At 42.2% G+C, this 230686-nt stretch carries 181 protein-coding genes, 1 tRNA gene, 3 rRNA genes, 2 pseudogenes and 2 CRISPR repeat arrays (2 of these 189 only partly in view); of the genes and pseudogenes, 123 read left to right on the top strand and 64 right to left on the bottom strand.

Annotation, left to right across the window (positions count from 1 at the left end):
* From ACSLBF_RS18650 to ACSLBF_RS18640, 3 genes are all read left to right on the top strand, one after another.
* Window positions 1-595: the 3' portion of a hypothetical protein gene (locus tag ACSLBF_RS18650; RefSeq protein ID WP_440056902.1), read on the top strand. 452 nt of this gene lie to the left of the window's left edge; only the last 595 of its 1047 coding nucleotides appear in the window; its start codon lies off the left edge, out of view; it ends in the stop codon at window positions 593-595.
* Window positions 596-725: 130 nt separating this feature from the next.
* Window positions 726-1265, top strand: coding sequence for a hypothetical protein (locus ACSLBF_RS18645; RefSeq protein ID WP_440056901.1), 540 nt, complete (start codon window positions 726-728; stop codon window positions 1263-1265).
* A gap of 674 nt (window positions 1266-1939) precedes the next feature.
* A complete protein-coding gene (locus ACSLBF_RS18640) occupies window positions 1940-2584 on the top strand; it encodes a hypothetical protein (RefSeq protein WP_440056900.1) in 645 nt (214 codons plus the stop codon).
* 119 nt (window positions 2585-2703) lie between these two features.
* Here the strand turns inward: ACSLBF_RS18640 and ACSLBF_RS18635 are convergent, their stop codons facing one another.
* Window positions 2704-3663 carry a sensor histidine kinase gene (locus ACSLBF_RS18635; RefSeq protein WP_440056899.1) on the bottom strand — a complete coding sequence of 320 codons (960 nt, stop codon included), beginning with the start codon at window positions 3661-3663 and terminating at the stop codon, window positions 2704-2706.
* A gap of 110 nt (window positions 3664-3773) precedes the next feature.
* Between ACSLBF_RS18635 and norR the strand changes: the two are divergent.
* Together norR and ACSLBF_RS18625 are read left to right on the top strand one after the other, a co-directional pair.
* Window positions 3774-4778: pseudogene (gene norR, locus ACSLBF_RS18630) on the top strand (nitric oxide reductase transcriptional regulator NorR); the annotation flags it as partial.
* Window positions 4779-4945: 167 nt separating this feature from the next.
* Window positions 4946-6328 carry an alkaline phosphatase D family protein gene (locus ACSLBF_RS18625; RefSeq protein ID WP_440056898.1) on the top strand — a complete coding sequence of 461 codons (1383 nt, stop codon included), beginning with the start codon at window positions 4946-4948 and terminating at the stop codon, window positions 6326-6328.
* A 45-nt stretch (window positions 6329-6373) separates the two neighbouring features.
* Here the strand turns inward: ACSLBF_RS18625 and ACSLBF_RS18620 are convergent, their stop codons facing one another.
* Complete coding sequence (locus ACSLBF_RS18620; RefSeq protein ID WP_440056897.1) at window positions 6374-6640, bottom strand: hypothetical protein; 267 nt, start codon at window positions 6638-6640, stop codon at window positions 6374-6376.
* A 419-nt stretch (window positions 6641-7059) separates the two neighbouring features.
* Between ACSLBF_RS18620 and ACSLBF_RS18615 the strand changes: the two genes are divergently transcribed.
* From ACSLBF_RS18615 to ACSLBF_RS18605, 3 genes are read left to right on the top strand one after another with little or no spacing between them, the layout of a single operon-like run.
* Window positions 7060-7884 (top strand): DUF350 domain-containing protein, encoded by an 825-nt coding sequence (locus ACSLBF_RS18615; protein ID WP_440056896.1) that lies wholly within the window; start codon window positions 7060-7062, stop codon window positions 7882-7884.
* 13 nt (window positions 7885-7897) lie between these two features.
* The gene (locus tag ACSLBF_RS18610) at window positions 7898-8689 is read left to right on the top strand and encodes a hypothetical protein (protein ID WP_440056895.1); all 792 of its coding nucleotides are present in this window, start codon (window positions 7898-7900) and stop codon (window positions 8687-8689) included.
* Window positions 8690-10204 (top strand): polyamine aminopropyltransferase, encoded by a 1515-nt coding sequence (locus ACSLBF_RS18605; protein WP_440056894.1) that lies wholly within the window; start codon window positions 8690-8692, stop codon window positions 10202-10204. It begins immediately after the preceding gene.
* A gap of 167 nt (window positions 10205-10371) precedes the next feature.
* Here ACSLBF_RS18605 and ACSLBF_RS18600 read toward each other — a convergent pair whose 3' ends face one another.
* Window positions 10372-11667 (bottom strand): hypothetical protein, encoded by a 1296-nt coding sequence (locus tag ACSLBF_RS18600; RefSeq protein ID WP_440056893.1) that lies wholly within the window; start codon window positions 11665-11667, stop codon window positions 10372-10374.
* Window positions 11668-11917: 250 nt separating this feature from the next.
* A complete protein-coding gene (locus ACSLBF_RS18595; protein WP_440056892.1) occupies window positions 11918-13993 on the bottom strand; it encodes a TonB-dependent hemoglobin/transferrin/lactoferrin family receptor in 2076 nt (691 codons plus the stop codon).
* 209 nt (window positions 13994-14202) lie between these two features.
* Here ACSLBF_RS18595 and ACSLBF_RS18590 point away from each other — a divergent pair, with 209 nt between their 5' ends.
* From ACSLBF_RS18590 to ACSLBF_RS18575, 4 genes are read left to right on the top strand one after another with little or no spacing between them, the layout of a single operon-like run.
* Window positions 14203-15021, top strand: a complete 819-nt coding sequence (locus ACSLBF_RS18590; protein ID WP_440056891.1) for a heme/hemin ABC transporter substrate-binding protein — start codon at window positions 14203-14205, stop codon at window positions 15019-15021.
* Window positions 15018-16067 carry a FecCD family ABC transporter permease gene (locus ACSLBF_RS18585; protein ID WP_440056890.1) on the top strand — a complete coding sequence of 350 codons (1050 nt, stop codon included), beginning with the start codon at window positions 15018-15020 and terminating at the stop codon, window positions 16065-16067. The genes ACSLBF_RS18590 and ACSLBF_RS18585 overlap by 4 nt, the downstream gene beginning before the upstream one ends.
* The gene (locus tag ACSLBF_RS18580) at window positions 16060-16857 is read left to right on the top strand and encodes a heme ABC transporter ATP-binding protein (RefSeq protein WP_440056889.1); all 798 of its coding nucleotides are present in this window, start codon (window positions 16060-16062) and stop codon (window positions 16855-16857) included. Before ACSLBF_RS18585 ends, ACSLBF_RS18580 begins: the two co-directional genes overlap by 8 nt.
* Window positions 16850-17587: a HugZ family protein gene (locus ACSLBF_RS18575; protein WP_440056888.1), complete on the top strand. Its 738-nt coding sequence runs from the start codon at window positions 16850-16852 to the stop codon at window positions 17585-17587. Before ACSLBF_RS18580 ends, ACSLBF_RS18575 begins: the two co-directional genes overlap by 8 nt.
* 133 nt (window positions 17588-17720) lie before the next feature.
* Here ACSLBF_RS18575 and ACSLBF_RS18570 read toward each other — a convergent pair whose 3' ends face one another.
* Both ACSLBF_RS18570 and ACSLBF_RS18565 read right to left on the bottom strand, forming a co-directional pair.
* A complete protein-coding gene (locus ACSLBF_RS18570) occupies window positions 17721-18239 on the bottom strand; it encodes a hypothetical protein (protein ID WP_440056887.1) in 519 nt (172 codons plus the stop codon).
* Window positions 18240-18820: 581 nt separating this feature from the next.
* On the bottom strand, window positions 18821-20041 hold the full coding sequence (locus ACSLBF_RS18565) for a lipase family protein (RefSeq protein ID WP_440056886.1): 1221 nt from the start codon (window positions 20039-20041) through the stop codon (window positions 18821-18823).
* 827 nt (window positions 20042-20868) lie between these two features.
* Here ACSLBF_RS18565 and ACSLBF_RS18560 point away from each other — a divergent pair.
* Window positions 20869-21231, top strand: coding sequence for a 5-carboxymethyl-2-hydroxymuconate Delta-isomerase (locus tag ACSLBF_RS18560; protein WP_440056885.1), 363 nt, complete (start codon window positions 20869-20871; stop codon window positions 21229-21231).
* Window positions 21232-21314: 83 nt separating this feature from the next.
* Here ACSLBF_RS18560 and ACSLBF_RS18555 read toward each other — a convergent pair whose 3' ends face one another.
* Window positions 21315-21797, bottom strand: coding sequence for a hypothetical protein (locus ACSLBF_RS18555; RefSeq protein ID WP_440056884.1), 483 nt, complete (start codon window positions 21795-21797; stop codon window positions 21315-21317).
* 334 nt (window positions 21798-22131) lie between these two features.
* Here ACSLBF_RS18555 and ACSLBF_RS18550 point away from each other — a divergent pair, with 334 nt between their 5' ends.
* Window positions 22132-23283 carry a hypothetical protein gene (locus tag ACSLBF_RS18550; protein ID WP_440056883.1) on the top strand — a complete coding sequence of 384 codons (1152 nt, stop codon included), beginning with the start codon at window positions 22132-22134 and terminating at the stop codon, window positions 23281-23283.
* 99 nt (window positions 23284-23382) lie between these two features.
* Window positions 23383-23973, top strand: a complete 591-nt coding sequence (locus ACSLBF_RS18545) for a hypothetical protein (protein WP_440056882.1) — start codon at window positions 23383-23385, stop codon at window positions 23971-23973.
* A gap of 306 nt (window positions 23974-24279) precedes the next feature.
* Here the strand turns inward: ACSLBF_RS18545 and ACSLBF_RS18540 are convergent, their stop codons facing one another.
* The 3 genes from ACSLBF_RS18540 to ACSLBF_RS18530 all read right to left on the bottom strand — a co-directional run bounded on the left by ACSLBF_RS18540 (window position 24280) and on the right by ACSLBF_RS18530 (window position 28543).
* Window positions 24280-26613: a TonB-dependent receptor gene (locus tag ACSLBF_RS18540; protein ID WP_440056881.1), complete on the bottom strand. Its 2334-nt coding sequence runs from the start codon at window positions 26611-26613 to the stop codon at window positions 24280-24282.
* A gap of 81 nt (window positions 26614-26694) precedes the next feature.
* Window positions 26695-28284: a PepSY-associated TM helix domain-containing protein gene (locus ACSLBF_RS18535; protein ID WP_440056880.1), complete on the bottom strand. Its 1590-nt coding sequence runs from the start codon at window positions 28282-28284 to the stop codon at window positions 26695-26697.
* A 4-nt stretch (window positions 28285-28288) separates the two neighbouring features.
* Window positions 28289-28543 (bottom strand): hypothetical protein, encoded by a 255-nt coding sequence (locus tag ACSLBF_RS18530; protein WP_440056879.1) that lies wholly within the window; start codon window positions 28541-28543, stop codon window positions 28289-28291.
* A 721-nt stretch (window positions 28544-29264) separates the two neighbouring features.
* Window positions 29265-30269: a CRISPR direct-repeat array (repeat unit 29 nt; unit sequence GTGTTCCCCGTACCCACGGGGCTAAACCG).
* 289 nt (window positions 30270-30558) lie between these two features.
* Between ACSLBF_RS18530 and ACSLBF_RS18525 the strand changes: the two genes are divergently transcribed.
* From ACSLBF_RS18525 to ACSLBF_RS18460, 14 genes are all read left to right on the top strand, one after another.
* A complete protein-coding gene (locus ACSLBF_RS18525; protein WP_440056878.1) occupies window positions 30559-31152 on the top strand; it encodes a Uma2 family endonuclease in 594 nt (197 codons plus the stop codon).
* Between the two features lie 125 nt (window positions 31153-31277).
* Window positions 31278-32111 (top strand): helix-turn-helix transcriptional regulator, encoded by an 834-nt coding sequence (locus tag ACSLBF_RS18520; protein ID WP_440056877.1) that lies wholly within the window; start codon window positions 31278-31280, stop codon window positions 32109-32111.
* A gap of 112 nt (window positions 32112-32223) precedes the next feature.
* Window positions 32224-35076 carry a CRISPR-associated helicase Cas3' gene (cas3, locus tag ACSLBF_RS18515; protein ID WP_440056876.1) on the top strand — a complete coding sequence of 951 codons (2853 nt, stop codon included), beginning with the start codon at window positions 32224-32226 and terminating at the stop codon, window positions 35074-35076.
* Window positions 35077-35120: 44 nt separating this feature from the next.
* Window positions 35121-36710: a type I-E CRISPR-associated protein Cse1/CasA gene (gene casA / locus ACSLBF_RS18510; RefSeq protein WP_440056875.1), complete on the top strand. Its 1590-nt coding sequence runs from the start codon at window positions 35121-35123 to the stop codon at window positions 36708-36710.
* A complete protein-coding gene (gene casB / locus ACSLBF_RS18505; RefSeq protein WP_440056874.1) occupies window positions 36694-37302 on the top strand; it encodes a type I-E CRISPR-associated protein Cse2/CasB in 609 nt (202 codons plus the stop codon). Before casA ends, casB begins: the two co-directional genes overlap by 17 nt.
* A 14-nt stretch (window positions 37303-37316) precedes the next feature.
* Window positions 37317-38363 (top strand): type I-E CRISPR-associated protein Cas7/Cse4/CasC, encoded by a 1047-nt coding sequence (gene cas7e, locus ACSLBF_RS18500; protein WP_440056873.1) that lies wholly within the window; start codon window positions 37317-37319, stop codon window positions 38361-38363.
* Window positions 38364-38373: 10 nt separating this feature from the next.
* Window positions 38374-39123: a type I-E CRISPR-associated protein Cas5/CasD gene (cas5e, locus tag ACSLBF_RS18495; RefSeq protein WP_440056872.1), complete on the top strand. Its 750-nt coding sequence runs from the start codon at window positions 38374-38376 to the stop codon at window positions 39121-39123.
* A gap of 10 nt (window positions 39124-39133) precedes the next feature.
* Entirely contained in the window at window positions 39134-39916 is a 783-nt protein-coding gene (gene cas6e, locus ACSLBF_RS18490; protein ID WP_440056871.1) for a type I-E CRISPR-associated protein Cas6/Cse3/CasE, read from the top strand.
* Between the two features lie 60 nt (window positions 39917-39976).
* Complete coding sequence (cas1e, locus tag ACSLBF_RS18485) at window positions 39977-40903, top strand: type I-E CRISPR-associated endonuclease Cas1e (RefSeq protein WP_440056870.1); 927 nt, start codon at window positions 39977-39979, stop codon at window positions 40901-40903.
* On the top strand, window positions 40903-41208 hold the full coding sequence (gene cas2e, locus ACSLBF_RS18480; protein WP_440056869.1) for a type I-E CRISPR-associated endoribonuclease Cas2e: 306 nt from the start codon (window positions 40903-40905) through the stop codon (window positions 41206-41208). Before cas1e ends, cas2e begins: the two co-directional genes overlap by 1 nt.
* A gap of 148 nt (window positions 41209-41356) precedes the next feature.
* Window positions 41357-43032: direct repeats of the CRISPR family, unit length 29 nt; unit sequence GCGTTCCCAGTACACACGGGGCTAAACCG.
* Window positions 43033-44085: 1053 nt separating this feature from the next.
* Window positions 44086-44829, top strand: a complete 744-nt coding sequence (locus tag ACSLBF_RS18475) for a metalloregulator ArsR/SmtB family transcription factor (protein WP_440056868.1) — start codon at window positions 44086-44088, stop codon at window positions 44827-44829.
* Window positions 44830-44866: 37 nt separating this feature from the next.
* Window positions 44867-45877 (top strand): ArsJ-associated glyceraldehyde-3-phosphate dehydrogenase, encoded by a 1011-nt coding sequence (locus ACSLBF_RS18470; protein WP_440056867.1) that lies wholly within the window; start codon window positions 44867-44869, stop codon window positions 45875-45877.
* Window positions 45878-45886: 9 nt separating this feature from the next.
* Window positions 45887-47095 carry an organoarsenical effux MFS transporter ArsJ gene (arsJ, locus tag ACSLBF_RS18465; protein WP_440056866.1) on the top strand — a complete coding sequence of 403 codons (1209 nt, stop codon included), beginning with the start codon at window positions 45887-45889 and terminating at the stop codon, window positions 47093-47095.
* Window positions 47096-47172: 77 nt separating this feature from the next.
* Window positions 47173-48024 carry a GNAT family N-acetyltransferase gene (locus ACSLBF_RS18460; RefSeq protein WP_440056865.1) on the top strand — a complete coding sequence of 284 codons (852 nt, stop codon included), beginning with the start codon at window positions 47173-47175 and terminating at the stop codon, window positions 48022-48024.
* Window positions 48025-48096: 72 nt separating this feature from the next.
* Here ACSLBF_RS18460 and ACSLBF_RS18455 read toward each other — a convergent pair whose 3' ends face one another.
* On the bottom strand, window positions 48097-48357 hold the full coding sequence (locus ACSLBF_RS18455) for a hypothetical protein (RefSeq protein WP_440056864.1): 261 nt from the start codon (window positions 48355-48357) through the stop codon (window positions 48097-48099).
* Between the two features lie 479 nt (window positions 48358-48836).
* On the opposite strand from ACSLBF_RS18455, the gene ACSLBF_RS18450 reads away from it, so the two are divergent.
* The 4 genes from ACSLBF_RS18450 to ACSLBF_RS18435 all read left to right on the top strand — a co-directional run bounded on the left by ACSLBF_RS18450 (window position 48837) and on the right by ACSLBF_RS18435 (window position 53645).
* Entirely contained in the window at window positions 48837-50093 is a 1257-nt protein-coding gene (locus ACSLBF_RS18450; RefSeq protein WP_440056863.1) for an HlyD family secretion protein, read from the top strand.
* 203 nt (window positions 50094-50296) lie between these two features.
* The gene (locus ACSLBF_RS18445) at window positions 50297-50464 is read left to right on the top strand and encodes a hypothetical protein (protein ID WP_440056862.1); all 168 of its coding nucleotides are present in this window, start codon (window positions 50297-50299) and stop codon (window positions 50462-50464) included.
* Between the two features lie 48 nt (window positions 50465-50512).
* The gene (locus tag ACSLBF_RS18440; protein WP_440056860.1) at window positions 50513-51478 is read left to right on the top strand and encodes a rhomboid family intramembrane serine protease; all 966 of its coding nucleotides are present in this window, start codon (window positions 50513-50515) and stop codon (window positions 51476-51478) included.
* Window positions 51471-53645, top strand: a complete 2175-nt coding sequence (locus ACSLBF_RS18435) for a peptidase domain-containing ABC transporter (protein WP_440056859.1) — start codon at window positions 51471-51473, stop codon at window positions 53643-53645. Before ACSLBF_RS18440 ends, ACSLBF_RS18435 begins: the two co-directional genes overlap by 8 nt.
* A 458-nt stretch (window positions 53646-54103) precedes the next feature.
* Here the strand turns inward: ACSLBF_RS18435 and ACSLBF_RS18430 are convergent, their stop codons facing one another.
* The 3 genes from ACSLBF_RS18430 to ACSLBF_RS18420 form a co-directional block, all read right to left on the bottom strand.
* Window positions 54104-54361: a hypothetical protein gene (locus ACSLBF_RS18430; RefSeq protein WP_440056857.1), complete on the bottom strand. Its 258-nt coding sequence runs from the start codon at window positions 54359-54361 to the stop codon at window positions 54104-54106.
* A 63-nt stretch (window positions 54362-54424) separates the two neighbouring features.
* Window positions 54425-54673 (bottom strand): hypothetical protein, encoded by a 249-nt coding sequence (locus ACSLBF_RS18425; protein ID WP_440056856.1) that lies wholly within the window; start codon window positions 54671-54673, stop codon window positions 54425-54427.
* Window positions 54674-54811: 138 nt separating this feature from the next.
* The gene (locus tag ACSLBF_RS18420) at window positions 54812-55075 is read right to left on the bottom strand and encodes a hypothetical protein (RefSeq protein WP_440056855.1); all 264 of its coding nucleotides are present in this window, start codon (window positions 55073-55075) and stop codon (window positions 54812-54814) included.
* A 270-nt stretch (window positions 55076-55345) separates the two neighbouring features.
* On the opposite strand from ACSLBF_RS18420, the gene ACSLBF_RS18415 reads away from it, so the two are divergent.
* On the top strand, window positions 55346-55570 hold the full coding sequence (locus tag ACSLBF_RS18415; RefSeq protein WP_440056854.1) for a FeoA family protein: 225 nt from the start codon (window positions 55346-55348) through the stop codon (window positions 55568-55570).
* Between the two features lie 14 nt (window positions 55571-55584).
* On the top strand, window positions 55585-57666 hold the full coding sequence (gene feoB / locus ACSLBF_RS18410; protein WP_440056853.1) for a ferrous iron transport protein B: 2082 nt from the start codon (window positions 55585-55587) through the stop codon (window positions 57664-57666).
* Window positions 57667-58259: 593 nt separating this feature from the next.
* On the opposite strand, the gene ACSLBF_RS18405 is transcribed toward feoB, so the two are convergent.
* Both ACSLBF_RS18405 and ACSLBF_RS18400 read right to left on the bottom strand, forming a co-directional pair.
* A complete protein-coding gene (locus ACSLBF_RS18405) occupies window positions 58260-59486 on the bottom strand; it encodes a threonine/serine ThrE exporter family protein (RefSeq protein WP_440056852.1) in 1227 nt (408 codons plus the stop codon).
* Between the two features lie 290 nt (window positions 59487-59776).
* Window positions 59777-60784, bottom strand: coding sequence for a LacI family DNA-binding transcriptional regulator (locus tag ACSLBF_RS18400; RefSeq protein WP_440056851.1), 1008 nt, complete (start codon window positions 60782-60784; stop codon window positions 59777-59779).
* Between the two features lie 119 nt (window positions 60785-60903).
* On the opposite strand from ACSLBF_RS18400, the gene ACSLBF_RS18395 reads away from it, so the two are divergent.
* Window positions 60904-63360, top strand: coding sequence for a prolyl oligopeptidase family serine peptidase (locus ACSLBF_RS18395; RefSeq protein WP_440057040.1), 2457 nt, complete (start codon window positions 60904-60906; stop codon window positions 63358-63360).
* 33 nt (window positions 63361-63393) lie between these two features.
* Here ACSLBF_RS18395 and ACSLBF_RS18390 read toward each other — a convergent pair whose 3' ends face one another.
* From ACSLBF_RS18390 to ACSLBF_RS18370, 5 genes are all read right to left on the bottom strand, one after another.
* Window positions 63394-64245 (bottom strand): EamA family transporter, encoded by an 852-nt coding sequence (locus ACSLBF_RS18390; protein ID WP_440056850.1) that lies wholly within the window; start codon window positions 64243-64245, stop codon window positions 63394-63396.
* 252 nt (window positions 64246-64497) lie between these two features.
* Window positions 64498-65298, bottom strand: coding sequence for a class I SAM-dependent methyltransferase (locus ACSLBF_RS18385; protein WP_440056849.1), 801 nt, complete (start codon window positions 65296-65298; stop codon window positions 64498-64500).
* A 178-nt stretch (window positions 65299-65476) separates the two neighbouring features.
* Window positions 65477-66559 (bottom strand): methyl-accepting chemotaxis protein, encoded by a 1083-nt coding sequence (locus tag ACSLBF_RS18380; RefSeq protein WP_440056848.1) that lies wholly within the window; start codon window positions 66557-66559, stop codon window positions 65477-65479.
* A 70-nt stretch (window positions 66560-66629) separates the two neighbouring features.
* Complete coding sequence (locus ACSLBF_RS18375) at window positions 66630-67478, bottom strand: GGDEF domain-containing protein (protein WP_440056847.1); 849 nt, start codon at window positions 67476-67478, stop codon at window positions 66630-66632.
* 76 nt (window positions 67479-67554) lie between these two features.
* Complete coding sequence (locus tag ACSLBF_RS18370; protein ID WP_440056846.1) at window positions 67555-67989, bottom strand: DUF3429 domain-containing protein; 435 nt, start codon at window positions 67987-67989, stop codon at window positions 67555-67557.
* Window positions 67990-68233: 244 nt separating this feature from the next.
* Here ACSLBF_RS18370 and ahpC point away from each other — a divergent pair, with 244 nt between their 5' ends.
* Together ahpC and ahpF are read left to right on the top strand one after the other, a co-directional pair.
* Window positions 68234-68803, top strand: coding sequence for an alkyl hydroperoxide reductase subunit C (gene ahpC, locus ACSLBF_RS18365; protein WP_440056845.1), 570 nt, complete (start codon window positions 68234-68236; stop codon window positions 68801-68803).
* Window positions 68804-68891: 88 nt separating this feature from the next.
* Entirely contained in the window at window positions 68892-70460 is a 1569-nt protein-coding gene (gene ahpF / locus ACSLBF_RS18360; protein ID WP_440056844.1) for an alkyl hydroperoxide reductase subunit F, read from the top strand.
* 94 nt (window positions 70461-70554) lie between these two features.
* Here ahpF and ACSLBF_RS18355 read toward each other — a convergent pair whose 3' ends face one another.
* Together ACSLBF_RS18355 and ACSLBF_RS18350 are read right to left on the bottom strand one after the other, a co-directional pair.
* On the bottom strand, window positions 70555-73236 hold the full coding sequence (locus ACSLBF_RS18355) for a PKD domain-containing protein (protein WP_440056843.1): 2682 nt from the start codon (window positions 73234-73236) through the stop codon (window positions 70555-70557).
* A 223-nt stretch (window positions 73237-73459) separates the two neighbouring features.
* Window positions 73460-76138: a PKD domain-containing protein gene (locus ACSLBF_RS18350; RefSeq protein WP_440056842.1), complete on the bottom strand. Its 2679-nt coding sequence runs from the start codon at window positions 76136-76138 to the stop codon at window positions 73460-73462.
* Between the two features lie 190 nt (window positions 76139-76328).
* On the opposite strand from ACSLBF_RS18350, the gene ACSLBF_RS18345 reads away from it, so the two are divergent.
* The 3 genes from ACSLBF_RS18345 to ACSLBF_RS18335 all read left to right on the top strand — a co-directional run bounded on the left by ACSLBF_RS18345 (window position 76329) and on the right by ACSLBF_RS18335 (window position 77981).
* Complete coding sequence (locus ACSLBF_RS18345; RefSeq protein ID WP_440056841.1) at window positions 76329-77162, top strand: ATP-grasp domain-containing protein; 834 nt, start codon at window positions 76329-76331, stop codon at window positions 77160-77162.
* Window positions 77163-77195: 33 nt separating this feature from the next.
* The gene (locus ACSLBF_RS18340) at window positions 77196-77543 is read left to right on the top strand and encodes a hypothetical protein (RefSeq protein WP_440056840.1); all 348 of its coding nucleotides are present in this window, start codon (window positions 77196-77198) and stop codon (window positions 77541-77543) included.
* Between the two features lie 150 nt (window positions 77544-77693).
* The gene (locus tag ACSLBF_RS18335; RefSeq protein WP_440056839.1) at window positions 77694-77981 is read left to right on the top strand and encodes a hypothetical protein; all 288 of its coding nucleotides are present in this window, start codon (window positions 77694-77696) and stop codon (window positions 77979-77981) included.
* An 84-nt stretch (window positions 77982-78065) separates the two neighbouring features.
* On the opposite strand, the gene ACSLBF_RS18330 is transcribed toward ACSLBF_RS18335, so the two are convergent.
* From ACSLBF_RS18330 to ACSLBF_RS18285, 10 genes are all read right to left on the bottom strand, one after another.
* Window positions 78066-79301 (bottom strand): ABC transporter permease, encoded by a 1236-nt coding sequence (locus ACSLBF_RS18330; RefSeq protein ID WP_440056838.1) that lies wholly within the window; start codon window positions 79299-79301, stop codon window positions 78066-78068.
* Complete coding sequence (locus ACSLBF_RS18325; RefSeq protein WP_440056837.1) at window positions 79301-80494, bottom strand: efflux RND transporter periplasmic adaptor subunit; 1194 nt, start codon at window positions 80492-80494, stop codon at window positions 79301-79303. The genes ACSLBF_RS18330 and ACSLBF_RS18325 overlap by 1 nt, the downstream gene beginning before the upstream one ends.
* The gene (locus ACSLBF_RS18320; protein ID WP_440056836.1) at window positions 80491-81648 is read right to left on the bottom strand and encodes an efflux RND transporter periplasmic adaptor subunit; all 1158 of its coding nucleotides are present in this window, start codon (window positions 81646-81648) and stop codon (window positions 80491-80493) included. The genes ACSLBF_RS18325 and ACSLBF_RS18320 overlap by 4 nt, the downstream gene beginning before the upstream one ends.
* Window positions 81641-82591, bottom strand: coding sequence for an HlyD family secretion protein (locus tag ACSLBF_RS18315; RefSeq protein WP_440056835.1), 951 nt, complete (start codon window positions 82589-82591; stop codon window positions 81641-81643). Before ACSLBF_RS18315 ends, ACSLBF_RS18320 begins: the two co-directional genes overlap by 8 nt.
* A complete protein-coding gene (locus tag ACSLBF_RS18310) occupies window positions 82585-83259 on the bottom strand; it encodes an ABC transporter ATP-binding protein (RefSeq protein WP_440056834.1) in 675 nt (224 codons plus the stop codon). The genes ACSLBF_RS18315 and ACSLBF_RS18310 overlap by 7 nt, the downstream gene beginning before the upstream one ends.
* A gap of 193 nt (window positions 83260-83452) precedes the next feature.
* Window positions 83453-84142, bottom strand: a complete 690-nt coding sequence (locus tag ACSLBF_RS18305; protein ID WP_440056833.1) for an ABC transporter ATP-binding protein — start codon at window positions 84140-84142, stop codon at window positions 83453-83455.
* Between the two features lie 34 nt (window positions 84143-84176).
* Window positions 84177-85388 (bottom strand): ABC transporter permease, encoded by a 1212-nt coding sequence (locus ACSLBF_RS18300; RefSeq protein WP_440056831.1) that lies wholly within the window; start codon window positions 85386-85388, stop codon window positions 84177-84179.
* A 16-nt stretch (window positions 85389-85404) separates the two neighbouring features.
* A complete protein-coding gene (locus tag ACSLBF_RS18295; RefSeq protein ID WP_440056830.1) occupies window positions 85405-86721 on the bottom strand; it encodes an ABC transporter permease in 1317 nt (438 codons plus the stop codon).
* A 335-nt stretch (window positions 86722-87056) separates the two neighbouring features.
* On the bottom strand, window positions 87057-87509 hold the full coding sequence (locus tag ACSLBF_RS18290; RefSeq protein WP_440056829.1) for an NfeD family protein: 453 nt from the start codon (window positions 87507-87509) through the stop codon (window positions 87057-87059).
* A gap of 3 nt (window positions 87510-87512) precedes the next feature.
* Window positions 87513-88463: an SPFH domain-containing protein gene (locus ACSLBF_RS18285; protein WP_440056828.1), complete on the bottom strand. Its 951-nt coding sequence runs from the start codon at window positions 88461-88463 to the stop codon at window positions 87513-87515.
* A 690-nt stretch (window positions 88464-89153) separates the two neighbouring features.
* Here ACSLBF_RS18285 and ACSLBF_RS18280 point away from each other — a divergent pair.
* Window positions 89154-91052 carry a M6 family metalloprotease domain-containing protein gene (locus ACSLBF_RS18280; protein ID WP_440056827.1) on the top strand — a complete coding sequence of 633 codons (1899 nt, stop codon included), beginning with the start codon at window positions 89154-89156 and terminating at the stop codon, window positions 91050-91052.
* A 201-nt stretch (window positions 91053-91253) separates the two neighbouring features.
* On the opposite strand, the gene ACSLBF_RS18275 is transcribed toward ACSLBF_RS18280, so the two are convergent.
* On the bottom strand, window positions 91254-93056 hold the full coding sequence (locus ACSLBF_RS18275) for a choice-of-anchor I family protein (RefSeq protein WP_440056826.1): 1803 nt from the start codon (window positions 93054-93056) through the stop codon (window positions 91254-91256).
* 268 nt (window positions 93057-93324) lie between these two features.
* On the opposite strand from ACSLBF_RS18275, the gene ACSLBF_RS18270 reads away from it, so the two are divergent.
* From ACSLBF_RS18270 to ACSLBF_RS18245, 6 genes are all read left to right on the top strand, one after another.
* Entirely contained in the window at window positions 93325-94704 is a 1380-nt protein-coding gene (locus ACSLBF_RS18270; protein WP_440056825.1) for a glycerophosphodiester phosphodiesterase family protein, read from the top strand.
* 184 nt (window positions 94705-94888) lie between these two features.
* Window positions 94889-97075 carry a catalase/peroxidase HPI gene (gene katG, locus ACSLBF_RS18265; RefSeq protein WP_440056824.1) on the top strand — a complete coding sequence of 729 codons (2187 nt, stop codon included), beginning with the start codon at window positions 94889-94891 and terminating at the stop codon, window positions 97073-97075.
* Window positions 97076-97148: 73 nt separating this feature from the next.
* A complete protein-coding gene (locus ACSLBF_RS18260; RefSeq protein ID WP_440056823.1) occupies window positions 97149-97850 on the top strand; it encodes a TorF family putative porin in 702 nt (233 codons plus the stop codon).
* A 115-nt stretch (window positions 97851-97965) separates the two neighbouring features.
* Complete coding sequence (locus ACSLBF_RS18255) at window positions 97966-98430, top strand: DUF4920 domain-containing protein (RefSeq protein WP_440056821.1); 465 nt, start codon at window positions 97966-97968, stop codon at window positions 98428-98430.
* A 381-nt stretch (window positions 98431-98811) separates the two neighbouring features.
* A complete protein-coding gene (locus ACSLBF_RS18250) occupies window positions 98812-99621 on the top strand; it encodes an alpha/beta fold hydrolase (protein WP_440056820.1) in 810 nt (269 codons plus the stop codon).
* A gap of 43 nt (window positions 99622-99664) precedes the next feature.
* A complete protein-coding gene (locus tag ACSLBF_RS18245; RefSeq protein ID WP_440056819.1) occupies window positions 99665-100465 on the top strand; it encodes an alpha/beta hydrolase family protein in 801 nt (266 codons plus the stop codon).
* Between the two features lie 406 nt (window positions 100466-100871).
* Here ACSLBF_RS18245 and ACSLBF_RS18240 read toward each other — a convergent pair whose 3' ends face one another.
* A complete protein-coding gene (locus ACSLBF_RS18240; protein ID WP_440056818.1) occupies window positions 100872-101348 on the bottom strand; it encodes a nuclear transport factor 2 family protein in 477 nt (158 codons plus the stop codon).
* A gap of 221 nt (window positions 101349-101569) precedes the next feature.
* On the opposite strand from ACSLBF_RS18240, the gene ACSLBF_RS18235 reads away from it, so the two are divergent.
* The 3 genes from ACSLBF_RS18235 to ACSLBF_RS18225 all read left to right on the top strand — a co-directional run bounded on the left by ACSLBF_RS18235 (window position 101570) and on the right by ACSLBF_RS18225 (window position 105088).
* Window positions 101570-102637: a GDSL-type esterase/lipase family protein gene (locus ACSLBF_RS18235; RefSeq protein WP_440056817.1), complete on the top strand. Its 1068-nt coding sequence runs from the start codon at window positions 101570-101572 to the stop codon at window positions 102635-102637.
* A 785-nt stretch (window positions 102638-103422) separates the two neighbouring features.
* A complete protein-coding gene (locus ACSLBF_RS18230) occupies window positions 103423-103608 on the top strand; it encodes a hypothetical protein (protein WP_440056816.1) in 186 nt (61 codons plus the stop codon).
* A 379-nt stretch (window positions 103609-103987) separates the two neighbouring features.
* Window positions 103988-105088 (top strand): DUF1570 domain-containing protein, encoded by a 1101-nt coding sequence (locus tag ACSLBF_RS18225; RefSeq protein ID WP_440056815.1) that lies wholly within the window; start codon window positions 103988-103990, stop codon window positions 105086-105088.
* A 246-nt stretch (window positions 105089-105334) separates the two neighbouring features.
* Here ACSLBF_RS18225 and ACSLBF_RS18220 read toward each other — a convergent pair whose 3' ends face one another.
* Together ACSLBF_RS18220 and ACSLBF_RS18215 are read right to left on the bottom strand one after the other, a co-directional pair.
* A complete protein-coding gene (locus ACSLBF_RS18220; protein WP_440056814.1) occupies window positions 105335-105478 on the bottom strand; it encodes a DUF2256 domain-containing protein in 144 nt (47 codons plus the stop codon).
* A 128-nt stretch (window positions 105479-105606) separates the two neighbouring features.
* Window positions 105607-107877 carry an aminotransferase class V-fold PLP-dependent enzyme gene (locus ACSLBF_RS18215; RefSeq protein WP_440056813.1) on the bottom strand — a complete coding sequence of 757 codons (2271 nt, stop codon included), beginning with the start codon at window positions 107875-107877 and terminating at the stop codon, window positions 105607-105609.
* Window positions 107878-108380: 503 nt separating this feature from the next.
* Between ACSLBF_RS18215 and ACSLBF_RS18210 the strand changes: the two genes are divergently transcribed.
* On the top strand, window positions 108381-109271 hold the full coding sequence (locus tag ACSLBF_RS18210; RefSeq protein ID WP_440056812.1) for a sulfite exporter TauE/SafE family protein: 891 nt from the start codon (window positions 108381-108383) through the stop codon (window positions 109269-109271).
* Between the two features lie 18 nt (window positions 109272-109289).
* On the opposite strand, the gene ACSLBF_RS18205 is transcribed toward ACSLBF_RS18210, so the two are convergent.
* Window positions 109290-110498, bottom strand: coding sequence for a response regulator (locus tag ACSLBF_RS18205; protein WP_440056811.1), 1209 nt, complete (start codon window positions 110496-110498; stop codon window positions 109290-109292).
* A 375-nt stretch (window positions 110499-110873) separates the two neighbouring features.
* Here ACSLBF_RS18205 and ACSLBF_RS18200 point away from each other — a divergent pair, with 375 nt between their 5' ends.
* Window positions 110874-111764: a cation diffusion facilitator family transporter gene (locus ACSLBF_RS18200; protein ID WP_440056810.1), complete on the top strand. Its 891-nt coding sequence runs from the start codon at window positions 110874-110876 to the stop codon at window positions 111762-111764.
* A gap of 112 nt (window positions 111765-111876) precedes the next feature.
* Window positions 111877-114645 (top strand): response regulator, encoded by a 2769-nt coding sequence (locus ACSLBF_RS18195; RefSeq protein ID WP_440056809.1) that lies wholly within the window; start codon window positions 111877-111879, stop codon window positions 114643-114645.
* A gap of 40 nt (window positions 114646-114685) precedes the next feature.
* Here the strand turns inward: ACSLBF_RS18195 and ACSLBF_RS18190 are convergent, their stop codons facing one another.
* Complete coding sequence (locus ACSLBF_RS18190) at window positions 114686-119227, bottom strand: EAL domain-containing protein (RefSeq protein ID WP_440056808.1); 4542 nt, start codon at window positions 119225-119227, stop codon at window positions 114686-114688.
* 470 nt (window positions 119228-119697) lie between these two features.
* Here ACSLBF_RS18190 and ACSLBF_RS18185 point away from each other — a divergent pair, with 470 nt between their 5' ends.
* Window positions 119698-119892 (top strand): (2Fe-2S)-binding protein, encoded by a 195-nt coding sequence (locus ACSLBF_RS18185; RefSeq protein ID WP_440056807.1) that lies wholly within the window; start codon window positions 119698-119700, stop codon window positions 119890-119892.
* A gap of 108 nt (window positions 119893-120000) precedes the next feature.
* Here ACSLBF_RS18185 and bfr (ACSLBF_RS18180) read toward each other — a convergent pair whose 3' ends face one another.
* On the bottom strand, window positions 120001-120465 hold the full coding sequence (gene bfr / locus ACSLBF_RS18180) for a bacterioferritin (protein WP_440056806.1): 465 nt from the start codon (window positions 120463-120465) through the stop codon (window positions 120001-120003).
* A gap of 13 nt (window positions 120466-120478) precedes the next feature.
* A complete protein-coding gene (bfr, locus tag ACSLBF_RS18175) occupies window positions 120479-120946 on the bottom strand; it encodes a bacterioferritin (protein ID WP_440056805.1) in 468 nt (155 codons plus the stop codon).
* A gap of 210 nt (window positions 120947-121156) precedes the next feature.
* Here bfr (ACSLBF_RS18175) and ACSLBF_RS18170 point away from each other — a divergent pair, with 210 nt between their 5' ends.
* From ACSLBF_RS18170 to ACSLBF_RS18090, 17 genes are all read left to right on the top strand, one after another.
* Window positions 121157-121492 (top strand): hypothetical protein, encoded by a 336-nt coding sequence (locus ACSLBF_RS18170; RefSeq protein ID WP_440056804.1) that lies wholly within the window; start codon window positions 121157-121159, stop codon window positions 121490-121492.
* 615 nt (window positions 121493-122107) lie between these two features.
* Window positions 122108-123247: an efflux RND transporter periplasmic adaptor subunit gene (locus ACSLBF_RS18165; protein WP_440056803.1), complete on the top strand. Its 1140-nt coding sequence runs from the start codon at window positions 122108-122110 to the stop codon at window positions 123245-123247.
* 9 nt (window positions 123248-123256) lie between these two features.
* On the top strand, window positions 123257-126421 hold the full coding sequence (locus ACSLBF_RS18160; protein WP_440056802.1) for an efflux RND transporter permease subunit: 3165 nt from the start codon (window positions 123257-123259) through the stop codon (window positions 126419-126421).
* A gap of 55 nt (window positions 126422-126476) precedes the next feature.
* A complete protein-coding gene (locus tag ACSLBF_RS18155; protein ID WP_440056801.1) occupies window positions 126477-127358 on the top strand; it encodes a cation diffusion facilitator family transporter in 882 nt (293 codons plus the stop codon).
* A 76-nt stretch (window positions 127359-127434) separates the two neighbouring features.
* On the top strand, window positions 127435-128793 hold the full coding sequence (locus ACSLBF_RS18150; RefSeq protein WP_440057039.1) for a DNA-3-methyladenine glycosylase 2 family protein: 1359 nt from the start codon (window positions 127435-127437) through the stop codon (window positions 128791-128793).
* Complete coding sequence (locus ACSLBF_RS18145) at window positions 128787-129251, top strand: methylated-DNA--[protein]-cysteine S-methyltransferase (protein WP_440057038.1); 465 nt, start codon at window positions 128787-128789, stop codon at window positions 129249-129251. The genes ACSLBF_RS18150 and ACSLBF_RS18145 overlap by 7 nt, the downstream gene beginning before the upstream one ends.
* An 11-nt stretch (window positions 129252-129262) precedes the next feature.
* Entirely contained in the window at window positions 129263-130054 is a 792-nt protein-coding gene (locus tag ACSLBF_RS18140) for an amino acid ABC transporter substrate-binding protein (protein WP_440056800.1), read from the top strand.
* Between the two features lie 136 nt (window positions 130055-130190).
* Window positions 130191-130544, top strand: a complete 354-nt coding sequence (locus ACSLBF_RS18135) for a hypothetical protein (protein ID WP_440056799.1) — start codon at window positions 130191-130193, stop codon at window positions 130542-130544.
* An 82-nt stretch (window positions 130545-130626) separates the two neighbouring features.
* Window positions 130627-130890, top strand: a complete 264-nt coding sequence (locus tag ACSLBF_RS18130) for a hypothetical protein (RefSeq protein WP_440056798.1) — start codon at window positions 130627-130629, stop codon at window positions 130888-130890.
* A gap of 100 nt (window positions 130891-130990) precedes the next feature.
* Window positions 130991-131575, top strand: coding sequence for a thymidine kinase (locus ACSLBF_RS18125; protein WP_440056797.1), 585 nt, complete (start codon window positions 130991-130993; stop codon window positions 131573-131575).
* Between the two features lie 205 nt (window positions 131576-131780).
* Window positions 131781-133184: a hybrid sensor histidine kinase/response regulator gene (locus tag ACSLBF_RS18120; protein WP_440056795.1), complete on the top strand. Its 1404-nt coding sequence runs from the start codon at window positions 131781-131783 to the stop codon at window positions 133182-133184.
* Between the two features lie 525 nt (window positions 133185-133709).
* Window positions 133710-134966, top strand: coding sequence for an efflux RND transporter periplasmic adaptor subunit (locus tag ACSLBF_RS18115; protein WP_440056794.1), 1257 nt, complete (start codon window positions 133710-133712; stop codon window positions 134964-134966).
* Between the two features lie 14 nt (window positions 134967-134980).
* Complete coding sequence (locus tag ACSLBF_RS18110) at window positions 134981-135697, top strand: ABC transporter ATP-binding protein (protein ID WP_440056793.1); 717 nt, start codon at window positions 134981-134983, stop codon at window positions 135695-135697.
* 1 nt (window position 135698) lies between these two features.
* Window positions 135699-137015: an ABC transporter permease gene (locus ACSLBF_RS18105; protein WP_440056791.1), complete on the top strand. Its 1317-nt coding sequence runs from the start codon at window positions 135699-135701 to the stop codon at window positions 137013-137015.
* Window positions 137016-137024: 9 nt separating this feature from the next.
* Window positions 137025-138230 carry an ABC transporter permease gene (locus tag ACSLBF_RS18100; protein ID WP_440056790.1) on the top strand — a complete coding sequence of 402 codons (1206 nt, stop codon included), beginning with the start codon at window positions 137025-137027 and terminating at the stop codon, window positions 138228-138230.
* A gap of 84 nt (window positions 138231-138314) precedes the next feature.
* Entirely contained in the window at window positions 138315-139652 is a 1338-nt protein-coding gene (locus ACSLBF_RS18095) for a sigma-54-dependent transcriptional regulator (RefSeq protein ID WP_440056789.1), read from the top strand.
* 2 nt (window positions 139653-139654) lie between these two features.
* Entirely contained in the window at window positions 139655-140941 is a 1287-nt protein-coding gene (locus ACSLBF_RS18090) for a sensor histidine kinase (protein ID WP_440056788.1), read from the top strand.
* Between the two features lie 36 nt (window positions 140942-140977).
* Here the strand turns inward: ACSLBF_RS18090 and ACSLBF_RS18085 are convergent, their stop codons facing one another.
* Entirely contained in the window at window positions 140978-141622 is a 645-nt protein-coding gene (locus ACSLBF_RS18085; protein WP_440056787.1) for a 2OG-Fe(II) oxygenase, read from the bottom strand.
* A 69-nt stretch (window positions 141623-141691) separates the two neighbouring features.
* Window positions 141692-142171, bottom strand: a complete 480-nt coding sequence (locus ACSLBF_RS18080; RefSeq protein ID WP_440056786.1) for a low molecular weight protein-tyrosine-phosphatase — start codon at window positions 142169-142171, stop codon at window positions 141692-141694.
* A gap of 324 nt (window positions 142172-142495) precedes the next feature.
* Here ACSLBF_RS18080 and bfr (ACSLBF_RS18075) point away from each other — a divergent pair, with 324 nt between their 5' ends.
* The 7 genes from bfr (ACSLBF_RS18075) (at window position 142496) to ACSLBF_RS18045 (ending at window position 151421) form a co-directional block, all read left to right on the top strand.
* Window positions 142496-142966: a bacterioferritin gene (gene bfr / locus ACSLBF_RS18075; protein ID WP_440056785.1), complete on the top strand. Its 471-nt coding sequence runs from the start codon at window positions 142496-142498 to the stop codon at window positions 142964-142966.
* Window positions 142967-142969: 3 nt separating this feature from the next.
* A complete protein-coding gene (bfr, locus tag ACSLBF_RS18070; RefSeq protein WP_440056784.1) occupies window positions 142970-143455 on the top strand; it encodes a bacterioferritin in 486 nt (161 codons plus the stop codon).
* 152 nt (window positions 143456-143607) lie between these two features.
* A complete protein-coding gene (locus tag ACSLBF_RS18065) occupies window positions 143608-144843 on the top strand; it encodes an ABC transporter substrate-binding protein (RefSeq protein ID WP_440056783.1) in 1236 nt (411 codons plus the stop codon).
* Window positions 144840-148145, top strand: a complete 3306-nt coding sequence (locus ACSLBF_RS18060) for a response regulator (protein WP_440056782.1) — start codon at window positions 144840-144842, stop codon at window positions 148143-148145. Before ACSLBF_RS18065 ends, ACSLBF_RS18060 begins: the two co-directional genes overlap by 4 nt.
* Before the next feature lie 121 nt (window positions 148146-148266).
* A complete protein-coding gene (locus ACSLBF_RS18055) occupies window positions 148267-150432 on the top strand; it encodes an exonuclease domain-containing protein (RefSeq protein WP_440056781.1) in 2166 nt (721 codons plus the stop codon).
* On the top strand, window positions 150422-150796 hold the full coding sequence (locus tag ACSLBF_RS18050; RefSeq protein WP_440056780.1) for a DUF1294 domain-containing protein: 375 nt from the start codon (window positions 150422-150424) through the stop codon (window positions 150794-150796). Before ACSLBF_RS18055 ends, ACSLBF_RS18050 begins: the two co-directional genes overlap by 11 nt.
* Window positions 150797-150902: 106 nt before the next feature.
* Window positions 150903-151421: an Mpo1 family 2-hydroxy fatty acid dioxygenase gene (locus tag ACSLBF_RS18045; protein WP_440056779.1), complete on the top strand. Its 519-nt coding sequence runs from the start codon at window positions 150903-150905 to the stop codon at window positions 151419-151421.
* Between the two features lie 33 nt (window positions 151422-151454).
* On the opposite strand, the gene ACSLBF_RS18040 is transcribed toward ACSLBF_RS18045, so the two are convergent.
* Window positions 151455-152411 (bottom strand): FHA domain-containing protein, encoded by a 957-nt coding sequence (locus ACSLBF_RS18040; protein WP_440056778.1) that lies wholly within the window; start codon window positions 152409-152411, stop codon window positions 151455-151457.
* Between the two features lie 505 nt (window positions 152412-152916).
* On the opposite strand from ACSLBF_RS18040, the gene ACSLBF_RS18035 reads away from it, so the two are divergent.
* Entirely contained in the window at window positions 152917-153507 is a 591-nt protein-coding gene (locus ACSLBF_RS18035) for a CBS domain-containing protein (protein ID WP_440056777.1), read from the top strand.
* A 49-nt stretch (window positions 153508-153556) separates the two neighbouring features.
* Here ACSLBF_RS18035 and ACSLBF_RS18030 read toward each other — a convergent pair whose 3' ends face one another.
* Together ACSLBF_RS18030 and ACSLBF_RS18025 are read right to left on the bottom strand one after the other, a co-directional pair.
* Window positions 153557-154471 (bottom strand): M14 family metallopeptidase, encoded by a 915-nt coding sequence (locus ACSLBF_RS18030; protein ID WP_440056776.1) that lies wholly within the window; start codon window positions 154469-154471, stop codon window positions 153557-153559.
* A gap of 71 nt (window positions 154472-154542) precedes the next feature.
* On the bottom strand, window positions 154543-154953 hold the full coding sequence (locus tag ACSLBF_RS18025) for a hypothetical protein (RefSeq protein WP_440056775.1): 411 nt from the start codon (window positions 154951-154953) through the stop codon (window positions 154543-154545).
* A 427-nt stretch (window positions 154954-155380) separates the two neighbouring features.
* Here ACSLBF_RS18025 and ACSLBF_RS18020 point away from each other — a divergent pair, with 427 nt between their 5' ends.
* The 3 genes from ACSLBF_RS18020 to ACSLBF_RS18010 all read left to right on the top strand — a co-directional run bounded on the left by ACSLBF_RS18020 (window position 155381) and on the right by ACSLBF_RS18010 (window position 157187).
* Window positions 155381-155773 carry a hypothetical protein gene (locus tag ACSLBF_RS18020; RefSeq protein WP_440056774.1) on the top strand — a complete coding sequence of 131 codons (393 nt, stop codon included), beginning with the start codon at window positions 155381-155383 and terminating at the stop codon, window positions 155771-155773.
* Between the two features lie 234 nt (window positions 155774-156007).
* A complete protein-coding gene (locus ACSLBF_RS18015; RefSeq protein ID WP_440056773.1) occupies window positions 156008-156169 on the top strand; it encodes a TIGR04149 family rSAM-modified RiPP in 162 nt (53 codons plus the stop codon).
* A gap of 145 nt (window positions 156170-156314) precedes the next feature.
* On the top strand, window positions 156315-157187 hold the full coding sequence (locus ACSLBF_RS18010; protein WP_440056772.1) for a lysostaphin resistance A-like protein: 873 nt from the start codon (window positions 156315-156317) through the stop codon (window positions 157185-157187).
* A gap of 566 nt (window positions 157188-157753) precedes the next feature.
* Here ACSLBF_RS18010 and ACSLBF_RS18005 read toward each other — a convergent pair.
* From ACSLBF_RS18005 to ACSLBF_RS17995, 3 genes are all read right to left on the bottom strand, one after another.
* Entirely contained in the window at window positions 157754-158656 is a 903-nt protein-coding gene (locus ACSLBF_RS18005) for a YbjQ family protein (RefSeq protein WP_440056771.1), read from the bottom strand.
* A 500-nt stretch (window positions 158657-159156) separates the two neighbouring features.
* Window positions 159157-159233: transfer RNA gene (locus ACSLBF_RS18000), tRNA-Pro, on the bottom strand.
* Window positions 159234-159386: 153 nt separating this feature from the next.
* Complete coding sequence (locus tag ACSLBF_RS17995) at window positions 159387-160805, bottom strand: alanine/glycine:cation symporter family protein (RefSeq protein WP_440056770.1); 1419 nt, start codon at window positions 160803-160805, stop codon at window positions 159387-159389.
* 651 nt (window positions 160806-161456) lie between these two features.
* Here ACSLBF_RS17995 and ACSLBF_RS17990 point away from each other — a divergent pair.
* The 7 genes from ACSLBF_RS17990 (at window position 161457) to ACSLBF_RS17960 (ending at window position 171467) form a co-directional block, all read left to right on the top strand.
* Window positions 161457-162989: ribosomal RNA gene (locus tag ACSLBF_RS17990) — 16S ribosomal RNA — on the top strand.
* 397 nt (window positions 162990-163386) lie between these two features.
* A 23S ribosomal RNA gene (locus ACSLBF_RS17985) occupies window positions 163387-166268 on the top strand.
* 116 nt (window positions 166269-166384) lie between these two features.
* Window positions 166385-166499 (top strand): 5S ribosomal RNA (gene rrf / locus ACSLBF_RS17980).
* Together the 16S, 23S and 5S rRNA genes form the textbook arrangement of a ribosomal RNA operon.
* A 297-nt stretch (window positions 166500-166796) precedes the next feature.
* On the top strand, window positions 166797-167492 hold the full coding sequence (locus ACSLBF_RS17975) for a fimbrial biogenesis chaperone (protein ID WP_440056769.1): 696 nt from the start codon (window positions 166797-166799) through the stop codon (window positions 167490-167492).
* 116 nt (window positions 167493-167608) lie between these two features.
* Entirely contained in the window at window positions 167609-169948 is a 2340-nt protein-coding gene (locus ACSLBF_RS17970; protein WP_440056767.1) for a fimbria/pilus outer membrane usher protein, read from the top strand.
* Window positions 169948-170814, top strand: a complete 867-nt coding sequence (locus tag ACSLBF_RS17965; RefSeq protein WP_440056766.1) for a hypothetical protein — start codon at window positions 169948-169950, stop codon at window positions 170812-170814. Before ACSLBF_RS17970 ends, ACSLBF_RS17965 begins: the two co-directional genes overlap by 1 nt.
* Window positions 170815-170972: 158 nt before the next feature.
* Complete coding sequence (locus ACSLBF_RS17960; protein WP_440056765.1) at window positions 170973-171467, top strand: hypothetical protein; 495 nt, start codon at window positions 170973-170975, stop codon at window positions 171465-171467.
* A gap of 104 nt (window positions 171468-171571) precedes the next feature.
* On the opposite strand, the gene rlmF is transcribed toward ACSLBF_RS17960, so the two are convergent.
* A complete protein-coding gene (rlmF, locus tag ACSLBF_RS17955; protein ID WP_440056764.1) occupies window positions 171572-172423 on the bottom strand; it encodes a 23S rRNA (adenine(1618)-N(6))-methyltransferase RlmF in 852 nt (283 codons plus the stop codon).
* Window positions 172424-172563: 140 nt separating this feature from the next.
* On the opposite strand from rlmF, the gene ACSLBF_RS17950 reads away from it, so the two are divergent.
* Window positions 172564-173469: an alpha/beta fold hydrolase gene (locus ACSLBF_RS17950; RefSeq protein WP_440056763.1), complete on the top strand. Its 906-nt coding sequence runs from the start codon at window positions 172564-172566 to the stop codon at window positions 173467-173469.
* On the opposite strand, the gene ACSLBF_RS17945 is transcribed toward ACSLBF_RS17950, so the two are convergent.
* On the bottom strand, window positions 173466-174947 hold the full coding sequence (locus ACSLBF_RS17945) for a tetratricopeptide repeat-containing sulfotransferase family protein (RefSeq protein WP_440056762.1): 1482 nt from the start codon (window positions 174945-174947) through the stop codon (window positions 173466-173468). The two genes, ACSLBF_RS17950 and ACSLBF_RS17945, sit on opposite strands and share 4 nt — an antisense overlap.
* A gap of 97 nt (window positions 174948-175044) precedes the next feature.
* Window positions 175045-177701: pseudogene (locus ACSLBF_RS17940) on the bottom strand (TonB-dependent receptor plug domain-containing protein).
* Between the two features lie 435 nt (window positions 177702-178136).
* On the opposite strand from ACSLBF_RS17940, the gene ACSLBF_RS17935 reads away from it, so the two are divergent.
* Both ACSLBF_RS17935 and ACSLBF_RS17930 read left to right on the top strand, forming a co-directional pair.
* Window positions 178137-178505: a hypothetical protein gene (locus tag ACSLBF_RS17935; protein WP_440056761.1), complete on the top strand. Its 369-nt coding sequence runs from the start codon at window positions 178137-178139 to the stop codon at window positions 178503-178505.
* Window positions 178506-178598: 93 nt separating this feature from the next.
* On the top strand, window positions 178599-179963 hold the full coding sequence (locus ACSLBF_RS17930; protein WP_440056760.1) for a leucyl aminopeptidase family protein: 1365 nt from the start codon (window positions 178599-178601) through the stop codon (window positions 179961-179963).
* 53 nt (window positions 179964-180016) lie between these two features.
* On the opposite strand, the gene ACSLBF_RS17925 is transcribed toward ACSLBF_RS17930, so the two are convergent.
* Window positions 180017-181489: an aminoacyl-histidine dipeptidase gene (locus ACSLBF_RS17925; protein WP_440056759.1), complete on the bottom strand. Its 1473-nt coding sequence runs from the start codon at window positions 181487-181489 to the stop codon at window positions 180017-180019.
* A 63-nt stretch (window positions 181490-181552) separates the two neighbouring features.
* Window positions 181553-182623, bottom strand: a complete 1071-nt coding sequence (locus ACSLBF_RS17920) for a ketoacyl-ACP synthase III (RefSeq protein ID WP_440056758.1) — start codon at window positions 182621-182623, stop codon at window positions 181553-181555.
* A gap of 411 nt (window positions 182624-183034) precedes the next feature.
* Between ACSLBF_RS17920 and ACSLBF_RS17915 the strand changes: the two genes are divergently transcribed.
* From ACSLBF_RS17915 to ACSLBF_RS17870, 10 genes are all read left to right on the top strand, one after another.
* Window positions 183035-183445 carry a DUF1761 domain-containing protein gene (locus ACSLBF_RS17915; protein ID WP_440056757.1) on the top strand — a complete coding sequence of 137 codons (411 nt, stop codon included), beginning with the start codon at window positions 183035-183037 and terminating at the stop codon, window positions 183443-183445.
* Window positions 183446-183447: 2 nt separating this feature from the next.
* Window positions 183448-183699 carry a hypothetical protein gene (locus ACSLBF_RS17910; protein WP_440056756.1) on the top strand — a complete coding sequence of 84 codons (252 nt, stop codon included), beginning with the start codon at window positions 183448-183450 and terminating at the stop codon, window positions 183697-183699.
* Window positions 183700-184007: 308 nt separating this feature from the next.
* Entirely contained in the window at window positions 184008-184274 is a 267-nt protein-coding gene (locus ACSLBF_RS17905) for a CBU_0592 family membrane protein (RefSeq protein ID WP_440056755.1), read from the top strand.
* Between the two features lie 144 nt (window positions 184275-184418).
* Window positions 184419-186431: a TonB-dependent receptor plug domain-containing protein gene (locus ACSLBF_RS17900; RefSeq protein ID WP_440056754.1), complete on the top strand. Its 2013-nt coding sequence runs from the start codon at window positions 184419-184421 to the stop codon at window positions 186429-186431.
* Window positions 186432-186489: 58 nt separating this feature from the next.
* Window positions 186490-187290, top strand: a complete 801-nt coding sequence (locus ACSLBF_RS17895; RefSeq protein ID WP_440056753.1) for a P-loop NTPase fold protein — start codon at window positions 186490-186492, stop codon at window positions 187288-187290.
* A gap of 289 nt (window positions 187291-187579) precedes the next feature.
* On the top strand, window positions 187580-189727 hold the full coding sequence (locus tag ACSLBF_RS17890) for a prolyl oligopeptidase family serine peptidase (RefSeq protein WP_440057053.1): 2148 nt from the start codon (window positions 187580-187582) through the stop codon (window positions 189725-189727).
* A 117-nt stretch (window positions 189728-189844) separates the two neighbouring features.
* Window positions 189845-190456, top strand: coding sequence for a hypothetical protein (locus ACSLBF_RS17885; RefSeq protein ID WP_440056752.1), 612 nt, complete (start codon window positions 189845-189847; stop codon window positions 190454-190456).
* 206 nt (window positions 190457-190662) lie between these two features.
* Window positions 190663-192798 (top strand): winged helix-turn-helix domain-containing protein, encoded by a 2136-nt coding sequence (locus ACSLBF_RS17880; RefSeq protein ID WP_440056751.1) that lies wholly within the window; start codon window positions 190663-190665, stop codon window positions 192796-192798.
* 55 nt (window positions 192799-192853) lie between these two features.
* A complete protein-coding gene (locus ACSLBF_RS17875; RefSeq protein ID WP_440056750.1) occupies window positions 192854-193162 on the top strand; it encodes a DUF1272 domain-containing protein in 309 nt (102 codons plus the stop codon).
* A gap of 137 nt (window positions 193163-193299) precedes the next feature.
* Complete coding sequence (locus tag ACSLBF_RS17870) at window positions 193300-193443, top strand: hypothetical protein (protein ID WP_440056749.1); 144 nt, start codon at window positions 193300-193302, stop codon at window positions 193441-193443.
* Window positions 193444-193856: 413 nt separating this feature from the next.
* On the opposite strand, the gene ACSLBF_RS17865 is transcribed toward ACSLBF_RS17870, so the two are convergent.
* From ACSLBF_RS17865 to ACSLBF_RS17825, 9 genes are all read right to left on the bottom strand, one after another.
* Window positions 193857-194714, bottom strand: coding sequence for a Tim44 domain-containing protein (locus ACSLBF_RS17865; RefSeq protein WP_440056748.1), 858 nt, complete (start codon window positions 194712-194714; stop codon window positions 193857-193859).
* Window positions 194715-194932: 218 nt separating this feature from the next.
* A complete protein-coding gene (locus ACSLBF_RS17860) occupies window positions 194933-195652 on the bottom strand; it encodes a DUF3379 family protein (RefSeq protein WP_440056747.1) in 720 nt (239 codons plus the stop codon).
* A 4-nt stretch (window positions 195653-195656) separates the two neighbouring features.
* A complete protein-coding gene (locus ACSLBF_RS17855; protein WP_440056746.1) occupies window positions 195657-196166 on the bottom strand; it encodes a sigma-70 family RNA polymerase sigma factor in 510 nt (169 codons plus the stop codon).
* A gap of 167 nt (window positions 196167-196333) precedes the next feature.
* Window positions 196334-197983 carry a BatD family protein gene (locus ACSLBF_RS17850; RefSeq protein WP_440056745.1) on the bottom strand — a complete coding sequence of 550 codons (1650 nt, stop codon included), beginning with the start codon at window positions 197981-197983 and terminating at the stop codon, window positions 196334-196336.
* Window positions 197977-199914 carry a VWA domain-containing protein gene (locus ACSLBF_RS17845; protein WP_440056744.1) on the bottom strand — a complete coding sequence of 646 codons (1938 nt, stop codon included), beginning with the start codon at window positions 199912-199914 and terminating at the stop codon, window positions 197977-197979. The genes ACSLBF_RS17850 and ACSLBF_RS17845 overlap by 7 nt, the downstream gene beginning before the upstream one ends.
* Before the next feature lie 3 nt (window positions 199915-199917).
* Entirely contained in the window at window positions 199918-200904 is a 987-nt protein-coding gene (locus ACSLBF_RS17840) for a vWA domain-containing protein (RefSeq protein ID WP_440056743.1), read from the bottom strand.
* Window positions 200897-201331, bottom strand: a complete 435-nt coding sequence (locus ACSLBF_RS17835; RefSeq protein ID WP_440056742.1) for a DUF4381 domain-containing protein — start codon at window positions 201329-201331, stop codon at window positions 200897-200899. Before ACSLBF_RS17835 ends, ACSLBF_RS17840 begins: the two co-directional genes overlap by 8 nt.
* Window positions 201332-202273 (bottom strand): DUF58 domain-containing protein, encoded by a 942-nt coding sequence (locus ACSLBF_RS17830; protein WP_440056741.1) that lies wholly within the window; start codon window positions 202271-202273, stop codon window positions 201332-201334.
* Between the two features lie 15 nt (window positions 202274-202288).
* On the bottom strand, window positions 202289-203245 hold the full coding sequence (locus ACSLBF_RS17825) for an AAA family ATPase (protein ID WP_440056740.1): 957 nt from the start codon (window positions 203243-203245) through the stop codon (window positions 202289-202291).
* 280 nt (window positions 203246-203525) lie between these two features.
* On the opposite strand from ACSLBF_RS17825, the gene fadI reads away from it, so the two are divergent.
* The 5 genes from fadI to ACSLBF_RS17800 all read left to right on the top strand — a co-directional run bounded on the left by fadI (window position 203526) and on the right by ACSLBF_RS17800 (window position 209048).
* A complete protein-coding gene (gene fadI / locus ACSLBF_RS17820) occupies window positions 203526-204836 on the top strand; it encodes an acetyl-CoA C-acyltransferase FadI (protein WP_440056739.1) in 1311 nt (436 codons plus the stop codon).
* Complete coding sequence (fadJ, locus tag ACSLBF_RS17815) at window positions 204836-206935, top strand: fatty acid oxidation complex subunit alpha FadJ (protein ID WP_440056738.1); 2100 nt, start codon at window positions 204836-204838, stop codon at window positions 206933-206935. Before fadI ends, fadJ begins: the two co-directional genes overlap by 1 nt.
* Window positions 206936-207079: 144 nt before the next feature.
* Window positions 207080-207646, top strand: coding sequence for an elongation factor P hydroxylase (locus ACSLBF_RS17810; RefSeq protein WP_440056737.1), 567 nt, complete (start codon window positions 207080-207082; stop codon window positions 207644-207646).
* The gene (locus tag ACSLBF_RS17805; RefSeq protein WP_440056736.1) at window positions 207636-208754 is read left to right on the top strand and encodes an ATP-NAD kinase family protein; all 1119 of its coding nucleotides are present in this window, start codon (window positions 207636-207638) and stop codon (window positions 208752-208754) included. Before ACSLBF_RS17810 ends, ACSLBF_RS17805 begins: the two co-directional genes overlap by 11 nt.
* Window positions 208755-208769: 15 nt before the next feature.
* Complete coding sequence (locus ACSLBF_RS17800) at window positions 208770-209048, top strand: YfcL family protein (RefSeq protein WP_440056735.1); 279 nt, start codon at window positions 208770-208772, stop codon at window positions 209046-209048.
* Between the two features lie 47 nt (window positions 209049-209095).
* On the opposite strand, the gene ACSLBF_RS17795 is transcribed toward ACSLBF_RS17800, so the two are convergent.
* Window positions 209096-210274, bottom strand: a complete 1179-nt coding sequence (locus ACSLBF_RS17795; protein ID WP_440057052.1) for an NRAMP family divalent metal transporter — start codon at window positions 210272-210274, stop codon at window positions 209096-209098.
* Window positions 210275-210621: 347 nt separating this feature from the next.
* Here ACSLBF_RS17795 and ACSLBF_RS17790 point away from each other — a divergent pair, with 347 nt between their 5' ends.
* From ACSLBF_RS17790 to ACSLBF_RS17720, 15 genes are all read left to right on the top strand, one after another.
* Window positions 210622-212175 (top strand): AbgT family transporter, encoded by a 1554-nt coding sequence (locus tag ACSLBF_RS17790; RefSeq protein WP_440056734.1) that lies wholly within the window; start codon window positions 210622-210624, stop codon window positions 212173-212175.
* A gap of 769 nt (window positions 212176-212944) precedes the next feature.
* On the top strand, window positions 212945-214765 hold the full coding sequence (locus ACSLBF_RS17785) for a hypothetical protein (RefSeq protein ID WP_440056733.1): 1821 nt from the start codon (window positions 212945-212947) through the stop codon (window positions 214763-214765).
* Between the two features lie 17 nt (window positions 214766-214782).
* Window positions 214783-215691: a hypothetical protein gene (locus tag ACSLBF_RS17780; RefSeq protein ID WP_440056732.1), complete on the top strand. Its 909-nt coding sequence runs from the start codon at window positions 214783-214785 to the stop codon at window positions 215689-215691.
* Between the two features lie 59 nt (window positions 215692-215750).
* Window positions 215751-217688: a hypothetical protein gene (locus ACSLBF_RS17775; protein WP_440056731.1), complete on the top strand. Its 1938-nt coding sequence runs from the start codon at window positions 215751-215753 to the stop codon at window positions 217686-217688.
* A 64-nt stretch (window positions 217689-217752) separates the two neighbouring features.
* Window positions 217753-218301 carry a hypothetical protein gene (locus tag ACSLBF_RS17770; protein ID WP_440056730.1) on the top strand — a complete coding sequence of 183 codons (549 nt, stop codon included), beginning with the start codon at window positions 217753-217755 and terminating at the stop codon, window positions 218299-218301.
* Window positions 218302-218327: 26 nt separating this feature from the next.
* Window positions 218328-220724, top strand: a complete 2397-nt coding sequence (locus tag ACSLBF_RS17765; protein ID WP_440056729.1) for a PKD domain-containing protein — start codon at window positions 218328-218330, stop codon at window positions 220722-220724.
* A 97-nt stretch (window positions 220725-220821) separates the two neighbouring features.
* On the top strand, window positions 220822-221484 hold the full coding sequence (locus tag ACSLBF_RS17760; protein ID WP_440056728.1) for a hypothetical protein: 663 nt from the start codon (window positions 220822-220824) through the stop codon (window positions 221482-221484).
* Between the two features lie 582 nt (window positions 221485-222066).
* The gene (locus ACSLBF_RS17755; RefSeq protein WP_440056727.1) at window positions 222067-222708 is read left to right on the top strand and encodes a hypothetical protein; all 642 of its coding nucleotides are present in this window, start codon (window positions 222067-222069) and stop codon (window positions 222706-222708) included.
* 364 nt (window positions 222709-223072) lie between these two features.
* Window positions 223073-223717 (top strand): hypothetical protein, encoded by a 645-nt coding sequence (locus ACSLBF_RS17750; protein WP_440056726.1) that lies wholly within the window; start codon window positions 223073-223075, stop codon window positions 223715-223717.
* 130 nt (window positions 223718-223847) lie between these two features.
* Window positions 223848-224945 (top strand): ISAs1 family transposase, encoded by a 1098-nt coding sequence (locus ACSLBF_RS17745; RefSeq protein ID WP_440056725.1) that lies wholly within the window; start codon window positions 223848-223850, stop codon window positions 224943-224945.
* A 368-nt stretch (window positions 224946-225313) separates the two neighbouring features.
* A complete protein-coding gene (locus ACSLBF_RS17740; RefSeq protein ID WP_440056724.1) occupies window positions 225314-225793 on the top strand; it encodes an MgtC/SapB family protein in 480 nt (159 codons plus the stop codon).
* Window positions 225794-225971: 178 nt separating this feature from the next.
* The gene (locus tag ACSLBF_RS17735; RefSeq protein WP_440056723.1) at window positions 225972-226505 is read left to right on the top strand and encodes a hypothetical protein; all 534 of its coding nucleotides are present in this window, start codon (window positions 225972-225974) and stop codon (window positions 226503-226505) included.
* Window positions 226506-226521: 16 nt separating this feature from the next.
* A complete protein-coding gene (locus ACSLBF_RS17730; RefSeq protein ID WP_440056722.1) occupies window positions 226522-227817 on the top strand; it encodes a hypothetical protein in 1296 nt (431 codons plus the stop codon).
* A 62-nt stretch (window positions 227818-227879) separates the two neighbouring features.
* Window positions 227880-229325 carry a hypothetical protein gene (locus ACSLBF_RS17725; protein WP_440056721.1) on the top strand — a complete coding sequence of 482 codons (1446 nt, stop codon included), beginning with the start codon at window positions 227880-227882 and terminating at the stop codon, window positions 229323-229325.
* Window positions 229312-230686, top strand: the 5' portion of a protein-coding gene (locus tag ACSLBF_RS17720) for an SUMF1/EgtB/PvdO family nonheme iron enzyme (RefSeq protein ID WP_440056720.1). 605 nt of this gene lie beyond the right edge of the window; the window shows 1375 of its 1980 coding nt (coding positions 1-1375); its start codon is at window positions 229312-229314; its stop codon lies beyond the right edge, outside the window. The genes ACSLBF_RS17725 and ACSLBF_RS17720 overlap by 14 nt, the downstream gene beginning before the upstream one ends.

Below are 230686 nucleotides of genomic sequence, written 5' to 3'. Positions count from 1 at the left end.
CAATCCATGTATCCAGAAATCTCCAGCAACTAAGTTGCGCCTTAATGGTGCGGTTGGTTATAACTTGTCCGAGAAAGACGTCGATATCTCAACGCAATATTGCTACGGTAACGGCAGAGTAGTTAAAACCCAACAGGGTGCTGCGATGGCTAAGGCTTATCACCACGCAAGTGACAGCCAAGTGGTTAATTTGGGCGGTGCTTGGTACATGCGTACAACTGACATGGGCAAAGCGCTACATGAAGACCTGTGGCTTTTTGCGGGTCGTAAGTCCAGTACTGGCAACGAATATTTTCTGGAACAAAGTCGCTCTGAGGAATACGCATACATCCGCAGAAATCAGTACATCATTAATCACTATCCACAAGAGTTAGGTAATTTACATAATAATATTCTTGGCTGGGTCGATATTGTAAAAGCCACCCAAAATACCGCAACATCCCAGTTTGATTCCGCCTTAAAGTATGCAATTAAGTTGGGCGTGGGTTGGAACACGTTGAAGCAGCGCTACCCCAACAGTGATGTTCATAATATCTCTGCATTTGCACTAGGTAGCTTCGAAAGTCGTGGTGAGACACGACCAATCTTAGATTAGTTAAAACCATGTTGATGCAGCGGATTTAGTTCGCTGCATTTTTTACAGTTAGTTAGAAAACTCGTCATAGCAGAATAAAAATATGAATATAAGTTTGTGGCCCAGCGTAAAGGGTTGCCTGATAATTAACATGATATTTTTACTTGGTGCCTGTGCTTCAAGCACTGTGAATGAAAGTGTTAGTAGTCGATATTCGGTGGGTAGCTTAGAAGTGGTTGCAAAAAGTGCCGAGCAACAAATCGTGGTTTTTCAAGGTGAAAATGCCAAGCAAAAGTATTGTGTATCCCCTGCGCCAGATGCCGTTGCAACCCGCAGTGAAGGGTTTTCTGTCACGGTACCAAAAACAGGCTTGGGTGAAGCCGATAATGTCGGCGCCGATATGCTCGGTGGGCGAAATCCGACTACGCTTATATCGCGGTCACTGTTATATCGCACCTGCGAGCTTTCTTTAAACCAACAATTAAGTAAAGAAGAAGCGCTTGCTTTATATCGCGACACACTTGAGACAATTACAAAAATTGCCGCGTCAGCCCTTGGTACCGGAACCTCGGGAGCACAAGCAAATACAGCAATCAAACAGGTTCCTAATGAAGCCAACAATAAGGCGTCGACGCAAACCACAAGCTCCAGCGAGGAGCAATCGACATCGGATGACTCATCGGCCTTCTAAATTAACCACGGGTGTGGATAAATGAATTTGCCCAATAATGCTATTTTGTCCTCGCTCCTCTTTGCTTTTACCTGTAATTAGCCTGCTATTACAGCGTAAAAATGGCCTTTATATTGAACAAAATCTCATTAGAAAAATGAGAATCATCACGGGCTATTAAATCTCTACACTTTCAAAACACTTACTCGCAGCTGAGGTTAATCATGCCGAAAAGCTTTGACTTTTGTCTTTCATTCGCGTGAGTTTTTTCTAAAACTAGTACCGCTTTATTTTCAGTTTTACTTTAAAAGTATAAATTTCATGTTTACATAAAGGGTACTTTTGGTTACTCTGTTGTTGGTTTTTTGAGGCTGAAAGGTTATCAAATTATCAAATTATCAAATTATCAAATTATCAAAATAAGGATGTAAGATGTCAAAAATAAAAGTATATGTAACTTTGATAGCATTTGCAGCTTCAGTACCAGTTTTTGCTGATTCTACGACAAAGATAGATGGGAAAACATTTCAATGCACTAATGCGTGCTCTATTAACTCAGGACCTCCGATGACAGTGGAAGATTGTTGTGGTGGTACTGTATCACAGCCTCAGAGAGAGCCGATCACGGTACACTAATCTGGTAAAGCCATGTGTAGATTTGTAATGCATGGCTTTACTAATAAAGGGAGTTTAAAATGAGAAATAAATTAATTATCGGGTGTTCATTATTATTTGTTGCTGCTTTTATTATTTATCTAAATACTGATATTGGTGTTAATAGTAATAATGTTGCTAAGTCTAATTTGGAAGCCTCGAAACCAAAAGGGAATGGAGAAGGCTTAAAAGCTGATAAAAAAGACAAAAAGCTAATATTGGCTAAAGATCTTCTTCCTAATTCCAAAAAGGTAGATAAAAATAACAATAAAATTGAAAAGACTGACTCTGTAACCTTTTATGATTTGGAGAATAATCAAGGATTAGATGAGAATATAGCTGTGACATTAATGGCGAAAAGGAATTTTCCCGAGATGGTAAATACTCTTGAGAAAGTTGAACCGGTATCTTTTGAAAAGGAAGCATTTTTTCTTTCTAAAATGCAAAACTTAATTGAGAATAAAAGTCTTAATTTAACTTTTGATACGTTCAACTGCAGCGATAGTGTTTGCGCAGCCTCAGTTATTTATGAAAACGAAGAACAAGCGGATCAGTTTATTCAAAGCTTTATTTCCGAAACAGCAGATCGTCCAGTTAGTATTGCTGTCCAGCCTGTCTTAATTGACGGTTATAAAGAATTAAGGTTTGTATTTAATCACGTATCAGCAAAAATATTAGTCTTTTGATAGCTGTGGTGAACCTGTTGATACACTCATAGTGTTCAGAGCATAGCCTGTCTGATAAGTGAATGAACTAGCAAGCAACGCGCAGGGGGAATGATATATCTACGCCCCTTCATAGTGACTCAACCAATCGGTAGGCTCAGCTTTGCACAACACCCGCTGGTATCGTTTCTATTGTGTAAGCTTAAGCGACCTAAATACGCTTCGGCAATTTGTTGGCATAGCACTAAACCTATCCCTGAGCCATGTTTTTTGGTGCTGTAAAATGGCACAAATAAATTTTCACTATTACTAATCCCCACGCCGTTATCACAAATACTGAGGGTTAATTGGGCTTGCTCAATTTGCCAATCAATCGTGATCTCAGTTGAACGACCTTGCGACTGGGCGGACTCATCAGCATTTTTAAACAGATTGATGAGCAGCTGCTCAATTTGCACGGGATCGATGCTGAGCGTGATGTCTGTATTCGGGATTATGGTAAATTGGCAATGGCTAAACGGTTTTTGGCAATCATTAAGCAGTTTTTTTAGCTCGTATGGCTGCTTGTTAGGCTCGGGTAAGCGGGCTAACTGATTGTAGCCTTCGATAAAGTGACCTAAGTTAGTCGCTCGCTCATGGACAAATGTGAGGTTATCAACGAGGTTAGCCTTAATGGCAAAGTCAGGTTGTTTAGATACCAACTTTGCTAATGTTTGTGAAATCGACGCGATGGGAGACAGTGAATTGTTGATCTCATGACTCATCACTCTTACCAAACGTTGCCATGCCAAACGCTCTTCGTTGCGAAGCAATGCATGAACATCATTTAAAAAGATTAAGGTATAAGCATTGCCTTCGCTCATATATTGTTGGGTATGTAAATTAAAGCGTCGAGTTTGTCCCTCTACGGGTAGCTCAATCAGTTGGCTTTGACCAGCAGGTAAGCTTTGCAACGGCTCTAGAATATTTGTTAATGGCTTTGCAATATGCGAATCATTGATTGAAAACAGCTTGCCAGCAGCAAGGTTAAACAGTTGAATTTTTTGTTCACTATCCACCGCCAAAATGGCGATGTCGATATTTTCAAGAATAGTTTGCACGAGCTGTTGGCTTTCTGCCGACTGCCAACGTTGTTGGCTTAAGCGAACGCCAAGGCGGTTAATGGCGTTGAAAAGCGGTGCTAGTTCGTTTTCGTGCTCAGTTGCACAGTGCGCTTAATGCTGACACCCATGATATGGTGGGGCAAAGCGCGCAAATGCAAGCGTTGAAAAACGACGTGCAATTGGTGGCAAGCTCGGACTTTACCGTAACGATTGTTGGTGAAACTGGCACTGGTAAAGAATTAGTGGCTAGAAACATCCATAAGTTATCACATCGAGCAGATCAAGCGTTTGTACAAGTAAACTGCGCATCTTTACCTGAGAGTCTGGCTGAAAGTGAATTTTTTGGTCATCGTAAAGGCGCATTTACCGGTGCTGATAAAACCCGAGATGGTAAGTTTCTTCTGGCGGATGGCGGCACTATTTTTCTCGATGAAGTCGGTGAGTTGCCGTTAGCGATTCAAGGTAAGTTGTTGCGAGTGTTGCAAAGCGGTGAGATTCAGCCTGTTGGGGCAGATCAAATACAACATGTGAATGTCCGAGTAATAGCTGCAACCAATCGAGACCTTGAGCAAGAAGTCGCCAAAGGGCGCTTTCGAGCAGACTTGTATCACCGTCTTAGCGTTTATCCGATCACTGTGCCGCCACTAAGAGCAAGACGAGATGATATTCCTTTGCTTGCTGGATTTTTTATTGAGCAGGTGCGCAAGAAGTTAGCTATTGAGCAACTTACACTTGATCCGAAACTTGTTGAGGCATTAATGGTGTATGACTGGCCGGGCAATATTCGTGAGCTTGAACATGTGATTAGTCGCAGTGCGCTCAAAGCCAAACAAACACAATGGCGTAAACAGATAATTCGTATTGAGCCACAACATTGTGATCTCCAGCCCGCAGAGTTAGCGCCGGTAATAAAACCAAGTCAGCCAATTAAAAGCGTCGAAGGCGTGTCATTAAAACAAGCATCAGATGACTTTCAACGGCAATTGATTAAACAAGCACTGGAGGCGAATGAGTTAAACTGGTCTGCTGCTGCAAGAGCGCTGCAAGTGGATAGAGCGAATTTAGTTCGACTTGCTAAACGGCTCAATATTGGGATAAAAAAACATCTCTAAGCGTTGCAACGACTCACGTGTTGCCTGTCTTGTTTTGCTCGGCTAGCTAGGAGTCCGGAGCGCGTTTAGCTCTTTTTAGATTCTAAAAATGTGCATTAATTCAGTTCCTCTACTATCTTGCTATGATGAATTTATCATCATTTCTAACAAGCGAATAAGGATGGAACATGGAGGTACAAAAGCTAACCGTAGGCCCAATTATTGGTCATGCGTCACATCAGCAGGTAAGAGTTTTTGGTCGCGCAAAACTATCGATAGACGATGGTAAGCTGAGAAAAGCCCACGGTGTCATTCGGTATCGCCAAAAAGGAACTGCAGATTTCTCCACCCCGACTTTTTTTAAAATGAATCCAAACTTTGATCTCACCGGTGTTATTGTCTTATCCAAACTACAAGCCGATACCAGTTACGAATATCAAATGGGTTGGTTTTATTCTGAAGAAGACAGCAAAGAGATAGATACTCAAAAACGATTAGATTGGAAAAATTTAGACACCTTCAGGTTTAAAACTGCTTCAGCAGATGACACGCAAACTAGAACATTGATTTTTGGTTCTTGTCGTTACATTTTACGTTTATTTGGCGGTATGTGGTGGGATGATCGTGGTGACAAGACGTTTAAGTCGGTACTTGCGCTGATAGATAAAGGCGTGAAAGTTGATCAATTAATCATGTGTGGCGATCAAATTTATGCGGATGACCTGAATGCTTTTGGTGCCGACGACTCTTTAGATGAATATAACAGACGATACCAAAAGGCTTTCACAACCAAAAGTTTACGTCAGTTAATGGCAACAGTGCCGACCTATATGACACTTGATGATCACGAAATCGAGGATAACTGGCCTGCCTTAGCATCGCCAAAAGACTGGTTGAAAAAATTTCCAGCGGCAATTCACTCATACTCAACCTATCAAGCGAGCCACAGCCCCTTATTTGAGGTAAACGGTAATCGTATATCGGGAACCCCAACACACCTTTGGTATAGCTATAGCGATGGATGCAGTGACTTTTTTGTCACCGATTGTAGAACAGAGCGATCGCTGAGCGAAGGGAATCGAGAAATGATCGGCCCACGGCAAAAAAAAGCACTATTAGACTGGCTTGCAGATGGTAGCTCAAGAGTAAAGTTTGTTATCACGAGTGTGCCTTTTTACGAGTCAGAGTCTTCAGATAAATGGCATGGTTTTATTAAACAGCGGGATGAGATCGTCGAGCACATCAGCAAGCATAAGGTGCGAAAAGTGGTGTTTTTAACTGGCGATGTGCACGCTTGTATGGCTTCACAGCTTGAATTAGAAGATGATATTCGAATTACTTCGATAATATCTTCGGCATTTTTTTGGCCCTATCCTCATCCTAAACGCGCAAGTTTTAAGCTGAGTGGCAATTTGGAAACCTTGACTGGTAAACCGTTCAAGGTCACCAAGGCAAGTAGCGTGTATCCCACCGACGCGTTTACTAAAGTTCAAGTCTCACCAGAGCAAGTGAAAGTGGAATTTTACGCTCGAAAAGGGGATAAACTCGGTGCCAAAACATACAAGTTTTAATGAAGTTAATACATCCATAGCCCTCGATGAATAGCGAGGGCTTTATTATGTGTCGTGGTTCTTATCGCCATCACTCTCTTTTCGTTTTGGTTGTTCTTGTTTCGCTTTTTCAACGTTTTTAAACACTTGTGGTGGAATCGGAAATAGCGATATTAATGGCATAAAGGCTAAGAATATAAAGGCACCCTTAGGCATTCCTTTCCCCCACTTTACCATTGCAAACATCGCTTTTATCACAACGATCATGAAAATAACGGATAGTAAAAGTTGCATGCTGCTTGGCCAACTTGTCGAGCTTTTAAATAGTTCCATAAAGCGCTTTGATCTTGAAAATGATTAAGTGGGGGCGTATTGACTCGAGTGCAAGTATTTGTGAGTGGAGGATTATTTAGCGTGCGTTCCTTCCTACTGCATACTTGTTGTTTCGCGGCCTTTATTACTACAAATGTCGACGCAATATGCACTCTATTTACTAACTAACATCAACGGCGGATAAGCGAATTTGCCCAATAATACTATTTTGTCCACTCTTTTGGTTGCTTTCACTTGTAGTAGCCAGCTATCGCGCGTAAAAACGCCTTGATATTGAGCCAAATCACATCCTTGGATTGGAAGAATTTCTAGCTTTTAAATATTTACACTTTCAAAACGCTTATCCGTAGCTGAGGTTAACTATTTTTGTGTGGTAGAATCCCTCGTTGATTAATTTTGGGTATTAAACGGAAACAAAAATGGATTTCTCATTTATTGATTTAAGTTATCTTGTGCTGTTTTTGGTGGTGATTTTTGTTGCAAAATGGCTCTATAACGCGACTACGCCATACAACACCTTTACAGAAATAGGAAACAACAATAATGTGGCGCTAGCAACGTCCATCAGCGGTTTTTTAATTGCTGTGACGATGATTTATGTGGCTGTGTTACAAGGACCAAGTAAGGGATTTGTCACTGATCTTATTAATGTCAGTCTGTATGCATTGATTGGCTTAGGATTGCTGTTAGTCACGCGTGTTATTAACGATAAAGTGCTACTGCCTAAGTTTTGCAATAAAGCGCAATTGATCACTCATCAAAATTTACCCGTTGGCATTGTGCAGCATGCGAGCTATATCACCGCTGGCTTAGTGATTTCTGGAGCCTTGATGGGCGAGGGCAGCTTTATCTCTGCGGCGGTATTCTATGTTCTTGCGCAACTGGTATTACTGATCGCGAGTAAGCTATATGATGCTTTAACCGATTTTGATCTGCATAGTGAATTACAAAATAGTAATCTCGCTGCGGCAGTGAGTTTTGCCGCAACCAATATTGCCACTGGTATTATCTTGTTGCACGCGCTAAGAGGCGGGGCAGAAGAACTTACCCAAAGTATTAGCTTGTTTTTAATCGACGCTGTTATTGCCTTAGTGCTACTGCCGCTCGTTCGTTTATTGACTGATGTTGTATTACTGCCGAGCATTAAAATAGATAAAGCGATTGCCAATGGGAATACCGCAGTTTCCTTGATCGAGGGAAGTGTGGCGATAAGTGTTGCTGTGGCAATCTTCTTCTCGCTATAACGAAGGATGTGTTATGAGTGTACTTAAGACGTTCATTTTGTCTGTGGTGATCATAATTTTATGCTTTATTGGTCGTGACTTTTTACAAGAGCCTGTCGCTAAAGTGCCGTTTGCAACAGGTTCTGATTTTGCTAATCAAGATAAAGCCTATCAGTTCGATGTGCTCGAAGATGGTCAGATGATGCGTTTTGAAATCAAAGGCACTGTGTTGATGAATTCTTGGAAAGCCATGGACATGGAAGTGTATCATGCAGACGGAACATATTTGTTCAGCTATCGGGATGACCTTTGGGCTGAGTCAGGCCGTGACTCGGATGGTGCGTGGACAGAAACCAAAAAGCACGCGACGTTTGATATTCGTTTTGCCAAAAAAGGTACGTATCATCTCTATTTAACTGACTCAAGCAGTAGCCGTTTAACCACCAATACAAAGTATTATTTTCGGGTAGTCCCGATCAGGGGCGATGTACGGTTTATGAAGCCCATTGCTTATTCATTCGTATTTATCGCTATTATCTGTCTTGTGGTGCTTGGGCATCGATTGGAAGAAGGGAAACCACTCTCTGGCAGCAAAAACCCAATTACAGATAAAACTAAACCTTCTCGCTTACACCTTTATGCTTGGTGTTTTTCTTTGGGGTTAGTTGGTTTAGTGTTTACGGCTTCTTACGCAAATGATGACGATGAAATTAACTATGCTAGCTATGCCTTAACTCGCTCCAATATGGAAGTAGATCGCAGCATACGTCAACAGAGTTTATCTGGTGCTAATTTCCGAGCCGGTAGCGCGAGAGGCGGAAAGTAGGTGTTAAGAGAAAGCCATATCCTGTTGTTTAGCATTTTTGTCGCAGGATTATGTTCGATAATATACGAGCTGTTGATCGCCACTACAGGAGCGTATTTCCTCGGTGACAGTGTTACGCAATTTTCGATTACCATTGGTGTGTATATGGCATTTATGGGAATTGGGTCGTACTTGTCTAAATGGGTGAGTGATAAAACGTTACTGGCGCAGTTTATCGTCTATGAGTTAATGCTGGCGTTAATTGGTGGCAGCTCTGTACCTCTGTTGTATTTTTGCTATGCGCAGGGTATTCACTTTCAAGCCGTATCTATTTTATTAACTGCGCTCATTGGGATTTTTGTCGGGCTGGAAATCCCATTATTATCGCGATTAATGGAAAAGCACTACACCTTAAAGGCGAATTTGGCTAACGTCCTGTCTATTGACTATTTAGGCGCGTTGATAGCGACATTGGTGTTCCCGCTGGCCTTATTGCCTTGGTTGGGGGTGTTTAAAACCTCAATATTGTTTGGCTTGATAAACCTGTCCATCGCGTTGACGCTATTGTGGTACTTTTTTGCGACATTCAAAAAACAACAAGCACGCTTGCTGAAATGGCTGTTAATCCTTGTTATGTGCGCACTTGGCGGACTTATGATTTTTAGTAATCAACTCAGCCACCATTGGAATGAAACGGTTTTTGAAGACCGTATTGTGCATAGCGAACAATCGCACTATCAGCAGCTCATTATGACCAAAAACAAGGACGATATTAGGTTGTATTTAAATGGTGGTTTACAGTTTTCGTCTATTGATGAATATCGTTATCACGAGTCACTTATTCATCCTGCAATGCAAAGACTGGCAAAGGTCAATAACGTATTGATTTTAGGAGGAGGTGATGGTCTAGCCATTCGAGAGTTGCTTAAATACCCTCAAATAGATTCAATTACCCTTGTGGACTTAGACCCAGCCGTGGCTGAATTAGCACGCTCCAACCATTATCTAAAACAACTCAACCAAGATGCATTGGCAAGTCAAAAAGTCACAATTCGGCATCAAGACGCCTTTGTTTATTTGTCAGAATCCAAGGCATTTTATGACTTGATTGTGGTGGATTTACCCGACCCGAAAACCATCAGTTTAGCTCGGCTCTATAGCAAGCAATTTTACACCTTAGTGAAACACCGACTAAGCAACCAAGGTATTGTGGTCACTCAAGCTACCAGCCCGTATTTTGCGGGACAAGCATTTTGGTCAATCCATAATACCGTAGCCGCGGCTGGTTTTAACAAAGTTACACCATACCACGTCGATATTCCCTCATTTGGCAATTGGGGTTTTGTGATGGCATGCAAAAGTCACTGTGAGCCAAGCCACAATCGCTTACCTAAGACACGTTTTTACACTCAAAATGTAGAACCTCTATTGATGACGTTTCCCGCAGATATAAGTAATACTAACAGCAAGATAAGCAGCTTAGATAAGCCTCATGTGTTGTATTATTACCTTGATGGCTGGAAGTATTGGAATTAGCCATCTAGGCCGGTATAAGCGAAGTGTTATCCTATAAATCACACGGCTAATTTGTATTTTCCTCGCTGAACTCTCAAGTTAAAAGTGAATACAAGTAAGGTGCAGTTATAAACAAGCCCGGCAAAAAAGCTGGGCTTAAAGATATGGCTACCTGTTGATTTGATGGTTTATTGAGAAACTACAATGTGAATTGTTGCAGCACCATCGTAAAGACCACTTGAAATTGTCTTTTCAAGGTTAGGCTCACTCAATTTGTTTAATATATCAACATAGCTTTGTGAGTAGTTTAAATCATACAAGTGGAACCACATTGTTAATGAGCTCTCATCAATTTGGTCACCTGTAAATACGGTGTCAAATTCCAAATCTGGAATCGTTGCACTTGCCTCTGAGTGTATTTCCCAGTTCACGTTTCCATGGCGATTGTCGTAATAAGCTAACTCATGTATTACCAGATCGGCACTTGGCACGGCTGATGAGTAATTGAACGATAACTCGTCGCCATTTTGTGCACTGAATGAGCTTAAAAAGCTATTAATAAACTCATAGCCGATGTCATAACCCGGTAGATGTTTTAAAAGTTGATACTGACCATTTTCATCAACATTACGAAAAGCTAAAGCGTAACTTGTGATACTGCCATTATTGGTATCTATCGTTTCGTTGACTTGAGAGGTAATGGTGTTCTCAGAGGTTAAAGATGGGAATATGTGTAAATTGTCACCATCATAATTTCTTAATATGCGCTTAGTACCTTTCACTCCGTTAACAGACACGAAGCTTTGGTTTGCAACGTATGGCTGTTCGACCTTCACGCCTTCATGAGAGAAGTCGGAGTCACGCAGAGTAATCGTTTCATTCGACAAATCGAGCTTTGCCGCCCGATAATCATCCAATGCGCTGTTTGCAAGGTGTAAGTAAGCGAATTGCTCGCTACTACACATGTTGATGAAATCGTCTGCACTGTTCAACCACACTGAGCCTTCGTCGGCACCATGCAGATCGTAGTTTGTAAGCGCGCTTTTTAGCTCTGATGTATCAAGCCTTGCTTCATATGTGCATGAGCAAGTTTGGTCGCTAACGTTATTTTTGTGACTGATTTGGTTTAAAACTAGCCCTTCAGAGACATCAAGATAAGTGTTCACAAATGTACTTAACTTATTGTTTTTATTGGTTGATGTGGCAATTACCGAAATATGCTGCGTTCCTTTTGGTAACTCCGCGTCTATTTTGCCATTATCATCTGATTTGATAGCTCGGATCGTTTTACCGTCTTTGTCGTGAAACACGACATCCGCTGACCTTGACGTAACATTACCACAGCTATTTGTCACACTGACAACGGTAGAAAATTTTGGTGAGGTCGCACCTCCTCCGCTTGACGTAGCGCTGCTGCCGCCCCCGCCACAGGCGCTTAATACAGAGAGCAATGAGAGTGATACAAGTGAGCGCTTTATATTCATGTGTTTGGTTCCACAAATTGTTAATTGCGTAATAATACATTTAATTAGGTACAAGAAAAATATCTTTTGGTTGCTGGGGGGCGCGGCTGAGTAGTTTATCTAACCTTGGATTTGTAGAAATGTAGGTCGGCATAAGCGAAGCGCCATCCGACGTTGCACTCGTCGAATATGCGTTTCGCTGGTTATTGGATGGTGCCGCTTCGTAGATTATCTAACCTACTGTTTCACTTAAAATTACGCTAGATCGAGATTATAGTGTGTACTTAATATTCAAGGTAAAGTGTCGGCCCGGCTGGGTATATTGACTTAGATCTGCTTCGCTACTCTGGCCCGCCACGTTGTTATATAGGGTGTACTGTTTATTTAGCAGGTTGAAAACGCCTGCATTCAACTGCCAATTGCCCATATTGTATTGGCTGAAAATGTCAAAAGTCCCCCAACCTGACGTTTGAGCAGTGTTAGCGCTTGGTACCTTATCCATTTTTTCTGCCGCTCTAAAAGCAGTCGTTACTGATAATTCACCAATTTCATAGCGCGCTTTTAGGTAACCATTGAGTGGGCTAATAGACTCCAAATAGGTGTTGTTGACTTTATCTTTACCATGCAGATATGTGATACCTGCATCCAGTGAAAACTGGCTGTTTAGCCATAGAGTATAAGCCGCTTCCAGTCCTTTGATTTCAACATCAGACAGGTTTTGATATTGATAAAAAGCTTTGTTCACATTTGGAATACGCGTTGGCTCACTGCGTACCAGTTTTGAAGCGATAAAGCCGTCGAACTCAGTGTTGAATGTAGCCAACGTAAACTGGTGGTCATCAAAGTCACCTCGCAAACCAAGCTCTATGCCTTTGCTGTTTTCTGGCTCAAGATCAGCATTCGGCAGAATTTGATAGAAAGGTTCAACACCATGACTTTGATAGGCTTGGTCATGTGGTGGGATTTTAAAACCTTCTGAATATTGCACATAAGCACGCAGGTTATTGGTCATGCGATATACCAGACCAAGCTTTGGTGAGAAGGCGGTTTCATTGATATCTTTAAAATCGACATCATATAGTTCGCTGTCTTTGGCTTGCATATCGAATCTATCCCAACGTAATGCCAGCTGTAGGTCGAGCGTATCTTTGACCAACTCCATATTATTCTGAACAAATATGCCCAACATGTCTGTATCAGCACCAGGAAACGCTTTTTGCGGCTGGTCGACAAAAGCAGCTTGGCCGTTTGCATCAAAGCGAGATTTAGTGCGTGGACGGGTAGTGTCATAGCGTTCAAAATCAACACCATAAACTAGCTGATGGGCGAAGCTACCGGTCGTTACTTTTTTGTCTAGCAATAGTTTAGTGCCAAATATTTGCTGCTCAAAGCGATAATCATTGTGGTCGATGTATGGACCTGTACGACCGTTTCCTGCTCTTATTTGCTGGCTTTTTTGTGTAAAGTCGGTGAAGTAGATTTGTGCTTCAAAATTGTCGTAAATTGGGCTGCTCGCTGTTGTTTTATATGACACTGACAGCGATAAGTTGTCATTTTCATCAACCGTTTCGTGTTTACCTAAGTCGATTTGTTGCTCGGTTTGTTGGGAAAAGTAGTCAACTGTGGCTAGCAGCGTACTGGTATCACTGATTGCTTGCTGAGACTTAACGACTAGGGCGTTGCTGTAGTAATCCAACTCAGGCAAGGTTGCTTGATAGTTTTGAGTTTGTTTACCGTCTCTGCGAGTTAGCTGAATTGAGGTTGCATTGTCGTCAAAGCGTTTGGCAAAGATACCGGACACGGACGATTCGTCGCTTAGGCCGTTGAAGCCCGCTTGCAGGCTTACAAATTGGTTATTGTCAGCCAAATAATCTTGCGGGGTTTTGGTGGTGATCACCACGATCCCGCCAAGTGCATCCGAGCCATAAAGAGAAGATGCAGCGCCTTTGGCAACTTCTATTTGGCGAATGCCTTCGACATCCAAATAGCCACGCCCGATAAGCAACCCTTGGCCACCTTCGTAGGCATCGTTAACACGCCGACCGTCTTTTACGTAGACCACGCGATTTCCGCCCATGCCACGAATATTCAGCGCTTGTGCTTGACCCGGACTACCACTGGCTGAAATACCAGTTTGGTAACGAAACGCAGTATTTAGATCAACTGCCAGTTCTTGTTGTAACTGTTGTTCACTAACCACATTCACACTCCCTGCGACGTCATTCAATTTTTGTTCAACTCGTGAGCCTGTGACCACAATAACATCTGTGTTTTTCTCAAACTCATCAGCCTGAGCTGCAAAAGCCGCCAAAATACTTAGCGAAATCGCCGTATGTCTTAATACCATTTTTAATACCTCAAAAAAGGGAGTGTGTAATTTTTTGAGCACTATAAAAGTAGTTTTTATTAATTGCAAATAAAAATAGTTCTCGTTTATATCTAGATTTGGTGTCTAGTATTTTGTATTATGCAGCGCATAAACACAGGGTTATTGTGCTAGTAGCGCTCTATTCCGGCACAAGGACCATAACGGTTTCGATAAATTTAATGAGAAAAATGATGAAATTACGTTTATTTCTAGTTTTGTTGATCTTGATACAAAGCTTTGCAGCCCAAGCCCAGAGAGTCGTGGTCGCGGGTGGCAGTTTGACTGACTTAGTGTTCGCATTAGGAGCCGGTGATCTGGTGGTTGCTGTTGATACCTCGAGTACGTCACCACTTGAAGCCACCAAGCTACCTAAAGTTGGATATTACCGAGACTTAGCGGCTGAGGGGATATTGGCTCAATCTCCAACTTTAGTTATCGCACTGGAAAGAAGTGGCCGACCCGAAGTACTGACTCAGCTGCAAAGTGCAGGTGTGCGGGTGAGTCACTATCCCAAGCCAGCGAATGTTGAAGATTTATTTGCGTCTATCACACGGCTAGGTAACGAACTGAACAAGCAGCAAAATGCCAAAGCGTTAATCCGTAAGCTGCAGAATCAATTACCTAAAAATGTAGAATCAACCTCCGCTAGAGCTTTGTTTATTTTATCCGCGAGTGAGCGAGGGATCTTAGTTGCAGGGCCTGACACCGTGCCGGATATTTTGTTTAACTATACCGGTATTGAAAACCTAGCGACAGAATCAGGCTTTAAGCCGTACAATACAGAAGCCATCTTGGCTGCCAATCCTGATTTTATTGTTGCGCCAAGTCATACCGTAAACTCGCTAGGTGGCAAAGCCGCATTTTGTAAACAACCCTCATTGGCACTGGTGCCAGCGGCTCAGTCGTGCAAAGTGCTGGTATTAGATTCTTTGCTTGCTATTGGTATGACTTCTCGATTGCCTGAAGCGATCGCGATTTTGGCTGATTATCAGCAAGGTAAGCTATGAGTCATTTAGCACATCCGCTAATTGCTTCGCGGACACATCAATCTTGGTATTGGTTAAGCGCAGCGTTGCTGGCTTTTTTAGCTTGGTTATCCTTAAGTAGCGGTGCCATTGGTTGGGACTGGAAGCTGCCGATTGTATGGTTATTACCACAGAGCATGACCAGTGATATAGAGCAATTGCATATTACGGTCGTAACTCAGATCCGTTTACCAAGGCTATTGCTGGCAATTTTAGTTGGATCGGTACTGGCTAGTGCGGGGGCCGCAACGCAGGCTCTGTGTCGAAACCCATTAGCAGATCCTAGCTTAATGGGAGTGACTGGTGGTGCGGCAATGACAGCGGTTGCGGTTATTGCGCTATCGGCACATAGCCCATATATTCACGAAGCCATGGTTGCACCAGCGGCGTTTATCGGTGCTTTGGCCGTCACATCTTTGATCTATAAAATTGCTAATCACCAAGGGCAAATACAGATCACAACCTTATTGTTAGCTGGTGTTGCTATCAACGCGATGGCGATGGCAGTGATTGGTCTATTTAGTTTTTTCGCCGATGATACGGCACTACGCTTAATGACTTACTGGCAGATGGGATCTTTAGCCGGTGCAAACTGGCCAGCAATGCAATACGGCGCTCCGTTGGTTATGGTCAGCATTTATGCTTTGTTTATTAGAAGAAAGAAAATTAATGCGTTGATGCTCGGTGAACTAGAAGCTCGCCACCTTGGAGTGAACGTTAAGCGATTAAAGTCTGAAATTATCTTTATCGTTGCCCTAGGTGTCGGTGGAGCCGTCGCGATGGCGGGGATGATAGGATTTGTTGGCTTGCTGGTACCGCATATCGCACGGTTACTCGTGGGCCCAGATTTAAGGCGGATGTTGCCGCTGAGTTTGTTATTAGGCTGTATCATTATGCTGCTTGCTGACTGGATTTCACGACTAATCGTAGCGCCTTCAGAGTTACCTATTGGTATTGTTACAGCACTTTTTGGTAGCCCTTTCTTTGTCTATCAGCTATTGAAGCAAAAACGAGGTCAACATGCTTAGTTGCGAAAATCTGTCCATTTCTCGTGGTGAACGTCGTATCTTGCAAAACATCAACTTTCGCGTTGAGCAAGGTGAGTTTGTGGTGCTACTGGGTGAAAACGGAGCAGGGAAATCGACTTTACTGAGTGCTATTTGCGGTGATATTCCGTTCTCAGGAGAGATTAAACTCGATAATCAGTCAATCCAACACATTGATGAGCAGATCTTAGCCACCAAAAGAGCTGTATTGTTGCAAAATAATCGCATCAACTTTGCCTTTTCGGCCGCAGAGCTGATTGCCATGGGGCGCTACCCTTATCATCAACCTATCGCTACTCAAGCTTTGGTGGTTGATGAGTTAATCATCCAGCTGAATTTACAAAAGTTGGCGAGACGGGATGTCACAGCTCTGTCTGGTGGTGAGTTTCAACGTGTGCAATTTGCACGCTGCTTGGCTCAGCTTGATGCGCATAAGCCAAGTACTCAAGGTAAACTGATGTTGCTTGATGAGCCAACCTCGGCGCTTGATATGCATCACCAACATCTTACACTAAGCAAAGCGAAAGCTTTTGCTCAACAGGGCAATGCGGTGATAGCCGTATTGCATGATTTAAACTTAACCTCTTTGTATGCAGACCGTGTATTATTGTTAAACCAAGGGCAGCTAAGCCACAGTGGTTCTGCCAAAGAGGTATTACAACCATCGGTGCTACAACCGATTTATAAAACAACCATGCAAATAACAACGCATCCAACCTATCAGATACCTATGATATTTTCAGAACCACAACGAGGAGTTACCCATGCGTGAACAAGCTGCTTTTGAAGCACGAACTTTAGTAAGACAATCTAATGTTTGCGTGATCTCAACCATATCCAAAAACTTAGCTGGTTACCCATTTGGTTCGGTATCTCCTTTTATGAGCGACAATCAAGGTCGGTTAGTTTTTTACATCGCGGGGATCGCCCAGCATTCTCGCAATTTATCCGAAGACAGTAAAATGTGTGCAACTGTTTTTAATGCCGCAGAGCAGGGCGATCAAAATGCCCATGCGCGTGTAACCGTAGTAGGGGATGCGAGTCCGGTTCCCGCCGAGGAACATGAAGCACTGTTGGCTCGTTATGAGCGTCAATACCCAGAGGCTGTCAGCTATCGCCAAGCCCATGACTTTCAGCTGTGGCGCATGGAAGTAAAACGAGTGCGCTATATCGGTGGTTTTGGTCACATCTTTTGGATCGAAAAAGATGAATGGCAACAAGCTGAACCAGAGTGGGATCTCGATGCTGAAGCGCATATGGTCAAGCATATGAATGACGATCATAGTGATGCTAATAGGTTGATTTTAAAGCTAATACATAACATCTCAGCTGAACAAGTGGAAATGACAACTATCGTTAGCGATGGCTGTTACCTGCGTGCCAATGAAAAGAACTACTATATCCAGTTTGAAAACGTGTGTTTGGATAGCATGAGTGTACGTAAAGAGTTAGTCAGGCTAACTAAAGCAGCGAGAGAACAACTAGCTGAATATACTGAATAAATGACTTTTTAGAACGGCTATCACTCACATAGCTAAACTGAAAATTACGCATAAACCAGGCTTCATATAAAAGCCTGGTTTATTTAAGGGGAACCGATTTTTAGAATATCAGTTTGCTTTATACCAACAGGTACTATTTCTCAATAATCACTGGGAAGTCAGTGTTGCTAGGTTGGTAATCATGAGTCGTCGGACAATGCTTATTAACCACAGATTTCAGCATATTCGAAAAAGGACCATTTCTTTCTAATCGGTCCGAACCACAGCCACCAGATCTAAATAACACCACATCTTTATACTCTGCGGTGTTTGCATCAAAGTAACTTGCTGTGATAGCAGTTCCTGGAGCATCACAAATATAGTTCCCTGTTACTGCAAGCTCTTCTTCTGCAGCTAAAGCGATCAGTTTGTTGATATCAGCATGGTTATTGATTTGTTGGTTGATAGTCTCAGAAGTAGACAGTTTTCTACCTTCATACACACCATATTGGGTATCAACTTTCACATAGTTACTAAATACTTCACAAGTTTCGGTTTTTACATAATCAGGCATCACAAAGCCGGAACCGCTTGTTTTAGTAATAAGAGGCTGAGCTGCAGCCGCTGTTGCGAATAAAGACAAAGATACAAGTAGCGCAGATTTAATCGTCATAATAATACTCACTAAGTTTATGTGTGGTTTCTCTAAATGAGAGTTGTATCTTATTGTGTTAAAATTAAAGGTACAACAATAATATTATTATATTTCAATGACATAACTTTTATTTTGTGTAAAATTACACGAGTTTTATTCGTTTTATGGAAATATTCTAGGTTCTTTATTTTTTCAATTGATGGAAAATAATAATAATCTATTTATTTTTTTGGATTGAAGAATATAGATAGTTTTAATGGACATAAAACTGCCATTTTTCAGAGTGAAATAATCTTAAAAGTTTACTTATGTAGTTTTTATATCTAACTTATGACTGATAAATAGTTAATCTAACTATTTGTAAATCGATTTTTAACTGGCTGGCTTGAAGTGGCTAGGTTAATGATAAATATGGAAATATTTTTCATTAATTCAATTCTTAGCAAAATCTAGTCTCACATGAGCTAGAGTAATTTTACAAATTTTTTGATTCGTGCCACTGTGCTTTAGCTTTTCAGCAGCTGAGGCTTATTAGCAAAGATGTGGTGTGTATGCTTGAAATAAGGCAGATCTTAGGTGGACCTGCCAATGATATGAGCTTAACCTTCAATTGGTTGAGTAAGCTTTTCCATTTCGGCGATAAGCTGCTTAGCAATGTCTTCCCTTTTTGCTTTACGAATATCACCCAATAAAGGCAGAGTGTGTTGGTCATCAAGTACTACGATATCTGTTGAAACCTTTTCACCCATGTTTTCAACGGTATCTTTTAGCTGCTTGCTAATAGCAGGTGTCATGATCAGATGCTGTAATGCCTGCTGAGCTTGTTGGGGGATCTGAAAATATTCAAAGTAGGCCTCAATATGTTGGTGCGCGGCTTGAACTAAAAAATTACTGAAGTTTGATTTGTCAGGATCGATCTTCGAGCTATCTAATTGCCCTGCAAACGGCGGGTTACTTGGCGCGATTTGAGTATAACTGGTGCGGCTAGCTAACTCTTTGGCAAAATCAATCAAGCCATTGATGATAGTGCTATGGATCTCAGAGCCATAAATGGTTTTGATTTGCTCAAGAGACTGCTCATTCCAAGCATGTGGGACGATATCTAGACTGTTAGCAAACCTGACACTCACTGACTGGTTTTGAGACAAGTCCCCATTTGGCAGTACTGAATTTGAATACGCGGCAAATTCCGAATTGCCAGCCGTAGGACCGGCTGTTCCCATCGTTTTTACAACTGCATTTTTGTTCGGGTCCCAAAGCAAAGGTTTACCTTGTAAGTCACATAACATCAGTGCCATGGTTGGCGCTAAAGCACCGCCTTTACTGTGACCGGACACTGTAATTTCGCAAGGACTCTTGGCGATATCGCGTAGAAAACGCAGTAATGCGATGCCGCTGCCAGGAACGCTCCCTTTCGGGATCATCATATTCAACAATGCTAGACCCAGTGCCGTCGCGCCGGAAATTTTGGCATCACTAACCTCTGGATTAAATATCCAAGGCGTGGTGACTGCCACATTGAAATCTTGAAATACCCAATCAAACAGCGACTGACTATTTGTGCCTGACACGGCCACTATGTATTGTTGTGTACCACAAATTTGCGCCACATACATGGTATTAAATGATTTACCATTGGGCATTTGTTGAGTGTGAGGGCCCCAAACAATATCCACATCAATGTAGGGAATTTTTGCTAATGAATCGGAGATAATTCGATACAGATCTTCGTCACTGGCGTGCGGATTTTCAGAGCCAGCATTGGCAAGGATCTGGATGGCAAAAACTAAACGCTCTGTAGCTGTAGGGTTGGTATTCATGGTATTTCCTTATCTTAATTGTGATGTGAAAGATTTAGACATTGGCAATAGCCACCAAGAGGCTAGTCGAGAGGCCCTAGGCTGTCAAAGTGGTCAGCCATCAAGAATAGAAGGGTTGATATTGAGTACTGTTGACTAAAGCAGGTTGCGCTTTAATATCAAGTAGCAAAGTTTATTAATACACTCCATTTTACAGTGCAACAACGAGTTTTTTGGGTTCAAATAATTTAATACATTTATAGTCATGACCTTTAATGGCACAAAGAGTTCGATGCACTACTTAGTATCATTTGTTAGCGTGGTGAAACTTATTGCTTGCAAAATAACCAACCTAACGTTAAGTTAACTTTTGGTTTGCAAAGTGTAAATGGGTGTTGTGATGAAAATAAAATTGAATAAGAAAAAATTTAAAAACCTAAGCAGAGATAGTAAGGCTGTACCATCAAACCTCACACCTCAGGTAGCTGGTGGCTTTGTGCATATACATGAAACCGATAACTGTCCACGGGATGATGGTGGTTCCGGGTGGAGCTGTTTACTAGGTTGTTAATATCTTGAATCCACAAAGAGGTCGCTATATTTTATAAGCTTCCTCTTTTTATCTAAGTAGCAATAAAATCGCACGTTTTTCCTTCGTTTTAGCCGCAATATTTAGCAATCCGCTCGAATGCTTTGATATAGTACTTTTATATATTTTAGATATTATGAAATCCATAGGGATTTGTAGTATATTAATCAACGTTTAAAATGCTTACTTCTCACGATATGAATGATTTGGAAACGCCTTTTCCAAAGTCATCAGTATACGAAATACAAAAGGAAAATTGATGCCTCATTTTATAATGGATTGCTCAGAGAGTGTCCTAGACTCTTACAGTGAAGAGTTTCTTATTGAGCAAATTCACGAAGTTGCCAATGCCTCGGGCTTATTTGATGAAAACGATATTAAAGTTCGGCTAAACCCATTTAAAAAATTCTCAGTAGGTAATAAACGAGAGGACTTTATTCACGTTTTTGCGCACATAATGCAAGGGCGAACGGTAGAACAAAAAGCAAATCTATCAAAACAAATGGTGTCGATGCTTATGGCTTTATTTCCAGAAGTGCCCAATATAGCGATGAATATAAGTGACTTTGAAAAAGCCACTTATTGCAATCGGGTGATGATGCAGCAGGGCGAGGCTGAATAAGCGTAATTATGTCAAAGTTGCTTGGCAATTATACCGTCAGTTTCCCTTGGGAGTTACAATTAGTCACTTGATGATGCTTCAATTTAGGCAAGGAGATCTATCATTGTACTTAAGTCCTCAATGCCAGCCGATTTTAATGCTTTGCTAATTTGTTTACTCAAAGCTAGATGCTGAGTTTGATAATTGAGTAATAATCTATTTTTTGTTTCTAGCACGGCGTCTTTTATATCTTTAGGAATGTCTTGCGACTTGATTTTTGCAATTTCTTCTTTTAACTCTCGGATTTTCTCTTTAAGGCGCTCTAGATACTCTTTCATTTTGACTATTTCTGCGGGTAGCTCTGGTGTGTTGTTATCCGTTTTTTCGTTTCGCCCCGTCAGGGTATCTTGATCACTTTTAGAAATCGTGACTCTGGTATTTCTGGTGTGTTTAAACGCTTCATCATTTTTTGCTAGAGATGTTTTTGGTTGTGGGGACTGCGTTAGCTTATTCTCTTGGTTAGGGCCAGAAAACACCGACCGCACTTTAGTAATGCTGATTGGTAAAGGACGAATATTGATAGCCATTAAACACCTCCTGGTATTCAATTGTTACTATCGACCAAAAGCACAGAAGCTTTAATGCATCAGAGTGGTGTCTAGCTAACCTCTTATCCGTTGCTGAGGCTAACTAAACTTCATGGAATGAGGAAATGATAGTTGGGGAGGCGAAAAACCGGTACTGGTGACTTTTTACCATCAAAATATCAGTGCTAATTCTATTTAACTCTTTGTTGCTACATATTTTATTCACAATTTGTCAGTTAACTAAGCTCAAACGATGAGCAAGTTCAGCATTATAAAAATGCCCAATGTGGCTTCCGGTGAGTAGCCATTGACAACTAGATGAATGGATAAGAGTATGAAAAGAATTACACTAGCGACTGCGTTGTTATTGACTCTGTGCCCTGTAGGACAACCTGAAGCTTTTACATCAAGCGACTTAGGTGCAAAGTTAGCTGAGAATGTTGTTAACGCTATTCTTGGGGAAGCTGGTAATAAGATAATGGGTGAAATTTTTGGCACTGGGCCAAAACCACTCACAAAAGAAGAAGTGGCAGATATCATCAATAGTGCTTTTGAAAAAGCCACCTCACAAGACATTACCGAAAAACGAATCGCTCTAGCAAATAAAATTAGGCTGTACAAGTCAGGTAATTATGACCAAGCCTGGGAGATTATGAACGATGCGGGTGATTTGCAAGCATTAGTTGAGTCGCATATTAGTAAGGGGAATTCGACGGTTGCTATCCCAGCTTACGTTGCTGCCTGGAATGCACGTTTGGCATTTGCTGCAGAAGCTTATCGGATCACTAAAGACCCGCATGATAAACATCAAGTCGCAATTGAAGCAATTCATGGATTGAGTTATCTCAATACGTATTTACGTGAAGATTTTCGCGATACAATCCGTGGTAGTAACCCTTGTATATTGAAATCCCCTGCGACTAAATTACGATTAAATGGCGCCGTTGGTTATAACTTGTCAGAGAAAAACATCGATATCTCTACTCAATACTGCTTTGGCAATGGCAGAGTCGTAAAATCTCAACCCGGTGTCGCAATGGCAAAAGCTTATCACCATGCCAGTGATAGCGACGTGGTAAATTTAGGAGGGGCTTGGTACATGCGTACAACGGATATGGGCAAAGCACTTCATGAAAATTTGTGGCTATTTGCAGGTCGTAAGTCTAGTACGGGTAACGCGTATTTCTTAGAGCAAAGCAGCTCTGAGGAATATGCTTATATTCGCAGAAATCAGTACATTATCAATCATTACCCCAAAGAACTCGGTGATTTGCACAGCAATATCTTAGGTTGGGTCGATATTGTAAAAGCAACTCGAGATACTTCAACGTCGCAATTTGATTCAGCATTAAAATACGCAGTTAAACTAGGTGTTGGCTGGAATACCCTTAAGCAACGTTATCCACAAAGCGATATTAAGAATATATCGGCATCCGCTTTGGGCAATTTTGAAGGACACGGCGAGGCTCGTCCAATTTTAGATTAATAACAAATGAATTGGATAGCGATGTGAACGCAGCGGCTTAGGTACGCTGCGTTTGTATAGAAGTATCAGCAGTAAAATGGTTACGATAGAGCAAAGAGTATGAATATAAAGTCGGGTGCAATAATTAAGATTTGCCTAATAATAACAATAACGGCTTTGGTTAGCGCCTGCGCTTCCAGCAACTCAAATTATGACGGCAATACCCGTTATTCAGTTGGGCAGTTGGAAGTGGCATCAAAAAATGCAGAGCAACAAATAATTGTATTTCAAAGAGAAGCTGCAAAAGAAAAGTATTGTATGTCACCAGCACCGGATGCCGTAGCAACTCGCAGTGAAGGCTTTTCTGTTGCAATCCCAAAAACCGGATTAGGTGAAGCGGACAACATCGGAGCGGATATACTCGGCGGTCGTAACCCTACTACTTTGATTTCACGTGCGTTGTTATATCGAACCTGCGAGCTTTCGTTAAATCTGCAGTTATCCAAAGAAGAAGCGTTAGCACTTTATCGCGATACACTTGGGGCTATCACAAAAATCGCCGCATCGGGTCTTGGTACTGGTTCTTTGGCATCGCAAGCAAACACGGCTATAAATCAAGTGCCTAATACTGCGGTTGACAACGAACACGCCACAAAAACGTCAGATCCTGAAGAAAGTACCTCAACTTCAAGTGATTCGTCAGCGTTCTAATTAAAGGTAAGTTGCTAGGTAGGGCTAAATAGCTCAGATGTTAATTTGTTTCACTCATCGTGCTAAGTTAGCGCACGCCCGAGCTAAGTAAATCTCAGCTGGACTAAATCTCAGCTGGACAGCCACTCTTTCAAAATTGAATGTTAGAGGATCTTTTTCATCTTTTGAAAGCGGGTCTTGGGTATTTTCTGCGCTTTTCAGTATTTTTTCGCTGTTCGTTTGAGCTTTCTTTTTTGCGATTGCGACTCTGCCTGCCGCCATCTTGTCTCAAAGGCAGTGAAAAACGCGGGCCGCAGCCCGCATTGGTTAAAATTCAGCAGAGATGCTTAGGCTCAACTGCCTTGGTTTACTTAATGTATGAACGTTTCTGATTGCGCCGCGAACCACATATTCTTCGTCGAGTAGGTTTTTCGCTGCTAGTTGTATTTGGTAGTTATCCCACTCATAGCCAATACGAGCGTTAACCACAGTGCGACTTTCATTGGTGGGCACATAGTCTTCACCCCATAGCTCTTTCACTTCAGGGATGTTGGTATATATGTTGATGCTTGAAGCACTACTCTGATAATTGGCATCTAGAGATAGAAATAAACCAGATTCACCTCGGTATATCGCGGCTGCATTCGCCGTCCACTCGGGTGACTCGGCAAAGGGTTCGCCAGTTTTATCAATGGTTTCTTGACCTGGCACTTCAACAATAAAATCGGTAAATTCGGTGTGTGCTTTCCCTATTCCAAACATCAGTGATAATTCATCGGTAGGGTAATAGAATAGCTCAGTTTCAAACCCAACTACTTTAGAGCGACCTGCATTGGTGGTTTCAGAATCATACTCACTACCAGATAATTGCACGTTGATTTGTTGATCTTTCCAGTCGATATAGAACACGTTGGCGTTGGCGACTAAAGTACCATCGAGCCAAGTAGAGCGGAACGAAAACTCATAGTTGTCGGTGTATTCAGCATCGTAAGTGTATAAGTTGTTGCGGAATATGTTAGACCCAACACCACCAGAACGATAACCTTTTTGATAGCTGATACTGGTAGTGATATCGTCATTCACGCGATAGCTCACTCCGAGTTTTGGTAACACTTCGCTAAACGACTTTGAGGTGGTTGGTTCGTCTTTTGAAGCTTGTGCAGCAATAGAAAACAGGCGCGAATTTAAACCATTAATAAGCTGTGCCAGCATTGGGTTAGCAGCGTAGTCTTCGGCATTAGGTAACTTTTCTCGGTTACCAATGTTGTACTCTTGCTCGTTACTATTGGTTTGTTTCTCTTTGTCAAAGCGGATCCCTGCGAAAATATCAAATTGCTCAGAGAGCGAATAAGTGACGTCTGCAAACAGCGCTTTATTGCTGATATTTCTGTATAAGTTTGAATAGGTATCAAGCAGCACGGGGTTTGCTGGAGCGTAAAGGTTGAGCACTTGTTGGGCTAGCTCTCGTGGCAGTCCAAGTCCACCAAACTCCGGTGGTGAGACTAGTAAAGTGCGTACGCCTAAGCTTTCTAACGTGATATTGCGGTTTCCTTTAGCAACATCTCGAATCTCCAAGTCTGAGTAATATAATCCAAATACCCCCTTTAAGTTGCTGTAATCAAACGTCAGTCTTAGCTCTTGTGACAAGGTTTCATCTTTTCGTTTGTCTTTTAAAACAGCTTGTGGCTCGGGGCTTTTATCACCATCCCATTCGTAGCCATAGTTTGCTTCCGAGTAGGTCGAAATCGCATTAAATGACCAAATATCGTTGATATAGTATTTTAGGTTCAGTGTCGTAATGTCGGTTTCAGTAAATTCCCAAGTCGGATTATCAAAATTGACGGTACGGGTAAATTTGTCTTGATCTGGGTATGCATCCGTCCATAGAACCCCCATTTCGGTTTCGCTTTTGCTATGGCTTAAAATCGCCGATAAGTCATCATTTGGCTCGAACAACAGTTTAAAACGATAAAGCTGACTGTTTGAGAAATCGGGGTTTTCGGCGGTTCGGCTTTTATTACTATGAAAACCATCAAAGTTTCTATCTTCTGCGGTAAATCTAAACGCTAGCATATCGTCAACCAATGCACCGCCAAGCGCCAAAGCATATTCTTTTTGGCCACCTTCACCAATAATTGTGCGGCCTTTTAGTGTACGCTGGTACTCTGGATCCCGCGTGTTTACTACGATAGCACCAGCCAAGGAATTGCGGCCTTGAAGGGTAGACTGCGGGCCTCGTAGTATTTCAACTTGGCTGATATCCCATGTTGAAAAGCCACCTTGCTGAATTTCTCGCTCGGGTAAAGGAGAGCCGTCAACATACACACTGGTTAAAAAGCTATTTCCACCACCTGAAACATTGAATGCATCAATGCCACGAATGGTATAGCCACCGTTACCGATTTCACCCGTCACATTGGTTGTCATGGCAGCGACGTCATATAAATCATGCACTTTGTAGTCTTCGATGTCGTCGGTAGTTAATACTGCTACGCTTGCAGGTGTTTCTTGCAACGTTCGATCAAACTTCTGACCAGTAACAACGATTTTTTCAATTTTACTATTATCATCAAGGGCATAAAGGGAATTGGTATTAATTAGCGCTGTGACGATGGCAAGTCTGACCGCATTCGTAGTTAAACAAGTTTTAGTTGAAGGCATAGTATTTCCTGTAAAATGCATATGAGAGTGATTCGTAGTTTTTATTAGTCTTGTTGCATGAGCCGCAACAAGACTAATGGGTTATGCGCGTTCTGATGGCATAGATGAATGTGTACTGAGCAAACTTAGTTTATGCGCGTAGATACGCCTTATCGCGACCAAACAGAGTGCGCTCATGACACCTAGTAGGGTGATGACGATGACAATATCGACACGGGTCTGTGTGGCCAAGCTGGTGAAGTGGGTTGCCAGATAAACACCGCTCATAACGGCACTGAGTAAATAGCCGACAATACTCACGTACAAGGTCGCGATGGTATAACTTAGGGTATGCGCACTCAGTAAAGCACCAAGCAAAGTCGCGATAAAGCCTGTATACATTGCCATTTGTATTATCAGCATTTTGCTTTCTACGGTGATAGGAAGCAGGGTATTAACGGTAAAACCTACTGCCAGAGATAGCATCACACCTGTAAATGTGCCACAGGTTAATCGTCTTACAAAGGTCAGTTTCTTTGTACTATATTGTTTTTGTTTTTCACGTTTTGCCAGCCACATTAAGTTTCCAGTAACAATAATATAGGCACTGGCAAGCCCCAGAATAAAAAAGGCAATGCGCATGCCGTAGCCGGCAAAATCACCAAAATGCAAACTTGCAATGGTGGCAAGACCCGAACGCACGGCGTTATTGTAACTATTGGTGGTGAGATAGATCTGACGCTGGTCTTTGAGCATATATTGCACTTCGCTCAAATTAGAAAACGCATCATTGCTTTTGGCTTTAAAGGTTAGTACGGCATTGTCATCCCCGATGTTGTCAATCACAATTGATGTGATACTGACGTCTCCCATCGTTTCCAAAGCGCGAGCCCTAAGAGTGTCTATGCCTACCATCTTTCTGGGTTGTTGTGCTTCAGATATTTGTGGTTCATTAAACCCAGCAGCTTGTAGCAGTGCAGTTTGGTCGCCACCGTAAAGCACTAATGCATATGAAATCTGAAAAATGATTACTAGGTTAAACACCAAGCCGGTAAAGGCATACATAATATGAAACGGCAGTCCCATTGTGCCAATCAAGTTATGTGCATCTCGCCACTTATCTTTATTTTTGTCTTGTCGATATTGAAAAAAGTTACTAGCAAGTTTGCGCCAATGGATCACTAAGCCACTCAATAAGGCGACGAAAAAGAACAAGGTCACCAAGCCTACAAAATAAGCGCCGGCTTTACCTAAACCTAGGTTGTAGTGCAGTTGGTAGATAAAAGTGGCAAATTCAAACTGCTCTGCATCAGCAATAACCTCGCCTGTGGTAGGTGATATCAGTAGGTGCCTGTCTTGGTGATCTTCACCCGTTACTGGGTGTGGCGATGGCAACTCGGTTGCAAAATATACTTCTATAAAAGGGCTGTGCTGAGACGGTTCACGTAAGAAAAAGCCGTGGTGAACATCAATATCATAGTGCTTTTGTAAGTTATTAACCGCCAGATCGTACGCGGGAGAGGAAATGTTTTGATCACTTTGTAGCGTAAGGGACGCACGTTCCCAAGACGACATATTGTCGCGAAACAGGCTTAGTGATCCGGTAATAAAGATAACAAACAACACGCTAGATATAATAATACCGACCCATGCGTGGGCCTGTGTTAATGATTTTAATGTTTTATTTTGCATGATGTTATCTCATTAACAGCAGTATCGTGTTTAGACATAAAGAGGGAATCAGCACATATAGCAGTGACATTGCTGCGGATTTTGCATCTGGGTGCGCGTAACTCCACACTACAAGGCCAGCCCAAGCTGGAAAAGCGACTATCAGCCCCAGCAATAACAACGCAGGCTCTGACATCGGGAGTATAAGGTTTAAGTTCACAATCAAAGAGATAGAGATGAGCAAACCCAACAACAGTCCCAGTATGGTTTTAGGCCACATAAGACACTCCAAAAAACACACAGCTCAAAAATATCAGCACCACAGAAAACCCGATCAAACACTTGTAGGAATAGGCACTGAATAATGTGACGCTGACCAAGCAGCACATCAATACGACAAAGCCTGCTAAAGCTGAGGAGATAAGCGCGAATTCAAGTGAGAACAACCAAACTCCTAGCAACAAGCACACACTAGCGACAAGATAGGCTGGTAACTTACCCAAAGACGAATTAAGTAAGCGTTGCTTGGGGCTGGCGAGATACAGCAAACAAGCGCAAAACCAAATTGGTAATACTGCAATAAAGCTCATGGTAATGATAATTGTTTGTATTTTGTTTTATTGTATTTGCAATGGGGACTTTATGCAACCATTTGAAATAATGTTAGTGATCAATAGGGTCGGGGGGGAAGTATAAAAATGACACAGTCTACTCTGAGGAGTATCTTTGCTCTTGAAGTTGTCTATTAACCAAGGCTAACTGACTTTCTTGGTTTTGAGGTAGCAGTTTAACGTAACAAAAATGCTTAGTGATTAAACGGTGGTTTTTGCGGCAAGGTTAATGTAAAAATAGGTTAGCTACTCACTATAGATGCTTTTGCTCTTTAACAATATGAAGGCTAGAGTTTATATACCAACATCAAAGCACCTTTGTTCCCATATATTTTGGTAGATTTTGATAAGTGTTTTTTCTTTTTAAAAAAACAACTATATAATTTTAGAGTGTTCCCCGTACCCACGGGGCTAAACCGAGGTAAAGCTGGCAACGTGTTCGGGTGATCAGGTGTTCCCCGTACCCACGGGGCTAAACCAATTAAACTTTTTGCATGATCATTTGTATTTGCGTGTTCCCCGTACCCACGGGGCTAAACCGTTGGAGTAATATATAACGACACTGGAACATACGTGTTCCCCGTACCCACGGGGCTAAACCGGTCTAGCATTCTTCTGTATGCTAAATCCTCCAGTGTTCCCCGTACCCACGGGGCTAAACCGTAACTCAATGTGACTATGAAACAACTGACTTGGTGTTCCCCGTACCCACGGGGCTAAACCGGCTGTCTTGGCTGCACTTAAAGAAAAAGAAGAGTGTTCCCCGTACCCACGGGGCTAAACCGCTTTTCTTCTTCAATTGTATCAACCATCACCAGTGTTCCCCGTACCCACGGGGCTAAACCGTAAACGACCTTGAGCGGCGAGTGAACAACCTTGTGTTCCCCGTACCCACGGGGCTAAACCGATATATCTATGGTTGCATTTTTGTATACAAATGTGTTCCCCGTACCCACGGGGCTAAACCGGGCAAAATTATACACCGAGAGTCCAAAACTTTGTGTTCCCCGTACCCACGGGGCTAAACCGGTAGCTCGCTCCGTGATATTTTGTAGCATCATGTGTTCCCCGTACCCACGGGGCTAAACCGGAAATGATTGCTTGAGCCTTGACTCGACTTGCGTGTTCCCCGTACCCACGGGGCTAAACCGTATGAATCTTTCCATCCAGCGTTGTTAGAATCGTGTTCCCCGTACACACGGGGCTAAACCGGATACTGGGGCCATTCTGAACTACCAGACGTTGTGTTCCCCGTACACACGGGGCTAAACCGTTTCACGATATGTTAGTTGACATTTCTCGCATGTGTTCCCCGTACACACGGGGCTAAACCGCACCGCCGACGGTAACAGTTTTGCGGTCAGTCGTGTTCCCCGTACCCACGGGGCTAAATAAGATAATCGGTGAGTTAAATTCGTCCTTGAAGCAGTCTCCTTCGGTCAGTCCCCCTCCTCGCAGAGCTCGTCGCCTTCAAGTGGTGTGAGTGAAACTATTTACTCACTTAACTCCACTTTCAGCCATGACCTCACCTCAGCAAGCTGCGAAACGTTGTTTCGGTCTTGCTTCGCCCCCGTACCCACGGGTTAAATCGTTTCCAATGTAAACGGGATGCGTATAATATAAGAGTGTCTCCGCATAAGCGGGGTGAACTGCAATGACTCATAAAAGTACCTTAGGAGTTCACATGCCGATTGCTAAAAATGATGATGGATTGTCCCCAGAAGCCTACTTACGCGGAGAATTAACGAGTACCGTTAAACACGAGTTGATAGACGGGCAAGTGTATGCAATGGCAGGGGCAAGTGCTAATCATGAGCGAATTTGTCAAAATATGGCGAGAAAGCTTGGCAATCACCTTGAAGATTCACCGTGTGAACCGTTTGGTTCAGATATGAAAGTGCGTGTACGAGACAACTTTTATTACCCCGATGTATTGGTAGATTGTGATTTCGACGAATCTGAACCCTACTTTACAACGACCCCCGTGATTATCGTTGAAGTAATCTCACGCTCAACCCGAAAAATGGACGAAAAGGTTAAATTGCTTGAGTACATTAATATACCCACGTTAGAAGAATATGTTGTGATTGAGCAAGATATAGCCGATGTGACCGTTTACCGAAAGAGCGATGATTGGCGTTCTACACATTACTTTCTTGGTGAAGATTTCTATTTAAAATCAATTGATTGTACAGTTTCCGTAGCTGACATATATCGCCGTGTTCAAAATGAAGATGTCAGACTGTTTTTAGAGCAGCAAAAAACGAGTTCAGAATAAACTACATGCTCTAAATCAACGCCTTCCTCCAGAGCGGTTCACGTTTTATCAATCCACAAATGATATAAATCAAGAAAATAAAACACATGTGTGTTACATTAAATTAACCTTTAATGGAGCATAGTATGGCAATCAAGGAAGACGACTATTATCACTATCTCGAAGCATTGTTGTTTTGGGAAGGGCAAATTCAAACAGGGTTATTCCAACAGAAGTTTGGGCTTTCTCGCCCTAGTGCAAGCAAGTACCTAAATAGGTTTATTGAAGAACAACGCATTACTGTTTATTACGATGAGTCGGAAAAAGCACATCGATTAGGCTGCGCCTTCACCCCTAGGTTAATCACTGAAGACTTCAGCGAATATACACGGCGTGTTACTGAAGGGCACTTGCATCGTTTTGACTATAGTCACTTGGCATCATTACCTATCCCTAATCGAAAACTCGAGCCCGAATTACTACGGCCGATTCTTACAGCATGCCGAAAGCAACAGGCGTTAGATATACGATACCAATCAATTAAGCATAACGCTGAAACCGAGCGCATCGTTCGCCCGCACAGCTTGGTTAATACTGGGCTTCGTTATCATTTACGCGCCTATTGTGAAGCATCTGATTCGTTCCGGGATTTTTCTTTGTCACGTATTTTATCCGCAGAGCCAGACTACAGCTGTAAAGCGCAAAAGGGCATTCAAGACGACAGCAATTGGCAAACCCCCGTAGAGCTGGTGATAATGCCCGAACCGCGCTTGTCGCACTATGCACAGCAAGTGATTGCCCGTGATTTTAATATGCATAATCAACGTGCCACCATCGTCACCAACGCCGCGCTCATCAACTACTTAATCTCAATCTTACGTCTTGATTTTCAACACGCTAATCCAGAAGCACAACAGATTGTGATAGTCCCAGAATGCTACCGAGAGTTAAGCGCAAGAGGGCTTTTGTGGAATGGGTGAAAAATTAGAGATGGGTGAACCTACTAAATTTTTTACTGGTTGTAACCGCAGGATTGTCGGTAATTTATTCAAAGCGTAAGCTAAGTGTATTGTAAGCAAGGACTAGAGCAACATGACAGATTTAAACAGTTTAATGTTCAAATACTGGGGCAAAGCTAAAAAGCCACTCGAAGTTGATTACTGCATGAGTGAGATTAATGGCGAGTCATTATTAGCTATCGTTGAACGCTATCCAAGCGTTAAATCTGTCGAGCACCTACAGGCACTTGCAAACAAAAAAGGCTGGAAAGTTGCTAAGCACAGTGAAGAATTTCACCGTTATCACCTGCTTGTATTCCATAGTTTGGATGTGGCGGCGGTTGCGCTGACCTATTTAGACCTAAACAAACAGTTTACTCAAGATTTGTCCGAGTTTCTGGGGTTATCTATTCCACAGCTTAAGTCGCTGATTGGTTTCTTTGTTGCTATTCACGATTTAGGTAAATTTTCTTCAGCATTTCAAAATTTAGTGGAGTTTAATGACAGCAATTTAAGTCAAGAAAAGTCAAGGGAACCTTACTGTGCAAAGGATGCCCGGCATGATGGGTTGGGACATCATTTTTGGAAAACCTGTGCCAAGCAAATTGAAGGTGCAGGGGATGAAGTAACGCAAGCCTTTAAAAAGATAGATTCGATTCGCGTCATGCTAAATTGTGTTTTTGGTCATCACGGTGAACCAGTTGCTGCCAACAAGTTTGGCAGCAAAGTTGAAGACTTCTGTGTCGAAGAAAATTACCTAGCTTGTACAGAGTTTATCGCGTATTGCATTGAGCTGTTCGCTATTGATCTGCCAACAGAAAAGTTTTCGGATAGAGTGTGGCGTGATCACCTGAGGTACGCTAGCTGGCACCTCGCTGGTCTGTGTACTCTGGCTGATTGGCTGGGTTCTGACACGAAGTATTTTGCATATCACTCTGAGCCGATGGCTTTACAAACCTACTGGTTCGAAGCTACAAAACAGGCGCATGAAGCACTTTCAGACAGGCAGCTGACTGGGCGAGTTGAGGTTTTCCCTTATGAGTCAACCGCTGAACATTTTGGCTTCAGTACACCAACTCCGTTGCAGTCGTGTGCTGAGCAAGTGCCTGTTGGCTCTTCACCACAGCTATTTATTCTGGAAGATGTAACAGGCGCGGGCAAAACCGAGGCGGCGCTTATCTTGTTACATCGTTTAATGCAGGCAAAGGCCGCAGATGGTTTCTATTTTGGCCTACCGACTATGGCTACCTCTAGCGCCATGTACCATCGTATTGCACAGCATTACGGGCAAATGATGACCGTTGACGGTAAAAAAGCTAGTCTGGTATTAGCGCATGGCGCGAGCATGATGGAAGATACCTATCAGGATTCGCTGGTCACAGAACAATTACCCGATCTTGAGTATGGTCAAGCTGATGAAACGGCAAGTCAGGCTTGCCATGCTTGGTATGCTGACTCTAAAAAGAAGGCGTTGCTCGCTCATGCTGGCGTTGGCACGGTTGATCAGCCTTTGCTGTCGGTTTTAGCCTCTAAACACAGCACGCTACGTTTTCATGGCTTGTTTCGTAAAGTATTGATACTGGATGAAGTGCATGCCGCAGATCAGTATATGTTCACTCTGCTAGAAGACTTGTTACGTATTCATTTACGATTTGGAGGCAGTGTGATCCTACTTACCGCAACCTTGCCGCTGGAAAGGCGCAACAGACTTTGTCAGATCTGGCAAGAAGAGCTTGGCCTTGAATCTCCCGAGCGCACTCAAAAAAAAGGCTTTCCATTAGCAACTTGGATAAATGAACAAGGCAAATTAAACGAGCAACTAGTCGCAAGTTTGCCAAGAAATCACAAATCTGTGCAGGTTGAGTTTACCCACTGCGAGCAGGCCTGTATTGAAGAGATACTGCTGAGAGCGTCGCGCGGCGAGGCCGTTGTTTGGGTGCGTAATACGGTCGCAGATGCGCAGCAAGCACATGCTTTACTCGCAGAACGTTACCCGCAAACACATATCACTTTGTTTCATAGTCGCTTTACTTTATACGACAGAAAGCAAAAGGAAAAAGAGGTACTTGGCAGGCTGGGTAAGCAAAGCACCGCACAGCAAAGACTGGGGCAAATATTGATTTCAACTCAGGTGTTTCAGGAATCAATCGATGCGGACTGTGATTTTATGCTCAGTGATATTTGCCCCATAGACGATTTAATTCAGCGTGCAGGGCGACTAAAACGCCATATCCGCGATGAACACGGCAATTTCCAACCCGCGCTGTCAGAAGATAAACGTCCCTCAGCTGTTTTGAAGGTGTTTTGTCCTGAGTGGCAAAATGAGCCCGAAAAGGACTGGCTGCACAAAACTCATCCCGGTACGGCTGCTGTATATCGAAGCCCTGCCATTATTTGGCTAACGCAAAAAGTACTAAAAGAAAAAGGCGGGTTGTATTTGCCGGGCGATGCGCGTGATCTTGTTGAAAGTGTCTACAGTCAGGCAGCGCTAAAAACTCGGCCAGCCAACCTAGACTGTTACCACAGTGAATATCAAGCGCAAACACGAGCGATGGAAAACCAAGCGACGTTGCAGAAACTGGATTGGCAAAAAGGCTATTGTCGCCAAGCTGGTAATGTTTGGATGGGTGAAGAGCTAGAGATCAACACCAGATACAGCGACAGAGTGAGCGTTCAAGTTGTGGTGTTAAAGCTTACAAGCGACGGACGGCTTTCATTTTACGCAGAGGGTTTAGCTAAGAAGCATTTGCTACAGCATAGTGAAATTCGGGTCGATCAAAACAGCATCGCAAAAAAGCTGGTGCCTGTACCGAGTGAGTATGATGAACAGTTGGTAGAGTTGATAGAGAGCAACCCTTCACTCAAATACAAGCAATGTTGGTTGCAAGGAAGTGATAAAAAGTTTTTATACGATAATTTCCAAGGACTTATCGAGGTTAGTGCGTGACACCTTAATCAGGTGTTAGCTCAATTTAAAGTAGGGAAAATGGTATGAACAATTTAGTGCAGGACCCGTGGCTATTTTACCGGCTTAGGGATAATTCCGTTAAGCAGTTACCTTTGTCGGCGATAGCCAATCCCGATGTAGTTGACTTTGCTTTGCCACGCGCCGATTTTTACGGAGCCGCGTATCAGTTTGCTATTGGCTTATTACAGACCTGTTGCTCTCCAGAGGAAGGAGAATATTGGTGCAACTGGTATGAATCACCGCCTTCGGAGCAAGAGATTGCCCAGTCATTCGATAAAGCAGTACATGCGTTTAATCTGTTTGGTGACGGTCCGCTGTTTATGCAGGACTTAGATCCGCTACAAAGCGCAGGCACACAGAACATCAATACATTGTTGATTGAAACTCCGGGTGATAACACGCTTAAGAATAATGTTGATCATTTTATAAAGCGAGGTCAGGTTGACGCGATGAGTCCTGAAATGGCGGCGCTTGCATTATTCACCTTACAAATAAACGCCCCTTCAGGTGGTCAGGGCTATAGGACTGGACTTCGAGGTGGTGGACCACTGACAACCTTGTTGTTGCCCAATGAAGAGTCAGCGAGTTTGTGGCACAAACTATGGCTTAATGTTTGTATTGAGCCTCAAGTGAGTGATGCACAGTTGCAATCAGGGATTATTTTCCCTTGGCTTGAAGGCACCAAAGTCAGTAAAGAAAAAGGAACAGAAGTGCTCTTTAAAGATGCACACTTTCTTACGCACTTTTGGGCAATGCCCAGACGCATACGCTTGCTGCCAGAGAAGTTAGCTGGCACTTGCTCACTGACGGGGCATCAAAGTGAGGTGCTGGTTAAATCTTTTGCCACCACGAACTATGGCAACAACTATGCGGGGAGTTGGTGGCATCCACTCACACATTATCGTAATGACCCGAAAAAACCTAATGAAGACAATTTGTCCAGTAAAGGGCAGCCTGGTGGTATTCAATACAAGCAGTGGCATGCATTGTGTTTCGCTAATGAAAGTGAAGGAAACCACCCAGCCCAAGTCATTCAAGAGTTTTACGACGTAAAAATAGATTACGTTGATCAGCAGCCAAGACTATGGGCATTTGGCTTTGATATGGACAATATGAAAGCCCGCGGCTGGTATGACAGCCAATTTCCAGTATTTTTGTTGGACGAAAGTAAACGTAAAAATGTTATTCATGACCTAAACCAAGCGCTGCAAATTGCGATGGAGTTTAGCAGCATGATGCGTACGTTGATTAAAGAGGCGCTGTTCGACAGGCCCAAAGATGTTAAAGCTGATTTGGCGCAACATGTATTAAGTTACTGGCAGCGCACAGAGCGTGATTACTTTATTGCAGCTCAGTCAATTTGTCTTCAAGGTGATCTACGTAGTGAGGATGCAAAGCGCTGGTTCTATCAGGCCCTCAATACGGCGTTAGATATTTTCGACGAAGTGGTATTGAGCACTTCGATGGACAATAAAGCAATCGCTAGGAAAGTTGCAGCGAGGCAAAAATTGACTGCTTGGTTACATGGTAAGAAGACCAGCAAAGACTTTAAACGTCGCTATGACATAAAGACACAAAACAAGGAGGCACAAGCCAATGAAGCTGGAGTATAAACCGCAAAGCCAGTTGTTTAAATCAGTAAGCTGGGATGCATTTCACACGCTGTTTCGCTGGTGGATAGCCATGTCGGATGATGAAGTAACGCAAGCTGAGCTGAATACTCGACCCGCACCTACGGTGTTTCGTGCTCAGCTCAAACGAGCTGCAAGGTTGGACGATGTCTACCTAACACAAGGTTTTTCTGCATTGTGGCAGGCGCTACCGAGTGAAATACACGATAACCGAAAACCATGGCTTATGCCTTGTTTTGCTGTGATTGCAAAAAGCCTTAGTTTGGTGAGAAGTCATCATGAGCATGGCTCTTTTGCTCGTGATCTAGGTCACCTTGAAGAGGGTACTGATAAACCTGTGGTGAGTGAATTAAGATTTCAAAGCCTTCAGGCAGCAAAAAATGAGCAGGAGTTTGTTACACAACTCAGTCGTCTTCTGGCCCAACTAAAGCATAAAACCAATATTTTAAGTTTGGCGGATGACATCGCCTGTTGGTTTGAAGAGCATTACCATCAAGCTCCGAGACGAGCAGACAAGCGGATCGCCGTACGCTGGGCGATGGACTATTACAAAGATGCAGCGAGCAAGGCATAAATAAGGAAAATATCATGAGCAAATTTATTCAGATCCACACATTGACTTCATACGCACCTGCAAATCTGAACAGGGAAGAAACTGGCCGGCCAAAAACAGCCAAATTTGGTGGCTTTGAACGTCTGCGAGTCAGCTCGCAAAGCTCCAAGCGTAATTGGCGGGTAAGTGATGTGTTTCAATCAAGCTTGGCAGAACATATCGGTACTCGAACGAAGAAGCTTGGTACAGAAGTATTTAACTATCTACTAGAAAAAGAAATAAAGGAAAAAGATGCAAAAAGCTGGGCGATTGAGATCGCAGGTGTATTTGGTAAGGGTAAAAAAGATTCACTAGAGATTGAGCAACTAGCACATATTAGCCCCAGTGAAAAAGCAGCGGTATTTGCATTGGCTGACCAACTAGCTGCAGAGAATCGCGGACCTGAAAAAGAAGAACTTCAGTTACTCAAAGCAGAAAACCAAGCTGCGGATATTGCTTTGTTTGGCCGCATGTTGGCTTCAAGCCCAGAATTTAATGTTGAAGCGGCCTGTCAGGTTGCACATGCCATTAGCGTGGAAAACGTGACGGTTGAAAGTGACTATTTCACGGCGGTGGATGACCTGAATGCAGGTAAAGGAGAGCAAGGTGCTGCGCATATAGGTGATAGCGGTTTTGCTTCTGCGGTTTTGTATAACTATATCTGCATTGATAAAGAACAGTTGGTTGACAATCTCTCTGGTGACTTAGAGCTTGCCAATAAAACCATCACTTCGTTGCTTGAATGTATCGCTAAGATCTCTCCAAAAGGAAAACAAAATAGTTTTGCTTCTCATGCTTACGCCTCTTACATTTTGGTAGAAAAAGGGGAGCAGCAGCCTCGTTCACTGGCAAGTGCTTTTGTAAGTCCTGTAAAGGCCCTTGACGAGAGTGAGAACGTGACGCAGATAGCAGTGCAGCGATTAGAAAGCCAAATCAAGAACTTTGATTCTGTTTATGAACCTTGTGCAGACAGTCGCCAGTCTATCAATGTGTTAACCGGTGAAGGTAACTTTAAGTCTTTGCAGGCTTTTGCTGCTGATTAATGGAGTTGCTATGAAAACCAGTAACTACTTGGTGTTCAGACTGTATGGCCCGTTAGCGAGTTGGGGTGATGCGGCCGTGGGGGGCGATAGGCCCACTCATGTTCGCCCAACACGCGGAGCCTTGCTCGGTCTGGTTGCTGCTGCACTTGGAATTAAGCGTGAAGACAAAGCCGAGCTAACTGCGTTGAATGAAGCGTTAAGCTGTCATGTTAAGCAATACAACGTGGGCAGTTTACTTAGAGATTTTCACACAGCACAGGTGCCGAGTGAAGATAAAAAAACGCAGTTATATACTCGGCGTGATGAGTTATACAAGTCGAAGAAAGTAAATACAGTACTTTCAAACCGTGATTATCGAGAAAGTGGTTTGTGGGTTGTTGCACTGGAGTCACGTTCGTCACAGTATTCGCTTGATGTGATCCGCTCGGCGTTATTAAGGCCCAAGTACATGTTGTATCTTGGACGAAAGTCTTGCCCATTGGCTGCACCTTTGTGCCCGACCTTGGTTGGAAACGTGTCGCTAAAAGCTGCATTAGACCATGAGTTTCCACCAATATTGGGTACCGAGCAGGCCGATTCAATTTGGCTCAAACCGGATAAAACAGTCAGTTATTATTGGCAGGGAAATAGGGAAGATCTACTACCTGAACATGCTGAGCGTGTGCACACTAAGAGTGTGCGGGATAACCCGATAGACAGAAAAGAATGGCTGTTTGACCTGCGCACTGAGCATCAGCTGGTAGTTGAATATCAAAGGTAAGGAGGTACCTGTGTTTTTAAGTCAGGTAAAATTGTCGGATAGTGCTTCGGCTAGGGAAGAGCGACGAAAGCTCGCTGTAAATGGCTGCTACGCAAGTCATCAATTGCTCTGGAAGCTGTTTACCGGGGAACAAAAACGAGCGTTTTTGTATTGCACAAGCAATGATGCGCTTGATCAGTTTTTGGTGCTCTCAGCAACGGAGCCCCAAAATTATGAAGGTGTGTTTGCTATCCAAACTAAGCGCTTCAACCCGATATTACACGCTGGGCAAAAGCTAGGGTATCAAATCACCATTAACCCAACAGTATGCAAAAGTAATCGCCGTCACGATGTAGTGATGAATACGCAGCAGAGTTTGCTATTGAGCGAGCTTACCAAGCTAGGTGTCAACCCTAAGGGGGATAAAAAATCACGACTGAAAAACCAGCTGTTAGATTTTGCTGATGATGGGATGGTTGCAAATTGGAAAGCGGAGCTACAGTTATCTGAGCAAATCGCACGCAGTGAGCTACTTGAAATGTGGTTAAGGTTTAAAACTGATTTGGTGTTGCGTGAGTGGTGGGCTGCTCGTCTATCTAAATTAGGTGCTAAAACCGAGCTGGTTGAATGTGATATCTATGCTTATCAGCAACATCAGGTAGCGAAAGGCAAGAACCAAATTCGATTCTCAACAGTAGACATTTCAGGCCAGCTTGAAGTGACCGATCCTGAAAAATTCACTGAGGCGCTGTTTAAAGGCATCGGCCGCTCCAAAGCGTTTGGTTGTGGCTTATTGCTAGTTAAACCACTGTAAATTAATCAATAAGGCGAGGTGACTCGCCTTTTTTATTTTTGAACAACAGGAGTGCTGGGAATGGCATTTCTTCCTTTAAAACCGATACCAATCAAAGATCGTAACTCAATGATTTTTATTGGCATGGGGCGTATTGACGTACGGGATGGCGCATTTGCTGTGATTGACGAGGTAAACGGTGAGCGGATGCTTATTCCAGTGGGATCTGTGGTGTGTATTATGCTGGAGCCGGGTACTCGGGTGAGTCATGCAGCGGTGAAGCTGGCAGCAACCACCGGCACTTTGCTGATATGGGTGGGTGAAGCCGGTGTACGCTTGTATTCCGCAGGGCAACCCGGTGGTGCGCGCTCAGATAAATTGCTCTATCAGGCTAAATTAGCGTTGGACGAAGATTTACGACTCAAGGTGGTGCGTAAAATGTTCGAATTACGTTTTGGCGAGCCTGCACCCGAGCGTAGATCGGTTGATCAGCTACGTGGTATTGAAGGTACGCGCGTACGCAAGACCTACGAATTACTGTCTAAACAGTATCAAGTAAGTTGGCAGGGTAGGCGCTACGACCCTAAAGATTGGGCTAAAGGTGATGTTATTAATCAGTGCATCAGCGCTGCAACGTCTTGCTTGTATGGCGTAACCGAAGCGGCGGTGTTAGCGGCGGGTTATGCGCCGGCAATTGGTTTTTTACACACCGGTAAGCCGCTGTCGTTTGTGTATGATATTGCTGATATTATCAAATTCGATACCGTGGTACCTGTCGCATTTAAAATAGCCAAACGTCGCCCACAGTCGCCAGATCGCGAGGTTCGCATAGCTTGTCGCGAAGCCTTTCGTAAAGACAAAGTATTACAACGCCTTATTCCTCTTATTGAAGAAGTACTCGCTGCGGGAGAGATAAAGCCGCCAGAACCCTATGAAGATGCACAACCCCCCGCAATTCCTGAACCTGAGTCGATCGGAGATGATGGTCATCGCAGTGGAGGTTCGTGATGAGTATGTGTGTAGTGGTAACCGAAGCTGTTCCACCGAGGTTAAGAGGTCGGTTGGCGGTATGGCTGTTGGAAATCCGTGCGGGCGTTTATGTTGGCGATGTCAGTCGCCGCATTCGAGAAATGATCTGGTTGCAGGTAAGTGAGTTAGCTGAAAGTGGTAATGTGGTAATGGCTTGGGCAACCAATACCGAATCAGGTTTTGATTTTATTACCTATGGCGAAAACGCCAGAATGCCGGTGGATTTTCAAGGGCTGAGACTGGTTAAGTATACGCCCAGAAGTGATGAAAGCACCGAGTCGTAATTAGCGTTTGTACTATTGATATTGGCTCTTTAACAATATAAAAATTAGCATTTTTAGGCTTGTAAAAAGAGAGAAGTTTGTACCCAAAATTTTTGGTAGATTTTATAGGGTTACTTTTCTTTAATAAAAACAAGTGTATACTTTTAGAGCGTTCCCAGTACACACGGGGCTAAACCGATTGGCAAAAAAAGGCTATGTCTCTGTGAGTGGCGTTCCCAGTACACACGGGGCTAAACCGGCCGCAAATTTATTTGTAATTAGTTCATTGGAGCGTTCCCAGTACACACGGGGCTAAACCGGGTGCTTCATTTGAAAGACCCTTTTCTTTGAAGCGTTCCCAGTACACACGGGGCTAAACCGAATTTCTTTCCAGCTCAGCTCGCTCTAAGAAAGCGTTCCCAGTACACACGGGGCTAAACCGAGCTAAAGAACCTTCATGCTCAAACTCACCATGCGTTCCCAGTACACACGGGGCTAAACCGCGCATTAGCACTGACTCGACCTGCAATTCAATGCGTTCCCAGTACACACGGGGCTAAACCGTTACCGGAAAATAAAAGGTGGCGTTATGCTGAGCGTTCCCAGTACACACGGGGCTAAACCGGGAAGCGCTAGCTGCCAAGGCCAAACGCACCTGCGTTCCCAGTACACACGGGGCTAAACCGCTTGAGGATTTTAAAAAGCGCGGTGAATTTGCGCGTTCCCAGTACACACGGGGCTAAACCGAGTATGCTAAATGTATTTAGCGGCACCCTCACGCGTTCCCCGTACACACGGGGCTAAACCGCAGTGCCGGGAAACTTGGTCGAGATGTGATCAGCGTTCCCCGTACACACGGGGCTAAACCGAAAGTTCAAGGCTGAAAAACGGCTAAAAACGAGCGTTCCCCGTACACACGGGGCTAAACCGGTATTATGAATAATGAGGCAATTCCTAGACTAGCGTTCCCCGTACACACGGGGCTAAACCGGTTACGCTTCAGCTACAGAAGACGATGATGCAGCGTTCCCCGTACACACGGGGCTAAACCGGAAAATGGAAAACAGCCGTTTTCTATGGCTGAGCGTTCCCCGTACACACGGGGCTAAACCGTACTGACGACGATGTAAAACTACTCGCGGTTGGCGTTCCCCGTACACACGGGGCTAAACCGTCAACCTGATCAACTTCGCTTGTTCCGCATCGGCGTTCCCCGTACACACGGGGCTAAACCGTGGCAGTTAATTTTGATAATTCACTGGATGCGGCGTTCCCCGTACACACGGGGCTAAACCGCTTTTCTTCTTCAATTGTATCAACCATCACCAGCGTTCCCCGTACACACGGGGCTAAACCGATCTCTCGTATTTGTTGGGATTTGGCAGGTCAGCGTTCCCCGTACACACGGGGCTAAACCGAACTCACGGAATGAGATATACAAGAGTTTACAGCGTTCCCCGTACACACGGGGCTAAACCGACTAAAATTTACACTCAGTAGCGATATGCTTAGCGTTCCCCGTACACACGGGGCTAAACCGGAGCGGATTAATAGCCAGTTCTCGATACGTAAGCGTTCCCCGTACACACGGGGCTAAACCGGATTTAACTTGCGCCGCAAGACCCGTGCCTGAGCGTTCCCCGTACACACGGGGCTAAACCGGGTGCGGAGCTTTATGCTAATGGTGAGTTTAAGCGTTCCCCGTACACACGGGGCTAAACCGGGTGCGGAGCTTTATGCTAATGGTGAGTTTAAGCGTTCCCCGTACACACGGGGCTAAACCGAGTTTAACTGATTCTGCTCAGTAACCATTGTTGCGTTCCCCGTACCCACGGGGCTAAATAAGATAATCGGTGAGTTAAATTCGTCCGTGAAGCAGTCTCCTTCGGTCATCCATGACCTCACCTCAGTAAGCTGCGAAACGTTGTTTCGGTCTTACTTCGCCCCCGTACCCACGGGGCTAAATAAGATAATCGGTGAGTTAAATTCGTCCTTGAAGCAGTCTCCTTCGGTCATCCATGACCTCACCTCAGTAAGCTGCGAAACGTTGTTTCGGTCTTACTTCGCCCCCGTACACACGGGGCTAAACAAAATAATCGTGAACTAAATTCGTCCGTGAAGCAGTCTCCTTCGGTCATCCATGACCTCACCTCAGCAAGCTGCGAAACGTTGTTTCGGTCTTACTTCGCCCCCGTACACACGGGGCTAAATAAGATAATCGGTGAGTTAAATTCGTCCGTGAAGCAGTCTCCTTCGGTCATCCATGACCTCACCTCAGTAAGCTGCGAAACGTTGTTTCGGTCTTACTTCGCCCCCGTACACACGGGGCTAAACAAAATAATCGTGAACTAAATTCGTCCGTGAAGCAGTCTCCTTCGGTCAGTCCCCCTCCTCGCAGAGCTCGTCGCCTTCAAGTGGTGTGAGTGAAACTATTTACTCACTTAACTCCACTTTCAGCCATGACCTCACCTCAGTAAGCTGCGAAACGTTGTTTCGGTCTTACTTCGCCCCCGTACACACGGGGCTAAACAAAATAATCGTGAACTAAATTCGTCCGTGAAGCAGTCTCCTTCGGTCAGTCCCCCTCCTCGCAGAGCTCGTCGCCTTCAAGTGGTGTGAGTGAAACTATTTACTCACTTAACTCCACTTTCAGCCATGACTTCACCTCAGCAAGCTGCGAAACGTTGTTTCGGTCTTGCTTCGCCCCCGTACATACTGGACGAACTGGAATTACTCCAATGGTCTATGAAGTGAAAGCTGTGTTTCTGATAACGATGTGGGGCAACTTTCCATTCTTCACCTCTTCAAATTAACCTAAGTGTCATACTTTTTGGATTGACGGTCGGTACTAAGTTATATAACAATAAAGTTATATAACTATTTTATTATGTATACCAATTGAACGTTTTATTTTCTTGTCCGAGTAACCCATTGTTTGCCGAAGTTGCCGTTGCACTGTTGAGTGTTCACTCGCAGGGTTCCATTTCTGGTTTTGTTCATTCTGCATTACCTGAATCTGAACAAACTTCACGGCTGCTAATACAACAGGCTTTAGCATCGTTTTCGGTAAATATGTTGCAGCCATCGACCTCAACTCAGTCAGAATCAGCTGTGTATGATGCTGTGATTGTATTAGATAACAGCACAGATAAACCGCCAGCAGGATCTCGCTTGGTGGAGCCGTGGCGTTTAGTGACAGTTGAAAGCGAAGTGGATGATTTATCTCTTCTCATAAAACTTAATAATAAAATTCAATCCCTTACCATGAAAATGGGCTTTCATAATCCAGTGCTATCAGCCGCGCAATTTTATAAAGCCCTCAGTGATGAAATTCGCCTTAAGACCTTGTTGTTATTGGTGATAGAGCCAGAGCTATGTGTTTGCGAGTTAATGGTAGCACTTGAACAAGAAAGCCAGCCAAAAGTGTCTAGGCATTTGGCGCAGCTAAAAAAATTAGGGATTTTACGTGATGTAAAACGCAAGCAATGGGTTTTTTATTCATTAAACCCAGCGCTACCTATTTGGATGAAACAGATCTTGAACTCAACGGTGATAAGAGAACCAGAAGCAATTTCCAAAGAGTTGAACCGGTTAGAAAACATGGGTGATCGCCCGAGCAGAATAACAAGCTGCTGCAATTGATTATTAGCAGCAATTTCAATAATTAAAGGAGTCAGAGATGACAATTAAAGTGGGTATAAATGGGTTTGGCCGCATGGGTCGGTTAGCGCTAAGAGCAAGTTTTGATTGGCCTGAGGTTGAGTTTGTACAGATCAACGATCCAGCGGGCAATGCAGAAACCTTGGCACACTTGCTTGAGTTTGACTCAGTACATGGGCGCTGGCACCACGAAGTGTCACATCAGGGTGAGCAAATTAAGGTAGGTGAGCAAGTCATTACCGTTACTCAAAATAAAACCATTGATGAAACGGATTGGTCGCAATGTGACGTAGTGATCGAAGCTTCTGGTGTGATGAAGAAAAAGTCACTGCTTGAAGCGTACACTAAACAAGGAGTAAAACGTGTTGTGGTTACTGCACCAGTTAAAGAAGACGGTGTACTGAATATTGTTATGGGTGTAAACGACCATTTATATGACGAAACACCGCATGAGATAGTTACCGCCGCGTCTTGTACAACCAACTGTTTAGCACCAGTGGTTAAGGTATTACAAGATAAAATCGGCATTAAGCATGGCTCAATGACGACGATCCACGACATTACTAACACTCAAACTATTTTAGATGCGCCACATAAAGACTTACGTCGTGCCCGTGCCTGCGGCATGAGCTTGATCCCAACTACAACCGGTTCTGCCACCGCAATTACTCATATTTTCCCTGAGCTTAAAGGTAAATTAAATGGACATGCGGTTCGTGTGCCTTTAGCGAATGCTTCATTAACCGATTGTGTGTTTGAACTAGCGCGCGAAACCACCATTGAAGAAATTAATCAGTGGATGGAAGAGGCGGCAAATGGCGAGCTAAAAGGTATTTTAGGGTATGAATCACGCCCGCTAGTATCGATTGATTATAAAACAGATCCGCGTTCAAGCGTGGTTGATGCCCTGTCAACCATGGTGATTAACGGCACCCAAGTTAAGCTCTATGTTTGGTATGACAACGAGTGGGGTTATGCTAATCGTACTGCCGAATTGATGTTGAAAGTTGGTCGTTCTATCAAAGGTTAGAGGTTAACCATGGCGCTCCGTGATTTGCCCAATGATATTAAACAATATCTGATTATTACTGGTAATTATTGGACATTTACGCTGACTGATGGCGCGTTGCGCATGCTGGTGGTGCTTTACTTCCATCAGCTTGGCTACAATGCGCTAGAAGTAGCGATGTTATTTTTGTTTTATGAAATCTTTGGTGTGATCACTAATTTGGTGGGAGGCTGGCTGGGTGCCAGACTTGGACTAAATAGAACAATGAACATCGGGTTGGGCTTGCAAGTAGCAGCATTGCTGATGTTGGTAGTACCGCAAGCTTGGCTAACTGTACCTTATGTGATGGCGGCACAAGCGCTATCTGGTATCGCCAAAGATCTCAACAAAATGAGCGCTAAAAGCTCAATTAAAATGCTGGTTGCACAAGGGCAGGAAGGCACCTTGTTTAAGTGGGTTGCCATTTTAACTGGCTCAAAAAACGCCTTAAAAGGTGTTGGATTCTTTTTGGGTGGATTGCTATTAACGTTAGTTGGCTTTGCAGGCGCAATGTGGCTAATGGCAACGGTGTTGTTGTTTGTGTGGCTGTTTAGTCTAGTTATGCTGCAAAATGACTTGGGTAAAGCCAAAAACAAGCCTAAATTCAGTGAGGTCTTTTCTAAAAGTCGAGCCATTAATATTCTCTCTGGTGCGCGATTATTTTTGTTTGCATCCAGAGATGTGTGGTTTGTGGTGGCACTGCCTGTGTATTTATCTCAGCAGTTTGGCTGGGATCATTGGTGGATAGGCAGCTTTATGGCCTGCTGGGTGATTGCGTATGGTGGCGTTCAATCTTCGGCCCCTAAATTGATAAACCGTGAAGCGGTGGCAAAGTATCCTGCTAAAGCAGCCAATTGGGCATTTTTACTGTGTGTGATCCCAGCGCTTATTGCTGCTGGTTTGCACTTTTATGACTGGCAGCAAGCGGTCATTGTGGTTGGCTTATTGTTGTTTGGACTGGTGTTTGCTCTAAACTCCTCACTTCACAGTTACCTGATAGTCAGCATGGCAGATGCCGATGGTGTATCGCTAGATGTCGGCTTTTACTATATGGCAAACGCTATGGGCAGGTTACTTGGTACTGTGCTTTCTGGTTGGGTATTTGTTGAATTTGGTATTGTGGCTTGTTTGTTGGTGTCGACGTTATTCGTGTTAATTGCAGCCCTAGCAACGACACAACTTCCCGCAAAAGCAGATTAAACAGCTTGGTACGCTAAGGTTAATGATAATCTAGGTTATCATTAACCAACTTATTCGGTTTGCCGCAAGGGAACACAATGTCTGAAAATCAATTCAAAATAAAAACCATGAGTCTAGATGAGTTGGCTATCGCAGTAGAGTGGGCCGCTCAAGAAGGTTGGAATCCGGGCTTAGAAGATGTTCAGAATTATTATCTGGCTGATCCTAATGGGTTGTTAATTGGTTATCTTGGTGAAAAACCTATCGCGACAATCTCAGTAGTGAAATATGATAATAGTTTTGGGTTTTTAGGTTTTTATATCGTAAAACCGGAGTATCGTGGGCAAGGTTATGGCATGCAAATATGGCGTGCAGGGCTTGAATATCTGAAAGGCTGTAATGTTGGGTTAGACGGTGTACTGGCACAGCAGGAAAATTACAAAAAATCCGGATTTAAGTTGGCGTATAGCAATATCCGCTTTGCTGGAGTCGGTGGGGGAGAGCCGGATACAACACAGCCGATTGTTAAGCTCAGCCATTTGTCATGGTCAGATATTGAAACTTACAGCGAACCATTCTTTCCTGTGAGCCGCTCTAATTTTTTAAAGCATTGGATTGCGCAACCACAGAGTAACGCGCTGGCGATTATGGACAATGGGTTGATCAGCGGGTATGGCGTGATCCGCCCATGCCGTTCAGGTTATAAAATTGGACCTTTGTATGCAGATTCTCCGGAACAGGCTGAAGCCTTATTCATCGCGCTAAAAGCAAAAGTTGAGGGAACTAAACCTGTATTTTTAGATATACCAGATACCAATCTGGCTGCGTTAGAGTTAGCGGCAAAGCACAATATGAAAGCAGAGTTTGAAACGGCAAGAATGTATACGGGGGATTGTCCGAATATTGACTTGCGACGCACTTATGGTGTCACGTCTTTTGAGGTGGGGTAGGGTTAACCCCAAGTCGTTATTTTAAAGTAAGCCAGTTAAACTGACTTACTTTCCGTACGTAACGTGTGAACGTTATACCGCAACTAGGTTACCGCGTCCGCCCATCATTTCACATAACATTAAGTCAGTTTGAGCAATACCAATGTATTTACTTTCGCGTAGAAATAAGAATTTACCTCTATTATCATAGCAATAGACTTTATAAACGGTAGCAGAAGTCGATGCTTCTTGAGTTAACGGTTGAGCTGGTTGAGCTGGTTGAGCTGGTTGTGCAACAGCGGCATTAGTCACTAAAACAGCGGCTGCACCAAAGATCATTGAGCTAAGTTTCATTTTTATTCCTTTTAAATTTTATCAATAAAATTATCTTGCAAATCACAAAGTGAAACTGTCCTTTTACAATGTACCCATTATGGTCACATTTATTTAGCATAAAAGCAAGTAAATCATATAGCTACTATTTGTATCGTCGCAGATTGAGAAAATTTACTGATCCGCAGTTGAGGTTATTTAATACATCACGACTGTTTAAGTTTGTGGTGTTCTAAAAAGCCTGCGTTTTTTTGTTAATCATTGAATGATTTTAATATTGAAAAGACGCTTAGCGAACTTCTTAAAAAGTTTAACCAATTTGGCGTAGGTGAAGTAAAAAATGAAATTTTATTTTTATCTAACCTATTGAAGTTAATAATAATAATAGCTGTTTGTTAGTCTTGGTTTAATTTTTATAAAGTCCTTTCTTGGCGAAATGATTTTTAATGTACTAACATTTTTGGCACTAAATATTTAACGGATTAAATAGGTTTAGTGATATGTCATTATTCAGAAAGGAAGCTGTTTCCCATCAAAGCGAACGTTTATCGGGTGAAATTACTCTAGCTCAACCATTATCTATTAAACTCACAGTGGTAATTTTAGTTTCTATTGCTGTGGTAATCGTCTCTTTTTTATTTACTGCCGAGTACTCCAGAAAAGAAACTGTCCGTGGATTTTTAATGCCAAGTAAAGGAGTGATTAAGAGTTTTTCCACTCAAGGTGGGACGATTGAACGCTTATTAGTTAAAGAAGGCGATGTTGTTAATAAAGGTCAGACTTTAGCAATCATGGTCATTCACCAAAATAGCTCAGACGGATTAAGCTTAAGTGGAAAGTTACAGAAAAAGTTAACCTCAAAATTAGTATTGCTTGACGAAGAAATAAACCAATATCGGACGATCCAAGTCAAAGAGTATCAAAACTTAGACAATAAAATAGGCGCGTTAAATAACGAAAAAATAGCGTTAGAAAAGCAATTGGTACTTGCAAATGAAAAGCTAAACCTGTTATTAGAACGGCAAAATGATGTTGAAAAGTTAAGCAGTGGCGGATTTATTTCAACATTTGAAAAAGAAAATCAACGACAAGCTTTGCTAGAAGCAAAGCAAGAAAAACAAAATATTACTCGTTTACTTCTTCAGCAAGGCAATCAAATTGCGCAAGTTGCCTTTGATAAAGCGAACTTACCTCAGCAATATTCACTTCGCACTAATAGTTTACAGCGTGAAAAAGCGGATATAGAAAATCAACTAGCGCAAGTACACAACAACCATAGCTATATTATAACTGCAAGTCATTCTGGCATTGTTACGGGTATTCAAGTTGTTGAAGGCGAAACACTCTCTCCTTCAAAAGCACAATCTAAACCGTTATTACATATACTGCCTGAAGGCTCAGAATTAATCGCAGAATTATTATTACCGACTCGAAGCGCTGGCTTTATTGCTAAAGGCCAAATATCACGCTTACGTTTTGATGCATTCCCCTATCAACGTTTTGGTTTTATTGAAAGTGAGATTACTCGTATAGACCGAGCACTTATTGTCCCAAATGAAGTACAACTGCCAATCACATTGCAAGAACCTGTTTATCGTCTACGTGCAAAATTAACTAAACAGAAAATAAAAGCTTATGGTCAAGCATTTGAATTAAAAAGCGGGATGTTGTTCGAAGCAGACATTATGTTAGAGCAACGCACTTTGATTGAGTGGTTGCTAGAACCAATCTATAGCCTAAAAGGCAGAGTAGGCTGACAAACAATTTAAAATTCTGAATCCAATTCAGAATCTATAAATTTTCTAGCAAGGCAATTCTAAAACCGCGTTGTTAGAAAATAACGGCGGCTGACTTTAGTCAACTTTAGCGAGAACAACTAAAGCCAGCCTAATTAACCGCTAACAAAAGTTAGCAAATTAATTTCTCGGCAAGTATAGCCGAAATAAAAGGAAAATACATTATGCGTGAATTAAACGTATGTGAAATTGAGGAAGTAAATGGTGGGCTGAGCCCAAGTGCAGGTGGTTCATTGCAGTTAGGGTTAATGGGCGCAGCCCTTGCAATAGGTTCAGGTGGAATTGCAGTATTTGCTTTTGCTGCAGCAATTATTTGCTATAGCTTAGAGTAATAACTTCAGACTAAGGCGCATATGCGCCTTAGTAAGGAAAAATACCCGATGAAAATAAAGTCAGCATTTGGAAAAATATCAAAAATAAATAGCAAGAATATGCTTTTAACAGATTGGAAACCTATAAAAGCAATACTTATAGAAGACATAGATGGAACCTACGTTACACCTCCAGAACACAGCTTGTTAGGTGAAAGTATATTCAAGAGCTATAAAAAAAGCATGTGTAAGATTTTTTTATATTTGATTTCAGTGTTACTTCTTACTGTAATTCTTTGGTCTTCCATTTTTTACAGTGCATTAGAGTCTACGGTGATTCTAGGGCTCGGTTGTGTCGTTTTTCTTGTTGGCTTGGATTTTTATCAAGCAACGAGAGTTTTGAGTAATACATGCAATAGGGCTAGGTTTTTTTATAGTGTGATTTACGATTCAAAATTAATTGCAATAAAATTCACAGTAATATCTACGGCTGTGTACTTTTTTCAGTTGTTTATGCAAAGTAGATCTGGTTTTAATGGGTTGGAGAATCTTATTTTGCTTTTTGGAACTTATTACCCTGAAATATCAATGGAAACATGTTGGAGATTTCTAATTGGACCTCTAATTCACCTTGATTTTTTCCATTGGGTGACAAACACTTGTCTGGCGACTCTATTTATTAGTGTGGTGTTCCACTTGTCCAAGAAAATATGTTTTATATTGTTTTTTTTTGGTGCGATCTTAAGTCATGTAGGCGCTTACTTCTTATCTTTCTACAATACTAACCATATAGATGCTGTTGCAGGAATGTCAGGAGGTGTTTATGCATTAATGACTTTTTCATTATTTACAATGATGAAAGTTAAGAAAAATCGTTCAATAGCACTATCAATTTTATCAATTATGGTTATCTCTACATTTGGCTCATTATTATCAAAATATGAAGTAAACTATTTTGCCCATGTGATAGGTGCACTGGTAGGTGGTATGGCGTTTATTTACATACTTTTCGAAAACAAGAAACCCTATGAATAAATTAAACTTCTCAATCAACAAATCTGTACCTATTTTATTGCAATCTGAAATTGCAGAATGTGGTCTCGCCTCTTTGGCTATGGTCGCTAATTATCATGGGCATAAGTTGGATATGGCAGCAATGAGAAAGCGCTATTCTGCCAACTTAAAAGGGATGAGTCTGCAGCAAGTAATTGAAGTGGGTGATAGTTTGGGCTTAGCGAGTCGTGCATTACAGTGCCCTCTTGATGAAGTTCATAAGTTGCAAACGCCTTGTATTTTGCATTGGGATATGAATCATTTTGTTGTATTAACCAAAGTTTCGGGTAAAGGAAGCGGTGCAAAGTTTTCAATCAATGACCCAGCGGTGGGTAAACGCACTTTAACAACTGAAGAGTTTAGCAAACACTTTACTGGGGTTTGTTTAGAGCTTACTCCCACCAGTAAATTTGAAGTGAAAGAAGAAAAGGCTCAAATGAAGTTCACCCAATTGTGGTCTTCTATGTCAGGTTTAAAATCAGGGTTGGTAAAGCTAATAGGCCTTTCTTTGGTACTTCAACTATTTGCCTTAATGACACCTTACTACATGCAATGGGTAGTAGATGAAGTCTTAATTAGTTTTGATCAGCCTTTGCTTACAGTGCTAGCGATTGGCTTTGCCTTGATAGCTATTATTTCAGTTATCACGAATGCGGTTCGAAGTTGGTTAATATTACGTCTTTCTAGTTTGCTAAATATGCAAATGGGTGTAAATCTACTTAGGCATTTATTGCGTTTACCCATGTGTTACTTTGAATCGCGTCATGTAGGCGATATTGTTTCGCGTTTTGGGTCATTAGCGCAAATACGTGAGCGTATAACAACCGGTTTTGTTGAAACACTAGTTGACGGCGTGATGGCAATTACGGTACTAGTGATGATGGCACTTTATTCTTTAAAACTGACAGCAGTGGTGCTTGCTGCAATTGCACTTTATACCTTAGTGCGATTAGCGTTATATCGTTCCCTGCATCAAGCAACTGAAGAAATGATCCAAGCATCAGCCAAAGAGCAATCTAATTTTTTAGAAAATATTCGCGGTATGCAAACCATTAAATTGTTTGGTAACGAATCGCAGCGCCAAGGGATTTGGCAAAATCGCTATGCAGAAGTGATTAATAGTGAAATACGTTTAGGTCGATTAAATATCAGTTTCGATTCTTTTAATAAGCTACTGTTTGGCTTAGAAAATGTTTTGGTGATTTATTTTGCTGCAGTTATGGTCATGGCGAATAGTTTAACGGTAGGTATGGTACTGGCTTTTATTGCTTATAAAGGACAACTTACCACTCGTTTTGCCAATTTAATTGAACAAATAATTCAATTTAAAATGATGCGTCTACATCTTGACCGTATTTCAGATATCGCGCTTACTGAGCAAGAGGCGAATCGTGAGGGAGCAGCAACCTACTTAGCCAATGAAAGCCCACAGGAAGGAGATACACCTAAAGGTCAGCTTACTTTAGAGAACATCTGTTTTAGCTACAGTGAAGAACATACGCCGATTTTGAATAACGTAAACCTTGTTCTAAATGCGGGTGACGCTATCGCGATTACCGGAGCATCCGGCGCGGGTAAAACTACATTAATGAAAATTATGCTCGGGTTATTACAACCAACATCAGGCAAGGTGTTACTTGATGGCAAAGATATTACCCAACTTGGCTTGAAAAACTATCGAAAACAAATTGCAGCAGTAATGCAGGACGATACCTTATTAGCTGGTTCTATTGCAGATAACATTAGCTTTTTTGATCCACAACCCAACTACCTGCAAATAGAGCAATGCGCTCATTTAGCCGTAATTCATGATGATATTGCCAACATGACTATGGGATATAATTCACTCGTTGGTGACATGGGAGCAAATTTATCTGGTGGTCAAGTACAACGATTGTTACTGGCTCGTGCCTTGTACCAATCACCTTGTATACTGTTTATGGATGAAGCGACAAGTCATCTTGATAAAGATAACGAAGCAAAGATCAGTGAACAGGTCCAGCATTTGTCAATTACTCGTATTATGATCGCCCACCGTCAAGAAACTATTAATATGGCTGAGCAGGTGTATCATTTAGAAGGTGGCAATCTGGTTAGGTTATCCGGCCAACAGCGCAAATCGCAAATTAGTCAGCCCGAGTTAGCATAGCTCAACTGCGAAAGGCAGATGCATCTTGAGATATAAAGATAGGAATAAATAAGAAAGTAGAGTTTACTTATTCCTTTTACGAGTTAAATAACCTCAGCTGAGGTTAAATAGTTGAAATCGAACCTCGACCATTAAAAATCTCTAAACAAAACATTAAATTAGCATCAGCAAGTTCCAAATCATGGGATGTTCGATTGAAAATTGTACGTCCGGTTTCTCTGTCTGTACAAACGACTCGGTAAGTGTAATAACCTTTAGCTGGGGTTAGGTATGATGCAGCTTCTTGTTGAGCGGTTGCTGGTGAGCTCATACCGACATAGTCAGAGCGCCAATAGCGCTGAATACGATTAGTTTTAAGTTCATGCTTATTTCTTTAATAACTTTTTATCTTATTTAGGTGATTGCTATTAAACAATAAAGCTAACCTTATTTAATTGGTTAGCTTTTCAGTGAAAGGATTATCTTGAAACTGGTAGAAGTATGGGTATTAGACCTGCATTACTACAGATGCTCATTTGTTTATGAGCATAGTCCCTGTTTTGATAGTCTCTTCTAAAAACTTCTTCCCCATTTCGCCAATTTAGACACACTACGGTGTAGGTTTGAGTAGTTTGATTTGCTATCTGAGCTACAGCATTTTGATTTGCAATTGCTGCTTGAGTAAATGATGCTACCAAAATCGCGCTTGCGCCGATGAGTAATGTAGATAGTTTCATTGCTTTCCTTAGAGTTACTTTTTCATTTTAAATTATTGTTATTTGTGGTTTACCGAGTTTCTGTTAGCGTCTGCCTTTAGCTACTGTTGCCGTGCCGCCCATAAAGTCTTCACATATAGTGACCTCAACACCAACCCACTCATAATCGTATACTGTGACTTTGCTGCTATAGCGACCTGTATGACAAATCACGTCCCAAAAATCTTGCTTGCCGTCTGCTTGCTGTGTGGTTGGTGAACTCGCGGTCGCGGTTGTTGCGATAGACGCAGTAAGAAGCGCACTAGCGCTGATTAGTAGTGTAGATAATTTCATAATAATTCCTTGCAAAACATTTGGTTAAAATTAAATAGTGTTATTGGCGTTTTTGTCCGCTCCTTGTTGGGGGAACCGTTTATTTAAAAGAGTGGACATTGCGGTATGGTTGCCCTGTGCTCTCAGGGCAACTGAGTACTATCTTTGAGTGAATTGGTTATACCATCCGTTACCACCCATTAGATCGTTGCAAGTCATTGCACTAATCTGTGCTGAAGATTCATCAGTGTAAACTTCTCGATAAATCAAACGATGAGTGTTCTTGTCAAGACAGATTGCCTCATAATATGTTTGCCCCGATACCGGGTTTTTCACAGGCCCATAACTTGCTGAAGCTGTGCCTGCTAATAATGAGGCAGTAAGAAGCGCGCTTGCGCCGATGAGTAATGTAGATAGTTTCATTATTATTCCTTTTAAAACTTATAGTTAAAATTATTATTAATGTATGACAGCTCATTCCTTAAATGATGTCCCTTATATCTTTACATGTATTTTTTTCATTTTTCAATAACAACTTGATTGCATTCGGTTAATTTTTCTGTCTTCTTTTTATTCGTCACTTGTCAGAGGAACAGTGCAGTCATGTTACTTATTTAATCTCAACGTGTTTAAAGGCGAAAGGCATTAGGGTATGATTGCTAAAACTTTAATTGCAAATGGTTCTCATAATCAATGACGTTAGATGAACTAGAAAAAAATACCACGGCTAAAATCAAATCAATTGAACACCCTGATGTGGCGTTACTTAGCCGAGTTATGGCTCTTGGCCTTATTCCTGGCGAATCAGTTCAAGTCATTAACTTAGCGCCGTTGGGCTGTCCAATACAGATTAAAGTAGGTGATACCTTTATTAGTGTTCGCAAAGCGGATGCTAAGTTCATTGAGGTAGAAGTGTGAGTAAGGATAAAGCAATGAAAATCGCCTTAGTCGGTAACCCAAATTGCGGAAAAACAACATTATTTAACCGCTTAACGGGTTCAAAGCAGAAAGTGGGTAATTGGCCTGGTGTAACTGTAGAAAAGAAGCAGGGCTATTTTATTCTGGGTGATCAAAATGTTGAGCTTATCGACCTACCGGGTTTGTATAGCTTAGAACAGATCGAACCGAGTCAAGACGAGCAAATTGCATGCGATTATCTGAAGCAGAACGATGCCGATGTGATCATTAATATTGTTGATGCTGGCAATTTACAACGTAATTTAGTGTTAACTACCCAGCTTAAAGAACTAGGAAAACCGATCCTAGTCGTTGCCAACATGATGGATGTCGCTAGCCAACGTGGTCGAGATATCGATTTGGTTAGGCTATCTGAACAGCTTGGGTTAGCCGTTGTGCCATTTAACGGCGCGAGTGGTTTCGGATTGAAAACCTTGCTTGAGACGTTACAACACGTAGTTAGACAACCAGTTCAAAAAGCGCAAGTAACTGATTTAGAGCCACAAGATAATCATACTAAAGCGATTGAGCGTCATCGCCATGTGAAAAAGCTTACTGAAGGCGTGAGTACTATTACACCTATGCGTGCAGATACGACAGAAGTGCTCGATAAGATCGTGCTGAATCGTTGGCTTGGTGTACCCATCTTCCTGTTTATGATGTACTTGATGTTCACTATTGCGGTGAATGTGGGTGCTGTATTTATCGATTTTTTTGATATTGCTGTTGGCGCATTACTTATCGATGGTATGAAAGTTTTGCTAGCGAACATAGGTGCGCCTCAATGGGTTGGGGTCTTACTTGCTGATGGCTTTGGTGCTGGTATTCAATTGGTTGCGACGTTTATTCCTGTTATTGCGGTATTGTACTTATGTTTGTCAATACTTGAAGACAGTGGATATTTATCTAGAGCTGCATTCGTAATCGATAGATTAATGTCGTCTATAGGATTGCCGGGTAATGCGTTTGTTCCTCTAATTGTTGGTTTTGGTTGCAATGTGCCAGCAGTCATGGCCGCAAGAACGATGGGAAGAGAATCCGATCGCCTTCTCACCATTATTATGGCGCCGTTCATGTCATGTGGTGCTCGGTTAACTGTTTACGCTTTGTTTGCTGCCGCGTTTTTCCCAAGCAATGGTGCAAACATTGTTTTTGCTTTGTACTTACTGGGAATACTGGTTGCAGTTGGTTCTGGTTTTTTGTTTAGAAAACGGGTTTTCAAAACTGAAAAGCTACCTTCTTTCACAGAAATGCCAGCGTACCATATGCCGATTTGGAGAAATATCTTTATTACCACATGGCAGAGACTAAGCAGCTTCATCATGCGTGCGGGCAAAACGATTGTGATGGTTGTTATTTTGCTTAGTGCGTTAAATTCAATTGGCCTAGATGGCTCATTGGGTAATGAAAATACAGAGAAGTCTTTGCTGGCTAAAACCGCACAAACGGTGACACCGGTTTTTGCCCCAATTGGGTTAAATGAAGAAAACTGGCCTGCGACAGTCGGTGTAGTCACGGGTATGTTTGCCAAAGAAGCGATTGTAGGTACGTTGGATGCGCTTTATGTTGGCGAACAAGCGGCTACTGAAACATTTTCTCTTATGGCTGCACTACAAGAAGCACTGCAATCGATCGCTGACAATAGTCGAGATTTACTGACTAAGCTTGGTGACCCTCTCGGACTGAGTGAACTTGAGGGGGGCAGTGAGAATGGTGCTGAGTTATTGACGGCCATGGCTGCACAGTTTAATGGCCAAATCGGAGCGTTTGCTTATCTGGTATTTATTTTGCTCTACACGCCTTGTGTGGCGGTGTTAGGGGCTATAAAGCGAGAATCTGGTGGTCGTTGGATGTGGTTAGTCGTTGGTTGGACAACCTCTATTGCTTACATGATGGCGACAATTGTTTATCAAGCCAGTCAACTAGTTGTAAACCCTTTAACAGCGTCATTATGGATTTTGGCAATGCTAGTGATCGGCTTGTTATGGTGGATGGGATTATCTCGGTTAGGTGATAAACTCAGCCAGCCACCAACTTACCAAATTCATTTGAGTTAAGTATCTGGATAGCTGAGCCTATTTTGACTCTACTTTTGAAAGAAGACATATAACCTTTTCAAAAAGGTGAAAGAGCCGATAGCAGCACTATCGGCTCTTGTTGCTCCGGGCAGGGAGCATTTTTTAAGTCGTCCTGTGTTAGCTAGAAGCGACTTAAACTTAAATAGAACACCACGAATACATAATATTTTCCTAGTTATTATAGGCTATATTCCGAGCTTGCTCCGATTCTAATCAATACAGTTCGGTATCATCTTTTCTTTTCTGGGATCAGACTTTCCAAAACTAAGTTTAAGCCCACCATTTTTAACGCGATTAGCGGCACCTTTTATCTGTCAAATTGATCAGATATTAATGTGAATTGGGATTATTCAATGCAATAGGTATAAATCAATAAATCGTGATGGATAATATTTAAGATTGCAGAAAAACAATTGGACAGTTTAAAAAGTGTTAGCCATTCAGTGGTTTTTAGAAAAGTGGTAGTAAGCTTCAAGCCAGCACGACTGGATCTAGATTCTTTAAACTAGAGAAACTAAGAAATGAATCAAGTGCGCTGCATCTATGACAGCGCACCTATGAGACTGTAAACGTTACAAACTTTTCTTCGGTGGCATCACGACATTTGAAAAAATAAGCCCTGCAACCAATGACATAAAAATTAAAAAGGTTTGCTGACCTATATGATCTGCGTATACAAAGCTTTGTCCTTCGATCAGCGAGTTTAACCCGATGTAGGTTTTTGAGCCAGGGACTAGTACGATCAATCCTTGCATAGCAACAATTGATGCAGGAGCATTTACGATGCGGTTGAATATATTACTAAAAACACCAACTGCAAATGCACCTATAAATGTGCCAATGGCATAATCAAAATACACTGCAGCAGTAATACTGCTTGCGTAAGCAATAAAACCTGAAGCCAAAGACCAGCTTGCATGTTTTAGTTTTGTTCTAAAAATGGTAACTAGGCTCGTACATAACAACAGAATCGCCAACCAGGCTGTCCATCTTGGTAAGGGCTCCGGCTGTACAAAGTCGACTTGTCCAAACAACCCAAAACCAATGCTTATACCTAAAAAAGCACCAAAGTACAGCTTGAACAGCAGCATGATAGAATCCATTACCCTCGCGGTACCGGAAACTAAATGTCTAGCAGAAAGCTCCGCAAAACCAAGCGCTAACGCCAAGCCTGGAATAAAGACAATTATCGCGGATAGGACAACGAGACGAATGTTGACCTGAGGGTCAATATAGACAGAAATCGCACAAGCGGCGATGGCCGATACGATAGCCACAAGCGGTTCAAGCATGTGAGTCACACGCTTTGAAATACTCGCCCATAGAACAAACAAAAACACGAATATAGACAACAGTGATGACCACAACACATCATTCCAACTCGTCCCCATTAACATCGCAAACGCACCACCAGAAATGGCAAATGAGATACCTGTCATAAACTTGCTATAAGGCGGTTTTGCATTAAGAATAGTGTCAAGGCATTGCTCGGCTTCTTTTAAGCCTAATTCTCCCGATAACACTTTAGTAGCTACATCATCGGTATCCGCCAATGAGCCTAAATCGTGATCACCGGGATCAACACGAGCTACGTGGGTGTACTCTTCCTCATGTCCTTCGGTCCAAATTACGAAGGTAACAGAGGTGGGAGACATTACAAAAGAGGACTTCAGCCCTAGGTGTGTGGCGACTTCCATTAAATGAGCTTCAAGACGATAAGCGGGCGTGCCATATTTGTGCAGCATTTTGCCAAGCTTGACGATAAAACGGCGCTTGTCCGTAAAGGTTGCGTTGTTCAATGCAAAAGAACCTTAATAATTCAGGTAGTACGTTAAAGTTAATAGGACGTTTTTGGTGATACTGCCAGTAATGGTTAACACAAACTACGTGTTAAAAGGATTAGATCTGCAACGTAAGTTACTTTGTTAACAAACGCCGTAGCTGCAAAACTGGCTAAGGGTAAACACGACGCGAATTTTAGCCAATTTATTTTTAAAGTCTATAACTTGAGTGAGAAATAATTGCGTTTTTCGTAGTGATTTTTGATCCGCGTCATAGAGCAGAGTTAATTAATACTATGTACTTAGTTTTAGATATAAAGTTGTACATCGACAACGGTTCTTGTTGTTGCTGCATGTCCAGTTAATAAGTCTTTTAGAGTTTGGCAAATTCGTTTACTGAATTCATCCGTATCAAAGACAATTGCTGGGATTGATGAAGTACGCGCTGTTGTATTAAACGTGACGATTTGAGAGTCGGGATTCTCCAGTAAAGATAACTGCCGTTGAAGCATTTCAGACGTTGCTTCAGACTCACATATCACTACCGTGTTGTCAGCTAAAAGGTGTTGCAAACCTGCAAATAATGTTTCAAAGCTAGAATAATCGCTTTCACTCACTATGGTGACAGTATGTTGCTGGCCATCTGCTTGGTTGATAGGTGAATGAAGACCCCGGAGCCGTTCTTGAGTATTAGAGTCATTTTGAGTTTTGCAGACGAGAATAAACTGTTGGTATCCGAGTTTTAAGAAATATTCGACACTGAGATGAGTTGACTTACTATAATCAGGAACGACACTAGAAGCCTTGCTATATGGCACTTCACGCATCACAGTTATAATGGATATACCAAAGTTAACTAGTTGGTCCAGCCACTCACGACTCAGCTCTGGGTGAGGAATGATAATTAATGCTGATAAGTTGTATTCTCTAAGTTGAGTCATAAGAAGACGTTGTTTTTCAGTGCTGTCGGCACAGCAAAACAGTAACGTCAAACCCTCAGCTTGCAGCTCATCCTGTAACTTATTCACCAGCTCTAACGTGATAGGATCATCTAGGTGTTGCACAACCATGGCAACCAATCCTGCTTTTTTCCCTCTCAGCGCTGCGGCATCACGGTTATAAACATATCCTAACTCGTCGATGGCTTTTAATACTCTTGCTTTACGTGCTTCGCTTACTTTGTCGCTTTGTTGTAACACTAAGGAAACGGTGGATTTGGATACTTCCGCAGCTTTTGCAACATCATGAATAGTTATTTTTTTATTAAGCGAAGCAGTCTGCATAATTCTGAATAATTGAGATGAGTAATAAATCATTTTATAACATTATGATAAGTTCTTAAAAGTCCGTTTGGCTGCACATTTGCGTCAATTCATTATATGATTGCTGAATTGTCATTAAGATATAGGAACGTCTTGTGAAGTTATTTAAATATCTGTTTGTATCTTTAGTTATTTACTCAGGAAATGTTGTCGCAAGCGATAACCTTACTGGATATCAAGTCCCTTCGGATGCTTTGGCTGATTTGGTTGACGCTCCATTGGTCCCTGCAAGTCAAGTAAGTGCTAACGGCAAATGGCTCGCAATGTTAGAAAGAAAAAGGGTCGTTTCTCTTAAAAAGCTGACAGAGCCAGAGCAGGCACTTGCCGGTATTAAGTTCAACCCGCAAACGTTTATGCGTAATGCAAGAAGCACTTTTAGTTCATTGCAATTTAAGCATGTAGATACCGGTGCGTTGGTTGAAGTAACTGGGCTGCCTGAGGGAGACATACGTTCACCAAGCTGGAGCCCGGATAGCCGATATGCCGCATTTGTGTTAGAGCAAGCGGATAAAGCGACGCTTTGGACATTTGATATAGAAAAGCGGGAGTTAAAACAAGTATCGGATAAAGCCCTAAATGGTGTATTGACGTCAACACCTTATCAGTGGCTGTACGATAGTACTGCACTTATTGCTAACCTTGCGGTTAATCATGATAAGACACTGAGTAAAGACAAAAATACTGACGCTTTGGTTCCTGTAATTCAACAAACCAAAGGAGTAAAAGCCGGCAATAGAACCTATCAAAACTTACTGTCTAACCCGCAAGATGAGTTAGCGTTTAAGTTTTACGCTGAGGGTCAGCTGGTTAAATTCAACTTAAACGCCAACATGCAAAAGATTGGTAACCCCACCTTCTTAAAGCACTTTTCTGTTTCACCAGATTCAACCAACCTACTGGTTGGTATGATTAATACGCCATTTTCTTATCAAGTTCCATACCACCGTTTTCCTGCGGTGTGGCAGGTTTGGGGCATGCGTGGATTTCCTCTATATGAAGTAGTAAGGCAACCGCTTGCTGACTCATTACCATCTGGCTTTGATAGTGTTCGTGAAGGACCAAGGCGTATCCAATGGCGTGCAGATCAAGGCGCGACTCTTATTTGGGCGGAAGCGCAAGACGGTGGAGATATGAAAGTAGAGGTTGAGCACCATGACTATTTGTATACCGTCAGCTCACCATTTAAAAAACAACCTCAATTATTTGCTAAGGTTGAGCGCCGTTTCTCTGCAATTGATTGGGCTGATAATAATCTGGCCGTACTTTATGAGTGGCGTTTTAGCGACAGAAGTGTCAGGGCTTCGATTATCTCCCCGCGCACACCTGACCAAAACCGCATGGTGTTTTCAGAACGCAGTTATAATGATGCGTATAAAGATCCCGGCGATTTTGTTTACCAGAAAAGTGACTTAGGTTCGGAAGTACTGAAATTTGTTGGTGGCCGCTATTTATTTTTAACGGGAGATGGAGCGTCAGATAAAGGTAATGTTCCATTCTTAGATCGTTATGATGTGAAAACCAATACGACAACGCGTATTTGGCAATCTGCCGCACCATATTATGAGCGCGTTCGAGCTATGTTGGATGATGAAGGTTTACGATTTGTCACGTTGCGAGAGTCCAAGCAAGACCAACCAAACTTTTTTGTGCGCAATCTACAGTTTGACTCTTTAGAACAACTGACTCGATTTCCACATCCATACCCAGCTTTTAAAAATGTGGTAAAAGAACAAGTTAAGTATACTCGAGATGATGGTGTCGAGCTGACTGGTAATTTATATTTACCCCAGAACTATGATCCAAGCAAAGGCCGGATCCCAGTGTTAATGTGGGCGTATCCACAGGAATACAAAGACAAAGAAGTTGCTTCTCAGGTGCGTGAATCCCCCTATCAATTTTCTTACTTCGGGTATTGGGGTCCCATGCCATACCTAGCACTTGGCATTGCGGTGTTCGACGATCCTTCTATGCCAATAGTGGGTACGGGTGATGAGCAACCTAATGACACATTTAGAAAGCAACTAGTTGCAAGTGCTAAAGCTGCGGTTGATACTTTGGTTGAAAAAGGCATTGCCGATCCACAAAAGATTGCCATTGCAGGGCATTCATATGGTGCATTTATGGTTGCCAATTTGCTGGCCCATTCAGACCTATTTGCAACCGGTATAGCGAGAAGTGGTGCTTACAATAGAACGTTGACGCCCTTTGGTTTCCAAGGTGAACCGCGCAACTTCTGGGAAGCGCAAGATGTTTATGCGAACATGTCACCGTTTTTCCATGCGGATAAGATCAATGAACCCATGTTGATGATCCACGGTGAAGAAGATCCAAACACCGGAACTTACCCGATGCAATCAAAACGCATGTTTGCCGCGCTTGACGGCTTAGGAAAAACAGCACGTTTGGTAATGTTGCCTGAAGAAGAACATAGTTATAAAGCGCGTGAAAGCATTATGCATGTGCTGTGGGAGCAAGAGCAATGGTTGAGAAAGTACCTACTTCCAGCGCCAGAAGCTGAAAGCGACAGCGAACCACAACAGGTTGAAAACCAAGATACGGTTCAACCTTAAAATACGAAAGGGCGCTAAGCGCCCTTTTTGATACTACTTTTCCTGACCACTCATTGAGCTTCCCAACGATGCGATGATCACCATAAAAATGGCGAACCATTGCCATACCGTTAGTGACTCTCCCAAAATCATAAATCCAGCCACAGCAGCGATAGCTGGCTCAACACTCATCATGATACTAAAACCTTGTGCTGGCATTTTTCTCAGAGCAAACATCTCTAAACTGTAGGGTAGCGCGCTGGATAACAAGCCAATTGCAATGCCTAGTGGGATGAGTTGCCAGTTTAATAACGCTGCACCTTGAGAAACCGCTCCAATTGGGACAATAACGACAGCTGCGATAGCCATACCTAACGCGACCGTTGAGCTTCCTGAGCCACTGCTACCAGAGCGTTTGCCAAACAAGATATATCCGGCCCAGCATGCACCAGCCACTAAGGCGAGCAAAACCCCGATAGGATCGAGTCCATCGACATCACCTAAATCTGGTAGCAACAGTAAAATACCGGCTACAGCGAAGGCGACCCAAAGATAGTCTCGTTTGCGCTTCGAGGACATCAAGGCGACGGCTAAAGGGCCAGTAAACTCAAGTGCGACACCAATGCCAAGAGGAATACGTTCTATTGCAAAATAGAAAGTAAGGTTCATGCCTCCTAGACATAGCCCGTAAACAATTAATGGATACCAGTTATCTGGAAGTTTTCGCCATGGTCGAAACACGAGGCACAAGATTAACGCAGAAAAGCCTAATCGGTATGCGGTTGTGCCGTCAGGGCCCACAGCGGGAAATAGCTGTTTTGCGATGGATGCACCGGATTGAATGGTTATCATGGCACATAACAAGCACAGAACGGCGATTAAAAAGTCTTTACTGAGAATGGGCATAGGGCTCAAAATTCCTGTCGCGAGTCATGACTAAGCATGTTTTCGGCATTATCCACCAAAGGCTTTGCAGTTTATGAGTATAGTTTGATTTTCATTAGCTTTAGATAAACGCGATGTCAAAGCCCGCCAAACCATAGGAGGCGCAAGTTTAACGATGAGATGTGAGCATCTCAAGCTATTTTTGTATACTTTATTTTATGTGTTTTTATTACACAAAATAGAATTGTTATACTTGCATGCTGGTTGCAATTTTTACGTGTTATTTGCATTTTTACCTGAAATAAATTCTAGCCAAGCGCGTTGATGTTTTTGCATTGTGAGGTGCTTTTTAGAGAGGTAATGACGCTGCTTATCTGTATCATTATGAAATGGTCCAGCACGACACTGTGAGCAGTGATCATCTTGTAGGTAAGGAGGAAGTTTTAAGGCTTCTCGAATGGGGTTATCTTTGTTCAAAGACCAGTAGTAGCAGATGCCACTGGTGTCTTTGACATGTTTGTCTCTATCAACATTTCTTACTTGGTAACCAGGAAACTCTTGAATATCAAACGCGGTTTGTCCTAGATAGTGAATGTCTAGATCGAGAGTGAGGCTACTTTCAAGATCCCACTCAGTGTATGGTTTAACGTCCTTTGAGGTAATAACACTCAGTTGAGCACCCAGTGGATCTAACGCTATAGACTGCGAAAAGATGACAAACAGTCGCAGTAATCGACGGTTTAAAGTGTTAACGCTCAACGGCTGTGCTTTAAAGCTAGCTTCATCTTTAAAGGCCGGAATAAGCGGAAATTGGAACAGAACAGCATCGAACTGCTGGCCTTCTAATCGTTGCCAACTATGACGGCTGGTGACATCAAACTCTGTGATGACCTCAATCCTGCGCGCGGTAAGCGTATCAAATGCATTATCTTTGTATTTGTTTTTTAACGCTTGTTCGCTGTCATAGACGCTCGCCACTAGGTGCGCTGGTTGTACATGGTTTAATAGGGAAAGAGAAAAGCTTAAATCACCATCGCCTACTGTCAAAATACGCCAATTTGGCTGGATCAACATAGTATTATCTAGCTGGTTATTACGGTCAGGCAGTGTAGCAAATTATGGGATTAAGGTTAACGCATAAAAGGTTGCGTTTCAGTCATACAGGATTGCAAGACAAGCGCTTATTTAGAATGGGGTTTACCGATAGGTTTTTGCTGCGAAACGGGAGCAAAAACCTATCAGTGCAACTGCATCAATGTATAAGTTGACTCAGTAGTTCCATGACTTCCTGGCTCGCACGTTCCATTTTATTGAGCTGTTGTATTGCACCTTGTGAATCTCCAGCGCTAAAGCGATTTAATGCCTCTAAACCAGCTCTATGTACTTCTTTATGAGGAGATTCTAGTCGTTTAAAAGCATTATGGGAGGAAAATAGCGACGCGCCATCTCCTTTAATCCATTGACCGAGTCGACAGCTAACATGATCTGAAAAATCGTTGCTGCTTTTGCGGCTGTTGCCAATGATTACATTGTAGATATCGGCTTTCCATACCACATGGTCGAGTTTTACTGTCTGAATAAAAGTACTCGTGGTAGAGCGAAGAATTGTCTCCCTCATTGAACCGCAGGTGCCAACAATATCTTTATATTCGTCATTTAGATGTCCAATACTGTCCGACAAATCGATGTTGGCTTTTTGGATTTCTTCAACCGCACCGACTGTGGTTTGTGTCGTATCTATGATTTTTTTAACTAAGTCTGATACTTCATTGGCAGATTCATTGGTATTGTTAGCTAAAGCACGGACTTCGTCGGCGACCACGCTAAATCCTCGCCCAGCTTCACCAGCTCTGGCCGCTTCAATTGCAGCATTTAATGCCAGTAGATTAGTCTGATCTGAGATTTTTGAGATGGTAGTAACAAAGGTATTTATCTTATCCGCCATTTGCGATAACCCAGAGATATTCGTTGTCATTTTATCCATATTGCTGGAAAGCTGTTCCATGCCACTAAGAATGTTGCGCAATGACGATTCTGAGTTAGTAAAAGCGTCCTTAACAGAGTCAACTGCATCGCTTTCGGAGTTTATATCAGTAAAACTGGCGAATACAGATTCTCTGATCCCTTGGATTTGATTTACTCCACTGATTGCACATTGTAAAAGTTGGTTGTCGGTGTTGTTATTGAGCTCAGATTGCAGCTCAACAGCTTGCTCTCTGAGCCTTTTATTTTCGCTTTCTAAAGCCGAGTTTTGTTGTTGTAACTTAGAGTAATCACGTCTCAGCGAGTCTACTTCAGTTTGTAATGCATCGTTGGAAAAGAGTTTGCTAAACAAAGGGCACGTCCTTTTTATTAGAGAGTTGTACAAATATTAACAACCGAATCCAGATAGCGCTACACTGAGATTAACTGCTTGGGCTTCGGACGGTCGTTCTCACCGCTTTATGCTGTTTGTCGCTATACATATTACCATCGGCTTGATGTATTAATATGTCTGGTTGACTTTGTGGATCAACTTTTACAGTGCCGATACTGACGCTGGTACCGTACTGTTCGATATTAGTGAGCAGAGTTTCTCGAACTTGGTCTTTTGGCAATGATTCACTGCTGCTAAATGCGATAAACTCATCTCCACCGATCCGAAAACAGTTTTCTAGGCCAAATGTCTCTGTTAAATTTTGGGTAAACGTTTTAAGTACTTTGTCGCCAACCAAATGACCATGTTTATCATTCACTTGCTTGAAATTGTCTAAATCTAAATAGAGCAGTGTATAGCCGTCGAACTGATGCTTATGTAACTGGTCAAAACAAGCCCGTCGACTTCCTATCCCAGTCATACTGTCATGATTTGCCTCGTAGCGCATTTGTTTCTCTAGCGCCATACGCATCTCGATTTCTTTATTCAATGACAGAATAGTGTGTTGTTTTGATTTGACTAAGTAGACGAACCCCATGCAGACGAGCAGAAACCCAATGTTCTTAAGTGAGGTATCGAAGTTTAATAAAGGAAAATTGATATGAGTAAAAAAGTTGTCGAGTAGATCCAGGGTCAACCCGATGCAATAAACAGAAAATGCACCTACCAGAAAGTGTTTTTTAACTTCTCTAAAAGTCAGAACAAGAATAGAAACAGAAATCAAAATCCAGGTGAGTTCTTCGATAATTTCATACTGATCGTGGCTAATATTGAGCAGCAAATAGGCTGCTGTTATCAACAAGCACCAGAGTACGGAAATTATAATGAACAGCTTCATGCAATTGGACGACCATATTATTTGTCTTCTTTAACTTATAGATGCAATTAGCTTTTGCGTAAATGCGAATAGCTTTTTAACTTGCAGTTATCGCGCTAATTGAGAAGTATTGAGCAATCATGAATAAATGCGTAACGAAAACGATAGAAGTCAGCACGGTGCGCATTTTTCGATAGTCTTTGTGGTAGTCTTGCCACACAGGCATTTTACGCTCGAACAATAATACAACCCAAAAGGCTATTGCTAGGTAACCCAGTATCCAGGGTTGGGGCATAAAGCCCATTAGCGGGTAGGGGATCACGACTAGCACAGCAAGTATTGCGTCTTTATAACTTTGCTCACCCGCACGCCAAAGACTACCGGCCATAAAAGCCAAGATACCTAACGCATAATATTGAAATGCATTTATGACTTCGATTGACGCACCTGTCATTAGTATCCACGCGATACAAGCCAAAAAAGGAAGTAGGCCAAAATAGCCTAATTGAATGTGATTAAAATATGGGTGCATCGAAAATCTCGTCAGTAAAGAACAGCTTTTAATTTTACACTATCTATCGAACAGTTATACAGCGTAAATCCATTCCCTGATCACAACAGAGATGCACATTTTACTTTTTCATCGTTTTTTTGGATTGTATCAATCAAAACAATCCATTTTATTATTTATTCAATTGCTCTTATCTTAGTAATCAAGCCAAGGCGAGAGGCACTCGCCAACTAAATTAATTACTCTATAAAAGTGAGGAAATAAAATGAGCAACTCGTTAATCAATACAACAATCAAACCTTTCAACGCAACGGCATATCACAACGGTGACTTTGTAGAAGTGTCTGAAAAAGACCTACTGGGTAAATGGTCAATCGTGTTTTTCTACCCTGCGGACTTTACTTTTGTGTGTCCAACTGAACTAGGTGATTTAGCGGACTATTACGCTCAGCTTCAAGAAATGGGTGTAGAAGTGTACTCAGTATCAACTGACACACACTTTACTCACAAAGCATGGCACGATGCTTCTGAAACCATCAAGAAAATTCAGTTCCCAATGATTGGCGATCCAACAGGAAAAATCACTCGTAATTTCGGTGTGATGATTGAAGAAGAAGGTCTGGCACTACGCGGCACTTTCGTCATCAACCCTGAAGGTGAAATCAAAGTGATTGAGACGCATGACTTGGGCATTGGTCGTAGCGCAAAAGAGTTGGTGCGCAAAGTTCAAGCAGCTCAGTACATCGCATCTCACGATGGTGAAGTATGTCCAGCTTCTTGGCAGCCAGGTGAAGAAACTCTTGCTCCATCATTAGACCTAGTTGGCAAAATCTAAATAGCCACACGAAGAGCGCGCGAATGCGCGCTCCCAACCAAACACACTGTAAGTTTTTTCGATTTATTACCGTTGAGGGTGAACAGATATGTTAGACCAACAAATTAAAAATCAATTACAAAGCCACTTTAGCTCTCTTCAATCACCGATTGAGCTGTTACTTTCAATCGATGACAGTAACAAATCGAAAGAGCTTAAGGCATTGGCTCACGACTTAAGTTCATTAAGTGACAAAATCACAGTGAAAGAAGTCAGCGACGAGCAATATACGCCAAAAATGACGGTTCGTTCTGTTGAACAGCAAACAGAAATTGCCTTTGCGGGTGTTGCTATGGGGCACGAATTCACCAGTCTGGTATTAGCGATATTGCACTCAGGCGGGCATGATACCAAAGCGTCAGAAGACGAAAAGGCACTTATCCGAGAAATAGATCAGTCGCTTAATTTTGAAATATATATTTCTTTAAGCTGCCAAACTTGCCCTCAAGTTGTACAAGCTTTGAATACTATGGCGGCCTTAAATCCCAATGTGAAAGCGACCATGATCGATGGGGCGTTATTCCAAGAGGAAGTAGAACAGCGCAACATTATGGCGGTACCGACGGTATTTTTAAATGGCGAGCAGTTTAGCCAAGGTGCCATTTCGCTTGGCGACATTCTTAATAAGCTCGATAGTAAAGCAGGTGAAAAGCAAGCCGCCAAACTCAATGACAAAGAGGTGTTTGATGTTTTAGTGGTAGGCGGTGGTCCCGCTGGCGCGTCGGCAGCAATTTATGCAGCACGCAAAGGCTTGAATACGGGGATCGTGGCCGAGCGCTTTGGCGGTCAAGTGGCTGATACCATGGGCATCGAAAACTTTATTTCTGTCAAAGCGACGGAAGGACCAAAATTGGTGGCTCAGCTCGAAGAACACGTACATCAGTATGAGGTTGACGTGATGAAAAACCAGCGCGCAGCGGGGATCAGCCGTGGTGAAAATATCGATATTCAGCTTGAAAGCGGCGCGGTACTGAAAGCCAAATCGGTAGTCATCGCCACAGGAGCGCGTTGGAGAAGCATGAATGTGCCAGGAGAGGCTGAGTACAAAGGCCGAGGCGTTGCTTACTGTCCGCACTGTGATGGTCCACTGTTTAAGGGCAAGCCAGTGGCAGTGATTGGCGGCGGTAACTCGGGCATTGAAGCGGCGATTGATTTAGCAAACATTGTTGAGCATGTTACGGTGCTAGAATTTGCTGATACCTTGCGCGCCGATGAGGTGTTGATAAGAAAAGCCAATAGCCTTGCTAATGTGACCATCATCAAAAATGCACAAACTACTGAAGTGGTGGGTGATGGCAAAAAAGTGACGGGGTTAAAATACACTGACCGTCAGAGTGGTGAAAGTCACACGCTTAGCTTGGCCGGTATTTTTGTGCAGATTGGGTTGATCCCGAACACCGAATGGTTAAAAGAATCGGACGTGTCGTTAAGTAAATTTGGCGAAATTGAAATTGACCATAAAGGCGCGACTAGTTTGCCAGGTGTGTATGCTGCAGGTGACGCAACCACCACACCATTTAAGCAAATCATCATTGCGATGGGGGCGGGGGCAACCGCCAGCTTAGGCGCGTTCGATTACCTTATTCGTTGTTCGCAAAGTGACGAGCAAGCTGCGTAAATTCTCGGAAAGAATCATTGCATTATCATTCGATAATACACCCATGTAATGAAGCAAAGCCACACGCGAGTGTGGCTTTTTTAGTTACCCAAGCTTAGTTACACTGGTAAGTGTAGAGACCGTAAAAATACGTTTGTGTAAGTTGGTTTTTAATTTCTTCTCGCTCTTCACAAGGAATGTTTGGGTTACTCTGAATTGATAGTGATTCCAAGTTTTTAAGATTGTAAAGCGGTTTGAGCGTTGTAATCCCTGTATCGTTCAATCCAAGCGTTTCAAGACTTGTATATTTTGACAACAACGGATAATTCACCAACTTTGTGTAGTTAAAATACAATGTGGTTAGTGATGTTGGCGCTTGCAGTTTAGCTAAATCGAGTGGCTCCGATGCAAATGTTATTCTCAAGTTTGTTAGATTAGTGGGCCACTGGATATTACTTGGCACCGTGCCAGTAAACTTTTGCAGCTCAATAGACTGCAATCTTGGTAGTTGTTTTAGGTAAGGTTCGCCAAGTATCTTGAGTTCTCCGCCAGCATTTAGGATCACAGAATCTAGTTGGGTAAACTGCTCAATCCCAGCAACAGAGTTTATAATTTCCTCGTCGCAATTGAGGTAGTGTATTTCTTGAGTATCGATCGCTTTGCTTTTAATACATTGGGCAAGACCTGAATCTTCTATCAGGCTCCAATTGATCGGATTCTTTACACAGCTATAAGAATCTATTTTTACCTCTACATCTTGAAGGTTATTTAGCAACGGTATGTCTTCACAAAAGATACCGTTTCCAGATATTTCCAGTGTTTTTAAAGAGGGTAAATCAACTAGCGTATTTGCTCTGAAGAAATTATTGAAATGTAATAACGACAAACGCTCAATTTTATCCAGAGAATTCAACGCTGATATATCATCAGCAGAGCTACCTTCAATAATCAGATCAGTCAAGTTTGGCAGATTTGCTAATTGGCTAATATCTTCAACTTTGCTAAAACCTTTAAGCGTTAGTTTTTGAACATTAGCGTTATTGCCTAAGCCATCTAATGACGTAATTTTTGCACCATAATATGAGGTATGACTTACTGTTAGTTCGTTCAAGGCGGGATATAGATCCAGAGGCATTAGGCCATTCACTGCTTCTGCCTGTATGTTAAGTGACACTAAACTATCTAACCTAGGTAGATTTGAGCTTTCTAATGTGTGTATATCCAGTGTAAGTGCCTGTAAAGGCTTTCCTTCAAGGAAGCTGAAGTCACGATTGGTAATTGACCAAGTACTATCAACTAAATGAAACTTTTGTAGCTTAGACAGATTATCAATAGATGATAAGTCAGCGTCAGCGCCTATTTTTGAGATGTATAAATTGGTAATTGCTGGGGTGAATTGTAACCAGTTTATATCAATCAACTTCTCAAGGTTGCTAAGGTGTAGAAAATTAAGCTCCGTATAGTCCTTAATGAATGCAATTGAGCTTAACTTCATATCGCTTAACGTTAGTGAGCTCAAGTCGGTAAGGTTTGCCAAATATGTACTGTTTTCAACATTTAAGTGACTTAATGAGAGCTCTTTGATAGTTGCGGGCAATTGAGTAGTCGCAAAATCTATCGTTGAGCTCGTATAGCGGCTGTTTATCTTGAGGTATTCTAAGCTTGTGAATTGGTCAAGAAAGCTGAAGTTTTCCATTCGGGTGCCTTCAAGTACTAGCTTTGTTAAGTTGGTTTTAGCTTCAAGAGCCGCAGAGTCAATGTCTATTATGTATCTTAAACTTAAGCTTTCTAATACTGGCATATCTTTTAAAAAATTAAGTGAGCTCAGGCCATGAACAGCTCTAAGATCCAGTGATTTAAGGTTTGCTAAGCCTGATAATACTTGCTCATCGACAAGATTAACCAAGCCCAGAGAAAGGTGTTTAAGGGTATTTTTGTTTATTCCTTCAAGCTTAACCTCGGTTCTTCCATAATAAGAATGTACATCAATTGTTAAGCTTTCTAACTCGATAAAGTGAGAAAAATCGATGTTTTTCACATTATAATAATTATAATTTGAATCAGTTGTTACTAGGCTTAAAGATTTAAGTTGACTTAATGCTGTTAAAGTCGAAATCTGGCCGGAGCTTAAGTTACTGGAAAAATTAACATCCTCAAAATGTAAGGTTGTTAGCTTGTTTATCTTCGTAAGGGCTAATAAGTTTCCTATTTGAGCATTTTTAATTTTGAGACTTTCTAAGTTGACGAGCCCTTCAATACCGTCGAAGCTTGAAATGGTTTGCCCTTCACACGTTAGTGATTTGATACCAGCATCGGCATCTGGTAAGGCTTTTAAACAATCTTGTAACCCGCTGCTGGAAAAGGTTGATACTAATGTATCAATTTCTGAATAGGTTTCGACATCCACAGTCACTTCAGCAGAAGTAGACTTACCTTTATCGTCGGTAACAGTCAGCTTAAACGTAAGTGTTTCCGGCTCGATTAAAGACGGAGCTACAAAGCTTAATTCACTGGTATCGCTACTTTCAAGCGTGACTTGCGTGCCGCTGGTTTGTTGCCATAGGTAAGCCGCAATACTGCCATCTTCATCGCTGGCTTGCGCGTTAATGGTTAGTTGATCGCGTTCTTTAATCGTATACGGTGTAATTTGTGTGATAACAGGGGCTTTGTTGCTGTTATCAATTTTCCCACCGTTATCACCTGTTGTTTCATTGCCCCCACTTCCACCGCCACAGGCGGTCAATGTTGCTCCTAACATTGTTGTGAAAAGCGCTTGATATAAATGCTTCAATTGCATGCTGCTTATATTCCAAATTACTATTACCAAAAATTTGGGGATTTTATCATAAAAAGGTACTGTGTGAATGTCTCTATATTTGGATTTAACGTCAGATAAAGTAGCTGAGGTTACCAAGGTGGCGTTGGGGAAGAGATTTAGAAATTTCTATTTATTACCCCAGCATTGAGTGGGCTGGGGTAATAATTTGCTTTAGTGACAAAGGGAGGTGGTTTTCGCCTTGTTAATTACACCTTTCACTAAAACCATAGATACTAGTATCGCTTAAGGTATTGCGAAGTGTTACATAATCCTCGCAGGTGATATCAGGGTGATCATATAGAGATAATCCTAATAAGCTTGTTAACGACTTAAGTGGCTCAATATTTGAGATAGAAGTTTTATTCAGTAACAGATATTTCAAATTGCTGTAGTTTGAAATATCACCATAGTTGATTACTTGGTTAGATATTAGCCTCAGATTTGTCAAAGAGCGCGGAGGTGACAATTGCCCGAAATCTATCGGTTCTTTCCCACCAATAATCTCTAATCTTAGCAATGAGTCAGACCAGTAAACTTTTTCAGGGAGGCTGCCCGAGAACATACTAAGGGTAATGTTAGTCAATTTATCCATTCTGCTTAAAACAGGCTCACCCAAAATAGAGAAATCGCCAAACCTTAGCTCTAGACTTGCTAAATTTTCAAACTGTTCAAGACCCTCTAGAGATGTAATACCACTTTGGGTGCAGTTCAAATAAGTGACCTCATTACTATACTCCTTCCACTGAACACATTGAGCTAAGGCTGGGTCTTTAATCAGTTCTAGGTTTATAGGCTCCTTAACGCAGCCTCTATTGATATTAACTTTGACGTTTTTTAAATTATTTAGCCGCTGGATATCACTGCATTCTAGATAGGTGTCAAGAATTGAGAGCGTTTCAAGCGTCGGTAGTTCAGTAAGGACTTCAGCGTTAAAATAATCCTTGTTCCTAAAAAGTGACAAGTGTTTTAGTTTGTTAAGGCTCTTTAGCGAAGACATATCTTGGATCTCAGCAAAGTAAATCGTTAGAGCTTCCAAGTTTTTGAACTTTGCAAGTTGCTCAATATTATTAAGCTTCGATAGACCATTCAGTTCTAGCTCTTTAACACTTTGGTTTTCGCCAAGTGCATTCAAAGAAAATACTTGTGTAGAGTTATAATTACTCCTGTCTTTTATCTTAACTGTTTTTAGTGCTGGGAAGCTGCTTAAGTTTGGCAATTTAACCTGTTCATTAATAAACAGTTCCATGCTTTCTAATGTTTTAATTGATGAAAGTGAGTCGCTATCGAGGTTATTAACATGCAGTACGAGGTTTTTTATAGGCTTATTAGAAAAAATGCCATAATCAGCAATTTGCCAATGTGTTTCTTCAGACTTTTTAAGCTCAACATGCTGTAAGTTTGCTAGGTGTGCTATCGGGGATGTATCGACACGGTTATAGCCAATGTCGGTTAATACTAGCTTTGTCAGCAAAGGAACCGACTTGAGTGTGGAAATGTCTTCTAGAGATCTTAGGTAACTCAGCTCTAGCTGTTGTAACAAGGGCGTACTTTCAAGAAAATTAATTGAGTCGATTTGCAATGAGGCTAAAGAGAGTTTTTCCAGTTTACTGAACTTAGATAACGGCGCACTATTTGTAACGTTAAGTGCGTACAACGAAAGTTCTGACAGTGTATCCGTAGCGGTAAGTGTATCTAAGTCGAAAGGCTTCCAGCCTGCATCGCTTATGATTAGTTTCTCTAGCTTGTTGAAATTATTTATGAAATCAAGATTGTCTATATCAACTCTGACAAGCTGCAGATTTTTTAGGCCATGAGCTGAAGTTAGAGCGCTGGTATCAGATACGACGACGTTCGAAAGCTCTAATGTTTCCATACTAGGTAATGAGGAAATAAAGTTTAGCGAAAGCGTAAGAGAGGATGAATCCAAATGTAGGTGCTGAAGTGCTGAAAATGCCTCGAAGTTATCTAGGTTTATTGGGGTGAGCCCTTTTAGTGTTAGTCTTGTAAGTTGATCTTTATTGAGCGCTTTAAAATCAACGACTGGAGACCAATGCGAAGAATAATCAACAATCGATAAGTTGTTTAGTTTTGTGAAGCTTTCTAGCCTTAGTGATGCATAATTGAGTCCAGATGAAGCGTAGTAAGAGTCTGAGGAGTTCTCTAGACTCAGTGAAGCAAGCTCTGTCAATTTATTAATTTCTTTGATTAGGCTGCCTTGTGCAACCTCTTTATTCCTTACATCTTTTAAGCTTAGCGAATGTAACGTTTCGATTTGGCTAAGCCCATCGATGTCTCTTAATTGGGCATTCTCAATATGGATACTTTCGAGTTTTGTTAAAGCGTGTATTCCACTGAGTGTTTCAATTGGATAGTCAATACAATTTAGAGATCGAATGCCTGCATCGCTAATTGATTGAGTTTTTAGGCATTTCTTGAGGTTTTCGTCGGTGATTGCGAGCGCATCAATTTCTGAATAGATCTCTATATCTACGACTATTTCAGTAGAAGTAGACTTACCTTTATTATCGGTAACGGTCAGCTTAAATGTGAGTGTTTCTGGCTCGATTAAAGAAGGCGCTACAAAGCTTAATGCACTGGTATCGCTACTTTCAAGCGTGACTTGCGTGCCGTCGGTTTGTTGCCATAGGTAACTCGCAATACTGCCATCTTCATCACTGGCTTGCGCGTTAATGGTTAGTTGATCGCGTTCTTTAATCGTGTACGGTGCAACTTGCTCGATAACTGGGGCTTTGTTGCTGTTATCAATTTTCCCACCGTTATCACCTGTTGCTTCATTACCCCCACTTCCACCGCCACAGGCGGTCAATGTTGCTCCTAACATTGTTGTGAAAAGCGCTTGATATAAATGCTTTAATTGCATGCTGCTTATATTCCTAATTACTATTACCAAAAGCTTGGGAATTGTATCATAAAAAGGTACTTTCAGCGCAAATGCAGCCGATTTAAATTCATCTATGTTTTCTAAAAAATGGCTAGACGAAGTTATGAATTCAGTCTCTAATAGCGCCATTAAAAGACACTAATTAGAGTGGCAATTAGGTAGGGAAAATATGGAAAAGCAAATAGCATGTTTGGTTGAGGCTTGCGATGAGCTTGGACTGAATTATGAGTTGGTCGATAAAGAACAAAATCTGGTTCGTGTAGAGTTTGCCAAAGGGCCTGAATATTTTGAATTGAACAAAACGCCATTCAATTCAGAATCAGTATTTGGTATCTGTTTGGATAAAATGCATACCTTTGAGCTGCTTAAGAACACTCTTCAACTGCCTGAAACTCTTGCTTTTCTTGATCCAGATACGAAACCTGAGTATCAGCAATATTTGGATTGTAAAAGTGTAGCTGAAATTGTTGCACAGGTAGAGCTGCGGTTTAGCTATCCTGTTGTGGTAAAAAGAAATAAAGGTGCACTTGGGAGTAATGTATTCCTGTGTGATTCTGCGGAGCAACTGGCTGAAGCAGTTACTCTGGTATTTGACAAAGAAAGTTATTCGTACGATTACATCGCGCTTGTTCAGCCATACGTCGATACGCAAGTTGAATATCGGTTGGTGTCTGCGTTTGGGCAGCCGATGCTTGCTTATCGCAGAGGCAATGCTGCGGGTTTTAATGCCAAGTATTGGGAGCATGATGAACAGGCTTCATTAATCGAAGATGGGGCATTGATAGATGAGCTTCATCAGTTTGTGAGTCCTGTTTTTGAAAAGTTAAATATTGGCTTTGTTGGCTTCGATATAATCAGAGATGGGCAGAATCAACTACATCTCATCGAATTAAACTCGTCACCTAAATTCAACAATATTATTAAAGGTGATCCCGTAAAAGGTCATCAAGCTGTGGTAAACATGTATCGTAGCGCATTACAGATGTTTGCGAGTAGGTGGTAACCAACCTAACTATCAAAACTAAAAGGAGTTTTTATGCTTTATATGGCAGCAGCAATACTCATGCTCTGTGGTTTGATTCACAGTATTTTAGGTGAAAAGTACATTTTGATCCGTTTGTTCAGGCGAGATAACCTGCCTCACCTTTTTGGCAGTGATGTCTTTACCAAAGGCACATTGCGTTTCGCTTGGCATATTACCAGTTTCGCATGGTTTGGGTTTGCGGGGCTTATTTTACTATTACCCGACAATGTTATCGTGCTTTACACCGTGACACTGGTGTTCGCAATCAGTGGGCTACTGTCGTTTTATTACACTAGGGGTAAACATTTATCCTGGATAGCGTTTTTCACTGTGAGTGCCTTATCTTGGTTAAGCATGTAGGCTGCGGTGGCGGTTACCTTTGAGCTTAACAGTCTTTTTTGTAATCCAAGGTACACATCTGATTGTAATTTGTGTAGATTAAATAATAGTCAGTAGTATGATGAACGCTATTGCCTAGAAGATCAAAATGATTTTAAAGAAGGATTTATTATGAAAAGGGTAATCTTGAGTATTTTAATGTTAAGTACTTTCTTACTTACGGGCTGTGAATCAACAGATCTTAAAGATAAAAGAGACCAGATGGTTGATACACTAAAAGCTGATGATGCCTATATTTGTATTAAAGAAAAGAAGCTTGGCACGAGATTCGCTAAAGAGAAATGTATGACCAAAGAGCAACATGCGTATATGAAAGCTTATCAGGAAAAGGATACACAGAAAATGCAGCGCGCCATGGCTACTAGAGGCGGCAGAGATACCAGAAATGGTGGTGGTTAAATACTACTTCTAACTCAGTAAATTCAAACACATAAAAAGCACCTTGGTATTTAAAGGTGCTTTTTTGTACTACTGAATAAGTTTTTAGTCGCTTTGTAATGCCTCAATCGGATCTAACTTGGAAGCTTTAATTGCTGGATAAACACCAAAAGTTAACCCGACTAACGCGCAAATACTGAAGGATAAGATAATAGCATTGAGCGACCAAGATACTGCCCACTCCGAGTAAAAGGCGATTACTTCCGAAAGTAGCAAGCCGAAAACCACGCCGAGTAAACCTCCTAGAATGGAAATGGTAAAGCTCTCAGTAATAAATTGCACTTGGATATTTTTTTGCGTCGCGCCAATCGCGCGCAATAAGCCAATTTCTTTGGTTCTTTCTAACACTGTCGCGAGCATTATATTCATAATGCCAATCCCACCGACCAATAGTGAAATACCTGCTACACATGACATCACAATATTGAAAATCGCTTGTGTTTGTTTTTGCTGTGCAAGCAATGCTGCTGGGATGGTGATTCGGTAGTCATCTACTTCACCATGACGACTTGAGAGTACATGATTAACCACCTTTGAAACTTCAATTGGGCTATAAGGTTTTGAGACTGATAGTTTTAACTGAGTTACTTCAGGATCCAACAAAGCTTTATCAAAGCGGTTAATCGCAGTGCTTAAAGGGACAAATATTCGGCTTTGCTCACCGCCAAGTTCAACACCTTGAAATTCTTTTTTTGATAAATTAGGGGCACGCATAATGCCAACGACATCAAACCACAAATGATTAATTTTGATTCTGTTGCCTACCGCATTGCCGAGAGGAAATAACTGAGCGGCAGTATTGGCACCCAATAAAGCGACCTGTTTGAAATCATCGCTATCACTTTGATTTAATGCTCTACCCTCCGCGAGGTCAAAGTGGCTCAAGGAAAAATAATTGGCAGTTACACCAACAGCCTCTCCATCATAACGTTGGTATTGGCTATAGATTTGATAGGTATCGATGTGTCTTTCTGCTGCGAAACTGTCTATCTGAGGTAACGCATCAACAACCACTCTGCCATCAAGTAAACTCAGCCCTCTGGAGTGTTTGCGTTGTTCTTTTAAATCGTCTTCTTCGATGTCTTTGGCTTCAACAATAATGTTGTTAATACCCATAGAGTCAATCATTTTCAGTGCTTCACGCTCTGCACCCTCACCAATGTTGAGCATAGCGATTACCGCACCAACCCCGAAAATCATACCCAGCAAAGTAAGCAGTGTGCGTAACTTATGTTGTTGTAGTTGTACAATTGCGTCGGAAAATAGGTCTAAATACTTCATTAATTTAAACTTCCCATGTCAGTGAGTAATGAGATCTTTTGACCTGCTTGTAGGCCGGAAGTAACTTCGCTATGGCTAAAGTTGCTTTGTCCCAGTTCAACAGGAACTTTTTGCAATTGTCCATTTTGCAAAACGAGTACGTACCGAGATTGTTGCTCATTAATAACACTGTGTTTGGGCACCGTTAGTACGTTCCGTTCGGGTAAGGCATGGATCTTCGCATTGATCTTAAACCCTGGCCTAAAGTTTGGATTTTGTTCATCTAATGTGGCAATAACTTCGTAATATTTCTGTGGGTCTCCTCGCTCAATGGATTGAGGATAAGGAGAAACCGATTTTACTTTGCCAAAAAACGTTTGTTTGCTGTCAGACAGTAGAGAAAACTCAACACGTTGGCCAGCTTCGATACCAATTGCCTCTTTTTCGTGAATGTGTAGCTTGGCTTGTAATGAAGTAATATCGGGCAGTCCAGCTATTTCGTGACCTGGCCACATGGTTAAACCTGGCTTGGGTTTATCACCACGCCAGTTAGCTGCATGAGTTAACAGCCCCGAATTAGGTGCCACGATCTCCAATGAAGAAAGGTTCTTGTCATACATCTTTATCTTTTGTTGATGCTGTTTGACTTGGATAGTAAGCAATTCAATCTCGCCTTGTGAGGTGGCAGTAAACTGAGATTTTTGCCAAGCATAGTAATTCGCTTGGGCATTTAGGTAGTCAACATTCTGTGACCGGTCCAAAATATCTAACTTAGACAAAATCCGGGTATCGTTAATAGCAAATTGTTGCGCGAAGTCTTTATCTCCCTGAACAACTTTTATGTCTTGGAACAGGTGCTCTTCTCGGGTGCTGAGGTCGCTTTTAGTTTTATTGAGATCTTGATTAAGCTTTGCTTGTTCATATTCACTGGTGCGTTTTCGGCGTTCGGTGGTACTACCGTCAAACCTGGCAATGACATCGCCTTTTTTTACCTCAGAATATTCAGGCATGATCCACGACAAGGTCTGTGGACCGTTACTGCTTGCTGGAACCGTAATTGACACTCTATTAGAGGATTCAAGCTCACCTTGTGCATACACTTCAATAGCAAAAGGTTTTTTTTCAACTGTGTATAAAAGATCATCTGGTTGCACGTTACTTTCTGAGCAACCTACGAGCGCAACCATGACAAGTAACACTAATGACTGTTTCATAAGTTGATCTCCATGCCCACTGTCACACCCTCTGCCAAGACAGCAAGATCACCTGCGATATGGGAAATAGTTACCGTCTTTTGCCCTTTGTCAGTGTCGACGAAATGCTCGTCGCCTTGCTTTTTAATCGCACTGACTGGCACTGCAAGGGCATCTGGAAACTCAGCAACTGTAATTTCGACACGAGTAGAAAGGCCTGGCCGAAGTCTGTCTACATCCACGACATCCAACGCAATTATTGTGTCAATCACACGGCTTTTATCTTGTGTAGATTTTTCTCTAAAAGCACTGCCGAGCTCAATAACTTTGCCGCTGACAACATATTCATCAGCGCTGTCCACCGTCACTTTAACGTGCTGACCTACGCTAACTTTACCAAAGTCTGGTTCGTTTATTTGTGCTTTCACTTGCATGTCTTCAACAACCGAAACTTCAATGACAGGTTGACCGAACATCACTGATTCACCAACCGCTGGTTTTTCTCCCTGATTATTCACCCGATAAGCGACAACGCCATCAATAGGGGAGGTGACTTTTAACTTGGCAATCTCAGCTTTAATGCTTTTAACATCGGAGTCGATTCTGGCCACCTTGCTTTTAGCAACGCCAATTGCCAGAGCCGTATTTTCTTTATGAAACTCAAATTTCTTTTGTGCTAGTTCTAAATCAAGAGAAGCGATAGTGAAATCAATTTCAGCTTTTCTTCGGTCATTTTCTGAACGTGCATTATCAATGATTTCAGCTCGCCTTTTCGCTTTATCAAACTCCTTTTGAGCGTCAGCAAGTGCAAGCTTTAGCTCTTCAAATTTTTTAGCTTCTTGTGCTTGCTTATTTTCCAATTCTTTTTGAGCCTGATCTAGTCTTGAGGTGTAGTCAATTAGACGTTCTCTTACGGATTGATCATCGAAAGAAGCCACTATTTGCCCCTGTTTGACTCGGGTATTCTCAGGGACTAGGTGTTTGATTTTGTATTGCCACATTCTTTTTATAGAAGGAGGCGCGACCAAAGCACGAGTTTTGGATTCTAACTCACCATTTGCAGATACGGTCATTTTCACATGCTGTGGAGCCAATTTAAAAGACTGACTCGACTCTGTCTGACAACCAGTGACTAGCAGTAATAAGATGACAATGATTAAAGGCTTGTTATTCATGATGTGCACCTTGTAAGGTGATCACACCAGACATACCTGGTAGCAATGGTAAAAGATTTTGTTCAAAAGTGAGCTTGGCGCGATAGTACATGCCCTGTCCCCACTCTTGCCGCTCCTCGGGTTGGGTGGATAGCTCAGAAATCTCGGATGAAATGACGTTATTCGGGTAAGCATCAAAGGTTATCTGGGTTTTCATTCCTTTTTCTATCGACTTTATGTCTACTTCGTGAATCCAAGCCTCCATGAAAAGTGCATTTGCAGACGGAATTTCAGCGACTTTCCAGCCTGGTTGGACAGATGCTCCCGGAAAGAGTTTATTACCTTGCCATGGATGGTCCGCATAAAGTATTGGACCAGACCTTTGTGCGCTGAGGCTCATTTTGGCAAGCTGATTTTCGTTGTAATCTAAGTTTGCTTGCAATCGGGCAATTTCCACCTGCTGCTTTGTTATTTGCGCATCGCTTTTTATCTTATTGTCTTCTAGAGTGGATTGTGCCTTATGCTGTGCAATAATCGCTTTTTCAAGATTAAGTTGGTGTTGCTGGTAGTCATATTCACTGAGGTTTTGACTGGGGACATTGGCATCAATACGTGCCCGTTCAACCTGTAATTGCGCTTTTTTTAGTGCGTATTCCGCTTCAAGTATAGACTGTTTAGCTTCACGCTTGATACGTTCTAGTTCATCTTTAGCCGCATCTAGTGAGACTCTTTCTTGGTCGATAGTGGTGGCGATAGAGCCGGAGTCAAATACCACAACCACATCGCCAGGGTTGGCCACTTCTCCCTCAGGTAACATCCATTGGATTTGTGCTCGCCAATCATCAGTTACAGGAGAATAAAACAGCTGAGTTTCCCCAGCTTTAACAACTCCACTTAACAAAATATTCTTAGCGTAAGAGAACGGAGTGGCTACTAAAGTCACGAGGAATAAAACCTTTAACATTGGCTATCCTCCACTTTTATCCCATCTTTCATTTTTACGACACGCTGCGCATAAGCTGCGATGTCGTCCTCGTGCGTGACCATTACGATGGTGTGACCTTGGCGATGAAGGTTACAGAGTAATTCCATGATTTCGTGAGAGGTTTTACTGTCCAGGTTACCTGTTGGTTCATCAGCAAAAATGACTTTGGGATTGTTAATTAATGCCCTAGCAATAGCAACACGCTGACGTTGGCCCCCTGACATTTCAAACGGTTTGTGATGAGAGCGGTTTGCTAGGCCAACTTTTTCTAACATTACCATGCCCAGAGCCTTTGCATTTTCAGTACTGGTATCACTGTAGCGCAATGGCAAAGTCACATTTTCAAGCGCGGATAAGCGAGTAAGCAAATGAAAGGTCTGAAAAATAAAACCGATATCTCTATTGCGTAAAGCGGATAGGGTTTCATCATCAACACTGCGGATCTCTCTGCCTGCAAGACGATAAGAGCCTGAAGTAGGTGTATCTAGGCAGCCCAATATATTCATAAGGGTAGATTTTCCAGAACCGGAAGAGCCCATGATGGCGACGAATTCACCTTCAGAAATGTTCAGAGAAACGTTTTGTAGCGCGTGAACTTGAGTCTCACCATGACCATAAGTTCTACTAAGATTTTCTACTTCTATCATAATCCCTTATTTTAAAATGATATTTTTATGGAATAATAAGACTGTTTGTACCAGATATCGATATTTTTGTCTATTGCTATAGCTGACTTTTGTTGTTGTGAATGCTTAGTTGCAGCACTAGATGTACTAATGAGATTTGGTCACCGAAGTTGCTTAGGCGAAACAAGCAACTTCAGTAGGAGTGCTAAGTTTATTATGCGATTGCTTGTGCTCGGCTTTGATACTCGCTTAACTCGCCATCTTTGACTTGAATTATCCTAGAAGCTAACGCTGCTTGCTGTGGGTCATGAGTGACCATCACAATGGTGGTGCCGTTAGCGTTAATTTCCTGCAATAGTTCCATTACACCTGCAGCCATTTTACTGTCTAGGTTTCCTGTCGGTTCGTCTGCGAGCAAAAATGCAGGGCTTCCTGCAAGTGCACGTGCAATGGCGACACGTTGTTGTTGCCCACCGGATAACTGGCTTGGAAAGTGTTTTGCACGACTTGCCAAGCCGACTTGCTCCAAAGCATGTGTAATGCGGTGGTGTCGCTCTTTGGCACTGAGTCTACGATAACGTAGAGGCATATCGACATTGTCGTATAAGTTCATTTCCGGAATTAGGTTAAAGCTTTGAAAAATAAAACCTATTTTCTCATTCCGTAGGCGAGATTTCTGTTTGTCATTCAGATTAGAGACATCCTGACCGTCTAAAAAATATTGACCTTCACAACTATTTTCAAGTAATCCAGCAATATTTAAAAATGTTGTTTTTCCAGATCCTGAAGGACCTGTGACAGCAACAAAATCACCTGGATTAATCTCTAAGTTAAAAGGTTTTAACGCCTGTGTTTTCACGGTATCCGTGTAATAGGCTTTTGCCAAGTTTATCATTTTGAACATAGCGCTTTCCTTAATAAGTTGTGATGGAGCCTACTTAGTTGCCACGAGTGGCGATTGCCGGAGGAATGGAGGCGGCTTTTAGTGCTGGATAAATCACTGATAGTTGACCGAGCAACAAGGAAAAAGCAGCACCCAAAACTAAGTAATCCACGGGCAGTTTGGGTAATGAAAAAGAATGCATGAGTTGATAATTTAGAACAATACAAGTCGCTATTCCAAGTACAATACCTATGAGTGATATACATGCATTTTCAAACATAAAGTTGGCAATGATATTGCCTTTGGTTGCACCTAAAGCTCTTCTTATACCGATTTGTTTGTGTCGTTGACCGACCGAATAGTTCGCTTGGCCCATGATCCCCATGGTTGTGATGAATGCCACACTTGCGATAACAATTAATAAAGTATTGCTAACAGACGTTTGTGGAACATAACCCTGTTTTTTAATTTCAGCCAGATCTTGTAGTTCGACGACAACTCGATCGCCAGTTCCATTGAAGTGGCTCAGTAACTTTTGCTTTGCTTTTTCTTTAGTTTCAGGTGTTACCCTTACCACGTATTCGACTGTTGTTATAGCAATTACCGTTGGCAATAAAGCGCTGTGTTCATTATTTCTCCAATTGGTAAAGTAGCCCTGCATTTTGTTGATGATCCCTTTGATTTGCACTGGGCTATCGTCGAAATATATAAACTTACCCACAGCATCACGCCAATTATCTGGCGATATTTTTTCTGCAAGTGCTTTGGTTATGATGGTTTGTGACGGTACAGTTTGTTCGCTAGGTACAACGATATTGACATCAGCTTCCACGAAGTCTTCACCCGCCACCAGTTCAGCACCAAGCGCTGATACCATCGTCTCATTTCCATAAAATAAGTTTGTTCCTGCTTCGATCCCCTTTTTTGCCGGCTCTGTGAAAATATATTTGTAATAACCATGATGACTTAGTGGTGCACCTGATATTTGTGCACTAGCGACAAATTCGGGTTGTTGCTTCAACCAGTGAATATCTTGTTCAACACGCTCTGGCAGGTTTTCATCTGGCACCAAATAATTATTCGAACTCATGAACAACACGTTGTCTTCATCAAGTCCGGTAGGCCTTAATGTCTCTTGCTTTTTCACTGAATGGACAAAAGCGGAGTTTGTCAAAATGGTGAAGGTAATAGCGATTTGCAAAATTAGTAACAGGGGACCAATCTTGTGTTTCAGCAATGTTTTTAGCTGTAATGGTGCATCTTGCATGATATGTCCTTATTGCTTATTTTAGCTGTCCTGCGGGCATTAACCCACTTACTTTAATCGTCGGGTATAAGCCAATCAGTATGGTAGACATAAGTGCTACAATAATTGCGGTAGCAGCCATGGTAATATCAAGTTGCATTAAATCTGCGTTCATATGGGTAAATATTTCTTTCACTAAATAAAGACCGACAAAGGTTAAAAGCAGGCCGACGATTCCGCCTAATACACCAATACAAGCAGACTCGACAAAGTATTGAGAAAACAGATCGAGTCTTGAACCGCCAACTGCTCGTCGTAAGCCAATTTCTTTTGACTTGGCCATAAATTTCGCCAACATCATGCTGAGAGTATTAAGTAAGCAGACAATCAGAAATAAAAATGATAACCAAGAAATCATTTGAATATCGTCATTTACTACTTCTTGTATTTCTAGCCACTGAGGAATAGACACAAGTCTGTTTTTTGCGGGTCTTGGGAACCGACCCAAAGCTTTTTGCTCTTCTACATAGGCATTAATGAAAGATAAATATTCTTTTTGGGCTTTTTTATCGGGCAAATATGCCCAAAAGTTAACCCATGTGCAGTCTGAATTCATTTTTTCTTGCCAGTCTTGCGGTATCGCACCCCAGCATTCAAATCCATTTGGAGTCCAGTCAATAGCGTTGACATGGAACTGTAGCGGAATATACAAATCCTCTGGATCTTCTAAAATTGCATTGCCTCTTGCATAGGATTTAGGCAATGGATGCCAACTATCTAAGACCCCTACTACGGTAAAGGGTTTGCTGCCATAGCTGACTTGCTTACCGACTGAGTTCTCTCCGTTAAACAACCTGTCGTTCGCTTGTTTACTGATAACAGTCACTGGCGCACCCGTTTTATCATCTTGATCTGACCAAGGGCTACCGTAAAGGAAGGGGAGTTCGAAAAAAGAAAAAAAGTTGTTTTGGACGGAGCCTGAAACGACTTCAAACGGGTGTACTTCACGATTATCGAATACAGCCAGCACATAATAATCAATCCAACCCATCGCTATTTGTTCATATGGCTGTTCGGCCTGCATGAGGTTCATTGCGTCTTTGTAACTCAGGGCTGGAGGTAATAGGTGAGGCTTACTTGGCCAGTAATCTTCATCGGGCGCCCAACTGTCAATTTGAGGTTTGTAGTAATGGTTATATCGATCGCCCAGACTACTCTTAGTCATCATATGGGTTATGGTCGTAGTCGTCATGAATGCGGCAATGCCAACGCCAATGGTTAGTGCCATAAGTGCAACCAGCACAGGGGATTTTTTGATGCTAAGCATGGCTATTTTTATATAATAAAAAAGCACAGTAGTTTCCTTACTTAGATATTTTCTATTCCAGTGGTGCGTCGAAAATATTATTAATACGACCGCATTCCCAATTAATTACAAGGACTAGATATAAAATGACCGTTTGCGTCAAGAAAAGCTAGGTCTATTTTCATGACAGAAAGCCATTTTGTTTATTAAGATTTGGTTGCTAATTTGTAACATGAATTTATGCTAAATCAAAGGGATTCAAACAACTTTCTAAACAAAAAATCTGTTTCGAATGTCGCAATCCCTTTGAAATAGAGATTTTAAGAGGAGAGGCAACAAGAATGAGCTTTTAGAAATACATTACATTGTTGCCATTTGCTAAATTATACAGGTTCTACCCAAAAGAGGCCCACTTCTTTTTTGAACACTTTAACGCGCGTGCCAGCAGGGATCGTTGTGTTTGATTTTAGCTGCCATGCAACACCCGAGTAATTGTAAAAAGTTCTACTATCAGACGTTAGTTCCTTTTCTAACGTAAAAGTTATCTCAGCAAAATCGGTGTGTACTTGTTTGTCATCTGTTATCGATTGCATGCGTTTTAACGGCTTCCACAAAAAGATGGCTAGCAGTGATGTTACAAGGGCGTTAAACCACAATGCGGTCTGCCAGCTGTCGTCCAAAAGTCCTGTAAACATGAGTCCACCACTAATGACCAGCGAAATTCCTAGGAAAAACAACACAAAGGTTGCAAAACCTAGAACTGCAATCTCAACAATAAGACAGAGCAGACCTATAATCACTAAACTTTCTGACATGTGGTTGAGGATATATTCCATGTTTTACCTCTGTTTGGCATTAAGTAAATTGATGATTGACATACCTTGTGCAACTAAGGAACTAGCGTCTGTACCGTTTTCAGGTAGCAGAACGACAGAGGACTCTTTGGCAATTGCTTGCTTGGCTTCAATCGCTTTTGTTGCCAAGTCTAGCTGAATTGCTTTTTGACCTTCTTCCGTATTTGCAGCGTCACCAACTTTACGCAGAGCTTCAGCCTGCGCATCTGCAACCGCAAGGATTGCCTTTGCTTCACCTTCCGCTTTTAGAATTTGTTCGGTTTTTTCTGCTTCAGCAGCTAGAACTTGCGCTTGCTTTTTCCCTTCCGCGACGTTAATTGCTGCTTGTCTATCGCCTTCTGATTCTAAAATTTGCGCTCTTTTGACTCGCTCTGCTTTCATTTGTGCTTCCATCGCTTCCATAACGGAATTCGGTGGCACGATATCTTTTATTTCATATCGCAACACTTGGATCCCCCACGGATCAGATGCAGAATTGATAGCCGCTACAATGTTGGTGTTGAGTAAGTCTCGTTCTTCAAAAGTCTTGTCTAACTCCATTTTGCCAAGCTCACTACGCATCGTCGTTTGTGCAAGTTGAGTCACTGCAAAGATGTAGTCGTCTACGCCATAGGTTGCTTTGTAAGGGTCAAGTACTCGAAAATACAGTACGCCATCAACAATGAGAGAAATATTATCTTTGGTGATAGCTGACTGAGAAGGGACATCAACAGCCTGTTCTTTCAAACTTCTGTCAGCAGCAACACGATCAATAAAAGGAACAATAAAGTTTAGACCAGCTTCTTTCGTGGATTGATATTTACCAAAACGCTCAATAAGCCAAGCTCTATTTTGCGGAACAAACTTAATACTCCCTTTTAAAGTGACTAATACCAAAACAAGCAGAAACGCTTCTATGGTCAGCAGGTAATTAAATAATAAATCGATTGGTTCCATGGTGATTATCCTTTTTATAACAGCAAAGAACTGCAACTAAAGTGGTGAAAGTTTATGTTTTCTACTTAGCTCTTTTTAGTTGATACGTAGATTTAAGCCAGTATTTTAGTAGTAGATTTTGCAAATTCCTAATTTAGGCACGTAACTTCAATATTTCACAGCCTGTGAAGTAATGCAAGTTAGTAAATGATCCAGCAGGTGGTTTCAATGGCCATAACAAAGGTATGCGCAAGTATAGTCGTATCTAGCAATAAAGTGATAGGCTGGCGGCTCTTTGGCGACGTTTTTTAGGCATAAAAAAAGGCAGGTCATCCGACCTGCCAAACAAACTCCAATAGCAACAAGCTGTTTGCCAAGGAAATCCCAATAATGCCAACATCCTAGTCAGCAAGCTCTACTTCTCGGGAGTCCATTTGCGACTCAAACATTTGGGTACAAAGGGTCAGTCTCAAAGGAACAACCACATGATAAATTAATGTTTAATAGTTGTAAACTTTATTTTTGTGTTTTTGTTAAATTCATTGTTATGTGAATTTATCTAATCGGAGTGTTTATTATTTTTTTCTTTTAATCATGGTGTTATAGCTTTGTTGTGGTTTTGAGTATGGCTTTTTTGGAATTTAAATTGCAATTATTTAATGCTGATGTATGTTAAATAATTGTACAGAATGTAACCAAGGGAGCATTGACATGCACTTGCACAAAGTAATTCTGGCTGGATTATTACTGTCCAGCTTTGCCGCCAGCGCGGCGATTCCTTACAACCAAAAGGAATACCAATTTACACAACCTAATGGTGAAGTGATCACCATGATCCTTGACGGAAACAACTATTACGCTGAGCAACGCACCCTTGATGGGAAGCTAGTGGTGTATGACGCAAAGCTCAAGGGTATGGCGTATGCGAAACTGAGCTTAGATCAACAAAGCTTAGTTTCAACAGGAATATTGGTGACAAATGAATGGCATATCCTGTCACAGGAGAAACGCAACTTACTGATAAGTAAAATCAAAGGCAGTGAGCAACAGGGACTCTCGTCTAAAGTAAAAGCAACGAAGGTTTCTCGAGCCATGTTAGAAATGTTAGGCTCTGATGAGCAGTTGCAAGGTTCACAGATCGCAAACTCAGAAATCGACATGAAAATTAGTGGGGATGTTAAAGGGCTTACTATCATTATCGACTTTCCTGATGAACGCGGCACCATCTCACAGTCTCAAGTTGAACGGTTTTTAAATGATCTTAATTATTCTGACTTTGGCAACGCTCAATCGGTAAGAGGCTATTTCAGAACGGTTTCTGATCAGAAATTGGACTACACCAACACCGTTACTGCCTACTATACCGCGAAGAAAAACAAATCGTATTATGCAGATAGTAGTTTAAGTGCCACCGTTCGCTCGCAAGAATTAATCAAAGAAGCGCTCAACTGGCTGGAGTACCAACAAGGTTTTGACTTTTCTTCGCTAACCACCAATTCTAGCAATCAGATCCGTGGCTTAAACATTTTTTATGCTGGTGGCTCCGATAGCGCTTGGTCAAAAGGCCTTTGGCCTCATATGGCAAGGCTAAGCCCACAATTTTGTGCCGACGGTGTATGTACAGATCGCTACCAAATTACAGATATGGGTGACAGCTTATCAATTGGTACATTTATTCATGAGTCTGGTCATTTAATTACAAACTGGCCCGATCTCTATGATTATGATGGTAGTTCACACGGTTCAGTGGCAAGTTTCGGGGTGATGGGTTTTGGTGCGATTGGCAATACCAACCGTTATAAACCAACCCCTCCAGTGGCGCATTTTAGAGCGCTTGCTGGCTGGGATACGGTAACCGAACTGAATCCCGCAATTAACTCAAATGCCCCAACCGGGCGCTTAACTCACGTCTCGGGTAGCAATACTTCGTATAAATGGAGTAATCCATCAAATAGTCGTGAAGCGTTTTATATTGAAGCGATTCATCAGTCAGGCCAAAACTCCGAACAACCTGACTCAGGACTGGCAATTTGGCATGTTGACTCGCAAGGTAATAATTCAAATGAATGGTATCCATATATCCAGATGGAGCATGCAGATGCCAAACGTGACCCAGAAAATAATGTAAATCGCGGAGATGGTGGTGACTTGTACGATATTGCGGGTGAGTTTACAAAGGACCTACCAAATGCTTTATCAAGCAAGGGGACCAATGCCCGTTGGTGGAATGGAAGCGACTCAGGATTAAAGTTGGTTGAAATATCAGATCCTGCGCAGCAAATTTCATTTACGATTAACTCTGATACCACGCCGCCAGATGATGGTGAAGTGTACACGGGAACACTAACCAACCGAGGTCAGGATATTCAGCCTAATGGCAGCTGGTTCCGCTATGACGGAGGGCAGATCCAATTATCTTTGCTTGGACCCAACAATGCTGACTTTGATTTGAAACTTGAAAAGTGGGGAGGTAGCTGGCAACAAGTGGCAATCTCAGAAACACCAACCTCACAAGAAGCGATAACGTACAGCGCAGCCTCTGGTTACTATCGAATTTTGGTGTATTCGTATTCAGGTGCAGGTGAGTATCGTCTAACGGTCAAAAAGTAGTGTATTTCTAGAGCAAAAGAGAGCGACGCAAGGTCGTTCTCTTTTTATCTTTTGTTGATTTATCAGCTGCAGCCGTGTCATACCAATCCGCAATAACACTTAATCATTTTGAATGATTAAACCTTGTCTAACTATCGACAAGGTTTTCTTGTTTCAAAATAGGCCACTTAGTTAAGCGGATTGGTATAACCAACTTGAGCTCTATTTCTCAGAAATTTGCCAAACCGCAATTGAGCCTGAGATTTCATTTCCTATTACCAATAGTGCTTCGCCAGTTGCACTTTTTTCTGCTGGAATAAATGCCATACCTTCAGGGGCTAAATCACCGCTAATATCGGCACCTTCCACGGTACCGCGATTATAGAAGTAATCAGAGAATGTGACGTTATAGGGGTTGCTGATGTCATAGACCATTACGCCACCCATACGCTCTAAACCCACAAACGCAAATGTGCGATCACCAATTTTGCCTAATGCTAGTGCTTCAGGTTCTGGGCCTTTCGCATCAGAGCGTGTATCACCCTCATTAGTATCTTCATCATTATTGAATGCACTACCATGTACTGAAGCGGTTATGCGTTCAATTTGGTCGCCGGAGTCAAATACAACTTGACCACTACTATCCCATATCGTAAACGAGCGTGCGCCATAGGTGTATAACTCTTCGTAAAGACCATCTTTGTCAGCATCACCTTTAACCGTGGTGACTTTTAAACGACCAATATCGTTGTCATCATTGTTCAAATAGGCAAAGTTATGTGCAAGAGCAAGCTTTTTTACGCGGCTTTCATCAGTATATGCAAGACAGCCGTCATCTTTGTCGTAATCTAAGCCGCCTTTTGCATTGCAGTCCGCTTCGCTCTCGGCGTCAAAAAAGTATTCACGACCATCACCTTCGTTGGCTGTAACAATGAAGTTAGCTCCCTTCCAAGTGTAGTTGGCAATCGTATCTGGTTGATACATCCCATATAAACCTGGATAGCTTCTGAGGTTTAGGCCACCATCCTTGTCTGATGCGTCGAGTTTATAGCTTGACCAATCTTTGAAACCAAGTGGCATTAACTCAACCGAATTGTCCGCTAAATCAACGACTGCTAGAGCGTTATTTTCTTGAATTGACACGTAAGCGAAACGGTTGTCTTTTGAAATCGTAACGTATTCAGGCTCTAGATCCATTGCTACGCTAGTGTTGATTGCATTGCCATTTATGGTCCGACCAGCAGGGTTGGCAAATACAACCCCCTTGGATTCAAGCTCCGCTTGCTTGCTGTTATAAGCACTAAAGCCTATTTGTGTTGCTGTGTTGGCTATTTCAGCATTTTCTATGTCGATGACACTGATGCTGCCTTCAGGGTCAACACTGTAATCATCCGAAGGCTCGCCTTCATTTGCTACGACGACTTTTTTACCGTCGTGACTAAATGTCACCATGTCTGGTAAGGCACCAACTTCAACATTTTTGATAAATACCGGTGTCGCGCCAGAAATATCGTAAAATGCTACTTGGCCTTTATTAGTTTTGGGCTTTGCCGCCATTGCAACGGCCAAAAGCTGATTATTCTCATCAATTGCAATGCTGTTGGCATCGCCTGGAGTGTGTGTATGTAGTTCCAGTGTAATGACAGATGTCAGGTTGGTGTTTGTAACCACACCTTCGCTATTTTTAGTTAATGCAGAGGTGTCGAATTCAGATGCTGGAATAATATTCACTACCGCTTTTTCACCAGAACTATTAATGGCATAAATCCATTGCTTTGCGGCATGATATGCAACAATTTCCGCTGCGCCTTCAGGGCTTTCGCTATTGAGCACTGCGCGACCAATGAGTTTAATTTCTAAAAGGGCATTGGCATCTTTGCCGTCAGCGCCTGCCGTTCCATTTTGACCAGCTGCACCAGTTTGACCTACAGGGCCTTGGGCGCCGACTTTGCCATCGTCGCCATCCAGCGAACAACCAGATAAAACACCGAGAAGGGTAAAAGCGAGAATAGAACGTTTAAGCATAACATGCCTTTATTGTATTAACTGAATAGGTGGCATAGTCGAACACATTTCCATGAAAACTATTTTTCATTTATATGGCAGTTTTATGTCCCTATTATTGAGGCTGTTTGGTCTAACAGTCGTTGTTTTGCAATCGATTTGATTACAAATCATTAAAAATTAGCAATGAAAAGGTCATAGTAAATTCCTTGTACCGTAACAGAGCCTAGGTAGATTAGCCCGCAAAGTATTTGAGTAATATCTCTAATAACAAAGGAATTTTAATAATATGAGAGAGAAACTAGCCTTAATCTCGGTGTTAAGTAGCGCGTTAATAGTGTCTGCTTGTGACGACGACAGCGTTGAAGTGGTACAAGTAGAGAAGCCAGTAACCGTGACAGAGCAAGTGATTACGACGGTTGAAGTGCCAGTTGTAGTGCAAGTGCCAGCAGGTAGCGCTGAAAATAAGCAAATTGGTACACGACCTGAGTTTTTGATAGCTGATATGGCGGACAGCGAACTCAAGTCAAAATTAGCCCAATGTAAGGATGGACCATTTTACAAAACAGATTTCTCTATCGGTCACCGTGGTGCACCTTTACAGTACCCTGAACATACCAAAGAGTCTTATACCGCGGCTGCGAAGATGGGAGCGGGTATTTTGGAGTGCGATGTCGCATTCACTAAGGATAAAGCACTGGTCTGTCGACACTCACAGTGCGATTTACATACAACCACCAACATTTTGGCGACAGATTTAGCGCAAAAATGTACAACACCTTTCATCCCTGCCGATCCAGCCACTCAAACAGCAGCGCAGGCGCAATGTTGTACCAGTGATATTACCTTGGCTGAGTTTATGACGTTAAAAGGTAAAATGGATGGTGCAAATACGATGGCGACAACTGTCGAAGAATATATGGATGGTACTGCCAATTGGCGCACTGATTTATATGCTGGTAGCGGCACGCTTATGACTCATGCTCAGAGCATTGAGTTATTTAAATCTTTGGGTGTAAAAATGACGCCAGAGTTAAAGACGCCCCAAGTAGCCATGCCTTTTGATGGCTTTTCTCAGCAAGACTATGCACAAAAAATCGTTGATGAATACAAAGCTGCCAATGTCGAGGCAAGCGATGTCTGGTTGCAGTCATTTAACAAATCAGATTTAGATTATTGGATTGCGCAAACTCCAGAATTTGGCAAGCAAGCGGTGTTCCTTGATGATCGTTACGAGGCACAAGCAACCGATCTCGAAAATTCAGTAACTGCGCAGCAAATGGTGAATAATCCCGAGCTATTGGTTCCTACTATGGAAGCGCTTGCCGCCGATGGTGTAAAGATTATTGCTCCGCCGCTATGGGCATTGCTGACTACTGAAAATGGAAAAATTGTTCCGTCTGCGTATGCAAAGGCAGCGAAAGCTGCTGGATTAAATATTATTACCTGGACTCTAGAGCGCTCCGGATACTTAGCACAAGGCGGCGGTTGGTACTATCAGAGCCTAAATGGTGCTCACGGTGGTGAAAGTATCATCAGTAAAGAAGGTGATGCCTTTGTTGCTCTTGACGTATTGGCGAAGCAAGTTGGAGTGATAGGGGTTTTCTCTGATTGGCCAGCGACCACGACTTACTATGCCAGTTGTATGGGATTACCCGCTAGCATCTAAAAGTATATCGCAAAAGAATAAGCGCAGAGATTAAAGGTTCTGTGCTTATTCACTTACCTTTTATCGTTTACTTCAACCGTTTCAGGTGAGCTAAGTGGCGTACTTTTCCAAAGCAAACTAGCCTTTAGCCATAATAATGAAAAACAAATTTACAGATCAAGGCTATTACTGCAAGGAGAATGAAATGGACAATAAAACAGCTTCCCACGAGCTTTGTCCCGCACTAAGTGGTGCTAATGCCACTGCTCGTCATACTGAGCATCAATGGTGGCCCAACTCACTCAATCTTGACATTTTACATCAACATGACAGTAAAACGGATCCGTTTGATGCTAACTTTGATTATAAAGAAGCGTTTAAACAGTTGGATTATCAAGCGCTTAAATCTGACCTACAGGTGTTAATGACTGAATCCAAAAGCTGGTGGCCTGCAGATTGGGGACACTATGGTGGCTTGATGATCCGTATGGCATGGCATGCTGCAGGTACTTATCGAGTCGCTGATGGACGTGGCGGCGCCAATACCGGTAACCAGCGTTTCGCACCATTAAATAGTTGGCCTGATAATGGTAATTTAGACAAGGCAAGACGCTTGCTCTGGCCGATTAAGAAAAAATATGGCAACAAGATTTCATGGGCTGACTTAATGATTTTGGCGGGAAATGTTGCTTACGAAACTATGGGCCTAAAAACCTTTGGGTTTGCAGGTGGCAGAGAAGACATTTGGCATCCAGAGAAAGATATCTATTGGGGCTCAGAAAAGCAGTGGTTAGCACCGACAAAAAATCAGGATAGCCGTTACTCGGGTTCAAGAGAGCTCGACAATCCGCTGGCTGCAGTCATGATGGGCCTGATTTATGTCAATCCGGAGGGAGTAGATGGAAACCCTGATCCATTAAAAACCGCACAAGATATGCGAGTGACTTTTGCCAGAATGGCGATGAATGACGAGGAAACGGTCGCGTTAACAGCGGGTGGACACACGGTTGGTAAAGCACATGGCAATGGTGATACAAAAAATTTAGGACCTGAGCCGGAAGGCGCGGACCTTCATGAGCAAGGTTTTGGATGGGTTAATCAGAACGGTCGTGGTGTAGGACGAGATACGGTGACCAGTGGCATTGAGGGAGCATGGACCACAGAGCCGACTAAATGGGATAACGGTTACTTTCACATGTTGCTTAATCATGAATGGCAACTGACCAAAAGCCCAGCAGGCGCATGGCAATGGGAGCCTATTGATATAAAAGAGGAAGACAAACCATCTGACGTTGAGGACCCCAATATTCGCTGCATGCCAATGATGACAGATGCTGATATGGCGTTAAAAGAAGATCCAGAATATCGCAAAATATCCGAAAAGTTTTATGCTGATCCAGAGTATTTCTCGGATGTGTTCGCGCGAGCTTGGTTCAAACTTACGCACCGCGATTTGGGACCAAAGTCTCGCTATTTAGGTCCTGAAGTACCAGCTGAGGAGTTAATCTGGCAAGACCCCATACCTCCGACTCAGTATTTATTGACGGAGCAACAGCAACAGCAGCTAAAACAGCAGATTTTACAGTCAGGCCTTAATCAAGCAGAGCTAATTGCAACCGCTTGGGATAGTGCGAGAACCTTTAGAGCCAGTGACTTTAGGGGCGGTGCAAATGGTGCTCGTATTCGTTTGGCACCACAAAATGAATGGCCAGGCAATGAACCGGTTAGACTGCAGAAAGTGTTAAGCGTATTGGAGCAGATACAAGCTAGCTTTACTGAGCCGGTGACAATGGCTGATCTCATCGTTCTTGGCGGCAATGCGGCGATTGAACAGGCTGCGCTAAACGCTGGGGTGAAAATTCAGGTCCCATTTTTACCGGGTCGAGGTGACGCAACACAAGAGATGACTGACGTAGACTCATTTGCTGTCTTAGAGCCAATTCATGATGCTTTTAGAAACTGGTTGAAGTCAGATTATGCTGTGCAGCCTGAGGAACTGATGATTGAACGAGCTCAGCTACTGGGGTTAACGGCAAAAGAGATGACAGTATTAATTGGAGGATTGAGAGTGCTTGATACCAACCATGGTCAATCTCAGCATGGTGTATTAACGGATAATGTGGGTGTTTTGAGTAACGACTTTTTTGTCAATTTAACTGACATGGCCTACACATGGCAGCCAAAAGACGAAAATTCATATGACATCGTTGAGCGTCAGAGTAATAAGGTAAGGTGGACAGCAACACGAGTCGACTTAGTGTTTGGTTCAAACTCCGTGCTTAGAGCATATTCTGAGTTTTACGCTCAGGATGATAACAAGCAAAAGTTTATTGATGACTTTATTCAAGCTTGGTGCAAGGTGATGAACGCAGACCGGTTTGATGTTTCGTAATAGCCATTGTTCATTAGGGTGTTGTTATTCGACGGCACCCTAATGCAATATCAGCGTCATTGAGGACAACAAGTTGGAAATTAAAAAAGTAGCAACAAGATCCGCCGTCTCTCTTTTTATGTTATGTTGTTCGCTTTCTGTCCAAGCGAATTTATCTTCCACCGTTACTATCGCTTCAGACTACCTCTACAATGGCGTAAGTAAAACCAAAGAAAGCGAAGCGCTACAAGCCAGTTTGGACTGGTTTAACAGTTCGGGCCTCTATGCAAGTGGCGCAGTATCTGAAGTGGATTTTGCCGGAGGTACGGAGCTCGAAGGAAATTTCTATGGTGGTTATCGATTTGCGTTAAGCCAGACGATTAATATGGATGTGGGAATGTCACAATACACATTTCATGGTGATGGTGGTAGTTCGGAGCTTAATTACGCACAGGCCTATTCTAAATTTAGGGTAGGGCGAACTGTACTCAACATTCAGTACGCATGGGATTATTTAGGAACAGGCGCTGATCATGGGATTATCATGTTGACCCATACGTTTTTACTGTCAGAACAGTTTTCCATAATGCTGGGCGTTGATCACTCTGTTAGCTTTGATGATGGTAAATTCGAGTGGGAAAGTGGTGACAATGACTACACTCACTGGCATTTGACTGGAACCTATAGCTTCTTAAATGGCTTCGCATTTTCGCTAGGTTATTCTGCGAATGATATTGATTCTTACGCCGGCTCAACCTTTGTCGCTTCTTTATCTAAAACATTTGAACTGAACTGAATTTTATTTACACAAAATTAACTTTCGACTTGCATTCATTCATTACAAACGCTAGATTATAGTTCTACTTAACTGGCTGACAATTAAGCAATTAGTATGTAATGGAGAAAATACGATGAAGGATTCAATAAAACTAACAGCACTTTCGTTGGCGATTTTTTCTAAGTTTAGTTTTGCTACCCCTCTTGAGTTTGCCGGTGGCGCGGATATGAGCAAATTGGTTGATGCGCAAATGGTACTTGATGATATTGAGGCATATCAAGGTAGAGTGATTACCTTAAAAGGTGAAGTCACCAAGGTTTGTCGTAAAAAAGGGTGCTGGATGAATTTAAATGTCCACCAAGGTTATGAAATTACAGTAAAAGTAAATGACGGTGACATGGTTTTTCCGATGGCTTCAATAGGTCGAGAAGCATTCGCTACGGGTATGCTACAGAAAATGCAGCTGTCACTTGAAGAGACCAAGGCGCATTTGGCACATAAAGCGCAAGAAAACGGCGAAGCGATTGATGTCACTTTAATTACTTCACCGATCACCGTATTTCAGCTTCGCCCTAATGCAGTGACCATCTCAAATTAACGGTTATTCACTAGCCCGTATCAATTAAAATCAAACACCAGAAAAAGCGTTCGCAGATCTTATCAAACGTATCTAATTTATAGTAACTCACCTCGGCTGCTGGCGTTTAGTCTAACTTAAAAAGCTTTTTTGTTTCATAAATGGTTACAAACTAATACTCGATATTATCTTAAGTGCTCTATAGTATTCCACTGTCATTATTTGAAAGTAAACTCGGTCCGCATTAACACCTAAGCTATTTTAGAGATTAACCCCATCGCTAATGGTGTGAAAGTTTCTTATTTAGAACAATTAAATAGTGAAATATTGCCTGTTAAGTTGGGTTATTTGATTAAATGGATTGGCATAAGCTCAGTCATGCAAGGATAAGGAGTTGTTACGTTGAAATCGGTTCTTAAACACTTAGTCATTATCTCGTTAGTCATCAGTTTTTTTGCACATGCCAAGCAAAATTGTAGCGACTTAGATAACGAGGTGTGGGCTAATCAACAATGCACAAAGATAGAAACATATAAAAGTAACACACTCTCGTCTTCACCATCACTGGCTATCGTCCTTCATGGTGATGCCCATCAATGGCCGCCATCGTCACATTATCGGATTGCACAAAAATTATCACAGTTGCAAGACAATGTTATTGCCGTAGGTATGCTAAGGCCAGGCTACAGCGACGATTGGGGGCGAACATCCGATGGTGAACGCGGGGATACGGTTGGTGATAATTATGATGATGCTCGAGTTATACAAATTGCCGAAGCCATTACTAATTTAAAAAATCACCATAAAGCTCAAAAAGTTGTGGTATTAGGTCATTACGGTGGTGCAACAATACTTGGCCGCTTGATAGCTATGTATCCTAACTTAGTTGATCACGCCGTAATGGTTTCGTGTAACTGTAATATCAATGCGTGGCGTAAGGCGTTATACGAGCGTACACAAGAAGATATTTTTAAAGATAAATTATTAGTGACCTCGCCCATGGATTTGGCGCATAAAGTGTCAGATAGTACCGCTGTTAGCTTAATTGTTGGGAAAAATGATAAAAAGACAGGGCCTGTCTACTCTCGTGAGTATTATAACGTGCTTAAAAACTTGTCTAAAAATGTTTCCTTAAACGTAGTTGATGGCAATCATTATATCTTTAGTCATCAAGCTGTTGTGAATACCGCAAGTAAAGCACTTGTGCGTTGAAATCAGCATCACACCAGAATAAAAATCAAAAGGAAGTTTTCAAATGAAGCTGCTTAATTTAGTGGGAACGATTTTATTAGGCATCAGTGCTACTTCGTATGCAGATGACACATGTGGTAACCCTGAACGAGAAGTTTTTGCTGATAAAAAATGTACAAAAATAGAGACATACAAAAGTAATACTCTATCAGCCAATCCAATACTCGCTATTACACTGCATGGTGATAACGCTTACATTAGACCCTATTCTCAGTATCGCGTAGCTCAAAAAATTGCCAAAGAGAGAGACAATGTTGTTGCAGTAGGCATGTTACGTCCAGGCTATACGGATGATTTTGGTAGAACTTCTGACGGCGAGGTTGGGCTAACCGTGGGTGATAACTACGACGATGCGCGTGTAGATCAGATCGCCAGCGCTATTACAGCTTTAAAAAGACAGCATAAAGCGAAAAAGGTTGTGCTAATCGGCCACTCTGGCGGGGCTGCGATTACCGCACGTCTTATCGGTCTTTATCCTGATCTAGTTAACCATGCCGTTGCGATCTCGTGTCCGTGTGATATTAACGCTTGGCGAAAAGATATGCTGATTAGAAATGAATATGAACCATTTAGAGGAGATATAGATATTTCTTCTCCGGTTGAGTTAGTTAGCAAAGTATCAAATAGCACCAAAGTGAGTCTAATTGTTGCTGAGGATGATGATGTCACCAAACCTTACTTAACTAAAAGCTACTATACGGCGCTAAAAAATCATCATAAAGATGTGGAGATGCAGTTAATTGCTGGGGACCATAACATTTATCAAGTAAAGCCCGTGATGGACATGATTTTAAAAGCGTTATAAGCACTCCTCAATCCAGTGCTGAAGTGGGGTTATCATTGAAGCATCGTGATATTTCAGCTCGCTTATAGCCTGATATTAATAGCCAGCATATTGTTTTAGGTGTTTGGGGTTGGATAAATTACTGCATTTAACGCTTGGGTTTTGCTAACAATATAATGCCCAAGAGGCAAGTGATACTCACCAGGCCTAGAAGCACAATAGATACGCTATTCAGCTGCAGATTTCCGAATAGAATTAAGTCGTTCATAAGTAATGCTGAACTTGCAATAAAACCGGCGATAAATCCAGATTTTCGTTTTTGTATACTCACTCAATGTTCCTAATGCTCATGTAAGCTGACAAGAGCTTAATCGATAATGCCTTTAGCAGATCTATAGCAAAACCTCAGCCGGTGTTTAATAGGCCATTAGAGCCACTCATCCTTTTTGAATATTTCAACATGACGCGCTTCTATTAAACACCCATCATCAGTGAGTACCAGCGTATCTACATATTTCCCGTTAAATACTGACATACTCTGCTGTGTTGAGTTAAGCGGCTTGCGAAATAACACAAAGTAGCTTTCAGCGTTGACTTTGTCGTCTGCTAACGGTGTGAACCGCACGTTTGTGATCATATGTGTTGTTTTAAAGTTATTTAATGCGGCTTGTTGGCGCTGAGTAATCGTGTCGGACCCTGCTAAGGAGATATTTAACGCGGGAATGGTGAACTTCGCATCGGGAGTAAACAAGCTCTGATATTGCTCACTACTGCCTTTATCCCGATATATGACATAGTTTTCTATTGTTTTTTGACATGCTGAAAAATTTATTTGCTTGTTGGAAGAAGAACTACAGCCACCTAGCAATACCAAAAACAATACCATTATATGAACTTGTTTCACTTTAACTCCTATTAGACATTACGCATTTTATAGCAAGTGGACTTTGCCAGTATAAGCCATCTTCTTATTCGGTGCGTTCAAGCCAAGAATAAAACTACTTGGCATCTATCCTGAAAATACGCTTTTGATAACACACTTTAAAAATACTCAAGTCGATTACTTTGACCTGAGCAGTTGTGCACATTATTTTTACATATCCACACAAAAAAGGAACATTTAAAATGAGATTACCTCTATTTTTAATGCTGTTAGTTGCGACCGAGCTATCTGCTCAGCAACTGCCGGCGACTGATCACAACATTATTTTTGAAGGCAGAGTAAGTAAAAACTACCAGCAAGGTAGCGTAAAGCTAAATTGGCCAGGAACTCAAATGCGTACCAAATTGATTGGCCGCTCGATTGCCATCGATATTAAAGGCTACGGAGACCAATTTGATGTATTAGTTGATGGCAAACTACATAAAAAACTAAAGACTAGTTATTCTGGAGAATCAGAGCATTTTGTTCTGTTTGAGCAAGAAGATCATAAAGCGGTGAACATCGAGTTGGTCAAACGTTGGGAGAACTATCAAAATAACACTGAAATTCTACAAGTACATATTGATGGCCGTGTAGAGGGAATTTGGCAGCAGCAGCCACATATTTTGTTTATTGGTGACTCAATTAGTGCCGGTTTTGGTAGTGAGTCAAATAAGCGTCAATGTGAATGGCCTGAAGTTGTAGCAACAAGTAATGCGCGCCTTGCATTCCCTTATATGACGGCTGACATGCTAAATGCTAGTTATACTCAGGTTTCATATTCAGGTTTAGGATTGGTGAGAAACTGGAGTGGCAATCAACCTCATCACACGCTCCGAAGTTACTATGATCAGTTTTCAGCAGTGCCAAATAGCGGCAATGAGTTTATTGATAAATACCCACAGTTGATAGTGATTGAAGTCGGTACTAATGATTTCAGCACAGATCCACAGCCACATGAGCCGTGGGATAACATTTTGCAGGTAAAAGCAAGTTGGGAGAATACGATGGTAGAGTTCGTAACAACGCTTAGAAATCGCTATCCAATGACCCCCATCATTTTTATGCCAAGACCCGCATACCCTTATGACTATATTATACCAGCAACTGAAACCGCCAAAAGCCGACTTGAAAAATTAGGTGTAACAGAACTTTATACCCATAATTTTTACTCAGAGTTAAATGGTTGTGTATGGCATCCTACGGAATCTGAACACAAATCAATTGCTGATAATTTAGCCGGATTTATCCGAAGTATTTCAATTTTATAATATCAAAGACGGGTTCATATTGTCATAATACACAATATGAACCTTTAAACTGGTAATTTAAGTGGCTTGTGTTTTTTTTGATCATGATGATAATGTTTCATAAGGTTATATAATAACTAAGTCTACAAGAAGTTTGTTTTATTTTCTAGTTTTTCATTCTTCAAATCCAAATGTAACATACCTATATATTTCAATTGTTTGTGTTTTAAATTTGGTTATTCTTTTAATGCTTTAAATTTAAAATGTGATTTGAATGTGACCCTTTCATATTTATTTATCTGCGCTATGAGTTTTACTGCTTGTCGGTATTGCATCACATCGTTTCTGCGCTTAATGTAGGACCGCGGCATGTTACACGCCGTAACTCGGTTCTTATGTTCTACTATATTAAGGAAATAAATAGCATGAACCTAAAGGTTAATAAGAGAAAATTAACAAACTTGTCTATCGACACCAACGCTACACTGTTGGCGAAAGACCTCACTCCAAATGTAGCTGGAGGGTGGGAAGCTAGTGGCGCTACTCTACCACCGCCAGTCTGTATAACAAAAACATGTTGTTTTACACCTCCAACAGTCAATTGCTAAGATCTTTAAAAGATATATTTGAATATAAATTAACCTACTTTGCCCGTCGTTTATATTCTTGAATAATATATTTCATATAGATTTCTACTAATTTGATATTGTTGGCTATTTACATTGCCTCCCTCTTGGTTATATATTTAAGGGGCTGTAAATAAATAAAAATGTACAGCTTTTTCGTTTTATAAGGATAATTACATCATGAAGTTAAAACTAAACAAAAAAAAGTTAACTAACCTTTCTAAAGATCAAAATACTCTAGCGAACGATATGACTCCGCAAGTTGTTGGTGGTTTGAAAGACATTACTGATCTAAAGCCTATCATTAAGCCTTGTACTGGCTGTGTTAGCACCTGTGGTATTATTCCACCATTTGACGATATGTAATTGTTAAATAGGGCACTCACGACCAGTGAGTGCCTTTCTGACTTGTTTGTTCTTCCCTGTTTTTTCAGTAAAACTCTCAAAGACTCACGGATAATTTTTTAATGGACTAAATAACGTTGTTTATTTACCCGTTGACACTGACTTAAAATACTTCAACACTTGTCGCTTCTACTTTAATCATTATCTTGTAATTTAAAGTGGCTTTTACAATCAGTAGGCTATAACGTTACTCGATTGACTAACCAGCCAAAATGAACGACTGTTTTTTAGGGTGTGCAGGTATCACGGCTGTGCTAAATTCAATTCATGATGCATGCACTAAATCAGTTTATCTAATGGGGTGATTCCAATCACTTTGGAGCTAGCAAGGATTAACGCCATGAATTTTCTGAGAGATATAGTTAAATGGGTTAGCTACGTGGTGCTAGCTATATTTTGTATGGTGATTGTGAGTTGGCATTTATTGGACCCCGAATTTTTAAATATTGGCAAGAAATCCGCTATAAATGCTAGAGACTACAGTGAACAAACAGTCCTGCAAAATATCGTTCACTCTACACAAAATAAGGTCGTTCCGTTAGAACCACTTTTAGAAAGCAAACAACTAGCCCCGCAATCACAAGAGCAATTTTCCACTTCATTCCCTGTTTCAGATGTGAATGAGAAAACATGTCGAGTCATTACTAATGATGTTTTCAGAGCTAAAAAAGAAGATGCTAACAATCGTTTTTTCACTTTTAATTTGGTCGCACCATCGGTTTCCAAGCAGTTTGAAAACCGTGCCTATTCTAGATTAGTAGCGCTGTTTGAATTTTTTGAACGGATGCTAATCGCCTATGCACCATCCAGTATGCGCCAAAATGCTCCTATAAGTATCAATTTATATGTGTTGGCAGACCGAAGTGAATATGAAGCGCATGTTGCTTCTTATGGCGCATCGGCTCAGGGAAATAAAGGATTATATTTAGGTTCCCATAATGTTGGTTTAATAGAATATAGAGTGAACGACGCAACCACCCTCAATACTCTGGTTCACGAAGCAACACATGCATTGGTTTATTATACATTTGGTCTTGTTCCTAGGTGGTTATCCGAGGGATTAGCCGAATACTTTGAGGGGATACACTATGATGGTGAGTGGACAAATATTCCATCAAACCGAGCGTGGTTAAAAGATGAAAAACTAAGATTTCAGTTTTTAGAACTGGGAACGCTAGTCACCAATGAACAGCAATGGGATACTGCGTTACGGCATGCATTGTACGCAAATAGCTGGCACCTTATCTATTTTCTGATGAACAACGAGCGGGGGCGACAAGCCCTATTTACCTATTTGATTATGGAACGTTCTAACCCTTGTAATGTGATTGATGGCTCAGAAATAGAAGGTCTATTACTCAACAGCTATGAAACGTTAGAATCTGACTATATACAGTGGCGAAATGAACCGCTGCAAAGTTATCGGTTTAAACTTCAATAGCTATTTTTCAACGCACATTTGTCGTCGTCCTAGTTGTGAGTAGAGCCAATTGATTAACCTCAAGCGCGGACAAGCGAATTTGCCAAATAATACTATTTCGTCCGCTCTCTTCGTTGTTTTCCCTTGCCATAGCCAGCGATGACAAGGGAAAACGCCTTGATGTTGAACAAAATTTCATTATTGGTACTAGAAAACTTATGGATTCTTCAGTATTTACACTTTCAAAATTCTTATTCGCAGCTGAGGTTAATTATGGATTTTCTTGGATGCGCAACGCTTTGAACAATATTTGACGTCGTCCCAGCAGTTTTGCCATTTTTTGCGCCAGTTGAAAGGTCGCAAGCAGGTGGAGCAGACTTTTTGCGGTAAATGCACTTTTTTGTGGGCCATGAATACGTTGGTAAACAGTGTTTTGCGTTATGAGCATTACGTCAGAGAGATTAAGTAGATCAAAAAAGTGCCTAAAAAGCTGAGCGCAATTTAGGCACTTTAAGAAAGGAATCTGTGAGTAATACTTACTATCTAGGCAGATCCGCCAGGGCATAACCACCTTTAAGGTGACCAATATTGCTAAATCCTAACCTTGCTAAAGCTTGCGCAGCGACCTGAGAGCGACTACCACTGCGACAAACTAAGATCAGTTCTTTACTTTTGTCTTGACCAAATCGAGCGATAAAGTCGACGAGTCTTGTTAGCGGTACATTTTGGTCAAACTGCTGAGCATGATGCAGTGCATACTCATGTGGCTCACGAATATCAATGAGTGCTGTAGTAGGGTGCTGTAAAAGGTGCTGTTCAAGGTCGCGTGCTGAGAATTCTTTAAGTTCGAATGAAGCCTTGCTGCAAACTGAGGCACCACAAAGTATTTCGCTGCCACTTTCATCATTGATCTGTTGGTCTACTATTGACTTCTGTTCGACGAATGACGCAAGGCTAAGCTGTCCTTTGAGCACGTCATTTAGCAAAGTATTTCTTTTGCATTCAGCCTCAATCGTCGTAGCAAATTCGTTATTGTAGTCGTGACTTGGGCACAAAATTGTTCCCTGGTCCGAGATATTTTTAACGATAAGCAGGCTTTCGTACATAGCTGCTGCAGAACTGGTTGCGAAGTTTGTTCTACCCAATGCTCCCATTAGGATAAGATCGCCACAAAAGAGGTATTTTATTTCTTCAGAGTCGTTACTTTTGTCTAATATGAGATAGCTGACGCTGTCTTGTGTATGTCCTGGTGTGGGTAGTTTGGCAATATCAAAATCGCCACACTGAATTGAATCTAAATGGTGACCTTTTAGCGTCACTGATTTTGTTGCTTTAGGCCACCCGAGGTGATCGCAGTTATCTAGCTGATTTACCAATTCGATGCGACTAGATTCATGATCAGCGTGACCATGAGTATCTAGCACGGCAACAACGTTTAATTGTTGGCACTGAATAATGGTTTTCAAACGATCGACTAATTCAGCGAGTGGATCTATGATCACCGCTGATTTACTTGCGCCATCCACAAATAACCAGCAACAAGCTCCGCCGACTTTAAATTGCACTAGCCCATCTAGAGCTTCTTTCTCGCTCACCGTATTGTTGTGTTGCAACAGACAACTATGTCCTAATGCCTGAGCGCAATGCTTAATCCTATCACAAGCTTCAGTAATCTCTTGCTGTGTTGTTGCAGGGCCAAATGACATTCTAATTGCTGATTCACTTTGCCACGCAGGTAGTCCCATAGCATCCAGCACAAAGCTTCTGGTTACCTTAGAACTACATGCTGAGCCTGAACTGACTCGGATATTTGCAGCATCAAATAAGTCCATGATTTCTTTAGAGCTAAAGCCAGGGATAGCAAAGTTTAAAGTAGTGGGAACACTGTTCTCAAAATCATGGTTGAAAGTAATGGTTGGGAACGCTTGCTTGAGCGTTTCAGAGAGTTGTGTTCTGTATGTTTGTAATTGTTCAAAAGATGCAAAAGCGGCATTGTCTGTTTTGAGTAATTCGTCAAAAATCACTTCTAGCGCTGCCATACCATGTATGTTTTCGGTACCTGAGCGAAGCCCGCCTTCTTGACCACCACCTGCGATAAAGGGAGTGAACGGTGCACCTTCTCGAATGTAGACAAAGCCAATGCCTTTAGGTGCGTAGAGTTTGTGGCCGCTAAACGGCGCATAGTCAATACTTGTGTGGGCAATATTGAGCGCTCGTTTTCCTAAAGCTTGGACACAATCGACCATCCAAAATACGCTAGGGTTTACGGTTCGAATCGTTTGTTCAAGTGCTTGAAGGTCTTGATATACACCCGTCTCGTTATTGACTGCCATAGTGCAAATCATTAACGCATTTTCGATATGTGCAGCAATAAATTCATGATCTAATTTACCAGTACGGTCGACGGGGATAGCTTTAACTTCAGCGTTTACACCTAGTACTTTGTTCCAATGGCGTAAGGACTCAGGGACGGCTTTATGTTCAGTGGCTCCATAAAGTAGCGTATATTGCTTGTTATCGTCTAAGTGTTTCTTAGCTTCACATAGCGCGGACAATATAGCTGTTTGTATTCCTTCAGTTGCGCCACTGGTAAAAATAATATGTCCTTGACCTGAGCCGATCACTTGTTGAGCTTTACCACGAGTACGCTCCATGATTTGTTTGGCTTGTAAGCCTGTGATGTGGCTACTACTCGGGTTCCCAAACATGGTGCGCATGGTGATGAGTGCGGCATCCGCAGCCTTTTCTAAGACCGGTGTGGTTGCATTTGCATCTAAGTAAATTTGGGATAACGCGTTTTGTTCAGTCATGCTTGCTGCCCTTATATAGCGAACTACATCTATAACTAAAGGTAATATGTAATTATATATTGTTATATTAAGGCAGTTGTGTTTTTGATTCAACCGCTATCTAAGCGGAATTTTGACCAGCAAAGATCTGATTCGCTGCACTAGGCAGCTTGTATTAGATTCAATGGCTATTGCATTAGCTAAGTGTGAAAGCAAAAGTTTTTATGTTAGTGGCATCAGTGACAAAGCAAATTGCTTCAAGTCTAATAGGAAATTCACGGCATTGAATTGATATTATTTATGTAATACTCCTGTTAATACAAATTTAATTTGATATGTTTTTCCAGTTCAGGTCTAATCGCAAATCGTGTGATCTGCGTAACAAGTTTTTCTGCTGATTTCTTTAAAGTTAGTTACACAAATAACCTGATAAATTAAAGTTGCTTTTGGGCGCTTTTAGATCTCAAAAAATGGTAAAGCAGTAAAATGAAGTGGAAGTGGGGGAAACCCCAAATGGATGATTAATGATACAACGAATAGCTCAGCCGGCAACTTGGCCAATACTCTTTACGCTACTAGTGTACGTCGTACTAATTTGGCTACAAGGCTTTTCACAGGCATTAGCACAGATATTAGCTGAATTTGAAATTGCATTGACGATGGCGCTTGGCTCGTTTGTCGCAGGAGGCACGGCATTAGGAGGCGGTGCAGTGGCATTTCCTGTGATGACTAAAATGTTGGCAATTGAACCCGCGACGGCGAAAGTTTTTTCGCTAGCGATACAAAGCTTTGGTATGAGCGCTGCCACGATTACTATTTTCTGTCGTCAAATTCCAGTGTACCGAAACGTTATTATGATGGCGTTGCCAATGGCTGCATTGGGCGTAGTTATTAGCTTACAGTTCATCGCCCCGTATGCACCTAGATTACTGGTAAAGTCTATATTTAGCTTGTTGCTATTGTGCTTTGCAGTAACTTTGGTTTTGCGGTGGTGGAGAAAAGCACACCATCAACCCAGTAGCGAATTCATTAGACCTAAACTGCTTAGATTTATGCTGGTTGCCTTTATTGGTGGAATTGCAAGTGGGCTTGTTGGTTCGGGTGCCGATATCGCACTGTTTGCTTTATTGGTGGTGGCCTATAATGCTGATGTTAAAAAAGCGACGGCTACCTCAGTGGTAGTAATGGCGTTTACGTCGTTAGTTGGAAGCGGTGTAAATGCTTGGCATTTAGGCGCAGTTACACCTGAAATCAATAGTTATTTACTCGCTGCAATACCCATAGTCGTAGTAGGAGCGCCTTTAGGCGCCTACGTTTGCTCCAAGGTTAAAGTAGGACATCTAGTGAGCTTTTTACTGCTGCTGATCAGTCTAGAAGTCACCTTCACTGGCTACGAACTGTATTTGCAAATTTGATATTCGGAGCCGATAAGATCACTGCTGCAACTCTGCATTGGTATGCAATGCTTTTTCTACGGCTTTTAGAATAGCATGCTTGGTTGATGGCTTAGTGATGTATCCTGCAAGCCCCAACGAAGCCCATTTTCTGATAATGTCTTTGTTTTTGTTACTCGTTAGCGCAATTATTGGTAAATCTTTGCAATGTGCTATGTTGCGAAGGTTTCTCGTTGTATTGTAACCATCAAGTTCTGGCATAAAGAGATCCATAAATACCAGAGAAAACTTCTGTTTACGCAACCGCTTAATCGCAGTAAGTCCACTTGAAACACTTTCAACATGATGTCCTTCATCACGCAGTATTTTGGCAATCATCTCTCGATATATTTCATTGTCTTCAACTACCATGACTTTAGATGGCTCTGTTTTAGCGGGTGCAGGTTTTGCAACTTCGACTTCACCCTCGTGACCGATAGGAATAACGTGCTGTGCTGCAGTCGCGGTTTTGGGAATGTCTCTTTCTGTTAGTAGTGCTGAAAACTCCGCTACGGAAAGTTGTTTGTCTTTTAAACGTGAGGTTAGTTCTTTGACACTGTCAGCGAGTTGCTGTTCAAGCTGATCAATCAACGGTGCTAAATGCTTTTTCTTAAGCTCAGTCAGTAGATCATCTTGGACTTGATTTACACCTTTGGCTTGTTCTAACTTAACCCGTGCTGACTGTAAGGTTTCTTCCGCTTTACCTTGGTACTCTGCCGCATCATCAATAAGTTGCTTGAGTTTTTCATCGATTCGGCCAAAATGCTCTTCGCGAATATCATGTACTTCCTCAGTGTTTTCTGACCGTAGTAAGGCATTGTGTAAAATCATTCGAAAGCGATAGTTTTCGTACATCGGTTTGTAGACAAAATAATCGCTGAATATTCCTTTAATACAACACCGAAAAGCGATACCGGATTCTTTATTCTCGCACAGTAAAATATTTTCGTGTGGATAATTGAGCAAGTTGTGTTTGGCTAGCAGACTATAGAATTCCACACTTTTTGCGACGGTACTGCGGGCAATAATAATAACGTCTGGTGGAGCCAAAGTGATAACCTCTGCCGCTTCTTTATGGCTGGTAAGCACTCGATATGAATCAACTTGAGAGGAAATGATATCAGTGACCCCTGAAAGCTCCTGCGGATCGTCACAAATGATGATTACTCTTGGATGTCTTTGACCATGATCGACGTCTTTGTTGCGCATAGAATCCCTCGCAATTTAAAAAATTTAATTAAAGCAACGAGTTAAGCCCTTGAAAGCTGATTTCTATGTCCCTAGAGTCAAGCCTTAGTGATCAGAAGATAGGTTTAGAATGAACTAAGGCTGCCAGCATAACTCAGTATAGAGCGTATTTTATTTTGTGCATGAATAATCTATTCGGTTGGATAAACGGGAGCGCCACTTACGTTATTCAAATGCTTACTGATTAGTAAGTGCAACCTGATCCAAATCAGGTTACAATTGAGACTATATATCATTACCATTTGCGACCAAGTAGTGAAACAGGTTGTTGTTTCTTATTTTATTGTTGATTGTTGAAATCGGTCGCTGCCATTTTACAGGTTTTATTTTCTCCATATGACGGAAATTACCACGCACCAAGCTTCACGCAAGAGGCTCATTATTGCGTTGTGCATAACGTGTTCTTTTATGCTCATTCAACTAGTCGGTGCTTATTATTCTAATTCTCTAGCGGTTTTAGCGGATGCCGGTCATTTGTTTGTGCACAATAGCTCGCTTTTCATCGCGCTGATTGCGTCGACCGTTGCAATTCACTTGGCCAAGACTTTTAGTGATGGCTATAAAAAAGCAGAATACACAGGCGGGCTCATTAACGGGTTGTTGTATCTATCGATTGCCGTGCTAATTTTGTTTGAAGGTAGCGACCGCTTGAATCACCATATGACCGGTAACGAACACCACGTTGATAGCTATTTAATGTCTGTAATAGCGGCGGTTGGGTTTTTGTTTCATGGTGCTTCTGCTTGGATTTTATATAAGGGCAGAAAAGACAGCATTAATGTATATGCAGTGTTTTTACACTCTTTCTTTGATTTGTTATCAACAGTCTCAACTTTTTTTGCCGGTGTGATAATTCACCTAACAGGCTGGTTAGTGGTTGATATCCTATCAAGTATGTTGATTTCGGTGTTTGTATTGTTTACGGGCATTAAAGTACTGAATACGTGTATTAAAGGTTTACTATTAAAGTCACCTGCTTTACCCAGTGTGAAGGCAGTTGAACAAGCTATTATTAACACCGAACACGTTGAAAGTGCACATAATATTACAGTTACTAACGCCGAAGGAAAGCTAGTCGTTGGTGCACATATTGTGCTCAACCACCATTGCACCATTGAAGCGCACGACTCAGCATGCAGAATCGAAGTCGAATCGGTTTTGACTGAACAATTTAAAGTGGCGTCTTGTGTACTACAAATAGAAAGTCATCAATGTCCTGACCATTAACGGCTTTAAAACTATGCCATTTACGTAAGCTAATAGTCACTCTAGCTTGGCAAGTGTAAATTTATTTCATATTGTTTATATCTATTGTAGGTAATTTGAGTGTAGTAAGATATTGATCCAATATAGAGCTGTTTTTATTACATTACTTTTTGGGGTGTTAGGTGGTATCGCCAATTTACTCCCATTTTGGTTTCTTGATAGCTCTGAGTTTTTATTTGGTCAACTCTTTGTTCTGCTTATATTGTTGCGCTTCGGTTGGCCATATGCGGTAGTTGCTGTAGCGATTAGTGGCTGTTTTATATGGTACCGCTGGGGACACATGTTGCCTTCCGCGGTTTTCCTAGCTGAAGTATTTTGGTTGTACTTTGTTTCTGTCAAACCGAGAAAGCTGTTTTTGGTTAGAGGCTTAGCGTTTTGGTTGCTTTTTGGTCTTCCCTTACTTTTCATTTTTGGCTATTTCATTCTAGCCCTACCACTTGTCGTTATATTTACCGCCCTTGCTAAATATTTTATTAATGCCGCGATATGTCTTGCGATAGCGGATCTGTTCAGCTTTTTCTTTGCTAGAAGCAAGTGGCAAGGGGTGCCACTGCGCCAGATCCTAAGCTCATCAGTTAGCCTCGTTATCATTCTCGTGGTACTAATTCTGTCTATTGTGCTGACAAATAATCACTACAAACGGGTTGAATTTGAAGTTCAAGCTCAACTTAATACCGCATCCGACACGGTGATATTGCAAATCAATGATTACCTAGATAGTTATCGCCGAGCAGTCAGTATGGCGTCACATAGCATTGCGCAAGGTATTGATAAGAATGCTATTTTAGCAAAGTTGGTTAATACATATAAAAATATGGATACGGCCATTTTTGTTAATCATGAAGCGGAAGTGACACACTTTTTCCCGCCTGCATTTCGAGAAAGCATGGTCGGTATGGACGTCAACGTTTCTGATCGTGACTATTTTAATCAAGGTCGCTTTTACCCTGAAGGTTATGTCTCTGGCGTGTTTAAAGCACGAGGCTATAACGAAGCAACGATTGTGGCTATATCTGCTCCTGTATATCAGCAAGACGAGTTTTTTGGGGTTATTGAAGGCTCACTTAAATTTGAATCGTTTGAGCGATTTATTCCTCATGTGTTAGCACAACGAGGTCATTTAGTTATATTGGACAACCAAAATAGAATTGTTTTTAGCTCTTTGAACACTGAGTTCAAAGCGTTAGATATGCCTTCGGAACAGACACTGTCTGAACTTTATGACAAGCAGACTAATCTTTTCGAGGACTCCACTGAGCAAGTGTTTTATAAGCAAGTCTCGCTATCAAAAGACTATGGCTGGTCAGTGGTTTCTCTTATTGAGAGAAAGCATTTGAATTTAATTGCTGCAGCAGCTTGGCTAGACTCATTACTATTTGCTGGACTGATAATCGTCTTGAGTACATTGTTTGTGCAGCATTTGGCTAAGTTACTTGTTCGGCCGATTAATGCATTAAGCGAAGATATTAAGAAATATGAGCCAAGTCAGTTGATAGAAAACTCGGCGGTGAACGAATCGAGTTTTCTTGAAATTGTTGAACTACAGCAGCAATTTAATCAGCTCGCTTTTAAGCTGACGATGAGTTTTTCAAAACTTCAGTTGGCAAATAGCGAAAACGAAGCGCTCAATGAAAAGCTGAAAAGCTTCAATCGTCGACTTGAGCAGCAAGTAGCGGAAAAAACTAAAGAGCTAACAAAGGCAGTTGAAGTTGCAAACCATGCAAACCAGTCAAAAAGTCTCTTTTTAGCAAATATGAGTCACGAAATTCGCACCCCGTTAAATGGCATAATCGGGATGTCAGAGCACTTATTAAGAGACAAAAGCGTACCCAGTACATTTCTCGATAACGTTTCCATTATCCAGCGTTCCGCAAAAAATTTGTTATTGATTTTGAATGATATTTTAGATTACTCAAAAATCGAAGCGGGGGCATTAAAGTTAGAGCTCCGTTCTGTTGATATTCACGAGTTAATCAGTCGTCAGGCAAGTGTCTTCGAGTCTACAGCGTTAAAAATTGGCGTTAAGTTTCATTATGATTTTGATGAAAGCTTGCCTAAGTATCTCCAATTAGACGAGTTACGAGTTTCGCAGATAGTCAATAATTTACTCAGTAATGCGGGTAAATTCACCAACGAGGGCGAAATAAAACTAATTGCTCGATATAGCCAGCAAGTCTTGAGTATTTTGGTTGAGGACAGCGGTATCGGTATCTCAAAAGCACACCAAGCAACGTTGTTTAAAGAGTTTGTGCAAGCCGATTTGTCGACAACCAGAAAGTACGGCGGTACAGGCCTGGGTTTAGCGATAACGAAGAAGCTGGTTGATGCAATGGAGGGAGAAATTACTGTTATAAGTGAACTCGGATGTGGCAGTAAGTTTCTTGTAGCAATACCCGCGCTTTTGGGAGAGCAAACGCAAAGCAATAGTGTTGAGGTTGAGCCTCCTTCACTTGCGGGTGTTAATGTTCTCTTGGTTGAAGACAATAGAATAAACCAAGTGGTGATCAGTAAATTATTGAACATGACTCAGTGCAACCTACAAGTCGCGATGGATGGAACCGAAGCGCTCGAAATGTTAGAAAAGCATTCAAGCGATTTAGTGTTGATGGACTGCCAAATGCCTAATATGGACGGTTTTGAGTGTACCGAGCGTATCCTTGCGGACAATAAACTTTATGGGCGCCCGTATATCATTGCAATTACTGCCAATGCATACGAAGAAGACAGAGAAAAGTGTTTGGCGGTGGGGATGAATGATTTCATTCCCAAGCCAGTCGATTCTAATGTGCTTTTTCAAAAGATTGGCGATTGGCTGGAACTGGACCGAGATAAAACAACCTAAAACCCGTTCTGTGGCATATTATCTCTAAATTTCGTTAACGCTATTTAAAATTTATATCCTCAAGTTTATCGTGGCTGTATTCAACGAGTAGTTGTTGTGCAGACATTGGTTTAGCGAAATAATACCCCTGCATATACTCACACCCGATTGCTCGTAGAAAAGCCAGCTGCTGCTCGGTTTCTACACCTTCGGCAATACATTTCATATCTAGGCTTTGAGCTAACAGATAGATGGTTCGGATAATCGACTTATTCACGCTCCGGTTATCCATATTTCTTACAAAGCCCTGATCTATTTTAATGATATCCAGTGGGAACTCATTTAAGTAGGTTAAGGAAGAGTAGCCGGTACCAAAATCATCAAGCAATAACGTAAAGTTTGCTTGTTTCATCTCGCTCAACGTGGTTCTCGCTTTGGCAATATCAGACATAAAGCTTGATTCAGTAATTTCTAACCGCAAGCGGTTGTTGGACAGGTTATGGGCAGTCAGAATATCGCTAAACTGCTGAGTGATTTCTGTTCGCAAGATGTGTACTGCGCTGAGGTTAAGAGACACATAAAAGTCGGCCCGTTTCATAAACATTGGACGCAACTCGGTTAATGCACGAATTAACGCTTGTTCCGTTAGCTGTTCAATCATACCCACTTCTTCTGCAATGGGAATAAAATCATCTGGTGGCACCTGTACACCTTCATGTTGCCAACGCATTAGCAGTTCAACGCCTGCAATTTGTCCAGTTGTTGTGTTGATTATTGGTTGATAGTGATTGTAAATTTGGCCGTCTTTGGCAGCGGTTTTTAGTGCGTTTTCCAATGTCAGTTTTTTGGTAATTTCTTCATTCATTTGTTCGGTAAAGAACTTGAATGCATTCCTACCAGCCTGCTTAGAGTGGATCATCGCAATATCCGCATTTCGGATCAGGGTTTCTGCGCTGTTTGCGTCAAAGGGATACACAGCAACACCAATGCTTGCAGAGACACTCACGGTGATCCGATCAATCTCCAGCTTTTCTGGGATCAGCTGCACTAATTTAGTAACCAGCGAGCTCAAATACTCCGCAGACGATAATTGTTTTACCAGCAGCAAAAACTCATCACCGCTTTGTCTACCTAAAATGCAGTTATCGTCGAGATGCCCTTTGATTCGCTCAGTGATGGCTATGAGCAGTTTATCACCAACCAAGTGACCGTATGCGTCATTGATGGGCTTGAATTTATCTAAATCAATAAACAGCAAGGCACAGCTACTTTGTGACTGCTCTGCATTAAATATTGCAAATTCTATGTGCTGTAACATTAGGTTTCGATTCGGTAAGTTCGTAAGCGAATCAAAATTAGCTAAGTAGCGTAGCTCGTTTTCAGCTTGCTTCTGTTCAGTTAAATCCGTGACGACCACTACAAAGTATTGTAGTGTCGCATCATCTTTAGATATTGCACTGATACTCAGTTGCACAGGATGAAGTTGGTTATCATCGTCGGTAACTTGTACTTCTTGGCGTAAGTATTGGTTTGGGCCCATCGATTTAAGTTGTTGGATCAAAGCGGTCAGCTTTTTTTGCCCAATCGATTGAGAAAAACGTTCTACAGTGAGCTCGCTAAGCGCACGCTTGGGATCGATATTAAAGGCCTCACAAAAACTTCGGTTAACTGAGATAGGCACCAGCTGAGGGTCTAATATAAGCAACCAATCGTTTACTTGACTAACTGCTTCACCCAAAATTGACGCTTTGAGCTGGTTGGCTTTATGTTCGGTAATATTGGTATAAATCCCAGTTAACTCTGCAACAGACCCATCGGTGTCATACTCAGCGACTTGACCAATGTCGTGAAACCAATGCCATTGGCCATTGTTGCATAACAAACGATAGGACAAAGAAAGGTGCTCTTTTGTTGGGTTGCTTATAAACCTTTTCCAAGCGGTTTCTACAATTTCGCGTTCATCGGGATGTATTGCATTGTAGTGATCCTGAATAGAAATAGTGTTGGATTTATACCCCAGTATTTGCGAGCGTTCCTGCGTTACCTTGTGCGATTTGAGGTTAACAGACCATATACCACTTTGGGTCGAACGCAAGGCCAGCTGGGTCTGCGTATTCGCCTGCGTTAACGCTTTTAATGTGGACTCTAATTGTTGTCGTTTGAACCGATGTCTTTTTAACAACAGCAATAAGCACAGCACTATCATAAAGCCATAAGCAGCCATTGCCATTGGAGAGCGCCATGGCGAGTAGGAAACAGAAAAGTCGACGACCAATTTGCTGGTTGGTTCTGAAAGGGGCGTTGTTTGTTTTGTGATGGTTAAAGTGTAGGCACCAGGAGCAAGTTGATTAAAAAACAAGTGTTGATTGTCTATTTGCTTGAAATTTAAATTACTTGGTCCTTCTAGATTCGCATACAAGTTACCTTGGCCTACACCACTAAAATCAAAGCTTGATAAGCCTATTTCTATGCCCATAGCGTCATAGTTAAATGACATTGCTTGTTGTATGGCCCTTGGCGCAAACAAATGTGCGTCACTGGACAGAATATCAAGTTGGGTTAGCTGAATATCAGCAGTATTTGCCACAGCCTCGGTAAAATCTTCAGGGTTAAATAAAACGGCGCCTTTAACAGTACCAAAGATCAGCTTTCCGTTACTTAATTGAGCAGAAGCTCCAGCGTTAAATTCCACCGAAGGTAGACCATGATTCATTTTATATATTTCTAGAATCTGCTGATTTGGAGCATATTTGTATAAGCCTCTTTGCGAACTAAACCAAATTGCTCCGTTCAAATCTATTTGTATTCTGTAGATGGTGTTACTTAATAAGCCTCGGTCTTGATTTATGACTTGCTTGACTTCATAGGTTTTACTGTCCAATTCAACCAAGCCTTCTGACGATGTCGCTAACCAAATTGTGTGGGCTATGGGATCTTGAATCCAGCTTTCTACAGCTGGAATTGATTGTTTATCCGATTTGGCATACAACACATCGATATTTTGCTCAGCAGCATCGTACCGTAGTAATCCGCGACTTGTGCTAACAAAATATTGGTTATTATTACTCGGGGAGAGAGGAGGTAAGAAGAAGAATGATTCATTGACGTCAATTTTGGACGATAGTCCAGATAACCGAGTAATGTTGCCGGATTTGGCATCAAACTCGAAAAAACCTTTTGTACCAATAAATATAAAGCGTTGTTGTGGATATTTAGTAAGTCCCCAGCTGTACTCTCCAATCTCGACGTCAGACAAGGTATTAAAAGCGACAAATTTATTTTCATTACGATAAAATAGCCCGCTGTTAATTGCAGTCTGTACAGCATAGATTTGTTGTTGTTGGTCCACCGGAAAAATGCTGTGAATGGCGTCAATGCCATAAGGCGCGTTGGGATCGCTATTGGTTAAATAAGTCGCTTCTAACTTTTCAGATATAGGATTGAATGCATTGATCCCATTATCAGTACCTATCAGGAGCAAGTTTTCTGCGATTTCAGTTATAGCCCAAACATTATTGTTAGATAATTGCCGCGTATGTTCATGTAATGTATCGAATCTTAGGGTGCTTGAGGGCCAGATGTACGCACCTTCCCCATGCGTTCCCATCCACAAGTTATCGGATTTATCTTTCATTAATTTAGTGATGCTTGTGCTTGAAAGCATAAAACGACTTTGTGCTAAATCAAATACTTTACTAACGCGCTTGGCTTTACGGTCAAACATATACAAACCATTGTCAGTGCCAATAAATTCGCCAAATGGTGTGATTTGGTGGCCCCACACAGACATGCCCGCTACTAACAATTCGCTACTTTGTTCCTTGGTTATATTATCCACCAATGGAACACTGTAGAGGCCATTAACTGTGCCGACCAATAATCCCAAAGACGGATCTTTTTTGAGAAAACGAACTTTGTTTTCAGTTGACTCGGTTTCATGATTGTATTGGATTATCGAAAGCGCATTTGTTAGGGGGGCATAGCGGTAAAGTTGTTTGTTCGTTGCGATAAGCAACTGCTCGCCAGTACTCAACAATGAAGAAATAAACTCGCCTTCTGGAACTCGGGTTATAAATGTTGACTCAAACGAACGCAAGCTAAGGGAGTGAATTTCTCTTCCAATTGCCATAACCAGTTTGTCGTTGTGGCCAAACGCTGCTGAAACTGGGTCTACAAAAGGGCTGTTTTCGTGCAATTTGCCAGAGTAAATTTGGATGGCTTGATAAGTAGATAAGTCGAGCAGGTAAGTGCCTGATACCGCTGTCGAGACTAGTAGATACTTTTGATTGATTACGGCCAGCTTGAAAATGTCTTTTTGTTCCAGGCCAACTCCAGCGCCAACCGTCATAATGTTGCTACCATCGTGCCTGTTTAGCCCTTGGCGTGTGCCAATCCAAACAAATCCCAAATGGTCTTGAACAATGTCGGTGATGGCTGATTGAGATAATCCTTCTTCGACCGAAACGCGGGATATTTGCTGTGTATGCCCACTAGCAAAAGCTTGTAAAGAAACAAGCAGTGCCAAAAGTAAAATGCATATGTAGTTATAAATCATCCATAGACCTTCGTTACCAGCTTCGCAGGCTACCCAAATCGTCGACAAGTAAACTCATTCAACCTCAGCTGAGGTTATTTAGTAAAAACAAAGTAGTTACTTTAAAATAGGTGCGTGAGTCTATAAGAATAGTTGCTATAAAATCAACTTAAAGAAACTACTTTACTAACCTTTGGTTACCAAATTGATAAGCAACGCATATTTATCAAAATATTAATAGTCAATTTAGTACTCAATATGTCACCCACCGACTCGCCACCATTCAACCACGACAGTCATTTTCAAAGTATAGGGTACTCCGTTGGTAGGGTAAAACAGCCTAATTCACTGGCATATATTACACGAAAGTTAGGCTATAAATCCTGCGACCGCAGCTACAGCTCGGTTGTGCAGTGATGGTGGTCATTGATATCCGCATATACAAATAAGAATGGTTTTTATTCATTTTGTTGTTGATAACAATTTTTGTTTAGATTAAACTTACTCGTAGTTAATCGAATTGATATTGGTTTTCATTTATGTACATTTGCATCTGCCACGGTGTAACCGACAAACACATTAAAGAAAGTATTGATAATGGGGCTCGCTCTATGCGGGAACTCAGTCAGGAACTTTCTGTAGGTAAGCAGTGTGGAAAATGTTGTAATTGTACAAAGAAAATTTTAAACGAGCGACTGATTGAAATCGTCGATGTGACTGAACAGGTTGCTTGATCATTATCTTAAGCAAAAACCTGAAAATCCTATGACTTAAAAAGGGCATTCCGCCCTTTTTTAATATCCAGAATCCGGGACTCTGGATTTATTTTCAATATGCTGGTATCACATTTGCGACTGTAAGTAGTTTTCGATGCCTATCAACTTGATTTGTTGCTGTTGGGTTTCCAGCCAATCAATTTGTTCTTCCTGTTCACATTGTATTTTGCTTAATGCTTCGCGACTGATGTAATCCTGCTTATCTTCACAGATCTTAATCGCATCCTGTAAATCGACCAGTGATGTTTGCTCAAAGCTCATGTTACAGGCAATCATTTCTTCGCTATTTTCGCCGATACGCAAACGGCCAAGATCTTGCAAATTTGGTAAGCCCTCAAGAAACAATATGCGTTCTATCAGACGGTCCGCGTTCTTCATTTTCTGAATAGACACTTTGTAGTCGGCTTTATCCAGTTGACTGAAGCCAAAATCTTTGAACATTCTGGCATGTAAAAAATACTGGTTGATCCCGACAAGTTCATTAGCTAGCACTTTATTTAGCGCCACAATAACGTTTTTATCCCCTTTCATTCTTTTACGTTCCTTATAGTTGTGATTGCACGTAATTAGGTGCGCCAATTAAATCGATCAGTCTGATCTGTTGCTCAAGCCAATACACATGGTCTTCTTCGGTGTCGAATAATAGTTTTTCTAACACTTCACGAGATTGATAGTCTTGTTCTTCTTCACAGATTTTGATTGCTGCTTTGACGCTATCAACTACTTCTAATTCCAGTGTTAGGTCATTTTGCATCATTGATTTTACGTCTTGTCCAATTAGTAAATCACGACGGTTAGACATGTTTGGCACGCCTTCTAAAAACAGAATGCGTTTAATTAGCCAGTCTGCATGAGTGGTTTCTTCTTCTCGTTCATGTTCAAGACGTTCATATAGTTTGGTCATGCCCCAATCTTCATACATACGAGAATGAATAAAATACTGGTCGATAGCTGCAAGCTCGTTGGCTAATAAAGTATTAAATGCATCAATGACGCGTTGTTTGCCTTGCATGTTATTTCCTTGAAGAAATTATTTTCCGTCAGTGTAAAGATTTACCCGTTCAAGTCAACAAAATTCTATATAAAACAATATGTTAAATATTGATTATGATTCGCATTTCAATTGCGTTTATAGCTAATGCTTACAGCTAGCGACATGGTGCGTTGACAGCAAAATTAAAAGTGTTAGATTACCTAGGTTATTTTTGTTCCGGAGTTGGGTTTGAATAGGCTATTTATCATCATCGCCATGTTGATTTGCACATCGCAAGTGGTGAGCCTTTTTACGGCCTTGCAAGACTTTCATCAAATTGATGCTCAGCACTTGAGTACACAACACCAACACTCCGACGATCACACTATAAACAAAGACACCCATAGCTCTGAAGACTGCCATCATTGCGGTCACTGTAGTGGTACTCATCTTAACCTTGCTTTGCTGAAGGCGGACGAAGCACCCGTTTCGGATAGTCAAGGCGAGCATTACTTAGAGCCTCAGAAGAAGCGCTTGCTGCGAGTCGAAAGCCACCACCGTCCTCCAATTCATTTATTTGGATAGTCCGCCAACTCGGCAATTTTAACTATTACTGCGCGTGCTTTGTTCAGCTTTGAATCAACCTCAAGGCTGACAATAACGGAATTATACCAATCCGCTTAACTAAGTGGTCTATTTTGAAGCAAGAAAACCTTGTCGATAGTTCCGCTCTCGCGTCCTGCTACCGCTAAGGTACCTACATCCATGTAGGCAAGGCAAAAATTTCGTTATTTAGTTGTTCTAAATGAGAAATTTTTAACGCAGCGATCGTCAGGTTTAATCTTTCAAAATGATTAAGTGTTATTGCGGATTGGTATTAGCATCGTTGCTCGAGTTTAAGCGTCTGTCCACTTCCTCATCAAATACATCGTTAATATTAATTTGATTTTGATCTGCCGTTTATTGGCGTCGAACTTGTTGTTAATGCGCTGTCATTTCAACTGCGGTTTGTCCCAAAAATGGTATGTCATGATTGGCAATTTACAAGGTTAATACCAATTCACTTAATGAAATGATCTACTTTGAGGCAAGAAAAGCTTGTCGATAGCACCGCTCTCGCGTCTTGCTAACGTCAGGTTTGGTTCCTCAAAATGAGTAACTATTAATATTGGTATAAGTTGCCTTATACGGAAGCTTATAATGAATACAAAATTAAACTTAGTCTCGTTATTGTTTTTATCGTCACTGTTGTTGAATCAGGCTAATGCTGGGGCGAATCATGAGCATGAACAGCATGAACAGCATGAACAGCATGAACAGCATGAACAAAACGAAGGCATACAGCTCACAGCTGACCAACGTCAAGTTGCAGGTATTGAAGTGGTTCAGCTATTGCCTAAACCGCTCAAACAAACCATTTCGGCTCCGGCTGAAGTTAAAGCAAACGGTTACACTAGTTACGTTGTATCACCTCGCATTGATTCAGTTATTTTACAGCGACATACTATTTTGGGTGAAACGGTGGCAGTTGGTCAGCCATTAGTCACGCTTTATAGTGAAGTGATGGCAAAAGCGCAATCTGATTATTTGCTAAGTTATAGCGAATGGCAAAGAGTAAAAAAACTGTCTCGACAGGCGGTAAGTGCTAAAGAAAAACATACCGCACAGAATCAATATGATTCAGCTTATGCCCAGTTATTGGCGTATGGGCTAACTGAAAATGCGATTGAGCAGATTCAACAAAAGACACGTGCTGAATTGGGACAATATACACTGACAGCGCAGCGTGCAGGAGTGATCATAAGAGATGACTTTGCTCAAGGTCAATTGCTCACCATTGGCAGTCGTGTGATGGAAATTTCTGATGAATCAAAGCTTTGGGTTGAAGCCAGTGTGCAGCCAGAACTGGAGTACGATTTTACCACTGATCCCATCGCAACAGTGGTGATCGAACAGCAAACCTATCCTGCCACAGTGATCCAAAAGGCACACACTATCGATCCGGTGACACGAACAAGAACCATCCGGTTACTGGTTGACAATACTCATGACCAACTACACGCGGGAATGTTTGTTACCGTAAAGTTTAACGTGCCTAATGCTACTCCCGTTATGGCATTACCTGAGCAAGCTTTGAGCCTCAATGCAGCTGGTAACTGGCAGGTTTTTGTCGAATATCAACCAAATTTGTTTATGCCAAGACCAGTAGAACGCGGACAGCGTTATGGCGACTTGGTTGAAATAACTGGAATTGAGCCCGGCAGTAAAGTCGCTATAGCTGGTGCTTTCTTTATTGCTTCACAACAAGCCAAGGGTAGCTTTGACCCGCACAATCACTAGGAGATGACTATGCTTAATCAACTCATCGACTGGTCGCTGCGTCAACGCCTACTAGTCGTTATTATTTTGCTAGTGGTGGTTGCTGCTGCCGTGGCAATGATCCCTAAACTGAATTTGGATGCGTTTCCAGATGTGACAAATGTCCAAGTCTCGGTAAACACTCAAGCGCCGGGCTTGGCAGCGGAAGAAGTTGAACAATTAATCACTTACCCCATTGAAGCGGTGATGTACGCGTTACCAGATGTTGAACAAGTGCGTTCAATTTCTAAAACGGGTCTATCCGGTGTGACGATTGTATTCAAAGAAGGTACAAATATTTACTTTGCTCGGCAGCTTGTTTTTGAACGTTTGCAAGCGGCGAAATCATTAATCCCTAACGGCGTGGGAACACCAGAAATGGGGCCGAATACTTCAGGATTGGGCCAAGTGTATCAATATCGTCTGGTAGCTGCGCCAAATAGTGATTATGACGCCATGGCATTGCGCAGCTTAAATGATTGGGTGGTTAAGTTACTGATTATGCCCATTGACGGAGTGACAGATGTGTTGTCGTTTGGTGGTAGTGTCCGTCAGTATCAAGTGAATGTGGACCCAAATAAGTTACTTGCTTATGGGCTCACGCAGCAACAAGTAACTTCTGCCATTGAATCAAATAACCTCAACGCAGGTGGATGGTATTTGCAGCGGGGACAAGAACAGTTGGTGATCAGAGGAACTGGGTGGTTTCAAAGTGGTGAACGCGGTGTGGATGAAATATCGGCGGTACCAGTAAAAACCATTGATGGTCGGGTGATCACCGTTGCTGAAGTGGCACAGGTGCAAATTGGGGAAGAAATTCGCCAAGGCGCAGTAACACTGTCGTTGCGAGGCAATGATGGTAAAACACAACAACTTGGTGAGGTGGTGACTGGCATTGTACTTAAACGGATTGGCGCGAATACTAAAGCAACGATTGACGGGTTAAAAAAAAGAATGACTTTGATAAATCAAGCGTTACCAGACGGAGTTACCTTTCAACCTTTTTACGATCAGGCGGACTTAATTGAACAAGCCGTAATGACGGTGGTGCAAGCGTTGGCACTGGCCTTCTTGCTTATTATATTGATTGTCATACTTTTTTTGTTAAATCTGACTGCTACCTTATTGGTGCTATTATCAATTCCTCTTGCGATTACAATTGCGTTAATGGTGATGTCGATGGTTGGTATTTCAGCCAATCTAATGTCTCTAGGCGGCCTTGCTGTTGCCATCGGAATGTTGGTTGATGGCTCGGTGGTAATGGTAGAGAACATTGTAAAGTCGTTATCGGCAACACAATCAACAGCAGAACAACAATCGCGGTACAGCCAAATTGAATCTACAACACAGCGTATCTCTGCTGCGTGTAAAGAAGTTGCTAAACCCGTGTTTTTTGCTTCAAGTATTATTTTATTGGTATTCACTCCGTTATTCAGCTTTGAAGGGGTAGAAGCCAAACTATTTCAACCTATGGCTTTGAGCATCATGCTGGCAGTGATTGCGGCAATGATGGTGACGTTTATCGTCGTACCAGCACTTGCGGTGATACTTTTCAAAAGAGGGATTACACCACGACAAAATCCTTGGTTGTTAGCCATTAGCACTCACTATGAAGGGGTTTTAAATTGGCTGCTTGGTCATCGCAAATGGGTTATTTGCAGCGCGCTGATGTTAACGATCGGGGCTGGAAGTTTGTTAGATAAAATAGGTACTGAGTTTGTTCCTGAGTTAGAAGAAGGGACAATCAACTTACGAGTCACATTAGCACCCTCAGCAAGCTTGGATACGGCTTTGACCGTGGCGCCTAAATTGGAATCCTTGTTGTTAGAATTTCCAGAAGTGACCTATGCGTTAAGTCGCATTGGCAGAGCTGAAATCGGCGGGGATCCTGAACCTGTCAATAACATTGAAATATATATTGGTTTAAAACCAGTCGCCGAATGGCAATCAGCAGATAATCGCAAGGCTCTACAGCAGCTGATGGAACAGAAACTCGCGGTGTATCCTGGACTATTACTTAACTTCTCTCAACCGATAGCAACTCGAGTAGATGAATTATTATCAGGTGTTAAAGCCCAGCTGGCGATCAAACTGTTCGGTAAAGACTTAGACGTGTTGGCAAAAAAGAGTCAAGAAATCGCGGCTGTGGTTCAACAAGTTGCCGGCACGACAGCGGTGCAAGCTGAACAGATTGCAGGTGAATTACAATTACTGGTTAAACCAAAACGCGAGGTTCTGTCTCGCTATGGATTGTCTGTCGCCGAAGTGATGGAAGTTGTCAGCGCAGGCGTTGGCGGCGAAATCGCTGGACAAATTATCAATGGTAACGAGCGGGTGGACATTTACGTCCGTTTAGCCAACTCCTATCGCAACAATCAATCAGCAATTGAAGACATTCGCATTCAATCTCAAACTGGGGCTTGGCTGCGACTTGGTGACGTTGCTGACGTTTCTTATCAGACGGGACCGCCACAGATAAGGCGGGACGACGTACAGCGGCGGGTAGTGATCCAAGCAAACGTACAAGGGCGAGATATGGGCAGTGTGGTTGCTGAAATAGAGTCTCGAATTGCGGCTGAGGTAAACTTGCCCGCTGGATATGGCATTGAAATTGGAGGCCAATTTGAGAGCCAACTTCGTGCTCAGAAACGGCTTCTGTTTGTTGTTCCCGCGGCTTTATTTCTTATTACTTTATTACTCTACTTGGCCTTTTCATCAGTAAAACAAGTGTTACTAATTTTAGTGAATATTCCACTTGCTATTGTCGGTGGTGTGTTGTCTTTATATCTTAGTGGTCAATACTTGTCGGTGCCAAGCGCAGTTGGATTTATCACGCTGTTTGGTGTTGCGGTGTTAAATGGCGTGGTGTTGGTTGAAAGCATTAATCAACGCATTGCTCAGGGTCAAAAGATGCAGCAAGCTGTCATTTCTGGCGCTAGTTCTCGACTGCGCCCAGTGCTAATTACTGCGCTGACTTCCGCACTTGGACTTATTCCTATGCTGTTGGCCACAGGTGTCGGCGCAGAAATCCAAAAACCGCTGGCAAGTGTGATTGTGGGTGGTTTATTTACTTCAACGCTATTAACCTTATTGATATTACCGAGCTTGTATCCACTTTTTGCACCGCAAACAGTAAGGCCGTCTAAAGTGGCGTAGGTAACCGATAAATAGAGCGGGTAAATGAGCCCGCTCAGTTTTGCGAGGATAGCATATGTCCCATGCACATCATCACCATGATAATCGGCTTGGGTGGGCTGTATTTATCAATATATTACTCAGTCTAGCGCAGGTGATTGGCGGACTGTTGTCGGGCAGTCTTTCGTTAGTTGCTGATGCGTTGCACAACCTCAGTGATGCCGGCGCATTAATCATTGCACTGTTAGCCCAAAAAATTGCCAAAAAGCCAGCGTCACAAGAGTTAACTTACGGCTATCAACGAGCCGAAATTATAGGAGCGCTGATCAACAGCGCGACTTTAATAATCATTGGTTTCTATTTGCTTTTCGAAGCCGTATCGAGGTTTATTACGCCGCAACCAATAGATGGTTGGATTGTCGTATGGCTGGCCGGATTGGCTCTAGTGATTGACTTGCTAACAGCACTCATTACCTATTCTGCGGGGGCGAAATCCAGTATCAATATCCGTGCCGCGTTTATTCATAATGTGTCGGATGCGTTAGCCTCTGTTGCAGTAATGATTGCTGGCACATTGATCATTTTATACCAGTGGTACATTGTCGATTTGATAGCAACGGTGCTGATATCAGCTTATGTGATCTATCATGGTATGGCGTTGAGTAAGAGTAGTATTCAAATACTGATGCAAGCGACACCAGAACAACTGGACCTAATGGAAATCAAGCATGCTGTAGAGCAATTGGAGAATGTCGATGAAATGGTACACATGCATATTTGGCAGCTCAATGAACATGATTTTATTTTTGAAGCGCAAGTAAAAGTACATGATATTTCCTTGCACTTGACACTAGCAAAGGTGAAAGCGCTATTAGCGAGTCGTTTTGATTTACACCATACAACGATTGAAATAAGCGAAGATGTGTCTTCTCCTGCAGCTTGCGTTGATCTAACTTAACGTTGAGTGCCAAAAGTGGCCAGTTGCTTAACAAAAATAAGGTAAGCTTGGGTTAACTTAGTTAGGAAATGTTGTGATGTATAGTCCTTTGGTGTGTGCTCAGGCGCGTAATAGTCGTGATGCAAGGTTCGATGGTTTGTTTTTTGTTGCGGTCAAAAGTACAGGTATTTATTGTCGACCAATTTGTCCTGCACCAGCTGCAAAAGAGTGTAACGTTGAGTACTTCCAGTTTGCGCATAATGCAGCAGATGCAGGATATCGCCCTTGCATTCGTTGTCGGCCTGACAGTGCGCCGGGGAGCTATGCATGGCTTGGCACCGAAACTACCGCGGTTAGGGCTAAAAAGCTGATTGACGAAGGGATATTGTTACAATGGTCAACAAGTGACTTGGCAGAAAAACTCGGCATTTCTGTGCGCTATCTAAATCAACTGTTTAGCCGTTACTTTGGAATATCTCCTAAGCAATATGCGCTTTATAAACAGTGTGATTTAGCAAAACAATTGTTACAGCAAACCCAACTGCCAGTGACAGAGGTTGCATTTGCGTCTGGGTTTAATTCTTTGCGCCGCTTCAACGATGCATTTTTGAAACTATACCAGCTCAGCCCGAGTGAATTACGCAGTGAGAGCAAGGCTTCAACCGCGCTGTCTCTCTATCTGCAATACAGACCACCTTACAACTGGACGGCGATGCAAGCCTTTTTACAAGCGAGAGTGGTACCTGAACTGGAGTGGGTAAATGACACGAGCTATGGCCGTAACATCATGTTGGATGGTGCTAAAGGAAGCTTTATTGCATCTATTCAGCCATCGAAAAATCGCTTTCAAGTCAGTATCGAAGTGGATGATCTAAAAGTGCTACCCAAAGTAATAGGGCAAATACGGCGCGTGCTAGATTTGGATGCCGATACTCAATTCATTGAGCAGCACTTGCAGCAATATGCTCCAGCTCTACCACTCAAAGAAGGGTTACGTTTGCCCGGAATTTGGAGTGAATTTGAAGCTGGGATAAGAGCAATTTTGGGTCAGCAGATTAGCGTAACAGCGGCAAGAAACTTACTGACCCTGCTAGTAGAAAAACTCGGAACTCCGATATCAAGCGGGGGATACTTATTTCCTACACCAGAACAAATCGCACAGAATGAGCTAGCTTTTTTTAAAATGCCGGAGCGACGAAAACAAGCAATTCGGTCGTTTTCTCAATTGTATGTGGAGCAAGCGGATGTCGAGTTTTCAAAGTGGTTAACCATCAAAGGCATTGGCCCTTGGACCGTGGACTACGCAAAAATGCGCGGCATGAGCCACCCAGATATTTACCTTGGTGGCGATCTAGGTGTGAAAAAAGCACTTGATAAAAGTCAACAAGTTATCGACATCGAGCAATGTGCTCCATTTCGCTCTTATTTAACTTTTCAGCTATGGCAACAATTATGATCGAATCTACTATGACCTCGCCTATTGGCGATATTATTATCCAAGCCTCAGATAACGGACTGAGTTATGTCGGGTTTTATCCTATTCAGCGATTTTCAAAGGCGACTAACCAACACATTCGATCGGCAAAATTGCAGCTTTTGGAGTACTTTAAAGGCGAGCGTAAACAATTTGAACTAGAGTTAGATGTTAAGGGCACGGTGTTCCAGCGTGATGTTTGGAGAGTGTTAGCGCAAGTGCCTTTTGGCGTTACCTGTTCGTACAGTTGGGTTGCACAGCAGCTTGAAAAACCAAAAGCGGTAAGGGCGGTAGGTGCTGCAAACGGTAAAAATCCAATCAGTATCATCGTACCGTGTCACCGCATCATCGGTGCCAATGGCAAGCTGACAGGTTACGCGGGAGGACTAGAGGCAAAGGAATGGCTGCTTAGTCATGAGGGGATCAGCATTACACAGTAGGTGCCACAACAATGGTTTGGGACTTAATTAAAGCCGCCACTTTATTCTTTTTGTTGAGTGTTCAAGCCAGTTTGGCTGCAACTGAAATTCGCTTTTGCTATGAAGACAAACACGCACCACCGTTTGTTCACCATTCCAGTATGAATATCCCCCAAGATAACCCAGGGTTGAGTATTGAACTCGTTCAGCTGCTTAACAAACAACTCATAAATGCACGGTTTGTGTTTATTCGTAAACCTTGGCAGCGTTGCCTAAACGACTTAAAACATGGCGATGTTGATGTCGTGATTGCCAGCCACTTGGTCGCCCGAGAAGCTTATATGGTGTTTCCGATGACAAGTGATGCGGTTGTTGACGAAAGCCTAGCGGTAAATAAAATCGCTACTTGTTTGTTAAAACACAAAGATAAGTTGTTCTTGGATGTGAGTGCTGACATACCTGCCACCGTTGCATTACCTAGAGGGTATGCAGCAAAGGAGCGATTATCGAAAGAATTTAAGGTTCTCGAAACCGACTCGTTTAAAGAAGCGACGGCATTAGTCGATAGAAAACTCGTTGATGCGACTATTGGATTGTGTCAGATTGATAACACCAAAGTGCAGTTACTCCCACCATTTGACAAACTTAAAGCGTCCTATCCTCCTTTGGACATTACCTATGGATATTTGGCTTTTTCAAAAGCATTTTATGATGCTAATCCCTTGTTGGCTGCAGAATTATGGAAGCTCAGTGAGGCTGTTGATATGGATGAGTTATACCTTAACTATCAGCGCAAACAACCTGTCTCTGAACAGGTTAAGTAAGCACTATTGCTAAACTAACTTTTGTTCCTGTAATATAACCAATGGAGCTAAAGCTCTAGTCAGGATGCTAGATGCTAAACGGTGCTAAGTTTAGTCATGAGTAATCCGCATCTCCTGTAATGTGCCAAGGAAGCTTATGTTTGATTTAAAACTTTATAATTTCGTTCGTGTTTTATCACTTTTGTGCTTTGTTTCAATAGCTTGGAAGCATTGGGACGTGAGCATTTTAGGCTTAACTTATATGTTGCTGCCTTATATCCTTATTTTTGTGTTAGCAACCAAAAAAACTTATTGCTCTAGAATAAGAATAAGCTGTCGTACTGTTGGTGCGGTTGCCGTTTCACTTGTTTCAATCGGATTGGTGATTGAAGTAGGCTCTGATCCTCAAGCGTCGATAGGGATGATGTATGCCGTTGCAATGCAATATGGTGTCCTGTTCATCTCTGAAGCGATTATCGGTTTGGTGACCTACCCAGAAAGTAACCCCTAAACATACACATCAATGCGGAAGTTTGTGTATAGCCTACTTTACCCCTGTGACGGTGATTCTATTATTAGGAAAGTGAACATTTATGAGTGTATTTAGTGACCCAGAAAACTGGGCAATGTATGCAGCCAAAACCAAGTTTCGTTTGGCTATTATGATAGTGGGGCACTTTGTTTTATTGTCTCTTGGACTTTGGGAATTATATGAATTGTCAAAGGGGTCTGTAGAAATTACCTACGGTGAGTTTGTAAGAGCAAGTAGCTTGATAGTTATTTTTGGTGCTGTGTATCCAAGCTTGTATCTATATTGTATCCATCGCATGTTAAAGGGCACAAAGCATAGCACTTAAGCGAATAATCGAGATGAGTTACTGGCAATTTGCATTCACGCTCCCGCTTTAATTCAAGTTAGGGTAAACTAGGGCGAAGTTTTAGTATTGTATAACGGTTATGGCGCAACTCTATTTCTACTACTCTGCAATGAATGCAGGAAAATCAACCACACTTTTACAATCTGCTTTTAACTATCGAGAACGCGGCATGCAACCGTTAATCCTGACCGCGGCGATTGATGACCGTGCTGGGGTTGGTAAAGTTGCTTCTCGAATTGGCTTGGAAGCAGAAGCACAAGTGTATGAAAATAAAACTGATATTGTAGAACTGGTGTTACAGACACACAAAGCCAAAAAAGTAGATTGTATACTGGTAGATGAATGTCAATTTTTAACCAAACAACAAGTTGCTCAATTGACCGACATCGTGGATGAGTATCATATTCCAGTGTTGTGCTACGGACTTAGAACGGATTTTCGTGGTGAGTTATTCGAAGGTGCACAGTATTTACTGGCCTGGGCTGACAAACTGATTGAGCTTAAAACCATATGCCACTGTGGCCGCAAGGCGAACCGCGTACTTAGGACTGATGAACACGGTCGTGCCATTGCCGATGGTGATCAGGTGGTGATTGGTGGTAACGATCGCTATGTTTCCTTGTGTCGAAGTCATTACAAACAAGCACTAAAGCAAGTGTTGTAAACAGTCACTGGTGATCCACGTTAAAACACAATCAACTTGAGAGAATAAACCGTTGCTAGCGGTGAAATCGACGCAGTTATCTCGTTTTGATATAGGTTACTTAGTTACAGTACCTTGCTATTAAAGGCGTTCGAAACGCCTTTAATTTGGTTGTTTGTGATTTTTGTACCAAGCTTATGGGATTGAAAAGTTATGATGTACTTCCATGAGCAAGAAGCCTTCTCCTCTTTCGTTCTTAAGTCCAGATAGAGAACCCACAGAACTTCACTCTCAAGAGTTTCAACCTTGGCTCGTCTTAGTTGTTGATGACGAACCGCAAGTCCACGAGGTAACCGCGCTAGTGTTGAGTAGTTATCGGTTTGAATCCCGACCGATCAAACTCCTTCATGCCTACAGTAAAGCTGAAACAATGCAAGTTATGCAGCAGTTTGACTCTATCGCGTTGGTATTGCTCGATGTCATTATGGAAAATGAGAATTCGGGATTTGAGTGCGTACAGTTTATTCGTGAAGAACTGCGCAATGAGCACGTCAGAATTGTGTTGCGAACGGGACAGTCTGGCGACATTCCTGAGCATGAACTGATGCTTAAATACGATATTAACGACTACAAAGCCAAAACAGACCTCACCAAAGCGAGGTTGTTTACAACATTGACAGCCGCGCTCAGATCGTATCGCGATATCATCAAACTGGAACAGCTTACAAAACAATTACAAGCGCAAAATGGGCAACTCGAATTACAGCTTCAACAGGGCAGTGCTGCGTTAGCAAAATCAAACAGCGAGTTACATCAAGCCACGGCGCGGATTGAGCAGCAGCAAAACGCACTACAACAATCGGAAAAGTTGGCTTCGGTCGGTGAGTTAGCCGCAGGGATTGCACATCAAATCGGAGATCCACTCGGTTACTTAAAAGGTAATCTAGAGTTTGTGCAGGCGACCCTAGCAAAATTTTTAAAGACTTGGCAAACACTGAACAATCACCCTGAATATTTGGCTGCACAGCGGTCATTGTTAGAGGAGTTAGAGCAGCAATATCAAATTGGCTGGTCGTTAAGTGAAAGTGATGATGTGATAGCGGAAATGCGCACAGGGCTTGAGCGTATTCAATATATTATCAAAGAACTGAATATGTTTTTTATCGGTTCTCAAAACAAGATACAGCAAGTTAAATTTACAGAAGAGATCTTACAACCTGTGCTCACGAACCTAGAGTTTGAAGGTGTAAGCCTCAAGGATCTGAACTGTGAAAACAGCAACGCTATAGAACTACATTGTGCACCGATATTGATGCAGCATGCTATTTACTGTGTATTGAGAAATGCGATTGAAAGTCGGCAACCAGAAAAAGCACAAGTCAATTTGCAAGCAACCGTCAATGAACCGAATTTGATAATCATGGTTATCGACAGTGGTCATGGTATCAGCCACAAGCATCTCGCACGTATTTTTGAACCTTTCTTTACTACAAAACCGCCCTCTAAACATTGCGGCTTGGGATTAGCCATGGTGTCAAATATCTTAAAAATCCATGGCGGCGACATCGAAGTGGAGTCAACGTCTGGCCGCGGTACCAAAGTCACTCTTCATATTCCTTTGCAAACCTGATCTTTGTCGCATATCGGTAAGGTAAAAAAACCGTTTCACCCAATATCTACAGATTATACCAATCTGCTTAACTAAGAGGTCCATTTTGAAGCAAGAAAACCTTGTTGATAGTTCCGCTCTCGCGTCCTGCTACCGCTAAGGTACCTACATCCATGCAGGCAAGGCAAAAATTTCGTTATTTAGTTGTTCTAAATGAGAAATTTTTAACGCAGCTATCGTCAGGTTTAATCTTTCAAAATGATTAAGTGTTATTGCGGATGAGTATTAAACATTGTGACGATGAAAAAGTGTCCGGAGCGGACACTTTTTCTGTCCGCGGACAGTGTTCTTTTCTAGGTAAAAATAAAAACCCCTTACAATTCAGTCTGTTAATTTTTGGCATGACTTTGGTATATATCTACGTAAGTTATCTTAAAAGGTTAGTGTGATGATCCCGGACGTTTTCTTTTTACCACCAGTCATTGTGTTGATTTGGGCGTTTGGCATCGTGCTCTTTGAAGTCATTAAAGAAAAAGGAACATGGTTATGATCAAAGATACCAGTGGTCAGGACATACAGGTTAGTAACTCAAAACCTAAGAAAATAAAGTGGTTACTTGGCTGTGCAGTTGGTGTGTTAGTTGTGTTGGCGTCGGCAAGTGCTTTTGTCAGTCATGACGCGAACATTTCAGTATCCAGAGACAGGATTCAGATTGCAGTTGTTGAAAAAGGGACTTTGGTTAGAGATATCGCAGCAACAGGTCAAATAGTGGCAGCAAATGCGCCGCAAATATACAGCCCAGAGCAAGGCTATGTCGATTTGCTGGTAAAAGCGGGAGACACGGTAACAAAAGGTCAATTACTGGCCAAAGTGGATAGCCCGACATTAAACAACCGCTTGCAGCAAGAGCAGGCTGAATTAGAGCGACTGGATGGGGAATTTGGACGTAAGCAGCTAGATGTGAGACGTGAAAACTTAGCACTAAGCAAGACACTAGATTTAGCCAATGTAGAACTACAAGCGGCGAAAAGAGAAAATCGGCGTGCGCAACTTTCGATCAAAAAGAACCTGATTAGTCAAATTGATTTAGAGAAAGCGCAGGATGATCTAGCTAGAGCGGAACTTAACTATGAGCATGCGCAAAAAGAGGTGAGTCTGGGTAAAGATACCCTAGCGTTTGAGCTTCGCTCGGTTGAAAACCAACTTGAGAGACAGCGACTAGTGGTTGCTGAATTACAAAGACAGGTGAGTAACCTTGAAATCATAGCGCCTGTAAGTGGCATTGTGGGGAACTTGCTGATTGAGCCAAATGCTTTAGTGAATGCTAACCAAAGTTTAATGAAGCTGGTTGATCTATCGGCTTATGAAGCTGAACTCCAGGTGCCTGAGAGCTACGCCGCAGAGCTTGGTCTGGGCATGTCGGTCAGATTAGAAATTGGCAGTAAGAAAGTTGCGGGTACCTTATCGGCCATATCCCCTGAAGTGCATAACAGAGAAGTGACAACCAGAGTTAGGTTTGAACATAGCGATATCGATGGGATAAGACAAAATCAGCGCTTATCTGCTCGTATCTTCCTAGAAAACAAAGAAAATGTATTAAAAGTAAGACGAGGTTCATTCATCAATGATGGTGGTTTCGTCGCATACAAAGTGAACGGTGATATTGCACATCGCATAGACATCGCGACAGGTGCTTCAAGTACAGCTGAGGTTGAAGTGGTTTCGGGTCTTGAGCCTGGCGACCAAATCATTATCAGCAGCTATGAAGCATTTAACAGAGAACAAAGCGTACTAATAAGATAATAAGGAAAAATACGATGTTAGAAATGAACAATATTGGCAAAATTTATCAAAGCGACATGGTACAAACTCACGCGCTAAGAGACTTTAACTTGAACGTGCAAGAGGGCGAGTTTATCGCGGTGACAGGACCTTCAGGCTCGGGTAAAACCACCTTTTTGAATATTGCTGGCATGCTAGAGTCGTACACCAGTGGACAATATGTACTGGACGGTATTGATGTAGGCAAGCTGAATGACAATCAACGTGCAGATCTTAGAAACCAAAAAATTGGCTTTATTTTCCAAGGTTTTAACCTTATTCCTGATTTGAATTTGTATGAAAACGTTGAAGTTCCATTACGTTATCGTGGTATTAAAGCGGCTGAGCGCAAGCGACGCATCGAAAAGTGCTTAGAGCAAGTTGGCTTGGCGGGACGTGCGAAGCATTTACCTCAGCAGTTATCGGGTGGTCAACAGCAGCGTGTTGCCATTGCTAGAGCGCTAGCCGGGGAACCTCGATTTTTGTTAGCGGATGAACCGACCGGTAATCTAGACAGCTTAATGGCACGCCAAGTTATGGAGCTGTTAGAGCAAATTAATCGTGATGGCGCGACCATCGTGATGGTAACGCACGACCCAGAATTGGCTAGACGTGCACCTCGCAATATTCAAGTAGTTGATGGCCAAGTTGCAGACTTCACCTTATACCAAGGCGGTGAAAGTAAGCCGATGAAAACTGCCCTAGGAGTTTAATATGTTTACCCATTATCTTGATTTGGCCTGGCGCAGCCTCAGAAGCACACCGCTTCCCAGCGCCTTAATGACCTTAGCTATCGCAATAGGTATCGGCGTCACTATGGTGAGCCTGTCGGTTTATCACATGATGTCTGCCAATCCATTACCAGATAAGAGCAGTCAATTGTTTGCTGTGCAACTAATGACAATGGATGACGGCGATGGCTTCTGGACGAAAGATAACCTGCCGTATCAACTGACGCACAAAGACTCGACGAATTTGATGAACATGAATGATGGCTTTAAAAAGGTGGCCATGTTTAGGTCGGGTTTTGCGGTTTACAAAGACAGCGATGGCACAAGTCACCCTACTATTCAAGATACACGTCTGACGACTCGCGGCTTTTTCGACATGTTTGCTGTGCCTTTTTTACACGGTAGCGTGTGGAGTGAGCAGCAAGGAAAAGACGCTGCACCGGTTGTGGTGATTGATGCGGTATTGGCTAAACAGCTGTTTGGTAGAACTGATGTTGTAGGAGAGGATATCTTTTTAGAAACTCGTCAATACCAAGTAGTTGGTGTCATTGATGAATGGCAGCCACATATCAAAATGTACGATCTCAATAATGGGAATTTTAATGATGCTGAACGTGTTTTTATCCCATTTAGTCATTCAAGAGCCTACAGCATTGATACTTGGGGTAACACCAATGGCTGGAAATATGAAAATATTAGAAATTTTAATGACAAATTAAACTCAGAAATGTTTTGGACTCAGTTGTGGATAGAGTTGCCTAATGAACAAGCCAAAGAACGTTACGGCGTACAACTTATGGGGTATATGCAGGAGCAAATGGCGTTAGGTCGATTTACCCGTGAGGAGTTGAAATATGGCCTAAAGGATCTGGAAGAGTGGCTTGAATACAATGATGTAGTGACGGAAGACAATAAAATCTTAATTGGATTAAGTTTTATGTTTTTGGTTGTCTGTCTTGCCAATATTTTAGGCTTGCTACTGGCGAAGTTCTTAAAGCGCGCACCTGATGTTGGTGTACGTAGAGCACTTGGCGCTAGTAAAAGGCAAGTGTTCTATCAGCATCTAGTTGAAGTGGCTTTGCTCGGCGGTATTGGGGGGATTTTTGGGATTGGTTTTGCACAGCTTGGTCTGTGGGGAATTCGTCAAAGCTATAGCTACTACGAAGTGCTAGCAACCATGGATATTACTATGCTATTGGCCGCACCAACTATCGCCATTATTACTTGTATCATTGCCGGCCTGTATCCAGCTTGGTTGGTATGTAGAACATCACCTGCAACCTATTTAAAAGTGCAGTAGGAGGGAGCCATGTTAGAAATAAAACCAACCATCAATGCATTATTGCGTTCCAAAGCGGGGGCTATCTTAGCCATACTACAACTTACTTTGACATTAGCGATCGTTAGTAACGCGCTGTCTATTATTAAAGACAGAGTAGAGTACCTTGATAAGCCAACAGGTTACCCTGAAGAGTCAGTGTTTAAGTTTAACATTTTAACTTTTGAAAAAGACGTGGATTTGAATCAGCAATGGTTGCTTGATGAGCGAGCAGTTCGGGCTATTCCCGGCGTGATTGATGTCACTGGAATAAGCTCAATTCCTTTGGTCGGAGGCGGAAGTTCAACAGGATTTCGCCTTAAGCCCGCACCACAAGAAAGTAAAACAGTTGGTGCCGGCTGGTTGTACGGTAATCATCAAATTATCAATACCTTGGGCGTCGAGATTAGCGAAGGCCGCAGCTTTACTGAAGAAGACGTGACAATGGGGAAAAATTATCAAAACCAGCCAACCGTGGCGATTGTAAGTCGTCCTTTTACCGATGACATGTTTGGTGAGGGAAAAGGTTTAGGTGAAATTGTTTATTTGGGTTCTCATCCTTTAAAAATCATCGGAATCGTTGAGACAATGGTGAATCAGTGGCCGAAACGTGATAACGCATCAAAGCTAGTGATTATGCCGATGATCCAAGCTGAGGGTATGCAAAAGTTTGTGGTAAGAACGGATCCTGCTCGTAGAGATGAAGTGATGAAAAAAATTGAAGCGGCGTTGTTAAAAGGAGATACCAAGCGTGTAGTTTCTGACATTACTGGTTTGGATGAAAAGAAAGCAAACTACAACGCAAAGGATACCTTGATGCTCAGAATGTTGTATGTTTTGGTGTTTATTTTGTTACTGGTTACGGCCTTGGGTATTTTCGGTTTAACACAATTTAATATCAGTAAAAGAACTAAGCAAATTGGAACCAGAAGAGCGTTAGGCGCGAGAAAGTCAGCCATCATACGTTATTTTGTGGTAGAAAATATGCTGGTGTGTTCAGTTGGCTTGGTACTGGGCAGTATTGCAGCCTACTTCTTGGGTAAAAAACTGATGTCATTGTATTCCGTACCAGCGCTAGAACCTAGCTTTGTCGTGCTTACTTGTATTGGGTTAATCGCGTTAAGTGTTCTAGCGGTAATTTATCCTGCCAAAAGTGCAGCTGATATTTCCCCAAGTATTGCAACGCGGAGTGTATAACCTACTTTAACCTCAGCTGAGGTTATTTTAGGTACTGTCAGATGTGCTACACTGTGGCGCATCTGACAATGTAGAATAAAAACAATGGATAAAATATTAATTGTCGATGACAATCCTGCTGTAGTAGACGCGCTATCGTTACTATTGGAGTTACATGACTATCAAGTAGTGACAGCAAGCAATCAACTAGAAGCGATTAAAATAGTCTCGTTTCAAAGAATTGCGTTGGTGATCCAAGACATGAACTTTTCCGCTGATACCACTTCTGGGGATGAGGGGATTAAGCTTTTTCATCAACTCAAAGAAATCAATGCCAATTTGCCCATTATTCTAATTACTGCTTGGACCGAACTTGAAAGTGCTGTACAGCTAGTAAAAGCTGGAGCTGCAGACTACTTGGCAAAGCCTTGGGATGATCAAAAGTTGCTGGTGACTGTGGCCAACCTGATTGAACTTGGCAGAACCAAACAAGAAAATTCTCAGCATAGAAAACTAGCAGAGCAGCGAGCGCAGTTTAACCAGCAGGCTAATTTACAAGGCTTGGTTTACAAAAGTGCCGCGATGCAACGCATTGTTGATATGGCGCTACAAGTAGCAAAATCAGATGTGTCAGTCCTTATCACCGGACCAAACGGCAGCGGTAAAGAAAAAATTGCCGAAATTATACAGAGTAACTCTCCGCTATCCAACGCGCCATTTGTCAAGGTTAACGCAGGAGCTTTACCCTCTGACCTAATCGAAGGAGAACTGTTTGGTGCTGAAAGTGGTGCATACACTGGCGCAACCAAACAACGGATCGGTCGTTTTGAAGCTGCGCACGGTGGTACGCTGTTTTTAGACGAAATAGGAAATTTACCGCTATCAGGACAAACAAAGTTACTCCGTGTTTTACAAAGTGGTGAATTTGAAAGACTGGGATCGGTGGAAACGCGTAAGGTCAAAGTGCGTGTTATTTCTGCGACCAACGCAGACTTGCCAAAAGACATCGCTGACGGAAAGTTTCGAGAAGATTTATACTATCGCCTCAATGTTATCGAACTTAACTTACCGCCGCTTGCTCAGCGTAGAGAAGATATTTTACCGCTAGTGATGCACTTTTTACCGGGTCGCATCGTGAGTTTTGAGGCGGAAAAGAAGCTTACTGAGTACCCATGGCCGGGAAACGTAAGAGAATTAGAAAATGCGTGTAAGCGTGCTGCGGTAATGAATCCAAATGGGGAGTTACAAAGCGAAGACTTTGGTTTACTAAACCTTAGTACGCAGCTAGATCAGTCCTCTGTCACGATAAATGAACCGTCTAAATCTGATATTGAGCAGGCTATGAGAGAGTTTGAAGGAGTCGTTGCAAAAGTTGCTCGACACTTCAATATGAGCCGTCAGGCCTTGTATCGTCGAATGAAAAAATTTGATATCGAGTACTAGCCATGGGACTAATAAAAAATAATATTCTCATCGTGACATTGAGCATTATTGCGGCGTTTGTTCCGATTATCATTTCTTATGGTTTTAATGCTCAACTGTTATGGACTATGCTGCTTTCACTTTGTGCTGGCTTAGTGCTATTTAAAATGTTGAATCGTAATTTAGATCACGGTTGGAAAGCGCTTCAAACAGGGCTTTTTAACTTTAAAGATGGCGAGTTCTCCACATCGATAGCCTATGACAAACAAGATGAATTAGGCCAGCTTTGCTCACTATTTAATGAAACGGCGGAGCAACTTAGAAAAGAAAAACAGTGGATTTATCAGCGTGAATTGATGTTAGATAAAGTGCTTGAGTCCTCACCACAAGTGCTCATTCTAGTTGATACTCAAGGATTTGTGGTATTTGCAAATCAAAGCGCCAAAGGCTTTTTCTCGCAGCCAAACCGCCTTGAGGGCATGCTGTTTAACGACGTTATAGGCGCGCTCCCCGATGATGTAAGACAGGTAATAGAGAAAAGACAGGATGGTATTTTCTCGCTTCAACAGCAAGATGCTGAACAACAAATGTGGCACTTAGCGACTGGCGAGTTTTTGTTGAATAACAGCGTGCATGAGCTTTACATCTTTAAGCAGTTCACGCGAGAGTTAAGTCGCCAAGAGGTGGCTGTGTGGAAGAAAGTCATCCGGATCATTAGTCATGAATTAAACAATTCACTGGGACCAATTTCTTCTATGTTACACAGTGGAAAAATTTTGGCTGAAAGGCTTAATGAACCAAAACTTTCTCGGGTATTTTCGACTATTGATGAACGTATTCGTCACTTGACTGAATTTGTGCATGGCTATGGCAAATTCGCCAAGTTACCTGTGCCGACACTTAAAAGTGTAAATATGCACACTTTGTGTGAGGGGTTACATCAACATTGGTTATTCCGAACATCATTGATGGTCGATGAAGTGTGGGCTGATCCAACTCAGCTAGAACAACTGCTTATTAATCTATTAAAAAATGCGCATGAGTCAGGGTCTGATCCTGATGATATCGAGTTACACTGCTTTTTAAGACACAATATGACGGTGATAGCAGTACTTGATAGAGGGCTAGGTATGAGTGAAGTTGTAATGCAAAACGCCCTAGTTCCTTTTTACTCGACTAAAAACACTGGCTCAGGGTTGGGTTTAGCACTATGTCGAGAAATAGCTGAAGCGCACCATGGCCAATTACATCTAAATAACCGCAAAGGCGGTGGCTTGAGCGTTGAAATCAGTCTGCCAGCGTATGGCTAGCAAACTGTATTTTTGCGTTGCAAATAGCCCACGATATTAAGCTGGTGGGTCGATATCATGATTAATGCTGGTATTGACTCTAAACCAACCAGCAATCGAATAGCGCTTTTTGTTGGCTTCTAGTACTTCATGAGGAAACTCATCACTCAAAAAAGTGACTAGCGTACCGTAGGTTGGCAAAACTTGTGTAAAGATCTGTTGATGGTCGTTTGGGTCATAGACAACCAGTTGTCCTCCGTCATTGTCCTCCCACTGTTGGTTGAGATACAACACAGTCGTGAGTATGCGGTTGGTTTTGCCTTTAAATGCATCCACGTGCTTTTTATAAAAGGCACCTGGCGGATAGACAGCAAAATGCGCTTCATAACTGAACAACCCCATAAACAACCTTCTATTTAGATAAGTTTTTAGGCTGTCCATATAGTTCAGCCATGTTGCTTCGAGTGTATTGTCTCTATCTAACCAGTGAATTTTGTCACGGCGAATTTTGCTGTTGGTTTCGTGTGCGGATTGACGACCGATACCAGCTTGTTTGAAGTCGTCCTTACCTAATTCAACTAGACGCTGTTCAAGCTTTTGCAATACTTCTATACCAACGGCGTTGGGTAAAATAGAAATACCAGTTTGTTGTAGATCTGTGGCAATTCTTTCGAAAGGATATTCGTTATCTAGATTTAACAAGCACAAAGCCTCCACATGGTTGAGGAGGCTTTGTACAGTGAGTTCAGCACTCAGTCCAACAAAAAGGCTTTATCCTTTCGATAAGTTTATTTGCTGCAAAATATTGTCGCTGGCACGCTCAACCAAGTCGAGGACCAACTCGAAACCTTTTTCTCCGCCATAATAGGGATCTGGTACCTCTGATCCGTGACAATGACCATATTCTAAAAACAAATGGAGCTTGTGTTGATACTCTGGTGGACACCAGCTTTTTAAATCAGCAAGGTTAGCGTTATCTGCGCACAGAATTAAGTCGAAAGCAGCAAAATCGTTACTCGTCACCTTACGCGCTTTAACACCGCTAAAATCGTAACCTCGGTTACGACCTGCGGCGATGCTACGGGGATCCGGCGGATTGCCTTGGTGATAAGCAATAGTGCCAGCAGAATCAATGTCCACAAACATACCTTTTTGATGTGCTTTGTATTTTAACACCGCTTCCATTGTTGGGGAGCGACATATATTCCCCATACACACGACTAAAATTTTAGTTATCTTACTTTGCTTCATGACGTACATTTCTAATGTTGATGTGACTTAATGTTGTTGTATCGTGCTAACTGTCAGAAAACAAGAGTAATGTTATTTAGATAAGTGTCTTTAACTGGATTCTAAACGAAAGTTGAATCACCGCGTTGCCAGTCATTGAAATTACGTTCTATCGTCGCCAGATTGCCGATTGCGATTATGAATGGAAATTGTTCTTAATACTGTTATAAGTCATTTATTTTAAAAGAATATATCAGGAATTCTGTTATTTACATTTGGTCTTGCGAAGCGCCAATAATCAACTAGGGTTAGTGTGCGTCATACACGAATTCATTAGGGGGCCCTATGCAGGGGAGTAAACCAGTGATAGCCGCGTTAAACCAAGTTTTAACGTTAGAGCTAACCTCAATAAATCAGTTTTTTTTACACGCTAGGATGTACAAAAACTGGGGGTTGGAAGAGTTAAATGAAAAGGCCTATAAAAAATCGATCAAAGATATGAAACAAGCCGATGATTTAATCGAGCGGATTTTATTTTTGGAAGGCTTACCCAATTTACAACATCTCGAAAAGCTTCGTATCGGTGAGCACACAGAAGAAATGACCGCCTGCGATTTGGCATTCGAGATGGACCAGTTGCCCGTACTCAGAGATGCAATCGCGCTGTGTGAGCTGGAACAAGACTACGTCAGTCGTGACTTACTTGAAGATATTTTAGAGTATGAAGAAGACTACGTTGATTGGTTAGAGACTCAGCAGTTCTTGATTAAAAATACTGGCATTGAAAACTATCTGCAATCGCAGATTGAGGAGTAACAGATGCAAGGTAATAAAACCATCATCGATTTGCTAAACAGGCAGTTAACGCTTGAACTTAGTTCAATGGATCAGTATCTAGCGCATTCAAAAATGTATGAAGACTGGGGTCTTGAAAAACTTCACAAACAACTCTCTCACGAATACGAGGAAGAGTTAGACCACGCTAAGCGTATCACCGAACGTATTCTATTTTTAGAAGGAACACCAGATACCGCATCCAGAGAAAAGATCAATGTGGGTGACAATGTAAAGCAGATGCTAGAGAATGACTTGGCAGCAGAGTTACTGGTAAAAGATCACCTCAAGAAAGTCATTGCGGTTTGTGAACAAGAAAAAGACTATGTGACAAGAGAGATGCTGGAAAGCCTACTCGACGATACGGAAATGGATCACATCTATTGGCTCGAGCAACACTTAGGTTTGATCAAACTTATTGGTCTACCGAACTACATTCAGAGCCAAATGTCAGGCGGGCATGGAGAATGAATCCAATCCTGATCCTACCTTAAAAAGTGAACCTCTTCGGTTCGCTTTTTTATTACTGGCCTTTTAATCAACAAAATCGCTACAAGCCAATCAAAGTTAAGCATTTCTTGCTTTCTGAGCTATTTTTAATTCAGTAGCCTAGGAAGACATGAATGATGCCGCGCTTAATCAATCACTGCCTAATTTTCGCTTTGTTACTTTACTCATCTGCTTTGCTAGCTAGCGATAAAGTAGTAAAGGTATATCATGATGCAGATTACTCTAATCTTGCACAGTCCGCAAAAGCAATCCAAATGGGGTTTATGACAGCGTTGGCGGAAGTCGATTACGAGGTCAATGGCTACAAGATAGAGTTTGTAGAGCGTGATCATCGCGGTAACGTTAATCGAAGTCTACTCAATATTAAGCAGTTTTTAAAAGATGAATCGGCACTGTTTATTCTTGGAGGTGTGCACTCTCCGCCCTATATCAAATATCGGGATTTTATCAATGAAAATCAAATACTGCTGCTGGTCCCATGGGCTGCGGGTGGGTCAATTACTCGATATCCTAGCGCTAAAAACTGGATTTTCCGCCTGTCAGTTGACGATACGTTAGCAGGAGAAGTTTTGGTCAATGCAGCAGTTGATAGTGGTTGTCTTAAGCCTGCTCTGTTACTTGAGGAAACAGGTTGGGGACGCTCGAATTATTCAGCCATAACGGAAGCGTTAATGCGCTTGGATAAAGAGGGCAATGTTTACTGGTTTCATTGGAATACTCGGCAAAATCGAGCAAGTATGCTTATCGAGCAAATCGTTAAAGAAGGTGCCCACTGCATCATCCTTGTTGCCAATTCCATTGAAGGTGCAGAATTCGCTCAAGCGATGTCACATCTTCCTGCAGAAAAACGCATTCCATTTATTAGCCACTGGGGCATCACCGCGGGTCAATTTTACGAAAAAATAGGCCACTTATTGGCTTCTGACGTAGAGTTTTCGTTCATTCAAAGCTGCTTTTCATTTCAAAATGAGCCTCGTCATCAGCTAGCGCAAAGTGTGTTTCAACGGGCGGCTTCATTGTATCCCAATGAAATCGCGAAACTTGGTTACATAAAGTCAGCTGTTGGTTTTATTCATGGTTATGATCTTGCCAAATTGTTTCTCGCTGCCAGCAGTAAAATTGATTTTGAACAAAGTAAAATTAATCGCGCAAATGCCCTGAGACAAGCATTAGAGCAAATCGAAACACCTGTACGGGGATTAGTTAAAACATATCGATTACCTTTCACAGTTTGGAGCAGCGCTAATGAGTCCGCCCATGAAGCGTTAACGAGTGACGATCTTTGCATGGGTCGCTATAGCCAAGGTGGCAAGATCGTTTTAATTGAGAAAATAAGGAAAGGGCTTTGAATCGTGAGATGAGGTTAAGCACCGACAAGGCATTTTATACTTTCTTACTAGTGAGCCTCATATTGTCGTTGTTAATAAGTAGCTCGTTTGTAGCAATGCGCTCTGAAGGCTCGGTTGAAGCTATGGTGATGGAGTCTAACCGAACGGAAGCAAAATTGGCCCTTGGAAATCTTCAACAGTATATAGAAAGCCGCGCGCAAATCATGCGAGACCTCGCAAAACATCCCCTTATCGTCAACGGTGTTATGGGGACCGATAGTGATTTAGAAAGTCTGCACCGATTCTTATCCAGCTACCATATACTGGGTGTGAAAGAAAATATCACTTTGGTCAATGTGCTTAATCAATTGATTTACCCAACAGCGCTTCGTGTTCAAATTGATGAGCATTCTGAACCTTGGGTGACGCAGTTACTTGAGCAGGGTGATTCGCTCGTTGTAACGTTAGAAAAAGAAGCTGGAGAGCACTATTTTAAGATTGCAGTTCCGGTATTTTATAATGGCTACGAAGAAGGGGTGTTGATCACCCGCTTCTCAACCAGCATTGAAAGCTTGATCACCGATACTTTGGGTAGTGAATACCAGAGTATTGCCATTCGGGGGCCATGGCTTAACTACCAAAGCAATCGTATAGAGAACGGTTTTTTTATATTAAAAGACCAAGTGGTGGGAAAAACAGGCCTGAGTTTTGATTATGAAATCAATGAAGAGTTCATTAACCGTAAAGTAGGGCATTTTGTCCGCGATATTGTACTCTCGACAGTATTTTCTTTGGCTATTACCTTCTCCATGTTGTATCTGTTTGGCCGTTATCTGATTCTTAATCCATTTAAGAGAGTAACTGAGTTAAATGAAGCCACTGAGCAAAGCGAAGAACGCTTCAAGTTAGCGATGTTCGCCAGTAACAACGGATTATGGGACTGGGATATGCAGACTGACACTGTGTTTTACTCAGATAAATTTCTCAGTCTGTTGGGCTTTAACGACGAACAAAAGAACTTGTTCCCAAAACGTATTGCCAGTTTTTTTAATCAGGTTCATCCACAAGACCTAGCAAAGCTCCAGCAAGCGATGGAAGAGCACTGTAAAAAAGAAGAACCATTTGAAGTGGAGTGCCGCTTGCGGGCTAAAAGCGGCGAGTATCGATATTTCTGGGTGAAAGCGGTAGCGGCGCTAAAAAATGGGGTTGCGACTAGGATGGTTGGTTCTGTCAGTGATATTACAGAACAAAAGCTGTATCAAGAAGCAATCAAAAAAGCCAAGGAGCACAACGAGCTGCTAGCCAAAGCCATTGATTGTGCCAATGTTGGTGTGACAATTGCCGATGTGACTTTGGAAGATTCACCAATTGTGTTTGCTAACCGCGCTTTCAAGAATATCACTGGGTACGGAGATGAAATTTTAGGAAAAAATTGTCGCCTGTTACAGGGAGACAAAACTGACACCAACAAGGTTCAAATTTTGTCAGATGCGATTCGTCAACGCCAATATGCGAAAGTAGAACTGATAAATTATAAAAAAGATGGCACGGAGTTTTGGAATAACTTACAGATCTCTCCCGTTTTCGAAAAATCAGGAAAACTAATTGCTTTTGTAGGAATACAACAAGACATAACGGAAGCAATCAAGAATAAAACCGAACTTGAACTAGCAAAACAACAGGCTGAAAAAGCGGCTCAAGCAAAGAGTGAATTTTTGGCATCAATGAGTCATGAAATTCGTACACCTATGAATGGCGTAATTGGGATGTTGAACCTTCTTGAGCAAGACCCGCTCAATGCCGATCAATTACATAAGGTGAAATTAGCACATAGTAGTGCTAAGTCTTTACTTAACTTAATCAATGATATTTTGGACTTTTCAAAAATTGACGCTAAAAAACTCGATTTAGAAGCGTTAGATTTTGATATTCGAGATGTCTTCGGTGAGTTAATGGAATCAGTTGCTTTGCAAGCTCAGCAAAAGGAATTAGAGCTGGTGCTGGATTTAACTGATATTGAATTTCCTGTGGTAAATGGTGACCCAAACCGGCTCCGGCAAATTATCACTAATTTAGTTGGAAACGCGATTAAATTTACTGAATCGGGAGAGGTGGTAGTTTGTGCAAATACCGTAAAACAGGATGAGAGAGTGAAGCTTACTTGCTCGATAACGGATACAGGGATTGGGGTACAACAAGAAAAGCTGGATGAACTATTTGAATCATTTTCTCAAGTGGATGCCTCTACGACCAGAAAATATGGTGGCACAGGGTTAGGCTTAGCGATTGTCAAAAGATTATGTGAACTGATGGACGGCTCTGTCTCTGTGCAAAGCGAGGTTGGTAAGGGGAGTACCTTTACTTTCACTGTCATGCTTATGCAAGTAGAGCAAGGGTATATCTTGGATAAGCAGATAAGTTTGAATGGTATAAAGATGTTGATTGTTGATAATAATCAAACAAGTTTAGCTGCGTTAAAACGCCAACTCAGTCATTGGGGAGCGAGTGTTGTTGCCGTCAGCTCTGGTGCTGCAGCGCTGCAGCAATGTGAAGCCTTAGTTGAAGAAACTGGCAAATGTTTTGACATCGCGTTGTTAGATTTGCGTCTGCCAGATATTAGTGCTGATAGGTTGGGGAGGAAACTCCAAGATGACAAACGTTTTGATAAAATCAAACTTATCTTAATGACTCTGATGGGCACAAAAGGCGATGCTAGCTACTATGCCAGTTTAGGATTTGCGGGATATTTCCCCAAACCAGTAACTGTGAATGACTTATTACACGCCATAACAATCGCTACAGAATACAGTGATGCACCACGCAATTCCAGACTATTAGCATCCAGCCACTATTTGACTGCAATGAAAAAAGACCGCAGTGATTTATTGCTTCGAAACCCAAACTGGAAGGGCGATCTACAGCTGTTGTTGGTGGAAGATAATAAGGTAAATCAAGTTGTAGCGAAAAGCATGCTAGCGAAAATGGGGATAGAGCATGTTGATGTTGCAGAAAATGGACTCGAAGCATTGCGTTTGTTGCGAGACAAGAAAGCAGCAAAAATCTATGATCTCATTTTAATGGATTGTCAAATGCCTGAAATGGATGGCTACCAAGCAACTCAGGAGATACGCAAAGGGGCTGTCGGCAGCCAACACAAAAATACCGTGATCATCGCAATGACGGCCAACGCAATGACGGGTGATAAACAAAAGTGCCTTCAAGCTGGCATGAATGATTACATCGCTAAACCGATTTCACCTGAACCTTTCCACCGGGTGCTAGAAAAGTGGTTGACCAAGCAAACCTCCAATTCAATTCATTAGGTCCCAGCAAACAGCCCTCGTTAATTGAGCAAGGCCAATATTTATGTTAGCGTTACTGTGTATTTATACATGGTTTTTGTGTGTTTTTCTCAAGCGTTTTTAAATTTGGGTTGGTCCTTCGGTGAAAAAAGTCTTACCACAAAAGTATTACTTACAACATTTTGATGAGCTTTCTGATTTTTTGTTGGATGTCTGCAACGATTTGCTGAGTGAAGAACAAAGCAACCTTTTGTTCAAAATTAACCAATTAGAAGAAAATGAAAAGTGCTTGCTGGTTCGCTTTCTTACCCGTAAAACGCCTTTTTTACACTACTCACAGCTACATTACAGTGAAATTGCTGACATTCCAAAAGCACTTACCGCATTGTGCGAAAAACACATGCTAAGGTCTTTGAGTAAACAAGATTTATCTACGGTCTTGGATTGTATGACCAAGGCCCAACTACAAACGTTAATAGAGCAAGCCGGGCTGACTTTAGAGGTCAAAAAATCGGCATCTAAGTCCCAATGGCAACAAGCCGTTGCCGCAGTACTTAGAGACATGAACTGGGTGACACTTGCAGCTTTTCAAGGCTATTACACTACCACTTTGAATGACGATTTTTGTTATTTCTTATTTTTGTTCTTTGGCTCTATTGATAAAACGTTTTCGCAATTTTCTATGCGAGATTTAGGCGTTATGGCAACTAGAGGCGACAGTATACAAGCGGCTCATTTTGAGGATATTGATGAAGCTCAGTCCTGCTATTTTTATGCAAGTTCAATAAAGCAGTTAGTACATGCAGATGAACAGACGTTGCGCGATGTTATTTCAGCATTCACGAACAATCAGTTTACAGCTGCAAAGGGTTATCAAGCCCAGTTACTGCGAGATAAATATACATACTTATTAGCGCAAGCCGCTAAATCAATTGCACCTGATTTAACAGAAGCAGTGTTGAAGTTGAGTACGCACCCAAAATCTCAAGAGCAATACTTGCGACTACTTTATGAGCGCGGTGAGCATCAGCAAGTGATTGAAAGACTCAATGCAATTATGGCTGAGCCGCAGGATGAGGCATTATTGGTGTTTGCTGAGGATTTTTATCAGCGCAAGTTCCAGGGCCAAAAGACCTCTGTTTTAACCAACTGGTTAAAGTCTGCCGGTGCTCCATTAGCGATTGATGAAGCGTACCGAGGTATGCCTGAGCGTGGTGTTATTGAACATTATCAGCGCAATAATGTCCAAGCTTGGCATGTGGAGAACACACTTTGGCTAAATTTATTTGTCCTGACTTTTTGGAATGAGCTGTACTATCATCCTCGCCACCCCATTGCTAATGGCTTTTCTAAAACACCAAAACTTCTCAAGGACAACCGCTTTTATCAACTTGCTAAAGAAGAAATCAACAGCAGGCTTGATGGTCTCAGCACTAATTTGGCGCTATATAAATGGGTCGTTGCGCAGGCAACGCGTTACTATCAACAACCTTCTAGATTGATCAATTGGCAGAGTAACTTTTTGCAGCCCTTAGAGGCATTAATTATTCATAGTGAATTGGCTTGGCTTAAGGGTGTGTTAATCGAGATGTCAAAAAATTTCACTCAGTTTAACAGTGGTTTTCCTGATTTATTAGTTTTGGAGCGTAACAACCACTTACGTTTTCTTGAAGTAAAAGCACCCGGAGACAGTTTACGAAGAAATCAATTAGTGACGATCCGGCGCTTGCAACAAGTGGGTTTCAAGGTTGATATTCAACCAGTCGAGTGGCAAATCAATCCACAGCAGTCATATGTAGTTATTGATATTGAAACAACTGGCGGCAATAAAGATTATGATCGAATTACAGAAATAGGGATAGTTAAAGTGGTCAATGGTAAGGTAACAGATACATGGCATAGTTTGATCAATCCAGAAAAACGTATCCCTTCAAGGATCAGTCAATTGACGGGGATCACCAATGAGATGGTCGCCACCGCCCCGACTTTTGCTGAGGTGCAGGAGCAAGTAATGGGATTTTGTCGGGACAGTATTTTTGTTGCGCACAATGTAAACTTTGATTTTGGCTTTATGCGCAGTGCATTTGCTCGTTGTGATGTATCGTTTGATTTAGCTAAGCTATGCACAGTCTCACTTGCGCGTCGCTACCTTCCAAAACAGCCATCTTATTCTTTAAAGTCACTGTGTGACTACTTGAATATCGAACTTAAGAACCATCATAGAGCATTGGACGATGCACAAGCTGCGGCTGAAATTTTCATGATCATTCAGCCTAAAAGGTTAATGGAGCAATTTAGTGGTAGTTAGGCTTGTACAAGGACAGGCGGCATTATTGTGGGGAATTAACGTATGTTTACTCACTCTATGTATCAGCACATTGAGCGATACAATGATTTTATTAGTGCCACTTTTGATAGGTTTTAACTTGCTAACGGCGGTGTTATGTTTCTGGGATAAGCGTCGTGCCTGTGCTGGTAGTAACCATCGCATCTCTGAAAACGCATTGCTGCTCAGTAGCTTTTCAGGCGCAAATATACTGTTACCAGCCTCAATGTATGCGTTTAGCCATAAAACGACAAAGTTGAGCTTTAACGTTAAAATGCTTGTTTCATTATTTATCCAATCAATACTACTAGGAATGTGGTTTATTTTTGTCTTTATAAAGCGCTAAAGCGATTAAAGGCTAAATCATAATTCTTTCACATAGCGCTAATTTGACGAAAATAAGATAGCGAGTTATACCTAATAAAGCTTTTACTCTAATAAGAAAAGTAATAATGAAAAGTTTACATGAAAACCTGTATCACTATGCTCAGTATCATCGACACAAACGAAATATTTTTACCCATTTTTTCGGTATTCCGATGATTGTTATAGCGCTTATTGGGTTATGTTATGTGCCTATCGCGTCCGTTTCTGTGTATGTAATTACTCCTGCTGGGATATTGTTAATCTTCCTTTGTGGTTATTATATCGCACTCTCCTTAAGGCTCGGCGCTATCATGAGCTTACTACTCGTTGTTATGTATTTAGGTGTTCAATACAGCTATTTATTGTTTGCTGAAGAGTTCATTATAGAATTTTATTTATTTTGGCTGGTGGTATTTGTTTTTGGCTGGGTGCTGCAATTTGTCGGTCATATTTATGAGGGTAAAAAGCCTGCGTTCGTTGACGACTTAATGGGACTGATAATTGGGCCGTTATTTATTTTAATAGAGCTGCTGTTTGCTATGGGCTTATATAAACAACTCGAAGCCAAAATAATAGAGAGCGTGGGGCCTTATCGTGACGATTAATAAAGCCCTTGTGAGTATGCTACTGTAAGGGGATTACAGCGACATTCTGGTTTCTAGTTTTGAACCTTTGATAATGGTGATGTCCTGACAGTTGACGCGAATTTGACCGCAGCGAGCCTCGATAATAAACGCTGAACTCGGGTGGCTCTCATCTAACGCTTCTGTCAGCTGCTTTTTCGCCCTATGTACCATAATGTTCATGTGGTTCATCTGGATCCCTAACGACTTGGCCAAATCTTCTCTATAAATCCAGCCTTGCACATCGGTATCTAACCCCGCATCTTTGTCTTCGATCCTCGCTCGAGCAAGGAGAAGCAATAAATAATGGTGACTTCGACTGCCTAAATCGATGGCATTGCCATTTGAATTGATCGTTAGATGTGTATCTTCTTCATCTTGACTGACACTAAATTCAAGTGAAATAGGTTTGGCCATAATTTGGTGTGACAGCTGCTTAGTAATAGGAACACTGGTAGCAGAATAAAAAGTCCATTGATCATTCATAACCGAAATACTACCGCCATCGATTAGCGCTTGCCGATCAGAGGTGACTAAGTCTTCTAAAAACCAGTAGTTAAGCAGTTTTTCAAAGTAGATAATGTGGGTTGGATCTTTTTCGTTAGGTAGTAAAAACTGGTTACCGACTTCAATAACTTTCTTGGGATTTGATTGCGATACCAGATATTGACATTCTGTTGCAAGATTAGCCGCGACAAAAGAGTTTTGTCCAGGTCCTGCAAAGTCAATTTTATCGTTCTCAAACAGTTGGTAAGGTAAGTTTTTGTCGACTTTTTTGTCGTTGATCCAAATACCGTTGGTACTTACGTCACGGATGAACCACTTGCCTTCGTTCAGCTCTATAATGGCGTGATGTCGTGAAACACCCGGTTTGTCGATTAGGGTATCAACATTGAATTTATAGCGACCAATGGTGTGGTAGCTTTTGAGATAAACGCGTTCAAGTTTTTGTTCGTCAATTAAATAAGCCATAGTAAGTTCCATATTACCGAAAATGTGCAAACCTTTGTCACACAAATGGAGTTAACATAGCACCTTTTTACTGGACTGCTAGAATCTCAAAGCTCGGGCACTGCATTAACCTGAAAGTCAGTTCCAGTCACGCCGAATACACGCAGTTACAATAACATAGCAAGTATGTCGGTTAGACAAGTATCAATGACAAGTGTATGACTAATAGAAAAGCTAAGCTATTACAGTAGATTACACCTGCGTATTTATCTTAACTAATCATCACACGAATGAATTTTAGCAGCCATTTTCGCTACCAAGAAGTAAATTTTGAGTAATATTATTCAGTTATACTAAATAAACAGATAGTTGCTGTGATCGGTTTGCAGTACAGTATTTGCTGAACCATAGTTAGAGCTGGTGAGCTGTTGTTTATAGTGCAATAAAATGGTCGGTTCTGTACGCAATTATGAAGAAGTATATAGCTCATTTTTGTTTCTTATCTCGACCTTGGAGAGCATTTAAAATGGGTGAGTTTCATTCAATTAGGACCATTCGCTTGCAAGGAGAGCATCACTTATACAAACCAACGGACAGCGAGCCGTTAACACTAAACTCCTGTGCATTGCTTGTTGTAACGGACTTTGCTAATCGCCAGCCACAAGTTATTTCCAAAGATGTGGATATTGATCATGCGCTTTACATGATGAAAAACGGTCACGTACGCTCAAAGATAGTTGTTGACTATGATGACGCGTTCCTCGGGGTCGTCAATTCCCGTGATTTAACTGGTAGAAAAGTGCTGAGCATTGCACAGCGGCGAGGCCAGCCTCGTTCAGAGCTAACCGTTGAACATGTAATGACCCGTAAAGAAGATTTACATGCGATACCATACCAGTCAGTCGAAAAGTCTACCATCGGTGATGTATTAGAGACCATGCAACAACTAGGTCAGCATCATATTTTACTGACGGATGAACAGTCTCGACTTAGAGGGATGATATCTGCTAGTGACATTGCCCGGGCGTTGCATGTGCCCGTGAGTATTTTCCAAAAACTGTCGTCTTTTAAAGACATTTTAGAGGTAATGTGTGGCAGAGAGGACCTTACTGCATAATACACAATAGTTGGCACTGTAATCGTGAGTTGTACAGTGCCAAAATTTGTTATTTAGATGCGCTTAGGTAGAACAAAGCCCCTTTAATGGCTGCGACTTGGCCATCAATACAGTTTTGTTCAGTGGCATTAGCGCTGTCAGGGTATACCTCTGTCGTAGTGACATATGGTGCGTCAGTCATTCCCATACATAATCCAAGCGCAGTTCCGTCGTAGTTAATGACGCCGAATTGTTCAGTATCGACACCAATCAACTGACCATTTTCGTCAGCTTCTGCGATATGTGTAACCTTTGCTACTTCTTCGATAATACGTGTTTGAAATGCGGCTTGTGGCTTTTGGGTATGGCCAACAAGATAAAACCCGTCTGGAATGTTCCAATTGTGATTTACCACGCCATCTCTTGCAGCAAGTGCTGGTCGAAACTCTGAATTATCAGTGTCTGTGGTTTCGTGTAAATCTACATGACACAGTACAGAAGAAGATTTACTACTGACAAAAGCCATAGCCAGCTGAGACTCAAGCGCTGGACTGTTGTCATAGAATGAACGGTTGGGGTCAATGGCGAATGGATTCCAGCGGTTGATGGTTTCGTAACCCCAAGGACTGATGCAAGGTAAAATAATGAAATTATATTGCGCCATAAACGCTTCGCAGTGATTTGCTGCAAACTCAATCGCGCCATGTACACCACTGGTTTCATAACCATGTACACCGCCAGTAACGAGTACGGTTGGCAGATCTGGTTGCCAGTTGCGGCTAGTTAATGCGAACAGCGGATAACTTTGGTTCGCGTAAGGTAACTGGCCATAATTGGTGATATCAAAAAGGTGATCGAGGGCGGACAATTTAGCAACGACTTCTTCAGTATAGGAGCGCTTGATACTTTGCTGCTGTAGCCACTGCACTTTTTCGTTTGCGGTCCAAGGCACACCAGCTGTACCAATAGGATATGAATTTTCCATAAATACCTCATTTGTTGTGTAAAGGTATGATATTGAGTCACAGTAAGCAAAGCAAACGAACGCGTCGATATTTACTCAGCGTACCCTAAAGCCCTAAGACCTTTAAGCTGCTTTTGAGTTGGCGTAAAGGTCCAGATCCTGATATTACCGTGAGGTTTATGCACTTTAGTAAAGTTGCACCAAAACACTTTTTCGATAGTTACTTTTGTGATTTCTTCAAACGGAACGTAATAATTTTTGCCAAGAAAATTTTGATAATACAGCCCTTGAGAGCAAAAAACGGCTTTGCACTTTCCGTTGACAGTGTTAAACAACGCAATAGCTAGAACTAAAATGATGACCGTAGGGACAAGTGATTTTACTAAAGAGACAGTCGTGCCGTCTGGCATGCTAGCGAGCAAATCAACAATGACCACAGCCAAGGTAAGTGCACAAAAAGTTAAGTAGAAAGATAGGTTCATCCCAAGTTTTAATTCTTTCATTTGTGTTCCTAAATTTGCGATTGATTTTTTCAGGTTGTGCAAAATATTCAAATAAAATGAAGCAAATATGGATGCTGATCTAAACTTCACGAAAATGATAAAAAGATAGCGGGTGATAAGTCGAGGCTAGTTAAAAAGGATGATTTTTTAGATTGTGGGCGGTGGTAGAACGTTGGTAATACTCACCTGCACACCTGATGTACTGCAATACGGGAGCTGAGCGAATATGAGATTAAATAATCAAATCACTGAAATACTGGGTTTTATTCTGCACGTTCATGGTCATTTACAGAAAAAATGCCTTATATGTGATTTTTTAATATGACAAATTCTTCAACTTCGAATATGTTTAGATTCTTGCTTTGTTAATTATTGGTTATCCCCAGCCATGAGCTTTTGGCGGGATACATGAGCTTAAGGAAGAAACATGAAATTTGAGCAACTGTTAAATCACTTTGATACTGGGATCTGCGTAGATCAACTGCAAAAAGAGTCTTTAGTTGATATTGCATTATTATTTGTGGGTGTCGATGGAGTGATATCAAGTGAAGAACGCGAGATTGTACAAAAGTGGGCAAGTAGCTTGAATTGGAACTCTATCATTCCATTACAGGACTACATTACTGATAGCCTAGGCAAGTCAGTGTTGGCGATTAAACAAAATGACGTAGAGGCTTATATCCAACACCGAATGGCGCATATTGTTGATGAACCAATGCGTAAACTGGCTCAACAACTTGCAGCTAAAATTATTGCAGCAGACGGTAAAATATCCCAAGAAGAACAAAGAGCAATCGAAATCTTAGAAGCCGAGCTATAATCTAGCTCGGTTTGCTAAATCTCCCCAGCCTTGTGTGTAAAACGGCTTTCACTTGATAAATCTTCAACTTCAATAAAGTTTAATTAAATCAAATTATTATATTTTTTTTTAGCATATTTCATATTTTTTCACTTGAGATGTGTATTTAATTTGAACACATTGAAATAGGTAGCGTGATATTGCGTCTATCAAATCAAAAATCAAATTTATAATACACATACAACAGGAAAGGTTATGAAACTAAAAAAAGTGAAACTGAAAACATTGAATAAAAATGATGCCCTTGAAAGCAAACAAACTAAGCAAATTGCTGGAGGGTATATGACTGGTTATTCAGTTGATTATGGTGCTTGTCACACGTCACCAGTTTATTGCCCAACGGCTTATATTTGCTAACTTTAGCGTCAGTAAAGCTCAGTGTTTGACTGAGCTTTTAGCTTTATCAAAGCGCAAATGACAGTAGCTTACAAGATCAGTTAATCGGCTAGCAAAACTGTGGTTAAATAGCCGTATCACAAAAACACTCCATAATAGTTATAACATGTCTTCACAGTTCGAGTTATTTGGTTTAATACTAACAGGTGGCATTATCGTCACATTTTTACCCGCTTTGGTCTCTGTCATTACTTTTTCAAAACCAAAAGCGGCACTTTTTTCACTGCTACCATCATTTATCTTCGCGCTTTATTTCTCTATTTTGGAACCTGCCGGTTTAGCTGCTATAGCGATATTTTCTTTGTTATGTTTTGGTTTTTCGTCGACAAACCAGAAGTTTGTTAAATGGCTAACGGGCGTAAGTATATTTATTCTAGCCATCGCCTTTATGGTTCACTTAATTCCGGGGTTTAATAACCCACTCGTGTATAAAGAGGTTGTGGTGAGTGAAAACGCGGTAACTTACTCAAAGTATTTGAACTTAGATAAGTTAGTGGTAGCAGTCTTGTTATTGGTTTGGGTTGTACCTAAAAGTACACAATTATCATGGGCAAGGTTACGCGCATCGCTTCCCATTTTAGCAACAACCACATTAGTGGGTTTAGTCGGTGCGGTCGCTTTTGGGTTGGTAGAACTTGACGCAAAGCTCAGTCCAATCCTTATTGGCTGGGTAATCACCAATCTCTTTATCACTTGTTATGCGGAAGAAGCCTTCTTTCGAGGCTTTATCCAAACGCAATTAAATACCTTATTCAGCACTAGGATTTACGGCGATTGGTATACCGTCTTCGTCTCAGGGCTGCTATTTGGAATTGCGCATTTCCCGGGCGGCCTTGCCTACACCGCTATAGCATCAGTAATGGGGGTTGGCTACGCCTATGTATACCAGAAGACTCAAAATATCCTCGTGCCCATATACGCACACTTCGGGTTTAATCTAATCCACTTCTGCTTCTTCACCTATCCGGTGTTGGTTTGAACGATAAATGCAAAGTGCAATTCAGATATTTATTAAAAATTTTAGCCTAGCTTGAAAAGTCTAGCGCGACGTTATTGGGATATAGTTCCATTTTAAAAGGAAGCTATTACTATAATCTCATAGCATATCGACGGTTATTAAAATCGTTGTTGGCCTCATCAGCATAACACTGGTTGCTCATCGAGTGTGGCAGAAAAGTTATACAGGCGAACTTTTAATGAGGTGCCAAAAAGTAATGAACACTACAATACTCTTTCATCGTGTTATAAGTGAATATTACTGATAGCCCTAATTAATCGCTAAATAGGTATCAATAATACTCAGCTTTAGTTGGTATGGTCCTTGAGAAAAAGCAACGAGTATACCCTAGGAAAAATAGTTCCATTAAATGAAACTGTACAAATGGGAAAACTCCGTCGATGAGATGCATCAAGAATTTAGCCGGGGAAAAATAAATAACAAATGCGTGGATCAACTGATGCATTTGAAATGAACCATAATGAAAAATTTGCTGTTACCGTTCGCTTTGCTACAAGTTGGAGAGATTGCCAAACCGCTTAATTACCTTATTCTTTATCAAGTATAACCGCAGTACCAGAGGCAACTAGAAAGAGCATACCATTTTTACCTCCGCCGGAAATTTCACTGTAATCGAGATCTACGGCAATGACAGCATTTGCGCCAATAGATAATGCTTCTTTCCTTAATTCGTCTAAAACGACTTTGCGGGCATCTCTTAAAGTATTCTGAATACTACTACTTCTACCGCCAAATGTATCACTCAATGAAACGAATATATCTTTAAATACGTTCATGCCATAAGCACATTCAGCAGTAATTACATCAAGCCGTTTTGCGATCTTTAAACTTGGATGCGTTTCAGTTGTTAGTAAAACAGCTTGTTGGTTTATATTTTCAAGCTTTGAAGCTTCTTGTTCCCTGAGCTTTTGCGCTTGGTAATAGTTCTTCAATTTGCTGTTAGGTAAGCCGTATTTACGCGATAAATAAACGTGTTTAGCGAGTTCTATTTTTTGAGCAGCTTCATAATTTACTGTTGTTAACTTATGACCGTAGAGAAAAAGAGCATAGTCGGAGTCTATTTTTTCAGTTCTTAAACCGCTTAGGCCATAGTTATTATCATTTAAAGTAAGTTCAGTTGAAGTTAAATAAATGGTGTAATCGTTTATATCTTTAAGCTCCGTGCTTTCAAAGCTTGGTATGTAATCTTCACATTCTTTTAAGGAGTATTGTTGAAATATATAAGCTTGTTCACAGGGAATTGAAATATTACAAAGGTAGTTACATTCATACCAAACGGTGATATCGAGTTTACTTCCGAGTTTTTGCTTTGCAAATTGAAGCTTTGATAATGGGTATTGCTTGTCATTTTCGTTGTCAGTTAAAAATTGTTCGGTGATGCTCCATTTGGGCTTTTCTTCTTGGGTGTCGTTCTTCTTAGAAAAAAACATAATCCATTCCTTATGCTGTAAAAGGTTAGCCTGTTTTAACATACACGTAAGGCTGTACGTCGAATATCATTGTTCACAGTAGTATTTATATATAGTCGGATGACGAGATTTCGCGGTTATCTGACCTTTGATGTAAATGTAGGTTGGATAAGCCGAAGGCGCCATCCAACAATCTGACAAATTACCAATGGCTTTCTATGAGCGGTGAATAAAATCATGCTGTAACCGTAGAGGGTGTTATAGATTTAAATATCTGCGTTTGGTTTTCCGGACGTTGAAATGCCATGATGTCTTATTTCATGTGTTAGCTAAAGCCAAACTATCTTGGGTGCGATTAGCTGTCTTCCTGTATATCTTTTCCAATCAAGACCTAATCCAATCAAAAAAAGAAAATAATTTAAGACAAAGGTGGTGCGATATAAAGCCGAGTGTTGCTTAAGCTGAATTTGATAATTGAGAGAGGTATTTGATATAACTCATTGAACAGGGTAAGGAAAAGCTGGTCGGCATAGCAGGATTTGAACCTGCGACCCCTGACACCCCATGACAGTGCGCTACCAAGCTGCGCTATATGCCGACTTGGTGCTTACTATACGGAAATTTTTTTGAAAGGCAATAAGTCGCTGGTTTGTTTGAACATTAAATGAACGTTGAAGGGCGTAAAGGGGTTTTGAAGAGTAAAAAGCATATTTAAAGCGCACCAACTTGAAGCGTCAGTGCGCTATATAACCTATTTGGTCCAGATCCCCTTCGGCAGCGTTTTTGCAACCTCAGGGTTAGTGGAAGGGTCCAACTTGGGGGTTTTACCTGCTTTTAATTGTTTGCGATAATCCTTAGCTAGCCATAGCACCACTTTATGTAGCATAAACAAAGCAACGACATTGACTATTGCCATTAGGCCCATTGAAATGTCAGCCAGTGTCCAAACCAGTCCTAACTCACTCATTGATCCAAACATGACCATTGCTAAAACACAAAGCCTGAATACGGTCATGCGCTTTTTAGCGTGTTGGTCTAAAAATAGTAAATTGGTCTCTGCGTAACTGTAGTTTGCGACAATAGAGGTAAAAGCAAAAAATAGGATAGCGATGGCTATAAATGTCGCACCCCATTCACCAACGTGTTCAACAAGGGCTGATTGAGTGAGCTCAATTCCAGACAGCCCAGAGTTTGGTTCAAGTTGACCGGATAGCAGAATAAGCGCTGCGGTTGCTGAACATATAATAATAGTATCAACAAATACACCTAACATTTGCACATAGCCCTGAGAAGCAGGGTGATTAGGGTTCGGTGTTGCACTCGCTGCTGCATTGGCTGCGCTGCCCATGCCGGCTTCATTGGAGAAAAGTCCTCTTTTTATTCCTTGTAGCATGGCTTGCATTACTGCATATCCAATGGCTCCAGCACCGGCTTGTTCAATGCCCATGGCACTTTTAATAATGACAGCGACGACATCAGGTAATTGGCTAATGTTTATTGCACATATATATAGAGCGAGAAGAAGGTAGGCGACCGCCATGAGTGGTACCACCAATTCAGCAAAACGGGCAATCGTTTTTAAACCGCCAAATATGATTAAACCAGACGCAGCAACAAGGGCAACACCCATAACATGACGAGGTATATCAAATGCAACCTCAAAAGCCGCTGCAATAGAATTCGCCTGCACGGCGTTAAATACTAATCCGAACGCGAGGATTAAGCAGAGTGAAAATAAGATCCCCATCCAGCGTTTGTTTAATCCTAGCTCCATGTAATAAGCAGGGCCACCTCTGAAGTTTCCTTCATCGTCCTTTACTTTATAAAGTTGCGCCAAACAGCTTTCAGCAAAACTGGTCGCCATACCAATTAGGGCGATAAGCCACATCCAGAAAATAGCGCCCGGTCCGCCAAGGTACAATGCAACACCAACGCCCGCCATATTTCCAGTCCCAACTCTGGCAGCCAGTGAAGTACAGAATGCCTGAAATGAAGATATCCCGTTCTGAGCACCTTCTCGGCTATGCATCATTACTTTGACCATATAAGGAAATTGAGCAAATTGGATAAAACCCAAACGAATAGTAAAAAACACACCTGCTGCGATTAGCAAGTAGATAAGGACATGCCCCCAAAGAGCACCACTTATTATATTAAGGAATTCAGTCATGGTGTTCACACCTATCTTAAACTGCAGATTTTAGTGGGGCGCAAATCTACCATATTCACGCAAAAACCACGAATCAAACTTGAGTTATCCACAAAAAATGTGGATAAAGTGTTAGCTTTCGGTGGGTTAAATATTTTTGAAATAAAACGCGAAAAAACGCTTGCACTGAAATCGAATCTCCCTATAATGCGCATCCACTGACACGGGGCAGCATGCTGAAAAGCAAGTGAGCAACGAGTTGGTTAAGTCAAATAAGACTTGAAGTTGAGCTTCGAAAAAGAAATTCAAAACAAGCATTGACAACAAATTGGGAATGTTTAAAATGCACACCCCTCGAAGCAAGAAAGTGTTTCGAAACCGGGTGACCGGAACCGTTCTTTAACAATATGAAGCAATCATCTGTGTGGGCACTCGTACAGATTGAGTTCTAACAGCAGATTCTAGTTCGCTAGATGACGCAAACAAATTTAGAGTCTCAATTGAACTGAGTGACCATAAGTTATTAAAAGATTCAGCCTTGAGCTGTTTTGATTTCACTTTTTTAAAAGTGAAAATAATAACGCACAGTCAATTCGATACCGAAAGGTATCAAAATCAGAATTCAATGAGCGCCGTTCTTTACTCTTTATAGAGTGAGAACAAAAAAACTTTTAATTGAAGAGTTTGATCATGGCTCAGATTGAACGCTGGCGGCAGGCCTAACACATGCAAGTCGAGCGGTAACATTTCTAGCTTGCTAGAAGATGACGAGCGGCGGACGGGTGAGTAATGCTTGGGAACATGCCTTGAGGTGGGGGACAACCATTGGAAACGATGGCTAATACCGCATGATGTCTACGGACCAAAGGGGGCTTCGGCTCTCGCCTTTAGATTGGCCCAAGTGGGATTAGCTAGTTGGTGAGGTAAAGGCTCACCAAGGCGACGATCCCTAGCTGGTTTGAGAGGATGATCAGCCACACTGGAACTGAGACACGGTCCAGACTCCTACGGGAGGCAGCAGTGGGGAATATTGCACAATGGGCGCAAGCCTGATGCAGCCATGCCGCGTGTGTGAAGAAGGCCTTCGGGTTGTAAAGCACTTTCAGTCAGGAGGAAAGGTTAGTAGTTAATACCTGCTAGCTGTGACGTTACTGACAGAAGAAGCACCGGCTAACTCCGTGCCAGCAGCCGCGGTAATACGGAGGGTGCGAGCGTTAATCGGAATTACTGGGCGTAAAGCGTACGCAGGCGGTTTGTTAAGCGAGATGTGAAAGCCCCGGGCTTAACCTGGGAACTGCATTTCGAACTGGCAAACTAGAGTGTGATAGAGGGTGGTAGAATTTCAGGTGTAGCGGTGAAATGCGTAGAGATCTGAAGGAATACCGATGGCGAAGGCAGCCACCTGGGTCAACACTGACGCTCATGTACGAAAGCGTGGGGAGCAAACAGGATTAGATACCCTGGTAGTCCACGCCGTAAACGATGTCTACTAGGAGCTGGGGTCTTCGGACAACTTTTCCAAAGCTAACGCATTAAGTAGACCGCCTGGGGAGTACGGCCGCAAGGTTAAAACTCAAATGAATTGACGGGGGCCCGCACAAGCGGTGGAGCATGTGGTTTAATTCGATGCAACGCGAAGAACCTTACCTACACTTGACATCCAGAGAACTTTCTAGAGATAGATTGGTGCCTTCGGGAACTCTGAGACAGGTGCTGCATGGCTGTCGTCAGCTCGTGTTGTGAGATGTTGGGTTAAGTCCCGCAACGAGCGCAACCCCTATCCTTAGTTGCCAGCGATTCGGTCGGGAACTCTAAGGAGACTGCCGGTGATAAACCGGAGGAAGGTGGGGACGACGTCAAGTCATCATGGCCCTTACGTGTAGGGCTACACACGTGCTACAATGGCAGGTACAGAGAGCAGCGAGCTAGCGATAGTGAGCGAATCCCTTAAAGCCTGTCGTAGTCCGGATTGGAGTCTGCAACTCGACTCCATGAAGTCGGAATCGCTAGTAATCGCGGATCAGAATGCCGCGGTGAATACGTTCCCGGGCCTTGTACACACCGCCCGTCACACCATGGGAGTGGGTTGCTCCAGAAGTGGATAGTCTAACCTTCGGGGGGACGTTCACCACGGAGTGATTCATGACTGGGGTGAAGTCGTAACAAGGTAGCCCTAGGGGAACCTGGGGCTGGATCACCTCCTTATACGATTTAGAACTTATTTGTTCGAAGTGTCCACACAGATGATTGTTGGTAGGCCTGATGGCTTACTGATATATGCTCTTTAAAAATTTGGAAAAGCTGATAATTAAATTCTGATAGATAACTGATGTTATTTATCGAGTTTTCGAAAGAAAATGCCAATTAATCATTTCGATGATTAATTAGCGTCTACTTTAGTATTCAATATTAACTTCTGGCGAAGTTAAATCAGTCTTTGATAATACAATGTCAAACTGGACATTTTTCAATGATTTTGAGTTTTAGGCAAGGCGCTTGATATTTTTATCGCCGGGAGCAACCGTCTGGTTGTGACCAAGTAAAAATAACAAGGAACGCAGCATAAAGTTCAAAAACGAAGAAAAACCATTTTGGGTTGTATGGTTAAGTGACTAAGCGTACACGGTGGATGCCTTGGCAGTTGGAGGCGATGAAGGACGTACTAACTTGCGATAAGCCTAGTTGAGCCAGTAAGAGGCACTTGAGACTAGGATTTCCGAATGGGGAAACCCGGCCCTTTGGGTCATCGTTAACTGAATACATAGGTTAACGAAGCGAACGCGGAGAACTGAAACATCTAAGTACCCGTAGGAAAAGAAATCAACCGAGATTCCGAAAGTAGCGGCGAGCGAAATCGGACCAGCCCTTAAGCTTTAATGTAGTTAGTGGAACATTCTGGAAAGTATGACGAAACAGGGTGATAGTCCCGTACACGACAACTTATTTAAAGTGAAATCGAGTAGGTCGGAGCACGTGAAACTTTGACTGAATATGGGGGGACCATCCTCCAAGGCTAAATACTCCCAACTGACCGATAGTGAACCAGTACCGTGAGGGAAAGGCGAAAAGAACCCCTGTGAGGGGAGTGAAATAGAACCTGAAACCGTGTACGTACAAGCAGTAGGAGCCTACTTGTTGGGTGACTGCGTACCTTTTGTATAATGGGTCAGCGACTTATATTCTGTAGCGAGGTTAACCATTTAGGGGAGCCGTAGCGAAAGCGAGTCTTAACTGGGCGCTTAAGTTGCAGGGTATAGACCCGAAACCCGGTGATCTAGCCATGGGCAGGTTGAAGGTTGAGTAACATCAACTGGAGGACCGAACCCACTAACGTTGAAAAGTTAGGGGATGACCTGTGGCTAGGAGTGAAAGGCTAATCAAACCGGGAGATAGCTGGTTCTCCCCGAAATCTATTTAGGTAGAGCCTCGGACGAATACTTACGGGGGTAGAGCACTGTTAAGGCTAGGGGGTCATCCCGACTTACCAACCCTTTGCAAACTCCGAATACCGTAAAGTACTATCCGGGAGACACACGGCGGGTGCTAACGTCCGTCGTGGAGAGGGAAACAACCCAGACCGTCAGCTAAGGTCCCAAAGTGTATGTTAAGTGGGAAACGATGTGGGAAGGCTAAAACAGCTAGGAGGTTGGCTTAGAAGCAGCCACCCTTTAAAGAAAGCGTAATAGCTCACTAGTCGAGTCGGCCTGCGCGGAAGATGTAACGGGGCTAAACATACCACCGAAGCTACGGCTGCGAACTTAGTTCGCGGGGTAGGGGAGCGTTCTGTAAGTGGCTGAAGGTGTGCCGGGAGGCATGCTGGACATATCAGAAGTGCGAATGCTGACATGAGTAACGACAAGAGGAGTGAAAAACTCCTCCGCCGGAAGACCAAGGGTTCCTATCCCATGTTAATCAGGGTAGGGTGAGTCGACCCCTAAGGCGAGGCTGAAGAGCGTAGTCGATGGGAAACGGGTTAATATTCCCGTACTCGGTATGAATGCGATGGGGGGACGGAGCAGGCTAGGCAAGCATGGCGTTGGTTGTCCATGTGAAAGGCTGTAGGCTGGTGACTTAGGAAAATCCGGGTTGCTAAGGCTGAGAGTCGAGACGAGTCACCAAGGTGGCGAAGTTGTTGATGCCCTACTTCCAGGAAAAGCCTCTAAGCTTCAGTTCATACTGAATCGTACCCTAAACCGACACAGGTGGTCAGGTAGAGAATACTAAGGCGCTTGAGAGAACTCGGGTGAAGGAACTAGGCAAAATTGTACCGTAACTTCGGGAGAAGGTACGCTCTTGTTTGTGAAGGACTTGCTCCGTAAGCAGACGAGAGCCGCAGTGACCAGGTGGCTGGGACTGTTTATTAAAAACACAGCACTGTGCAAAATCGTAAGATGACGTATACGGTGTGACACCTGCCCGGTGCCGGAAGGTTAATTGATGGGGTTAGCGTATGCGAAGCTCTTGATCGAAGCCCCGGTAAACGGCGGCCGTAACTATAACGGTCCTAAGGTAGCGAAATTCCTTGTCGGGTAAGTTCCGACCTGCACGAATGGTGTAACCATGGCCACGCTGTCTCCACCCGAGACTCAGTGAAATTGAAATCGCAGTGAAGATGCTGTGTACCCGCGGCTAGACGGAAAGACCCCGTGAACCTTTACTACAGCTTGGCACTGAACATTGACCCTACATGTGTAGGATAGGTGGGAGGCTTTGAAGCAGAGACGCTAGTTTCTGTGGAGCCGACCTTGAAATACCACCCTTGTAGTGTTGATGTTCTAACTTAGGCCCCTAATCGGGGTTGAGGACAGTGCCTGGTGGGTAGTTTGACTGGGGCGGTCTCCTCCCAAAGAGTAACGGAGGAGCACGAAGGTTTGCTAAGTACGGTCGGACATCGTACGGTTAGTGTAATGGTAGAAGCAAGCTTAACTGCGAGACAGACACGTCGAGCAGGTACGAAAGTAGGTCATAGTGATCCGGTGGTTCTGAATGGAAGGGCCATCGCTCAACGGATAAAAGGTACTCCGGGGATAACAGGCTGATACCGCCCAAGAGTTCATATCGACGGCGGTGTTTGGCACCTCGATGTCGGCTCATCACATCCTGGGGCTGAAGTCGGTCCCAAGGGTATGGCTGTTCGCCATTTAAAGTGGTACGCGAGCTGGGTTTAGAACGTCGTGAGACAGTTCGGTCCCTATCTGCCGTGGGCGTTTGAGAATTGAGAGGGGCTGCTCCTAGTACGAGAGGACCGGAGTGGACGAACCGCTGGTGTTCGGGTTGTGATGCCAATTGCATTGCCCGGTAGCTACGTTCGGAATCGATAACCGCTGAAAGCATCTAAGCGGGAAGCGAGCCTCGAGATGAGTTCTCACTTGGAGTTCGACTCCACTAAAGGGCCGTTGAAGACTACAACGTTGATAGGCGAGATGTGGAAGTGGTGTGAGCCATTAAGCTAACTCGTACTAATTACCCGTGAGGCTTAACCATACAACGCCAAAGTGGTTTAAGCGACAGAAGTTAATGAAACTAAAGTAGACAAAGAATTTAATTAAGCTTTCCAGATTTTATATCGATGAGCAGATGCTTGTTGATGAACAGAATTTCCTGGTGAACATAGCGTTTTGGAACCACCTGACCCCATGCCGAACTCAGAAGTGAAACAAAACAGCGTCGATGATAGTGTGGCAGCTGCCATGTGAAAGTAGAACATCGCCAGGGCCTTATAAGAGAAACCCGTCGCAATAATGCGACGGGTTTTTTACGTTTACACTTATCAAAAATATTACGTAGGTCGGCATAGGCGCAGCGCCATCCGACGTCAAGCAACTGCTTTCAAGTCGAGTTCGCTTAGTATAATTCAATGATGCGTGCATTTTTGTTTTAATCCTTAGTATAATGCTTGCTCTAGAACATTCTTTAATCGTGGTTATCGCAATAGCTTTATAAGTTACTCTGGTGGGTGTAGCAAAGATGAGTAGCGTAAAATATTGGTCACGTTTCTATATTGGAAGTAAGATGCGTAAACTGTTGTTATTATTAATTTGCTTAGCAAACCCAGTCATTGCTTATCAAGTGCAGCCAATGATCGTTGATTTAGCGTCACACGGTAAAAAGTCGATGGTGACGTATCGCTTACAAAACCCGAGCGATAGTGCCCTACCCATTGAAATTCAAGTTTTTAAACGGACATTCGACGACAATCAAAAAGAGGTTTTGGTTCCAGCTGAAGATGATTTCATCGTCTTGCCGCCCCAAATAGAAGTTCCGGCGAAAGGTTACCAGGTATTCCGTGCAAAATATTTGGGTGCTCCAGAGTTAAAACAAAGTGAATCGTATCGCATTGTCTTTAAGCAACTGCCACTACCAAATGAGGACGAAAAGTCAGGTGTTAAGATGGTGTTTAACTTTGCAACCTTAGTGTTTGTCAGTCCTGATGGTATCGAGGCTCAACCCGAAAACACGCTAGTTTGCCCTGACTTAGAAAACTGTCTGCTTACCATAAAAAATATTGGTAACCGTGTGTTAGACCTTGCGCAATATGAATATCGATTTCACCAAGGAAAAACAGTGTTTAGTTGGACTGAATTTCAGCCTATTACTTCCGGTCGGTTTATCATGCCTGGCCACTCGGTGACCTTGGAATTAAAGACTCTGCTTACTGAGAAGCCAACCCAGAGTGTTGAGCTGATCAACTTACTTAATAAAAAGTAATAATGCTGAAAATTAGCATTGTCATAAAGCCAGTCAAGCTTGCTTATTTACTTATCCCTATTTTGCTTGTTTGGACTTTTTCCTCTGAGGCTGCAACATACCAAATGGAGTTTCCCGTGCGGTATAATTCTGCCGATGTGGGGCAAGTTTCTGCCGTAGTAGATGGGTTGCAATTGAAGTCAATTGCCGCGTCTGAATTTAAGCGCAGTCTTCAAACTATCCTAAGTGACGATGTACTCGACTGGCTGACCAGCCGGAATGATCAAGCCATTACTCCTGATGAATTTAAAGCCCAAGGCATTCTTTTGTCATTACAGCCTCAAGACCTGACCATCGAAATATCTTTGAGTGAAGCAGCGATGGCAACCGACAGTCTTTCCTATGGTAGGGAAAAGCACTTTGAAGCGCCTAAAGGGGAAGCAAAGTGGGCTGTGCTAAATAATCTGAACTTAAATCATGAGCGTAGTAACAATATCCATGACCATAGTTCACGCCTCGAGTGGTTAATGAACGCAAATGTTGGCGGTGGTGACGGCATTAATATGCAAAGTTCAGTATTTTGGGAACGCAGCGAAGACAAAGGTAGCAGAGCATATCGTGGAGATATTCAGCTGTTTTACGATCAACCCGATGAGCCGTTCAGAGTAACGCTTGGTGATACCCGAATCCGAAGTGTTGGGCACCTCTCAGGCTTGCAGCTGGGTGGTATTGGTCTGGAAAAAGCTTATGCTGAATTGCAGCCTCAACGCCGAGTTACACCCGGAAATAGCCAACAATTTGTGTTACCACGCTCTGCAACGTTAGAAGTCTTCATTAATGAGTTTTTGTTGTCCAGAATAAAACTTAAGGCTGGACGGTATGACTTGAGTGACCTGCCACTTACTTCTGGAGTAAACGATATTCGTGTTATCGCCACGTATGCAAACGGTGAAACCGAAGAGTTTAACTTTACGAGTCACTATAACTCTCGACTATTAGCTAAGGGACTGGATGATTACTCGGTGGCTTTAGGACGTGCGTCATCGTTAGACGCTGGTCAATATCAATACGGTGACGATGTACTGTTATCTGGGTATTACGACTATGGCATCTCAGATAATCTAACTTTGGGTTTCAATGGTGTTTTGCAGTCACATGCGCACGTAATTGGCTCGGTAGCAGCTATAAACAGTCCTGTTGGTAATATATCTCTGCGCTATTCTATAAGTGAAGCTGACGATATAACAGGTCAAGCATATTCAATTGAAACAGAGCACACGGTATTAGGTCATGGAAATTATGGCTCACCGAATCTGCGTTTGGGTTTTGAACAAAAGCAGAATTTTGTCAGTGCTCCTTGGCAGGCGCTAACTAGCATCGATAGTAGTAAAAGAGCCTTTATGGATTATAGCTACCTCATAAATGACCATATTGATTTTAATTTAAATGCATCACGATCAGAAAACAGCGAGAGTCTTGTTAGTAAAAACGTCAAAGCCGAATTGAATATTCGTTATGAAAGCTTTCGTATTCGTCTTGGTTATAATTACAGCGCCAGTGATGATAGTCGAGTACTATCTGAAAACCAGTATGTGCTTAACTTTTCTTGGAATTTATACAATCGGAAAAACTATACGCGCATGCAAGCTCAGTACAACAATCGTAGCAAAGTTGCCAGTGCCAGTTATACGAAAACCAACAATAATTTTCTTGATGATTACGGATATGAGCTAAGGACTGAGAATGGCCAGGATCACAGGCAAGAGCAACTAAAAGCGAGTTATACCGGCGCATTCTTTCGTGCCGACATTAGTACCAATAACTATACTCGCAGTAAGCGACAAGCTGACAGTAGTGCGAGCATTAATCTATCAACCAGTGTTGGTATTGCTGACGGATACCTCGGAGTGGGAGCAACCACAACGGCTCCTTTTGCGGTTGTGACGAAACATAAAACGTTAAAAGGCACAGATGTACTGGTCAATGTCGATAGATTGGGAAGAGTAAAGACTCAGTCTTGGGATAATGTTGGTGCGCTGATCGATTTGGGGTCGGGTTATGCGACATCGCAATTTAACATTGATGTACCCGATGCTCCGCTAGGCTATGATTGGGGTCCTGGGATGTATAAGTTAGTCGGAGGGGCGAGCACGGGCCATCATATTCAGGTTGGCTCTGATTTATCTTATACGGTGATAGGAACTTTACTAGACGAACAGGGCACGCCTATTGCAATGCAAAGAGGACAGGTTACTAAGCGTCAAAATATTGATAGCTCATTGGAGACACACTTAACACGACCGTTTTTCACCAACAGGACTGGTCGATTTGTGGTGGAAGGGCTCAGTGTCGGTGACTACCTTATTGAAGTAGAGGGCAATATTGGAACCTTCAGCGTTCAAGAGGCTGAACAGAAGTTTGTTAAAGTGGGCGAAATCAAATTAGATCAAGCTCAATTGCAAGGAGACTCAAATTAATGAAATCCAAATGTATCTTGTTGCTCATGTTGTGTCTTCTAGTGTTTTCACAAAAGGGGCTCGCCAAGCGTGGTCAGTGCTCCGGTAATATGTTAGCGGTATCTAACTCCTCCGAAACTATTGTCGAACATAGTAATCAGGTGTCTGTTTATTTACCTTTGAAAATACAAGTTTCGGACGAGCTTTTGGCCTGTGCTGACGAAATTTGGGTCGAAGATGTTTATTACTATTCTTTGGTGTTTTCTGGCCCAACCGGATACAAATACGCAAAGCTGTTAAATTCTCAGTTCCAGAATATCGAACCTAGAAGCGGTATTTGGAAAGAGCCGCTTAGTAATAGAACCACACAGCTGTGGTTACGGTTGAGACACTATAGTTTGTTTCCAACGGGCTCTTATATTGGAAGTATCAAAGTTTCAGTGGTTCGCCGTAATAAAGTGATTCAAGAGCAATATTTGCACGTAATTTACCAGTCAGAACCGCAAATTTCGGTTTCACTCGATAATGCGAGTCAGGGAAAAGTCTCTGGTAGTAGTGGCCAGTACTATATCAATTTGGGTGAGCTAAAAACGGACATGCGCTTTTATTGGGGCATAAAAATACTGAGTAATAGTTCGTACGACATAGTTGTAGACTCAGAGTTTAATGGGCTGCGTCATGAAACTGACAGCAGTGCCTTGATTGATTACACAATTGGTTTTGACAACGTCAAAATATCGTCAGCTGAGCGTCTATACCGCAGTTACTACTTCTATCCAGGCGTCAGAAATAAGTGGTTTGGATTTGAATTTATACTTGGTAACACTGAACTTATGCCGGCCGGTAATTATCGGGATAATTTATCTCTAACTATCTACCCTAGGTAATCCATTGATTTTTAAGTAATATGCCTTATTTCTTAAATGTTTTTTTAGTTTCATTTATATGTTGGCACAACTTCTGCTTAATGTATTGCAAATAGGTAATATAACCTACAGAAGTTAAACATAATAAATTTGCTGTATTTCGTTTAAGGGGAAAAGCCATGAAAACATTACTAAAATCACTATTTGTTGCGTCTGCAATCACATCAATCTCAGCAGCAGCTGCCGTTTCAGATACTTCAGGCACAGAAGCCAAGTTCTCGTTTGAGGGAACAATAGAACCTATGTGTAAAACAGATAGTGGTACAAACAGCGTAACTGGACTTATTCTTGACGCTTCAAAACAAACTCAAGAGATCGGTACTTTAGACGTTTGGTGTAACACCGGTGAAAATGCAACGACTGAATATACATCTGCGAACGGTGGTTACTTGGTTTCTGGTGATAACAAGATTGCTTACACGTTAGACATTGGTGATACGACAGGTGTTGAGTTACAAAACGGTACGTTTAAGCACTCAAAAGCAACAGCAGCTGGCACAGGTCGCTTTGGTGAAACAAAGGCTACAGCGCTGAAAATCACTCCTCAATCAAATGGTTTAGATAGTGCAGGTACTTACTCTGATACAATCACTGTAACTGTTAGCCCTAATTAATCTAAACATATTAGAACAGCAATAAAGTTTATGGCTTGATCTTTATTGTTTTTTTAAGAGCTGAGCCTGTTCAATTTTTTGACAGGCTCGCTCAAAAGCCTAAATCAATAAAAACTCCAAGCGACAAAGCGACTGGCTTTATTTCCTTGCTGCATATTCACCACTTTACTGCGCTTAGCACCGACTTGCTTAAGGGTCGTTTTTAGAAAGGGTAGAGTATCTTTACTTGAAACGAGTGACGTAAACCAAAAAACTTGCTCACTAAACATTTTACTTTCTTTTATCATTGCTGTGATAAAGGTTTTCTCTCCGCCACGACACCACAACTCTTGGGCTTGACCACCAAAGTTAAGTTTATCTGATGGTTGAATGTTTAAGTTTTTCCATTTTCTATTTGTTCCTTGCTGCGCTTCTTCTGCACTGGTATGGAATGGGGGATTACACATACTGAAATGGAAGCTCTGATTGCTTTTTACAATATTTTGAAAAAAGTGCTCGGTATTTTTTTGAAGTAACACTTTAACTGGTAGGTTGTTTAGTTGCGCAATTGCCTTTGCGCATTTCACTGAAATAGGATTAATTTCTGACGCGGTAAATTTCCAGCCATATTCCTTGTAGCCAATTATTGGATATATCAGATTTGCGCCTGTACCGATATCTAGCCCTGAGACCTTTTCTGCTAGGTTATCTTCTGCTAATAAGTCATAAAGAGCATGGATGTAATCAGCTCGTCCAGGTACCGGAGGACATAAAAATTGCTCGGGAATATCCCAAAATCTAAGGCCATATTCGGATTTGAGCAAAGCTGAATTTAGCACCTTCACCGCAGTTGGATCAGAGAAATCTATCGTTCTCTGATCTCCTATCTTCATTTTTATATGCTTAACTAACTCAGGTTCATGAGCGAGAAGCTTATCAAAGTCGTATCCGAAGCGGTGTCGATTGCGTGCGTGCATAGGTTTCTCGGCTAAAATTTTAAAAAGTCAGTATATCACTTCCGATGGGTCAAAAGCGCGGTTTTAGCGATTGCTATCAGTTTACAGAAGAATACTTGTACTGGTACGATGAGATGAAATAGATTTTACCGTGAGCGAAAATGGTTAAGCAAGAATCACTTTATGTAGATATATCTGGTTCGGATAAATTACACTTAAGGCACCTCTACCACAGTAACAGAAAAGGTCCAGCCGTATTTTTGCTACATGGGGCTGTAGAGAATGGCAAGATATTTTATACCGAGAGCAATAAAGGTCTTGCGCCATTTCTCGCAGAGCAGGGTTTTCAATGTTTTGTTGGCGACTTAAGAGGCCGTGGGGGAAGCGTTCCCCATATCGATAAAAACGCTGATTATGGACAAACAGAGTCTATTTTACATGAAATTCCTGCAATGCTAGACCATATTGAAAATCTCATTGGCAAAAGGGCTGAATATTGGGTTGCGCACTCTTGGGGCGGTGTGCTGATGAACAGTGTTTTTGCACGTTACCCTAAAGAAATTGAATCCGTGAAGGCATGTGCATACTTTGGTACAAAACGGAGCTTATACAATAACCACCCTAGTAAATTGATAAAAGCCAACCTGTTTTGGTTTGGCTTGGCGCATTATTATTCTAAGAGACATGGCTATTTACCAGCGAAAAAGCTTCGTTGGGGCAGTGATGATGAGTCCAAGAAGTCTCATTATCAAAGTGCATTGTGGGCGAAAAAGTCACCTTGGATCGATTCAGATGACGGCTTTGATTACGCTGAAGTTCTGAAAAACACGACACTCCCCCCAACTCTTCATATTGCTGGTGCACACGACAAAGCACTTGCACAGCCAGTTGATATTCAAGCTTTTATCAAAGAGTCGGGTATTGGGATTCAAAAAATGAATATTTATGGGAAAAAATATGGTCATAGCCATAACTATGGTCATATCGATATGCTTACTCATACCCAAGCGCGTAAAGAGCAGTTTCAAGATGTGATAGATTGGTTTAATCAATATGCCACTTGCTAACTGGGAGTATCAGATTGTTCGTCACTGGGTTTTAACTGCAATTGCGCTTGGTTTAATAGCGGCGTAATAAACTCTGCAAAGTTTTTCCATTTACTGAGAGGAGCTTTGCTCAATGGTTTTCTGACTTGCGCCTTACTCAATGTTTTTACCGGCTTTTTAGAGTTATAAAACTCCAAACATTCTGGTTCAAAATTCTGACACAGGAAGTTCAAGCACTTTCTGAGTTGTTCATGAGGCATGGCGACTAACTGCTCATACGTCATCGTATAGATATTTCTGGCCATAAAACGTTTAAAGTGCGCCACCAATTTTTCCTGAGCATCTGCATAGAGCGCAAAGTCCGATATTGAACAGAAATAAGGTTCGTCTTCGGCGAAATGGTTACTGTAAACCGACCAAGCGGTGGCATTCAGATCTCGGGTGAGGTGTATTACTCTTGCTTCAGGGAATAGTTTGTAAATGAGGCCAAGATTTTGAAAGTTAGCTGGAAGCTTGTTAATAACTACTTCTTCAGATACTCGGTGTCGTTTTATTTCGTCAGTGTATAGTTTCCTACAATGATCTAACATGCTGGTTGTCAGTGTTCCTAAGCAAGCTGGAAAATCTTTTTCGTTTCGCATACGAAGGTAGGGCACGATACTATCACTAATCACTGTGCTTTCACCGATGGTATTTACATTTGAGTGCTTAATCAGCATTTGCTCTAGCAATGTAGAACCCGTTCTCGGCAATCCAATAATAAAAACGGGAGTAAAGGTGGTGGTTACCTTGTCTGTTGGCTTGTTAAAAAATGCTTCACCACACCAATCTTTAATGGAATCTAAGAATGGCAACATGTCTTGAGTTTTGAAAGTACAAAGTGAATATTGGGTGTCATTTGCTAATTGATAATATTCAAATGCCTGTTTTGTTTCGCCGAGTCTTTCGTAGCACTTTGCAAGTGCGTAGAAGATAACGGTTTTTAGGCGTGGGTTTTCGCTTTCGCCATCTAGCAAGTTGAGTATTTCAATGTACTTTGCAAGCCTATTGGTATTCGCTATCTGCGCTAACTCATTAAGCATGAATGCCGTGACTGTGCCTCTAGGGCATGAAAGCCCTTCTTCGAATACATTTACCGCTTGAGAAATAAATCCATAATCTAAATAAAACTGACCTAAGTAGTAGTGTGCTTGGGCATTATGCCTAGCAACCTTTAGCGTGTACTCAAGAACTGTTTTGGCATCAACGGGAGAGCCCACTGCTATAAATGCGTCAGCGAGTGCATATAGGGGCTCGAGCATCTTGGGCAAGTGCTCACAGGCTCTTTTGAGATAATACACAGCGTTATCATATTGCTCGAGTCTCATACAAATCCTGCCTATACCAAAAAGGGCTGGGCCGTTTTTGGGATTTTGCTTTAACACAGATTTGTACATGAACTCTGCCTCTCTAAGGCGGTTCTCTGCTAATAGTTCGTTAGCTCTTTTAAGTAGTAGCATGAATAGCGGTTAAGTTTTTCTTTAATTCTATAATACCTAATGAAAAAGGCGAAGTAGCTTGCGCTAATTCGCCTTTGTTTCTGGGTTACAGTATTGGTTAGAAAGTATAAGTTGCTTTCACGTAGTAGAATCCGCCGTTAATACCATATGGCGATGTTTCATAATATTTACCACCCCAGTTGTTGTTGGGGATATCTGTCTTGTCGAAGAAATCTAATTTTTCAGCATCTTGGTCAAAGACATTGTTAGCGCCAACAGTTAGACTGATATTGTCGGTCGCGAAGTAAGTTAACTCGACATCAAACGTTGCGGCAGCATCCGCTGTTTTCGCCGTGGCATCGTAGTCGACGTGAACACCTTGATATTCACCAAAGTAGTTGTAGCGAACAAAGCCAGCGAATTTATCCCACTGCTGAGCCCACGTTAACGTTGAACGATGGTTAGGTAAGTCATTTTCAAGTCGAGATACTTTAAAGTCACCAGTAATTGCTGAGAAACGATCAACCTCTGTTTCGTTCCAGTTATAAGCAAGACTGAATGTAGCGTAACCACCTAACATATCCATGGAGTAGTTACCTACCAAGTCTACACCTTGAGTGGTTGTGTCAAAGTCATTGGTAAAGAAACTTACCTGCGCTAGGTTATTCACGTTAGGAACGCCGGCCAATCTAAGCGCTTCCTTATCTGCAGGCGTTAATTCTATTTTTTCAGACTGACTGAGGCGGTCGGTCACTTCGATATTGTAGTAATCTAACGTAATAAAAATATCACCAGAGCGATAAACGGCACCAAGTGTGTAACTTTCCGATTCTTCTGGTTGCAGCTCGGTACCACCTAACTGTTCAGAAATAGGGTTTGTGGGAGGAAGTAGAGCAGAGTCAACCAGTACGCCACTACTTAAGTTGGTTTGTACGTTACTTACGTTTGCTTGACCAACGGTTGGCGCTCTGAAACCTGTACTTACAGAACCACGAAGAGATAGGTCTTCCGTTACGTGATATTGTGCGGTAATTTTGAAGTTAGTGGTAGAGCCAAAACTGTCATAGTCTTCATATCTCAATGCCCAGCCCATTAAAAAGTCTTCAGTGAAAGGCGTCTCAATATCGACGTAAGCTGCAATGTTTCTACGGGTAAATTCACCAGCCGCAGAGGGTTTAAATCCAGGGAAACCATTCGAGCCAATACCAAAGTCTTGATCGGTAAATGGACCAGCAGTAAATGAAGCTTCATCACCTGCTAACACTTCAAACGTTTCTTCGCGCCACTCTAGACCCGCGGCCACGTTGACGTCGTATGCTAGGTCGAAGTCGTACCCTTTCACCACTGCCAAGTTAAAGCCTTTTTCTAACTGGATGTATTTACCTGGGCTAAATTCCATCGGTGTTTCTAAACCAAGGGAAGCGTTTACCGTGTTGACGATTAAATAGCGAGATTCATTACGTCCAACCGAGCCGCTTATGTCGTAGTAACCTCCCTCTAGGAAGCCTGATTCAAATTCTCCTTTTACCCCTGCGGTAAACGATGTATCTGTGATATTACCACCAAAATTTGGGGTGAAACCTGCAGGTAGTAGTTGGTTGAACGCAAAGCATTTAGCGGCATCGAGTTGACCCAAAGCTACAGGATCTGGTAAGCCGTTATCAAGAATTTCTACCAATGGACACTCGAGCTGTGCATCTGGACCACCTTCTAAGGCACCAACCAACACTGTCGGAGTGGCTGCATCCCATTTTGCTTGCTGTGCTTCGTCTGTTGGACTTCTGCGTTGGGGAACGCCATCAACCATTCTGATTGTGCCACCGTAAACACCTGGGCGAGTTGTTGGGTTACGGTAATAGAAGCCACCTTTGACATCACGTTCAGAGTAGTTACCAAACATGTAAAATTCAGAAGTGTTAGATAGCTCAAGCCCAACATTACCGAAGATAGAAATGTCGTCTTTTATTTCCGGTGAACCCCAAATCTGAGCAGGATTTGCAACACCATCGAGGCCTGCTGCTGTAAAGGCTGCTGCATCAGGACGTTGTACGCTTCGGCTTGTCGCATCGGCTTCTTTATATTGGAAGCTTAGGTTAGCGAATCCGTTATCAGTGAAGGGCAAACGATGTTACCCTCAACGACTGTGGTGTCACCATCTCCCTCATAGTATTCGCCTTGGCGCACTGAGAATGAACCACCCTCACTGGCATCTTTTAAGACAAAGTTCATTACACCAGCGATGGCATCAGAACCGTATTGTGCAGCAGCGCCGTCTCGTAACACCTCAACTTGTTTGAGTGCGATACTTGGGATCACAGAAATATCTGGGCCTTGAGCACCATCATTGATACCACCACCCAAAAATGCGATGACCGAAGAGCGATGACGACGTTTACCATTTAACAGAATCAAGGTACTGTCAGCCGGTAAGCCACGTAGGTTAGCTGGACGGACTAGCGTTGCAGCATCGCTGATCGGGTTTGCATGAACGTTAAGGGACGGAACCGCGCCTTTGAGTAGTTCAAGCATATCGGAACCAGCTGCCTTGCTCATTTCATCACTACCAATGATGTCGATAGGTACCGGTGAATCACCAACGGAGCGAGGCGCTGCACGAGAACCTACAACCGCTATTTTTTCTATTTTCTCAGCTGCTTTTTTAGTTTCAGCCGTTTCCTCTTCTGCAAATGCCGTAGATGTCATTAGCGTGGTAGTGGCTGCTGAAGCCAACGCGAAACGAATTGCACGACGCAGCGTGTTAGATTTTAGTTTCATCCTGTTTCCCCAGTTGATTGTTGTTTTCATACCAATTAAAAGTGTTTTTAATTATTTTACTTCTTGTGTACACAGCCATTAACAATGTGCACATAAGAAAGCGCTTTTTTAAAACTAGCAGTGATTTTCCTATCTGCAACTTTAATGGTAACTTTTTGTTGTTTAAGGTGACTTTAGTGATATTAATGGATTAAAAAATAGGCTTTTTGGATAAAATAAGCAGTCTTGTGGCTTATGGAGTCAATATCAGTGAGATATGCCTATATTGTTTTCTTTATTGCATTATTTCTTTGTGCGTTCATGCGGCAGTTATCAACCATCTGATAAAAGAATCATGCGTAGGTATTTGACCTCAGGTTATATATACTTAAGAACAATAGTGTGGCTGTTTGCTTATCTGGTAAACTACCACCAAGTCGATTATCGAGTTGATGCATGAAACTGATTAGAGTCATTCATAAAGCGCCTATTAGAGTTGCCAGAATAAGTAAACGCAGACAACACATCAGGTTACGTAGAGCTATGGTGGCGTTGAAAATGGCGTTGGAGCAAGAAAAGGCAGAAACCAAAGAAATGCTCGATATCTATAAACGTTACACGGTTGGCAGAGCCGATAAATCAGAGCTTAAAATTGCCAATGCTCAATTTGTGGATATTTTAAAAGGACTCGGACTTGGCGTATTTGCGGTGTTGCCTTTTGCACCTATAACCATTCCAGTTATCGTTAAACTAGGTCAGCTCGTTGGTGTTGAGGTACTGCCAAGCTCATTCAGTTTGCAAAAAAAGCCTACCGAAAAAGATTAAGGTCTAACCACGGCTAATCACTTCGATAAATCGTGAATTTTTATTCTCGGCTTGGTAATCTAGAAAAATAAACATATAAAAACCGGAGCTTAAATGAACAACCTACTCGTTCACGCTAATCACGCGACGCCAATCCACCTTGTCTCTGAGCAAAACCTTGCTAGTTGGACTAAGGAACAGCCTTCGCATGTACAATGCTTAGTAGAACAGCCAAGATTGAATTCGCAAACTGTCTTGTTAATACCAGCTGAAAAGGAACAAGCTCTTGAATCCGTTGTTCTTGTCGTCAAAGACATTGACGACTTTTGGGCGCTGGGAAATTTAGCAAAGCAGCTACCAAAAGGGGTTTATCAACTAGCTGAACAAACTGCTAATATCGAATCACATGCCATTGCTTATTTGTTGGGCGCTTATCAATTTTCTGCCTACAAAAGCTTGCCATCGATCGAAGCTAAGCTGGCAATCGGTGACGAAGCTTTGTTAAATAAAGTAAAAGCGACTGTGGATGCCATTTTTCTTGCGCGTGATCTCGTAAATACGCCTGCTGCGGATATGATGCCACAACATCTCGCAGAAACGATGCAAGAGCTAGCGAGTAAATTCGATGGTCAATTTTCTGAAATAATCGGTGATGAACTTTTAGAGCATAATTATCCTACTATTCATATGGTTGGTCGCGCCAGTGACAATAAACCTAGGTTGTTAGAGCTGAATTGGGGTGACGCAAATCATCCTAAAATCACGTTAGTAGGAAAAGGTGTTTGCTTTGATTCTGGTGGTTTGGACTTAAAACCAGCTTCAGGCATGCGCAACATGAAAAAAGACATGGGTGGCGCTGCACATGTTATTGCGCTTGCTCAAATGATCATGGCGACCAACCTTCCTGTGAAACTCAGAGTGTTAGTGCCAGCGGTTGAAAACGCAGTGTCGAAAAACGCGTTTAGACCGGGTGATGTCATCAAGACTAGAAAAGGCATTACGGTTGAGATTGATAACACCGATGCTGAAGGTCGTTTGGTGTTATGTGATGCACTCGATGAAGCGCAATCGGAATCGCCGGATCTGCTCATTGATTTTGCAACATTAACAGGCGCTTGTAGAATTGCTCTAGGTACTGAGTTACCTGGCTTTTTCTCAACAGATCAAGCTATTGCTAACGAACTAGTTGCGATAGGTAACACCAACGCAGATCCAATTTGGCAATTACCCTTGTTCGATCAATATAAAGAATTATTCAAAAGCGACGTGGCTGATATGGCTAATTGTGGTTCATCACCTTTTGGTGGTGCCATCACAGCAGCGCTGTATTTGAAAGAGTTTGTCGAACCAAGTAAAACACCTTGGCTGCACTTTGATGTGATGGCTTGGAACTTAAGAGCACTACCGGGGCGTCCTGTAGGCGGCGAAGCATTGGGGTTAAGAACGGTCTTTAGTTATTTAGAGCAACGTTACAGTTAGAACATGAAACGAGATTAGACCCAAGGTCTAATCTCGTTAAGTTTTAAAAGTACTTAGTCTTTGTTTGGAATATTTTCTAAAATACCTTTCATTTGTTGCCAATAAAGGCCAACACTGGCGATTTCTACTTTTTCGTCTGGCGAATGCGGAAATTTAATCGTCGGGCCGAACGAAATCATATCCATATTTGGGTATGGCTCTTTAAATAAACCACATTCTAATCCTGCATGTATCACCATGATATCCGGTTTTTTTCCGTAGGTACGCTCGTACATTTGTCTGAAAATCACTAAAATATCTGACTCTGGTTCTGGTTTCCAGCCGGGATAGGCTCCACTAAATTCAATTTGCGCACCAGCAAGCTCTGCGAGTGAACGCAACGTGCCTTCAACATCAATACGTCCAGAATCCATCAAAGACCGGATCAAACAAAGCACTTCGACTTTATCCTGTGTGGAAGTGACCACGCCCATATTGAGTGAAGTCTCAACAACACCGGGAATATCGTCGCTCATTCTGACTACACCGTTAGGACAAGCATTCATCACGCTTAACACCAGGTGTTGTGATTGAGAGGTCATAGGTTCAAGTTGGTCTATAGCGGCGTTTAGTTCAACACAAAGAGTTGTTTCAATCGCCTGAAGCTCTTGTTTTAATGTTGACTCAAATCGCTGCAAAGCCGTTTGCAAGGCAACTAGTTTGTCTTTTGGGACAACGACCGTTGCCGTTGCCTCTCTTGGAATTGCGTTGCGTAATGAGCCGCCCTTAAAATCGACCAGTTGCAAGCCTAAATCACCGGCGTGATTTTTTAGAAATCGTGTAAGGAGCTTATTCGCATTCGCTCTGCCTGTATGGATATCAACACCAGAATGGCCGCCACGTAGACCCTTTATAGTAATGGTATGATAATCTCCATCGTGTTGAGCAGATTGACGTTCGATGTTGACGGTTATCGAAGCGTCAACACCCCCTGCACATCCCATGTATATCTCACCTTCTTGCTCAGAGTCGGTATTGAGTAATATTTCACCTTCCAACCAACCAGGTTGTAGTCCAAATGCGCCGGTCATACCCGCTTCTTCATCAATGGTCAGCAGTACTTCTAGTGGACCGTGCTGGATATCGTCAGAATCTAAAACTGCCAAACAAGAAGCCATACCAATGCCATTATCAGCGCCCAGTGTTGTTCCAGTTGCTGTCACCCAGCCATCGTCAACGTATGGTCTGATAGGATCAGTGACGAAGTTGTGATCTGTGTCGTTGTTTTTTTGTGGCACCATATCGATATGCGCTTGTAATACAACGGGCTTTTTATTTTCCATTCCAGGTGCGGCTGGCTTTTTAATGAAGACATTACCTACTTGGTCACGTTTTACCTCTAAACCTTTCGACTCTGCCCAACTTACGATAAAGGTGGCTAGGGCTTCTTCATGCTTGGATGGATGCGGGATACTACAGATGTGGTCAAAAAACTTCCAAATACATTGGGGTTCTAATTGGCTTATTTCAGTATGTTGCTTGAGCATACAACGCTCCTTGGATGAAAAGATGCGATATCTTACCATTCATCCAAGGAACAAATCGAGAACCTAAGCTTGCTGGCAGGCCTTAACTGCTGGCGCGATCAGCTCTAAACCGGTTTGATTACAAGGTGGCAACTTAGCGTCACTGTGCGTTAAAGGAGTAACTCTGTCTCCCCATTTTATGTAACTTGCAGCCCAAGTTAAGCCTGCACCGAATGCAGCAGACATGATATTGCTGTGCGGTTTGATCAAGCCCTTTTCAACAGCCTCACAAATAGCGATAGCGACAGTAGCGGCGGAGGTATTACCGTATTTATCGATATTAACCATAACTTTATCGTCTTCAATCTCAAGTCGATTTTGAATCGCTTGAATGATCCTTAAGTTTGCTTGGTGAGGTACTAAGACGTCAATATCGCAAAGTGATAACTGGGCTTGGTTGAGCACATCATCACAGGCTTCACTCATGCCTTTGACCGCCCGTTTGAATATCTCGCGACCCTCAAACGAAAGGTCGGATGGACCATTGCCTGCGATGCGATCCATATCTGTACCATAGTTTGCAATATGCAAAATGCTACGATCTTCGCTATCACAACCAGTTTTTGTTGCTAACAGCCCACAGGGAGTATCACTTGCTTCTAACACGACAGCTCCCGCGCCATCACCAAATAGTACAGCACTATCACGCTTGGTCCAATTTACATACCAAGTCATGCGCTCAGCAGCAACAACAACCGCTTTTTTAATCATACCCGCTTGAATTTGTGCAGTGGCATTTTGTAACGCATATAAAAAGCCTGAGCAGGCTGCATTAGTATCACAAGCCGCCGCTCCTACCGCACCGATATTTTTCTGTACGAGTGATGCCGTATTGGCAACCATGGTTGAAGGTGTACAGGTTGCTAAAAGCACTAAATCGATGTCTTTACCTTCTAAGCCTGCGCATGCTAGGGCATGTTTACTGGCAACTGTTGCAAGTTCAGCGGTGCTAACATGGCTAACATGGCGAGACCGAATTCCAGTGCGAGTGCTTATCCACTCGTCATTTGTATCAACTACAGAGCTGATTTCATCATTAGTAATGCTTGCTGGTGGAATACATTTTCCCCAGCCGGTAATTTTTGCGTAAATCATAGTGTCTCTTTTATTCTGCTCTGACCAGATACTTATTTGGGCTGTTATACCAAAATCATCTGCACAATACCAATCAATCTAAATTGCTTTGGCAGATGAGCCAATTTTGTTCCTGCAAGCTTAGACTATTTTTATCTGCAGGTTGACGTAAAATGACATGGACTAATCTTTCAAGCGCATTATCTGAAGGGCTAACCGCTCTGCAGATAAGCTAATCTCATGCAGTGCAAATCCGATTCTCTCATAGCACTAGGTGAGCTGATTCTGATACTTAGAGAGTATTCTTAAAAACTCAGTAACCGAATATAAGATTTTAACGATGACAGTTGCGACTTTCAGAAAGAGCCTGTGTTTGAATATGCGGGTATTATTAACTAAATTGAGATTAGTCGTACACGTTTGAGAGAAACAATGGTGCTAACCCTAGACTCAATTAACCTTTGGGCTGTATTGCTGGCCGCACTCAGTTCATTTATGGTGGGTGGAATTTGGTATTCCCCATTATTGTTTCAACAAACGTGGATGGAAGGGTGTGGATTAACGGAATTGGACTTGAAAAACAGTGACCCGCGTTTAACGTTTGGTGTTGCGTTACTAATGTCCTTGCTTGCGTCGTTGTTTATGGCGTTTGTACTTGTAGGCAATACAAGCTTATTATCGGCTGGTTTATATGGATTCGGAGTGGGGACCTTTTTTGTTTCAAGTGCGCTTGGGATTAGTTACATCTTTGAACAGCGTCCTTTAAAACTGTTTCTGGTCAATGGTGGGTATCATATTTTACAATTTACATTAATTTCTGTTGTACTGGGATTAATGAGTTAAACATGGCAAAGCCGAACAAGAAGGGACCAACGAGAACTATTGATATTTTTTGCGCGAAGTGTAAGCAAACATTGTTTAAGTATCGTAAAGGTGGCAAGGGAAGTTTAGTAAAGTGTTTCAAAGAGCGGATCACCCAAGATCATACCAATAACCAAACACACTGCCCGCAATGTGATACAGAGTTTGCACGAGACAGTTTGGTCAGAGGAACTCCGGCATTAAAGATTATCGGCGGGAAAGTGACCTTTAAATAGAGTATTGTGCGGTTTCTTCTAGCCTTGTACTACAAACTGACATCGTTATGTATTACACCATCAACTAATTACATTTTCTTGTTATAAAACAATATAGATTACTCGATTCTTCTTAAACCCATGACTAACTGACCTTTCTATTGAGTAACCGCACAGTGATTTCAATCGATAATAGGACAAGAGTCCTTTTTAGGTTCTCGATATTTGTTACCATTATACGGTTTGCTTTGCTGTTTCAGTGGATGAGAACGACCCTCCCCATGGATATGGGCCAGCCAGTTTGGGTCTAGTAAAGAATGGAAAATTAGATGATCGATTTATTGTTCGATGTAATTGGCATGTCAGGCACGTTTTTAGTTGTTGGCGCTTTTTTTATGCTGCAGTTGGATAAAGCGACTCCAGATAGTTTGACCTATAACCTTATGAATCTAAGCGGTGCAATTCTGTTATTAATTAGCTTGTGTTATAACTTCAATTTGGCGAGTTTTGTAATAGAACTGTTTTGGATTGCCGCGTCATTGATTGGGTTAGCTAAGTATATTAAAGCGAAAAGACTAAATACTGCTCAAAGTTAAACTTTAGTGTAGTAAGCCTTTATTCTTATTAGTGTAATCAAAAACTTGCGTAGCAGTATTTAACAAGTATTATTAACTTTAATAATGCTACGCTCGTTGTCATATGCGATGCGAGCAAAGTGAAGAACGTTGAGCTCGTATAATATGAAAAATATCTCCGTTTTCCTGTTAGCTTTACTTGCTGCGGATTGTGCCGTTGCCTCAAGTACCCCGACTTCTCCTGAGCCGCAAAGCGAGTTATTTGATTTGTCGTTCGAAGAGCTGATGGACGTCAACATTTCTTTGGCATCTAAAACCGATGAAACAGCAGCTTCGGTTCCATCCAGTATCACCGTATTCAATTACAGCCAAATAGCATCACTGGGTGTTGATAATGTTTATGAGTTAATGAACTTTGTGCCTGGCTTTCAGTCGACGCGTGGCGATTGGGTCGGAGCCGTGCCAAAAGAGCACACCCGTGGTGTTTATCTCGACACGGGACATGTACTGGTGATGGTTGACGGTCATCGCTTAAATGAGTCTTCATTCGGTAAAGCGTCGGTATATACCCCTTTTATTCCCATCGAAATTGTCGAAAAAGTTGAGTTTATTCGTGGCCCCGGTTCTGCGCTTTACGGCAGTAATGCGTTTTTAGGGGTGATGAATGTCGTGACTAAATCGAAAGCGAATGAATTTTTTATCGGTGTGGGTGAAAACGGTACGGCTCAAGTCGCTACTAACCTTCATCATCAAGTTAATCAAGATACTCAGTTGCGGCTCAATGCTGCTGTGAATAGGCGTAGCGGAGAAAAATATTTTACAGGTGCCGTTAAGGACCCACTTGAAGCGCTATATTTTAATCTGGCTGGGTCACATCAGCAGTGGAACTGGAATTTACGCTATAACGAAACATCACTTGATGAGTTCTTGAATTTGTCCCGCTACTCCAACAACAATCAGCATAAAAGCTATAACTATGCAGCAATGCTTGAGCATCTTTGGCAAGTGTCGGACAGACTAAAAATGACCAATCGACTGAGCTTTATCGAACATAACATAGAAAGCGCCGGGCTAATTGCTACTGGTACAGAGGTCGGAGCTGAGTCAGGAAGAGATTTCTTGGTTGGCCCGGATTGGCAATCTAAAGATCTAACTTATAACTTAGATGGGTCATATCGGATGTCAGACTCGTTAGATTGGAACTTTGGAGCCGAATACTCAAAAGAAGAGCAGTCAGAAGCCGGTATTCGAACCAGTTATTTTGATCCCTTTGTACAAGATGTAGTGGTAGTTGAGAATAACTATTTAGGTGGCGTGACGAGTATCAACCCATTTGTGCCATTTAAGCCTTTGTTACAGCGTTTCGATTCCTATGCAGGCTACCTGCAACTTAAATACAAACACAGTGAACAGCTCACCGTTTTCACAGGTGCTCGATTTGATGAAGTGAAGAATATTGATAGTAAATTCTCACCACGAGTAGCGGTTATTTATTCACTAAACGACAATCACACTTTTAAGTATCAATATGGTGAGTCGTTTCGTACACCTGTGAGCAATGAGCTTAACTCGAACGACGACGTTACTATTGGTAACTCACAACTTAAATCAGAAAATGTGAAGACGACTGAACTTGTCTGGCACTACCAAGGTGAAAAACTGCAATTTAGTACGGTGTTGTTTGAAAACCAATTACAAGATTTTATCAATCTCGTACCTATTAATGACCCGATTGCAGAGTTTAGTTTTGACAATGTATTTGAAACCGATATGCAAGGCATGGAAATCAGTTCAGACATAAACCTGTCAGAGTCATCGTGGGTGCAGCTAGCGTATACACAACTGTTTGATATGCCCTTAAATGGGAGTTTTAAGAAGTTTGCTGCGCTGGCGTATCATTTCAAACTGCAAGGCCTGCATGTCACATTGAGTGGAATATGGCGCGATAAAACCTTTATACCAGTGCCTCCTGGTTCAGGTGTAGCAGCATTTACTCAGAACAGTTATTTATTAGCTGGTGGTTCTATAAAATGGTCGATCAACAGCCAGCAATCCTTAACTTTAAAAGCAGAGAATGTATTCAACAAACGCTATGATGTCTTTGATCCGAGACTTCAAGACGGCCGTGTTCCGCAGCAAGGTAGAAATCTGATGGTTCAGTATTCATATCAATTTTAGTCCTTGGGCTTGATGCACAAAGTGATAGATTGTTTCGGCAATTTCATGGAAAGATAGAATGCTTGATAGCAAGCTCATAAAAGTGCTTGGCGCACAGATTATAAAACGAAAAAATTCCTCGACTCCAATTCTTGTAGGTTTGTCAGGTGCTCAAGGCTCTGGAAAAAGTACGCTGAGCCGAGCGCTTTGTCATCATCTTAATCAGTCAGGGTTATACGCTGAAAGTGTTTCCCTTGATGACTTTTATCTATCACCCAAAAAACGTACTCAAATGGCTCAGCAATTACACCCGCTTTTTAAGCAAAGGGGAGTACCTGGCACACATGATATTAGTTTGATAGAGCAAACCTTTAAATCCTTCCGGGCTCGGAAGTTAGCGACACTTCCTGTATTTGATAAGGCCACGGATAGCCCACTAAAAAAGGCGCTTTGGCGTAAGTGCATAAACTCCCCGGATGTGCTGATTTTTGAAGGTTGGTGCGTAGGAGTGCCTCCTCAACTTGAACCATCTAAACCTATAAATGATTTTGAACGCGAAAAAGATCCAGATGCGCGATTTAAGGGGCTGGTAAATCAGTTTCTGGCAAACGAATACCAGCGGGTTTTTGCGCAGCTTGATTTGCTGATTTTTCTGAATGGGATCTGTTTTTCTCGCGTGCTGAACTGGCGTTTAGAGCAAGAGCATGAACTGATAAAAAATGTGGGCCAAGGGATGAGTGATTCACAAATAGCGCAGTTTATTCAGCCGTTCCAAAACCTCACCGAGTGGTCGATACAAGTGTTACCGAATATTGCCGATATCGAAGTACGTTTAGACCAAAATAGACAAGTCACAGCGGTTCATACAAGAAAAATCTGACGACGAATTTTTGTGTTTTATGTTTGTTGCTGGATTGGCTTAGCTTAAAATTTGCTGATTTTGTCCTAAATTAGTGGACACCCTTGTTAATAAAAATATCATATAGCAAATTGTTAACACCATTTCATCAAGTGACGGTTTCGGATAAATAACCGTGTAATTTACTGAGATGTGTCTGGTTTATTCGGCGATGCGACGATGGCTTGGGTAATTGGTTTATCAAACTAACCAAGCGCGAGCTGCAGAGTAAATGGATAAACAAGGCAGTCATTATTTGGAGCGAATACCCATGTTCAAAAAGGCTTTAACGATAGCTATAGCACTGACCCTAGCGGGATGTGCTAGTAACAATAACGTAAGTAATAAAGAAACTGATGTAACAATGGCTTCTCAAATAAGCTACCCAGCAACCAAAAAACAAAATATGAAAGATAAATACTTTGGTGAAGCAGTAGCAGATCCATACCGTTGGCTTGAAGATGACATGAGTGCTGACACAGCACAATGGGTTGAACAACAAAACAAAGCTACCCAAAGCTTTTTAGCGCAAATTCCATATCGCCAAACGATCAAAGAACGATTGACTAAATTGATGGACTACGAGCGTGTTTCTCAACCTTTTAAGCACGGCGATTACACGTATTTTTATAAAAATGATGGTTTACAAAACCAGAGCGTCTTATATCGTAAAATAGAAGGTGAGGAAGCTGAAGTATTTTTAGATCCAAATACATTTAGTCAAGATGGTACAACTTCACTGGCAGGGATCTCATTCTCTGAAGATGGCTCGTTGGCGGCTTATCAAATTTCAGAAGGTGGCAGTGACTGGCGTAAGGTGATTGTTATCGATAGCAAGACTAAGCAGCAAGTAGGCGATGTTTTAGTTGACGTGAAGTTCAGTGGTATTACATGGCTGGGGAATAAAGGGTTTTATTACTCAAGCTATGATAAGCCAGATGGTAGCGAACTATCAGCGAAAACAGATCAACATAAACTCTATTTTCACAAACTAAATACAAAACAAAGCACCGACCAGTTGGTGTATGGCGGCACAGAAGAGCAGAAGCACCGTTATGTGCGCTCTAGTGTGACAGAAGACGAACGATTCTTGTTGATATACGCCAGTGTAAACACTTCAGGCAACAAATTGTTCCTCAAAGATTTAACCAAGCCAAACAGTACCTTAAAAACTATTCTTGCAGATACTGCATCAGATACGTACTTGATCCACAGTGAAGGAGATACGTTATATTTCCAAACGAATTTAAATGCACCCAATAACCGTGTCGTCAAGGTCAATGTCAACGATCCTAAACCTGAAAATTGGCAAAATCTAATCCCAGAAACTGAGAATGTGCTGTCTGTTACGGCAGGTAGCGGTTATTTATTTGCATCTTATATGAAAGATGCGATCAGTGTGGTGAAGCAATACAAATTTAGCGGCGAGCTCGTAAGAGAAGTCGCTTTGCCAGGTGTTGGTTCTGCGAGCGGTTTCTACGGTAAAGCAGAAGATGAAGTATTATATTACTCGTTCACTAACTATAAAACGCCTAGAACCATCTACGCGTACAAGCCTGCAACAGGACAAAGTGAAATTTACAATCAAAGTAAAGTCGACTTTGATCCTGAACTTTATGAGTCAAAGCAGGTTTTCTACACTTCTAAGGACGGTACCAAAGTACCAATGATTATTACCTATAAGAAGGGTATTCAACTTGATGGCTCGAACCCTACGATCCTATACGGCTATGGTGGTTTTAATGTCAGTTTGACACCGCGTTTTAGCTCTACAAAGGCAATGTGGCTTGAACTGGGTGGTGTTTATGCTGTTGCGAATTTGCGTGGCGGCGGCGAATATGGCAAAGAATGGCATAAAGCGGGTACACAAATGCAAAAGCAAAATGTTTTTGATGACTTTATTGCCGCCGCAGAGTTCCTAAATAACAACGGCTACTCATCAACTGATAAACTGGCCATTCAAGGTGGTTCAAACGGTGGCTTGTTGGTTGGTGCAACGATGCTACAACGACCTGATTTATTCAAAGTGGCGTTACCAGCGGTAGGTGTACTTGATATGCTGCGTTACCACAAATTTACCGCTGGTGCTGGTTGGGCTTACGATTACGGAACTGCCGATGATAGTAAAGAAATGTTTGAATATTTGAAGGCATATTCTCCAGTCCACAATGTGAAATCAGGCGTTAATTATCCTGCAACTATGGTTACGACAGGGGATCACGATGACCGAGTTGTTCCGGCTCATTCGTACAAGTTTGCCGCTGAGTTACAAGACAAACACACGGGCCCTAATCCAACGCTTATCCGAATCGAAACCAATGCGGGTCACGGTGCAGGCACGCCAACGGCTAAAGTGATTGAGCAATACGCGGATATTTATGGTTTTACCCTCTACAACATGGGTGTAAAATCACTGTAAGTAGTTTGATTTAATTGAAAAAGCCAGAGTTCTCACTGGCTTTTTATTTGCGCAAAACTTACTATGTCCTCTTTGCTGAAGTTATCTATGAAATAGAGTTAGTTGTAGAAGGCCGTAATGATTTATATAACACTGACTGCGTTATTATGTATTTTGGGGTTGCTCACGTTTATTCCAAAATACAAACATGTGATTGAAAAATACAGTCTCGGTATCAATTTTTTTATGACGGTAATTGCAACATTAATTGGGGTGCTGCTTGCTATTGTCATTACCAATTACGACGAGGAAAGAAAAGAAACCAGAGATGTGATTAAGTTACTTAATTCTGCAGTCGCTGTCGTTAATGTATGTTTAGAATCCTCAGAGCACCTTATTCAGTTTTATGAAAAGCTTCCAGACAATGATGCCACTAAAGGCGCATTTTTTGACCATAACCCGTTAACTTACCCAGAGTATATTGATTGGTTGCTAAAGCAAAACTTGGTCAGCAAAAATATCTCCAGTGAAGTATTACAAGATCTCAACGAGCATATTATTACCTTGAAGAAGGTGAAAAACACCGATCATGTTATTTTTCAATGGTTATTGGAGCTTTTGATAGCGCTATTGGAATTAGAGATCAAATTTCAAAAAGGAGAAATAGACGAACTACAGTTGGATAAACTTACGGGCAAGGTAGAAAGAGCTGTCAGCGAAAAAATTCGTGAACATCAAAATGGTAAATAGCAAAATGGAAGGATTCAATTTTTGTGTACCATAGTGCATAAGAAACCGAGGAACTCGGCGCGAGCTCAATGCTAACGCTTTACTTATTGTGCATTTTTAAATAGTGTTACGAGGCCAAGCGTCGCAATTAGATTTTCCAACACATTAATCGGTGCTGATTTTGTAGGCATTGTTTGGTTGTTAAAAAATATTGAATTAGAGGGATTATGGAGAAGCAGTATTGGATAGGTGGTTTTTATATCGACCTGTCGCGAAATCTAATCACGCAAAATAGCGAGTCTCAAACATTGGCGCCAAAAGCACTTGCGGTGCTTACCTATCTAGCTCAAAACCAGGGTAAAGTAGTAAGCCAAGATGAGTTACTTGACCACGTTTGGAAAGACACGGTGGTTTCGCCCAATACATTGCAAAGAAGCATCGCTCAGCTGCGAAAAGCGCTGGGTGATGACGGGAAAGTTCAGGTTTATATTAAGACTCATGCCAAGAAAGGGTATAGCCTAGAATGTGATGTTCGGTGGCAACAAAACCAGGACGCTCAGAATAATGACGCTGCAGTAGACAAATTGGATTGCGAGCAATCACATACAGGCAAAGCAAATGAAAACCCAGCAATCGCATCAGGTGCTCAACAGAATAACAACCGATTGTTTGCTATTGTCTCTACCGTATTACTGTTATCAATCGTTATTTGGTATGCAATTACGGCGGCAAATGCGACGCCTCAGCTTCTGATAAGTGAAATTCGCGCTTTAACTGCCACCGATAAAAAAGAAAATTCGGGCATTTACTCCCCTGACGGAAAATATATCGTTTTTCATCGCTACTCAGAAGAGCAATGTATCAATAATATTTGGGCTAAAAACATCGCGACCCAAGAAGAGATTCAACTCACGAAAGAGTTTGGTGTTTTTGGCAGACATAGCATTTCACCCGATGGAAAAAAAATCACTTTTATCTCCGAAAACGACTGTGTTGAGCCTGTTAATCAGAAAAAATGCTATCAATTGGTTAGTTTAGACTTCGAGCAGGCGCTGCAAGCACCGCAATTGCCGACGGTATTGACTGAGTGTAAAAACTCTAAGATCAGTCGTCCTATTTGGCTAAGTAACTCACATATCGCGCTACTTTTATCAACCGAAGGGCGTTCGAAATTGATAACTTATTCGATAACAGACAACACAAGTAGTGTGCTCTATGAAATAGATGGTGGCAGTGTTATTCATTATGATTATTCAGCAGCGCTAAATCGCATTGCCGTAACTAGCGTTCATAGCGATAACATCCATTATGTTGAAATGCTCTCTGTAACCGGTCAACTGTTGTCCAAACACAAAATTCAATATCCTGATGAAATCTCCGAATTCCGCTTTATTTATCCCAATTTTTCTCCGTTAAAAGAGCTGATATTTAGTACTGGTCGACAACTTTTCACGCTTTCAGAAGATGGTCAAATTAGTAAAATCAGTCTCCCCCTCGATGAACCTGTCGGTAGTCCTGTAATGCACCCAGAAGGCAAACGACTACTGGTAATTAAAGGTTACTTTGATAGTGATATTGTTTCTTTGTCGCTGGATGGGATTAACGTACAAGAAACGGGGCAATTACCTCAAGAAGTGCTGAATCGCTCAACGCGGTCTGACGACTTGGCTTTGTTTCAGCCTGAAGGAAATCTTATCGCATTCCAGTCTGATCGCTCTGGAGATGATCAGGTTTGGCTGGCTGATGGCGAAAATCTAAGACAGCTTACTCAGTTTCCGATGGACACATTTTTGTCTGGTATGTCATGGGCTAAAGATGGCCAGAGTTTACTAGTTAATGCGCGATTGAAGCTCGTTCAGGTCAAACTGGATGGCAGTAGTGTCAACTTTGAGTTGACGCGTGGAATCGAACGTTTGTTCCACTGGGATAGCGAGACAATGACTGCTCTGGTAATGGCACGTGTGCAAGGCGTCTTGAAGTTGGCAGAGGTAGACCTAACAGACCAAAAGGTAAGAGTCATCTCCGAAAATTGGGTGAACTGGGCAAGTAAAACCCAAGATGGAAAGTTAATTTACACAGATCAGCTAGACCGCTTTTGGATAGCCGATGCAATAGAGCATCAGCTGATTGAAAAGCTCGTTGATCAAGGTAGTAATAAACGTTTTGTCATTAATAATAACAAGGTTTATGGCATCAATGAGGCGCACCAGCTATGGGAATATTCGCTTGATACTGAAATCTTTAAGGTGCATGGAAAAGTAGCTAATCACATTAATTACATTTCTGATGTAGACGACGCGAATGTGTTAATGGCGTTGCAGATAATTGGCAAAAAAGGCGTTGCAGAGCTCTATGTAGAGTAATCTAAAATAAGAAAAATTTTAGTTTGTCATGTGAATCAAAAAGGAACTTTAATATATGTTGGAAATTAGACCGAATTGTGAGTGTTGTGATAAAGATTTAGCCCCTGATTCTACAGAAGCAATGATCTGCACCTATGAATGCACTTTTTGTATGACGTGCGTAACAGAAATCTTAGAAAATGTGTGCCCAAATTGCGGAGGTGGCTTTGTTACACGTCCTATTAGGCCAAAAGTTGCAAGGCGTGCAGGCTTAAGTATTAGTCATCAGCCAGCTTCGGTTGAAAGAGTACATACTAAATATAGTATTAGTGAGCTTAAAGCATTCTCTTTAAAAGCTAGACATATAAAACCTGAAGATCGGTAATAAACATTTCAAATTTAAAAAGGACCATAAATGTCCAGTTTAGCTGTCCGTCTTGCTATTCTCAGCTTTGTTGGATTTACATATTGGTTTGGTTTTGATATAGGTATAAATGACTATAACTCAAAAGGAAATGTAATATGAAATCACTAAAACTAAACAAAAAAAACTTGAAACGTCTTAATCAAAAATCGCTAGAGTCAGCACTAGCCAAACAGGTTGCGGGTGGTACTTGCTTAGAGCCAACAAAGGGTTGTGAGTCAAAGCAAATTGCATGTGGCTAGGGCTGAATTTGGGAGGTAAAAACCTCCCTTTTTTAGTATTTTAAAAGGACTATTTTAAAAGGACAGGCACTCAAATTTGAATGTTTGGCTTTGTTGTCTAGGCTGAATTTTTTCAATCGTATTCGATAACCAAAGTTCAAGGAGTAGGTGATGGGGTTAGCAAGGAAGCGACAAGTCAATTTATCAGATACTCGATATTAGAACTGTGTTTTCCCTAATCACATCTAGTGATGACTAACATAAATGCTGGGTAGAAAATGCAACTGTTTGAGTTGCGCTGGGGGAATTGCCAACACGTTAAGGCTTATCATTGCTACAGTGAAGCGTTGTTGGTCTATTCGAATCGCGAAGGCGAACGTAAGATATCAAGGCAACTTGCAAGTTGAAAACAAGTTGCCTGTTAAGCATCGGGTTTAGTTAGCTAAGTCTTCAACTCCCACGATAAGCCAAGGCGCATCGGGAGTCGTTTTACGCTCAAGATGCCAAATTTCGTGAATAGCTTCTTCTTGTTTATCACCTAAGTCGCGATATTTACCACGGAACTGAACACTTACTTCCCAAACAACTGGTGATGTGTCGGCACGCACCAATTCTGCGTCGATAAACATGACTTCGGTTTGTACTTCGCCTTGTTGCGCACGTTCTTTTTTAAACTCTTCAACCAGTTCAGGGCTCAGGTATTCACTGAGTGTTTCAAAATCACTTTGGTTCCAAGCATTTTGTACAGTGTGATAATGCTGGCGAGCACCTTGTAAAAAGCCATTGATGTCAAAATCTTTTGGTAAGTTCATTGGAACACTGCTACCACCAAAACCGCCGCTGTTAGATACGGGAGACGGATTAATAGGTTGGGGTGCTTGACGCTGTTGTGGTGTTTCAAAGTGACTTGGGCCGCCAGCAAAGCGTGGTTGCTGTTTGCGCGCTAATGCCGACTTTACCAGCTTAAAAATCAAAAATGCAGCGCCTGCAAGCAATAACATTTCCAAAAACTGGAAGCCCTCAAAGTCATCACCAAGCATTGCTGCGATAAGGCCACCAGCCAAGAGACCACCTAGCACACCGGCCATAATCCCTTTTTTACTTGACGTTTTTGGCGCCGTGGTAGTTTTGTTTGCCACAGTATTAGTATCAGTTTGTTGTTTCTGTTGGGTAGTTTGGGTTTGATGGGTTTTTCCCGATGACCTGCTGCCGAATTTTTTTCTCGCTTCGGCATCAAAGCTGGCACTAAATAAAAATGAAACCAGCGAAAGTAGCACGATAAAACGCTTCATAAATGTCCTCTATGTTATTAGCTGTCCGCATTTTAGAGAACTGAGATAAGGATTTGAATAGTCGAACGTTAAAAATTTAGTGCTAGGGAAAGGGTGGTTAAATCTCGACCGAAACAAGCCGTAGTTTGGTCGTGTTTATTGTTTCTAAATTGAAGTTTACCCTCCCACAAGGCCATGTGAACTTATGGGAGGGCAGTGCTAGCTCTGCAGCTAAATGACTACAGCCAATGTATTGCGCGATTCAGGTCATCCCTAAACTTATCGATAGGTGTATTTTTATTGGCAACCAAAATAGTACTGGCTTTGTTGCCTGGAGCAACGAGTCCATCGAATCGTTCGTCTCTAAATAGCCGCTTTTCATTTAACGGTGTTGAATGGTCATTTGGCACGATAAATACAGTCACTGGGCCTGCAGCGGATTGCAGGACTAGGTGCAAGCTTTTTTGTCCTTTAAAATTACAGTAAGTGGCATAGACCAACTTGCCGGGCAACGTCTCTAGCTTACCACCATATAGTGCCAGTTTTTCATTGACCGTCTGTAGCGGGATCGCTTGCTGCCGCTCCAATGAGCTTTGTTCATGATAGACATGGGCAAGGGCATGTTCACCAATATCAAACTCCGATAAAGGTTGGTTTAAGTACACCACAGTAACCGCTACCAAGATGCTGGCAGCTATCGCTAAAGGCTTAGTAAATCTTTGAAACCAATATTGCTTAATCGCGTTTGTATGCTGTCGCTCTAAACGTTGCTGCTTGGCAATGATCTTCTCCGCTAAACCATCTGGAACCACTACATTTATCGATTCAGCTAACATATCGTTAAATTGCTGCTGCTCTTGCAGTTGTGCCTGTAACTCAGGTCTATTTAGCGCATACTCAATCACTTCAGGATCATTGGGATCGACGTACATACGGCGTCTAAATTCTAGTTCATCCATCGTCTTATGCCCCCCTCAGTACTTCTTGGCCTTTGCTTAAGGCGTCTTTCAATTGATGTCTTGCGCGATACAGTCTGGTCATCACGGTGTTTTTATTGAGTTCCAAGATGTCGGCGATTTCCTCTCCCGAGCATCCTAAAACAACTTGCAGTAGCAACGGCTCTCTGTATTCAGGCTCCAGTTGTGCAATGTGCTTTTGCACCACAATCTGTTCTACAGAATCTTCTAGCGACTGAGTCACGGTATCTTGCAAAGTGTCTTGTTCAACATCGGCATAATCAAATTGCTTTCTCTCAAATCGACGCGCATTTTCTCGTCGTAAAATAGTAATTAGCCAAGGCTTAGCGGCATTTTGGTCTTGTAAAGAGTCCAATGAACGCCATGCCCGTAAAAATGTCTCTTGTACGAGATCTTCAGCCACCGATGCATCACCACTTAACCAAAATGCGAACTTATATAATTCACCGTGGTAAGCGTGGACTAGCGACTCATAGTATTTTTGTTTTTTGGTCATGATCAGTAGACCTGTTATTTTGAAAATTTATTTCACGGCAAAATGATTGACTAAGCTTGGCCTTTTTACGCTTGATTAACAAGATAATTCTCTGTGCCGGTGAAAAGTCTATGAATAAAAATCTGAATAGGGCCATGAAGGATATGTTCTTATGACCCTATTGGTTACTACTCAAAAAGTGGTGCTAGGTGATGAGTAGGTTCGGCACGCTTCTTTCGCTCAGATTTTGACAGCGCCTGATAAAGCTTCTCAAGTTGTACCGTTGAAGTTGCGCCATCCTTAAATAACGATTGCTGCATTGTTTTAATATCTGACTGCAATTCATCCGGTTGTTGATTTAGCCAATCTGCAAAGCTTGTGTGCTGCGTTGCTACTAAATCCATCAGGGCGGTATAAAACTGTTTAGCATCGTTATTTTTGGCAGCTTGTTTTAGCCTGCTGTTTGCGCTTTGGCTTGTGGTAGGTTTGGCTGTTGGGCTGTTTGAGTTAATTGGCACTGGTCTTTTCTTAATATAGAGCACTAACGTGATTATCCACAGCAGATAACCAGAAGCACACACAGCCCACACCCATAGTGGAATAGCAAATTGACCAATTGGATTAACTGCACTTGCACTTACCGCAGGTTGCTGTGACTGCGTGTCAGTAGAAGTGGCTCCAGCAACCGGGTTGGGCGTAGTGTTTGCCTGAACCACTTGATTTGGATCGGCTTTTACCACAAATGCCTTTTCCGCAATGGTCGCGAGGTCTGTGCGGTTGAGCACGGTATTAAACCAAGGTAGCTTGACTTCCGGTAACGTGTATTGGCCAGCAGCTTGTGGCAGATAAGCAAAAGAAGCGGTAATTTGTGAAATAACTTTTCCGTCTCGCACCATTTGTTTGCGCTCAGAGGTATCTGGATAAATTTTGAAACCGTTGACATCTTCTACCTTGATTTCAGGCAGTTGCTCCTTAGTCACCCCAACAGCGGTTAAGGTAAAGGTGCGGGTTATTGGGGTACCTGCAGTGATCTCACTGCTACTTGGTTGCCACTCATCAGCGAAATTAACATACTCACTCGGTAACCAGTTGTCAGCATGTTGCTGGGGGATCGGCTTGACTTCCAATGCGACTTCATCCGCCAAGGCATTAACCGCCATGCGCCTATAGCCTTCTCGCACTTGTCCCGAGAATACCGGTGGGTCAACGGTAAGGTTACCGCTTTTTTGCGGTTGTACCAGATATTGTCTGGTGACAACTAAATAACGCCTTCCGTCAATAATTTCGTAGTCTTCGGTGTGTTTACTAATTTGCGTCATAGTCACCGTGTCAGCGACCGGATCAGACAAATTACCGTCCAGTAGATCCTTGCCGACGTAAAGTTTGACGGTATAAAGACCAGCCTGTTGCACGTATAAGGTATTAGGCTTTAATTCGGTTTTAATAAAAATATCTTTGCTGTCACCGTCAGTTTGCTGAGCGACCACTTTTAGGGAAATTGGAGCCGTTTTTGCGCCGTCCACTTCAAAAGCTGGGATCGTATATTCTCCAGGCTTTCGTGCTACTAGCTGCAATTGCCATGTGGTTGAGCTGGTCACACTACCATTGATAATACTGGTACGAGAGCTTGTACTCACAGGGCTGGTGACAAAGTCTTTGCTTAAGCTTGATACATCTGGGATGGTGCCTTTAACTTTTCCCTCTGCAACGATGGACAAAGTAAAATATTCTCCAGCTAAAACGGGGTTTTTATCTACACTGGCGCTCAACTTGTCTAACGCAAAGGCAAGTTGACTCGAAAAAATCGCTAATGTTAGTAACAAAATGCGCATTACCATGATTTTTCTACTCCTCGGGGTAGGCGTCTTTGCTTACGTTGTTGTGCCTCTAACAGCATTTTATTTCTTAGTAAGATGGCTGGATCGTCAGGCACTTTTCTTAGAAGTTGATTTAACTGCTGAGCTTTTTCAATTTCCTCAGGAGTAAGCTCTCTTGCCTCTGCTTGTACAGGCGCGGTCTGTTGTTCGGCTTGTTCGTCGTTGGGCTCTGTTTCTGCAGGTGTTGGTTGTGCTTGTTGCTCAGCCTGCTCATCTTGCTGTGGCTCACCTTGACTGCTTTGTGGTTCGCTTTGCATATCAGGCGCATTGTTGTTTTCAGCAGACTCGCCGTCATTTTGCTCAGATTCAGACTGTTGCTTATCTTGCGACTGCTCGGAAGCTTCTGAATCCCCATTTTGCTCAGATGGCTGGTTTTGGCTATTTGAGTCTTGGCTATTTTGCTGATCACTTTGGTTTTGATCACCTTGTTGTTCAGACTGATCAGAGCTATCGCTTTGTTGTGATTGCTGATCTTGTTGATTTTCACCATCACCATTTTGCTGGTTATCTTGATTTTGCTGGTTTTGTTGTTGCTCTTGTTGCTCCAACAGCTTCTCTAACAACGCTTTGTTGTCTTTAGCTTGCTGTAGCGTTGGGTCGGCATTGAGGGCTTTGTCATAGGCTGCAATTGCTTCTTCCAATTTGCCAGTCTGCGCAAGCGCATTACCCAAGTTGTATTGTCCTTGTGCAGATGTGGTATTTTGCAAGGTTTCAACCGCTTGTTGGTAGTTCCCTTGTTTATAAAGCGCTGCACCTTTGAGCACTGCGTTGTCGGCTTGTGACGCAGTGAAAAAGTCGTCCTGTTGATAAGCAGAAAGTGCATTTTGGTCCGTGTTTTTAAACCAGCTCGTCCAATCTGCTGCCATCCCCTTTTTGGTCGGTACGAAGGAACATGCTAACAGTACACATAGAGATAGTGCGTGCTTTCTAAATAGCGCGAGTGCCATCGGAACGAGTAAAAATAACAGATAAATGCCCGCATCTACGCGCCATTTTGCAGTGGTATCGTCGCTTTCAATTGATTCTATTTGCTCATTCAAACGCGGTTTAAATCGTTTGATATCGCTATCGTCGGTAGTGTGTTTTGCATAAATACCACCTTGACTGCTGGCAAGTTTCTGTAATCTGGTCTCAAACAGTTTTGGCACGACAATTTGCCCAGTACTGTCTTTTAAAAAGCCACCTTCAGGTAACTTAATGGGGGCGCCTTGCTTTGTACCTAGAGCATAAACGCTTAAATTGTATGGACTTTTTGCTAAGAAATTTCGAATATCTTCGCTGTCTTGCTGTTCGATACCATCGGTTATCAAAATAATGTCGCCTTGTGTGGCGCTGGCCCCTTCGAGCAAATTCACCGCTTCTTCAATACCAGCCAAAGGGTATGAGCCTTTTGATGGCATGATTTCTGGTCTTAGGCTTGGGATCAGATTTTCAAGCGTGGTGATATCGCTAGTCAGTGGGGAGACCACAAAAGCATCGCCGGAATAAGCCACTAGCCCAGTATCTCCCTCTTTAAATTGCTTTAGCATATCTAGGGTTTTAAATCTGGCTTGCGTCAATCTGTCAGGCGCTAAATCGGTCGAATACATCGAATACGACATGTCTAACACCAGCACGCGTGCAAGTTTGGTTTTGAACACTGGCATGTCCGCTTTTTCAACACTCGGCCCAGCAAGCGCGATAACGCCAATGAAGGTAAATAAAATAGCTAGCCAAGAGTTGCTCTGTGTAGCGGTTTGATTGTTTTGCTCGCCAAGCACCACACGAGATAGGTGAGGGGCAATTAATGTCGAGCGAGTTTGTGATTTTTGTTTAGTCCACTGCAATAGGCAATAGATCCCCCACGGGATAAGTAGCCAGAGTAACTGTGGACGAATAAATTCAAAGTCCATATTTTACCTCGCAAGCCTGGCACGGATTGATTGCGTTAAGCTCATAATAAAAAACAGTAAAAGCACTAATGATAGGGGATAATAAAACAACGATAATTTAGGTCTAAACGTCTGGGTTTCGTCGCTAATAGGCTCGAGAGTATCCAACATAGCGTAAATGTTTTGCAATCCTGCTACGTCTTTGGCACGGAAATATTCTCCCCCGGTTTCTTTAGCAATGTGCATTAGCGTCTCTTCGTCGATGGCGTTACCACCACCGAATGCACTCATTCCAAATAACCCAAAACCTCGTTGGCCATCAGAGCCAACGCCTACGGTGTAAACCTTGATACCTTCTTCACGGGCTAAAATTAGCGCTTCATCTGGCTTTAAGTTTCCTGATGTATTTTTACCATCGGTTAGCAAGATAAGAATACGGTTGCTCTCTTCGCGCTTTTCAAAACGCTTTACCGACAAGCCAATGGCGTCGCCAATAGCTGTGGCTTGACCGACTAAACCAATTTGCGCTTCGGTGAGCATTTGACTCACAGTTTTTAGGTCGCGTGTCAGTGGCGTCTGCAAAAACGCGGTATCGCCAAATAAAATCAAGCCCAAACGATCACCTTGACGTTTTTCGATAAAGTCACTGACCACAGCTTTTACCACAGATAGCCTATCTACGTAACGCCCTTGGTATTCCATATCTTGTTCTTGCATTGAGCCAGATAAATCCACTGCTAGCATAATATCGCGCCCTTCATTGGGCACTACAACGGGGTCGTCTAACCAAGTTGGATTGGCTAAAGCAGTTACCAGTAATAGCCATACCAGCAACTCAACCCATTTTACGCGTCCACCGGATTGTTTATATTGCGGGGCATTAAGCTGTAAATTCGCGAAACTGGGTATTCTCAATTTCAACATGGCTTGTGTTGTAGATGGCTTTAATTTTTCAATTAACCAAGGCAATGGCAATAACACAAAGGCCCAAGGCCAACTAAACTCAAACATCCAGTCGCTCCTTAAGCTTAAATGAGGCAATCGCTTGGCTCAGTTTATTGGCTAACTCGGCATTAGGCGTTGCTGAATACAAGCTCTGTAGTTCTTGCTCAGAAATAGACACTTTAGATAACTTGGTCAGTTGCGTTAGCCAGCTACTGCTTGAAAGGCTAGCCACTTCGTTGCCGTAATAATGTTTAACTAAGCGTTTCAGGGTTTCATGTAACGCCAGAGGCTGATCGTGTTGCTGTTTACTCAGGTTCACCGCTTCACGTTTTGCCTGAGTAAAACGGCGGTGTTTAATAATCGCACGGATAAAGAGTAGCAGTGATAACAGCGTTACGATTATCACTGCCCACATTGCATAAGACAGTGGCCACCAGCTGACTGTTTCTGGCGTTACTACGTCATGCAATTGATCTAATGGATTCGCTTGCATTTATCTCTCCACTAACTGCATTTCAATGGGTAATGACGCGTCATAGTTATGCAAACTCATGCCAGAGCGTTTTAGTAAGTCAATTCGCTTACGATAAAATGTCTCGGCATTGTCTTTAAATTGGCTTCTGAATTTGGCGTCCATCAGCGGCAGCGTCCATTGTTGGCCTGCTGCGCTTACTTTTACCGCATCTTGATATTGCGGTAATGCGTGTTCAAACGGATCGCTGATCATGCAGCCAATCACTTCATTGTGGCGGTTGAGCCTTTCCAGCAATTTAAAACTGTGCTCATCAAGCTGTGTGAAATCAGAAATCAAATATACGAGTGAGCCGGGCTTGGCCAAATGCACTAACCGCTTTAGATTGTTGTTGAACTGATCTTTTTTGGTTTCATTGTCGCGATTGGCTAGGGCGCTTTCGTGTAGACTGCTTAATTGATGTGCCAACGCTAATACGCCTCGATCTCTGGCGATAGGTTTTAGTTCATGATGGCTGTCATGATTAAACACTACACCACCAACCCGATCACCACGTTGACAGGCTGACCATGCAACTAATGCACTCAGATGGCTCGCTAATACCGACTTGAGCAATAGCTTGCTACCAAAGATCATATTGCTCGACAGATCACAGAAAATGAACACTGGGCGCTCTTTTTCTTCTTGGAACAACTTGGTGTGGGCTTCACCAGTACGTGCGGTAACGCGCCAATCAATAGCGCGTATATCATCACCAAACTGATATTGACGTACCTCGGCAAATTCCATTCCGCGACCTTTATGCGGTGCCAAGTATTGACCTGCTTGCGCACTTTTAACTTTGCCTTTGGGTTTTAAAGACAATAAATGCGCTTTGGATTTATAAAACAACAGCTCTTTGAGCGACAGGTCAACCCCGTTACTGTGCGAGTCTTGAAACCAAGTGGCAGAATCAAATGACATAACACTACTCATGTTTTATGGAACTGGAACCAATTCAAGAATACGGCTAATTACTTGATCTTTACTAATGCCATCGGCTTGTGCTTCATAACTTAAGATGATGCGATGGCGTAATACGTTGTGTACTACAGCACGAATATCATCCGGTGTGACAAAGTCGCGGTCCTGTAGCCAAGCGTGTGCTCTTGCACATTTATCCAATGCAATAGTCGCACGGGGACTTGCGCCATAATCAATCCAACTAGCGAGTTGGTCATCAAAGCGTTTAGGCTCACGGGTGGCAATAATAAGCTGCACTAAGTATTGCTCTAATGGTTCAGCAAGATGCAGTTTTAATACCGCTTTTCTGGCATCAAACAAGGTTTGTTGGCTGATCGGAGTAAAACTCGCTTGGTATTCTTCTAAGGCTTCACCACGGGTTAGACGCAGAATGTCGATCTCGGTTTCAGCGCTTGGGTAATCGATATTAAGGTGAAGCAAGAAACGGTCTAGCTGCGCCTCTGGAAGTGGGTAAGTCCCTTCTTGTTCGAGCGGGTTTTGAGTTGCCATCACCATAAATAGTTCGGGCAAAGGATAGGTCGTTTTACCTACCGTGACTTGTCTTTCCGCCATGGCTTCAAGTAACGCTGACTGCACTTTTGCGGGTGCTCGGTTAATCTCATCCGCCAAAATCAGGTGATGGAACAACGGGCCTTTTTCAAACACAAACTCGCTGGTTTGCTGTCTGTAAATGTCTGTACCAGTGATATCTGAAGGGAGTAAATCAGGGGTAAATTGCACCCGTTGGAAACTGCCCTCGATACCTTTAGCGAGCGCATTCACCGCGCGGGTTTTTGCCAGACCCGGAGGACCTTCCACCAACAGGTGACCATCCGCAAGTAGTGAAATAAGCAAGGCTTGTGTTAGTGAATCTTGACCTAAAATCTGTGTATTAAGGTAATTTCTAAGTTGGGTAAACTCTTTTACTGCCATTGTTATTGTCCTTTAGTACCGACAAACTTCGCATTGTTATATGGACGATAAACGAATTATCAAGTTTTTGATTGCCAGATTAGACCTCAGTATCTACAAAAGTTCACAAATATTCGATAATAAATTCAATTACTTTTGAGGTTGTTCAGAAAATAAACTAGAGTTCTGTTTCACGGTTCAAATATCAAGCAAATCGTGTTTTGCTATTGGCAACTCGGTTTCGGTTGTTTAGAATCGGAAGAAAATAACAGGTCAGACCTGTCAGCGGGAGAGCAAATTCATGTCTGAACAAAATATTCTAAAAACAGCCAAAGGCGATCGTATCGCGATTGTAAGTGGTTTACGTACACCATTTGCTAAACAAGCCACGGCTTTTCATCATGTTCCAGCCCTTGATTTAGGTAAAATCGTCGTCAATGAAATGCTGGAGCGCCTTAACTTCGATAGAAAAGAAATCGATCAATTGGTCTTTGGGCAAGTTGTACAAATGCCGGAAGCACCCAATATTGCACGTGAAATTGTTCTTGGTACAGGGATGCCAGTTTCTATTGATGCGTATTCTGTATCACGTGCGTGTGCGACGAGTTTCCAAGCTATTGCTAATGTCGCGGAAAGTATTATTGCAGGACAAGTCAGTGTTGGTGTGGCTGGTGGTGCCGATTCATCATCGGTGTTACCAATCGGTGTTAGCAAAAAACTGGCGGGCAGCTTGGTAGATCTAAATAAGGCTCGAACACTTTCACAGCGTTTTGGGATCTTATCTAAGCTACGTTTGAAAGACTTAATGCCAGTGCCACCGGCGGTCGCTGAGTATTCCACTGGCCTGTCGATGGGACAGACTGCGGAACAAATGGCAAAAACACATGGCATTTCACGTGAAGATCAAGACGCGCTAGCACATCGCTCACATTCATTGGCAGCTAAAGCTTGGAATGACGGTTTATTGGACCAAGAAGTGATGGCTGCACACGTCGAGCCATATAAGAGCTTTATCGATAAAGACAATAATATTCGTGAAAACTCTTCATTAGAAGGTTACGCGAAACTTCGCCCTGTATTTGATAAAAAACACGGCTCTGTGACTGCTGCGAACGCAACGCCACTGACCGACGGTGCTGCTGCTGTATTAATGATGAGTGAAAGCAAAGCCAAGGCGCTAGGTTATGAAATTCTTGGCTATGTAAGAAGCTTTGCATTCTCAGCGATTGGCGTGCACGAAGACATGCTAATGGGGCCGGCGCATTCAACACCTATCGCACTAGACAGAGCGGGTATCACGCTTGCCGATTTGGATCTGATTGAAATGCACGAAGCATTTGCAGCACAGGCGCTAGCGAACGTGAAAATGTTTGCCTCGGACAAATTTGCCCAAGAGAAACTGGGTCGCAGCAAAGCGATTGGCGAAATCGATATGACTAAGTTTAATGTTAACGGTGGCTCTTTGGCGTATGGTCACCCGTTTGCTGCAACTGGTGCGCGTTTGATTACACAAAGCTTACACGAATTAAAACGTCGAGGCGGTGGACTGGCCTTGACCACAGCATGTGCCGCAGGCGGTTTAGGTGCTGCATTTGTATTGGAGAGTGCATAATGTCGGTATTTTCTTATGAATTAAATGATCACCGCGTCGCAATCGTTACTATCGACGTTCCGGGTGAAAAAATGAATACCTTGCGTGACACGTTCGCGGATGAATTACTGTCGATTATCGATCAAGGTAAAAAAGACGACGTGACAGGTATGGTATTTATCAGCGGCAAAGACGATAACTTTATTGCCGGTGCTGATATTAAAATGCTGGATAACGCAAACACGCGAGAAGATGCGCTTGCGCTATCAGAAATGTGCCAAAAAGCCTTTTTCAAAATGGCGGCGTTACCTTTCCCGACGGTTGCTGCGGTTCATGGTGCAGCCTTAGGTGGTGGCCTTGAATTTGCGATGGCGTGTGATTACCGAGTGTGTACAGATAGTGACAAAACCAAACTCGGTTTACCTGAAGTGCAGCTAGGTTTGTTGCCTGGTGGTGGCGGTACACAGCGTTTACCAAAACTGGTTGGTATTCAAAAGGCACTAGAGTGGATGCTAACGGGTAAACAAGTTCGTCCTAAACAAGCGAAAAAAGCCGGTTTGGTTGATGACATGGTACCACACAGTATTTTGCTACAAGTGGCTGTTAAAATGGCGCGTGCAGGAAAACCGAAGCCACGTAAGGCTAAGTTAGATCGTATCAGTCAGCTGCTTGAATCAAATCCGTTTGGTCGCAACATTATTTTCAAAAAAGCGCAAGAAAACGTCGAAAAGAAAACTGGCGGTCATTATCCGGCTCCTTTGGCAATTATTAAAGCAGTCCGTGCTTCTGTTGAGCTTGATAAACTCAAAGCATATAAAACTGAAGCGGAAGGTTTTGCCGATCTGGTAATGAGCGATGTGTCCAAGTCGCTTCGCGGTATTTTCTTCGCGACTACAGAAATGAAGAAAGAGTTCCAAAGCGACGAGTTGGCTGCAACAAAGCGTGTAGCCGTGCTTGGTGGCGGTTTGATGGGGGCTGGGATCACACACGTCAGCGCAGTGAAAGCAGGTACTACGGTGCGTGTTAAAGATGTTGCCCACCAAGGTGTGAGTAACGCGCTTAACTATAGCTACAAAATTCTGTCAAAGCGTCAAAAGCGCCGCATCATGTCTAAAGCTGAGCTGCAACTAGCGATGAATAGAATCACCGGTTGCACAGATTACTCGGGCTTTAAACATATGGATATGGTGATTGAAGCGGTGTTTGAAGACCTTGAATTGAAGCAATCTATGGTCGCGGACGTTGAGCGCGAATGCGCTGAGCAAACTATTTTTGCGAGTAACACCTCGTCGTTGCCTATCGCGCAAATCGCTGAAAAAGCACAACGTCCAGAAAATGTGATTGGTCTGCACTATTTTTCTCCAGTAGAGAAAATGCCGCTGGTGGAAATCATTCCACACGAAGGTACATCTGAAGAAGTAATCTCTCGTACGGTTAATTTTGCGCGCAAACAGGGAAAAACCCCGATTGTGGTTAAAGACAAAGCGGGTTTTTACGTCAACCGCATTTTAGCACCATACGTGAATGAAGCGGCAAACCTGCTACTAGCCGGTGAACCTATCGAAAAGATAGACCAAGCGTTGGTTGAATTTGGCTTTCCAGTCGGACCGTTAGCATTACTTGATGAAGTAGGCATTGATATCGGCTCTAAGATTGCGCCAATCCTTGAAAAAGAGTTGGGTGAGCGCTTCAAAGCACCCGATGCGTTTAGTCGAATGATTGAAAGCAAACGTTTGGGTCGCAAGTCGGGTCGTGGTTTCTACACTTACGAAGGTAAGAAAAAGAAAGTTGATGAGTCGGTTTACGATTTACTTGGCGTGACACAATCACCGAAGCTGAACAAACAAGAAATCGCCAATCGCTGTGTCGCGCAAATGCTTAACGAAGCTGCGCGTTGTTTAGATGAAGGCATTATTCGCAATGCTCGTGATGGCGACATTGGTGCCATTTTTGGCATTGGTTTCCCACCGTTCTTGGGTGGACCATTTAGCTATATGGATAACAAAGGGATCAGTAAGCTGTGCTCTGAGTTGTCGACTTATGCGAATGAAAATCCAGTATTCACACCTGCGGAGCCTTTGCTAGCAAAAGCTGAAGCTGGTGAGCCGTACTACGGCTAACTTATAGTCATTATCTGACCTTTTAAAGCCGCGATCTGCGGCTTTTTTTATCTCTTTAGAACAAGCGTTACCACGTTATCGCTTTTACTTTAAGTAGCAAAGGCTTTACAATTTGCGGCCAGTTTTAGGGTTGCGGCAGAAGTTATGCACAACATTGACGATCTAATTAATATTTTCAACACTCTGTTTCTTGCGCGCTACAATACGCGTTTAGTGCGTGGTGAACATGAGCCTATTTATCTACCTGCAAATGACAGCTGCGCTAATCATCAAGTGGTATTTGCGCATGGTTACTATGCCAGTGGTTTGCATGAAATTGCACATTGGTTGGTGGCCGGAAAAGCACGACGAGAATTAGAAGATTATGGCTATTGGTATTGCCCCGATGGGCGTGACGCTAAGCAACAAGCACAATTTGAAAATGTTGAAGTAAAGCCTCAGGCGATTGAATGGGCGCTCAGTGTTGCTGCGGGTTTTCCGTTTAACGTATCAGTAGATAACTTAATTGGCGAAGCCAGTTGCCGATTTCACTTTCAGCACCGTGTTCATCAGCAAGTTTTGCAGCTGCTAGATACTGGGTTTAATCAGCGAACTACAGTATTGTTGCAAGCTTTAAGTGAGTTTTATAATACGCCGTGGCCTTTATCGGCTGAGCAGTTTTGTTGGCAGTTACCGGAAGATGTGGAAGTGGAGTTAAGCAATGCAGTTTAAATTAGGGTTGATTGTTAATCCCGTTGCGGGGTTAGGTGGCAGTGTCGCACTCAAGGGGAGCGACGGTGCTGATACTGCAGAACAAGCACTCGCGCTAGGAGCAACGCCAAAATCTAATGAACGTACAAAGCTTGCACTGAGCCAGTTGCTGCCTTATCAAAGCGACCTTGTGATTTATACCGCCTCTGGTGAAATGGGAGAGCACACAGCCAAAGCGATGGGCTTTACAACAAATGTGATTTATCAAGCGCCTGATAAAACCACGCCAGAAGATACCGAACAAGTTGCTCAGTTGTTACTAGAGCAAAAGGTAGATTTGATTTTATTCGCTGGTGGCGATGGCACTGCACGTAATATTTGCAACACCGTGGACGACACTTTGCCTGTATTAGGGATCCCCGCAGGTTGTAAGATCCACAGCGGTGTATACGCGATTACACCCAAAGCAGCAGGTCGCGTGGTTGAAATGCTGATCACCGGCGAATTAGTGTCTGTTTCTGAAGCTGACGTCATGGACATTGATGAAGTCGCTTTTAGAGAAGGTACCGTTAGAGCAAAGCGTTATGGCGAGATGCAGGTACCGACTGAGCTTCGCTATGTACAAAGTGTAAAAAACGGCGGTAAAGAAAGCGACGAGCTAGCATTGGCAGATATTGCAGCGTATGTGATTTCAGAAATGGATGAGGATGAAACTTACATTATGGGCTCTGGCTCGACTGTCGCTGCGATTATGGAAGAAATGGGACTAGCAAATACTTTGTTAGGCGTAGATTTAGTTCGAGATCAACAACTGGTTGCTCAGGACTTAACCGCTGCACAATTGCTAGAACTAAGTGATAACAGCACAAAACTTGTGATCACTTTGATTGGTGGTCAAGGACATATTTTCGGTCGAGGCAACCAGCAATTAAGCCCAGAACTTATTCGTAAAATTGGTAAGGACAATATTATTGTTGTCGCGACCAAAAGCAAATTAAAAGCATTAAACGGGCGACCACTGATAGCAGATACTGGCGACGAGTCATTAGACGCAGAGTTATCGGGCTTTATCAAAGTGATCACCGGCTTTAATGACCATGTTATGTACGCTGTTGGTCACAGTGAATAATTAGTAGGAGACAATATGTCATTTCAAGAATATGTGGACAGCGCACAGCAGTTTTTCGATCAATTGGTAGACCGAGCGACGGATGACGAGTTGTTCGCAGGTGGTTATCTACGTGGGCACTTTGATTTGGCGGTTGGTTATGCGCAAGTTGAAAACTTAGCGTTATCACCTAGCGAGCTGAATGAACAAGTTGAAAAAAGCTTGGTAAAAGCGTATCACAACGGTGAGTTAACTGAATCAGACAAAGCGCATGTTGTTTCTATTTGGGAACAAGTTCAAGCTTTGGTTAAATAATCTGCTCATAGTGTTGGGCGAGTTCAATATACTCGCCCAATATTGACTTACCCTGCAATCATTAGCTTCCAGTACAAAAATAACAACGCAAATACCACCAAATAAATTAACCCGACTACGGTTAACCCTTTTACCCACCAGCTTTGGCGCTGATACATTTCCCCTTTAACTAAACCTAGGTTCATCCAAGCAAAAACGGGTGTGGTGACAAAAGCCGATGTCATGGCAAACATCAGCATACTTTTAAGGTCGGCCTTAAAAAACAACACAACGAGCATGCCAAGAATGGCCTGAACAAACAATATCGGTGTTGTTAGCTTGCGCTTGTTGCTGGTGAGCAACGAAAAACTTTCGCCCAAGATCCGCGAATATCCATCGAGTACCGTGATTGTGGTACCAAACATACATAAAAATGCAACGGTTGCGATTAACCAACGAGACCACTCGCCGATAGAGTAGGCGTACATATCAATTAGCTGCTTAGAATAAGAAATACCTGCAAGTTCAATGGGCTTCTCTTGACCATATTGCATAAGCATACCGAGTAAGCAAAACACCACGGCAAGCACCAACGTCACGCCATATCCCACTTTAAAGTCCAATAGTATTTGCGAACGAGTCAATGCTTGTTTACTCAACTTAGTTTTTAACCAGCTAGAATTAATAGCCGATATTTCAATAGGGGCCGGCATCCAGCCCATTAGCGCCACTAAAAAGCCAACCAGAGCTAACTCATACGGTGATGCAGGAACTGCAGGTGCTTGGTGTGTTGGGCCGTTAAATAGCGCGATAATCAAGGCAAACACAGTCGCTGTTGTAAGCGCTATCATTACCCACTTGCTCGCGCGATCGAGTAGCTTGTAGTGACCGAATAATAAAATGGCAAGGCAAACTAGCAGTAGGACTGCACTTAATACTTCAATACTGAGACTAAAAGGCAGGGAGTATTGCAATAAGCTGGCTGTTAGTAAAAGTACACCAGCGGTGTTGACGACCGCAGCGAACACATTCAGCACGATAAATACTTTGAAGCCCAAGTTATAGCGCTGATAATAGCCTTCCACAACACTGTTTTTATGCTCACTGGTATATTCGACAGCAAACTTAAAAAACGGATATTTTAATAGATTAACGACAATGATCAGCCAAAGCAGTTGAGTGCCAAACAATGCACCAGCTTGGGTTGATGACACAAGGTGTGAGCCGCCAATTGCCGCTGTGGCCATGAGAATGCCGGGGCCAAAGATGGATAATTTTTCTTTTAATGTAGGTGTAACCACGACCAATTCCTGCACAGGAAAATTATGGCTTGGCAGTCTACGAGTTTTCGGACGCATCAGCAAGCAGTCAGATCTTCATTAATCTAACAATTATTTCAAATATAGTTACAACAGGGGGATTCACCGTTGATTATTTCTCTGCAGCTGAAGCCAATTAGCTTGTCTGAAATTCAAACAAACACATTTATTTTGAACCTAATTTGTGTACAAATGAGTGCTGACAGGCTTTTGAAGGTTGCTAATGATGTAAACATTAAGTTATGGTTAGGCAATTTTGTTTTAGGGAAGCGAGAATGCAAGAATCACAACAAGCGAATAAGCAGAACTCTGCAGTTACCCGTTTTTTAAATGGGATCGAAACGGTAGGGAATAAATTGCCCGATCCGGCCATTATTTTCTTATCAGCCATGATTTTAATTTGGCTGCTTTCATGGGTTTTCTCAGGCACTACGTTTGATGCTATTGACCCACGTACGGGTGAGGGGATTATCGTAAATAATCTACTCGATCCAAATGCCTTAGCACAGTTTTTGTCAACCATGGTTAAAACCTTTACTGGTTTTGCGCCGCTGGGTGTGGTGCTGGTAGCAATGCTCGGTGTCGGTGTAGCGGAGCACTCTGGTTACATCAATACCGGCTTAAAGATTATGCTTAAGCGTACGCCTCAGTTTTTGTTGACGCCTTCGATCATTTTGATTGCGATTGTGAGCCACACAGCCACCGATGCGGGTTATGTGCTGGTTATTCCACTAGCTGGTGTGATCTTTTATGCCATGGGCAGACACCCGCTAGCTGGTATCGCTGCGGCATTTGCTGGTGTCAGCGGTGGTTTTAGTGCCAACTTTATTCCATCTGGTATCGATCCATTGCTACAAAGCTTCACCCAAAGTGCAGCCCATATTATCAACCCAGATATGGTCATCAATCCTTTGAATAACTGGTTCTTTACCTCAGCTTCTAGTTTATTCATTGTATTACTGGGTTGGTATATCACAGACAAAATCATTGAACCGCGTTTAAAAGCGACAGAAATCGACGGTGATACTGACGACCTCCCTGCGTTTGGTGAAATCACGCGAAAAGAAAAAAGCGCCTTTGTTATTGCTTCGTTAGTAATGCTAGCTGGTATTGCCGTACTGGTTTACGCATCAAGCGGCGCTGATTCTGCGCTTCGTAGTCCAGAAGGCAAGTTAACAGACTTTAGTGCCCCATTAATGCAATCCATTGTACCGCTAATCTTCTTGCTCTTTTGGGTTCCGGGTGCGGTTTATGGTTTTGTAGTCGGCACCTTTAAAACGTCTAAAGACATGATAGATGCAATGACCAAAGCCATGCACAGCATGTCTTACTATGTTGTTATGGCATTCTTCTGTGCGTTGTTCATCAGTGCATTTGCGCATTCTAACTTAGGGGCGTTACTGGCAATCAAGGGGGCACAGTTCTTAGAGGCCATGTCGCTGCCAAGTACAGTTACTATTATCGGCATCATTTTTCTAACGGCGTTTGTAAACCTATTTGTGGGCTCAAGTTCTGCAAAATGGGCACTATTAGGCCCAATTTTTGTGCCGATGCTAATGCAATTAGGTATTTCACCAGACTTAACTCAAGCGGCTTACCGTGTTGGTGATTCAGGCTCGAACATCATTACACCACTTATGCCTTACTTCCCACTGGTGGTCGTGTATTGTCAGAAGTACGTTAAATCGACGGGCATAGGAACTTTGATTGCGATGATGCTGCCTTATTCAATCGCCTTCTTAGTAGGCTGGAGCATCTTCTTGTTAATCTACTGGATGTTGGGTATCCCATTAGGGTTGCAAGCAAGCTACACATATCCTGCTATGTAGTCTAAATACAAAAATATAACGACAGCTGGGATCGGTAAGTTTCCGGCTGTTGTTATTTTTAGAAGCTCAGTTTTTTCAGTTAGGTGTGTTTATTTGCAAGTTTTAACTGAGTGAATTTACTTTTGGAAAGGAAGCGCACATGAAAACGTGTAAATCGCTAGCTGGCTGAGACTAGCTTCGCAGGTTTAGCCGATTTAAAGATATCACAGACCTGACTCACAAACATTTACATCGCATCTATGGCGTCTAATGCATAGTTATTACAAAAAACATCTTTGTTCAAAGGCTGCTGACGTAGTATTTAAAGAAGATTCTTGCCAGAAAAGTGAGGCGATTTAAGGGAAAAGATGGCCATATCTAAAAGGGTTGGTCGCAATCAGGACAAACAGCATGCAGAGCGTTAAAGTTCAATCCGCTGTAAGTAAGTGCACTCGCCTTAGTTTCGACTATGAGTTCAGGGCTGAGCATATTTTTGAATAGTGATACTATCAAAGCACATCTCCATTCATACTGAATTATCTCAATAAATTTATCAATCCTAACCTAGGTCACAATATTTACCAGTTAATTATACTGATTTTAGCATTAATGATGTGTGTTTTTGGCCGCAAGCATAAATAAACAAAAAATCAACCCACAATATTGACAACTTTTACATCGGTGTATAATCTGGGGACAAAATATAGACATTATAGTGTTGGGAATTAATAGGCACTTTAATACGATGTTTTTTTTGTTGATGATTTGAGATTTTAAAAGGATTTTAAATATGAGAAGTACTGACTTTCTCGGAAGAAAATGTGGTTTTGTTGTGTTTTTTGCATTAAATGTATTGGTGTCTAATGCTGTTTTTGCAGAAAATGCTAGTTGTAACACTAAGTTTCAGGTTCGACACTTTCAACCTCAAGTATGTTATTCAGAATACAATGCACAAAGTTGCGTTGACGTGTGTTCAACTGCAACTCCTGCAATAAAATCAGAGTGTTTTAGAGAGATGCCATTGCCATGTGAGGTGGTCGACTCAATGAGAAGCACCGCTCGTGGCTTTCAGACTGAGGGTAGCGAATCATGGTTCCACATAAGTGATTTAATTTCATACAGAGGTCTGTATACCGATCTTGGCATATTCCAAGTTCCACTATACAAAGAGCTATATAATGATTTTATTTCAACGCCAGGCGAGTTTGGATTTTCGCCGGCAAGTGACGAGCTTCGACGTCAAAACTTTAGACTGGATTTGTTATCTCGTATTGAGCGTCAAGCTGACTCTTTACGTTATGCGGCAGTTTACAGACGTTATTCTTTGGGACTTGAGCTTGAAGAACAGTTAAACCAGACACTTTTAAATATGTTCTCTCAAGTTGACAATTACCCCTATTTTTCGTCTGCGCAAAAGAAAAGTTTAAAGACAGAACTTAGTGAAAGTTCTTCGCGTCAACAGCGTCTTTGGAACATTCTCAAACGTTACAGTTTGGATACTATCGCTACCAGTCGTCTAGGCAAACTTAACAGTCGTATGTCGACTTTTGCTAAACATGTGGGCCAACTTCCTGCTGATTTGCAGGAAACCATATTACACAAAGCTCAGATCCTCAACCAGTATGTTGATGTCTCTTTGGCTTCATGTGACAGTGGTATATGTTTTAACACGGTTAAAGCGTCGCAAGAAACTCCTTTCTACCCTAACTTTGATAATCGCCTCACCTATTTTGAACAGACATTACTGCAATTGTCTGATGAAGCTGCTGCGTTAACCTACGTTTATGATGGTGACTATCAATTGACACCACCTGGACAGTCTCGAGTGGTTAATCTTGCCGGCTTTGTGAGTGATAAGTTTTCTGATTTTAGAGCGCACAGAACTGAATCTAGTCTTGAGCGTTTGGCCACTGCGATTAATATTGCCTACCTGACAGGCAGTCAAAGAAGTAAAGAAACTCTCAATCATCTAACTGAAATTGCGGATGTAAAAAGTAACGCTGGGTTAACGACACTAGCAACACTAGACAATAAACCAATTTTATTGTGTAAAGAGTTCAACAAGCTAAGCCCTGAGATGGCGAAAATCACAAGTGATAGCCACGAGTTAGCGAAAACTATCAAAGAAATGATTTATCGTCTAGACGAAGACGATTCGGAAACATTAATTTATGTGATACAAGAGAAGCTTGCGCAATTAAGTAGGTTAACGGTACGCAGCCAAGCAATTGCTAATGTTGAGCTATTCGCAGAAGATCGAATTCTTACTATTAATTGGGAGCTATTTGACCCGTCAGTAATAAACACGAGTGATCTTCTAATTGAAGTAGAATACTTAGACTATGATGGGATGTTCTGGACGCCTAGAATGTCGTCAAACTTGTCTGAAGTTTTTCCCTCTATTGATGTGCTTGGTACTATGACCAATTCGCTGTTACCTATTGGTGTGGGTATGAATTCACCCCTCAATAATTTAAAACTTAGGATAAAGCAGTCGGCATTCCATGCCTGTGCTGAAAGCAATCAACAAGTCAATATGGTGGTTAAAATTACAGACCAGCAAGGAATTGTGAGTCGCCAGGTTTTAACCGCTACCCTCGAGCAAATATAATTTAAAGGATATAGATAATGAAAGCTTTATTATTCGCGGCCTTGTCGCTGACAAGTTCGGCAGTCGCTTACGCCTACCCAAAAGTGGTTTTTAATGCAGAAGACCAATGTCAATCGCGCACTACATTACTGGGTGAACGTTTTATTCCACCGTGTTCATTTAGTGGTATGGACCTTGAGCCTCTTAAGAGCGATGCCTACTCGAACAGTTATATAGTAACAAATGGTCGCTTTAAGACTGTGCTTAATTATACGTTTATGTGTGAGTCATCACGCTCTTTGTCTGTACGGTACACACTTGCAAGTGCAGATGGCTCATCTTCATCCAATCGTATCGCTGGTTCGCGTACTTTAGAGTCTCAATCGATAGAGTTGACCCATGGAGATTCACAAACGGCGTTGTATTTTGAAGCACTTGATGGCGCTACGGGTTTTCAAGCAATGAAACCAGGTTGTAAGTTGGAAGTGCAGCAATTTGTAAGTTACCCAGACCCTTATTACTTTGGTGCGGTGGCTCAAGATTTAAGTTCCATGAACTGGTACTTAGGTAATCTCGTTAGGATAGCCGTCCCAGGAAGTGGACACAGTGATTTACTAGCTTCAATTAATGATGCGATAGCAGTACTACAGGACATTGTGGATTTTTCTGAAGACGAAATAACAAGAGATATGGCGTCTGAAACTTTGAACGACTTGAATACTAGAAAGAGCTACTTACAGCACTCTTGTAGTGCGGGAAGTACCTCAACACTATGTACATCGCAGATGGCTAACTTGCGTAATGCATTGTCTTACGATATTCGTTCAAATGAAATTGCCATGAGTGATCTGGCCGGGTACCTGGAAGCGCAGATCTCTTTTTTACAAGACAAAGAGATTGGCCGTGATTTAACAAACCTAATTCGAGCGAAATCGCAGTTAAGATAAATTTAAAAAATAACAAAAACCGTAACGGATTTTTTTAATGTCATAAAGGAATAATAATTATGCACGGAAAACTCATGGCAGCTTCTATCGTTGCTGCACTACTCAGCAGTACATCAGTGTATGCTTTACCTGATAGTACTACAGGGAATGTACTCAACAACTTGGGTCTACAAACGCCACCAGGAATAGGTAAGGTGCTTCAAGACCACGAAAACCCTAAAACCCTTTATGTTGGTCCAGCCAATGATAAAGAAATCTTTGGTACCTATGCTAACACTGGAGGAGGGCCGAGTTGTACGGCTTATTCATCAAAACGTATGCAGATGGACCGACTACCTCTGACGAATGAACTTGCACAGCAAGCTTTTGAGCGTGGCGATTTTGTTAGTAATGCCTTTCAGATATCGTTTGCTCTTCCGGCTGCAAATTTAAAAGCAATCAATGATATACGCGACAAAAGTCAAGAAATCACTATGTTATCTGTACAACATAAAGGAGAAATTGATGCGTACAAAAAGATCGAAAAACAATGGGAGTCGTTAATAAAGGACAAATCAGACGCGAAAGATAGGCTCAAACGATTAGAAACGTTGGAATTCCGGGAGAAAGACGGCTGTTTACCGTTTATTAAAGAGGATATAGATAAATGGTATGAATGTTATTTGGGAGTCGTTGAACGATATCGAGGTTTATATGCAAAAGCAGATAAAGACTTGGAGGTAGTACAAGCGAAAATTGATGCTATCAGTGATGAATACTACGAAGCAAGGGGCAGCTACGCTGCCATTGATGAAAAGATTGAACGTTTACATGCTCAGCACTCTTTCTTGCTGGAGCTTTACAGATCACAGGTTATGATCGCAGAAAATGCATATGACTTTGAAAAAAAAGTAGTAGCTGAAATGGGGAGCTATATTACGGGGATTGCTTCAGCTGGCTATAACTTATGGAGTAATGAAGCGGCAACCTTATCAAATACATTACTACAAGCAGGTCGCACTGACTATTCAGTAACAGAGCTAAATGTGTTTGATATACGGGTGAATGTGGGAACGACACGTGATAATCCAAATATCACTACCGATGATAATCATCCAATTTTCAGTAAAAATGTTTGGAGCTATCCAAAAGATAGCTTTGTCAACAGAAGACACGCAATCGATGAGTGGAAGATGCCCTTTGAGCGAGAAGTTTCTGGAGATACCATTTACTATGATGCAACAGGACCTAGGGCATTTGGTTCTGGTGGCGTTGACTTCCATGTAACGACTGCTGCACGTTGTGGTGATTTTGTTGAAAATGTTCAGCATGATTATACGTTTACACATGATGATGGTACAACATCCGCTTGGAAAGTTACTCGTGACGAGTACAAACCCATAGAAAATAAGCCGATTTTCGCTACAAATTTTGCTTTAACGTATAACTATTATGCGTACCCAGGAAAAATCAAAGGTGAGTGTTCAATTGATGTCGATCGGATGAACTCCTATTGGAGAAATGCCGGTAAGTCTAAGGGCTGGAGCTGGTTTAGAGGTAAATCCAAAAGCTGGGATCACATTCGTCAGGCAGCACGAGATGACTTGGGTATGGAGTGTGAATTATCAGTGGTACCTGAATCTGACGATCCGCAAGAAGCAAGAAGACTAGCCGAAAAATTTGAATCAGAAATGTATAGTGAAATGTGGGAAATGTTCTTAGCAGTTTACGCGGAGTCTTATGATATCGTAGTGAAAGACCCAACGGTCAACGAAGCTCCAGCATTGGGAGATGGGGTAAGCAAAGCATGCCCTGAAAATGTTTATTGTCAAGTCGCCAACGTTGTACTTCGAACTCTTGACAAGATAGGAGGGTCGAAAGCTCAGGGGACCACGTCACATGTTTCGCAACACTATGGAAAAATCTGGAGACGATTTGAGAAGGATTCATTCAATGTGTATCAAGGCAGCGCGTTGATCAAAGCGAAAGTATGTCTTGACTCAGCTCGTTGTAACTAGAGCACAAAATAAGAGGGGGGTACCCCTCGTTTTGTTGGTATTTTAGTAATTGTAGGATTTTTTTATGAAGGTAAAGATCGTTATTGCAATCGTTTGTACTGCTGTTGTCAGTTTTTTGGGTTTTAACATGTATACCGTAACCGATACAGAGCAGCCGGTAGCTAAAGGCACAAAAATAGAAATAAAAAAGCACGCTGAACAAAAAATACTTGATACAAAGAAAAATGAAGCTAGCAGTTTACAAAGGTTAGATGAAACACTCAAACAAGCTAAAAAGCTGAGTACTAGAGAAGGTGTTGTGGCCAATTCAGGCAGTATAGATACGCTTGATAGGGAGCGCTATTTCGAATTTGTGGTTAAATCTTTCCCACAACTCGAAGAGCAGGTGAATGAGTATCGACAGGCACTTAAGGTGCAAGAGGAACACCTTCACATATTGGCGGAAAAAATGTCAAAGCGAAACAAAGATGTCGAATTGACAGGTGCTCACTCGAGCAGCTTGGATGAAAACTTAATTAAAGAACAAGAAAAGTTAATACTAAAGGCGCGAGAACTTGGCAAGCAAGCAATGGTATTAAATGCGGCCATTAGAAAAGCAGCATTTGATAGTTAATAATTGGTATGAAAGGAATGTCTAACATGAAATGGAAGAATAGTTTTCCTATTTCGTTTTGTATGTTGCTCGCTGCATGTGGTGGCTCTGGAACCTCAGATGCAGTAACTAAAGTGAATACGGGTGAGTCGAAGAGCAACCAACGACCTGTTGCGGTGATTACTCAAAGCTCACCGGAAATTAAACTCAATTCGATTGTTCGATTTAGTGCAGCGAAAAGTTATGATAATGACGGTGACTCATTGACCTACTCATGGAATCTGGTTAAAGGTACAGGTCGAACGCCTATCACTTTAGAACAAGCAAGTAGCAAAGAGCTGGCTCTTGAGCTTAAAGAAGCTGACGAATATGTTTTGTCTCTTATTGCATCAGATGGAAAAAGCAATAGCAGTCCTTCGGAATTAGTCATCAAATTAGAAGACAATTTTGCAGTAGTAGCGCAAGCGGGTCGAGATCTGACTGTAAAGAAGGGGCAAATAGTATCGTTAGATGGCACAAGTAGTTACGCCGTGGAAGGTGTACTTACTAGTTACGAGTGGAAGATCATCGAGCAACCAGACAATTCTACTGCGCGGATATATAAATATAAGCGTCCTAAAACTTCATTTGTTCCTGACGCGGTTGGACAGTATGTCGTAGAGTTAACGGTAAAAAAATCAACGGGAGAAAGTGCCAAGGATACTGTTACGATCACCAGCGAAGCGCATGACGTTAACACGGCACCAGTCGTCGTATTAAAACAGAGTAAAACTAAATTAGAGCCTGATGAAGTAACGCTTTTGGACGCCAGTGAAAGCTACGACCCAGACCGCCTTGATAGATTGTCCTTTGGATGGGAAATAACGTCTCAACCAGAAGGTGCAAAAGCAAGCTTAAGTGACTTGCATGAGGCGCAAACAAGCTTCTCAGCAGAGACTATTGGGGATTATGAAGTTACCGTCAGTGTGACTGACTCGAGTGGCGCAACTTCTAAAGCCGCGTATTTTCTGTCTATCACAACAGATAACTTGCCACCAGTTGTATCTCTTGGGTATGAAATGACCATACCGCTCAAGCCAAAAGAGCTGGTATGCGCATCATGCTATGATCCTGAAGGGTTGTCACTTACTTATCAATGGCGTCTTATTAGCAGACCAGCGCTGAGTGAAGGCTACATCGGATTTCCAACAGAAGAAAAAGCGATATTGAGCCCCGATGTAGAAGGTACTTATATAATTTCATTAACGGTTTCTGATGGTCAAAATGAAGTTACGTCGAATACTCAAACCTTTAATGTAGTAGGTAATCATAAGCCTATTGCGCGCATATCTGGGCCTGAAACTGCCTATGTCGATCTACCCATTGAGTTAGATGGGACTAAAAGCTCTGATCCAGATAACGATACGCTTACTTATGAATGGCAATTTATTGAAGCCGCAAGTAATGTCCAAATGACAGCTAGAGATAATGGCACAGCCTCATTTATTCCCACAGCACAGGGTAATTATGTTGTCTCTTTACGCGTCAACGATGGTCAAAGTTACTCAGATGTGAAGACTCATCTCGTTCAAGTAAAAGACAATTTAGCACCGGTTATCGTATTAGAAAACGACAGACCTAGAACCATACATGTTGGTGAGCAAATTCACTTCAATGCATCGAAAAGTTATGACCCTGAAGGTGATGCGCTGAGCTATCAATGGAGACTAGAAGTACCACAAGGTTCTGGCGCACAGCTAAGTAGCGAGTTAACCTCTGACGCAAATTTCGTAGCTGATATTGTGGGTACCTATTCAGTTATCATAGAGCTAACTGATTCTGCGGGTAATAAAAGCAGCACTGTTGTACGAGTAGATGCATCAGATCCAATCGATATGGTAAGCGGTCGTGTCAGAGGTTCATTCATTGACCCTATGCTTAATCGTATTTCTAACGCAGGTATTATCATCAATGGTCAAAGTTATACTAGTGACCGTTATGGTAACTTCGATATTTATTTAGAAGCAGAAAAAGGTACGGCTTTGATTCTTGAAACAGACGATGCTCGATTAGCTAAAAGTTTTTATACCTCACCTAAGGTATCGCAAGATGGCTTTAGAGTTAACTTTGGCGAAGAGCGAGTGCCATATCTACAGCCATTGAGTTTAATAGTACAAGTATGTGATTTAGAGATTGGTGCTGACTCCGGGTCTATTGATATTGGTGTTCGGATGTTGTCACCCATGTCAGATGCAGGAAACTTCGTCACATCTTTTAATGAACTGGTCAATATTAAATTAGATGAAAGAGGCGGTGGAAATCGCATTATTAAGGTTCCCGCTAAAGCTAAATATGAGTTGTATGTGGCTGATGACCTTAACATAGTGATACCAAGTAATGCCCTATTGGACGTTTATTTTTCATATATAGAACAGGCAGGTTTTGCATATATTTGTAACAAGTAAAGTGTAACCAGATGAAGTTGCTGTTTCCGCAACGGCATGATTATTTAATCAATACACTTCGTTTGTAGAAAACAATTTTTAAAGGATGAAATTAATAATGAGAGTATTACTACAGTTGATATTTGTTTTGTTAAGTAGTGTGGTGTCTTTGCAATCATTCGCTACATCATACGTAACAGAATTAGATCCGGTTAGCCCAAACATGACACCACCAGATGGGCCCAGACCTTGGCCAATCTGTTGTGACCGATATTGTCCCGGCGATCCAATACCCAGTCATGCTATGAGTATAGAAGAAGTGCTGACAGCAGCAGAAATGGTTGTTCAGCCAACAACGCCGATTTTAATTGATGCAGGCGTTCGTTATAGCTTAAGCAAGTTGAATTTTATGCCCGTGTATGTGACTAGGGTTGCATTCAAAATAGATCCTGATAACCCCTGTTCGCCACCAGAACGTGTTACCTATAGTGTATTATCTGGATATGAAGCGACCATCATGGTCGATGGTGATGATGGGCAAGAGTTATTCTTCGATATCTTTGGTCAATCTGATAAATCGCTGGATCTGTCGGTATCGTGTGGTTCTTTCAGTGCCCAAGATACAGGCAATAAATGGACGATATCTGAGCGTAAAACGACCAATGGAAGCTGCAGCTCCCTAACCATTAGGTTAAGCGATCCAACTGTAACCTCTCTCTATGGGAGTTTAGAACCAGCTGATTTTATTAACTTAAGTGTGATTATTTCAACAGCGTTTTGATCTGTTGGGGTTATGCAAAAATGATTTAGGGCCAAACTTGTAGTGAGTGTATTATTAGTGAGGCCCTTATTAGTTCTTAGTCAGCCTAGTATCGAAAAGTCATGACCCTGAAGGAGGTTCACTGAGCTATCAATGGGAACTAGAAGTACCACAAGGTTCTGGCGCACAGCTAAGTAGCGAGTTGACCTCTGTCGCAAATTTCTTAGCTGATATTTCGGGTAATAAAAGCAGCGCTTTGATACGAGTGGATGCATCAGATCCAATCGATGTGGTAACCGGTCGTGCCAGAGCTTCTTTCATAGTTCCTATGCTTAACCCCATTTAGAAAGCGGGTATGATCATCAATGGTCAAAGTTATACCCGTGACCGTTTACGAGTTGTATGTGGTTGATGACCTTAACATAGTGATACCAAGTAATGCCCTATTGGACGTTTATTTTTCATATATAGAACAGGCAGGTTTTGCATATATTTGTAACAAGTAAAGTGTAACCAGATGAAGTTGCTGTTTCCGCAACGGCATGATTATTTAATCAATACACTTCGTTTGTAGAAAACAATTTTTAAAGGATGAAATTAATAATGAGAGTATTACTACAGTTGATATTTGTTTTGTTAAGTAGTGTGGTGTCTTTGCAATCATTCGCTACATCAAACGTAATTGAATTAGATCAGGTTAGCCCAAACATGACACCACCAAACGGGCTCGCGCTATCATGTTGTCCCCCATATTGTCCCAATCCAACACCCAGTCATGCTATGAGTATAGAAGAAGTACTGGCAGCAGCCGAAAGGGTTGTTCAGCCAACAGCGCCGATTTTAATTGATGCAGGTGTTCGTTATAGTTTAAGCAAGTTAAATTTTATGCCCGTGTATGTGACTAGGTTTGGAGTTAAAATGGGCTGTGTGCCACCAATACATCATACCTATAGTGTACTATCTGGATATGAAGTAACCATTATGGTTGATGGTGATGATGGGCAAGAGTTGTTCTTTGACATATTTGGTCAATCTGATAGAACGCTTGCGCTGTCAGTATCGTGTGGTTCTTTCAGTGCCCAAGATACAGGCAATAAATGGACGATATCTAGGCATCAGACGACTAATGGCAGCTGCAGCGCCCTAACCATTAGGTTAAGCGATCCAACTGTAACCTCTCTCTATGGGCGTTTAGAACCAGCTGATTTTATTGACTTAAGTGTGATTATTTCAACAGCGTTTTGAACTGTTGGGGTTTTGCACAAGTGATGTAGGGCCAAACCTGTAGTGAAAGTATTATTAGTGAGGCCTTTATTAGTTCCGAGTCAGCCTAGTGTCAAAAAGTTATGGCCCTCTGCACTGAACTATCAATGGTTAAAGTTTTACCAGTGACCGTTAACGAGTTGTATGTGGCTGATGGCCTTAACATAGTGATACCAAGTAATGGCTTATTGGACGTTTATTTTTCATATATTAAACAGGCAGGTTTTGCATATATTTGTAACAAGTAACGTGTAACCAGGTGAAGTTGCTGTTTCCGCAAGGGCATGGTTATTTAATCAATATACTTCATTTGTAGAAAACAATTTTTAAAAGGATGAAATTAATAATGAGAGTATTTCTACTGTTGATATTTGTTTTGTTAAGTAGTGTGGTGTCTTTGCAATCATTTGCTACATCAAGTGTAACTGAATTAAATCCAGTTACCCCAATCTGGCCTAAACCTTGGACCTGTTGTGAACTATTGTGTCCCCGCGATGTAATACCCAGCCATGCTATGAGTATAGAAGAAGTGCTGACAGCAGCAGAAATGGTTGTTCAGCCAACAACGCCGATTTTAATTGATGCAGGCGTTCGTTATAGCTTAAGCAAGTTGAATTTTATGCCCGTGTATGTGACTAGGGTTGCATTCAAAATAGATCCTGATAACCCCTGTTCGCCACCAGAACGTGTTACCTATAGTGTATTATCTGGATATGAAGCGACCATCATGGTTGATGGTGATGATGGGCAAGAGTTATTCTTCGATATCTTTGGTCAATCTGATAAATCGCTGGATCTGTCGGTATCGTGTGGTTCTTTCAGTGCCCAAGATACAGGCAATAAATGGACGATATCTGAGCGTAAAACGACCAATGGAAGCTGCAGCGCCCTAAGCATTAGGTTAACAGATCCAACTGTAACCTCTCTCTATGGGAGTTTAGAACCAGCTGATTTTATTAACTTAAGTGTGATTATTTCAACAGCGTTTTGATCTGTTGGGGTTATGCACAAATGATGTAGGGCCAAACCTCACGGCGGGATCGCACTTTGTAAAAAGGCTTTAACACCCGCTTCTTTTCTGATCTAATAACGCCCACATTATCACTGTCTACTTGTTAACTATGTCGTTATTTAGCCACCTTGAACTTGTTGAAGATAAGCGTTCTTCCATTAATCAACATCATGATCTTGTTGGTGTTTTGTTTCTTATCATCTCGGCAGTTTTATCCGGTTGTGAAGGCTGGAAAGATATCGAGGTGTTCGGGCACAGTAAACTGCCTTGGCTCAGGCAGTTCAGAGCATTTAAACACGGTATTCCAACGCGACATAGCATTGCACGTATTCTTAAAGCAGTGGAGACTGATTCGTTGGTTTTGGCCTTGTTCAGTTGGGTCAACGAGCAACGGTCTCAGTCAGGTAAGCCAATCATTGCGTTTGATGGCAAAACTTTGCGCGGTGCCAGTAAGAAACGTGAGGATAACTTACACTTGGTGTCCGCTTTTGACTGTGAGTCTGGTTTAACTTTGTATCAGCGTACAGTAGAAAGTAAATCCAATGAAATACCGGCAGTTAGGGCCTTATTAGATGTGCTCGATATTTCAGATTCTATCATCACATTAGATGCGTTACATTGTCAGAAAGCGACACTCTCAGTACTGATTTCAAGAGAGGCTGACTATTTGGTTCAAGTCAAAGCAAATCAAAAAACTCTTTATAAAGCAGTTGCTTCATGTTTTGAAGCAGCCTTTGAACAAGAGGAGAATTTGCCTGAAGATGTACAAGTCAGCAGTGGTCATGGACGTCAGGAAACACGCATTACTTATGCCCTGAGAGCAGACAAACTGCCTGAAGAAATAAAAGAAAAATGGCCCGGGATCACTTCATTAGTCGCGGTCGAAAGGCACAATAAATCCGAGTCGATAACAAAAATAGACACGCACTTTTATATCACTTCAGTCGAACCAGATGCACAGATGTTACAAAAAGCCATCCGCCATCATTGGCACATCGAGAACCAGCAGCATTGGGTATTGGATGTCGTGTTTAAGGAAGATGCTTGCCAGATCAGCGAGCCGATTTCGGCGGAAAACATGGCACTGTTCAGACGGGTTGTTCGCAATCTGGTAAAGCAACACACAGGCCGTAAAGATTCGATACGTGGCAAGTGTGTTCGAGCCAGTTTTGACGATGAATTCAGAGCAGAACTTATCTTCGGTTAACAGTCATTAACAAAGTATGCTCTCACCCTGGGCCAAACCTGTAGTGAAAGTATTATTAGTTAGGCTCTGAATAATTCTGTATTAGCCTAAATTGCTAACTGTATAGCATGCCATCTTGTCTACTTCTATACTGGATGGCTAATTGAGACAATGCCAGATTTTATTTACCGATGGCATTGTCCGTTTTTAAAGTATTCAAATACCTTTATCTTTACAGTTTCTCCATTGCGTGCAATAGAAACACCTGATAGCCTTCAGAATTATTGACCCTAATACGCGTTATTTAGTTATTCTTCGGGTTTAAAATCGGTTGTGAACTGGGAATGCATGATGGCGAGTGTTAGCCAACTTTTGAGATTGATAATTTAATGACTTTAGCAGATCTATTTTCAATTCAGCCTTTCAGCTGGTCCTCTATCGGAACCTCAATACTCTGCGGAGCGATTGTGGGCTTGGAAAGGCAATTACGAGGAAAGCCTGTTGGTATTAGAACCGCGTCATTAATCGTGCTGGGAACCTACCTGTTTATTGCATCTTCAATGCTGGTGCAAACAGATGTTACCGACACTTCAAGAATTATCGGACAGGTTGTGACCGGTATTGGATTTCTTGGTGCAGGTGTCATGCTTGCTAAAGACGGTGCAGTGGTGGGAGTAACGTCAGCTGCAACAATATGGGCATTGGCTGCCATCGGCGTTTGTATTGCCGCAGTAAGTGCTTTTTTAGCGCTTAAATTAGCGGTGTTGGTTGTGTTAATTCTATATGGTGTCGATTTACTAGAAAGCTATTCTTCGAATTTTACTAAAGGCGTTCACTCTAAATATAACAAATGGCGACGACGAGGTTAGAAGTACTAGCTAATCGTTTCTTAATGTTACAAATCTCCGCCGATTACAGCATATATAGCAACAAGTTGTTGTAAACGTCTTCAATTATTAATAGAATGCTAACGAATCAATAAGTTTGTACAGTGGAAGTATGGCCTTCTATACAAAATTCATTTCTTTAGCTTTTCTTGTAACTGGTGTGTCAAGCTACGCACAAAACGAACTGGATCCGTCGTCAGCATACGATTGTACTGCTGTGGAGCTTGACGCAGTCGATGCGTCTAAGTTAACCAAAGAAGAACAAATAGCCCTGCTTGAAGAGTCGCTATTTAACTCCGTCGACAAATACTCCACTTGCATGGAAAAAGTACAAAAAAAGATGTCAGCTAGCACTGCTAAGGGATCTGGCGCCAACGGTGGTGGTGCTGGAGCCAATGGTGCATCTGGCAGTAATGGCGGTTCAGGCGCGTCTGCAGGAACTGGTGCAAGCGAAAGTGCAGCTACCAGCTCAGGCAGTAGCGCTAATTCAGAAAATACAAACACCTCAAATTCAGAAACAAATTCCAATCGATCTGGGTCGTCAGGGGCAGAGAATAAAATCGTTGCACCTAAAGACAATGATTCAGTAGTTTGCGGTATGATTTATGAAGAAATCGGTAAAGAATCAGACCCAGTGGCAAAGGAAAAATTGAAGGAACAGTACAAGCAGTATAACTGTGGCCGCTCTAAATGATAATTAGGAGATATAAATGTTCGGGTTTTCATCAATAAGCAGAAAGGTATTATTTACCCTAGGCGCCGTTACGCTGCTAGGGTTGACAGGTTGTCAGACGACCAAAAGCAATATTGCACAAACAGGTCCCCTGATGGTCGGGCCGGGTGCTCAAACAGCATTAGGTACAGTCAAAAAAGATTATACTTATAATTCAGACATCTACCTTGATATCGCAGTGCCGGTATTTAATCCTGGCTTGCCTCTAAATGACCGTGGCGAAGTGGACTATGAAGAAGTCGATGAGCAACAAATTTGGCCACAGTTACGTCGTGCTGAAGCGAAAAGGTTTGCTATTCAAACCAAAAAGGCACTTGAAAATACAGGCGCTTTTGGCGCGGTAAGCGTTGTACCTTCACCGAATGCCTCGGCAGATGTCTTTGTCTTAGGCAGTGTTGATTTTTCGGATAGTGAGTTTGTCAAAGTAACCGCGACTGTAGTGGATAGCACGGGCGATATTTGGGGTAATAAACAATTCGAGCATCAGGTATCTAAAGGTTTCTTCCGAGATGCAAAGAACAAAGATAAAAACCCGTATGAGCCAATATTCAAGCAAATAGGGGACTATGTTTTTGACTTGTTGGTAAAACAGAGTGAACAAGAGAAAGTAACGATTAAGGAAACTACGAAGGTTAGATACGCTCAGCTCTATTCTCCAGAAACGTACAGTAAATACATCGAACAAAAGTTGGTTAGAGGTCGTAATGGCATTCAAGACCACTATCGCTTTAATCTAGTAGGTGCACCGAGTGAAAATGACAGAATGCTTAGCCGCATTGAGGTACTTAAGACTCAAGATCAAATGTTTGTTGATGGATTACAAGAACAATATATGGCGTTTGACGCTGAAACCGTTGAATCTTACCGTACATGGCAAAGAGAAACGCTGCCAGAAGCAGTAGCTGCGAGAGAAGCGAAAAGTGAGCGTCTTAAGTCCGGTATATTAGCTGGTGTACTTGCGGTTGGTGCTGTTTTATTAGACAAAAATAGTGGCTCAACAGCGGGCGCAGTGGGTAAAACAGTCGGTGCGCTTGCGTCTGCGTATTTTATCAAAGACACCTTAGACAAAAACGCTGAATTGAAAGTACACAAAGCCTCTCTAGATGAAATGGGTGAAAACTTAGATATCAACCTAAGTCCATCAGTGATGGAGTTTGATAACAAAACAGTAGAACTCACAGGTACAGCTGGCGAACAGTACGAGCAGTGGAAATCTCACTTGCGCAAAATCTACGAAGTAGAATCTGCTCAAGCGCAGGGAAATAACTTATAAAGGATGGTGGTGCTGAGTAATCAGCACCATTTTTTTGGTTGTACATTAAGGACGAATAATTCGTGTCCGAATTGAATAGCTCCGATCAGGATATTGATTCTTTACAAAAGCGCAGACAAAGACAAACATGGATGATAGTTGCTGTTATCCTTGCTACTGTTGTCATTGCACTGTTGGTATCTCTCGCTGGGGAAAGAAACTCGCAGGAAGGTGCTGATATTGAGCAGCCACCGGTAATAAAAGCTTCTGAGCCCACCGTTACATTATCCGCAGAAGAAATTGAAAGCCTTCGAACTCAGTTCAAAACTAGTTTGTCTGCATTTGAAGAACAATACCAACCTCTGTTAGACAATGAAGAATTATCTTCATGGCAATCAGAGCAGGTTGAAGAAGCATTGCAGACTAAAGAAGCTGCTATTTCTCATTTTGCTTCAGGAAGTTACAAATCGGCAGTCGCTTCGCTGGAACAAGCAGTTTTAATTACGGAACATGCTAAAAGCCAGTGGGATGGTGATTTTGAAGCATTTTACAACGAAGCGGTGTCTCATTTTAGTCACGACGAACTTGCAGCTTCTCAGTTAGCTTTAAATAAAGCCAAAAAAGTTAAGCCTTCATCTTCTCAACTAATCGAGCTTCAGCAACAGTTAGATGACTATCCTTATATTCAACAGCAATATCAGCAATACAATGTTGCTGTCACTGAAAACAATCTACAGAAACAAATTACCATCTTGCAGCGAATTCTCTCAAGGGATAGTGAGCATGAACCAGCTAAATCTGATTTAGCACGTGTCAAGGCTCGTGTTATCGAGCAGAGATTTCAAGCTTATATCAATGAAGGCTTATCTTTGCTGGCTAAAGGAGATATGCAAGGTGCTGATGCTGCATACGTCAAGGCGAGTAAGATATTTCCAAACCGCGCAGAGCTCAATGTATTAGCCAAAAAGTTAGACAAGCAAGATGCAGCTTTGACTTTACAGTCAGTCACACAGCAACTAACCGAGTTGTCAGAACAAGATAAGTGGGCTGAAATTCAAACATTAGTTGCACAAGCTGAGCCTTACTTTCCATCTGATGCAGTTGTTGCAAGATATAAAGAACAAGCGTCGGTGATTTTAACTTTACGTCGCGATGCGCAAGTTTATTTACAAAAACCTGAACGTTTGGCAGATGACAATATTCAAGGCAATGCTAAAAATTTAATCAAAAAAGCCATTCCTTACTTAACCCTTAGCCAGTCTCTTTCTGATGACATTCGGATGATAGGCGAACATATAGACAAAGCTTCTCAAACTTACCCACTGACCATCATTTCTGATGGTCGGACACACATTGAAGTTTTGCGAAATGGGGTGATAGGGAAGACAAAAAGTAAAACCATTCAGCTAACTGCTGGTACTTATATTCTAGAGGGTAGTCGTAAAGGTTATCGGAATACACAAGTGACAGTCACGATTGATAAAAATACAAATAATTCAGTAAATTTGGTGTGTAATGAGCGGATCTGACAAGCATATACAATCAGCACAACGTAAAAATACAATATTGGCTTTGATCGTTGGCTCGGTGGTAACTGGGCTGATATTGGCCTATTTCGCTTGGCTTATGTTGGCGAAAGGGTACACGGTGAATGTTTACCCTGAACAAGCTGCGGCAAATAAATTTCTCTCCGTCGCTGATGGACCAGGGATAATCATTAGCAACAAAGTATATGCTTTTGGTAGCGATATTACATTGCAAGTTGGTGCGCCAAAATTCATTACTCAGTCGTTGCTTATCAAGCCTGATGACCCTAGTGCTATTGAAGTCATTTTAGAGCCCAGCCCGGGCAAGCTTTCGTTAACAACAGATATTCAAAGTCCAGATACCAATTGGTTTATCAATGAAGAACTTGTTCATATTGGCGAAAGTTTAGCAGAATCACTAAAACCAGGAAGTTACTCAATTCGTGTTGAAGATAAATACTATGAGCCTTTGGAACTTGAAGCGCTAATTGAAAGCTTAGAGGAGTTTTCTCAAACGCTATCGCTTACAGAAGTTGCGGGGTTAATAGAAATAAACTCAACGCCGACAGGTGCAAGTGTCAAAATTAACGATGAAGCGGTCGGTGTAACCCCTATTAAACTCGAAGCAAGCAGTGGTCATTATGAGGTTACTGTTGACGCTGCAGGGTATGAACTGCTTTCAGATTCAATCGAGTTGACATACGCAGAGGCAAATCCGACGCGTAGCTATTTTTTAGAACCCAAAAAGGGCAGCCTCACGGTATCAGCGCAGCCAAACGACGGAACACTGATCATCAATGGTAAAGAGGCACAGCAAGGTACTATTCAACTTGCTGCTAACCAAGAACATCTTGTGCTTTATGAAAAAGACGGTTTTTTCCCCTTTTCTAGCCAAGTTAAGTTAACGCCGGGACAAACCAAAGCGCTTGATATTGTTCTTAAACCTGAGATTGGTGATGTGACAATTATCGCTAATCCTAATGCAAGCATCGCTATTAACGGAAAACTTGTGGGTACGGGCAGTTACAAAGGAAAGCTGCCTGCAATAACACACTCGGTGGAAATAACCAAAGCGGGGTATCGAGGTGTTAGTCGAAGCCTTAAGCCTAGTAGTAGCAGAGTCAGCAAAATTGATGTCACGTTACTGACAGAGTTTGATGCTAGGCGTGCAGAAGGTAAACCTCTATATGTGGATACTATAGGTATAGAGATGGCTAGGTTTAGAATGACTGAGTTTAGTTTGGGCTCTCCAGCAAATGAAAAGGGCAGGCGTCGTAACGAATTTGAAGTCCCCGTTAAATTTACCAAGCAAGTGTGGGTAAGTCGTCACGAAATAACCCAAGCCCAATATCGAAACTTTGAGC

This window comes from Pseudoalteromonas sp. T1lg65 (genome assembly GCF_051930985.1).
Taxonomy (GTDB): domain Bacteria; phylum Pseudomonadota; class Gammaproteobacteria; order Enterobacterales; family Alteromonadaceae; genus Pseudoalteromonas.
Note: the sequence above shows the minus strand (reverse complement) of the source record. Positions and strands in the feature narration are given on the sequence as shown.

Coding starts and splice junctions, on each gene's coding strand:
- ACSLBF_RS18645 (WP_440056901.1), top strand. CDS start 726: ATGATATTTTTACTTGGTGCCTGTGCTTCAAGCACTGTGAATGAAAGT.
- ACSLBF_RS18640 (WP_440056900.1), top strand. CDS start 1,940: ATGAGAAATAAATTAATTATCGGGTGTTCATTATTATTTGTTGCTGCT.
- ACSLBF_RS18625 (WP_440056898.1), top strand. CDS start 4,946: ATGGAGGTACAAAAGCTAACCGTAGGCCCAATTATTGGTCATGCGTCA.
- ACSLBF_RS18620 (WP_440056897.1), bottom strand. CDS start 6,640: ATGGAACTATTTAAAAGCTCGACAAGTTGGCCAAGCAGCATGCAACTT.
- ACSLBF_RS18615 (WP_440056896.1), top strand. CDS start 7,060: ATGGATTTCTCATTTATTGATTTAAGTTATCTTGTGCTGTTTTTGGTG.
- ACSLBF_RS18610 (WP_440056895.1), top strand. CDS start 7,898: ATGAGTGTACTTAAGACGTTCATTTTGTCTGTGGTGATCATAATTTTA.
- ACSLBF_RS18600 (WP_440056893.1), bottom strand. CDS start 11,667: ATGAATATAAAGCGCTCACTTGTATCACTCTCATTGCTCTCTGTATTA.
- ACSLBF_RS18595 (WP_440056892.1), bottom strand. CDS start 13,993: ATGGTATTAAGACATACGGCGATTTCGCTAAGTATTTTGGCGGCTTTT.
- ACSLBF_RS18590 (WP_440056891.1), top strand. CDS start 14,203: ATGATGAAATTACGTTTATTTCTAGTTTTGTTGATCTTGATACAAAGC.
- ACSLBF_RS18585 (WP_440056890.1), top strand. CDS start 15,018: ATGAGTCATTTAGCACATCCGCTAATTGCTTCGCGGACACATCAATCT.
- ACSLBF_RS18580 (WP_440056889.1), top strand. CDS start 16,060: ATGCTTAGTTGCGAAAATCTGTCCATTTCTCGTGGTGAACGTCGTATC.
- ACSLBF_RS18575 (WP_440056888.1), top strand. CDS start 16,850: ATGCGTGAACAAGCTGCTTTTGAAGCACGAACTTTAGTAAGACAATCT.
- ACSLBF_RS18570 (WP_440056887.1), bottom strand. CDS start 18,239: ATGACGATTAAATCTGCGCTACTTGTATCTTTGTCTTTATTCGCAACA.
- ACSLBF_RS18565 (WP_440056886.1), bottom strand. CDS start 20,041: ATGAATACCAACCCTACAGCTACAGAGCGTTTAGTTTTTGCCATCCAG.
- ACSLBF_RS18560 (WP_440056885.1), top strand. CDS start 20,869: ATGCCTCATTTTATAATGGATTGCTCAGAGAGTGTCCTAGACTCTTAC.
- ACSLBF_RS18555 (WP_440056884.1), bottom strand. CDS start 21,797: ATGGCTATCAATATTCGTCCTTTACCAATCAGCATTACTAAAGTGCGG.
- ACSLBF_RS18550 (WP_440056883.1), top strand. CDS start 22,132: ATGAAAAGAATTACACTAGCGACTGCGTTGTTATTGACTCTGTGCCCT.
- ACSLBF_RS18545 (WP_440056882.1), top strand. CDS start 23,383: ATGAATATAAAGTCGGGTGCAATAATTAAGATTTGCCTAATAATAACA.
- ACSLBF_RS18540 (WP_440056881.1), bottom strand. CDS start 26,613: ATGCCTTCAACTAAAACTTGTTTAACTACGAATGCGGTCAGACTTGCC.
- ACSLBF_RS18535 (WP_440056880.1), bottom strand. CDS start 28,284: ATGCAAAATAAAACATTAAAATCATTAACACAGGCCCACGCATGGGTC.
- ACSLBF_RS18530 (WP_440056879.1), bottom strand. CDS start 28,543: ATGTGGCCTAAAACCATACTGGGACTGTTGTTGGGTTTGCTCATCTCT.
- ACSLBF_RS18525 (WP_440056878.1), top strand. CDS start 30,559: ATGCCGATTGCTAAAAATGATGATGGATTGTCCCCAGAAGCCTACTTA.
- ACSLBF_RS18520 (WP_440056877.1), top strand. CDS start 31,278: ATGGCAATCAAGGAAGACGACTATTATCACTATCTCGAAGCATTGTTG.
- cas3 (WP_440056876.1), top strand. CDS start 32,224: ATGACAGATTTAAACAGTTTAATGTTCAAATACTGGGGCAAAGCTAAA.
- casA (WP_440056875.1), top strand. CDS start 35,121: ATGAACAATTTAGTGCAGGACCCGTGGCTATTTTACCGGCTTAGGGAT.
- casB (WP_440056874.1), top strand. CDS start 36,694: ATGAAGCTGGAGTATAAACCGCAAAGCCAGTTGTTTAAATCAGTAAGC.
- cas7e (WP_440056873.1), top strand. CDS start 37,317: ATGAGCAAATTTATTCAGATCCACACATTGACTTCATACGCACCTGCA.
- cas5e (WP_440056872.1), top strand. CDS start 38,374: ATGAAAACCAGTAACTACTTGGTGTTCAGACTGTATGGCCCGTTAGCG.
- cas1e (WP_440056870.1), top strand. CDS start 39,977: ATGGCATTTCTTCCTTTAAAACCGATACCAATCAAAGATCGTAACTCA.
- cas2e (WP_440056869.1), top strand. CDS start 40,903: ATGAGTATGTGTGTAGTGGTAACCGAAGCTGTTCCACCGAGGTTAAGA.
- ACSLBF_RS18470 (WP_440056867.1), top strand. CDS start 44,867: ATGACAATTAAAGTGGGTATAAATGGGTTTGGCCGCATGGGTCGGTTA.
- arsJ (WP_440056866.1), top strand. CDS start 45,887: ATGGCGCTCCGTGATTTGCCCAATGATATTAAACAATATCTGATTATT.
- ACSLBF_RS18460 (WP_440056865.1), top strand. CDS start 47,173: ATGTCTGAAAATCAATTCAAAATAAAAACCATGAGTCTAGATGAGTTG.
- ACSLBF_RS18455 (WP_440056864.1), bottom strand. CDS start 48,357: ATGAAACTTAGCTCAATGATCTTTGGTGCAGCCGCTGTTTTAGTGACT.
- ACSLBF_RS18450 (WP_440056863.1), top strand. CDS start 48,837: ATGTCATTATTCAGAAAGGAAGCTGTTTCCCATCAAAGCGAACGTTTA.
- ACSLBF_RS18445 (WP_440056862.1), top strand. CDS start 50,297: ATGCGTGAATTAAACGTATGTGAAATTGAGGAAGTAAATGGTGGGCTG.
- ACSLBF_RS18440 (WP_440056860.1), top strand. CDS start 50,513: ATGAAAATAAAGTCAGCATTTGGAAAAATATCAAAAATAAATAGCAAG.
- ACSLBF_RS18435 (WP_440056859.1), top strand. CDS start 51,471: ATGAATAAATTAAACTTCTCAATCAACAAATCTGTACCTATTTTATTG.
- ACSLBF_RS18430 (WP_440056857.1), bottom strand. CDS start 54,361: ATGAAACTATCTACATTACTCATCGGCGCAAGCGCGATTTTGGTAGCA.
- ACSLBF_RS18425 (WP_440056856.1), bottom strand. CDS start 54,673: ATGAAATTATCTACACTACTAATCAGCGCTAGTGCGCTTCTTACTGCG.
- ACSLBF_RS18420 (WP_440056855.1), bottom strand. CDS start 55,075: ATGAAACTATCTACATTACTCATCGGCGCAAGCGCGCTTCTTACTGCC.
- ACSLBF_RS18415 (WP_440056854.1), top strand. CDS start 55,346: ATGACGTTAGATGAACTAGAAAAAAATACCACGGCTAAAATCAAATCA.
- feoB (WP_440056853.1), top strand. CDS start 55,585: ATGAAAATCGCCTTAGTCGGTAACCCAAATTGCGGAAAAACAACATTA.
- ACSLBF_RS18400 (WP_440056851.1), bottom strand. CDS start 60,784: ATGATTTATTACTCATCTCAATTATTCAGAATTATGCAGACTGCTTCG.
- ACSLBF_RS18390 (WP_440056850.1), bottom strand. CDS start 64,245: ATGCCCATTCTCAGTAAAGACTTTTTAATCGCCGTTCTGTGCTTGTTA.
- ACSLBF_RS18385 (WP_440056849.1), bottom strand. CDS start 65,298: ATGTTGATCCAGCCAAATTGGCGTATTTTGACAGTAGGCGATGGTGAT.
- ACSLBF_RS18375 (WP_440056847.1), bottom strand. CDS start 67,478: ATGAAGCTGTTCATTATAATTTCCGTACTCTGGTGCTTGTTGATAACA.
- ACSLBF_RS18370 (WP_440056846.1), bottom strand. CDS start 67,989: ATGCACCCATATTTTAATCACATTCAATTAGGCTATTTTGGCCTACTT.
- ahpC (WP_440056845.1), top strand. CDS start 68,234: ATGAGCAACTCGTTAATCAATACAACAATCAAACCTTTCAACGCAACG.
- ahpF (WP_440056844.1), top strand. CDS start 68,892: ATGTTAGACCAACAAATTAAAAATCAATTACAAAGCCACTTTAGCTCT.
- ACSLBF_RS18355 (WP_440056843.1), bottom strand. CDS start 73,236: ATGCAATTGAAGCATTTATATCAAGCGCTTTTCACAACAATGTTAGGA.
- ACSLBF_RS18350 (WP_440056842.1), bottom strand. CDS start 76,138: ATGCAATTAAAGCATTTATATCAAGCGCTTTTCACAACAATGTTAGGA.
- ACSLBF_RS18345 (WP_440056841.1), top strand. CDS start 76,329: ATGGAAAAGCAAATAGCATGTTTGGTTGAGGCTTGCGATGAGCTTGGA.
- ACSLBF_RS18340 (WP_440056840.1), top strand. CDS start 77,196: ATGCTTTATATGGCAGCAGCAATACTCATGCTCTGTGGTTTGATTCAC.
- ACSLBF_RS18335 (WP_440056839.1), top strand. CDS start 77,694: ATGAAAAGGGTAATCTTGAGTATTTTAATGTTAAGTACTTTCTTACTT.
- ACSLBF_RS18330 (WP_440056838.1), bottom strand. CDS start 79,301: ATGAAGTATTTAGACCTATTTTCCGACGCAATTGTACAACTACAACAA.
- ACSLBF_RS18325 (WP_440056837.1), bottom strand. CDS start 80,494: ATGAAACAGTCATTAGTGTTACTTGTCATGGTTGCGCTCGTAGGTTGC.
- ACSLBF_RS18320 (WP_440056836.1), bottom strand. CDS start 81,648: ATGAATAACAAGCCTTTAATCATTGTCATCTTATTACTGCTAGTCACT.
- ACSLBF_RS18315 (WP_440056835.1), bottom strand. CDS start 82,591: ATGTTAAAGGTTTTATTCCTCGTGACTTTAGTAGCCACTCCGTTCTCT.
- ACSLBF_RS18310 (WP_440056834.1), bottom strand. CDS start 83,259: ATGATAGAAGTAGAAAATCTTAGTAGAACTTATGGTCATGGTGAGACT.
- ACSLBF_RS18305 (WP_440056833.1), bottom strand. CDS start 84,142: ATGTTCAAAATGATAAACTTGGCAAAAGCCTATTACACGGATACCGTG.
- ACSLBF_RS18300 (WP_440056831.1), bottom strand. CDS start 85,388: ATGCAAGATGCACCATTACAGCTAAAAACATTGCTGAAACACAAGATT.
- ACSLBF_RS18290 (WP_440056829.1), bottom strand. CDS start 87,509: ATGGAATATATCCTCAACCACATGTCAGAAAGTTTAGTGATTATAGGT.
- ACSLBF_RS18285 (WP_440056828.1), bottom strand. CDS start 88,463: ATGGAACCAATCGATTTATTATTTAATTACCTGCTGACCATAGAAGCG.
- ACSLBF_RS18280 (WP_440056827.1), top strand. CDS start 89,154: ATGCACTTGCACAAAGTAATTCTGGCTGGATTATTACTGTCCAGCTTT.
- ACSLBF_RS18275 (WP_440056826.1), bottom strand. CDS start 93,056: ATGCTTAAACGTTCTATTCTCGCTTTTACCCTTCTCGGTGTTTTATCT.
- ACSLBF_RS18270 (WP_440056825.1), top strand. CDS start 93,325: ATGAGAGAGAAACTAGCCTTAATCTCGGTGTTAAGTAGCGCGTTAATA.
- katG (WP_440056824.1), top strand. CDS start 94,889: ATGGACAATAAAACAGCTTCCCACGAGCTTTGTCCCGCACTAAGTGGT.
- ACSLBF_RS18255 (WP_440056821.1), top strand. CDS start 97,966: ATGAAGGATTCAATAAAACTAACAGCACTTTCGTTGGCGATTTTTTCT.
- ACSLBF_RS18245 (WP_440056819.1), top strand. CDS start 99,665: ATGAAGCTGCTTAATTTAGTGGGAACGATTTTATTAGGCATCAGTGCT.
- ACSLBF_RS18235 (WP_440056817.1), top strand. CDS start 101,570: ATGAGATTACCTCTATTTTTAATGCTGTTAGTTGCGACCGAGCTATCT.
- ACSLBF_RS18230 (WP_440056816.1), top strand. CDS start 103,423: ATGAAGTTAAAACTAAACAAAAAAAAGTTAACTAACCTTTCTAAAGAT.
- ACSLBF_RS18225 (WP_440056815.1), top strand. CDS start 103,988: ATGAATTTTCTGAGAGATATAGTTAAATGGGTTAGCTACGTGGTGCTA.
- ACSLBF_RS18220 (WP_440056814.1), bottom strand. CDS start 105,478: ATGGCCCACAAAAAAGTGCATTTACCGCAAAAAGTCTGCTCCACCTGC.
- ACSLBF_RS18215 (WP_440056813.1), bottom strand. CDS start 107,877: ATGACTGAACAAAACGCGTTATCCCAAATTTACTTAGATGCAAATGCA.
- ACSLBF_RS18210 (WP_440056812.1), top strand. CDS start 108,381: ATGATACAACGAATAGCTCAGCCGGCAACTTGGCCAATACTCTTTACG.
- ACSLBF_RS18205 (WP_440056811.1), bottom strand. CDS start 110,498: ATGCGCAACAAAGACGTCGATCATGGTCAAAGACATCCAAGAGTAATC.
- ACSLBF_RS18200 (WP_440056810.1), top strand. CDS start 110,874: ATGACGGAAATTACCACGCACCAAGCTTCACGCAAGAGGCTCATTATT.
- ACSLBF_RS18185 (WP_440056807.1), top strand. CDS start 119,698: ATGTACATTTGCATCTGCCACGGTGTAACCGACAAACACATTAAAGAA.
- bfr (WP_440056806.1), bottom strand. CDS start 120,465: ATGAAAGGGGATAAAAACGTTATTGTGGCGCTAAATAAAGTGCTAGCT.
- bfr (WP_440056805.1), bottom strand. CDS start 120,946: ATGCAAGGCAAACAACGCGTCATTGATGCATTTAATACTTTATTAGCC.
- ACSLBF_RS18165 (WP_440056803.1), top strand. CDS start 122,108: ATGAATACAAAATTAAACTTAGTCTCGTTATTGTTTTTATCGTCACTG.
- ACSLBF_RS18160 (WP_440056802.1), top strand. CDS start 123,257: ATGCTTAATCAACTCATCGACTGGTCGCTGCGTCAACGCCTACTAGTC.
- ACSLBF_RS18155 (WP_440056801.1), top strand. CDS start 126,477: ATGTCCCATGCACATCATCACCATGATAATCGGCTTGGGTGGGCTGTA.
- ACSLBF_RS18150 (WP_440057039.1), top strand. CDS start 127,435: ATGTATAGTCCTTTGGTGTGTGCTCAGGCGCGTAATAGTCGTGATGCA.
- ACSLBF_RS18140 (WP_440056800.1), top strand. CDS start 129,263: ATGGTTTGGGACTTAATTAAAGCCGCCACTTTATTCTTTTTGTTGAGT.
- ACSLBF_RS18135 (WP_440056799.1), top strand. CDS start 130,191: ATGTTTGATTTAAAACTTTATAATTTCGTTCGTGTTTTATCACTTTTG.
- ACSLBF_RS18130 (WP_440056798.1), top strand. CDS start 130,627: ATGAGTGTATTTAGTGACCCAGAAAACTGGGCAATGTATGCAGCCAAA.
- ACSLBF_RS18125 (WP_440056797.1), top strand. CDS start 130,991: ATGGCGCAACTCTATTTCTACTACTCTGCAATGAATGCAGGAAAATCA.
- ACSLBF_RS18120 (WP_440056795.1), top strand. CDS start 131,781: ATGAGCAAGAAGCCTTCTCCTCTTTCGTTCTTAAGTCCAGATAGAGAA.
- ACSLBF_RS18115 (WP_440056794.1), top strand. CDS start 133,710: ATGATCAAAGATACCAGTGGTCAGGACATACAGGTTAGTAACTCAAAA.
- ACSLBF_RS18110 (WP_440056793.1), top strand. CDS start 134,981: ATGTTAGAAATGAACAATATTGGCAAAATTTATCAAAGCGACATGGTA.
- ACSLBF_RS18105 (WP_440056791.1), top strand. CDS start 135,699: ATGTTTACCCATTATCTTGATTTGGCCTGGCGCAGCCTCAGAAGCACA.
- ACSLBF_RS18100 (WP_440056790.1), top strand. CDS start 137,025: ATGTTAGAAATAAAACCAACCATCAATGCATTATTGCGTTCCAAAGCG.
- ACSLBF_RS18095 (WP_440056789.1), top strand. CDS start 138,315: ATGGATAAAATATTAATTGTCGATGACAATCCTGCTGTAGTAGACGCG.
- ACSLBF_RS18090 (WP_440056788.1), top strand. CDS start 139,655: ATGGGACTAATAAAAAATAATATTCTCATCGTGACATTGAGCATTATT.
- ACSLBF_RS18080 (WP_440056786.1), bottom strand. CDS start 142,171: ATGAAGCAAAGTAAGATAACTAAAATTTTAGTCGTGTGTATGGGGAAT.
- bfr (WP_440056785.1), top strand. CDS start 142,496: ATGCAGGGGAGTAAACCAGTGATAGCCGCGTTAAACCAAGTTTTAACG.
- bfr (WP_440056784.1), top strand. CDS start 142,970: ATGCAAGGTAATAAAACCATCATCGATTTGCTAAACAGGCAGTTAACG.
- ACSLBF_RS18065 (WP_440056783.1), top strand. CDS start 143,608: ATGATGCCGCGCTTAATCAATCACTGCCTAATTTTCGCTTTGTTACTT.
- ACSLBF_RS18045 (WP_440056779.1), top strand. CDS start 150,903: ATGAAAAGTTTACATGAAAACCTGTATCACTATGCTCAGTATCATCGA.
- ACSLBF_RS18040 (WP_440056778.1), bottom strand. CDS start 152,411: ATGGCTTATTTAATTGACGAACAAAAACTTGAACGCGTTTATCTCAAA.
- ACSLBF_RS18035 (WP_440056777.1), top strand. CDS start 152,917: ATGGGTGAGTTTCATTCAATTAGGACCATTCGCTTGCAAGGAGAGCAT.
- ACSLBF_RS18030 (WP_440056776.1), bottom strand. CDS start 154,471: ATGGAAAATTCATATCCTATTGGTACAGCTGGTGTGCCTTGGACCGCA.
- ACSLBF_RS18025 (WP_440056775.1), bottom strand. CDS start 154,953: ATGAAAGAATTAAAACTTGGGATGAACCTATCTTTCTACTTAACTTTT.
- ACSLBF_RS18020 (WP_440056774.1), top strand. CDS start 155,381: ATGAAATTTGAGCAACTGTTAAATCACTTTGATACTGGGATCTGCGTA.
- ACSLBF_RS18015 (WP_440056773.1), top strand. CDS start 156,008: ATGAAACTAAAAAAAGTGAAACTGAAAACATTGAATAAAAATGATGCC.
- ACSLBF_RS18010 (WP_440056772.1), top strand. CDS start 156,315: ATGTCTTCACAGTTCGAGTTATTTGGTTTAATACTAACAGGTGGCATT.
- ACSLBF_RS18005 (WP_440056771.1), bottom strand. CDS start 158,656: ATGTTTTTTTCTAAGAAGAACGACACCCAAGAAGAAAAGCCCAAATGG.
- ACSLBF_RS17995 (WP_440056770.1), bottom strand. CDS start 160,805: ATGACTGAATTCCTTAATATAATAAGTGGTGCTCTTTGGGGGCATGTC.
- ACSLBF_RS17975 (WP_440056769.1), top strand. CDS start 166,797: ATGCGTAAACTGTTGTTATTATTAATTTGCTTAGCAAACCCAGTCATT.
- ACSLBF_RS17965 (WP_440056766.1), top strand. CDS start 169,948: ATGAAATCCAAATGTATCTTGTTGCTCATGTTGTGTCTTCTAGTGTTT.
- ACSLBF_RS17960 (WP_440056765.1), top strand. CDS start 170,973: ATGAAAACATTACTAAAATCACTATTTGTTGCGTCTGCAATCACATCA.
- rlmF (WP_440056764.1), bottom strand. CDS start 172,423: ATGCACGCACGCAATCGACACCGCTTCGGATACGACTTTGATAAGCTT.
- ACSLBF_RS17950 (WP_440056763.1), top strand. CDS start 172,564: ATGGTTAAGCAAGAATCACTTTATGTAGATATATCTGGTTCGGATAAA.
- ACSLBF_RS17945 (WP_440056762.1), bottom strand. CDS start 174,947: ATGCTACTACTTAAAAGAGCTAACGAACTATTAGCAGAGAACCGCCTT.
- ACSLBF_RS17935 (WP_440056761.1), top strand. CDS start 178,137: ATGAAACTGATTAGAGTCATTCATAAAGCGCCTATTAGAGTTGCCAGA.
- ACSLBF_RS17930 (WP_440056760.1), top strand. CDS start 178,599: ATGAACAACCTACTCGTTCACGCTAATCACGCGACGCCAATCCACCTT.
- ACSLBF_RS17925 (WP_440056759.1), bottom strand. CDS start 181,489: ATGCTCAAGCAACATACTGAAATAAGCCAATTAGAACCCCAATGTATT.
- ACSLBF_RS17920 (WP_440056758.1), bottom strand. CDS start 182,623: ATGATTTACGCAAAAATTACCGGCTGGGGAAAATGTATTCCACCAGCA.
- ACSLBF_RS17915 (WP_440056757.1), top strand. CDS start 183,035: ATGGTGCTAACCCTAGACTCAATTAACCTTTGGGCTGTATTGCTGGCC.
- ACSLBF_RS17910 (WP_440056756.1), top strand. CDS start 183,448: ATGGCAAAGCCGAACAAGAAGGGACCAACGAGAACTATTGATATTTTT.
- ACSLBF_RS17905 (WP_440056755.1), top strand. CDS start 184,008: ATGATCGATTTATTGTTCGATGTAATTGGCATGTCAGGCACGTTTTTA.
- ACSLBF_RS17900 (WP_440056754.1), top strand. CDS start 184,419: ATGAAAAATATCTCCGTTTTCCTGTTAGCTTTACTTGCTGCGGATTGT.
- ACSLBF_RS17895 (WP_440056753.1), top strand. CDS start 186,490: ATGCTTGATAGCAAGCTCATAAAAGTGCTTGGCGCACAGATTATAAAA.
- ACSLBF_RS17890 (WP_440057053.1), top strand. CDS start 187,580: ATGTTCAAAAAGGCTTTAACGATAGCTATAGCACTGACCCTAGCGGGA.
- ACSLBF_RS17885 (WP_440056752.1), top strand. CDS start 189,845: ATGATTTATATAACACTGACTGCGTTATTATGTATTTTGGGGTTGCTC.
- ACSLBF_RS17880 (WP_440056751.1), top strand. CDS start 190,663: ATGGAGAAGCAGTATTGGATAGGTGGTTTTTATATCGACCTGTCGCGA.
- ACSLBF_RS17875 (WP_440056750.1), top strand. CDS start 192,854: ATGTTGGAAATTAGACCGAATTGTGAGTGTTGTGATAAAGATTTAGCC.
- ACSLBF_RS17870 (WP_440056749.1), top strand. CDS start 193,300: ATGAAATCACTAAAACTAAACAAAAAAAACTTGAAACGTCTTAATCAA.
- ACSLBF_RS17865 (WP_440056748.1), bottom strand. CDS start 194,714: ATGAAGCGTTTTATCGTGCTACTTTCGCTGGTTTCATTTTTATTTAGT.
- ACSLBF_RS17860 (WP_440056747.1), bottom strand. CDS start 195,652: ATGGATGAACTAGAATTTAGACGCCGTATGTACGTCGATCCCAATGAT.
- ACSLBF_RS17855 (WP_440056746.1), bottom strand. CDS start 196,166: ATGACCAAAAAACAAAAATACTATGAGTCGCTAGTCCACGCTTACCAC.
- ACSLBF_RS17850 (WP_440056745.1), bottom strand. CDS start 197,983: ATGGTAATGCGCATTTTGTTACTAACATTAGCGATTTTTTCGAGTCAA.
- ACSLBF_RS17845 (WP_440056744.1), bottom strand. CDS start 199,914: ATGGACTTTGAATTTATTCGTCCACAGTTACTCTGGCTACTTATCCCG.
- ACSLBF_RS17840 (WP_440056743.1), bottom strand. CDS start 200,904: ATGTTTGAGTTTAGTTGGCCTTGGGCCTTTGTGTTATTGCCATTGCCT.
- ACSLBF_RS17835 (WP_440056742.1), bottom strand. CDS start 201,331: ATGCAAGCGAATCCATTAGATCAATTGCATGACGTAGTAACGCCAGAA.
- ACSLBF_RS17830 (WP_440056741.1), bottom strand. CDS start 202,273: ATGTCATTTGATTCTGCCACTTGGTTTCAAGACTCGCACAGTAACGGG.
- ACSLBF_RS17825 (WP_440056740.1), bottom strand. CDS start 203,245: ATGGCAGTAAAAGAGTTTACCCAACTTAGAAATTACCTTAATACACAG.
- fadI (WP_440056739.1), top strand. CDS start 203,526: ATGTCTGAACAAAATATTCTAAAAACAGCCAAAGGCGATCGTATCGCG.
- fadJ (WP_440056738.1), top strand. CDS start 204,836: ATGTCGGTATTTTCTTATGAATTAAATGATCACCGCGTCGCAATCGTT.
- ACSLBF_RS17810 (WP_440056737.1), top strand. CDS start 207,080: ATGCACAACATTGACGATCTAATTAATATTTTCAACACTCTGTTTCTT.
- ACSLBF_RS17805 (WP_440056736.1), top strand. CDS start 207,636: ATGCAGTTTAAATTAGGGTTGATTGTTAATCCCGTTGCGGGGTTAGGT.
- ACSLBF_RS17800 (WP_440056735.1), top strand. CDS start 208,770: ATGTCATTTCAAGAATATGTGGACAGCGCACAGCAGTTTTTCGATCAA.
- ACSLBF_RS17795 (WP_440057052.1), bottom strand. CDS start 210,274: ATGGCCACAGCGGCAATTGGCGGCTCACACCTTGTGTCATCAACCCAA.
- ACSLBF_RS17790 (WP_440056734.1), top strand. CDS start 210,622: ATGCAAGAATCACAACAAGCGAATAAGCAGAACTCTGCAGTTACCCGT.
- ACSLBF_RS17785 (WP_440056733.1), top strand. CDS start 212,945: ATGAGAAGTACTGACTTTCTCGGAAGAAAATGTGGTTTTGTTGTGTTT.
- ACSLBF_RS17780 (WP_440056732.1), top strand. CDS start 214,783: ATGAAAGCTTTATTATTCGCGGCCTTGTCGCTGACAAGTTCGGCAGTC.
- ACSLBF_RS17775 (WP_440056731.1), top strand. CDS start 215,751: ATGCACGGAAAACTCATGGCAGCTTCTATCGTTGCTGCACTACTCAGC.
- ACSLBF_RS17770 (WP_440056730.1), top strand. CDS start 217,753: ATGAAGGTAAAGATCGTTATTGCAATCGTTTGTACTGCTGTTGTCAGT.
- ACSLBF_RS17765 (WP_440056729.1), top strand. CDS start 218,328: ATGAAATGGAAGAATAGTTTTCCTATTTCGTTTTGTATGTTGCTCGCT.
- ACSLBF_RS17760 (WP_440056728.1), top strand. CDS start 220,822: ATGAGAGTATTACTACAGTTGATATTTGTTTTGTTAAGTAGTGTGGTG.
- ACSLBF_RS17755 (WP_440056727.1), top strand. CDS start 222,067: ATGAGAGTATTACTACAGTTGATATTTGTTTTGTTAAGTAGTGTGGTG.
- ACSLBF_RS17750 (WP_440056726.1), top strand. CDS start 223,073: ATGAGAGTATTTCTACTGTTGATATTTGTTTTGTTAAGTAGTGTGGTG.
- ACSLBF_RS17745 (WP_440056725.1), top strand. CDS start 223,848: ATGTCGTTATTTAGCCACCTTGAACTTGTTGAAGATAAGCGTTCTTCC.
- ACSLBF_RS17740 (WP_440056724.1), top strand. CDS start 225,314: ATGACTTTAGCAGATCTATTTTCAATTCAGCCTTTCAGCTGGTCCTCT.
- ACSLBF_RS17730 (WP_440056722.1), top strand. CDS start 226,522: ATGTTCGGGTTTTCATCAATAAGCAGAAAGGTATTATTTACCCTAGGC.